The 230,686-nt window shown below is 46.1% G+C and carries 227 protein-coding genes, 2 tRNA genes and 1 pseudogene (2 of these 230 cut by a window edge); 108 read left to right on the top strand and 122 right to left on the bottom strand.

All coding sequences use genetic code 11. The features are described from left to right. On the top strand, positions 1–29 hold the end of the coding sequence (gene egtB, locus ACFQS8_RS13280; RefSeq protein WP_382168153.1) for an ergothioneine biosynthesis protein EgtB. Its footprint begins 1,243 nt before the window's first position; only the last 29 of its 1,272 coding nucleotides appear in the window; its start codon lies off the left edge, out of view; its stop codon occupies positions 27–29. After that, a complete protein-coding gene (gene egtD / locus ACFQS8_RS13275; protein WP_382168151.1) occupies positions 29–964 on the top strand; it encodes an L-histidine N(alpha)-methyltransferase in 936 nt (311 codons plus the stop codon). The genes egtB and egtD overlap by 1 nt, the downstream gene beginning before the upstream one ends. 150 nt (positions 965–1,114) lie before the next feature. On the opposite strand, the gene ACFQS8_RS13270 is transcribed toward egtD, so the two are convergent. After that, the gene (locus ACFQS8_RS13270) at positions 1,115–3,652 is read right to left on the bottom strand and encodes a glycoside hydrolase family 3 protein (protein WP_382168149.1); all 2,538 of its coding nucleotides are present in this window, start codon (positions 3,650–3,652) and stop codon (positions 1,115–1,117) included. A 217-nt stretch (positions 3,653–3,869) separates the two neighbouring features. Here ACFQS8_RS13270 and ACFQS8_RS13265 point away from each other — a divergent pair, with 217 nt between their 5' ends. Beyond that, on the top strand, positions 3,870–5,117 hold the full coding sequence (locus ACFQS8_RS13265; protein ID WP_382168147.1) for an MFS transporter: 1,248 nt from the start codon (positions 3,870–3,872) through the stop codon (positions 5,115–5,117). Positions 5,118–5,223: 106 nt separating this feature from the next. Beyond that, positions 5,224–5,712, top strand: coding sequence for a flavin reductase family protein (locus ACFQS8_RS13260; RefSeq protein WP_382168145.1), 489 nt, complete (start codon positions 5,224–5,226; stop codon positions 5,710–5,712). On the opposite strand, the gene ACFQS8_RS13255 is transcribed toward ACFQS8_RS13260, so the two are convergent. From ACFQS8_RS13255 to ACFQS8_RS13245, 3 genes are all read right to left on the bottom strand, one after another. Continuing rightward, the gene (locus ACFQS8_RS13255; RefSeq protein WP_382168637.1) at positions 5,713–6,378 is read right to left on the bottom strand and encodes a TetR/AcrR family transcriptional regulator; all 666 of its coding nucleotides are present in this window, start codon (positions 6,376–6,378) and stop codon (positions 5,713–5,715) included. A gap of 133 nt (positions 6,379–6,511) precedes the next feature. Then, positions 6,512–7,618 carry a glycosyltransferase family 2 protein gene (locus tag ACFQS8_RS13250; protein WP_382168144.1) on the bottom strand — a complete coding sequence of 369 codons (1,107 nt, stop codon included), beginning with the start codon at positions 7,616–7,618 and terminating at the stop codon, positions 6,512–6,514. 115 nt (positions 7,619–7,733) lie between these two features. Further along, complete coding sequence (locus tag ACFQS8_RS13245) at positions 7,734–8,435, bottom strand: Hpt domain-containing protein (RefSeq protein ID WP_382168142.1); 702 nt, start codon at positions 8,433–8,435, stop codon at positions 7,734–7,736. A gap of 179 nt (positions 8,436–8,614) precedes the next feature. Between ACFQS8_RS13245 and ACFQS8_RS13240 the strand changes: the two genes are divergently transcribed. Then, positions 8,615–9,055, top strand: a complete 441-nt coding sequence (locus ACFQS8_RS13240) for a helix-turn-helix domain-containing protein (RefSeq protein WP_382168140.1) — start codon at positions 8,615–8,617, stop codon at positions 9,053–9,055. Continuing rightward, complete coding sequence (locus tag ACFQS8_RS13235) at positions 9,039–10,139, top strand: tyrosine-type recombinase/integrase (protein ID WP_382168138.1); 1,101 nt, start codon at positions 9,039–9,041, stop codon at positions 10,137–10,139. The genes ACFQS8_RS13240 and ACFQS8_RS13235 overlap by 17 nt, the downstream gene beginning before the upstream one ends. A 1-nt stretch (position 10,140) precedes the next feature. Here ACFQS8_RS13235 and ACFQS8_RS13230 read toward each other — a convergent pair whose 3' ends face one another. Continuing rightward, positions 10,141–10,767: an HNH endonuclease gene (locus tag ACFQS8_RS13230; protein ID WP_382168137.1), complete on the bottom strand. Its 627-nt coding sequence runs from the start codon at positions 10,765–10,767 to the stop codon at positions 10,141–10,143. Positions 10,768–11,361: 594 nt separating this feature from the next. On the opposite strand from ACFQS8_RS13230, the gene ACFQS8_RS13225 reads away from it, so the two are divergent. Then, positions 11,362–14,244 (top strand): DUF4062 domain-containing protein, encoded by a 2,883-nt coding sequence (locus tag ACFQS8_RS13225; RefSeq protein ID WP_382168135.1) that lies wholly within the window; start codon positions 11,362–11,364, stop codon positions 14,242–14,244. Between the two features lie 115 nt (positions 14,245–14,359). On the opposite strand, the gene ACFQS8_RS13220 is transcribed toward ACFQS8_RS13225, so the two are convergent. Beyond that, the gene (locus tag ACFQS8_RS13220) at positions 14,360–14,899 is read right to left on the bottom strand and encodes a recombinase family protein (RefSeq protein WP_382168133.1); all 540 of its coding nucleotides are present in this window, start codon (positions 14,897–14,899) and stop codon (positions 14,360–14,362) included. A 407-nt stretch (positions 14,900–15,306) separates the two neighbouring features. Here ACFQS8_RS13220 and ACFQS8_RS13215 point away from each other — a divergent pair, with 407 nt between their 5' ends. After that, positions 15,307–16,194 carry a hypothetical protein gene (locus ACFQS8_RS13215; RefSeq protein ID WP_382168132.1) on the top strand — a complete coding sequence of 296 codons (888 nt, stop codon included), beginning with the start codon at positions 15,307–15,309 and terminating at the stop codon, positions 16,192–16,194. Between the two features lie 155 nt (positions 16,195–16,349). On the opposite strand, the gene ACFQS8_RS13210 is transcribed toward ACFQS8_RS13215, so the two are convergent. Next, positions 16,350–16,424, bottom strand: a tRNA-Val gene (locus tag ACFQS8_RS13210). 176 nt (positions 16,425–16,600) lie between these two features. Here ACFQS8_RS13210 and ACFQS8_RS13205 point away from each other — a divergent pair. From ACFQS8_RS13205 to ACFQS8_RS13185, 5 genes are read left to right on the top strand one after another with little or no spacing between them, the layout of a single operon-like run. Then, positions 16,601–17,557: an ABC transporter ATP-binding protein gene (locus ACFQS8_RS13205; protein ID WP_382168130.1), complete on the top strand. Its 957-nt coding sequence runs from the start codon at positions 16,601–16,603 to the stop codon at positions 17,555–17,557. Beyond that, positions 17,557–18,759 carry an ABC transporter permease gene (locus ACFQS8_RS13200; RefSeq protein WP_382168128.1) on the top strand — a complete coding sequence of 401 codons (1,203 nt, stop codon included), beginning with the start codon at positions 17,557–17,559 and terminating at the stop codon, positions 18,757–18,759. The genes ACFQS8_RS13205 and ACFQS8_RS13200 overlap by 1 nt, the downstream gene beginning before the upstream one ends. Positions 18,760–18,789: 30 nt before the next feature. Further along, positions 18,790–19,062 carry a phosphopantetheine-binding protein gene (locus ACFQS8_RS13195; protein ID WP_382168126.1) on the top strand — a complete coding sequence of 91 codons (273 nt, stop codon included), beginning with the start codon at positions 18,790–18,792 and terminating at the stop codon, positions 19,060–19,062. A 5-nt stretch (positions 19,063–19,067) separates the two neighbouring features. Then, positions 19,068–20,246, top strand: a complete 1,179-nt coding sequence (locus tag ACFQS8_RS13190; protein WP_382168124.1) for a beta-ketoacyl synthase N-terminal-like domain-containing protein — start codon at positions 19,068–19,070, stop codon at positions 20,244–20,246. Further along, positions 20,239–21,138, top strand: coding sequence for a hypothetical protein (locus ACFQS8_RS13185; protein ID WP_382168122.1), 900 nt, complete (start codon positions 20,239–20,241; stop codon positions 21,136–21,138). Before ACFQS8_RS13190 ends, ACFQS8_RS13185 begins: the two co-directional genes overlap by 8 nt. On the opposite strand, the gene darH is transcribed toward ACFQS8_RS13185, so the two are convergent. The 6 genes from darH to ACFQS8_RS13155 form a co-directional block, all read right to left on the bottom strand. After that, on the bottom strand, positions 21,135–22,136 hold the full coding sequence (gene darH / locus ACFQS8_RS13180; RefSeq protein ID WP_382168120.1) for a BtrH-related acyltransferase DarH: 1,002 nt from the start codon (positions 22,134–22,136) through the stop codon (positions 21,135–21,137). The two genes, ACFQS8_RS13185 and darH, sit on opposite strands and share 4 nt — an antisense overlap. 4 nt (positions 22,137–22,140) lie before the next feature. Next, positions 22,141–22,566, bottom strand: coding sequence for a DarG family dialkylresorcinol biosynthesis protein (locus ACFQS8_RS13175; protein ID WP_382168118.1), 426 nt, complete (start codon positions 22,564–22,566; stop codon positions 22,141–22,143). 23 nt (positions 22,567–22,589) lie between these two features. Beyond that, positions 22,590–23,735: a beta-ketoacyl-ACP synthase III gene (locus tag ACFQS8_RS13170; protein WP_382168116.1), complete on the bottom strand. Its 1,146-nt coding sequence runs from the start codon at positions 23,733–23,735 to the stop codon at positions 22,590–22,592. 17 nt (positions 23,736–23,752) lie between these two features. Then, positions 23,753–24,715 (bottom strand): dialkylrecorsinol condensing enzyme, encoded by a 963-nt coding sequence (locus tag ACFQS8_RS13165; RefSeq protein ID WP_382168114.1) that lies wholly within the window; start codon positions 24,713–24,715, stop codon positions 23,753–23,755. A gap of 209 nt (positions 24,716–24,924) precedes the next feature. Continuing rightward, positions 24,925–25,245 carry an ApeI family dehydratase gene (locus tag ACFQS8_RS13160; protein ID WP_382168112.1) on the bottom strand — a complete coding sequence of 107 codons (321 nt, stop codon included), beginning with the start codon at positions 25,243–25,245 and terminating at the stop codon, positions 24,925–24,927. A gap of 21 nt (positions 25,246–25,266) precedes the next feature. Beyond that, positions 25,267–25,497 (bottom strand): hypothetical protein, encoded by a 231-nt coding sequence (locus ACFQS8_RS13155; protein WP_382168110.1) that lies wholly within the window; start codon positions 25,495–25,497, stop codon positions 25,267–25,269. A gap of 53 nt (positions 25,498–25,550) precedes the next feature. On the opposite strand from ACFQS8_RS13155, the gene ACFQS8_RS13150 reads away from it, so the two are divergent. Then, positions 25,551–25,994 carry a hotdog family protein gene (locus tag ACFQS8_RS13150; RefSeq protein WP_382168108.1) on the top strand — a complete coding sequence of 148 codons (444 nt, stop codon included), beginning with the start codon at positions 25,551–25,553 and terminating at the stop codon, positions 25,992–25,994. On the opposite strand, the gene ACFQS8_RS13145 is transcribed toward ACFQS8_RS13150, so the two are convergent. Then, a complete protein-coding gene (locus tag ACFQS8_RS13145; RefSeq protein WP_382168106.1) occupies positions 25,991–27,208 on the bottom strand; it encodes a glycosyltransferase family protein in 1,218 nt (405 codons plus the stop codon). The two genes, ACFQS8_RS13150 and ACFQS8_RS13145, sit on opposite strands and share 4 nt — an antisense overlap. A gap of 287 nt (positions 27,209–27,495) precedes the next feature. Between ACFQS8_RS13145 and ACFQS8_RS13140 the strand changes: the two genes are divergently transcribed. Continuing rightward, entirely contained in the window at positions 27,496–29,325 is a 1,830-nt protein-coding gene (locus ACFQS8_RS13140) for an alanine/glycine:cation symporter family protein (RefSeq protein WP_382168104.1), read from the top strand. Between the two features lie 98 nt (positions 29,326–29,423). Here the strand turns inward: ACFQS8_RS13140 and ACFQS8_RS13135 are convergent, their stop codons facing one another. Then, entirely contained in the window at positions 29,424–30,899 is a 1,476-nt protein-coding gene (locus tag ACFQS8_RS13135) for a peptidoglycan-binding domain-containing protein (RefSeq protein WP_382168102.1), read from the bottom strand. Between the two features lie 292 nt (positions 30,900–31,191). Here ACFQS8_RS13135 and bioB point away from each other — a divergent pair, with 292 nt between their 5' ends. Continuing rightward, positions 31,192–32,211, top strand: a complete 1,020-nt coding sequence (gene bioB, locus ACFQS8_RS13130) for a biotin synthase BioB (RefSeq protein WP_382168100.1) — start codon at positions 31,192–31,194, stop codon at positions 32,209–32,211. A gap of 73 nt (positions 32,212–32,284) precedes the next feature. Here the strand turns inward: bioB and ACFQS8_RS13125 are convergent, their stop codons facing one another. Then, positions 32,285–32,740 carry a hypothetical protein gene (locus tag ACFQS8_RS13125; protein WP_382168098.1) on the bottom strand — a complete coding sequence of 152 codons (456 nt, stop codon included), beginning with the start codon at positions 32,738–32,740 and terminating at the stop codon, positions 32,285–32,287. A gap of 193 nt (positions 32,741–32,933) precedes the next feature. Between ACFQS8_RS13125 and ACFQS8_RS13120 the strand changes: the two genes are divergently transcribed. The 9 genes from ACFQS8_RS13120 (at position 32,934) to ACFQS8_RS13080 (ending at position 40,090) form a co-directional block, all read left to right on the top strand. Beyond that, positions 32,934–33,236: a YggT family protein gene (locus ACFQS8_RS13120; protein WP_382168096.1), complete on the top strand. Its 303-nt coding sequence runs from the start codon at positions 32,934–32,936 to the stop codon at positions 33,234–33,236. A 9-nt stretch (positions 33,237–33,245) separates the two neighbouring features. Further along, positions 33,246–33,578: a DUF167 family protein gene (locus ACFQS8_RS13115; protein WP_382168095.1), complete on the top strand. Its 333-nt coding sequence runs from the start codon at positions 33,246–33,248 to the stop codon at positions 33,576–33,578. Continuing rightward, positions 33,559–34,452 (top strand): bifunctional methylenetetrahydrofolate dehydrogenase/methenyltetrahydrofolate cyclohydrolase FolD, encoded by an 894-nt coding sequence (gene folD, locus ACFQS8_RS13110; protein ID WP_382168093.1) that lies wholly within the window; start codon positions 33,559–33,561, stop codon positions 34,450–34,452. Before ACFQS8_RS13115 ends, folD begins: the two co-directional genes overlap by 20 nt. A 2-nt stretch (positions 34,453–34,454) precedes the next feature. Then, a complete protein-coding gene (locus ACFQS8_RS13105; RefSeq protein WP_382168091.1) occupies positions 34,455–34,712 on the top strand; it encodes an HNH endonuclease in 258 nt (85 codons plus the stop codon). 105 nt (positions 34,713–34,817) lie between these two features. Next, complete coding sequence (locus ACFQS8_RS13100) at positions 34,818–36,218, top strand: patatin-like phospholipase family protein (protein ID WP_382168089.1); 1,401 nt, start codon at positions 34,818–34,820, stop codon at positions 36,216–36,218. An 85-nt stretch (positions 36,219–36,303) separates the two neighbouring features. After that, positions 36,304–37,719 (top strand): alginate export family protein, encoded by a 1,416-nt coding sequence (locus tag ACFQS8_RS13095; RefSeq protein ID WP_382168087.1) that lies wholly within the window; start codon positions 36,304–36,306, stop codon positions 37,717–37,719. A gap of 229 nt (positions 37,720–37,948) precedes the next feature. Further along, a complete protein-coding gene (locus ACFQS8_RS13090; protein ID WP_382168085.1) occupies positions 37,949–38,599 on the top strand; it encodes a 5-formyltetrahydrofolate cyclo-ligase in 651 nt (216 codons plus the stop codon). Positions 38,600–38,879: 280 nt separating this feature from the next. Next, the gene (locus ACFQS8_RS13085; RefSeq protein WP_382168083.1) at positions 38,880–39,167 is read left to right on the top strand and encodes a hypothetical protein; all 288 of its coding nucleotides are present in this window, start codon (positions 38,880–38,882) and stop codon (positions 39,165–39,167) included. Between the two features lie 92 nt (positions 39,168–39,259). Then, positions 39,260–40,090 carry a TIGR00282 family metallophosphoesterase gene (locus ACFQS8_RS13080; RefSeq protein WP_382168081.1) on the top strand — a complete coding sequence of 277 codons (831 nt, stop codon included), beginning with the start codon at positions 39,260–39,262 and terminating at the stop codon, positions 40,088–40,090. Positions 40,091–40,112: 22 nt separating this feature from the next. On the opposite strand, the gene ACFQS8_RS13075 is transcribed toward ACFQS8_RS13080, so the two are convergent. Genes ACFQS8_RS13075 through ACFQS8_RS13065 form a run of 3 tightly spaced genes read right to left on the bottom strand, consistent with a single transcriptional unit; the run spans position 40,113 to position 43,561 of the window. Further along, positions 40,113–40,700 (bottom strand): 3'-5' exonuclease, encoded by a 588-nt coding sequence (locus ACFQS8_RS13075; protein ID WP_382168079.1) that lies wholly within the window; start codon positions 40,698–40,700, stop codon positions 40,113–40,115. A 5-nt stretch (positions 40,701–40,705) separates the two neighbouring features. Further along, entirely contained in the window at positions 40,706–41,155 is a 450-nt protein-coding gene (locus tag ACFQS8_RS13070; protein WP_382168077.1) for a YccF domain-containing protein, read from the bottom strand. Positions 41,156–41,167: 12 nt separating this feature from the next. Then, entirely contained in the window at positions 41,168–43,561 is a 2,394-nt protein-coding gene (locus ACFQS8_RS13065) for a tetratricopeptide repeat protein (protein ID WP_382168075.1), read from the bottom strand. Positions 43,562–43,739: 178 nt separating this feature from the next. Between ACFQS8_RS13065 and ACFQS8_RS13060 the strand changes: the two genes are divergently transcribed. Then, entirely contained in the window at positions 43,740–45,140 is a 1,401-nt protein-coding gene (locus ACFQS8_RS13060; RefSeq protein ID WP_382168073.1) for a hypothetical protein, read from the top strand. Positions 45,141–45,147: 7 nt separating this feature from the next. Here the strand turns inward: ACFQS8_RS13060 and ACFQS8_RS13055 are convergent, their stop codons facing one another. Both ACFQS8_RS13055 and pspF read right to left on the bottom strand, forming a co-directional pair. Further along, positions 45,148–46,182: an MORN repeat-containing protein gene (locus tag ACFQS8_RS13055; RefSeq protein ID WP_382168071.1), complete on the bottom strand. Its 1,035-nt coding sequence runs from the start codon at positions 46,180–46,182 to the stop codon at positions 45,148–45,150. Between the two features lie 123 nt (positions 46,183–46,305). Next, the gene (gene pspF / locus ACFQS8_RS13050; protein ID WP_382168069.1) at positions 46,306–47,475 is read right to left on the bottom strand and encodes a phage shock protein operon transcriptional activator; all 1,170 of its coding nucleotides are present in this window, start codon (positions 47,473–47,475) and stop codon (positions 46,306–46,308) included. A gap of 205 nt (positions 47,476–47,680) precedes the next feature. Between pspF and ACFQS8_RS13045 the strand changes: the two genes are divergently transcribed. The 8 genes from ACFQS8_RS13045 (at position 47,681) to ACFQS8_RS13010 (ending at position 50,434) form a co-directional block, all read left to right on the top strand. After that, positions 47,681–47,818 carry a hypothetical protein gene (locus ACFQS8_RS13045; RefSeq protein ID WP_382168067.1) on the top strand — a complete coding sequence of 46 codons (138 nt, stop codon included), beginning with the start codon at positions 47,681–47,683 and terminating at the stop codon, positions 47,816–47,818. 25 nt (positions 47,819–47,843) lie between these two features. Next, complete coding sequence (pspA, locus tag ACFQS8_RS13040; RefSeq protein ID WP_382168065.1) at positions 47,844–48,512, top strand: phage shock protein PspA; 669 nt, start codon at positions 47,844–47,846, stop codon at positions 48,510–48,512. Continuing rightward, a complete protein-coding gene (pspB, locus tag ACFQS8_RS13035; protein ID WP_382168063.1) occupies positions 48,512–48,787 on the top strand; it encodes an envelope stress response membrane protein PspB in 276 nt (91 codons plus the stop codon). The genes pspA and pspB overlap by 1 nt, the downstream gene beginning before the upstream one ends. Positions 48,788–48,815: 28 nt before the next feature. Next, positions 48,816–49,220 (top strand): envelope stress response membrane protein PspC, encoded by a 405-nt coding sequence (pspC, locus tag ACFQS8_RS13030; protein ID WP_382168061.1) that lies wholly within the window; start codon positions 48,816–48,818, stop codon positions 49,218–49,220. A 75-nt stretch (positions 49,221–49,295) separates the two neighbouring features. After that, the gene (locus tag ACFQS8_RS13025; RefSeq protein WP_382168059.1) at positions 49,296–49,562 is read left to right on the top strand and encodes a hypothetical protein; all 267 of its coding nucleotides are present in this window, start codon (positions 49,296–49,298) and stop codon (positions 49,560–49,562) included. A 40-nt stretch (positions 49,563–49,602) separates the two neighbouring features. Continuing rightward, a complete protein-coding gene (locus tag ACFQS8_RS13020; protein ID WP_382168058.1) occupies positions 49,603–49,902 on the top strand; it encodes a hypothetical protein in 300 nt (99 codons plus the stop codon). 16 nt (positions 49,903–49,918) lie between these two features. Further along, entirely contained in the window at positions 49,919–50,143 is a 225-nt protein-coding gene (locus ACFQS8_RS13015) for a restriction endonuclease subunit S domain-containing protein (RefSeq protein WP_382168056.1), read from the top strand. Positions 50,144–50,188: 45 nt separating this feature from the next. Then, positions 50,189–50,434 (top strand): hypothetical protein, encoded by a 246-nt coding sequence (locus ACFQS8_RS13010; RefSeq protein ID WP_382168054.1) that lies wholly within the window; start codon positions 50,189–50,191, stop codon positions 50,432–50,434. 49 nt (positions 50,435–50,483) lie between these two features. Here ACFQS8_RS13010 and mnmC2 read toward each other — a convergent pair whose 3' ends face one another. Together mnmC2 and motA are read right to left on the bottom strand one after the other, a co-directional pair. Then, a complete protein-coding gene (gene mnmC2, locus ACFQS8_RS13005) occupies positions 50,484–52,475 on the bottom strand; it encodes a tRNA (5-methylaminomethyl-2-thiouridine)(34)-methyltransferase MnmC2 (RefSeq protein ID WP_382168052.1) in 1,992 nt (663 codons plus the stop codon). Positions 52,476–52,548: 73 nt separating this feature from the next. Continuing rightward, on the bottom strand, positions 52,549–53,415 hold the full coding sequence (gene motA / locus ACFQS8_RS13000) for a flagellar motor stator protein MotA (protein ID WP_382168050.1): 867 nt from the start codon (positions 53,413–53,415) through the stop codon (positions 52,549–52,551). Between the two features lie 304 nt (positions 53,416–53,719). Here motA and ACFQS8_RS12995 point away from each other — a divergent pair, with 304 nt between their 5' ends. Both ACFQS8_RS12995 and ACFQS8_RS12990 read left to right on the top strand, forming a co-directional pair. Beyond that, the gene (locus ACFQS8_RS12995) at positions 53,720–54,103 is read left to right on the top strand and encodes a hypothetical protein (RefSeq protein WP_382168048.1); all 384 of its coding nucleotides are present in this window, start codon (positions 53,720–53,722) and stop codon (positions 54,101–54,103) included. 225 nt (positions 54,104–54,328) lie between these two features. Continuing rightward, the gene (locus ACFQS8_RS12990) at positions 54,329–54,757 is read left to right on the top strand and encodes a GNAT family N-acetyltransferase (protein WP_382168046.1); all 429 of its coding nucleotides are present in this window, start codon (positions 54,329–54,331) and stop codon (positions 54,755–54,757) included. Between the two features lie 55 nt (positions 54,758–54,812). On the opposite strand, the gene ACFQS8_RS12985 is transcribed toward ACFQS8_RS12990, so the two are convergent. After that, positions 54,813–56,156, bottom strand: a complete 1,344-nt coding sequence (locus tag ACFQS8_RS12985) for a lytic murein transglycosylase (protein ID WP_382168044.1) — start codon at positions 56,154–56,156, stop codon at positions 54,813–54,815. Between the two features lie 302 nt (positions 56,157–56,458). Here ACFQS8_RS12985 and ykgO point away from each other — a divergent pair, with 302 nt between their 5' ends. The 5 genes from ykgO to ACFQS8_RS12960 all read left to right on the top strand — a co-directional run bounded on the left by ykgO (position 56,459) and on the right by ACFQS8_RS12960 (position 58,841). After that, a complete protein-coding gene (ykgO, locus tag ACFQS8_RS12980; RefSeq protein WP_382168043.1) occupies positions 56,459–56,584 on the top strand; it encodes a type B 50S ribosomal protein L36 in 126 nt (41 codons plus the stop codon). Positions 56,585–56,611: 27 nt separating this feature from the next. Next, complete coding sequence (locus tag ACFQS8_RS12975) at positions 56,612–57,223, top strand: HAD family hydrolase (protein ID WP_382168041.1); 612 nt, start codon at positions 56,612–56,614, stop codon at positions 57,221–57,223. A gap of 129 nt (positions 57,224–57,352) precedes the next feature. Continuing rightward, positions 57,353–57,868 (top strand): tetratricopeptide repeat protein, encoded by a 516-nt coding sequence (locus ACFQS8_RS12970; RefSeq protein WP_382168039.1) that lies wholly within the window; start codon positions 57,353–57,355, stop codon positions 57,866–57,868. 144 nt (positions 57,869–58,012) lie between these two features. Next, complete coding sequence (locus tag ACFQS8_RS12965) at positions 58,013–58,288, top strand: DUF2312 domain-containing protein (RefSeq protein WP_382168037.1); 276 nt, start codon at positions 58,013–58,015, stop codon at positions 58,286–58,288. A 25-nt stretch (positions 58,289–58,313) separates the two neighbouring features. Beyond that, entirely contained in the window at positions 58,314–58,841 is a 528-nt protein-coding gene (locus ACFQS8_RS12960) for a hypothetical protein (protein WP_382168035.1), read from the top strand. 16 nt (positions 58,842–58,857) lie between these two features. Here the strand turns inward: ACFQS8_RS12960 and ACFQS8_RS12955 are convergent, their stop codons facing one another. Then, entirely contained in the window at positions 58,858–61,749 is a 2,892-nt protein-coding gene (locus tag ACFQS8_RS12955) for a PAS domain-containing sensor histidine kinase (RefSeq protein WP_382168034.1), read from the bottom strand. 75 nt (positions 61,750–61,824) lie between these two features. On the opposite strand from ACFQS8_RS12955, the gene ACFQS8_RS12950 reads away from it, so the two are divergent. Then, positions 61,825–62,211: a response regulator gene (locus ACFQS8_RS12950; RefSeq protein WP_382168032.1), complete on the top strand. Its 387-nt coding sequence runs from the start codon at positions 61,825–61,827 to the stop codon at positions 62,209–62,211. Positions 62,212–62,233: 22 nt separating this feature from the next. Here ACFQS8_RS12950 and ACFQS8_RS12945 read toward each other — a convergent pair whose 3' ends face one another. The 5 genes from ACFQS8_RS12945 to ACFQS8_RS12925 all read right to left on the bottom strand — a co-directional run bounded on the left by ACFQS8_RS12945 (position 62,234) and on the right by ACFQS8_RS12925 (position 67,768). Then, on the bottom strand, positions 62,234–63,658 hold the full coding sequence (locus tag ACFQS8_RS12945) for an NAD(P)(+) transhydrogenase (Re/Si-specific) subunit beta (protein WP_382168030.1): 1,425 nt from the start codon (positions 63,656–63,658) through the stop codon (positions 62,234–62,236). Positions 63,659–63,684: 26 nt separating this feature from the next. Further along, positions 63,685–64,140 carry an NAD(P) transhydrogenase subunit alpha part 2 gene (locus ACFQS8_RS12940; RefSeq protein ID WP_382168028.1) on the bottom strand — a complete coding sequence of 152 codons (456 nt, stop codon included), beginning with the start codon at positions 64,138–64,140 and terminating at the stop codon, positions 63,685–63,687. Positions 64,141–64,215: 75 nt separating this feature from the next. After that, positions 64,216–65,364 (bottom strand): Re/Si-specific NAD(P)(+) transhydrogenase subunit alpha, encoded by a 1,149-nt coding sequence (locus tag ACFQS8_RS12935; protein ID WP_382168026.1) that lies wholly within the window; start codon positions 65,362–65,364, stop codon positions 64,216–64,218. A gap of 16 nt (positions 65,365–65,380) precedes the next feature. Continuing rightward, on the bottom strand, positions 65,381–65,686 hold the full coding sequence (locus ACFQS8_RS12930; RefSeq protein ID WP_382168024.1) for an aa3-type cytochrome c oxidase subunit IV: 306 nt from the start codon (positions 65,684–65,686) through the stop codon (positions 65,381–65,383). Positions 65,687–65,983: 297 nt separating this feature from the next. Further along, the gene (locus ACFQS8_RS12925) at positions 65,984–67,768 is read right to left on the bottom strand and encodes a gluzincin family metallopeptidase (RefSeq protein WP_382168022.1); all 1,785 of its coding nucleotides are present in this window, start codon (positions 67,766–67,768) and stop codon (positions 65,984–65,986) included. Between the two features lie 120 nt (positions 67,769–67,888). On the opposite strand from ACFQS8_RS12925, the gene ACFQS8_RS12920 reads away from it, so the two are divergent. The 3 genes from ACFQS8_RS12920 (at position 67,889) to ACFQS8_RS12910 (ending at position 71,925) form a co-directional block, all read left to right on the top strand. Then, entirely contained in the window at positions 67,889–69,370 is a 1,482-nt protein-coding gene (locus ACFQS8_RS12920) for a sigma-54-dependent transcriptional regulator (protein ID WP_382168020.1), read from the top strand. A 111-nt stretch (positions 69,371–69,481) separates the two neighbouring features. After that, positions 69,482–70,465 (top strand): ABC transporter ATP-binding protein, encoded by a 984-nt coding sequence (locus tag ACFQS8_RS12915; RefSeq protein WP_382168018.1) that lies wholly within the window; start codon positions 69,482–69,484, stop codon positions 70,463–70,465. Next, a complete protein-coding gene (locus tag ACFQS8_RS12910; protein WP_382168016.1) occupies positions 70,462–71,925 on the top strand; it encodes an ABC transporter permease in 1,464 nt (487 codons plus the stop codon). Before ACFQS8_RS12915 ends, ACFQS8_RS12910 begins: the two co-directional genes overlap by 4 nt. On the opposite strand, the gene ACFQS8_RS12905 is transcribed toward ACFQS8_RS12910, so the two are convergent. Together ACFQS8_RS12905 and rpsU are read right to left on the bottom strand one after the other, a co-directional pair. Then, positions 71,922–72,482, bottom strand: coding sequence for an isochorismatase family protein (locus ACFQS8_RS12905; protein WP_382168015.1), 561 nt, complete (start codon positions 72,480–72,482; stop codon positions 71,922–71,924). The genes ACFQS8_RS12910 and ACFQS8_RS12905 overlap by 4 nt on opposite strands. Positions 72,483–72,634: 152 nt before the next feature. After that, positions 72,635–72,847 carry a 30S ribosomal protein S21 gene (gene rpsU / locus ACFQS8_RS12900; RefSeq protein ID WP_382168635.1) on the bottom strand — a complete coding sequence of 71 codons (213 nt, stop codon included), beginning with the start codon at positions 72,845–72,847 and terminating at the stop codon, positions 72,635–72,637. A 164-nt stretch (positions 72,848–73,011) separates the two neighbouring features. Here rpsU and ACFQS8_RS12895 point away from each other — a divergent pair, with 164 nt between their 5' ends. Genes ACFQS8_RS12895 through ACFQS8_RS12885 form a run of 3 tightly spaced genes read left to right on the top strand, consistent with a single transcriptional unit; the run spans position 73,012 to position 74,886 of the window. After that, positions 73,012–73,698 (top strand): COQ9 family protein, encoded by a 687-nt coding sequence (locus tag ACFQS8_RS12895; RefSeq protein ID WP_382168013.1) that lies wholly within the window; start codon positions 73,012–73,014, stop codon positions 73,696–73,698. 54 nt (positions 73,699–73,752) lie between these two features. Next, positions 73,753–74,331 carry a helix-turn-helix domain-containing protein gene (locus tag ACFQS8_RS12890; RefSeq protein ID WP_382168011.1) on the top strand — a complete coding sequence of 193 codons (579 nt, stop codon included), beginning with the start codon at positions 73,753–73,755 and terminating at the stop codon, positions 74,329–74,331. A 9-nt stretch (positions 74,332–74,340) separates the two neighbouring features. Continuing rightward, positions 74,341–74,886 (top strand): GNAT family N-acetyltransferase, encoded by a 546-nt coding sequence (locus ACFQS8_RS12885; protein WP_382168009.1) that lies wholly within the window; start codon positions 74,341–74,343, stop codon positions 74,884–74,886. Between the two features lie 71 nt (positions 74,887–74,957). On the opposite strand, the gene ACFQS8_RS12880 is transcribed toward ACFQS8_RS12885, so the two are convergent. Both ACFQS8_RS12880 and purE read right to left on the bottom strand, forming a co-directional pair. Further along, positions 74,958–76,028 carry a 5-(carboxyamino)imidazole ribonucleotide synthase gene (locus tag ACFQS8_RS12880; RefSeq protein ID WP_382168007.1) on the bottom strand — a complete coding sequence of 357 codons (1,071 nt, stop codon included), beginning with the start codon at positions 76,026–76,028 and terminating at the stop codon, positions 74,958–74,960. Between the two features lie 27 nt (positions 76,029–76,055). After that, positions 76,056–76,568: a 5-(carboxyamino)imidazole ribonucleotide mutase gene (gene purE / locus ACFQS8_RS12875; protein WP_382168005.1), complete on the bottom strand. Its 513-nt coding sequence runs from the start codon at positions 76,566–76,568 to the stop codon at positions 76,056–76,058. A gap of 287 nt (positions 76,569–76,855) precedes the next feature. Here purE and ACFQS8_RS12870 point away from each other — a divergent pair, with 287 nt between their 5' ends. Continuing rightward, positions 76,856–77,575 carry a GGDEF domain-containing protein gene (locus tag ACFQS8_RS12870; protein WP_382168004.1) on the top strand — a complete coding sequence of 240 codons (720 nt, stop codon included), beginning with the start codon at positions 76,856–76,858 and terminating at the stop codon, positions 77,573–77,575. A 24-nt stretch (positions 77,576–77,599) separates the two neighbouring features. Here ACFQS8_RS12870 and ACFQS8_RS12865 read toward each other — a convergent pair whose 3' ends face one another. Continuing rightward, a complete protein-coding gene (locus tag ACFQS8_RS12865; protein WP_382168002.1) occupies positions 77,600–77,824 on the bottom strand; it encodes a DUF465 domain-containing protein in 225 nt (74 codons plus the stop codon). Positions 77,825–77,916: 92 nt separating this feature from the next. Further along, positions 77,917–78,312, bottom strand: a complete 396-nt coding sequence (locus ACFQS8_RS12860) for a barstar family protein (RefSeq protein WP_382168000.1) — start codon at positions 78,310–78,312, stop codon at positions 77,917–77,919. Positions 78,313–78,544: 232 nt separating this feature from the next. On the opposite strand from ACFQS8_RS12860, the gene ACFQS8_RS12855 reads away from it, so the two are divergent. The 3 genes from ACFQS8_RS12855 (at position 78,545) to ACFQS8_RS12845 (ending at position 80,280) form a co-directional block, all read left to right on the top strand. Further along, complete coding sequence (locus tag ACFQS8_RS12855; RefSeq protein WP_382167998.1) at positions 78,545–78,712, top strand: YdcH family protein; 168 nt, start codon at positions 78,545–78,547, stop codon at positions 78,710–78,712. A gap of 157 nt (positions 78,713–78,869) precedes the next feature. Continuing rightward, positions 78,870–79,379: a hypothetical protein gene (locus ACFQS8_RS12850; RefSeq protein ID WP_382167996.1), complete on the top strand. Its 510-nt coding sequence runs from the start codon at positions 78,870–78,872 to the stop codon at positions 79,377–79,379. A 112-nt stretch (positions 79,380–79,491) separates the two neighbouring features. After that, positions 79,492–80,280 carry an SDR family oxidoreductase gene (locus ACFQS8_RS12845; RefSeq protein ID WP_382167994.1) on the top strand — a complete coding sequence of 263 codons (789 nt, stop codon included), beginning with the start codon at positions 79,492–79,494 and terminating at the stop codon, positions 80,278–80,280. A gap of 86 nt (positions 80,281–80,366) precedes the next feature. Here ACFQS8_RS12845 and ACFQS8_RS12840 read toward each other — a convergent pair whose 3' ends face one another. Further along, positions 80,367–81,101 (bottom strand): DUF1013 domain-containing protein, encoded by a 735-nt coding sequence (locus ACFQS8_RS12840; protein WP_382167992.1) that lies wholly within the window; start codon positions 81,099–81,101, stop codon positions 80,367–80,369. Between the two features lie 148 nt (positions 81,102–81,249). Continuing rightward, the gene (locus ACFQS8_RS12835) at positions 81,250–82,239 is read right to left on the bottom strand and encodes an NAD(P)H-quinone oxidoreductase (RefSeq protein WP_382167990.1); all 990 of its coding nucleotides are present in this window, start codon (positions 82,237–82,239) and stop codon (positions 81,250–81,252) included. A 120-nt stretch (positions 82,240–82,359) separates the two neighbouring features. On the opposite strand from ACFQS8_RS12835, the gene ACFQS8_RS12830 reads away from it, so the two are divergent. Both ACFQS8_RS12830 and rcdA read left to right on the top strand, forming a co-directional pair. Next, entirely contained in the window at positions 82,360–82,527 is a 168-nt protein-coding gene (locus ACFQS8_RS12830; RefSeq protein ID WP_382167988.1) for a DUF1192 family protein, read from the top strand. A 164-nt stretch (positions 82,528–82,691) separates the two neighbouring features. Next, positions 82,692–83,234 carry a protease adaptor protein RcdA gene (gene rcdA, locus ACFQS8_RS12825; RefSeq protein WP_382167986.1) on the top strand — a complete coding sequence of 181 codons (543 nt, stop codon included), beginning with the start codon at positions 82,692–82,694 and terminating at the stop codon, positions 83,232–83,234. A 110-nt stretch (positions 83,235–83,344) separates the two neighbouring features. Here the strand turns inward: rcdA and rpmE are convergent, their stop codons facing one another. Then, the gene (gene rpmE / locus ACFQS8_RS12820; RefSeq protein ID WP_382167985.1) at positions 83,345–83,572 is read right to left on the bottom strand and encodes a 50S ribosomal protein L31; all 228 of its coding nucleotides are present in this window, start codon (positions 83,570–83,572) and stop codon (positions 83,345–83,347) included. Positions 83,573–83,685: 113 nt separating this feature from the next. Between rpmE and ACFQS8_RS12815 the strand changes: the two genes are divergently transcribed. After that, on the top strand, positions 83,686–85,512 hold the full coding sequence (locus ACFQS8_RS12815) for an ABC transporter transmembrane domain-containing protein (protein ID WP_382167983.1): 1,827 nt from the start codon (positions 83,686–83,688) through the stop codon (positions 85,510–85,512). Between the two features lie 6 nt (positions 85,513–85,518). Here ACFQS8_RS12815 and ACFQS8_RS12810 read toward each other — a convergent pair whose 3' ends face one another. After that, the gene (locus tag ACFQS8_RS12810; protein WP_382167981.1) at positions 85,519–86,805 is read right to left on the bottom strand and encodes a serine hydrolase domain-containing protein; all 1,287 of its coding nucleotides are present in this window, start codon (positions 86,803–86,805) and stop codon (positions 85,519–85,521) included. Between the two features lie 208 nt (positions 86,806–87,013). Here ACFQS8_RS12810 and ACFQS8_RS12805 point away from each other — a divergent pair, with 208 nt between their 5' ends. Beyond that, positions 87,014–87,514: a DinB family protein gene (locus ACFQS8_RS12805; RefSeq protein ID WP_382167979.1), complete on the top strand. Its 501-nt coding sequence runs from the start codon at positions 87,014–87,016 to the stop codon at positions 87,512–87,514. Here ACFQS8_RS12805 and ACFQS8_RS12800 read toward each other — a convergent pair. Next, positions 87,511–88,314, bottom strand: coding sequence for an inositol monophosphatase family protein (locus tag ACFQS8_RS12800; protein ID WP_382167977.1), 804 nt, complete (start codon positions 88,312–88,314; stop codon positions 87,511–87,513). The two genes, ACFQS8_RS12805 and ACFQS8_RS12800, sit on opposite strands and share 4 nt — an antisense overlap. Before the next feature lie 205 nt (positions 88,315–88,519). Beyond that, on the bottom strand, positions 88,520–89,173 hold the full coding sequence (gene thiE / locus ACFQS8_RS12795) for a thiamine phosphate synthase (RefSeq protein ID WP_382168633.1): 654 nt from the start codon (positions 89,171–89,173) through the stop codon (positions 88,520–88,522). A 114-nt stretch (positions 89,174–89,287) separates the two neighbouring features. Between thiE and ACFQS8_RS12790 the strand changes: the two genes are divergently transcribed. Further along, positions 89,288–90,511, top strand: coding sequence for a hypothetical protein (locus ACFQS8_RS12790; RefSeq protein WP_382167975.1), 1,224 nt, complete (start codon positions 89,288–89,290; stop codon positions 90,509–90,511). 95 nt (positions 90,512–90,606) lie between these two features. On the opposite strand, the gene fba is transcribed toward ACFQS8_RS12790, so the two are convergent. The 5 genes from fba to tkt all read right to left on the bottom strand — a co-directional run bounded on the left by fba (position 90,607) and on the right by tkt (position 96,754). After that, positions 90,607–91,671 carry a class II fructose-bisphosphate aldolase gene (gene fba / locus ACFQS8_RS12785; protein WP_382168631.1) on the bottom strand — a complete coding sequence of 355 codons (1,065 nt, stop codon included), beginning with the start codon at positions 91,669–91,671 and terminating at the stop codon, positions 90,607–90,609. Positions 91,672–91,810: 139 nt separating this feature from the next. After that, a complete protein-coding gene (locus ACFQS8_RS12780; RefSeq protein WP_382167973.1) occupies positions 91,811–93,016 on the bottom strand; it encodes a phosphoglycerate kinase in 1,206 nt (401 codons plus the stop codon). A gap of 9 nt (positions 93,017–93,025) precedes the next feature. Further along, entirely contained in the window at positions 93,026–93,652 is a 627-nt protein-coding gene (locus tag ACFQS8_RS12775; protein ID WP_382167971.1) for a MarC family protein, read from the bottom strand. 30 nt (positions 93,653–93,682) lie between these two features. Next, positions 93,683–94,690, bottom strand: coding sequence for a type I glyceraldehyde-3-phosphate dehydrogenase (gene gap / locus ACFQS8_RS12770; protein ID WP_382167969.1), 1,008 nt, complete (start codon positions 94,688–94,690; stop codon positions 93,683–93,685). A gap of 81 nt (positions 94,691–94,771) precedes the next feature. After that, positions 94,772–96,754, bottom strand: a complete 1,983-nt coding sequence (tkt, locus tag ACFQS8_RS12765) for a transketolase (protein ID WP_382167967.1) — start codon at positions 96,752–96,754, stop codon at positions 94,772–94,774. A 173-nt stretch (positions 96,755–96,927) separates the two neighbouring features. On the opposite strand from tkt, the gene ACFQS8_RS12760 reads away from it, so the two are divergent. After that, positions 96,928–97,224, top strand: coding sequence for a DUF4164 family protein (locus ACFQS8_RS12760; RefSeq protein WP_382167965.1), 297 nt, complete (start codon positions 96,928–96,930; stop codon positions 97,222–97,224). Positions 97,225–97,275: 51 nt separating this feature from the next. Next, positions 97,276–97,602 carry a cell division protein ZapA gene (locus tag ACFQS8_RS12755; protein ID WP_382167963.1) on the top strand — a complete coding sequence of 109 codons (327 nt, stop codon included), beginning with the start codon at positions 97,276–97,278 and terminating at the stop codon, positions 97,600–97,602. Positions 97,603–97,626: 24 nt separating this feature from the next. On the opposite strand, the gene ACFQS8_RS12750 is transcribed toward ACFQS8_RS12755, so the two are convergent. Both ACFQS8_RS12750 and cpdR read right to left on the bottom strand, forming a co-directional pair. Next, a complete protein-coding gene (locus tag ACFQS8_RS12750; RefSeq protein ID WP_382167961.1) occupies positions 97,627–98,811 on the bottom strand; it encodes a BaiN/RdsA family NAD(P)/FAD-dependent oxidoreductase in 1,185 nt (394 codons plus the stop codon). A gap of 60 nt (positions 98,812–98,871) precedes the next feature. After that, on the bottom strand, positions 98,872–99,234 hold the full coding sequence (cpdR, locus tag ACFQS8_RS12745; RefSeq protein WP_382168629.1) for a cell cycle two-component system response regulator CpdR: 363 nt from the start codon (positions 99,232–99,234) through the stop codon (positions 98,872–98,874). Between the two features lie 134 nt (positions 99,235–99,368). Here cpdR and ACFQS8_RS12740 point away from each other — a divergent pair, with 134 nt between their 5' ends. From ACFQS8_RS12740 to hisN, 3 genes are all read left to right on the top strand, one after another. Then, positions 99,369–100,289, top strand: coding sequence for an N-formylglutamate amidohydrolase (locus ACFQS8_RS12740; protein WP_382167959.1), 921 nt, complete (start codon positions 99,369–99,371; stop codon positions 100,287–100,289). Between the two features lie 377 nt (positions 100,290–100,666). Then, positions 100,667–101,065, top strand: a complete 399-nt coding sequence (locus ACFQS8_RS12735) for a helix-turn-helix domain-containing protein (protein ID WP_382167957.1) — start codon at positions 100,667–100,669, stop codon at positions 101,063–101,065. Between the two features lie 167 nt (positions 101,066–101,232). After that, on the top strand, positions 101,233–102,066 hold the full coding sequence (gene hisN, locus ACFQS8_RS12730) for a histidinol-phosphatase (RefSeq protein ID WP_382167955.1): 834 nt from the start codon (positions 101,233–101,235) through the stop codon (positions 102,064–102,066). Between the two features lie 3 nt (positions 102,067–102,069). Here the strand turns inward: hisN and ACFQS8_RS12725 are convergent, their stop codons facing one another. The 4 genes from ACFQS8_RS12725 to ACFQS8_RS12710 form a co-directional block, all read right to left on the bottom strand. Continuing rightward, a complete protein-coding gene (locus ACFQS8_RS12725; protein ID WP_382167953.1) occupies positions 102,070–102,999 on the bottom strand; it encodes an alpha/beta hydrolase in 930 nt (309 codons plus the stop codon). Between the two features lie 133 nt (positions 103,000–103,132). Then, positions 103,133–103,435, bottom strand: coding sequence for an SCP2 sterol-binding domain-containing protein (locus tag ACFQS8_RS12720; RefSeq protein ID WP_382167951.1), 303 nt, complete (start codon positions 103,433–103,435; stop codon positions 103,133–103,135). A 130-nt stretch (positions 103,436–103,565) separates the two neighbouring features. Then, positions 103,566–104,459, bottom strand: a complete 894-nt coding sequence (locus ACFQS8_RS12715; RefSeq protein ID WP_382167949.1) for a hypothetical protein — start codon at positions 104,457–104,459, stop codon at positions 103,566–103,568. Positions 104,460–104,552: 93 nt separating this feature from the next. Then, entirely contained in the window at positions 104,553–105,464 is a 912-nt protein-coding gene (locus ACFQS8_RS12710) for a class I SAM-dependent methyltransferase (RefSeq protein ID WP_382167947.1), read from the bottom strand. Positions 105,465–105,681: 217 nt separating this feature from the next. On the opposite strand from ACFQS8_RS12710, the gene ACFQS8_RS12705 reads away from it, so the two are divergent. Continuing rightward, a complete protein-coding gene (locus ACFQS8_RS12705; protein WP_382167945.1) occupies positions 105,682–106,197 on the top strand; it encodes an Hsp20 family protein in 516 nt (171 codons plus the stop codon). Positions 106,198–106,352: 155 nt separating this feature from the next. Here ACFQS8_RS12705 and ACFQS8_RS12700 read toward each other — a convergent pair whose 3' ends face one another. Beyond that, the gene (locus ACFQS8_RS12700; RefSeq protein WP_382167943.1) at positions 106,353–106,982 is read right to left on the bottom strand and encodes a rhomboid family intramembrane serine protease; all 630 of its coding nucleotides are present in this window, start codon (positions 106,980–106,982) and stop codon (positions 106,353–106,355) included. Between the two features lie 26 nt (positions 106,983–107,008). After that, positions 107,009–108,409, bottom strand: coding sequence for a glutathione S-transferase family protein (locus ACFQS8_RS12695; protein WP_382167941.1), 1,401 nt, complete (start codon positions 108,407–108,409; stop codon positions 107,009–107,011). 211 nt (positions 108,410–108,620) lie between these two features. On the opposite strand from ACFQS8_RS12695, the gene ACFQS8_RS12690 reads away from it, so the two are divergent. Both ACFQS8_RS12690 and ACFQS8_RS12685 read left to right on the top strand, forming a co-directional pair. Next, positions 108,621–109,733 (top strand): glycosyltransferase, encoded by a 1,113-nt coding sequence (locus ACFQS8_RS12690; RefSeq protein WP_382167939.1) that lies wholly within the window; start codon positions 108,621–108,623, stop codon positions 109,731–109,733. 183 nt (positions 109,734–109,916) lie between these two features. Beyond that, positions 109,917–111,401 (top strand): methyl-accepting chemotaxis protein, encoded by a 1,485-nt coding sequence (locus ACFQS8_RS12685; protein WP_382167937.1) that lies wholly within the window; start codon positions 109,917–109,919, stop codon positions 111,399–111,401. 97 nt (positions 111,402–111,498) lie between these two features. On the opposite strand, the gene ACFQS8_RS12680 is transcribed toward ACFQS8_RS12685, so the two are convergent. Next, positions 111,499–113,169 carry a methyl-accepting chemotaxis protein gene (locus tag ACFQS8_RS12680; protein ID WP_382167935.1) on the bottom strand — a complete coding sequence of 557 codons (1,671 nt, stop codon included), beginning with the start codon at positions 113,167–113,169 and terminating at the stop codon, positions 111,499–111,501. Between the two features lie 302 nt (positions 113,170–113,471). Between ACFQS8_RS12680 and typA the strand changes: the two genes are divergently transcribed. Next, complete coding sequence (typA, locus tag ACFQS8_RS12675; RefSeq protein ID WP_382167933.1) at positions 113,472–115,298, top strand: translational GTPase TypA; 1,827 nt, start codon at positions 113,472–113,474, stop codon at positions 115,296–115,298. Positions 115,299–115,399: 101 nt separating this feature from the next. On the opposite strand, the gene ACFQS8_RS12670 is transcribed toward typA, so the two are convergent. Next, entirely contained in the window at positions 115,400–115,897 is a 498-nt protein-coding gene (locus tag ACFQS8_RS12670) for a GNAT family N-acetyltransferase (protein ID WP_382167931.1), read from the bottom strand. Between the two features lie 35 nt (positions 115,898–115,932). On the opposite strand from ACFQS8_RS12670, the gene ACFQS8_RS12665 reads away from it, so the two are divergent. The 4 genes from ACFQS8_RS12665 (at position 115,933) to ACFQS8_RS12650 (ending at position 120,050) form a co-directional block, all read left to right on the top strand. After that, positions 115,933–116,637, top strand: coding sequence for a DUF1287 domain-containing protein (locus tag ACFQS8_RS12665; protein WP_382167929.1), 705 nt, complete (start codon positions 115,933–115,935; stop codon positions 116,635–116,637). Positions 116,638–116,748: 111 nt separating this feature from the next. Continuing rightward, entirely contained in the window at positions 116,749–117,225 is a 477-nt protein-coding gene (locus ACFQS8_RS12660; protein WP_382167927.1) for a superoxide dismutase [Ni], read from the top strand. A 200-nt stretch (positions 117,226–117,425) separates the two neighbouring features. After that, complete coding sequence (locus tag ACFQS8_RS12655) at positions 117,426–119,357, top strand: hypothetical protein (protein ID WP_382167925.1); 1,932 nt, start codon at positions 117,426–117,428, stop codon at positions 119,355–119,357. Between the two features lie 75 nt (positions 119,358–119,432). Next, entirely contained in the window at positions 119,433–120,050 is a 618-nt protein-coding gene (locus ACFQS8_RS12650; RefSeq protein ID WP_382167923.1) for a LysE family translocator, read from the top strand. A 25-nt stretch (positions 120,051–120,075) separates the two neighbouring features. On the opposite strand, the gene ACFQS8_RS12645 is transcribed toward ACFQS8_RS12650, so the two are convergent. Both ACFQS8_RS12645 and ACFQS8_RS12640 read right to left on the bottom strand, forming a co-directional pair. Beyond that, positions 120,076–120,477 (bottom strand): hypothetical protein, encoded by a 402-nt coding sequence (locus ACFQS8_RS12645; protein ID WP_382167921.1) that lies wholly within the window; start codon positions 120,475–120,477, stop codon positions 120,076–120,078. Positions 120,478–120,626: 149 nt separating this feature from the next. Beyond that, the gene (locus ACFQS8_RS12640) at positions 120,627–120,776 is read right to left on the bottom strand and encodes a hypothetical protein (protein WP_382167919.1); all 150 of its coding nucleotides are present in this window, start codon (positions 120,774–120,776) and stop codon (positions 120,627–120,629) included. 78 nt (positions 120,777–120,854) lie between these two features. On the opposite strand from ACFQS8_RS12640, the gene ACFQS8_RS12635 reads away from it, so the two are divergent. Further along, the gene (locus ACFQS8_RS12635; protein ID WP_382167917.1) at positions 120,855–121,658 is read left to right on the top strand and encodes an SDR family NAD(P)-dependent oxidoreductase; all 804 of its coding nucleotides are present in this window, start codon (positions 120,855–120,857) and stop codon (positions 121,656–121,658) included. Between the two features lie 63 nt (positions 121,659–121,721). Here ACFQS8_RS12635 and ACFQS8_RS12630 read toward each other — a convergent pair whose 3' ends face one another. Both ACFQS8_RS12630 and ACFQS8_RS12625 read right to left on the bottom strand, forming a co-directional pair. Beyond that, a complete protein-coding gene (locus ACFQS8_RS12630) occupies positions 121,722–122,366 on the bottom strand; it encodes a hypothetical protein (protein ID WP_382167916.1) in 645 nt (214 codons plus the stop codon). A 156-nt stretch (positions 122,367–122,522) separates the two neighbouring features. Continuing rightward, positions 122,523–122,786: a DUF1674 domain-containing protein gene (locus ACFQS8_RS12625; RefSeq protein ID WP_382167914.1), complete on the bottom strand. Its 264-nt coding sequence runs from the start codon at positions 122,784–122,786 to the stop codon at positions 122,523–122,525. Positions 122,787–122,933: 147 nt separating this feature from the next. Here ACFQS8_RS12625 and ACFQS8_RS12620 point away from each other — a divergent pair, with 147 nt between their 5' ends. From ACFQS8_RS12620 to purH, 7 genes are all read left to right on the top strand, one after another. Then, a complete protein-coding gene (locus ACFQS8_RS12620; RefSeq protein WP_382167912.1) occupies positions 122,934–123,785 on the top strand; it encodes a M48 family metalloprotease in 852 nt (283 codons plus the stop codon). Next, positions 123,786–125,261, top strand: a complete 1,476-nt coding sequence (locus tag ACFQS8_RS12615; protein ID WP_382167910.1) for an RsmB/NOP family class I SAM-dependent RNA methyltransferase — start codon at positions 123,786–123,788, stop codon at positions 125,259–125,261. It abuts the gene before it with no gap. Positions 125,262–125,392: 131 nt separating this feature from the next. Continuing rightward, positions 125,393–125,905 (top strand): outer membrane lipoprotein, encoded by a 513-nt coding sequence (locus ACFQS8_RS12610; protein ID WP_382167908.1) that lies wholly within the window; start codon positions 125,393–125,395, stop codon positions 125,903–125,905. A gap of 102 nt (positions 125,906–126,007) precedes the next feature. After that, the gene (gene rpe, locus ACFQS8_RS12605; protein ID WP_382167906.1) at positions 126,008–126,664 is read left to right on the top strand and encodes a ribulose-phosphate 3-epimerase; all 657 of its coding nucleotides are present in this window, start codon (positions 126,008–126,010) and stop codon (positions 126,662–126,664) included. Positions 126,665–126,706: 42 nt separating this feature from the next. After that, positions 126,707–128,536, top strand: coding sequence for a heparinase II/III family protein (locus ACFQS8_RS12600; protein ID WP_382167904.1), 1,830 nt, complete (start codon positions 126,707–126,709; stop codon positions 128,534–128,536). Positions 128,537–128,580: 44 nt separating this feature from the next. Continuing rightward, a complete protein-coding gene (locus ACFQS8_RS12595; RefSeq protein ID WP_382167902.1) occupies positions 128,581–130,569 on the top strand; it encodes a polysaccharide biosynthesis protein in 1,989 nt (662 codons plus the stop codon). Positions 130,570–130,765: 196 nt separating this feature from the next. Continuing rightward, positions 130,766–132,385, top strand: coding sequence for a bifunctional phosphoribosylaminoimidazolecarboxamide formyltransferase/IMP cyclohydrolase (gene purH, locus ACFQS8_RS12590; protein WP_382167900.1), 1,620 nt, complete (start codon positions 130,766–130,768; stop codon positions 132,383–132,385). A 124-nt stretch (positions 132,386–132,509) separates the two neighbouring features. On the opposite strand, the gene ACFQS8_RS12585 is transcribed toward purH, so the two are convergent. Next, positions 132,510–133,316, bottom strand: coding sequence for a VWA domain-containing protein (locus tag ACFQS8_RS12585; protein WP_382167898.1), 807 nt, complete (start codon positions 133,314–133,316; stop codon positions 132,510–132,512). Continuing rightward, positions 133,313–133,948, bottom strand: a complete 636-nt coding sequence (locus tag ACFQS8_RS12580) for a rhodanese-like domain-containing protein (RefSeq protein ID WP_382167896.1) — start codon at positions 133,946–133,948, stop codon at positions 133,313–133,315. Before ACFQS8_RS12580 ends, ACFQS8_RS12585 begins: the two co-directional genes overlap by 4 nt. A 459-nt stretch (positions 133,949–134,407) precedes the next feature. Here ACFQS8_RS12580 and ACFQS8_RS12575 point away from each other — a divergent pair, with 459 nt between their 5' ends. From ACFQS8_RS12575 to ACFQS8_RS12565, 3 genes are all read left to right on the top strand, one after another. After that, complete coding sequence (locus ACFQS8_RS12575) at positions 134,408–135,652, top strand: argininosuccinate synthase (RefSeq protein WP_382167894.1); 1,245 nt, start codon at positions 134,408–134,410, stop codon at positions 135,650–135,652. A 131-nt stretch (positions 135,653–135,783) separates the two neighbouring features. After that, complete coding sequence (gene ppa, locus ACFQS8_RS12570; protein WP_382167892.1) at positions 135,784–136,311, top strand: inorganic diphosphatase; 528 nt, start codon at positions 135,784–135,786, stop codon at positions 136,309–136,311. Positions 136,312–136,387: 76 nt separating this feature from the next. Next, positions 136,388–137,023: a LysE family translocator gene (locus ACFQS8_RS12565; protein ID WP_382167890.1), complete on the top strand. Its 636-nt coding sequence runs from the start codon at positions 136,388–136,390 to the stop codon at positions 137,021–137,023. A gap of 15 nt (positions 137,024–137,038) precedes the next feature. Here ACFQS8_RS12565 and ACFQS8_RS12560 read toward each other — a convergent pair whose 3' ends face one another. Next, positions 137,039–137,695, bottom strand: a complete 657-nt coding sequence (locus ACFQS8_RS12560; RefSeq protein WP_382167888.1) for a carbonic anhydrase — start codon at positions 137,693–137,695, stop codon at positions 137,039–137,041. A 276-nt stretch (positions 137,696–137,971) separates the two neighbouring features. Here ACFQS8_RS12560 and ACFQS8_RS12555 point away from each other — a divergent pair, with 276 nt between their 5' ends. Continuing rightward, positions 137,972–138,586, top strand: coding sequence for a TetR-like C-terminal domain-containing protein (locus ACFQS8_RS12555; protein ID WP_382167886.1), 615 nt, complete (start codon positions 137,972–137,974; stop codon positions 138,584–138,586). Positions 138,587–138,614: 28 nt separating this feature from the next. On the opposite strand, the gene ACFQS8_RS12550 is transcribed toward ACFQS8_RS12555, so the two are convergent. Beyond that, positions 138,615–139,052, bottom strand: coding sequence for a metallopeptidase family protein (locus tag ACFQS8_RS12550; protein ID WP_382167884.1), 438 nt, complete (start codon positions 139,050–139,052; stop codon positions 138,615–138,617). 133 nt (positions 139,053–139,185) lie between these two features. Between ACFQS8_RS12550 and ACFQS8_RS12545 the strand changes: the two genes are divergently transcribed. From ACFQS8_RS12545 to ACFQS8_RS12530, 4 genes are all read left to right on the top strand, one after another. Further along, the gene (locus ACFQS8_RS12545) at positions 139,186–139,698 is read left to right on the top strand and encodes an MmcB family DNA repair protein (RefSeq protein WP_382167882.1); all 513 of its coding nucleotides are present in this window, start codon (positions 139,186–139,188) and stop codon (positions 139,696–139,698) included. Positions 139,699–139,760: 62 nt separating this feature from the next. After that, positions 139,761–140,255, top strand: coding sequence for a hypothetical protein (locus tag ACFQS8_RS12540; RefSeq protein WP_382167880.1), 495 nt, complete (start codon positions 139,761–139,763; stop codon positions 140,253–140,255). A gap of 10 nt (positions 140,256–140,265) precedes the next feature. After that, complete coding sequence (locus ACFQS8_RS12535) at positions 140,266–141,387, top strand: DUF262 domain-containing protein (protein ID WP_382167878.1); 1,122 nt, start codon at positions 140,266–140,268, stop codon at positions 141,385–141,387. After that, positions 141,377–141,880, top strand: coding sequence for a hypothetical protein (locus ACFQS8_RS12530; RefSeq protein ID WP_382167876.1), 504 nt, complete (start codon positions 141,377–141,379; stop codon positions 141,878–141,880). The genes ACFQS8_RS12535 and ACFQS8_RS12530 overlap by 11 nt, the downstream gene beginning before the upstream one ends. 111 nt (positions 141,881–141,991) lie before the next feature. Here the strand turns inward: ACFQS8_RS12530 and ACFQS8_RS12525 are convergent, their stop codons facing one another. Continuing rightward, a complete protein-coding gene (locus ACFQS8_RS12525; RefSeq protein WP_382168627.1) occupies positions 141,992–142,561 on the bottom strand; it encodes an ActR/PrrA/RegA family redox response regulator transcription factor in 570 nt (189 codons plus the stop codon). Between the two features lie 152 nt (positions 142,562–142,713). Next, positions 142,714–144,105 carry an ActS/PrrB/RegB family redox-sensitive histidine kinase gene (locus tag ACFQS8_RS12520; protein WP_382167875.1) on the bottom strand — a complete coding sequence of 464 codons (1,392 nt, stop codon included), beginning with the start codon at positions 144,103–144,105 and terminating at the stop codon, positions 142,714–142,716. A 108-nt stretch (positions 144,106–144,213) separates the two neighbouring features. On the opposite strand from ACFQS8_RS12520, the gene ACFQS8_RS12515 reads away from it, so the two are divergent. Further along, positions 144,214–144,843: an SCO family protein gene (locus ACFQS8_RS12515; RefSeq protein ID WP_382167873.1), complete on the top strand. Its 630-nt coding sequence runs from the start codon at positions 144,214–144,216 to the stop codon at positions 144,841–144,843. A gap of 84 nt (positions 144,844–144,927) precedes the next feature. On the opposite strand, the gene ACFQS8_RS12510 is transcribed toward ACFQS8_RS12515, so the two are convergent. After that, a complete protein-coding gene (locus ACFQS8_RS12510; RefSeq protein WP_382167871.1) occupies positions 144,928–146,505 on the bottom strand; it encodes a hypothetical protein in 1,578 nt (525 codons plus the stop codon). Between the two features lie 56 nt (positions 146,506–146,561). On the opposite strand from ACFQS8_RS12510, the gene ACFQS8_RS12505 reads away from it, so the two are divergent. Further along, positions 146,562–147,284: a M48 family metallopeptidase gene (locus tag ACFQS8_RS12505; RefSeq protein ID WP_382167869.1), complete on the top strand. Its 723-nt coding sequence runs from the start codon at positions 146,562–146,564 to the stop codon at positions 147,282–147,284. Here ACFQS8_RS12505 and ACFQS8_RS12500 read toward each other — a convergent pair. The 12 genes from ACFQS8_RS12500 to mutM all read right to left on the bottom strand — a co-directional run bounded on the left by ACFQS8_RS12500 (position 147,281) and on the right by mutM (position 164,163). After that, positions 147,281–149,281 (bottom strand): cation:proton antiporter, encoded by a 2,001-nt coding sequence (locus ACFQS8_RS12500; RefSeq protein WP_382167867.1) that lies wholly within the window; start codon positions 149,279–149,281, stop codon positions 147,281–147,283. The two genes, ACFQS8_RS12505 and ACFQS8_RS12500, sit on opposite strands and share 4 nt — an antisense overlap. Before the next feature lie 24 nt (positions 149,282–149,305). Then, a complete protein-coding gene (locus ACFQS8_RS12495) occupies positions 149,306–149,884 on the bottom strand; it encodes a hypothetical protein (RefSeq protein WP_382167866.1) in 579 nt (192 codons plus the stop codon). A 114-nt stretch (positions 149,885–149,998) separates the two neighbouring features. After that, a complete protein-coding gene (locus tag ACFQS8_RS12490) occupies positions 149,999–150,988 on the bottom strand; it encodes an endonuclease/exonuclease/phosphatase family protein (RefSeq protein ID WP_382167864.1) in 990 nt (329 codons plus the stop codon). 108 nt (positions 150,989–151,096) lie between these two features. After that, positions 151,097–154,090 carry a TonB-dependent receptor plug domain-containing protein gene (locus tag ACFQS8_RS12485; RefSeq protein ID WP_382167862.1) on the bottom strand — a complete coding sequence of 998 codons (2,994 nt, stop codon included), beginning with the start codon at positions 154,088–154,090 and terminating at the stop codon, positions 151,097–151,099. 418 nt (positions 154,091–154,508) lie between these two features. Further along, the gene (gyrB, locus tag ACFQS8_RS12480) at positions 154,509–156,950 is read right to left on the bottom strand and encodes a DNA topoisomerase (ATP-hydrolyzing) subunit B (protein WP_382167861.1); all 2,442 of its coding nucleotides are present in this window, start codon (positions 156,948–156,950) and stop codon (positions 154,509–154,511) included. A 60-nt stretch (positions 156,951–157,010) separates the two neighbouring features. Next, positions 157,011–158,231, bottom strand: a complete 1,221-nt coding sequence (gene recF / locus ACFQS8_RS12475) for a DNA replication/repair protein RecF (RefSeq protein WP_382167859.1) — start codon at positions 158,229–158,231, stop codon at positions 157,011–157,013. Between the two features lie 13 nt (positions 158,232–158,244). Continuing rightward, positions 158,245–159,369, bottom strand: coding sequence for a DNA polymerase III subunit beta (gene dnaN / locus ACFQS8_RS12470; protein WP_382167857.1), 1,125 nt, complete (start codon positions 159,367–159,369; stop codon positions 158,245–158,247). 201 nt (positions 159,370–159,570) lie between these two features. After that, the gene (dnaA, locus tag ACFQS8_RS12465; protein ID WP_382167855.1) at positions 159,571–161,067 is read right to left on the bottom strand and encodes a chromosomal replication initiator protein DnaA; all 1,497 of its coding nucleotides are present in this window, start codon (positions 161,065–161,067) and stop codon (positions 159,571–159,573) included. A gap of 506 nt (positions 161,068–161,573) precedes the next feature. After that, positions 161,574–161,837 carry a 30S ribosomal protein S20 gene (rpsT, locus tag ACFQS8_RS12460; RefSeq protein WP_382167853.1) on the bottom strand — a complete coding sequence of 88 codons (264 nt, stop codon included), beginning with the start codon at positions 161,835–161,837 and terminating at the stop codon, positions 161,574–161,576. Between the two features lie 152 nt (positions 161,838–161,989). Next, complete coding sequence (locus tag ACFQS8_RS12455; protein WP_382167851.1) at positions 161,990–162,775, bottom strand: enoyl-CoA hydratase-related protein; 786 nt, start codon at positions 162,773–162,775, stop codon at positions 161,990–161,992. A gap of 49 nt (positions 162,776–162,824) precedes the next feature. Then, positions 162,825–163,229, bottom strand: a complete 405-nt coding sequence (locus ACFQS8_RS12450) for a hypothetical protein (RefSeq protein ID WP_382167849.1) — start codon at positions 163,227–163,229, stop codon at positions 162,825–162,827. Between the two features lie 88 nt (positions 163,230–163,317). Beyond that, positions 163,318–164,163, bottom strand: coding sequence for a bifunctional DNA-formamidopyrimidine glycosylase/DNA-(apurinic or apyrimidinic site) lyase (gene mutM / locus ACFQS8_RS12445; RefSeq protein ID WP_382167848.1), 846 nt, complete (start codon positions 164,161–164,163; stop codon positions 163,318–163,320). An 82-nt stretch (positions 164,164–164,245) separates the two neighbouring features. On the opposite strand from mutM, the gene ACFQS8_RS12440 reads away from it, so the two are divergent. The 5 genes from ACFQS8_RS12440 (at position 164,246) to dut (ending at position 169,029) form a co-directional block, all read left to right on the top strand. Next, positions 164,246–165,004, top strand: a complete 759-nt coding sequence (locus tag ACFQS8_RS12440; protein WP_382167846.1) for a class I SAM-dependent methyltransferase — start codon at positions 164,246–164,248, stop codon at positions 165,002–165,004. 6 nt (positions 165,005–165,010) lie between these two features. Next, on the top strand, positions 165,011–166,558 hold the full coding sequence (locus ACFQS8_RS12435; protein ID WP_382167844.1) for an AarF/UbiB family protein: 1,548 nt from the start codon (positions 165,011–165,013) through the stop codon (positions 166,556–166,558). Positions 166,559–166,652: 94 nt separating this feature from the next. After that, positions 166,653–167,867, top strand: coding sequence for a bifunctional phosphopantothenoylcysteine decarboxylase/phosphopantothenate--cysteine ligase CoaBC (gene coaBC / locus ACFQS8_RS12430; RefSeq protein ID WP_382167842.1), 1,215 nt, complete (start codon positions 166,653–166,655; stop codon positions 167,865–167,867). A gap of 44 nt (positions 167,868–167,911) precedes the next feature. Beyond that, positions 167,912–168,499 (top strand): NAD(P)H-dependent oxidoreductase, encoded by a 588-nt coding sequence (locus ACFQS8_RS12425; RefSeq protein WP_382167841.1) that lies wholly within the window; start codon positions 167,912–167,914, stop codon positions 168,497–168,499. A 62-nt stretch (positions 168,500–168,561) separates the two neighbouring features. Beyond that, positions 168,562–169,029, top strand: a complete 468-nt coding sequence (dut, locus tag ACFQS8_RS12420) for a dUTP diphosphatase (RefSeq protein WP_382167839.1) — start codon at positions 168,562–168,564, stop codon at positions 169,027–169,029. Positions 169,030–169,192: 163 nt separating this feature from the next. Here the strand turns inward: dut and ACFQS8_RS12415 are convergent, their stop codons facing one another. Next, positions 169,193–170,680: a sulfatase family protein gene (locus tag ACFQS8_RS12415; protein WP_382167837.1), complete on the bottom strand. Its 1,488-nt coding sequence runs from the start codon at positions 170,678–170,680 to the stop codon at positions 169,193–169,195. Between the two features lie 91 nt (positions 170,681–170,771). Next, on the bottom strand, positions 170,772–172,118 hold the full coding sequence (locus ACFQS8_RS12410) for an ATP-dependent DNA helicase (RefSeq protein WP_382167835.1): 1,347 nt from the start codon (positions 172,116–172,118) through the stop codon (positions 170,772–170,774). Positions 172,119–172,227: 109 nt separating this feature from the next. Here ACFQS8_RS12410 and ACFQS8_RS12405 point away from each other — a divergent pair, with 109 nt between their 5' ends. Then, on the top strand, positions 172,228–173,001 hold the full coding sequence (locus ACFQS8_RS12405; RefSeq protein WP_382167834.1) for a HesA/MoeB/ThiF family protein: 774 nt from the start codon (positions 172,228–172,230) through the stop codon (positions 172,999–173,001). A 226-nt stretch (positions 173,002–173,227) separates the two neighbouring features. Here the strand turns inward: ACFQS8_RS12405 and ACFQS8_RS12400 are convergent, their stop codons facing one another. Next, complete coding sequence (locus ACFQS8_RS12400; protein ID WP_382167832.1) at positions 173,228–175,318, bottom strand: hypothetical protein; 2,091 nt, start codon at positions 175,316–175,318, stop codon at positions 173,228–173,230. 202 nt (positions 175,319–175,520) lie between these two features. On the opposite strand from ACFQS8_RS12400, the gene ACFQS8_RS12395 reads away from it, so the two are divergent. From ACFQS8_RS12395 to ACFQS8_RS12385, 3 genes are read left to right on the top strand one after another with little or no spacing between them, the layout of a single operon-like run. After that, entirely contained in the window at positions 175,521–176,984 is a 1,464-nt protein-coding gene (locus tag ACFQS8_RS12395; protein WP_382167830.1) for a type I restriction-modification system subunit M, read from the top strand. After that, positions 176,981–178,183 (top strand): restriction endonuclease subunit S, encoded by a 1,203-nt coding sequence (locus ACFQS8_RS12390; RefSeq protein WP_382167828.1) that lies wholly within the window; start codon positions 176,981–176,983, stop codon positions 178,181–178,183. The genes ACFQS8_RS12395 and ACFQS8_RS12390 overlap by 4 nt, the downstream gene beginning before the upstream one ends. 24 nt (positions 178,184–178,207) lie before the next feature. Beyond that, on the top strand, positions 178,208–181,609 hold the full coding sequence (locus ACFQS8_RS12385; RefSeq protein ID WP_382167826.1) for a DEAD/DEAH box helicase family protein: 3,402 nt from the start codon (positions 178,208–178,210) through the stop codon (positions 181,607–181,609). Between the two features lie 748 nt (positions 181,610–182,357). On the opposite strand, the gene ACFQS8_RS12380 is transcribed toward ACFQS8_RS12385, so the two are convergent. The 20 genes from ACFQS8_RS12380 to mutS all read right to left on the bottom strand — a co-directional run bounded on the left by ACFQS8_RS12380 (position 182,358) and on the right by mutS (position 203,279). After that, positions 182,358–182,564 (bottom strand): helix-turn-helix transcriptional regulator, encoded by a 207-nt coding sequence (locus tag ACFQS8_RS12380; RefSeq protein ID WP_382167824.1) that lies wholly within the window; start codon positions 182,562–182,564, stop codon positions 182,358–182,360. Between the two features lie 202 nt (positions 182,565–182,766). Next, positions 182,767–183,927, bottom strand: coding sequence for a tyrosine-type recombinase/integrase (locus ACFQS8_RS12375; protein ID WP_382167823.1), 1,161 nt, complete (start codon positions 183,925–183,927; stop codon positions 182,767–182,769). A 153-nt stretch (positions 183,928–184,080) separates the two neighbouring features. Beyond that, positions 184,081–184,157 (bottom strand) — tRNA-Arg (locus tag ACFQS8_RS12370). Between the two features lie 124 nt (positions 184,158–184,281). After that, positions 184,282–184,701, bottom strand: coding sequence for a helix-turn-helix domain-containing protein (locus ACFQS8_RS12365; RefSeq protein WP_382167821.1), 420 nt, complete (start codon positions 184,699–184,701; stop codon positions 184,282–184,284). Between the two features lie 114 nt (positions 184,702–184,815). Beyond that, positions 184,816–186,516 (bottom strand): apolipoprotein N-acyltransferase, encoded by a 1,701-nt coding sequence (lnt, locus tag ACFQS8_RS12360; RefSeq protein WP_382167819.1) that lies wholly within the window; start codon positions 186,514–186,516, stop codon positions 184,816–184,818. 20 nt (positions 186,517–186,536) lie between these two features. Then, positions 186,537–187,457, bottom strand: a complete 921-nt coding sequence (locus tag ACFQS8_RS12355) for a hemolysin family protein (protein ID WP_382167817.1) — start codon at positions 187,455–187,457, stop codon at positions 186,537–186,539. A 2-nt stretch (positions 187,458–187,459) separates the two neighbouring features. Then, on the bottom strand, positions 187,460–187,945 hold the full coding sequence (ybeY, locus tag ACFQS8_RS12350; protein WP_382167815.1) for an rRNA maturation RNase YbeY: 486 nt from the start codon (positions 187,943–187,945) through the stop codon (positions 187,460–187,462). Further along, positions 187,938–188,954, bottom strand: coding sequence for a PhoH family protein (locus ACFQS8_RS12345; RefSeq protein WP_382167814.1), 1,017 nt, complete (start codon positions 188,952–188,954; stop codon positions 187,938–187,940). The genes ybeY and ACFQS8_RS12345 overlap by 8 nt, the downstream gene beginning before the upstream one ends. Before the next feature lie 12 nt (positions 188,955–188,966). Further along, positions 188,967–190,325 (bottom strand): tRNA (N6-isopentenyl adenosine(37)-C2)-methylthiotransferase MiaB, encoded by a 1,359-nt coding sequence (miaB, locus tag ACFQS8_RS12340; protein WP_382167812.1) that lies wholly within the window; start codon positions 190,323–190,325, stop codon positions 188,967–188,969. A 128-nt stretch (positions 190,326–190,453) separates the two neighbouring features. Further along, the gene (locus tag ACFQS8_RS12335; RefSeq protein WP_382168625.1) at positions 190,454–190,861 is read right to left on the bottom strand and encodes a Fur family transcriptional regulator; all 408 of its coding nucleotides are present in this window, start codon (positions 190,859–190,861) and stop codon (positions 190,454–190,456) included. 103 nt (positions 190,862–190,964) lie between these two features. Beyond that, the gene (locus tag ACFQS8_RS12330) at positions 190,965–191,438 is read right to left on the bottom strand and encodes a GNAT family N-acetyltransferase (RefSeq protein ID WP_382167811.1); all 474 of its coding nucleotides are present in this window, start codon (positions 191,436–191,438) and stop codon (positions 190,965–190,967) included. Beyond that, the gene (gene tsaB / locus ACFQS8_RS12325; protein ID WP_382167809.1) at positions 191,438–192,085 is read right to left on the bottom strand and encodes a tRNA (adenosine(37)-N6)-threonylcarbamoyltransferase complex dimerization subunit type 1 TsaB; all 648 of its coding nucleotides are present in this window, start codon (positions 192,083–192,085) and stop codon (positions 191,438–191,440) included. Before tsaB ends, ACFQS8_RS12330 begins: the two co-directional genes overlap by 1 nt. Positions 192,086–192,098: 13 nt before the next feature. Beyond that, positions 192,099–192,671: a NifU family protein gene (locus ACFQS8_RS12320; RefSeq protein ID WP_382167807.1), complete on the bottom strand. Its 573-nt coding sequence runs from the start codon at positions 192,669–192,671 to the stop codon at positions 192,099–192,101. An 80-nt stretch (positions 192,672–192,751) separates the two neighbouring features. Further along, on the bottom strand, positions 192,752–193,288 hold the full coding sequence (locus tag ACFQS8_RS12315) for a universal stress protein (protein ID WP_382167806.1): 537 nt from the start codon (positions 193,286–193,288) through the stop codon (positions 192,752–192,754). A 120-nt stretch (positions 193,289–193,408) separates the two neighbouring features. Beyond that, complete coding sequence (locus ACFQS8_RS12310; protein WP_382167805.1) at positions 193,409–194,374, bottom strand: hypothetical protein; 966 nt, start codon at positions 194,372–194,374, stop codon at positions 193,409–193,411. 87 nt (positions 194,375–194,461) lie between these two features. Next, entirely contained in the window at positions 194,462–194,995 is a 534-nt protein-coding gene (locus ACFQS8_RS12305; RefSeq protein ID WP_382167803.1) for a copper chaperone PCu(A)C, read from the bottom strand. Positions 194,996–195,034: 39 nt separating this feature from the next. Further along, positions 195,035–196,066, bottom strand: a complete 1,032-nt coding sequence (trpS, locus tag ACFQS8_RS12300) for a tryptophan--tRNA ligase (RefSeq protein WP_382167801.1) — start codon at positions 196,064–196,066, stop codon at positions 195,035–195,037. 99 nt (positions 196,067–196,165) lie between these two features. Then, positions 196,166–197,731: a murein biosynthesis integral membrane protein MurJ gene (murJ, locus tag ACFQS8_RS12295; protein WP_382167799.1), complete on the bottom strand. Its 1,566-nt coding sequence runs from the start codon at positions 197,729–197,731 to the stop codon at positions 196,166–196,168. A gap of 8 nt (positions 197,732–197,739) precedes the next feature. Continuing rightward, complete coding sequence (locus tag ACFQS8_RS12290; protein WP_382167797.1) at positions 197,740–200,571, bottom strand: [protein-PII] uridylyltransferase; 2,832 nt, start codon at positions 200,569–200,571, stop codon at positions 197,740–197,742. A 47-nt stretch (positions 200,572–200,618) separates the two neighbouring features. Continuing rightward, entirely contained in the window at positions 200,619–203,279 is a 2,661-nt protein-coding gene (gene mutS / locus ACFQS8_RS12285; protein WP_382167795.1) for a DNA mismatch repair protein MutS, read from the bottom strand. Between the two features lie 192 nt (positions 203,280–203,471). Between mutS and ACFQS8_RS12280 the strand changes: the two genes are divergently transcribed. Further along, a complete protein-coding gene (locus ACFQS8_RS12280; RefSeq protein WP_382167793.1) occupies positions 203,472–205,769 on the top strand; it encodes an NADP-dependent malic enzyme in 2,298 nt (765 codons plus the stop codon). A gap of 73 nt (positions 205,770–205,842) precedes the next feature. Here the strand turns inward: ACFQS8_RS12280 and ACFQS8_RS12275 are convergent, their stop codons facing one another. From ACFQS8_RS12275 to ACFQS8_RS12255, 5 genes are all read right to left on the bottom strand, one after another. Continuing rightward, a complete protein-coding gene (locus ACFQS8_RS12275; RefSeq protein WP_382168623.1) occupies positions 205,843–207,201 on the bottom strand; it encodes an AmpG family muropeptide MFS transporter in 1,359 nt (452 codons plus the stop codon). Positions 207,202–207,203: 2 nt separating this feature from the next. After that, positions 207,204–208,715 carry a response regulator gene (locus tag ACFQS8_RS12270; RefSeq protein WP_382167791.1) on the bottom strand — a complete coding sequence of 504 codons (1,512 nt, stop codon included), beginning with the start codon at positions 208,713–208,715 and terminating at the stop codon, positions 207,204–207,206. 107 nt (positions 208,716–208,822) lie between these two features. Then, positions 208,823–209,437 carry a magnesium chelatase subunit ChlI family protein gene (locus ACFQS8_RS12265; protein ID WP_382167789.1) on the bottom strand — a complete coding sequence of 205 codons (615 nt, stop codon included), beginning with the start codon at positions 209,435–209,437 and terminating at the stop codon, positions 208,823–208,825. Positions 209,438–209,641: 204 nt separating this feature from the next. Beyond that, positions 209,642–210,319, bottom strand: a complete 678-nt coding sequence (locus ACFQS8_RS12260) for an Abi family protein (protein ID WP_382167787.1) — start codon at positions 210,317–210,319, stop codon at positions 209,642–209,644. Between the two features lie 214 nt (positions 210,320–210,533). Further along, entirely contained in the window at positions 210,534–210,773 is a 240-nt protein-coding gene (locus ACFQS8_RS12255) for a DUF6471 domain-containing protein (protein WP_382167785.1), read from the bottom strand. 97 nt (positions 210,774–210,870) lie between these two features. Between ACFQS8_RS12255 and ACFQS8_RS12250 the strand changes: the two genes are divergently transcribed. Next, positions 210,871–211,833, top strand: a complete 963-nt coding sequence (locus ACFQS8_RS12250; protein WP_382167783.1) for an IS1595 family transposase — start codon at positions 210,871–210,873, stop codon at positions 211,831–211,833. 172 nt (positions 211,834–212,005) lie between these two features. Here the strand turns inward: ACFQS8_RS12250 and ACFQS8_RS12245 are convergent, their stop codons facing one another. From ACFQS8_RS12245 to rsmI, 8 genes and pseudogenes are all read right to left on the bottom strand, one after another. Next, the gene (locus ACFQS8_RS12245) at positions 212,006–212,818 is read right to left on the bottom strand and encodes a DUF3800 domain-containing protein (RefSeq protein ID WP_382167781.1); all 813 of its coding nucleotides are present in this window, start codon (positions 212,816–212,818) and stop codon (positions 212,006–212,008) included. 90 nt (positions 212,819–212,908) lie between these two features. Further along, positions 212,909–213,370, bottom strand: a complete 462-nt coding sequence (locus tag ACFQS8_RS12240) for a hypothetical protein (RefSeq protein WP_382168621.1) — start codon at positions 213,368–213,370, stop codon at positions 212,909–212,911. Positions 213,371–213,434: 64 nt separating this feature from the next. Beyond that, positions 213,435–214,352 (bottom strand): annotated as a pseudogene (locus ACFQS8_RS12235) (YifB family Mg chelatase-like AAA ATPase); the annotation flags it as partial. Positions 214,353–214,423: 71 nt separating this feature from the next. Then, entirely contained in the window at positions 214,424–214,744 is a 321-nt protein-coding gene (locus ACFQS8_RS12230) for a hypothetical protein (RefSeq protein ID WP_382167779.1), read from the bottom strand. A gap of 103 nt (positions 214,745–214,847) precedes the next feature. After that, positions 214,848–215,792 carry a glutathione synthase gene (gene gshB / locus ACFQS8_RS12225; protein WP_382167777.1) on the bottom strand — a complete coding sequence of 315 codons (945 nt, stop codon included), beginning with the start codon at positions 215,790–215,792 and terminating at the stop codon, positions 214,848–214,850. Between the two features lie 90 nt (positions 215,793–215,882). Continuing rightward, positions 215,883–216,806, bottom strand: a complete 924-nt coding sequence (locus tag ACFQS8_RS12220) for a BON domain-containing protein (RefSeq protein WP_382167775.1) — start codon at positions 216,804–216,806, stop codon at positions 215,883–215,885. 189 nt (positions 216,807–216,995) lie between these two features. Next, positions 216,996–217,370, bottom strand: a complete 375-nt coding sequence (locus ACFQS8_RS12215; RefSeq protein ID WP_382167774.1) for a YraN family protein — start codon at positions 217,368–217,370, stop codon at positions 216,996–216,998. A gap of 14 nt (positions 217,371–217,384) precedes the next feature. Further along, on the bottom strand, positions 217,385–218,248 hold the full coding sequence (rsmI, locus tag ACFQS8_RS12210) for a 16S rRNA (cytidine(1402)-2'-O)-methyltransferase (RefSeq protein WP_382168619.1): 864 nt from the start codon (positions 218,246–218,248) through the stop codon (positions 217,385–217,387). Between the two features lie 140 nt (positions 218,249–218,388). On the opposite strand from rsmI, the gene ACFQS8_RS12205 reads away from it, so the two are divergent. Continuing rightward, on the top strand, positions 218,389–219,744 hold the full coding sequence (locus tag ACFQS8_RS12205) for a penicillin-binding protein activator (RefSeq protein ID WP_382167772.1): 1,356 nt from the start codon (positions 218,389–218,391) through the stop codon (positions 219,742–219,744). Between the two features lie 54 nt (positions 219,745–219,798). Here the strand turns inward: ACFQS8_RS12205 and hemW are convergent, their stop codons facing one another. Both hemW and rdgB read right to left on the bottom strand, forming a co-directional pair. Further along, positions 219,799–220,953, bottom strand: a complete 1,155-nt coding sequence (hemW, locus tag ACFQS8_RS12200) for a radical SAM family heme chaperone HemW (RefSeq protein WP_382167770.1) — start codon at positions 220,951–220,953, stop codon at positions 219,799–219,801. Continuing rightward, positions 220,953–221,567: an RdgB/HAM1 family non-canonical purine NTP pyrophosphatase gene (rdgB, locus tag ACFQS8_RS12195; protein WP_382167768.1), complete on the bottom strand. Its 615-nt coding sequence runs from the start codon at positions 221,565–221,567 to the stop codon at positions 220,953–220,955. The genes hemW and rdgB overlap by 1 nt, the downstream gene beginning before the upstream one ends. A 152-nt stretch (positions 221,568–221,719) precedes the next feature. On the opposite strand from rdgB, the gene ACFQS8_RS12190 reads away from it, so the two are divergent. From ACFQS8_RS12190 to ACFQS8_RS12180, 3 genes are all read left to right on the top strand, one after another. Continuing rightward, positions 221,720–222,304: a DUF2975 domain-containing protein gene (locus tag ACFQS8_RS12190; protein ID WP_382167767.1), complete on the top strand. Its 585-nt coding sequence runs from the start codon at positions 221,720–221,722 to the stop codon at positions 222,302–222,304. A gap of 23 nt (positions 222,305–222,327) precedes the next feature. Beyond that, complete coding sequence (locus ACFQS8_RS12185; RefSeq protein WP_382167765.1) at positions 222,328–222,585, top strand: helix-turn-helix domain-containing protein; 258 nt, start codon at positions 222,328–222,330, stop codon at positions 222,583–222,585. Between the two features lie 159 nt (positions 222,586–222,744). After that, positions 222,745–223,773, top strand: coding sequence for a methyl-accepting chemotaxis protein (locus ACFQS8_RS12180; protein ID WP_382167763.1), 1,029 nt, complete (start codon positions 222,745–222,747; stop codon positions 223,771–223,773). 48 nt (positions 223,774–223,821) lie between these two features. Here the strand turns inward: ACFQS8_RS12180 and rph are convergent, their stop codons facing one another. Continuing rightward, a complete protein-coding gene (gene rph / locus ACFQS8_RS12175; RefSeq protein WP_382167762.1) occupies positions 223,822–224,556 on the bottom strand; it encodes a ribonuclease PH in 735 nt (244 codons plus the stop codon). Between the two features lie 172 nt (positions 224,557–224,728). Here rph and hrcA point away from each other — a divergent pair, with 172 nt between their 5' ends. Further along, positions 224,729–225,838 carry a heat-inducible transcriptional repressor HrcA gene (gene hrcA, locus ACFQS8_RS12170; RefSeq protein ID WP_382167760.1) on the top strand — a complete coding sequence of 370 codons (1,110 nt, stop codon included), beginning with the start codon at positions 224,729–224,731 and terminating at the stop codon, positions 225,836–225,838. Then, entirely contained in the window at positions 225,835–226,464 is a 630-nt protein-coding gene (gene grpE, locus ACFQS8_RS12165) for a nucleotide exchange factor GrpE (RefSeq protein ID WP_382167758.1), read from the top strand. The genes hrcA and grpE overlap by 4 nt, the downstream gene beginning before the upstream one ends. Positions 226,465–226,564: 100 nt before the next feature. On the opposite strand, the gene ACFQS8_RS12160 is transcribed toward grpE, so the two are convergent. Together ACFQS8_RS12160 and ACFQS8_RS12155 are read right to left on the bottom strand one after the other, a co-directional pair. Further along, positions 226,565–226,921: a winged helix-turn-helix transcriptional regulator gene (locus ACFQS8_RS12160; RefSeq protein ID WP_382167756.1), complete on the bottom strand. Its 357-nt coding sequence runs from the start codon at positions 226,919–226,921 to the stop codon at positions 226,565–226,567. A gap of 66 nt (positions 226,922–226,987) precedes the next feature. Next, the gene (locus ACFQS8_RS12155) at positions 226,988–227,992 is read right to left on the bottom strand and encodes an adenosine kinase (protein WP_382167754.1); all 1,005 of its coding nucleotides are present in this window, start codon (positions 227,990–227,992) and stop codon (positions 226,988–226,990) included. Positions 227,993–228,103: 111 nt separating this feature from the next. On the opposite strand from ACFQS8_RS12155, the gene ACFQS8_RS12150 reads away from it, so the two are divergent. After that, positions 228,104–228,991 carry an ATP-grasp domain-containing protein gene (locus ACFQS8_RS12150; RefSeq protein WP_382167752.1) on the top strand — a complete coding sequence of 296 codons (888 nt, stop codon included), beginning with the start codon at positions 228,104–228,106 and terminating at the stop codon, positions 228,989–228,991. Here the strand turns inward: ACFQS8_RS12150 and nth are convergent. Next, positions 228,988–229,707, bottom strand: coding sequence for an endonuclease III (gene nth / locus ACFQS8_RS12145; RefSeq protein WP_382167750.1), 720 nt, complete (start codon positions 229,705–229,707; stop codon positions 228,988–228,990). The two genes, ACFQS8_RS12150 and nth, sit on opposite strands and share 4 nt — an antisense overlap. Before the next feature lie 86 nt (positions 229,708–229,793). Between nth and ACFQS8_RS12140 the strand changes: the two genes are divergently transcribed. Beyond that, complete coding sequence (locus tag ACFQS8_RS12140; RefSeq protein WP_382167748.1) at positions 229,794–230,282, top strand: DUF2244 domain-containing protein; 489 nt, start codon at positions 229,794–229,796, stop codon at positions 230,280–230,282. A gap of 17 nt (positions 230,283–230,299) precedes the next feature. Beyond that, positions 230,300–230,686 carry the 5' portion of a hypothetical protein gene (locus tag ACFQS8_RS12135; protein ID WP_382167746.1) on the top strand. The gene runs 78 nt beyond the window's last position, so only the first 387 of its 465 coding nucleotides appear in the window; its start codon is at positions 230,300–230,302; its stop codon lies beyond the right edge, outside the window.

The raw sequence follows: 230,686 nt of genomic DNA, 5'->3' as shown, positions 1-230,686 counted from the left end.
GCCTCCGCCTCGCAAAGGATATAGTCTAATGCTCGATATGGTTTCCCGTTCTGAATGTGAATTTTTCAATGATGTGATTGAGGGCATGTCAGCATCTCCCAAAACACTGCCCTGCAAATATTTTTACGACAAGCATGGGTCAGATCTTTTTGAAGAGATCACCCAGTTGCCAGAATATTATCCAACACGAACCGAATTGGACCTCCTTTCACTTGTCGCTTCAGAGATACGCGAATTTACAGCTGATGATATCCGCATCGTGGAATATGGCGCAGGTGCATTACGGAAGGTACGTCTCCTCCTCGATACGCTTGATAGTGCCAACACATATGTGCCGATAGATGTATCCAAAAGCTTCCTTCTGTCAGCCTCTCAAAAGCTCCAGGATGAATATCCCGACATTACGGTCCAACCTATTGTTGGGAGTTTCTTGGATCCAGATCTGAAAATACCGGCAAGCCAAACACCCTCATTAGGCTTCTTTCCTGGTTCGACACTAGGAAATTTGGATGACAAAGATATTCGCCTCTTTCTTAGCAAAGCGCGTAAACATCTTGGCCCAAATGGACAATTTTTATTGGGGGTGGATATCAATCAAGATCCTGACACACTCATCCCTGCATATAATGATGCCCAAGGGATCACCGCTGATTTCAACTTGAACTTATTGGCCCGTATCAACCATGAATTAGGTGCTAACTTTCAACTCAGCGCCTTCAAGCATGAAGCGAGATGGAATGCCCAACAGCATAAAATAGAAATGCATTTAGTGAGTGAAAAAACACAATCTGTTTCTATTGGGGGACACACCTTCAATCTCCTCAAAGATGAAAGCATTCACACTGAAAATTCACGCAAGTTCACATTGGAACAGATAGAAAAACTTGCAACTGCATCAAATTGGAAAATCCAAAATGTCTGGCAGTCACCCTCTCCCAGCATGGCCTTGGTATTGTTGAATTAAACAGACCCTCAATTCAACGCACTTCCTCCTTTGATACAAAAAATACCCTGACCCTTTTGAGGGGTCAGGGTAATAAGTGGGACGTCGGAGAGATTGAATATAAACTACTCAATCGGGAGATATGTCCTCTACATTGGCGCTAGACCATCACTACTTTCCCGGGCAGGTCTGCACACCATCCGCATCAGCAACGACGCGCACATCGCCAAGCCCAATAACTGAGCCAGCTTCTGCAGAAATTGATAAAATTGAGTCGAGCTGCGCCATATCAACACCTTGATCAGCAAAACAGCTCAAAGACACGCGCACTTCATTCCACACACCTGCTTGAGCATTTACATTTAATGCTGGCGCGCATTCGTCGGTGCGAGAACACCCAAGTTGAACTTGAAGATCCACATCATCTTCATTCAATGACGTAACCGCAAATGCTAACTCCATTGCTCCATTTGACTCTCTAAATAAATCAAATGGTGTGTCCGCATAAAATGCTGCTTTTGTCGTTGATGAGAGATCTGACTGCCACTCAAGTTTAAGCGCGTCTTCTTGAGCTAGATAGTCAACGCGCCCAACTTTGATATCTGTTGTTTCATTTGCAACTTCATATCCGTCAGCATTTACCGACACGAGTGACCAAGGGGATACGATCCCACCTTTCACAAAGACTTCACCCTTAGAGCCGGCTACTGACAGCTCGACACCAGCCTCCTCAGAGAGCTGAGGCACAGCCATAGCAGAGGCATAGGACAACCCATATCCTATATCAAATAACGGTTTGTCTTCTAATGCTTTGTCTGCATCTGCAGTTGCTGGCCATTTATAAGGCAAGCGCCCTGTAAATTCATAGGAAGGGTCGGTTCTAAATAGCATATCAGCGACACCACTCCCCTCACTTCCAGGAAGCCAAGCTGCAATAAATGCATCAGAATCATTGATTTGCGGGTTTGCCCATAATGTGCGCCCAGATAGGAATACTGATACGACAGACAATCCAGCATCCTTGAGTGTGCCAAGTGTCTCTGTATCAAATCCATTGTCTACGAAAGCAAGGTGCTCAACATCACCTTGAAACTCTGCATATGGGTCTTCACCATAAACAGCGATTACAGCATCTGGAGATATGCCCTCAGGGATGTCGCCATTTGCACTGAATACAACCTTACCGCCAGCAGGTTCAACTACATTCTTAATTGCATCAAGGACGCTTATTCCGTTAGGAAACAAATCGTTACTTGCACCACCACCTTGCCAAGACAGGGTCCAACCTCCAGCAACTTTTGAAATACTATTGGCCCCATCACCTATAACCAGCACAGTTTTACTCGCATCAAGGGGCAAAGTCTTGTCGTTGTTTTTCAACAAAACCATCGACTCTCGAACAGCTTGACGCGCAACAGCACGGTGCTCTTGGGATCCTAAAATACTTTCATCACCTGCAAATTTACGTTCGCTCGGCAGTCCTTTTTCAAAAATGCCTGACGCCAATTTCACGCGCAAAATTCGGTATACAGCATCATCCAGACGTTCTTGAGAAATCACACCTGATTTCACGTGAGCCAAGGTCGTTTCATATAATCCTTTCCAGCTGTCAGGGGCCATATACATATCAAGACCAGCATTAATCGCTTGGGGACAGTCAGTGTTCGTACATCCAGCCACCTGACCATGGCCGTTCCAATCCCCGACTATAAACCCTTGAAAATTCATTCTCTCTTTCAAAACACCCGTCAGTAGAGATTTGTTTCCATGCATTTTTTTGCCATTCCAACTTGAAAATGACGCCATAATTGTCTGAACACCAGATTCAACCGCACCAATATATCCAGCGGCATCTATGTCACGCAATTCTTCTTCGGTGATGTCTGCATCACCTTGGTCAATGCCTCCCTTGGTTGCACCATCACCAAGGAAGTGTTTCGCACTCGAAATCACACGACCAGGCCCCATAAACCCATCAGCCCCGTAAACACCTTGAAGGCCTTCAACGATACGAGATGAATATTGGCTTGTAATCTCAGGCGATTGTGAAAAACCTTCATACGTACGGCCCCAGCGTGCATCTCTTGGTACAGCCAGCGTTGGCGCGAACGTCCAATCATGACCAGAAACGATGAGCTCTTTTGCTGTCACCTCTGAAATTTTTTCAATCAAATCAGGGTTATTCGCTGCACCTAGACCAATATTGTGAGGGAAAACGACTGCGCCATCTAAATTCGCGTGTCCATGGACTGCATCAATGCCCCAAATAAGAGGGATAGCCACCTCTACGCCTTCAGGATCAATAGAAGCGGTAAAATAAGCATCCGCAGCCTCAAGCCAAGCTTGTGTAGGTGCGTGCGGCAAATCCCCAGGAGCAGAACTTCCTCCACTCAACACTGAACCTAAACGATACTGTTTGACTTCTTCAGGCGTAATAGAATCGCTATCAGCTTGAATAACCTGTCCAACTTTCTGTTCTAACGTCATTTTAGAGAGAAGTTCAGCGGCACGCTGCTCTACTTCTTGATCTAAAGGCAATGCATCAAGCGCTGGCCAAAGGTCAGGCGTCGCAACCCCTTCCTTCCAAAGCACTTTCGTTTCTTCCATAGCATCAACACTTTTTGTTGGAACATCTGATTCAGCACATGCAAATAGTGCAGTGCTCATCATGCAAGCAGCCATAAATTTCAGTTTAAACGTCGTACCCATTGCACTTCCCTATCTACATTTTGAGGGAGTACACAAAATTTTGACTACGTTGTCAAGAAACAGAATGTCTTTCACTTTTCGATTCTTCAGCTGGTTAAAGTAAGAAGTTAGCTTTCTTGAAATATGTTGTGTTTTACAAAAGCACACCTATAGTAAATGGTATATCTTTTATGTTCGCTTATATTCGCTGCGAACTCCCCTCTGTGGAATTTCCATTATGGCCAATCTAGGCTTACACTTAAGTATCTCTACGGACCTCAAGCGCAAAATCGGAATGTGGCTCTTATTGGTCGCAGTTGGATGCACGGGATCTGGCCAAACAATGCTGTTTGCCATTCTTCCACCACTCGCGCGTGACCTTGGCCTAAAAGAATTTCAGGTTGGCACCATCTTTACCTTATCAGCGATTGTTTTCACGCTCGCTGGTCCGTGGTGTGGCCGTAAAAGTGACCAATATGGAAGGCGGCCCTTTATTTTATTAGGAATGGCCGGATTCGTTCTTTCCACATTCGCTTTTGCTGGTCTGTTGGAATATGGCATTCTTGGCGGCTTACATGGTGTTACGCTCTACATCGTTTTGATGTTAGTTCGCAGCGTTTCCGGCCTATTCTCAGCTGCTTCCGCATCAGCAAGCACTGCATATATCGCAGATAGAACTCCTTTAGACCAACGCGCCTCCGGCATGGCGAAATACGCCGCAGCCTATGGATTAGGAACAGTTCTTGGTCCTGCTTCCGCTGGATATTTATCGGTCTTCGGAGCGGTTATGCCTCTTTTCATCATGGCAGCTATAGGCGCGATAACATTTGCTCTACTCGGTTATTTCTTAGTGGAAGAAACACCGCCCAAGGCTCAAAAAGAATCGCCTCGTATGAAGATTTCTGACAACCGAATATTCCGGTTGCTGGGTTTTAACCTACTTTCAGGTTGCGCAATCTCAATTCCCGTTCAAATTATTGGCTTCTATATTATTGATGCCTTCAACATGTCCCCTGATGACGCTCAAAAAGCGGTTGGAACGGCTTTAACTGCATCCGCCATTTCCTCTCTCGCCGGACAGATCATTCTTATCCAAAAACTAAAACTCCCCCCTTCTCGACTTATGGCGATCGGGCCTTTGGGGCTTGTAATTGGCAATAGCTTTATAAGTGCTTCCTCCACGTTTGAAATGCTTTTGGTAGGCATGTTCATTACAGGACTGGGTAGCGGATTACTCATGCCAGGAACTATCGCCGCCATATCCATGCGTATCTCTCCAACGGAGCAAGGCAGCGCGTCTGGTTTGGCAATCGCAGCTGGTGCGATTGGATTTATTTTCTCACCCGTTTTTGCCTTTGGTCTCTACAATATACATACAATGGGACCGTTTATATTTGTTGGTGCTTTAGGCGCAATCATGATGCTTCCCTTTTGGAGAGCTCAGAAAATAGACAATATATCACAATCGCCACCCCCCATAGTTTAGCCCTTAAACGCCGAATTAATTTTAGAAATATGCAGTTTCTTATTCAATTTCGGAACGAGACATGATTTGAATAAGGAGCAATCGTAACACTGATAAGAGGCAAGGTATGGCGAATTTTTCACCCAAAGATAATGGGAAAGCCTTTCGCACAGCGCTTAGTCGCTTCTCAACAGGTGTCACGATAGTAACGGCCAACACACCAGCTGGCCCCATTGGTATAACAGCCAATAGCTTTTCGAGCCTATCCCTATTGCCGCCTTTAATTATGTGGGCACCTGCCAAATGCTCAACGCGCTACGACGCCTTTATCAATGCGTCTCATTTTGCAGTGCATGTTCTTACCTTTGCGCAAAAAAACATATGCCACGCTTTCGCTTCAAATAAGGACAGTTTTCAAGAATTCCCGCATTATATGAATGACGAGAATGTTCCCATTCTCGAAAACTGCCTCGCAACCTTTGAATGCAAAACGCACAACATCCATGACGCTGGAGATCATTCCATCGTCATTGGACAAGTTTACTTAGCGCATCAACAAGAAGGCGAAGCCCTGATCTTTTCACAAGGTCAATTCATAAAGGCGAAAAGCACCTAATCAGAAAACCTCGTTGCTCGCCAAACTCTGATCATTTGCTAAAATAGGCATTGGCGGATCAACGGGATTCCCTAATTCTTGGCCAAGCCCTTGATGTATCAGCGTCGCGATGCTTTTCGCCAATTGTTCCCGCGTGGCCTCAATCTTACCTGATGCGTGGGCTTCAAGAGCCGTGTTGATAGCTCCAGAATAGAAAAACATAGATATCTGCAAATCTAATGGCGTCATTCCCGAGGTCGGTACACGATCCGCGCGAACTAATAAAATACGCATGCTATAGGAACGCATCAATTCAAGTGCTTCGTCACCAGCGCGCCCAGAAGCTGCGCTTAACAAGATACAATTATTGTTTTGAAGCATCTCCATATAATAGACGAGGCTAGCTTCAATTCGCTCCATTGAAGTCATGGACTGATCGACATCAATTCTTTGAAACTCAGCCACCATCTTCTTCATAAGCTCGTGCACATACTCGATCACTATCGCCTGCACGTCTTTATAATTGGAGTAAAAAGTCGGACGTGTAACATCCGCTTCTCTTGCGAGTTCTTCTATTGTAATCTTCTCGAGACTTTTTCGCTCTAGCAAAACCGCAAGCGACTTCTTTAATTTCTCACGGCTCTTAATTCTACGTCCGTCTAGTTTAGTAATCTTCCCAGTATTCATTGTCACAAACCGCCCCTCCAGTTTGGGTCCCTTAAATGGCACCTCTATTTGTTTTAATAACTCCAACCTCTACTCTAATCACGATACTCTTCCCCACCCCAAAAACCTCAACAGAAGCTTTAACCGTAATTGGTTAGTTTCGCCAAGTATATAACGCAGTGGCAGCATAATTCCAAACCGCACCTATTATGACCCCCGCCAATGCCGACAATAGCCAGTGCGTATTACTTGAATATAGTACACTTGCGATCCCAATATTTGCGACACCGCCCAGGGAGCAAACAGCCATAAAGCTAATCAACCCTGAAAACCACCTCCTGCCTCGACGCCTTCTATCTCGATAGGTCAGTAGATTATTAAGCCAGTAGTTAGAAACCATAGAGACAGCTGCTGCTAAACCATGTGCCCAGTTAAAAACCAAACCGCCAAGTTCTAAACCGAGGGTAAGCACTAGAAAATGCACGATTATTCCGAATGAACCTACACATGCAAACGACACAAATCTTGCTGGAACGAATTGCCCTAACCGCTTATCTATCAACAGCATTGTAAAATCCCACGCTGCCAAGGCATCCAACTTACTCTCTCCAGCTTCCCGAACACGGAAAGTATAGGGTATTTCTGCAACCTTTAGCGGGGACTTTGATGTTGTAAGGATATCCAACAATATCTTAAAACCGAGACCCGATAACCCTTCCACAACGTTCAAAAACGTATCTCGTCTCAATAGGAAAAAGCCGCTCATTGGGTCTTTGAGTTCAACACGCGTTATTTTATGCGCGATCCAATTTGCGAACTTGCTCATCACCTTGCGCGCATAATTCCAATCGCCAGTAGAGCCGCCTTCAGTATATCGTGTCCCAATCGCGATATCGATCCCGCCATCCCCTGAGCATGATACCGCTGAAAGCATCTCTTTCAGCTTAGTTTCATCGTGCTGTAAGTCTCCATCCATAACAGCCACAAAGTCAGCAGTCGAAGACATTATTCCTTCAATTACAGCCGATGATAATCCACGCCTCCCCACCCGATGGATCAACCTAACGCGCTGATCATGAGCGGCAATATCCGTTATTATCTGGGACGTATTGTCTGGTGAGTGGTCATCAACAAATACAACCTCCCAAGACACATCAACTAGCGCTTTATCCAACGCCGCAACAACGCGCGTGACATTATCCGCCTCGTTATAGACAGGAATTATCACCGATAACTGGCCGCTGGAGGTAGAATTTTTCATGTTGAACTGCCGAAAAACTAATGACCGGACAGTCAGGGCGTCCATTCCCTACACAAAGGTGCGATACTCTCACATATCACGCCTTTCAATTACAGGAAACGCCCCCAATTCACACCTAGACCGCTTTGCGTAGGTCACCCGTCGCTGAAACAGGAGAGTGAGTTGAGGCAGACATTGGTTTCACCAATAACAACTTACCACTTATATCCACCAATTGCTCCAACTCTTCAGCATGTTCTAAAAGCGCGGTACGCGTATCTCTATCATTGATTGCCCCCTTCTGAACAATCTCTTTGGCAAAGGCTTCAAGGGATTTAGCGCGCGTAGCTAGCCCAATTGCCCCCATCTGCTTTGCACTAGATTTCAAGGAATGTGCTGGTCGAATAATTTGCTCCAGCTCATTGCTATCCAAAGCAACTTTAACCTGAGATATCATTTCTTTGGTGTTCTGCACAAAGAGAGGAACAATCGTTTCATACTTTTCTTTAAGGAGTTGCCGCGCTTCGTCCACAGCAGGCTGGTCTATAAGGTCTGCAACCACTATGCCCTCAGGTAGAATAATAGTTTCAACCTTTTCCTCGACCTTTTGAACAATAGGCGTAGATGATTGCTGCGTCTCATCAATCGAAGCGTTTTTTTCTGAATTTGATTTTTTGAAAAATTTAAACATAGTTGCCTGTAACTGCGCCTTCTGAACAGGTTTTGTCATGTAGTCAGACATGCCTGCATCTAAGCACTTTTCACGATCCCCTTTTAATGCATTTGCAGTCAACGCAACGATAGGTATACGCGTTGAAATTTCTTGATTTTTCTGCATCTGGACTATTTACTAACACCCCTTACACCCTAGACAAAAAAGCAATATAAACAGATACATATATAATATTGGAATAAGTTATGTATCTAGAATTTCTGACAACCTATGTCGTTGTTTACTCAAATTTGGCAACATTTGGCATTAAATTTGAATGGTCTCTTCTAAATAAGAGGAGCGACATGACTGATCAATCACAACCTGCTATCGGTAGAACCCGTAAACCTCGCGTTCGAGGGCCAGAATTGGCAATCGAAAATGAAATAGAAGCGAACAAAATCAGGCATTCTCGTCTCAGCGAGGAGCGCAAAAAAGACCCATCTCGTTTCACTAGCACAAGTGACGACCGCTTATATGTAGAGAATGTTGCAGAGCTACTAGGGTGCTCGGTGCAAACAGTCAGACGTATACCTAAAGCCCACCTCTCACCTGCAAAAATTGGACGGCGCAGTGTTTATCTCAGACAAGACGTAATCAACTACATCTCCTACAAATCGAAGTTCTTTCCAACTGTTGCCAACGCCACTCCAAATCCAGCTTCGCCCCCTACCAACACTTTCGATCCAGTCTTGTTCTTAAAACAAAGCCAAAAAAGTACAAAAACTAATGGCAAAAACGGTTAATATCGGAAAAATCGCTATACGTCCTCATAGGAGAAATGGGACCCTCTCTGGAAGCTGGCAAGTTGATATCCCGCCTCCCCTGTCACAAGAAGGGAAGCGAGAGCGGAGACTTTTCAAAACAAAAGCTGACGCAATAAATTATGCTAAAAAGCATGATAGAAGTGCATCCATAAAAAATGTTATCCGATCCAGCCAAGTCGGCGTAGCGCTAGGCCTTTCATTCAGCGAACTCTCAGAGCTATGGATGGAAGAACAAATACGTGAGGTGAACGTAGGCATGAAACGCGCCTCATCCCTAGACACTAACGCTTATCAATTACGGGCATTACTTTCCTTTTTTAATACCTCAGATATCAACACAATCTCTTCAATACAAATTTTGAGCTATCAGGAAAAACGCCGCGATCTTGCCAAGTCTGCCCCTACGATTAACTCAGAGACAGCATTGTTAAAACAAATCCTTCTCTGGGCAAAAGACAAAGATCTATGCACCCATATTCCTAAATTTAAAAGCATACCCGTAAAACGAAAACATATGGAACTACCTACCCTAGGAGAAATCAGAGCTATTGCAGCCCAAATGTCTGAAGAAAACAGCTTAGTTTTCCGTTTTTTTGCCGAAACCGGATGCAGAAAATCTGAAGTGTTCGGACTAGAGTGGCAAGACATTGGTTTCAATAGCTGCGTTGTTCATATTCGTCCACATGTTGAAACAGGACATGAAGCAAAAAACGAGAGCAGCTATAGATCCATTCCAATTTCTACGAACTTAGTGCAGGAACTGAACAAGATTAAAAGAACAACAGGATTAGTTTTCCCTGGCCGAGACGGTAAGAAACGTCACGATATGAAAAAGGCTATCAAAAGAGCCGTCACAAGAGCAGACATCCGTCGAAATGGTGAAATAATGCATATTACGCTTCATATGTTGCGCAAAGCGCATTCGACCTGGCAAGCAATGAAAGGGCTACCAGAGCCCATACTACAAGCCCGTCTTGGACACGTGCCAGGCTCACGTGTAACGCAAGAAGTCTACATCCACGCAAGACAGGAAAGCGAGCGTACCGGGGTATTTGAAGTGTAATTTACCTATTAGCATAGCGCAGACTAAGATATTTTAGATCGGCTCCTGTCTTAATCTGTATATCCTCAAAAGCGCTGTATGTTAGGTCATCAATACCGGGATTTATTGAAACCTTACCCTGTTGGCTTATTGTCAGAAGATGGGCGTCAAATAGTTTGTGTATATCTGCTCTCATAATTACCCCGTTTACAGGGGTGTCATTTCCGCCTTCTCCTCGCTGATGCAAGTGCGCAGCCTCTAGAGTAGCCTCAATCTCACATCCACTAATAACACATTTAAGCCCATCTCTTCTCGCAATAGCTTGCCGGAATTTATATTGCGCAGGACGCGTCTTGCATCGAGCCCAATTATCGATACGCTCATAGATATCTTTTGCAGGTCCTCGCGCAGATACATATGTGCCATCTGGTTTCTCTAAATGTAATCGGAATTTGTGGCTTCCGAGCTGCTCCAAGACGACAACATCTCCGGGTTGAGCTCCAAAACTATTAAAGAAACTTTTGTAAAAACCTCTGCTTTTCGGTCGAAAAAATCTCCTCAACTTATCACTAGTGTTTGTAGGCATATCCATTTCGACAGATTGATCATCCCACAAAAACAATAATGGCGTTTTGGCAAATTCGTTCAATGTGGAACCACCAATCGCATCCGATGGTAACTTGTTCTCCAGATCTTTGTTGAACCTAATCTGTGGTCTTCCGTTAATATCATGTTTAGTAAGTGGTGAGCAGTACAACTTTTTTATCACTTTATAGCCTTAAACAAAAATTGATTTGGAAACATTGTAATACCCAAATATTTATCGTTGTTTTTTAAAGACAAGAAATTCTTCCAACTTTTTTGAACAATTGGCATCATTATTTCCTGAACTTGCAAATACAGCCTAAGATTGATGGAATGGTCCAATTCTGCAAGAACTTACTGAAGCTGTGAACGGCACAAAGGTGTTTGAATTACGTTAGACTAAAGTTTGATAAAGAGATCTTTTATGAGGATAGTCCTACACTCTTTCTCCTGAAGGTGATGTGGTTGGAGCTAGATTACATTCTTATCGGCAACCTTGGTTTAAGCTAACTCGAAATTGCTCGATGGGCTTTTGATCGGCTTCTGCACACTCGGGTTTGAAGCCTTGCTGTTTTATTAATAAAGGCTACGATGCCATGTATTTATTACAGCAGAGAGAAGTCTGCTCCCGCTGTAAAATAATTAACTGAGGCGCGGAATGAGCGTTCTGATTGAGGCTATTACCGTAGTCGTAAAGGTCGACGTAATTGATAAGAAACTGCCTGGTGGGCTTCGCGCCTTTGAAGCTGCAGTACCCAATCAAACCTACCGATCTGATGGACTACTTGCGGCTGCTGGATTTATGACGCCAACTGATGTTGAAGTTTTTGTGAGAAGCCTAGAACGCGAAGGCTTTCGACACATCAGAAACGGTGCAGCAATCGATTTTACGGTAGTCGACCAAATCCATGGAACCACATCATCCTGCACTTGGCTGGACGTCGTCATAGATGACAAAGGCAATAAAACGGCAAATCTACATGGCGCTCCTTCCCTGCCTATGGCAGCTCCCAAAAATTGGAGCTCTGAAAATAAGTATACGTTCCATTCAGTCTCGAGCGACGAGTTAAAAGTCGATGAAGAAACCGAGCTTCCCTATTTCACAGATACTGAAGGGCGTAAGCTATATTTAGGCCAACGTTTCAAGGAAAACGACCCGCAGGCGCGCTTAATGCTTGCCACTCCTAGACTGCTGGATTTTGCTAAATCCAAGGTATGGAACGCCTTGGTTCAAAGAGGATGGCAAGGGCTTGATCATCTCTGTGGTCCGGATCCCACTCACCATTTGTCAATGCGATTTCAAAATCAACTTGGCTTAATCTATATCGAGGCACTTTGGTCAAATAACAACCTCACCGAATTCGATATGGAGCACCGCAAAAGGCTTATCGATTTGGCAGAGGCCATGCGGGGGGTGCCGATAGTCGCTCGCTGCATGCTAACTGCTAACATCCATATCTGCGGTCAAACTCACAACGAAACGGAAGACACCAACCTCCATTTCAATTTAGAAGCGGGCGACTTACACATTGACGACCCAATATTGGTATCCATGTCACTGTTCGACGCTCGTAATGATCGATTAATTGCTGAGAAGGACTTCGATTTACGTGAGCTTATCGAAATTTCGGATTGGGAATTACTCGACTTCGCAATCCAGATAGTTAAGTCTAGGTTGAAAGACGACGGCTTCGCGATTGAGAGCTCGACAAGCGAGGCGAATTCCGCCCCCCACATTGTCGCTAGTAAAAACGGTATCACCCACCGCGTGATCGTTGGGCCAGGGCGCTATCCGGAAGCTGAGCCTATTTTCGACCAGAATCGCCTTATGAACGCCGCGGAAGAAACCTTGATTTCAGGCGGGGCTCTAATTAAAGCACCGGTTATTTTTGCCAACTCCGAGGATAAATTCATCGGGGAATTTGTTCGTCCACTCTTTCGCGGTGAAGGCACTTTAATCAAAAATATTGTATTTGATCCGGTTGATCCTGTCACAACCTTTACTGGAAGAGCGGTCAATATATTTATTTCTTCGACCTTTAAAGACTTCAAGAGTGAACGTGTCGCACTCTCTCGCAAAGCTTTACCTGAGCTTCAGCGTCGCGCATCAGAACGCGGCGTCTCCGTATCTTTTGTAGATTTGAGTTGGGGTGTTCCACATTCAGACGTTGCCGTATCACGTGAAGTTGCCTCGTGCCTTCGTGAGATCGCATCTTCGCACCCGTTTTTTATCGCACTACTTGGAAAGCGATATGGTACCCTTGCGTCAGCAGCGTCGCTTTCGAACCTTGCACCGAACGATGCTTGGTTAAAAAAGAGTTCAGGCATGAGCATTACAGAGCTTGAAATAACGTTTTCAATGTTGAAACCAAACACCTTGAATTCTTCAGCACTGGTTTTTGCCAGAAGCAAAACTAAACTGTTCTCAAACCAACGTGCAATCAGTGTCAACCGTCGTTATAAACCTTTAGTCTCAACCCTGAATGCCCGGGGTTACCCATTAGAACTAATGAAAAATGATTTCGTGGAAATTGCAATAGAAAAATTATGGACACTAATTAACAAGCATTATCCGCACGTGCCATCAACCGATACTGGACAGTCATCAGCAAGGCGGCACCGGCAGTTTGCATTCCACTCAGCTTCGAAAATGCCAAGCAACACGTGTGAAATGCAAGCTGGCGTTCTCGATTTCGTATCGTCATGGGAAACTTACGCGACAGCGGGCCTTATTGGATTGCGGAAAAGGCGACTTGATTGTTTGGTGTTCGAACATTTTTTTGCATTGGAAGATGCGGCCTCACCGCTCCAAACATTCAACAAACGCCTTTTAGATTTCAAACAAAGAACTACACGTAATGTGGGCGGTAGTTGTGTTAACATCGGCTCAATCTCATTCACTTGCGACATTCTAGATGAACTAAATCATTGGTGTTTACGGTCTGGAAGAAAAATTTTTCTTGTGTTGGCCGAAACCAATCGATTGGCCAGAGAGGAGCAGTCGTTACTAGCATTGCTCGATGAAAATTTACCGGACAACTATACGGCTACACGCGTTTGCCAGAGTACGACAAAGACAATCTTCGATAGTGCAGATTTCCTCACTCATTATTTGGCAAGGAGTGGTAAGGTGCTGGATACAGAAGATGCAGACATCTTGCTGTCGCACCCACTCGGACAAGAAGTGTCATTTCTTCGCTTTGCAGCAGATCATTTGATCGACGCAGCCACGCATTCGATTTTTGAGCGACGGCTCAACGAGCTTGCAGAGGCTAAAACTTTCGAACATTTGGCAAACGTAGTCCACGCCAGGTTTGAGCAACTTTGTGAACCGCACGACCCTTGGCGAGGTCTTCTGGAATACGGACGCAAAAGAATTGGTACCTTAGGCCCTGAAGTTATCCAGCGTCTGGACCTAAATCCCGCCAGTTATTTCCGAGTTCAAGCAGCATTGGCACCTATGACCGAACACTGGAACGATTGGTACGAGCTGCATTCTGGTCAATCATGGGATATGCTCATATCAAAACTGCTTGAGTAGCCACACCGAACTTCATCATAAAAAGCATAAGGAAAGCCTTAGATTTAAACTAATCGTGTTAGCAGCATCGGTTAAAGATATAGATGAGTTATTTCTTCAATAATCATTACGGTTGTTATCTCAACGCCCTGTAAACACTAGAACGTCCTATTCCCATTCGTTTTGCAATGTCAGAAGCTCCCATGCCTTCTTCAGTTAAACGTTTAATCGCATCTGCATCAACACTAGGTTTGCGTCCCTTATAAACACCTGCGACTTTTGCTTTGGCGATGCCTTCCATTTGGCGCTCTTTGCGAAGGTTGGTCTCGAACTCGGCAAACACTCCCAGCATATCCACAAAGGCTTTTCCCGCCGCTGATGTAGTATCGATTGGCTGCTCAGTAGCACGCAAGGATGCGCCCTTTGATTTTAGGGTCTTCATAATATCTTGTAGGTCTGAGATAGAACGCGCCAGACGATCGATACGTGTTACAACAAGAGTATCTCCTTGGCGGATGAAGTCCATTATAGATTGAAGCTCAGGCCTTTTCTGGGTTGATGTACCACTTGCCTTCTCTTCTCTAACAATTTCACATCCTGCTGCTTCCAGCGCCTCAAGCTGTACCCGGGTACACTGACCGGAAGAACTTACGCGTGCATATCCAATTTGGGTCATCTGATCCTCTTGTTCCAATAGGGTTTAGACCTATGGTAACATACGTCCCAAAATTAAAAAGTGAACTCTATTGGTACATGTATATTGCACCATTTACTTGCCCCGTTGGGGTATACCCATAAGGAGCAATCCGAGAGAAGTTCACAACAACGTTTTTGATCAAACGAAGAAACGAATCTTAAGCCTTCAGATAATTTTCAATATGGTAGGGATAATTGATATCCAATTATCAGTTAGCGCATTACTCGGAAAGGCAATTTTTCTCACTTCAATCAAACATAATACCAACACTATCTCACACGGCATGAGTTTTGCTAGGTGGGTTTATAATTAAGGTAAAGTATTCGTTCACTGTACTATTCGCTCAAGCGAATAGGAAACGAACGAACAGTTCTGGGGGCTCGGAAGTGAACATAAACAAGGCTGATTATCCATTAGAATACAACTCATGGAAAGCGATGTTACAGAGATGTAGTACTACAGAATATACTGTACATCCTTTATTTCAAGACTTTGATAGTTTCGTGGGATTTATGGGCCGCAAAACGAACCCTACTGACACTCTCGATAGAATAGATACGACCAATACGGAATACGGCCCAGGCAATGTAAGATGGGCATCTAAATACCTGCAGACAAAAAACAGAAAAAATACTGTAAGTCTTACCTATGAGGGAAACCAATATACAGAACTCCAAGGTAAAACGCTCACATTGAAGCACTGGTCGGAAATTACGTCACAAAATGAAGGCACAATGCGTAGAAGAAGGTCAGTGGGATGGTCGGATACTGAAAACATCGACGGACAAAAAATTAAGCCAAACAAACAGTTCGAAGATATGAATATAAACGAACTAATTGAATATCGTCCTTGGCAGATTTCCGAAAACCCAGAATGGGAAACCTATTTCCATAATAATCGTAAAAAAAGCGAAAGCGCAATGGCTTTTTATTCTCGGGTTATAATGCAAAATCAAAGGAACAAGTTTTTCCATGAGTGGAAAAATGATGTCCTAGACATGCGTCTTGAAATTAATCAAGACCTTTATATGGATGAGATCCACGATGAAAGTTTCTTAACCGAATGCACTTCTTATTGCCGACTACCTCAAAAATTGAGTGATGAAGAATGGAATGAATTTTGCGCTGCTTTAAAAGAAATTTTAGTAGAAGAAAAAGAAGTAGAATTGAAAAGCGCACGCTGGACTGAAGCATTCAATGCCGCGATACAAAAAAAGGAAATCGCCAAAAGTAACCTTGATTACCGAAACGATATGCTTTCTCGCTCCACTTAGTCAGCTTTACAAAACTAAAAGACATTTGAACTTTGGTTGCCAATTGTACAAATTTAAAAACCATTTTTGGCAACAAACGGCAACAATAAACTAAAAGCCGGACCTACATTCGTTTTCAAATTTTAGTTAAGCATTTGTTTTTATTTCAAAAAAAATGGTGCGCAGTACAAGGTTCGAACTTGTGACCCCTACAATGTCAATGTAGTGCTCTACCACTGAGCTAACCGCGCGCAGGCCCTAAGGCCGCATTTAGAACAGCGGTTTCTAGTGGAAAGCAGACGCTCTTGTCAATCTCTCCATACGCTTTTTCCTCAAATGCTTATATCCTTATTGGATTAGGGGCTGGACGCAGCAAAGTGATTTGCGCATAACCATCTCGTTTCTTGTAGCGTGAGGCTGTTTTGCCATGTCCAATCAATCTAACTTCATTGTTGTCGACGACCTCAGCCACACATATTCCACACAAAGAAAGCTTACCCCTAAACATGCCCTGCAGAATATCTCTTTTGCGATTCCAAAGGGAGCTAGTTTCGGCCTGCTAGGCCCCAATGGAGCCGGCAAGAGCACTTTGATATCCCTTCTAACGGGGATGAATAAGCGCCAGACAGGTTCCATTCTGATTGACAATGAACCAGCAGACCAAGCAGGCAAGAAACTCAAATCAATCAGTGCAATTGCACCCCAAGACCTCGCTTTTTATCCGCGTCTTACAGTACACGAAAACCTACTCTTTTTTGCAGGAACATACGCCCTCAAAGCAGACCTACGTAAAGAACGCATCGACTTTGCCATAGAGGTTTGTGATTTAGATGCGCATCTAACTTCACGCGCTGAAACCTTATCTGGCGGACTAAAACGACGCCTCAACCTCGCAATTGCGCTCCTCAACGCTCCTGAAATTCTATACTTGGATGAACCAACCGTTGGAATTGATGCGCGTTCGCGCCAAACTATACTCAACGCCATTCAACGCATGCATGCGAATGGGTGCACAATCGTCTACACTTCTCATTATATGGAGGAAGTAGAAGCATTGTGTGATCACGTCGCTATAATCGACAATGGAAAACTCATCGCAAACAACACCATGTCTGCCTTTTTAGAGAAAGCGGGACGACAAAGCCTCAAAGTCACAATGGCCCAAGCTTTGCCCTCTTATGCTATTGATGAATTAGCTGCACGCCGCGCTAAATTATTGTCGCCCAAAGAATTTATCATAGAGGGCCTTCAATCAGCACCGATGACAGACGTAATCAAGCTGTTGGCGGAAATGGGGGGCGATGTTGAGCAAGCCCACTACGGCAAAAGCAAACTAGAAGACGTCTACTTAGACATTCTCAAGCAAAATGAGGCGCAACAATAATGACACCTCTATTTGCAGCCATAAAAAAAGAAATAACCCTATTAGGGCGTGACAAGCACGGCCTTGGCCTCCTCTTTATTCTTCCCATTGTTTTCATATTAATAATGTCGCTTGCATTGCAAGGCTCATTTGAAAGCCGTGGTGGCAAAGGCATTGACGTTGAAATCATAGACGTGGATCAATCAACCGCGTCTCAGGCACTTGCTGACCGCCTTCGCGCCAATGAGGCTTTCAACATAACTTACACCCCCTCAGAAACTCTACCGCAAACACCGCAAAAGCTTTTGGACGGACAGGATTTAGGCTTTCTCCTCACCATACCAAAAGGATTTGACGAACACCTATTAGAAGTCACTTCAGAGCAAGCCGAACTCGGCATCACCGTGTCTTCTAAATCGGATCGGCGCACATCAATCATTTTTAATGCCTCCGTAAAGGAAGCCATTGGCCGCATCAAAACAGACACAATGCTTGAAGGCATGGCCGAGGAAGCCGCAGAATATGGCATAGACGAACTTTCAGCCGGAGACTTAGACAGCCCAATAAAAGTCACCTACGCTTATGCTGGAGCCACTGAAACACCCCCCAATGCAGTTCAGCAAAATGTGCCCGCATGGCTCGTCTTTTCAATATTTTTCGTTGCCATCCCCTTCTCCAACACCTTTATCAAGGAACGAGATCTTGGAATGCAACGCAGATTGCGCACGACTTTTTTGGGTCCAATCAGTCAATTTGTAAGCAAGCTTATCCCCTACTTTGTCGTCAACCAAATACAGGTCATCTTGATGCTCGCCGTAGGCGTATTCCTCGTGCCCTTGCTTGGCGGAGAAGCATTGGTCATTCAAGGACATCCGCTTGCATTAATTGCCCTATCTTCAAGTATCAGCTTCGCCGCTTTAGGTTTAGCACTCTTCATTGCAGTACTTTCCAGAACCACAGAACAAGCCACTATGCTTGCTGGCCTTGGCAATATTTTGCTCGCGGCGATCGGTGGCATCATGGTGCCAAAATTCGTCATGCCAGAAAAAATGCAGGCGCTAGCCGGTCTTTCTCCGATGTCTTGGGGGCTGGATGGCTTTCTGGAACTCTTCCTTCAAAATGGAAATATCCATGACATTTCGCCCTATCTTTTGCGCTTGATGGCGTTTGGCTTAACAATGTTATTGCTTTCATGGCTGGTACAATCGCGCCAACGCGCTTAAACGTGCACAAACTATATTTGGGGAATCATCATGACAGAGCTAACAAAAGACAAACTCATGGATGAGCTAAAAGCCATGATCGTTGAAGAGTGTGATACTGAAGTGGAAGCACACGAAATCGATAACGACATGCGCCTTGTCGGTGAAGGCCTCGAACTCGACTCTTTAGATGCGCTTCAAATTTCACTTGCGATCAAAGATAAATATGGCGTGCGCATAGAAGGCGGGCCAGATTCTCGTGAAGCCATGTCGAGTATAAACGCCCTGTCCGACTTCATCCTCAAGGCCAAGCAAGCAGGCTAAGTTTCATGGCATTGCAAGCATACCTCTCAGGCGGCAGCCTGCATACTAGCTTGGGTCTAGGACTAGACGCTCACGCTGCAGCTCTTGCCAACCCAACTCCGGATATGCTCGCGCTTCCAGCCAAAATAAAATTACCTATCACCTTGCAAGATGAAGATGCACCCGAAGCCATACCCTACCATCTAGCCCACTCCAAACCACTGACTGACATTAGAACACGCTATTTCAGCATATTGGAAAACGTCGTGGGAAATGCACTTGAAAGCGCTAACCTCACTCAAGAGCAAAGACAGAAAACAGGTTTATTTCTTGGCACATCATCATCAGATGTTTGCCTGATTGAGCATGATTTTCATGAAAAACTCAAAACAAACCGCAACACGCAGCCTTTAGACCTTTATTGCAGCATGGATAATCTTGGCGCACAGCTTCGCCAGACCTTCAACCTCTCTGCTCAAGGCATGTCGATCAACACAGCCTGTACAGCCAGCGCTAATGCACTGCTTTATGCCGCTGCAGCTTTGCACACAGGCAGATTAGATCACGCTCTTATCGTTGGCGCTGAAATCCTCAATGTAACGACAGCATACGGGTTTCAAGGTTTAGAACTCCTGACTCAATCTGCCATGCGCCCTTTCGATACTCGCCGCGACGGACTTGTACTCGGTGAAGCCGCAAGCGCAGTGGTCATGACGCGGCAAAAACCCAAATTGCCGGCCTTACAATTATGCGGGGGAGCCACTTTAAGCGACGATTATGGAATGTCTGCCGCAAACCCAGACGGCACATCCATTGCCCGCGTGATTAATCAAGCCCTTCAACACGCGAACGTGCAGCCGCAGCAAATATCAGCCATCAAAGCTCATGGCACAGCAAGCCTACTCAATGATGAGGGCGAAAGCGCGGGTCTCAAACGCGTGTTTGAAAACATGCCAGATATCACAGCGATAAAGCCCTATATTGGGCACACCTTTGGCGCGAGCGGCCTTACTGAACTTCTTATTCTTAACGCCTGTCTGAATGAAGGCTTCTTACCGGGCACACGGGGAATTTCAGAACAACCTTGCGAGAAACTCGGCATCACCCTTAATCAGTCTGCAAAACAGATCTTAAATCCCAAAATACTGTGTAACCAATTTGGTTTTGGCGGAAATAACACATCTCTGGTGGTCAGTTATGGATAAACACATCACGCCTTCACCGCTTTACATTACAGCGATCAATAGCTTCGAAACAACATCCCCCGAAGAGATGGACCTGAAAGCCAATATAAAAGACATCTTTGGCAAACAAATCCGCCGTATCGGTCCCTTCATTCAGCTCGCCCTCATAGGCGCTGCTCCGGTGATAAGGCACGCGCCCCTCCCAGAAGCGACAAATGTTTATCTCACCTCCGGATCTGGCGATATGGATGTCACGATCGACGTGCTAAACCGCACAGTTCGCGACAAGCTGACTCCAAAACCGCTCTCTTTTATCAATACCGTTTCAAATGCAGCCTGCTATTATTTGACAAAACATTTTGCAATTGGTGGCTCCACAAGCTTCCTCTCCACGCGCGGATTCTCCTTAGAATCTGCATTCTTACAAGCGCTTACAGATACAAACGTTTTTAATGTAGAGACAGCTATTGTCGGCAGCGTAGACATACTCACTCAAGATGAGACAAGTCATAGGATACGCGTCGGCGCAACGCCAAATGAACCTTTAGCACAAGGGACGCACTGGTTTAGACTGAACGCAAATGCCCAAACTACCCCCTCAGTCGGGCAACTTCACCACGTTTCAATGCATTCTGACAGCGCCGACTTGATAGAAAAAATTAAACCATATCTCACAGACCGCACATTCTTATGCTTGGGCAACCGCACCACTACAAGTTCACAAAAGGAACTCAAAGCCCTCAACCTCAAAACTTACACCCCAAACCACCCCTCTAAAGGGCATTATGGTACGAATATGGGGCATACACTCTATAGCTTTCTGGAAGACAATAGCCAGAAAGACACGCAATTATTGCATGTGCAGGAAAACTCTCGCGGAGAATTAAGCGCTGTCATCATTAGCAAGAGCTAGATCGCTGTCTTCACGCCTTTCAGCATGTCCCATACGCCCTGCTCTTTAGTCGCACACACATCAAGCAAGCCATAAAGCGCATCAGCATCCATATCTTTACGCCCGCGACACATCTTTGTCGCGTTAAGCGCAAAGCGTCGCCACTCATCCCCAGCATCTGTCATCGCATCCCCAGCCTCAGCCAATAACTTCGAGTTTAGCAATTCGGCGCTTTCCTTCAAAAATGCCGCATAGATAAATCGAAACCCAGCGCCGCCCGTACCGATCTCTTCCTGCATACGCACGATATGGCCAAGATATTGTTTCAAATACTCTGACTTTGACGGGTTCTTCGCCAATTTCTGAATTTGACGCCCCATATAGCGAATACCCTTCGTACCCACCATTGGCACCATTGGCGCTTTCATAAGCTTGCGATTACGCTCAATCGCCGCCGGAATTGCTTTTGCATAATCAATGTCTTGTGGCGCTTGCAACAGCTGATACATCCGCCCCTTAGGTGCCATTACACCCTTTACAAACCGCGCCTTTTTTAGCGATGCCGCATCCGTGCGTTTGAGTTCAGGAAAAACCGGATCAGACACCACATACGTATCCCCCTCTTTATGAGAGACAACAAGATTGTGCGCATTGAAATGAAACCGCATATCTTCAGGCACATAAGGCAACCAATAAATGCTTGTCTGTAACCCGACTGGCTGGCCACGCTCCAAGGCACGATCAAGCGCCGCCATGCCCTCATCAGCGTTCGAGAAAGTCTGCTCATCCCATTGCGCTTTCATCGCGCGCGCAGACCCTTTCATAATACTCCCAGGTAACATGCGATAGGCGATCAGCGGCATGCCTGCCATCTTCACCATGGGCAGATACGCAAAGATCAAACTAGAGGATAGACCAAAGGCCATTGGTTCACTCAAGGGCAAACCTGCCGCCGTCACAAGATTAGACACAACGCCGCTCTCGCAATGCGCCGATTGGCGGTGAACAAATTGTGTCATAAAATCAGCTCTCTAAATCAGTCTTTAGCGATGGTTTGGGTAAAGATTTAAGCGTGACAATATCAATCCCCATCGCTTCGCAATAAGGCTCAAGCTTTGCATCTGGCAATTTGTTAAAAATCGCTGGCTTGAGATGACGCTTCACGCGCCACGCACCATACCCCGTGGATGAGGTCAGCGTAGCCATATCCATTCGCTTATCAAACATATGATACTCTAGCGGCGAGGTCTCCCCCGCAAGTCCACGCGCCAAAGCAGCATCACGTTGAGCCTCCAATGCTTCAACCGCAGCGACTGTGGCATAGGTTTCAACTTCCCACCCTGTAGATTCAACGCCGGTATATTTGCCATCATTATCAACAGCATACATAAGCTTGCGCTCACCACCATAGGTTCGGGAATTATCCTGCGGAACCTCATCCTTCTTCATGGCGTACGCTCCTGTATAGGCGTTTAAACGACAGTGAACAGCATAAAGGCCGTACTAAAGCGGCCACTTTCCGGCACCCAGCACAATATCTTTTCACCAGATTTCAGTTTACCCGATTTCAGCAGCTCATCCAGCATAATGTAAATGGACGCAGAACCAGTATTGCCTTTTGTCGAGAGGTTAGTGAACCATTTCTCCATAGACACTTCAAAACCACCCGCCTTCAACGCCTCAAACAAACGCACACGGAAGTAATCTGAAGAATAATGCGGCACAAACCAATCCACATCATCAGGCGTAATATTGTGTTTTTTCGCCACTAAAGGCGCAGGCTTTTGCGCAGCATACATCATGATATTGTCATTGAGCAGTTTCACATCCTGCTTCACTGACATCACAGAATCCGCATCGCGCTCTTTAGATGTCATGCTCGTCCAACCGCGCATTGTACCATCTTCATTTTTAGAAGCACCCGCATACATGCAGGTTTCCATTTCGCCCGCATAGGAATAAATATCAATCCATTCCATTTTCAGATTGGCTTGCCCCTCACGCGGTGCACTTTCCAACATTAATGCGCCAGCACCATCCGAGAGCATCCAACGGATAAAGTCTTTCTCAAACGCAATCTCTGGGTTTTCTTCCAAAGCTTCCACTTTTGCATCAAGCTCGGCTTCAAAATTATGCGCGGACAATATAGTCGATGCATTTTCAGAACCAGTAGCAACAGCACGCTCAGCTTCGCCAGATGCCACAGCCATATATGCATATTTAAGCGAGGTCACACCAGCTAAACACACTCCCGCCGTTGCACTCACTTCTATGGGAGGCAACCCCAATTCACCTTGCACCATCACACCATGATTAGGAAATACCTGATCCGGCATGGATGTGCCACACGCCAGAACTTGAACATCATTCAATTCAGCTTCCGACCCTAAACCGCGTATAGCTTCAGCGGCCAATTGCGCATTCGAATGCGTTGGCTTACCGGTTTCACGATCAATTGCATAATGGCGAGAGACTATTTTATTGGAACGCAAAATCATACGACGCGCGCGTGAAGGGCGGCCACCCGCTTGCCCCAGAATAGCTTCCATTTCATCATTCGAGACCGCCTCACCCGGCATAAAAGCCGCACTGCGCGTCACATAGACTGATCTTGTCACTTTACTCTGTCCCTTTTTTAGAGCGCTTCTGCTTGCTCATCACCCAATAACTCACGTCCCTCGCCAGATGGTCGCGCAAAATAGGCTTTCTGCTTTTCAACCTTTGCTTTGTTGAAACGCTTCAAAATCTTTTTCACCACTGCCATAATAGGCATGACCGTCAAAACGATAATTGCCAAAAACGTGAAATAGATAATCAACACCGCTTTTCTGGCAATAGCATCTGGATTCCCAATTTTACGCATCAATCCGCCCCATAAGCGGAAATTACGTTTGGCAATTTTTTCAGACGCAATCAAACCTTCCGATACCTTTACCGCGCCCAATCCCGCAAGCATGGGCGATCTATCGCTTTTCTCACGATTAGGAAGCTGGCGCACAACAGCTTCACCAAAACGGGATGCATCTGCAATCTGTTCATCCGTCAAACCTGCCGCAGGAACTCGCCCATTGAAATAAGGCCCCTTATCTCCTGTCAGCATCCAGATTGGCGTTGAATAAAAGGTATAAGCTGCATGTGCTTCATCCACCACAACAGCATTATCAATCAAATGCCCATCTAAATCATCAATACGCTCTTTTAGTGCCTCTTGAGCCATCAGCCACATATTCCGGCAGCCAATCAAAGTCATCACCGGCTTGCCTTTGATAATTTTGCGCGCAGCTTCAGATTTCAAGAAAGATATAATGGGCGGGCAAGGCGATAGAAACCATGCTTGATAGGCAAGTATAATCAAATCAAAATCTGTGTCAGGGTCCACGCCCTCCGGCTCAATGGGCGGAGCATCCTCATAGACACATTCTGGCATGGTATCGAAAAAATTGAAGAAATTCCAAGGAAAGGGAAACTTACGGTGCGTTTGCAGCGTGATTTGCGTAACTTCAATCTCAGTTGATTCCTTTATTGGACCCAATACGGAGTCCAACAAACGCGTTAACTGACCTGTCTGGGAGAACCCAACGGCTAGAACTTTAAGCATCCCCACAATCCTTCAAATCTCAAACCTTATAAAAGGCTCATTCGACGGATTTCAAACTATCTGACTCAAACGACAAATTCTGAAATCTGGCTCTCATGTATCATCTTAATATAAATCCCCAACCCCTCCCCCTATGAATTTTGGAGAGATTACCAATTTTTGATATGAAATTGCGCATTACTTGATTGCCTAGCAATGATTAACGCGCGTCAGAGAAGATGAAATAATCCGGAAAAACACAATTTATCACCCTGCCGAATTGATACAGGTACACTGCCATTTTTGTTGGCATAAATCTGAATTTCAAATTCCATATCGGGCAATAGCGGCGCAATAAATTTCAGCTTTGAAACACCTGAAATCCGCGTATCATCAAAACAAGCGCGCAATTCCTCATGCACACATTCGTTCGTCAAAGCCGCAGGAATTATAGGCGCGTTTGGAAAATGCCCCTCAAGGCAAGGGTGATCTAGTGGAATAGAGCGTATGACGTTTTTTAGGGCTTTAGGTTTTAAGGATATCGACGTCAAAACCTCAGCTCCGATAAATGTCTATTTCTGCCCGATCATTTGGTCATTATCATTTTGAACGCGCCACAAATGATAAAAGAACAGTGCGATATTCACACACAGCACAATCATTGACAATTGCACAATCGCGCCAAAAGACAGATCTGACGAAATGGATGTCAGACACAATAACGGCACGACAACAAAAAAACTGCCAAAGCCGTTTTTAATTGCATACCAAATTTGCGAGAGGCTGATATCTGATTTAAACATGCGCCAAATTTATGGGCCTGCCTGAGTTTAGGCAACTTACATGAGACTTTAGAATGAGTATAATATCGCAAGTCTTACCCCATGCCGGAGACATGGTTCTCATAGATGAGATTGTATCTTTGAGCGCCGATAAAATAGAATGCCGCACGCAATCTCATAGACTAAAAAATAATCCCCTATCTATGGCGAAGGGCCTGCCAATAACTGCTGGACTTGAATATGGCGCTCAAGCTGTGGCCTTGCACGGCCTCTTAAATTCAACACCAACAGAAACCCACAAACAGTCCCCAAAACTTGATGCACGCATTATTGCAGTCAAATCCGCAAGCTGGACACATGACTGGCTAGATCAACTGGACCAGCCCCTCACCATATGCGCAACACGCCTCACCCACCTAGATACTTTGGCCCAGTATCACGTTGAGCTGACAACAAGCACGCACCAAACACCCCACTATCAGGCGCATGTCACCGTGCTGCTAAGTTCGCAAACTTAGCTTGCGTCTATCGCATCCAATAGCTTTTTAAGATCATTGGCATCTTCTAAGAACAAACTATCTCTCGCAGCATAATTTCGTGCGCGTGCCGCAAGATAATCATCCCAGCTTGCCCCCTCTAAGAAAGCGACCAATGCATCAGCACTCGCTTCGGGAAGCACATGACCAAGATTATGATTTCTAACGTAATTCGCACTCTCTTGCCCCTCTATAGTAAGAGGTACAACACCTAACGCCCCACCTTGATACAAACGGTTGGGAAGCAATAAGGGAGAGTTTCCATCAGGGTCAAAATAATCTGGGCACCAATTGAAGTGCGCTGGCCCATAAATCTCTTCTAAGTGATCGGGCGTGCGGTATTCCCCGCCAAATTCAACGTTTTCAATTCCTGCAAAAGTCTTTTCAAACAATTCAGGATAAATCGTTTGCTTACCGCGAAGATAGAATTTTACCTTATTTCCCAAACGTTTAGCGGTTTCTGCTAATATTCCCATCGACTTTGGACATCGTAAAGTGCCATGCCAACATACCGTCCATGGCGTATTATCATCACCCACTTTTGCGCGATGCACATTCATTTGTTCTGGGCTCGGCATATTTCCCATCTGCTCAGATAGAAGCTTGTTTTCCCATACAAAATGCTTGCCTTTATAGTTTTGATATTTTTCAAAATACCCCGTCACAAAACCAGGGGACGTCACCACAAGCAAAGATATCTGATTGAGAATTACCTTCTCCAACCCACGAAACACTTTCCCCTTCAGACCTGTACCGAAGAAAAACTCTTGAATATCAGGGATGTCATACACCAATTTAGCTTTACTGCCCGTCAGAACTTTGGCCAGCATGCCGATAAACATCATATCGAAATTTCGCGCCATGATGAACTTCGCAGCACGCAAATCCTTTTTGTGATTTACCAGTATTTTCAACCCTTTAAGTAGGGCTGGAACACGTTTGGCATAGTTGTTATCAACAGTGACACCTAACTCTACATTGTCCCATTCCGGTTGATAGTCCGCATTATTTTTCTCACGGCGAAAGAAAAAACCCTTTAACTTCACCCCTGCACTTTCAAGCGCCATAGTACGCTTTCGTGCATCAACATGCGTACAATCATGACCAAGGAAAACGCCGTTTCCATAGAAAAGATTCATCGCAGTCGCGTCAGGTTTTTGGGAGACATCAGCGGAATTTGCAGAACGGTCTGTCATCTATATCTCTTAACTATTTTTCGGCAGGTAAATGAATTGAACGCTTGAAGAGCAACTCATTTTTCGAATGCAATCGATAAGCCAAACAAGCGAAGACTTTCTAAAAACCACGCGCAAAACACGATATTCCTATCGCTTTTGTGCATATAAACTCAGCAAATCCACTTAAAATCTGAAGAATTGCGCTTTTTGCCAGCATGAACACATCGACATCTAGCCACGCTTGGTTAGATTACAAACAATCAACCAATCTTAAGAGCAACAAATGTTCTTGCGGGGAGCAATACGTGGAAAATTTAGTTAATCTCATTGAAAATGTGAGTAATTTCATCTGGGGTGGGTCTTGGGGAGACCAAGAAATACTACCAGTAGGATTGCTGGCAGTTCTACTACTGGGAACCGGTCTTTATATGATGGTACGCCTTGGGGGGCGTCCTCTCGTTCGCTTCTTCCCAGCACTCAAAGAAGTATGGGCAGGCCGGAAAGGCACAGGAGAAGAAGGTGCGATTACACCTTGGCAAGCGCTTTCAACCGCCCTTTCAGGGCAAGTTGGAACAGGAAATCTTGCAGGTGTAGCAACCGCTATCGTTCTAGGTGGTCCCGGTGCAATCTTCTGGATGTGGGTCACGGCTATCTTCGGTATGGCTCTGGCTTTTTCAGAATCTAGTCTTGCCGTAAAATTCCGTGAAACGGACGAATATGGCCGTATCAATGGTGGCCCGATGTATTACATCAAAAACGGGCTTGGTAAGAAATGGCACTGGCTCGCTGTATTATTCTGTATCGGTACATTGATTTCAGCGATGGCTACTGGCTCCATGATTCAGTCAAACTCCATCCGTGAAGCTGCGCAAGAAGTTGCATCAAGTTCCTTTGGCTTTGCTCTGCCAAGCTGGGTTGTTGGTATCGTTATTTCCGGTCTTGTCTTTGCCGTTATCATCGGTGGAATCAAATCCATCGGAACGGTTGCCGGACGCGTCGTACCGGTTATGGCTGGCCTATATGTAGCAATTGCGTTCATCGTATTGATGATGAATATCGCAAAAGTTCCAGCTGCATTTGGCGAAATTTTCAGTGCCGCTTTTGGACTACAGCAAGCAGCAGGTGGAGCCGCAGGTTACGCCATCATGCAAGCTGTTCGCGCAGGTATCGCACGTGGTCTGTTCTCCAATGAAGCTGGACAAGGTTCCGCGCCGATTGCTCACGCAGCCGCGCAAACCAAAAACCCTGTCTTCCAAGGCGAAATCGCAATGATTGGTGTCTTCATTGATACAATGATCATTTGTACAATGACCGCACTTGTTATCCTTACTGTGCAAGGAGACTTCCGTAAAAGCCCTGTTATTTCTGTCGCTGACGCCTGTTTAGATGCAGGACACATAGGCCTTCCAACACATCCTGTTGCTGGCCAGAACTTTAGCAAAACAGACATTTTCCCGACGGCGAACCAAATAGACCGCAACGAGAAAATCGCTCAGAATGGTGCTCAAGCTCTTTCATTGCTTCAAGCATGTCAGGCAAAAGCACCAACGCTTGTGACGCAAGAAGCTTTAGATGCGGTATACCCTGCAATCTTCAGCAATGTTTCAGCACAAGACTATGCAACTTTGCTTGAAGTAAAAAGCAGCAAAACAAGTGATGCTGAACTCCTTGCCGCTACTGAAGCACGTCTCAATGAAATCGAGGCGGGCATTAATTCAACCATGACATCTGTAAAGCATGCATGGGAAACAGATGCCAACTCAGCTGCGATCACGACACGTGCCTATATGGCTGCCTTCCCAGGCGGACAATGGGTTGTTCCAGTCGCACTGTTTTTCTTTGCTTTCACAACAATTGTAGGCTGGTCCTACTATGGTGAGCAAGCATTGACATTCTTAGTCGGTGAATGGGCCACACACCCTTTCCGCTTTGCATGGGTCGCCGTTGTGTTTGCAGGGTGTCTTGCGGATCCATCGTCCCTCTGGCTACTTGGTGATATCGCCAATGCTTCCATGGCCTTCCCCAACTTGATCGCCATTCTTGCGCTTTCAGGTGTCGTGATCGCCATGCATAAGAAAAACAGCGGTGATATTGAAGATGTAATCGACACACCAGAACAAGATAAAATCTCCTAGAGATTAAGTCCAATCTGATTGGTCATTAAAAAGGCCGCACATTTTGCAATGTGCGGCCTTTTCTATTTATCTAATAATCTTTATCCAACTGGATGAAATTATTTATCATCCCAGTTTAGACGGTTGCGGACCGAATACTGCGCTGGACGCTGGAAACGTGTTTGAGTTGTTAGCGGTGTCGCTTGCTGAATACTCGTTCCAACATTTGCAACTTCATGCTGAACATTTTGAAGATCAGCCTCTGTCATCACGCCCTGAACACTCGTATAAGATTGCCCACCTTGAGCAAGCAATTGATTTGCCGCTTGTCGCCCCGTCATAGCAGATGCTTTTGCATCAAACTCAGCAGCCATGCTTTGTGAACGACTGTGAGCTTCTTTAAAGTGGCTTCCCTGAACAGATGTTTGAGATCCATCACGACGGATAGCACTTCCATCTTCAATCGGTGCTGAATGCGGCATAATTTCAGGCTTATAGTAACGCTGTTCAGGCGCAGAATGCGCAGGAGCAGTGTATGACGGCTCTGAATATGTTTGAGTTTCATGACTTTGAACTGGCGCAGTGTAAGCAGGTTCAGACTGGTAAGATTGACTGTATGATTGCTGCACCATACCACCTGAAAGGCCCAACATGCGCAATGTTTCCATTGTCACAAAGCCTTGGTGCGGCAAACCATTTGCAGATTGAAACTTACGCACAGCATTTTCAGTTTGCGGGCCAATCACACCATCAATCGGGCCCATATAATAACCGCGATCTTTCAATGCGCGTTGTAGGTCAGATATAGATGATGAATTTGCATTTGTATCACAAAGAACTTCTACCCATTCAAAACGCTCTGGTGCACGCAAAACATTGCGCTCCACTGTATCCATGCGCGCTTGGCTCATCGTAGATTCAGTACGTGCAGGTGTGAGCAATTCTTGTGTTGGAATTGTTTTAAATTCGGCAGGTGTTGGAACTTCTTCTACACCACCACGATCCACAAGCACCTGCTTTTGAACAGTCACATATTCAGCATTCACTGGCACACGAGATACTTGCTCAGGCTGGACAAGAACACGGCGCGTAATTGTACGTGTCTTCGCTGGGATTTCGACAAGACAATAAACCTGCCCTGTTTTCTCATCAATTTTACGGTGGGATGAAAGGTTAGACCCAGCTTTCCAAACTTTACGTGCCTCACTAATCACAACAGTTTCAGTCACGGTTTCAAATTTGGCTGGCGTAATAGCTAGACGCTCATGGCCCGGCTTCACCATAACTTGTTCAGTTTGTGTTTCGTAAACAGGCTGGCGCACAACATAACGAACACCTTCGTCTTTGACTTTCACATCAACTGTAGAAGGACCAAACTCTGGCGCACGTGCAGACAAGCGCTCATAGGCTTCTTCTACAACAACCGTTTCAGGCACTTTTTCATATTGAGCAGGAATAGCAATACGCGCAAAACACTGCCCAGCTTGCGCATCCGGTAAATCACCCATAGGGTTGTAGGAGCTGAATCCACCCGCATTGGCGTTACCAGCAAAACCTACGACGACAGCAACAGCTGCCAATAATTTCTTGTTCATTCTAAAACCCCAATACTATACCGGTTGTGATGTTCCGCCTGAAAACCAAATCCTTTAACACCTGCGAAACAGCAAGAAAGATGCCATATACTATATCCTAAAGGCTCTCTCTCGTCACATTTATCGGCAGTAAACACTAATCTCGTTTGGATATAGCTAACGTTTGGGGAATAAGTTTTTTCGTAAAATTAGTATCTCAACAAGACTTTACCTCATAGCGACATTTACGCATTTGCAGTATCGTTGCGGACAGGCTATTGCATAGCAACAAAAGATTATTCGGGAGTTACGTATGACCACGCCAAACCTAGAGCCACGCCAAAACTGGACAAAGGACGAGATTGCAGCAATTTATGAATTGCCTCTCCCAGACCTTTTCCTAATGGCGCAACAGGTTCGCAAGGCAAACTGGCCTGAAGGTCGCATGCAAAAGTCCCAATTGCTTTCTATCAAAACTGGTGGATGTGCAGAAAATTGCGGATATTGCTCTCAATCAGCTCATTTCGACACTGGAATTCCAGCCTCCAAATTGATGGATGTTGAAGCTGTTGTGGGCGAAGCACGCAAAGCAAAAGCAAGTGGTGCTGACCGTTTTTGTATGGGAGCTGCATGGCGCTCTCTTAAAGACCGCGACCTTCCTAAAGTATGTTCAATGATCGAGGCTGTAAAAGCCGAAGGCATGGAAACATGTGTTACGCTTGGCATGCTCAAAGATGGGCAAGCTGAAGCCTTGTCCCAAGCAGGACTGGACTATTATAACCACAACCTCGATACATCCCGCGAATACTATGAAAGCGTAGTCACAACACGCACATATCAGGACCGTATCGACACGCTGGGCAAAGCACGTAATGCAGGTCTAAACCTGTGTGTCGGCGGTATTCTTGGCATGGGTGAAGGTCGCTCAGACCGTATCGGTCTCTTACATGAGCTGGCACAACTTACTCCTCACCCTGAAAGTGTTCCTATCAACATGCTTGTACCGGTTGAAGGTACACCGCTTGGTGATTCACTCACTAAATCAAAACCTCTTGAAATTGTTGAACTTGTCCGCGCAATCGCAACAGCGCGTGTCATCTTCCCTAAAAGCTGGGTACGTCTATCAGCTGGTCGTGAGACTATGTCAGCTGAAGGACAAATGATGTGTATCCTTGCTGGGGCGAACTCAATTTTCGTGGGTAATAAGCTTCTGACTGCTGGAAACCCAGAAATGGACGAAGATGATGCTCTCTTGGCTGCCATGGGTGTGGAACAAGGTACAATCGCTGACAAACCACCAGCTTGCGCACCATCTGCGGTTCCTGCAGAATAAACATTTATAAAATCAGATAGCTAGAAATGACCAATTCTCCAAAGAGTTGGTCATTTTTTATGGTGTATTCGCTTTAGTCAGCGTTAAAAATAATCACAGACGCCAAGACAACTTGTGTCGACCCTTTTCCCAATTGTTTATCTACCGCACGCTGCATACGCGCCCGTAAAATATCCAAATCAGGTACATACCCATCACGATAAGGACCGTTCGCATAAGAGGTTACAGCCATACGCATCGCATCCATGATACGTGGCTTTATCGCCTCAACCTGTTTGCGTACTTTCGATTTTTCAACATGCAGCCCTGCATCAACGGCCATAAATCCAGCGACTGTAAAGCCAGACGTAACAGAAGCACGTATACCAAACAGCGGCACATAATCTTTCGAGCCAGATATTTTTTTAGCTGTAGGGTCAGGAATATCCGCCGCATCCGTTGAAGCCGGAGCGAAGGCATGCGCCATCGGGTTGGCAAACGCCAACAAGAAAGCAGCCATAATAGCGAAACGTGCATGAGATAATGTCATACCCTCTCTATACACACCTTTGTTTAAGCACTCGTTACAGCTCCACGGCATGAATAAGGCAATATTCGACATGCTTATTCAGCTTCAGCCCTTGTAAAGAGAGGTGATAAGTCTTTAGTGAGGTACAATATTAAAGATTTGGAATGATTTATGCGTATGGTTTCGCAATAGTCTTCTTAAGGAGTTTTAAAGCATGCAATCTGTGCTGATGTTAGTCTACTACGCGCTGGATTTCCTCAAATTCATCGTTATAGCCCAGGTTATCTTGTCTTGGCTGATCTCTTTTGGTGTTGTGAATACAAATAACCAGTTTGTATCCACGATCTATCGTATGACCCACCAAATTACAGAGCCACTCAGCAAGCCTATTCGTCGTTTCATTCCAAGTTTTGGTGGTTTAGACCTTTCGCCAATCATTATTTTTCTTGGAATATACTTCTTACAAGATCTTATCCTGCGTTACGGAATGCCTATGCTTGCGAATGCAGGCTTATAATTCCACCCAATGTCCGTATTCTGGAAAATCAGCGGCGATGATTTAGAAATTATCGTCCGCGCCACACCCAATGCATCTAAAGATGCTGTTGAGCCTCCAGAACAAGACTCCGCCGGACGCACGCACCTAAAAGTGCGCGTCCGTGCGATCCCTGATAAGGGAAAAGCTAATAAAGCGGTGGAAAAACTCCTCGCAACGCATTTTAAAATGCCTAAATCACACGTGAGTGTAGTCAAAGGGTCTACGGATCGGTTAAAGACCATTCGCATAAGCGGTGGTGCACACCTATCAGCACAACTTGAGCACACTTATGGAGGCGCAAATGGCTGCATCAAGAATTGACGGAAAAGCGATCGCGGCGGATGTCCGCGTAAATGTTGCAAGCGCTGTAAAAGCACTTCCCAGCCAACCCACGCTCGCCGTTATCCTTGTGGGCGAAGACCCCGCCAGTCAGGTCTATGTAAACTCTAAGATCAAACAGACTGAAGAATGCGGCATGCGCTCCCTTCACCGCGTCTTACCTGCCAACGCCACGCAGGCTGAGGTCGAAGCCGAAATCGCCGCTTTAAATGCTGATGATGAAGTTGATGGAATTTTACTTCAACTCCCACTTCCAAAGGGGCTAGACTCCGATGCTGCGATTGAAAAAATCAGCCCTGACAAAGATGTAGATGGGCTTACAGAAGCCTCAGCCGGACGCCTTGTTCTTGGCAAACTGGGCCTTCGCCCTTGCACACCTAGCGGCTGCGTTATCCTAGCAAAACGTGCTTTAGGAGACGATCTTTCAGGCAAGCATGTCGTCGTGGTTGGGCGCTCCATCCTTGTAGGGAAGCCTGCCGCACTTTTGTTCCTCGCCGAAAACTGCACCGTCACTATCGCACACTCCCGCACCAAAGACCTCGCGGCGGTATGCCGTGAAGCAGACATTCTAGTTCCAGCCGTAGGTCGTCCACAAATGCTCACCGGCGAATATGTAAAAGCTGGTGCGACTGTCATTGATGTTGGCATCAACCGTATAGATGCGCCTGAGCGTGGTGAAGGCAAATCACGCCTTGTTGGAGATGCAGAATTTTCCAGCTGTGAAAACATTGCAGGACACATCACCCCAGTTCCCGGCGGCGTTGGTCCAATGACAATTGCTTGCCTATTGCAAAACACCGTCCTCGCGGCCTGCGCCCGTCGTGGATGGTCTGTACCAGATATTCTCAACGCATAAGCGTGTCACGTTCCAAATACAGACAGCCCTTCCCTCAAAGCTGGTTCGATACACTCTGGGCCAAACAAGAAGGGCTGTGCGCGCTTTGCCAACAAGCCATGCCTCAATCGCGTTTTGATACGCCACATGCTAATGTGTGGAAAAAGCAGCGCCCCACATTTGACCATATCCACCCCGTCTCAAAGGGCGGAAAGGATGATCTAACCAATCTCCAGCTCCTTCATGCGATATGTAACAAAGCAAAAGGCGATCAGCTTTAGCATCTCGCGTGTCATAAATATAAGCCAATCTCATTCATTTTTGGCTCTTTCGTTATCAATCTGAAACTGCCATAGTTAATGCGGGGACAGAGCGAGGGATACGCAATGAGAGACGCACTTCGACCAAAATCACTGGAAACTCACCTATTCGCAGAAGGACGCAAACGTATTCTAGCCCTTGATGGCGGCGGTGTACGTGGCATTCTCACTTGCGGCATTCTTGAGCAAGTCGAAGCTAAACTCGCCAACCGCCTCCCTGCTGCTGAACGTGAAGACTTTCGCCTCTGCCATTATTTTGATCTCATAGCAGGCACATCCACCGGCGCAATCATGGCAACTCTGCTCGCCCTTGGTTATAAGGTCAGCGAAATAAAGGCACTCTATCGCACTCTCGCCAATGATGTTTTTGGCACGAAAAAACACGGCATTATTGGGATGGTGCCCAAATTTGACTCACGCAAACTCACCAAAGTTATCAATGATTGCTTTCGCGATTTTCTAATTTCTAAGGGTGCTGACCCAAATCATTGCCTCGAACTTGGAACAGATTATCTGCAAACCGGCTTAATGATATGCTCTAAGCGTATTGATAAAGGCAGCCCTTGGATTTTAACCAACAACCCCAAAGCTAAATATTGGGAATGGAACTCACCGCACTGGCAAGGTTTTTACGACGCCAATGGCGGACCGGGTGAAAAATTCATCGCGAACAAACATTATATCCTGCAAGAAGTGGTCCAAGCGTCCGCATCCGCACCCTTTTTCCTAAGCCCCGTCGAAAAGCAAATCTCACCCGTAGAAAAAGCGTTATTCTTTGATGGCGGCGTTAGTCCCCACAATAATCCTGCCATGCAAGCTTTCCTCGTTGCCACGATGAAATGGCGCGACAATGCAAAACCTTGGCCTACATGGAAGGGTGAACCTAAATCCCCATTCGGCTTTGGTTGGAAGACCGGAGCAGACAATATTTCTGTGCTTTCCCTTGGTACAGGGGCTTTCCGGCCAACTTTTGATGTCTCCGACTTCAAAGGCAAAATGGCAGGCCTAAAAGCAATTGAAGCCTTGCGTGGCATGATACCCGATACCTCCACAAACGGACTTACTTGGCTTCAAGCAATGTCCGACCCCGCCTTCCCAATTAAGATAAATTCCGAACTTGGAGATATGGACGATTTAGGCATTATGAATGACTCTCTTCTCCATTTCCAACGCATTGATGTCGATCTGGACGAGCCTGCTATCCGCGACATATTGGGCGATGACTTATTTGACGGAAATGACTTCCTTGGCGACTTCCCTAAAAAGGGTGTGGACGAGATGATCAAAACCATGCGCGCTCTAGAAAACTCAACAAAAACAAACATGGACCGCCTAGAAACAATAGGTGAGCATGTAGGCCAATTCTGGTTTGGCATGGATAGACATGGGCGCAGACCCCTGCCGTCTCGTGGTGATTTAAACGCTGATCCGGCCTCTTTGATACTGCCACACGCCTTTGATAGCTAAGTTTTCATTTTTATATTTCGGGATTTTGTGAAATATACCTCCAACCCTCAGTGATGGCCCTGTAAATGGAGATAAATTTAGAATTATGCGCTTACCTAAACTATACAGTTTCAAAATCAGTGTACTGAGCTTTTCTTGCTCCGTCCTATCGTTAAGCGCAGTCGCCAATGCAGAGCCAGATAAAGCCTTCCGCCTAAATAATAGTCTGCCCGATTATATCAGCGTTTCAGGTGAATCACGTATCAGGTATGAAGCCTTAGATGGGCAATTTCGTGCGGGCGGCACTGGTAGCGACCAATTGCTTCTTGCTCGCACCCTCATTCATACAAAAATCGACACAGGCCCCTTAAAATTTGGGTTAGAACTTCAAGATAGCCGCACCTATTTGGATGATGCAGGAACACCTAACTCTAGCAGCATCACCAACCCATTAGATATTTTGCAATTTTACGCACAATTCACAACGCCCGGTCTTTTGGGTGCAGATTCCAATATGGACGTGAAATTAGGCCGCCAAACAGTAACAATCGGTGCAAAGCGCCAAATAGACCGCGCATCCTTTGCCAATGTCATCAAAGCATATACCGGTATCCACGCGACCTCTAAAAACAAAGCAGGCGATGAGTTACACCTTCTCTATGTCGTCCCAATCGACCGCAATCCCGCCAATCCCTCCGATTTAGACGATAACAATCTCTCTGGAGATACAGAAGAATGGGAACGCCGTTTTTGGGGTATACACTATCGCCGCGCAAATGCTTTTCCTGAAATTGCGTCCAACCTCACGGCAGAAGCATTTCTATATGGCTTGAATGAAGAAGACACCGCTTCAACACCCACGCCCAATCGTCAATTCATCGAGCCTGGTTTTCGTCTTGCGCGAAAGCCTCAGACTGGCCAATGGGATATGGAAATTGAAACATCATGGCGCACAGGAACACATCGCGGCTCTTCCTCCCCTACCGCTACGACAGATTTGGACTTTGACGCACAAACCTTTTTCTCATCTGTAGGTTACACATTCAATGCGCCTTGGCAGCCGCGTATTGCGGCACAATACTTTCACACGTCTGGCGATGAAGACCCCACAGATGCCGAATACAATCAATATGAGTATCTTTTTGGTTCCCGCAGAACAGACCTGAACAACACATCAATCTATGGCCCATTCTCACCCGCAAACCTCACCGCCATAGGAACACGCATTCAAGTTAAACCCAGTGCGCGTTGGGATGCACGCCTGACTTATAATGCAGGCTACCTCTCTTCAGACACAGATACTTGGATCGTCGCAAATCAGCGCGACATAACGGGTCAATCAGGTGATTTCATCGGTCACACATTTGATAGCAGCATTAGATATTGGGTCGTACCCGATAGTTTGCGCCTTGAAACGGGTGGTTCCATATTCATCAAAGGTGACTTTGCCAAAAATGCCCCGAATGCTTCCAATGAAGATGAGACCTTTTACGGTTACACCTCCTTTATTTTCAGCTTTTAGGCATTCCCCACGAAACATTCACTTGTTGTATGCCCATATCGCGCTTACATGAATGCTTGGCGGTTTGCTGCGGCGTTTGTGTAGGGAAGTTATATTCCAGCGACCTTACATTTTCATCAGGGAGCTGGCTCTGGACTGGACCGTGGTCCTAACTAACCGGCGCCCACCTAGCTTGCTGGGTCGATGGGAATCTACATACCCCACGGCGACTGTGGCGCCGCCTCCACTTATGACGACACAAAAAGAATGGGATCTCGTTTTGACATCAGCCAATGCTCAGCAAAAAGAAATCCTACGCGCTCACATGAAGGAAATCCGTGCCGAATCCGCTGCACGTGACCCTGATGCAGCAGACAAGTTGGCCAAACGCTTCCCGATGAAATTGCTTGAACGCTTTGGTCCCGTTGTCGCTGGCTACCGCGCAATCGAGGAGGAGTTGGACCCGCTTCCTTTGCTCAATCGTCTTCGCAAACAAGGTGCAAAAATCGTTCTGCCACGCGTGGAAAACACAGGCGAGATGACGTTCCGTCTACACGAGAAACCAGAAGATCTCGTCAAAGGTCCATTTGGTCTATTACAGCCTGCTTCCGATGCCATCGAAATACGCCCCAAACTCGTGCTTGCCCCTTTGCTTGCATTCGATGCGCGTGGAGCACGTCTAGGCTATGGCAAAGGCTATTATGACCGCACGATAAAAGCCCTTCGCGAAGATGGTCCCTGCTTTTATGTCGGTATTGGTTATTCTCAACAACAAGTTGATGCTGTCCCTACAGAGGCTCACGATATCGCGCTTGATTGGGCCGAAACACCCAATAATTCTGTGCCGCTATTTTTAGCCCGCGCAAATCCAAACGCACAAAACCAAAACGACAACACCTAACGCTTCACCCTACTCAATCACCAAGTGATGAATGCAAGCACATAGATGCATTGCAACTTAGAAGCTATGAGTTACACTTCTAAAAGCACCTCCACCCTTCTTCTATCAATGCCAATTTTGGCATGGAGACACTGAAATGCACCACCTCCGAACCTCGCTTATAGCACTGGCAAGCCTAAGCCTCATCTCGTGCTGCCATAACCCCCAGCAGGAAGGCACCACAGCGGAAGCAGAGGCATGCCAGATGGAGGTTTTAAGCGCTTATGCATGGGTTAACCACATGCCGCAACCAATAGTAAAAGACGCCAAAACACCCCGCCGCGACCGTATCATCCACGTCACCGCCGACCTCAATGAAGAGGCAGGGTATGCAATCCTCAAGCGCAATGACGCATACACAACCGACGAAAACCTAACACTTGATCTCGTAAAAGCAGACGCACCTGTCCAAGCAGAAATTGGTGCAAAATACGCAGAAGGTTTTGCTAAAAAGCCATATAAAACAGTCTCCATCATGTGCAATGGCTTACAAATTTACAAAATTGATGAAGTTACAAAAGTACACTAAGCCCGCTTCAATTTAATCACGGCTATTCACATTCACCCCACAAACGCGTAAAGCCTCCCTTTTTATGCCCCTTTGCCAATGTGGACCTATCTATGCGTTTAGCCTTTTTCGGAGATATCGTCGGAAGCTCCGGTCGTCATGCTGTGATCGACAATCTACCCGATATCCGCCGTGATTTAGCGCTCGACTTTGTCGTCGTGAATGGTGAAAATGCAGCAGGTGGTTTTGGCCTCACAGAGAAAATCGCAAATAGCCTATTTGACGCTGGAGCAGACTGCATAACGCTGGGAAATCACTCATGGGACCAGCGCGAAATGCTCACCTATATCGAGCGCGAACCTCGCCTGATCCGTCCCTACAACTACCCGCAAAGCCTTGAAATTCCTGGACGCGGCGCACAGCTCTACACGCTTCCAGATGGTCGCCGTGTATATGTTGTTCAAATCCATGGCCGTGTCTTTATGGATAGCCTTGATGATCCATTCCAAGGCGTATTACGCGCCATTGAAGCAGCGCCATTAGGTGTAGTTGCCGATGCGATCATCGTTGAAGTTCACGCAGAAGCTTCCTCAGAAAAAGCATGCCTTGGGCACCTCATTGATGGTCAAGCCAGCCTCGTTGTCGGGGCCCACACGCACACACCTTCTGCTGATGATCAAATCTATCCGGGCGGTACAGCCTATATGACGGATGCAGGCATGTGCGGTGACTATGACAGTGTTATTGGTATGAAAAAAGAAATTATCATCCAACGACAAACGACACGCTTACCTAGCCCCCGCATGGAACCCGCTGATGGCGAAGGCACGATGTGCGGTGTCTATGTAGAAACAGATGATGCAACAGGGCTTGCCAAGCGTATCGATCCCATTCGCGTTGGAGGCCGCCTAAAACCTGCTTATCCAAATGTTGAGCCTGTTTAGACGCGAATAACACTCAGTATTTTTACCAAAGTGGAAGCTGCAACTGCCTCACTGTAGGGATGGTCGTCACTTTGGCAAATTGATCTCCCAACACAGCCTCTGCCCGCAAAATTATCTGCGCTGATGCGCCTGCATCTTCGCCTGCATCATGGTGTTTAAAGCTTAAACCAAGCCGTTTTTTCAAGCTTGCCAACCCATGCCCGCCATTACCTTTAAATTGGGGCCAAGCATGCTGGGCAACTTTCACACTATCTGTCCATTTAAGACGCGGTATATCGAGCATGTATTTTTGACATGCTGCATTGATAGCTAACTCATCAAAACGACTGTGTTGCACCATCGAGAATTGCTTCAAAAAAGGGCCAAGCCGCCCCCAAACATCCGGAAATGCACTTGCCCTCGCAACGGTGTCAGCATTAATGCCATGTAGCTTGGAGTTGAAGCTAGAAAAAGACACTTCAGGGTCCACATAAATGGACCATTTGGATATTTGATTATCCCAATCCACGCACGCTAAACCAATCTGGCAAATGCTCGCCCGATCATTATTGGCTGTCTCAACATCCAGCGCAACAAATCGATATTCATCCTCAGGCGGGCACCCACTCATATTCATCAACTTCTATTTTGGTGAAATCGTGCGCGTTCAATTTCTTCGGCTTCAATCTTCGATACGCGCCGTTTTCCAACCGGATTTAGCGCCGTCGGTACAGACTTTAAAATCGCTAATCCGGCAGGGATTCCAACAATCGTCACGCACATCAAGACGCCTTTTACGATCATAACAAGCGCAAGAACAATACCTATCGGCAACCATAAAAGAAGCACTAACCAGCCCCATACGCGCCATAAACCATTTTGAGCAATCACCCCGCCTACATGCTTGGCTTGCACCATACGGCTACCAAATGGCCAGAAAAGAAATCGTCCCAACTCAACCAATCCCGTCCCCAATGGGGCCGCAACTACAGTCACAACAAGCAACATCCCAATCAGCCAAACAATCGCTGCGGACACAAAGCCGAAAAAAGGGAAATACCAAAATATATTGCCTAGTAATGCCACTCAAATAAGCTCCTACTGTCCTGCCATCTGGCGAATACTGGCCAATTGTTCAGGATGTTTTCCACTTTCTTCCAGCAATGCAATCGCGTTTTGAAAATGGGTGTCTGCGTCTTCGTTCTGATTTTTTGTTTTGATGAGATTGGCCATCATCACATGCGCATTTGCCAGCATTATAGGTCGATATTCTCCCTGATAAGCTGTCGCAATATCTATATTCTCTCGTGCAGCCACAATCGCTTCATCAATTCTATCTTGGCGAAACAGTGCTTCAATCCGCATTTCTAAATCGGAACTAATACCTTCATGATCAACAGGTTGGCGCGATCTAGCCAATGCAAGACTTTCGTCCGTGGCCTGCAAAATTAGATCAGCTGATGAAACCGATTGTGCGATACGCGCAATACGCCTCAGGCCGTCAAGCTGTGCATCCACTTCGCCTATGCTTTCATACAACTCAACCGACTGCCCGATAAGGCTAACAGCCTTCGGCATATCCCCTGCATAGGTTTGATATTCGCCATGAATGCGCAAAATTTTGGCAAGACAAGCATCATCCCCCGCCGCTACACACCTTTGCTGCGCATCCTCAATATACGGCAATGCCGCGTCCACGCCATTTATGTTAAACTCCGCCTCCGCCACAGAGCTTAATTCGCGCACCTGCGTTGTCACATCCTGCATCTCTTCAGCCACAGCCAATGCAGACTTGTAGAGTTCTATCGCCTTTTCACCATCGCCCATTGCGATAGCTGTATTTGCCTGCGAGCGATATTCACGCACTATCAAATTGCGCGCCTTAATCTGCTCCAACGCGGCTATTGCCTCGGCATGAAAGGCCAATGCTTGATCATATTCTTGCCTATCCCGCGCGATAATCGCCAAGTGATTCAGCGCCCCGCCTTCAATCAAACGAGATTGCATCCGCGTGCCGAGGTCCAACGCCTTACGCGCCATCGCCTCCGCTTCATTCAATTTGCCTTCATTTGATAACATCAGGGTCAGGTTCAAATACGCATTGCCCTTTTCAGTTTCCATGCCTGCGCGATCCATCGCCTCTAGCGATTGCGCAAAATGGGTGCGTGCGCTCTCATAATCGTTTAGCGACATTTTCGCATAACCGATATTGCCCAGCGCCGCAGCCTCCCCTTGAGGTAGACCTAGTTGTTTGGACAGCGCCAAAGCGCGTTCAGAATAATCAATGGACTTTTCATAATCCCCCATCGCATGGGTTAGATTTCCCAAATTCACGAGCGCGCGCGCCACCGCACCTTGATCACGCAATTTCTCAAAAATGGCTTTTGCTTCTGTCAAACCCGCCAGCGCAGTTTCGTATTCACCACGCCCTTCTGCCATCAAAGCCAAATTACCCAGTGCTTTTGCGCGCCATTTCTCGTCACTTGTCCCCACACCATTTAGAATGGAGGTATAAAGCGCTTCTGCTTCCTCCATACGTCCTAAACGTTCATACAAGGGAGCCAAACCATTGGCCGCATCTGGGTTATTTGGCACCAATTCCAATGATTTTTGATACGCATCAACAGCTTTGCTCGTATCACTTGCCGCAAACAACGCGCCCGCTTCGCTATAGCTTTGCGCCGCCGCCGTCACAGCATTTCCCGCCGCCAAGGCCTGACGCGCCGCCACTTCCGCAAGTGACAAAGCAGCTCCTTCAACATTCCCCGCCGCCAAGGCCTCACGGGCTGCAGCTTTCTCTATGTCGGATGAGCGAAACACAGCATTCACGGCGTCCTTTAATGTTTCAGTACTACGTGCATCCATATCTTTGCCGGATGCCGCCAGCGCCGCCGCTATCTGTTCTGAAACCAGTTTTTCAATGCGCGCATCATCATCCACCAGCAAATCTTTGACCAAAGACACATTGGCAGCCGCCACACCCGCCATCGCAAGGAAAGAGACAAGCGCCCCGCGCGTAATCCATTTACGTTTCCAAGGAATAGCCTTCGCCGCACGCCCTTCAACACGTGCTTTTACCGCCTCTTCTAACTCCTGAAAGGCATGATGGTCTCGATTGCCATGCCAACCGCTCAAATCCTCAGTATGGATTCGGTCAAAGGGTTTTGGGATATTACAAACTTGCAGCATAACCGGACATAATTTGCCATGCACGCGCGCATCATCTGCTTCCGATCGCACCCAGTCAGACGCAACCGCATTTTCCGTCCAACATACAACAACCGCTTTTGCGTCTTTCAACGCCTTCTCAATCGTCACTTCATAACTATCGCCGGGCAATAAGGAACGGTCCCACCAGACATTCAAACCAGACTTGCCAAGCGCCTCAGCAACCAATGCCGCTTTGTCACGATCTTTAGAGCTATAAGAGATAAACACATCGGTTTTTTCAGCCGTCGTATTTGCAACATCTATATTTTTGGCGTCTGTCATGGTTTCTGTCCCATATTTAACCTACAAAACTCCTAGCATTCACAATGAAGTGAGGTAAGGCCTTTATCAAGTTTATAGTTTTCCCCCTTGAAGCGATTCACGGTCTGGGGTTTCTTATGTCCTCTTGGCTTTCTTGGTTAAGCCAATAAGTCGTGCCTAAACTATTTCAGGAGTTTGCGTGTCCGATAGTGCTTTGACAAAAATAGGTAAGTTCTGGTCATTCCTCACAGGTCACGGTGCTAGCCTTGTCGCACTTGCTGGTTTTATTGTCGTCTCCATCATCGCCACAGCAATGGGATTTTCTGACCTGCGCATGGCAAATGCAGGTAAAACGTCCCTGACTCTGGCAGAGGCCGCACCCATTTGGGGCATCACAGTCTTTGTCGTTCTGACAATGGTCGCGGGGCTAAACGCCGCCCTTGGCGTCGGCATGAAACCCGTGCGCGAAACACCCACCAAGAATGACTTGTTAGAAAACCCAAATGCGACCTCAAAAACCTATAAACGCCGTATCGCGCTGCGCATTCTTGCGTGTTTCTTCTATCTATTCTTTGCCTTCTGGTCCGTCGGATTTGGATATGGTTTCTTCTGGAAAGAGCTTGCAGGCGAAGAATTTACCCGAAACCAATTTTCCGCCGCCATCGAAAAAGTCTCCACTTCAGTAGATGCAGCCAACGAAGCCCTCAGCACGGTTGAAAACTCTGTCATCGGTGCTGCAATGACAGCACGAGACCGCGCCGATATTGAAGCAAGTGTCGGTGGCACATGCTCCAACCGCCCCAACTCTAAAGAAGGTGACGGCCCCCTTACACGCGCCCGTTTTGCTTTTGCAGATCGCGCAAGAGCATTACGCGATGATGTATCAGATCGCTGGATTGGCCGCCTCACCGATGATCGCACTATTTTACAACACCGCATCACAGCGCTCGCCACAAACAATGTACCCTCTGGCGTAACAAATGCAGATGAAGCCGCCCTCCTGCAAAAGCTTGCAATAGCACCGCGCCTAACTTCATTGGAAAGAGAGCGCGTCTTCACCCAAGTTTTTGATGATGCCCGTGCTTTCACAGCCAAGGCCAACGCTTTGCGCGCCTCTAATGCGCCCCTCTTTGCAGAGCGCCTTGAAACACTTGCCGGCGGTGTCGGCCCAGATCCACAAAACCCAAACCGCGCAGACCCTTCCCGCGCAGACGATCCATCCTATTGTTGGGATACAGTTCTTACTGAAAAACTCCGCGCATCCGCCCAATCTCTTCGCTCTTTGGATGATATGGATGCGCCAGAATTTGAGTTCACGGAAGGCCCCAAAGCGACACGTGCCGCATTCTTCAACCTCGCGAAAACCATCTCCCCGCCTTGGGGTGCAAATGCCGACAAAAATGTAAATTTTGGCGAAAAGGAATTCATCGCTCTATTTGCCAGTATCGCGGTAGACCTTGGCATCATGTTCCTAACGCTCATACGCGCTATGATGGAAAGCAAAGGCAAGAAACGTATCGCTCGTCGCCCTCAAGTCATGCGTCTTGCCGATATTCAGGAAGCCAACAGAGAAGCTGACCACGGACCCAAGTCCTCATAGCAAGCCTTCAAAGCGATTTACTGGCCTTTCCCTTAAAACGGCCCAGCTTCTTATTTTGCTCTTTCTTGAATACATAATTTTTAGTGAGGATCGGAACAAACACCTCTCCCTGAACATGGTTGGCAGAAGCTTGATTTTTGCCTTGCAAGAACACGCCATGACCACGAGGTTGATCATCCATCCATGCCCCCACCCATGTCAGCACATCATCATAGCCCACACCAAAACCCGCGCGCTCGCCGCGAATAAACTGCCCGCTATAGGTTTGCTGCCTACCGTTTACATCTTGGCTCAACACCCCAAATCCATGCGCATCAACGCCGTCAGTCTCACCCTCATACAGAATGTTCTCAACAAATTCAGTCTTCTTCCACCTGATCCGCCCCCAACACACACCTGATGTATTTGGCTTAGTGTGAGAGAAAGACTTTCCAAGCTCTTCACGCGCATTCTGCGCCGCTTCAATTCCACGTCGTTCTGAATAACGTGCAGAGATAAACGCTTGCCCCGCTTCATCCGTGTAATCTTCAGCATCCACAAGCCGCTGAAACTCAGTACCCGCTTTGCGAGCAAATGTTAGCGTGTAGCGCTCCATGCGCGCTTCATCAGCTTGCTTTATACTTTCCTCTAACTCGACGAAATCTATATTGAGAGAATCCTCCCCCTCTTCAAAGATTTCCTTTGCCCGAAATGGCAAGCTCGGCATTCCAATCTGCCGCCCAATCACGCGCAGCAATGTTTTCCACTCATCTTCCAGCCCAGACATAGTGGCCGTCGTTATTCGGAACACGCCTTTGGCAACCTGCTTTGGCGGATCATTATCAAGTACCACATAGTGCGAACCATCCGTGGTCGCGGGGTCCATAATCATAAATGTCTCAGAACGTGAGCCGAGCAAAATCAAATCTGGCGGGAAATGGATTGAACTTTCATCAATCTCTTCAGTACGTACCTCAAAGCGTTTGAGCCAATTGAGAAACTCTGCCGTTAATTCAGGATCAGTTTCATCACACATATATGTAAGCGGACGGGCCGTGGACATAAAATCACCTGTTTGAATTCTACTGACGGGATAAGGGCATTAACCTTGTTTGAAATTTACGCGCAAACCAGCACTTAGCGCTAGCCCTCAATTGCGAAAACTCAGCCTCTTTGCCAATACGCCCTACATTCCGGCAATGGGCGTGTCATTTTTTAGGGCTTTTGCTGTCGCATCCAGCTCACCTTCCGTCTCAACAGAATCTCGCGGTGCATTTTTCTGATACCCATATTTACGCAACAAACCTCGAAACTGATTATAGCTCAAACCTAAATGCGCCGCCGTGCGCTTTTGATGGCCGTCACACGCCGCGAATGCATCATCAATCAATCTCTGCTCAAAGGCGGCGGTTTGCTTTTCAAAGTCAATTGGTGCATTTGGGCTATGATGCTCAAGCGCCTCCCCCAGATAATCAACCTTATCCACATGGCGCGGCTTATCCTGTGATGCACCACCCTTATTGCGGACCAACTCATCGCCTAGTTCAGACGCAGGCCGAAACCCAGACACAAATGGATCAAGCGCATCCATATTGAGATTAATCGGCAAATCCATCTCATGCGTCGCTCGCGTTGCCAGATCACGATATACCGCGCGCTCCGCAGCATTTTTCAATTCCCGCACATTCCCCGGCCAGTCATAAGCCTTAAACGCGGCTATCGCACCACGTGAAAATCCAGGGAAAACATGCCCAATTTCACGCGCCATTCTTTGCCCAAAATATTCAGCAAGGTCTGCAATATCTTCTCCCCGCGCACGTAAGGGCGCAAGCGTGATAACATCAAAGGCCAGCCTGTCCAGCAAGTCAGCACGAAACCGCCCATCTTCAGCACGAGAAGGCAAGTCCACATTTGTCGCCCCCACCACGCGCACATCACAATGGCGCACATCCTCACCACCAAGGCGCTGAAACTCACCATACTCAATCACGCGCAATAGCTTTTCCTGCACCTCCATGCTCGCCGTCGCGATCTCATCGAGGAAAAGCGTACCCTTATCTGCTTGCTCAAACCGACCTAAGCGCCGCTTTGTTGCGCCCGTAAACGCGCCCTGCTCATGCCCAAACAATTCAGAATCGAGCAAATCATCCGAAAGCGCCGCACAATTGACCTTCACAAAAGGCCCATCCCAGCGCTTTGAGAGAAAGTGCACGCGCTCAGCTATCAATTCCTTACCCGTCCCGCGCTCACCCACAACAAGTAAAGGCCGATCTATTGGTGCCGCTATCGACACACGCTCAAGACTTTCCAACCAAGCGGGGGATTGTCCAATTAATTCTGGTGCGGATCCTATCATAATATTAAAAACATACACAAAATGTATAAATTGTACATTTATAAAATGCATTATTTATACATTTAATTTAATCACACACCCTGCGTTAAATTAAAAAATCTAATAAATACAATGCACAATAAAATTAACTTAAAACTGGCACGCTGTTTGCAAAGTAGTTGGCATGCACGGCGATAAGGGGCCGCCAACAATGGAGAATAAACGCATGTACGACTCAACAGATCACACAAAGACCTCAACCGAGGACACACTTAAGCGGTTGGGCAACTGGCTTAAGTCTCGCCCAATTGAAAACTGGGGTTTCTTCGTAGCAGGCGTGATCATTGCGCGCATTCTCTTTTAATCTCTTACCCTAAAGGATACCGAAAATGGGAATTTTTTCTCGCTTTGGAGACATTATAAACTCAAACCTCAACGCCATGCTAGACAAGGCTGAGGACCCTGAGAAAATCGCACGTCTTATCATTCAAGAAATGGAAGACACACTTGTAGAAGTTCGCACTGCCGCAGCCCGCACAATGGCAGACAAAAAAGAACTTCAACGTGAAATGCGTGAACTTCAAACTGTCCGTGACGACTGGTCAGCAAAAGCTGAACTCGCAATCGAAAAAGACCGTGAAGACCTTGCTCGCGGGGCACTTGCCGCAAAGCAACGCGCAGAACGCGAAATCGAAAGCCGCAAATCAGCCCTTGCCGCAGTCGATGATGCAGCAGCCAAACGCCAAGAAGACCTTGGTAAGCTTCAAGCCAAACTTGAAGAAGCAAAAACAAAGCACCGCGCTTTGATGGTCCGCCGCCAAGCTGCAGAAGAACGCATCAAAGTTCGCTCACGCATTGACGATTCAAAAGTTGAAGACGCCCTCCACCGCTACGCAGCCGTAGAGCGCAAAGTCGACGAACTGGAAGCTTACGCTGACACATACGACATCAAGAGCAAAACGCTAGAAAGCGAATTTGAAGAGCTTGCAGTCAACGAGAGTGTCGAAATGGAACTGAAGGCACTTAAAGCCCGCAAGAAATCTGGATCGGACATGTAATGGACGAAGAAATCCTCATCCCGATTATCGCAATCTTGTCGATATTCGTCATCTTCCCCGGCATGTGCATGCATTATTTCACAATGTGGCGCTCCAATAAGGGGCTCTCTGCTGATGATGAGAGAATGCTGGAAGATTTATGGCGCTCCGCCCGCACAATGGAGCGCCGCATAGAAACCATAGAGCGCCTTATCGAACCAGAGGGGCGTCCAGACGCCACCTCAAACCGCCGCCCGGACCCATTGCGCGATCCAGGCAGAGATTTCGATAGCTAAGCGCCAAGACAGAACAAGGAACAGCAAAATGGACGAGTATTCAAACTATAAAAATCCGAAGAGATTTTATCGCCCGTCAAACGACCGCATTATTGGTGGTGTATGTTCAGGCATTGCAGAGCGTATGGGATGGGACCCGCTTCTTGTCCGCATCGCCGCGGTAGTCTCCATGATCACAGGTGTTTTTTCTGGCGTCATTTTCGTTGGATACATCATCACATGGATGGTCACACCAAAGCGTCGCACAATGCACAACATGACAAAGGATGAAGAGTCTTTTTGGCAGGGCGTATCTGACCGCCCGAAAGTTACATTATCTAACATCAGATACAAATTCATGGACCTTGAAGATCGCATGCAAGGCATCGAAAAAGCCGTCACATCAGATGAGTGGCGCCTTCGCAAGCAATTTCGAGATTTAGAGCAAAGTTAACATGCATCCAACTGCCTTACCGGCCCTTTAAAGAACAGGTCCGGTGATGCAGAAGGAGGGAGAGGGACACTACCAATGGCACTTTTATTTTCAACACGCATACTCGCTGCAGCAGGGCTTTTAGCCGCCGGATTAATCGGCATCACAACCGCCGCCAAAACAGGTGAAGTCAGCGTTCGCACCGCAGGCATCGAAGTCAAAATCGCTCATAGCGAGGCAGACAATAGCCCAGCACTCATCATTAATCACGAGCAATGCCCACCAACCTGCCCCTTCCTCGACATCAACTGGAAAAAGTACAAAGATACGGCAACGTCTACTGCGCTAAGTATTTTAAGCTAAGATCGACAATACAGAACGTTATTTAGAAGAGGGAATGGATATGAATAGTGGGCAAATAATGGTTGTCTGTATTGTAGCACTCGTCATGGCTGCAAAAACCATCGAAGCAATTGCAGGAAGCCACCACAAGAAAAAGCACTTCAAACGTAGTGATGCATCTAATGCAAAGCGCGATGAAATCTTGATGAAAATGAATGAGCAACTTGACCGCATCACCTCCCGTCTTGCCGCACTTGAAACGATCGTGACAAGTGAAGACCGCGAATTACAACGCGAATTTAGAGATCTTCGCTCCGATGCATCCACCGTCCGCAAATCTGTTGATGCAGAACGCAATTAATTAAAGGAAAAATATCATGGACGTATTTGTTTTTGTTTTAATTATTGTTGCAATCGGATGCGGAACAGGCGTTGTCACCTCCTATTTTGAGAGCAAAACCAAGACCGCAAATAAAATTAGCCAAGCGCAATTTGAAGAAATCGTTAGCAAGCTAGATAAAACCATTGCCCGCGTAGAGACACTTGAGCGCTTGGCCCTCGATAGCGACCAAGATCTCAAACGAGAATTCCGCAACCTTTAACGAATACAATATAAGAACTCACCTTATTTCAAACAGGCAAATGTTATGGATATTTATGTATTTTTTCTTTTATTGGCCGTCATCATATTCGTGACTTGCGGCGTCACAATCTATTTTGAAGCCAAAGTCACCGCGGGTAGCCGCATAACCGAAGGCCAGTTTAAAGAACTAAGTGAAAAGCTAGATATCGCTCTCACACGAATAGAAACGCTTGAACGTCTCGCCACAGACGAAAACGAGCACCTCAAACGTCGCTTCGATGAAATATCGAAACAGCCCAATTACGCCTAAGACAATTGATGACACACGCCTATTCACCATCTCCCCAGATGAAACCAGCCTACCCCTCGTCCTTTTTCGGTTTTTCACGCTTCAATTGACGCATAAAAAACCGCGCCGGTGCAATGAGTTCTCGACTGTCAGCCCCAGTCGGAACTGGACCCCCAAATGCATCGGCGACCAATATCTGCGCCAGAAATGGTGCCCATGTCAGCCCGCGCGATCCTAATCCCCCCGCCGCATACACCCCCTGCTGATAGAGAGCCTTGAGTGTTGCACCCTCTGCAATTTTCAAGGCTCTTCCCGTTCTTAAATCCTCGCCATAATGGGCGCGATAGGCATCAAATTCTGGCAACCGGCCCGCAAAAGGCAATTGGTCAGACGTTGCCGCACGCACCGCTGTCGCCGATTCTAAAGCATCCATCATCGCTGCCGTTTTCAATTCAGGTGCAAGCATATCCAATGCCCGCATATTTTCTTCGCGCGACGCCAAACTCACATCCGGCGCTTCCCCCTCACTATCTTGATAGGTCGCGCCAAACACAATTTTACCATTGGCACCCACAACATAATGGCCTTTAGAGCGCGCAAAATCCTCGCCTGCATATGGCGCACATTCCAATTGTCCGCCGCGCCCGCGCACCAGCAAACCATCCCCGCCAAACAGGTGATTTACCCCCATGCCCGCTGCTATGATGACAATATCAGCTTTATATTCAAAGGCCCGCCCATCACGCACGCCTTGAACACTTGTTTGTTCACCGTCACCCCCACCGACAGAAGTGACATCAGTTCCCCAAACAATATTCACATCCTCAAGCAATTTAGCGCGCACATCTACAGGCGATACCGCCATTGAGCTACGATAGATTAATCCCGCCTGCCCCTCATTATCTTCCAACACGCCCAATAAATCTGCATCCAATGGCGGATCATCCTTTATCCGCGCATGGCGCATTATTTCTTCGGCAGAATTTGAAGAATGCACTGTATCAACAGGCCACGCACCGACACCCAATCGCGCATAAAAACCAATGGCTGACACATAAGCATCAATCAATAATCTAGCTTGCGCCGTATCTGCACCATCTAAACGCGGTGCAACCAATCCCAGCGGGTTAGCGCTTGCGCCCTCATGTATATCTCTCCCTTTATCCAGCACCGTCACATCACAGCCGCGCACATGGAATGCTTGCCCAATGCATGCTCCCATAATACCGGCCCCGATAACAATCACGCTCCTAGGACACTCATTCACGGTCCGCAGCAGCAATGGGTCTGAATATACATCAGCTTCGCTCACTGTAGGATAAATTGCCTGCATTCTTTCGCGTTTTGTGCCAAATCCAGGCTGTTTTGACACCTCAAAACCACCCGCCGCCAGCCCCCTACGCACATGGCCAGCCACGGTATATGTTCCCACAACACAATGAGGTGCAGAATGATCGGCGATCTGTTGCATAACTTCAGCCGACCACATGTCAGGGTTCTTTGCTGGAGAGAAGCCATCGAGAAACCATGCATCAGCCTTGAAGCAGGCTTGTTGCAGACCACAACCAACCTCATCCTGTATCAGGGTCAGGGACATACCAGAGCCTAAGCAGACGCGCTGCACACCCCGAGCACGGCGGGGCCAGACACCTAGCAAAACCTCCGTTTCTGCCGCCAATTCCGGCCAAGCAGACAACGCCGCTTGCGCATCCTCACGCCGCATTAAACGGCCTTCAAAACTCACCACCTCTAGCCGCGCATTTGGGTTAGGACGATGCATTTTCCACAGCTGCATTAACGCTGCTATATTTAGCCCTGTACCAAAGCCCAATTCGCCAATTGTAAAAGTGTTTTTCTTCCCCTTTATCCCCTGCTCCATAGCCTCCCAGCGTTGCGGGAGACCACAGGCACGAAAGAAAACTTCTCGCGTTTCTTCCAATCCATTATGAATGCTGAAATACACATCATCATTGATCTGATCGCGCGGCACGCCATCATTGCCCCACTCAAGGTCAGGACGGGGCGGCAAGCGGCTTTGTGTCGGGATAGTGTCTTTGCTCATAACGCATACAAATACGCCGTCTCAACCTTGCTGGCGAGACGGCGCATCTAAAAAACTGTTTGAATTTATTAAATTAGACTTGCGGAGCTGAGTTTAGCGCCTCTTCCAATTGAGCAAAGCTTGGCTGACATGAAGTCGGGATAGATCCGCGTCCAAGTTCAACTGAAATCTGGGCAGCATTTCCGTGAAGGTGAGATACAAGCACATCTTTAATGATCTTGTAGAACTGACCTTCTTCATCAAGCACCTCAGCCATACGCGCCGCAAACGGGCCCACAATACCATAGGCGATAAAGATACCAAGGAATGTACCCACAAGCGCAGAACCAATCAATTTACCCAAATATTCAGGCGGCTGAGAGATCGCACCCATAGTCTTAATAATACCCAGCACCGCCGCCACAATCCCCAGCGCCGGAAACGCATCTGCAAGGTTTTGAACCGCGTGAGACGCGGCATGCGCTTCATTGTGATGCTTCTCAATCTGCTTTTCAATCGCGTCTTCAACCTGATGTGGATCATCAAGGTTCATCGTCATCATACGCAATGTGTCACATATCAAATCTGTCGCAAAATGGTCTTTCAGAATTTTTGGATACGTTTGGAAGATATTGGATTCTTTAGGGTTTTCAATATGCGGCTCAATCGCCACCACCCCTTTTGTTTTCATCGTCTTGGTCAGCACAAACAGCAAACTCAGCAAATCAGAATAGTCTTTTGCTTTCCATTTGCTCCCTGACAAAGCCTTCCCAAATCCGGCCATCGCCCCTTTAATTGTGCCCATCGAATTACTAATCAGAAACGAGCCGACACCCGCCCCACCAATCATCATCATCTCGAAGGGAGCCGCTTTAATAATAACGTCAAAATGTCCACCCGCGAGCGCAAACCCACCGAACACCATTCCGAATACGACCAGAAGACCAATAATCTGAAACATAAGAGACAACCACCAAAAGGTTTTACTTTAATTGATCTCCTTTATGAACGATTATCCTTAATGTTAGGTGTGAGAGAATTGAAAATAGAACACACCGCGTTAGGGATTGCTTCACATCATTTAAAATTTTTAAGGTCACATTCAGCTTATGTTGTGATCTTTATGTCTATGGTTGCCAGCGTTACTGCGTTCAACCACACAATGACTGCGCAATAACCTAGAAATTGCCACAAGCTTCCATTATCAACGCTATAGATAGGTTGAATATGGTTAAAACACATCGCGACGAAATGGGAGATACCTCATGAAAAACGCTTTAATTGCAGCGACATTAGCACTCACTGTCAGCGCACCTGCGTTTGCCGCCGTCGGCGCATGCGAAAAGCCAACTCAAATTAACATTCCTGAAAACGTAAACCAGCTCTCCTTGCCAGAATTTAAAACCCTGCACGCTCAAGGCGAAGCCTATATGAATAGCGCGCGGAGCTATCTTAAATGCTTAGATGGCATTATTTACTCCACAGCACCTGAAAATCCTGTTGTTAATCAGGCCGGTAATGCGCACAAAAATTACGCGCAAGAATGGGGCATGGTTTGGGGCAATCTCAATCTAGCATGCGTCAATTGGGAAGCCTCCCACGGCGCACAATTCCCCGGCGGTTGCCAACCCACCAACCCAACGAGCTAATTCTCCCTTAGCCACGCAAACTTGACCTCCCCTATGCCATCACCTACACACACGGTGTTCATACGGAGATTTTATGTCCTAGGTCTGCTGGCAGGAATAGTCCTGCCCACACAAGCTTCACACCTAATTGCTGCACCGCTGGTGCAGTGGGGTTTGTCTTGTCCCGAAATAAAAAGCAGAACCTCCACCCGTTAAGTCGGTGTGGAACATTAGGATATTCCGAAATTGATTAGAGAATTTAAAGCTTCTGACACAGAAGCTCTTATTAACGTTTGGCGTCGTGCAAGCGACATTGCGCATCCTTTTCTAAGTAGCGCTTTTTTAGATAGCCAAGCGCCAGCTTTGCGCGACATATATTTTCCAAACGCGGAAACATGGACCGTAGAACTAAATGCCCGCCCTGTTGGTTTCATAGCTCTTATCGGCTCTGAAATCGGTGGTCTTTTCTTAGATCCCGACATCCAAAGGTCAGGCTGGGGCCACAAAATGGTCGATCACGCTTTAGCACTCAAGGGTGATCTACACGTGGAAGTATTTGAAAAAAATAATATTGGCCGAAGTTTTTACAACCAATATGGCTTTGTCGAAACGCATCGCTACATCCATGAACTAACTGGAGAAACGGCAATTAAAATGCACTTTATAGCGAGCTAATATACTAAAGAAAAGGCGCACTCAGTCGTGCGCCTTTTCACTTTACTTCCCAATCCTAGCCTCTTGCAGCAGACATCACAGCCGCCAACATTTCGCGTGTTGGGAAGCCATCTGCAAGCATATCTCTATCCTTCTGGAAACGCTGCAAAGCGGCGCGTGTACCGCGTCCAGCAAGCCCATCCACTGGCCCCGCATCATATCCTAATGCGTTCAAACTCGCTTGCAGGTCTTTCACTTCAGCCTTAGACAACATTTTAATATGTGTCGGCCATGCCTTTGATAATTCTGGTCGTCCAGCCAACTTATCCGCGAGTAATCCCACAGATAGCGCATAACTGTCAGCGTTATTGTAAGTTTTAATGACGTAGAAGTTATCAAACAATAAGAATGCTGGCCCATATGATCCCGCAGGCAGGAATAATTCCGCCTGTAAATCATCCGAAACAGACCGCTCCCCGACGACACTAAATCCAAGCGCTTTCCACACCTGCATTTTGCGTTTTTGACCATCTGCCAATACATAATTTACATTTGTCGGCAGCTTTACTTCCAACGCCCAAGGCTCATTGCGCTTCCACCCGGACGCTTGCAGATAATTGCCCGCCGACGCCAACGCATCAGCACTCGAATTCCACACATCTTTAACGCCATCACCATCACCATCACGGCCATGCACGATAAAGGTACTCGGCATAAATTGGGTTTGCCCAAACGCGCCCGCCCAACTGGCTTGCTTTAACTGCTCTCGCGTAACGACTTTTTGCTCAAGTAATTTGAACACCGACATGAGCTGATCTTCACCAAACGCCGTACGACGCCCTGTGTAAGCCAAAGTAGCCAATTGGCGCACTGCATCGCTACTTCCTAAAATACGCCCATAGCTCGTCTCCATACCCCAAATAGAGGCAAGAATTTCACGTGGTGGAGAATACAGACTCTCAACGGTGTTAAATAGCCCCGTTTCAGCCGCAAGTTTTTCGCGTCCTGTTGCCACTCGGTTTGGGTGCGTAGCAGACGCAACATAATCCCATATCGGTTTCACAAACTCTGCTTGATCATCCCCAATAGCCGCCGCTTTGACCACTTCCATCGGCGTGACGCTTTGTAAAACCGCATGCAAAATCTCAACATCACGACCTGAATTTGCTGCTTTCTGCGCAAATTTTACGCGCCAATTATCAAACTCAACATTCCCAGACGGTACAAATAAAGGCACATTCACATCCTGCTGAGAGGGTGTCGGTGATGGTGCTGGAGCAGGCTGCGGCGCAGGCGTTGGACTAGGCACCTCAGGCACGCCAGGAAAGGTTTCTGGGCGTGGCAAATCTTCAGCAGCACAAGCAGATAATGCCGCCAAGCTTATGCTTGCCATACTCAACCATTTCAACGTTTGCACCATGATGAATACCCTATTCCCTGCCCTCAATGGGGCCATGCTACGCAATCTCAAATCGCGTAAAAACCTAAATTACACTCAGCATTAACCCTGTTTTAAGCCGCTTTCCATGGGATTTAGCATGACGATTACGTTATTTTTCGGGATTTTCTGCATCTATCTCTGAAAAATCCGGTAGAAATACCAGACTCCTAACGAATCATCGTTGACACATCATCGATTGAACGCGTATGAACCGCGCTCAAATTTTTTAGTAATAACGCTCGCGGCCAATCTATATAGGGCCGAGGAAAGCTGGAAGAACAATGAAAGTTAGAAGCTCTCTTAAATCCCTAAAGTCACGTCACAAGGACTGTAAGGTAGTGCGTCGTAAAGGCCGCGTATACGTGATCAACAAAACTGACCCACGTTTCAAAGCAAAGCAAGGTTAAGCCTAATCTGCTTTTAGGAGCCAATTAATGACCGGCCAGATTGTTCTTTTTGATCTGGGAAATGTTGTTGTTGATTGGGATCCAACGCGTCTCTACGCACAATTGCTCCCCTCGCAGGAAGAAGCCGAGCGCTTCTACCGCGAGGTTTGCACGCTTGAATGGCACACACATCATGATCGCGGTATCGATATGCGCGAGAATGCTGCACGCCTTATCAAATCCCATCCAGATAAAGCAGAACTTATCCACGCTTGGCGCACAGGCTGGCTAGAGATGTTTCACGGATATGTATCTGGCGTACCAGAAATCATATCTGAGCTACAAAACACTCAAACACCCCTCTATGCACTAACTAATTTCCCCGCTGAAAAGTGGGATGAAACAGCGAATGTGTTTCCCGTGCTTAAAGTGTTTGAAGATGTGATCATTTCGGGCGCTGAAAAAATGGTCAAACCTGATCCACGCATTTACGCCCTCACCCTGCAACGTCTAGGTAATCCATCACCGGAAAATGTCATCTTTTTTGATGACCGTCAGGACAATATTGACGCAGCTAAAAATGCAGGAATGACAGCTTTTCGCTTCACAGACGCCGCTCAAATGCGCAAAGACCTTAATAGCATGGGCTTGTTGACTTAAAATCTCACTCTTTTTAGCGATAGTTGCAACAAGTCTGCCTTGCTATAGCCACCAAGCTTTGCCCATATAAGCTTTATGAAATTAGCATATTCTCTTCTCAAACATGGAATCATAACCCTGATATACATCATGGGCCTTACCCATAGTGCATTAGCAGATTCACCCACCAGTCCTGCCCAACGCTTATTGGATAAATTAGCCGTCGCTAAAACCGAGCAAGAAGCCAATTTTCTATATCAAGATATCATAGCAGCATGGCTAGACTCTGGGGGACCAACGGTCGATATCCTTATGCAGCGCGGCGTGGATGCTCACGGCCATGAAGATCTTGACCTAGCTCGAGATATGTTTGACCGCATCATTTTAATAGAGCCCGATTTGGCGGAAGCTTGGTATCGTCGAGGCACTGTTTTCTACGCGCAGGGCAAATTTGACGAGGCTATTCTCGATTTTGAACAAACTCTAAAATTAGAACCACGTCATTTTGAAGCTTGGCTTGGACTTGCTGCGATTTTTGAGGGTGTCGAACATCGCGAAGCAGCTTTGAACGCTTATCGCCAAGTGTTAATTTACCACCCCTATTCCCGTTTCGCAAAGCAAGGCGTGACGCGATTAGAGCCTCTTATTGAAGGCAGAGCACTCTAATTTCACCCCACGATTTAGTATAATTTTTCATTCCCTAAACGCGCGTATGTAAAAGATGCAATTCTATCAAAAAGAGTACTGGACCTGAGCCAGATACACGATAATGTCCGGCTTTCTTTGCTGAACATGTCTTGAGGATTTAGAATGGACGAGGAAGACAACGTCATTGGCGCGATGGGATCTATGGACCCAACGACGCGAGACAAATTGCGCCAGTCAATTGAAAAAGTTGAGCGTCTAGAAATAGAGAAAAAAGAAGTTGCAGAGCAAATCAAAGAAGTTTTTGCAGAAGCAAAAGCTTTCGGATTTGACCCAAAAGCGATGAAAGAAGTGATCAAACACCGCAAAATGGACCCAGATAAGCGCGAAGAAGAAGAATTAGTGCTCGGCACATACCTTGCCGCACTTGGCGAAATCTAGCAGCTGACATAAATTACACGTCATCATGGCGCGTGAAATTGATGATAAAAAGACCAAAAAGGCTTTGCGTAAACTACGCAAAGCCAAAGCGCGTGCCGAATCTGAAGATGGTCCCGGCCTGACAGAGTGGGAAAAAGAGTTTTTTGAGGGCGTAGAAGAGCGTTTAGAAACCTTTGGCTCCGCCTTTGCCGATCCCGAAAAAGGGCATTTGGATGAAGCTTTATCTGCACGCCAAACCCATATAGTTCGCGAGATTGATAAAAAGTCCCGCAAAAAAGATGGCGGCATGAAGCGCAGCAGTTTCAAGCCCAAAAAACAAACTAAATCAAAGGGGAAAACTAATCATTATTCCCCGCGCGGTCGCGATATCCACGAAGATATTGCCGATGAAACTCCAATCACACCACCCATACGCACAGACAAACCAAAACTCAAAATCGCAAGCGTAAAGCCCGCTATCGAATTGCTTAAACAGCAGGAAAAGCCCGCTTTACCATCCAAGCCAACACCCGCTAAATCCCCATTTAGGGTGATCAAAGGTGGCAAGGAATAAATTGAAGCCGTTTGCTTTAATGCATTGCCGCAATGACACGGCTTTGTGCCAGTGTAAATTTGAAGCAAGCTCCATCCTTATAATCGGTATCTAGCCAAATCTTTCCACCATGGCGTTCAACTATACGGCGACAAATTGAAAGCCCCACGCCCTCCCCCTTCTCAGGCGCATCTTCGCCGCCAAGTCGCACAAATATTTGGAATATAGATTTACTATAATCAGCACAAATCCCGCGGCCATTATCTCGCACCGCAAACACAGGAACATCACCCGTATCATCCACTTCAATATGGATTCTTAAAGGACGGTCAGCTCTGTATTTAATCGCATTTTCGATCAAGTTTTGAAACAAATTTGCAACCAGCTTTGCGTCTACTTGGACATTTGGCAAAGAATGACACACAATCTCGCCACCAATATCATTCAACTCCGATTTCAGCACATCAGATATAGAGTCAACAATCATCCCAATATCCGTGGATGCACGGTTTAGTTCAGCTCGAGAAACACGTGACAGCACCATCAATGCATCAATCATAGCCTGACAATTGTTCGCATTTTCCTTTATATGGAAGGCATAGTCAGCGGCTTCACTATCTGGCTCCACCGCCTCCAGCAATAACTCAGCAAGCATTCTCATATGACGCAATGGTGCCTTAAGGTCATGAGATACCACAGTGTTAAACTGCTCCAAGCTCTGGTTTGCCCCTTCAAGCTCTTTTACAACGGCTTCCAGCTTAATCTCGGCCTGCTTCTGCTCGGTCATATCCGTACAAATTACAAGCAACCCATCAGCTTTTTTCCCATCCCCCATTACAGGCACGACATCGACACGCTCCCACAAAGAGCCATCCTCCTTACAGTCAAACACCATGCCCAAATTAGGTTTGGCGGTCTTTAAAACTGCTTCGTCGATCTCACGAAACTTTTCGTTATACCCTTGGATAACTTCTGTTGGGTGCATCCCCTCAAGCGCCTCAGGGGAATACCCAAACAAGTCCGCAGCAGACTTATTGACCTTCAAATACCGATTATCGCTGTCGCGGCGTATTATTTTAGCCGGCACATTATCGAAAATTAGCTGCAATTCATCGCGACTAGCTTCCAATTCATGTCGCGCTTGATCAAGAGATTTCCTTTGAGAAATGAATTTGGCAATAACGGACACAATGCCCATTTCAAACTCATCAAACCCCGAGTCTCTTTCTCTGTTTTCTAGAAAAGATACATATGAATCTAGCTTACCATTCACAAATATTGGTGCCGCCGCATACGCATGAATGTATTGAAGCTCGCCTTCTGGTAAGACCAAACGACATGGCAGATCCAAGTTCGACAAAAATACAGGCTTACAATCTACACCATATTTCAGGAAAACTGTTTCTTCGATTGGCAAAACATTGCCAACGCACAATGCTTCATGATCACCATCAACATTCGTGACGCAGATAGCCTGACCATCCGCAATCACATTTGCAATTTGCGCAAACCTCATACCCAATGCCTTGCGACCAATTTGCAGCATCCGGTCCATATATTCACTAGTTTCAATATCAAGACTGTTAGATAATTCATGCAGGGCGAGCCAAACAGTATTGCGAAGTTTTTTCTCCGTTATGGCCCGCATTCCCAATTGTAAGAAATCATCCCCTACCCTGATCGCAGAAACACGGAAATATTCGTTGATCTCGTCATGAACATATTCCTGCTCAAAAACGTCCAATTCATTCGAACGAAAGGCGGTAACACATCTAGCGAAAAAACCATTTGAACGCGCAGCGGGAAAAGCATCCAAAAACCGTTTACCCACCATATTTTCATTCGCTGAAGAACTAAATTTAAAATCGCCCGGTTCAGCTTGTTGAATAAAAAAATCAACAATTTTTCCTGATTGATCAAAAACTGCTTCCATCCCGACGCTCACTTCTGAAGCGACTGTTAGAGCTGCTTTATGGTAGGCTGAAAGGGAATCAAACTCTGCTTGGCGCTGCAATCGAGCTGTCATATCCCGCACATAAGCCACAACAACTGGCGCATCACCATTTGTATCGCGGGTTAATTCAACAATCGCCGGAAAGGTCTCACCAGATTTTTTTACAATATGTGTTTCACATGCAAATTCCTGTAACCGCCCCTGCTCTATTGCGTGGACATAGTCATGAAAGGCATCAACGCTAATTCCGCAAACATCTGAAAACATACGATTTTGCAACTCTTCATCGGTATACCCCAATTTCTTGCGGACCTGAGAGTTTGCCAGAATAATCGAATAATCGCTCGCATTGACAACGAAGATATCACCCGATGCCCCTTCAATAATGGCCTTAAATCGTGCCATTTCATTCTTGATGCGACTAAATTCGTTTCTAGTTACGAGCGCACTATCATCATTCACTGAATCTTCTAAAGTTTTTGAAAGCAGTTCAACATTTCGTATCGCTTCAGGACCAAAAGTCTTCGCCCTTGGGTTTAGCAGATAGAAAAACCCCTTCACTCTTTGTCCATCCATCAATGGAAATCGCGCAAAACACTTTATTGGAAAAGAAATGTGATCAAATGCTTCAGCATATTCGGCAGGAAGCTCAGATTGCACCTCTAAAACTTGCCCCAACACCAATTCTCGCACCTGAGAATTAATCGTGTCTTCTGAACTGTCTAAATCATTGAATGAATAGTTGTCATCTATAAGGGTAAATTCACGCATCAAATCAAAGCAAACGACGCCTGCACAATGCACCCTAAAAATATTCTGCGCCAACTCTAATATCGAACGGGTTTTCGATCTTGAATTTTCGAAACTTACCTTAGGTAAAGTCGAGTTGTCAGCCGTAGCTGCGTTCCACAATTCATCGAAACGATCCAGCTCTTGCTGCTGTCTAGTCTTGAAATCCGCACCCGAACCCGTCATTCCTAAGTCTATACCTTACTGTTTTTAGACATGCTGTGACTTACATCTGTCGCAGCAAACCGAAACGAATAAAAAATGAAGGCAATTTTACTAATTGACGACCATATCATCTTCGCAAAAATATTTGCGGCTTACCTTCTGCGAACAAAATTTCGCAACTCCACCCTCCAAAGCGCTCGTGATGTGTACAGTGCAACTGAACATTTGGAAAGCAAAACGTTCGATTTAATCGTATTGGACAACAGAATACCGCCCCACTTCAACTATGTTGAATCAGTCAAGTTGCTAATATCGGCAAATTGGCAAGGACCAATACTATTGGTCAGCGGAGACAATGTGAATGTCGATACAGATGTTTTGGAAAATCAGTACATCCGCGATTTTATACTAAAAGATGACCTGAACGAACATACGCTCGAACAGGCCATCGTTAAGTGTCTTTCCTTCCCCTCACCTAAATAAGCGAGGGATGAGAAGATAAAAATTAGAGTGCTTTAACGATGTTTTCGACCATTTTCTTAGCATCATCGAGCAACATCATTGTATTTTCACGATAGAATAAATCGTTCTGAACACCTGCATATCCAGACGCCAAAGAGCGCTTGATAAACATAGTTGTTCCCGCATTCCACACCTCTAATACAGGCATGCCATAAATTGGAGATGCAGGATCATCCTTTGCACCTGGGTTGGTGACATCGTTTGCACCAATCACAAACGCAACATCAGCCTGCTTGAATGAGGAGTTGATATCATCCATCTCAAAGATCTCATCATATGGAACCTGCGCCTCGGCTAGAAGCACATTCATATGGCCTGGCATACGCCCCGCCACAGGGTGAATAGCATATGAAACATCAACACCTGCCTCTTTCAGACTATCCGCCATTTCTTTCAGAGCATGCTGAGCTTGCGCCACTGCCATCCCATATCCGGGCACGATGATTACTTTAGATGCATTCTTCAGAATGAAAGCCGCATCGTCGGCCGACCCAATTTTCACAGGTTTATCAGAGTTATCTGCACGTGCTGTCGTACCCGCATCATCACCTCCAAAACCACCCGCAATCACGGAGATAAAGGAACGATTCATCGCCTTACACATGATGTAAGAAAGGATCGCGCCTGAGGCTCCCACAATCGCACCAACAACGATCAGAGCAAAGTTTGAAAGCGTAAACCCAAGTGCGGCAGCAGCCCACCCCGAATAGGAGTTAAGCATGGATACAACCACCGGCATATCTGCTCCACCAATCGGAATAACGAGTGTAATCCCAAAAATCAGAGCCAGTAGAGCGATCCAAATTAGCAGCATTCCACCGCCAGATTGTGCACCATTGGAATTTGCAGTGATCGCAATCAACGCCACAATTCCCACAGCAATCAATAAGTTAATAACGTGACGCAGTGGTAGTAAAATCGGACCGCCAGAAATCGAGCCATTCAACTTCAAGGCGGCAATTAAAGACCCAGAAAAAGTGATTGCACCGATTAGAACCGAAAGCGACATTTCAATAAGTGAGCGCGGCGCAATAGTGCCTTCTGCGCCCAATAATCCAAATGACGCAGGTGCATAAAAAGCAGCCAAAGCCACAAGCAAAGATGCCAAACCACCCAAGGCGTTGAACATCCCTACCATTTGCGGCATTGCGGTCATCGGAGCACGAGTTGCAAGCACTGCCCCCACACCACCACCAACAACGACACCTCCAGCAATCAAGCCGAAAGTTGCACCATCGAGATTATCTTTCACGAGAAAAAGCGTCGTCGCAGCTGCGAGCGCCATCCCGAAAATACCGATTTTATTTCCTTGACGTGCTGTTTCAGGGCTAGCTAGTCCGCGAATGGAGAAGATAAACAACACCGCACAGACAAGATATAACAAGGCCGATATATCAACCGTAGACATAATAATATTCCTTTTGTCAGCGACGCTTATTTATTCTGAGCGCTTGGCGAAGCAGCTTCAGTTGGCGCGGGACGTTCTTTCTTTTTATACATTGCGAGCATGCGGTTTGTGACCATAAACCCACCAAAAATATTGACACATGCCAACGCCACAGCGCCCGCACCTAGCCATTTAGCTGTCCATACCTTTTGAACAATATCGGGATCAGGAGAACCAAGCGCGGAAGCAGCTGCAGCAACAATAGCGCCAACAACAACAACGGCTGAAATCGCATTCGTCACAGACATGAGCGGCGTATGCAAAGCTGGCGTTACCGCCCAAACAACATAATACCCAATAAATGCCGCCAAAACGAACACAGCTAGTCGAAAGATAAGTGGGTTAATCGTTTGCGCATCAGATTGCGCAAAAGCTGCTGGGGTAATGATGAGAGTTGCCAATAACAGACCACTCACAAGGGATGTAGGCTTAATTTTAGACATAATTATCCTTTCCATTCTCAAAATTGGGCAAGCAATAAAATTCGCTTTGTCTACAATTTTGAGGATGTTTCTTGTTTAGGCCGACACTTCATCAGTGGCTGGCACGAGGGATGGGTGAACAACTTTTCCGTCTTTTGTGAGGGCAGATGACGTTACGACCTCATCATCCCAGTTAGGAACAAACGCACCTTCTGGCCCCGTGATAAGCGCAATAAAGTTCAATAAGTTTTTCGCATAAAGCGCGGATGCATCTGCAGCTATTGCAGCTGGTAGATTTGTCGGCCCATAAATTTTGACGCCGCCAACATCCACAATTTCATCAGGCTTCGACAATTTACAGTTTCCACCCTGCCCTGCAGCAAGATCAATGATAACCGATCCCGCTCGCATAGATTTCACCATGTCAGAGGTGATGAGTTCCGGCGCTTCGCGTCCTGGAATCTGAGCAGTCGTGATGACGATATCTTGTTTAGAAATGTGAGAGGCAACTAACTCTCTTTGTTTTGCTTGATATTCAGGAGACATTTGCTTGGCATAACCGCCCGCAGTCTCTGCCGCTTTAAACTCTTCATCTTCTACAGCGATGAATTTCGCTCCCAAAGATGCCACCTGCTCTTTAGTCGCCGGCCTTACATCTGTCGCGGATACAATTGCACCGAGGCGGCGTGCAGTTGCAATAGCTTGCAAGCCGGCAACCCCAACCCCCATTACAAAGGTCTTAGCTGGCGCAACCGTACCTGCAGCCGTCATCATCATGGGCATAGCGCGTCCATATAGGTGAGACGCCTCTAAAACTGCCCGATATCCGGCCAAATTAGCTTGAGATGACAGGGCATCCATTGATTGAGCACGCGATATACGCGGCACAAATTCCATGGCGAAGGCTGTAATGCCCGCATCTGCGTAGGCTTTTGCCCCTTGAAGATCACCATGAGGCTCTAAAAGAGCAATCAATGACTGCCCTTTAGAGAAGGAAGATTTCTCATCGCTACTTGGTGCACGTACTTTCAAAATCAAATCCGCACCATCTAATGTTGATTTGAAATCAGCTGCTAAACTAGCACCTGCATTGATAAAGTCGTCATCAAGAATGCCGGAATCCAATCCAGCACTTTTTTCGATTTTAACTTCGTGTCCGGCAGCAATCAGTTTCTTGACCACATCCGGAGTAGTTGCAACGCGAAGTTCCTTTTCGCGCCGCTCCTTTGGAACGGCTATTTTCATGGTAGTCCTGTGTGTCTTACATTAAGGCACCGCCAAGAGAGATCATGATCTGAACAAATACGCCCAGAACAATCAGACCACCCACCGCTAGAAGAAATCCTCCTCCTAGACCCAAAACCATGCTGCCGATAACACCGACAATGGCAAAGAGTCCCATAGCAACCATCCAGTGGACGCCCATGGTTAGTGTGAAAATCGCATACCCGAGTATCAGGGTTAGTAGGAGGCACGACCAAGCTGTCACTTTCATAAATGCTGAAAATGTTGCTGATTGTGATCGGACATCCATCTGACCGCGAATGTACTCGCCTGTCTCGCTCATTGGTTTCACCTTCTTAGTTCGACAAATAGATAACTAGCGTTGAGTTTGAAACAAGTGGAAAAAGCTACCTGTATCTACGGTATAAATCGCAGTGATAGCACAAAATTATTCCCCAAATTCTCCAAACCTCACAAAATTCTGCTTTGTGCTCTCAAAGCTTTTCCAAGCCGTTTTGAACACGAAGTCTTGAAATATCCTCAACAGACCAAAAGGTCCAGCAAGAGTTACGTTCTTTCGATACGCAAAGCGTCGCATGCCCAGGAATTTACCCGCATGCCTAGCCCCATTGCGTCCCCATTACCGGATTTTTGATCTTCGCACGCGCTTTGGCGTACGCGTTTCGCGCACATCACTTAAATTGCGCACCTCCTCATTGCCATCTTCTTGTGGCAAGGTCGCTTTAATCTCTTTAACCATCGGTTCAATTTGCATTGACTGCATACTTGTAGGCGCTTCTAATCGCGCATGCGCCCGATCAAAGGCACCATGGATCAACTCCCCCATATCTCTTACGCCCAATATGGACGCGGCCTCATCAAACCCAAGATTCCCTCCTGCTTTCAACACATCCAGCAGCGGTTGCTTCATTCGCTCCTCATACCCTTCTATACGTTGACCCACATATCCAGCCAATGCCCAACCCAACAGATATGCCATGGGGTAACCCGGCATTGATAGAGTAGAAGAATGACGCCGCCAGAAAGGTTCATATCCTTGCAAGGAAACATCCGCGCCATAATGTCCGCGTAGAGCACTAATCCATATCGCATCTACTGGAATATCATTATCTACAACGCCTAATTCGCGCTCGAACATGGCAATCGCTGGCTGGTGCACTAACATCGCAAAATCTTGATCTGCCAATGCTTCTCTATCGTCTGCAAGACACAAATGCTCAAATGTCAGCGCAATAGTTTCAGCAACAGCCCACCCTCCATCGCATTGCATCGGACCAAGTTGCGCCGAAAGATAAGCATGGACGCCATGCCCCAATTCATGCGCCAAAGTTCGCGCACTATCACCCGACCCATCGAACGGGGCATATATAAAGGGGCCAGCCTCAATACGGCGCTTATGATTATAAAAAACAGGCGTTGTAAATCCGCCGCCCCTTCCCTGAGGTTGAATCAAATTGTTAGAGGAAATCAAACGGTTTGCAGCCTTCCCCACATCATTGTGTAACGCGGATATGCAAGAAAGCACTCGCTCTTTCACATCTCTCCACGCCATATTTTGATGGGGCGTATTTTCATCTTCAACATAGCGATCATGCCAAACTGGCTTTTCACCTTTAACTTTTTGAGTGCGGCATTTGAATTCATAATATGCTTTGCTCAAGCGCGGTCCGCGCTCAAGCGCTACTCTGCGAGCAATCTCTAGTGTTTTCTCTGAAGCATCTATACCCGCAAAGTTAAACCGCTTCTTGCGAGCCAATTTGGCTTGCAGCCGAAACAATTCCTCGCCCTCTACGCCCATATCCTTTAGCCATGCATTCATTTGCCGGCTCGCATTCTCACGTACCTGCGCGTCCGTGTCTCGCAACCCCGCCCCCATTTGCGACAAACCACCATGTCGCAATGCCATTTCATGCAATGCTTTGTCATAGCGATATTGGCAAATCCAGTGATGGTCTGATGCAAAATGTGCTTGCTCTGCGAAACTCACAGCCGCACGCCAAGGCATCACAGACACACCCCTTCTTCGCTGAGCTGCTTTCCACAATTGCGGTGCATCTGTCGCATTGGATACTGACCAAATAGATAAAGCCTGCAATTGCACACGTTCTGTATTTAGTTCATTAAGTATAGTAAGCGATTTATCTTCTAACTCTTCTTTTAAATTATCAGTTAATGCTAGGTACAGATGCAGAAACAATCTTATCCTGTGAAGAAGCGAATAAGCCTGCTCAAGGTCAGAAAACAAGTGCGATTTATCAGCTAAATGAGACGCCACCAGCGCCTGAACCATTGCTTGTAAACGCTTTTTATCGCGCAGGAGCTTAGGATCAACCGGACCTTGGTAAAGATGGTTTCGCCACCCTCCCGACTTATCTCGGTTCATTTTGAGCCAATCTGGCGCCATTTTAGTGCAGTCCTTTAAAATTCAACCATAGTATTTAAGTACGATTTCATAACTTCGTGCCAAGTTGAACCATGAAAACGAGGTCGCGTTGTTCCGGCCGCTTAAATGATGGTTAAAATAATGGCGAAAACTGTTCTTATTGTAGATGATGATCCTACTCAACGCCGCTTAATGCAAGCAGCTGTTGAACGCCAAGGATTTCGTGCGCGCTTAGTTGAAAGCGGCGATCGCGCCCTTGAAGAAGCATCCGATGCTAAAAACGGTATTTCAGTTGTCCTTCTGGACCTTATTATGCCTGGCTTGTCTGGAATGGAAACATTGGAACGCTTGCTGGAACGTCGTCCAGACCTTCCAGTAATCGTTCTAACTGCTTCTGGCGGAATTGACACAGTTGTGCAAGCCATGCGCGCGGGTGCCGTGGATTTCTTTGTGAAACCTGTATCTCCTGAACGCATTGTGGTTTCCCTTCGCAATGCCTTGAAGGTCTCCGACCTTCGCGGAGAAGTGAAACGCCTTTCAAAGAAATCGGAAGGCACTTTAGGCTTCGACGACATGATTGCTGGCGCTCCCCTTATGCGCCAAGTTGTACGCCTTGGGCAACGCGCTGCATCCTCCAATATTCCTATTCTCATCACAGGTGAAAGCGGTGTTGGTAAAGAGGTTGTCTCTCAATGTATTCAAAGTGCATCTGAACGCGCTGGCAAACCATTTGTAACTGTGAACTGTGGTGCCATTCCTGAAAACCTTGTGGAATCCATCCTCTTTGGACACGAAAAAGGCGCTTTCACAGGTGCTCACGAGAAGAAATTAGGTAAATTTGCAGAAGCTGATACCGGAACGCTCTTCTTAGATGAGGTGGGCGAGCTTCCCCTTGATATGCAGGTCAAACTTCTCCGCGTTCTACAAGAAGGTGAAGTGGATGCTGTAGGCTCTCGCAAACCAACCAAAGTGGATGTGCGCATTATCTCAGCGACAAACCGCGACCTAGCGCAAGCTGTCGCCGAAGGGCGCTTCCGCGAAGACCTTTATTATCGCTTGAATGTATTTCCAATCGAGATGCCTTCCCTACGCGAACGCAAAGAAGACTTGCCAGCATTGGTAGATCACTTCATTCGTCGTTTTAACGCTCAAGAGGGTAAATCCGTCACAGGTGCATCCACTGAAACAATGGGGATTTTGGCAGCACACGATTGGCCAGGAAATGTGCGTCAGTTAGAAAACTCTATCTTCCGCGCCATGATCTTGACTGAGAACGATGAATTGCAGCCAATTGATTTCCCGCAAATTTCTGGGCTAACACCAAATTATGACATCTTAAACGCATCCACCACGCTAGCTGCACCAGCAAATGCTGCGCAAACTGCAACAGACCTAAACAGCCCATTGGGTGGACCAGTTTCCATTGTCGATGAAAATGGTGAGTTGCGCCCACTCGAAAGCGTCGAACGTGACCTCATTCAATACGCGATTGATCTTTATTCTGGCCACATGTCGCAGGTTGCACGTCGTCTAGGCATAGGTCGCTCAACATTATATCGCAAAGTGCGTGAGTATGATTTACGTGTTCGCGAAGAAGATGACGAAGATTTGAACGTTGGCTAGCTAGAAAGCATGGAATTTAACACCAGCTTCATGCTTGAATGCTTGTATATATAAGTGATATTTGGCGCGTGTGAGAATCCAATCACACGCGCCGATTTGTTTGGATTTTACATGACACAGCCAACCTCCCCTTTGCAATCACCTTTAGAACTTGTGAATACGAGCAAGTTCTTCAAAGGAAAGGCTGCTGTCAAAAATGTATCCTTCAGTGCGCGCAAAGGTGAAATTCTTGGGTTTCTTGGCCCTAATGGGGCTGGAAAATCAACAAGTTTGCGTATGGCACTTGGCGTAATTTCTCCCGATGAGGGCGAAGCATTGCTATTTGGCGAAAAGCCAAATCTTGTGAATTTACGCCGTGTCGGCTTCCTCCCCGAAGAACGCGGCCTTTACCGTAAAATGACTGCACGGGCGATCATCTCCTATTATGGACGCTTAAAGGGAATGGACCGCAAAGCATCACTCACGCGAGCAGATGAAATGCTAACCCGTTTTGGTTTAGGCGATCACCTTAAAACCAAAATTAGTGACCTCTCCAAAGGAATGGCCCAAAAGGTACAAATTCTGTCCACACTGGTTCACCAACCCGACCTCATTATATTGGATGAACCTTTTTCCGGCCTTGATCCCGTCAACCAGCAAGACCTTGAAACCCTTATTCGTGAAGAACATGCACGCGGCGCGACAGTTATTTTTTCCACGCACATTATGGAACAGGCTGAAAGCCTTTGTGATCGCCTCGTGATTATCGGACAAGGCGAAAAGCGTTTCGACGGAACTATTGATGAAGCCATGAGCCTTATACCCGAACATGCTGACATCAGCACGGAAGGTACATTTGATTTAAAAGCTGCCCTTTGCACAACACGCTTTCAAATATCCTCAGATAAAACAGACGAGCTTGGCCACCACTGGCGCATAGACCTCTCTCACGGCGAACGCGCTCAAGATGTATTGCGGGCCGCCATTGAAGCAGGCGCGCCCATCACCTCTTTCACGCCCCATCGCGCAAAATTGAGAGATGTGTTTGTGTCCCTCGTCGACAAAGAAGAATTATGCAGCGACGTTCAGCTTGCAGATAAGGAAACATGTACATGATCCGCTCTATCTGGCTTGTCGCACGCCGCGAATATCTAGGGTATGTGTCTGCGCTGGGGTTCTGGCTTGGCCTCCTCCTCACACCCATCGGCCTAGCCGTTGGTGTACTGGTGCCCGGCATGATTATGAAAGCACAACCTGCACGCTACTACACCGTCATTGATAGCCAAACCGATGTGCAGGATGCACTCAAATGGCAGTTTGAAAGTTGGCAAAGCAGCGACACACTTATTGCTTTACGTCAGGCCTTATCCTCTTCCTCCCCTGCCGAAAAACGCCAAATAATCAGCAAGTATGAAAAGGCCTATGCCGAAGGTGCTTCTCCCGCAGAAGCGCTGAAAGCTGCCAACTTGCCTTTCCCACTTAGTCCTTCTCCAATCCGTTTCCACGAAATCCCTCTGAAGGATAAGTCCATAGAGCATGTTGAGACACTCCTCTCGTCAGGACAGACACTTGACGGTCCTGAAGGCAAACAAACCCTTTTCGCCGCCATTATTGTAAATCGCGATCAGGTGGGAAAGATATCCAGTGTTGATTACATCTCACCCGACATTGTGAACTCAGAACTACGCCAAGCAACGACAGGCGCTCTCAAATACATTTCTCGCTTTGAACTCTTCACTGAAGTGGGTGTTACAGCCACCCAAATTCGCGAAGCAGACGCTGATATTCCTTCGCTTTTCGTACGCAAACCCGGCGCAAACCAAATCAATGACAATCAAAGCAGCGAGGTCACTCTCACAGACCGCGCCCCCTTTGTTGCCGCAACGATTATTGCAATATCGCTATGGCTACTCATCTTTTCGGTCGTCAACTTTTTGCTGACAGGCACGATTGAGGAACGCTCTAACAAAATATTCGACAGCCTCCTTACGAGCGTTAGCGTGACAGACCTTCTCGCCGGTAAGTTACTTGGCGTCTTGATGCTCTCGGCGACACTGCTTGGCTCTTGGATGCTTATGGCGCTATGGGCTGGCTTGAATGTGGACCAAGCTCTCAGCCCTGCCGCATGGGAATTTGCACGCGCTGCGCTCGATCCCAAACTTATTATTCCTGCCCTATTAGGCTTTTTGGCAGGCTATCTCATGTATGGCGCGATATTCTTAGCCATGGGTGCATTGTGTGACACTATCCAAGAAGCTCAAGCCTTAGCAACGCCGCTCATATTGATGCTCACAACACCTTTATTCATCGTCATCATGGCTTTGCAAAACCCCTCTTCTGGCTTTGTATTCATGATGAGCTGGGTGCCCTTCCTCACGCCCTTTTTGATGATATTGCGCGCACCCTTGGATCCGCCACTGCTTGAGATAACAGGCCATATCATTGTCATGCTAATCGCCACAACGCTGGCATTATGGTGCTCTGTACGCGTCTACCGTGCAGGGGCCGTTAATGGCACAGGCATGAAAGACATCAAAAACTTCCTTAAGAAGAGCACAGCCAAAAAAGCCAGCTAAGTCTGTGCATTTAAGACTTGGCTAGACGTCACCACACGGCAATATTCACCCTCAAGGTTGGATAGCGTCATCGCATGCACATCCTCAGCCGAACGCAACTTGCCATTCCAATCTTTTTGATTATGCGTGAAGCAGGCATCTTCAATAAGAAGAATATCAAACCCTAAATTTGCACCATGACGCACACTTGTCTCGATGGAATTATTCGTCTTTACGCCGAACATAAAAATCTCATCTACGGCCAATTGATGAAGCCGCTGGGTTAAATCTGTTCCGACAAATGCACTATGTACTGATTTACCGATAACTACCTCCCCATTGATTGGGACGGTTTCGTCTTTAAACGCATGAGAAATACGCGCCGGATTATAGCCGGATGCCTCCTCATTGGAATTATGTTGAATGTGGAAAATGGGATACCCCAAATTGCGCCACATCTCTAATATGCTGCGCATTTTCATTTCAGCATCGATATTATTCCGAACACCCCAATAAGGTAGGTCGATGGCTTTTTGAACATCCACGATGATCAAAGCGGATTGAGGTGTGATGTGCATGATTTTTTCCAGAAAAACAAAAAACCGCTACGGCTAAAACCGAGCGGCTAATGCAACTTTGAAGATCAATCCGCTAGGATCAAATGCAAAGTAAAAGCTATAAAATGACCCTAAAAGGAAAATCCATACGGGTCATTTCAATAAGCTTTGTCTTACTTGATAAGACCTTCACGCTGAGCGCGTTTGCGAGCAAGCTTGCGTGCACGACGTACAGCTTCAGCTTTTTCACGAGCTTTTTTCTCAGAAGGCTTTTCAAAGTGGTTCCGGCTTTTCATTTCACGAAAAAGGCCTTCACGTTGCATTTTCTTTTTTAGCGCTTTCAATGCCTGATCGACATTGTTGTCGCGGACGACGATCTGAACGATGGTTCAATCTCCCGATGATTTCCAAATAACACATATGTCGCGCCGATTAGGGGGCGTCAAACGCATCAAACTTTGCTAAACTGATTGGGCTTTGACAGCCCGAAGGTGGGCGTTTAGCACAAAGAATTGCGCCTGCCTACCTCTTCTTGACGTGAGTCTACACTATGAACGCTCAAAAATCGACTGAATCGACTGATATTCCTCCTTCACGTAAGATTCTTGCCCAATTACTTGATGGCATTTTGGAAGATAGCGTCTTTGAAGGTTGGAATGACGAAACCCTGCGTAACACGGCAAAACGGCTTAATATTAGCAAAGGCCAAGTGCTCCTCGCGGCACCAGAAGGTATATCCTCTCTTCTTGAAGCATGGGCAGATAATGCAGATGACCACGCACGCGATATTTTAAAAAACACAGATCTTACCCAATTAAAGATCCGGCAGCGCATTGCTCTAGGTGTACGCGCCCGCATCTCCTATTTATCAGATAACAAAGAAGCAGCACGCCGTGCATCTCATGCGCTTGCTGCGCCATGGCGCGCCGGCCTTGGTCCCAAAATTATCTGGAATGCAGCGGATACAATTTGGTCCGCCTTAGGCGATAAATCCACAGATGCTAATTGGTACTCCAAACGGCTTGTTCTTTCCGGCGTGCTTACCTCCACTATTTCTCATTGGCTTGCGTCAGATGATGAGAATGATGACAGCACATGGGAATATCTGGATGATCGCATCGAAAATGTGATGCAATTTGAAAAAGCAAAAGCGCAAGTTAAAAACTTCACTGACAAACTTCCCGATCCCCTTGATCTTCTAAAGTTTGTGCCAAAATCTGGTCCTCTGGGAAAATAACCTCAGACAAGCAAACATCTTGACCATTCCCATATTTGGGAATATTTCTCAAATATGGTCAATTCTTGCAACACAAACGAAAACCCATTTGATGATGCCCTTCTAGCGCTTCGCTTAAAAAGCCTGCGCCAAGAAAACCAATACTCCCTCGATCAACTCGCAGAACGTAGCGGCATTAGTCGCGGCACTCTTTCGCGTTTAGAAAAAGGTGACGTTAGCCCAACAACAAATGTGCTTGGAAAGTTATGCAGTGCATATGGTCTTTCCATGTCGCGCTTAATGGCGATGGTCGAAACTCAATTTGATCCGCTAGTAAAAGCGAAAGACCAACAAATTTGGGATGACACAAAAACAGGCTATACTCGCAAATCTGTATCCCCTCCCAACGGCCACCTATCAGGCGAAGTCGTTGAAGGAAAACTTGCTCCCAACACGCATATCTGTTTTGAAAAACCTTTCCGCCTAAATATAGAACATCATCTCATATTACATAGCGGCAGTTTACGCATGACGCTGGATCATTGTGTATATGATTTGAGAGATGGAGATTGCTTACGCTACCTCCTCACCGGATCTTCTACATTTGAAAACACCGGCCCAACCCCTGTCCACTATCACCTCTTTATCCTTTGAGCCCCTATCATGAGCGCCCTTGATATCCGCACACTTTCACCTGATCAGCTAGATGAAAACCTTGTCGGCTTGAGTAAGGTTTTACATGCGTGCGTACATTCCGGCGCAAGTGTCAGTTTCGTCCTACCTTTTACCTTAAAAGATGCCATGCGCTTTTGGACCAACAAAGTGCGCCCAGCGTTAGTTGCGAGTGAGTGTGTTTTGTTTGCAGCCTTCATAAATGAAGAATTAGTCGGCACAGTCCAGCTTGATCACTCCATGCCACCCAACCAAACCCATAGATGTGAGGTTTCAAAATTACTTGTCCGCCCCGATTTTCACCGCCGAGGGATCGCACGAAAACTCATGGTCGCACTCGAGCAAAAAGCAAGGCAGCTCGAAAGACCACTCATTACTTTAGATACCGCGAAAAACAGTAATGCGCAGCATTTGTATGAAAGTTTAGGTTTTAACCGTGTTGGTGAAATACCAAATTTTGCACGCCACCCCACTTTAAAAAAGCACGAAGCCACCACTTACATGTATAAAGAGGTTCAGGCATCGTCCACTAGGTAAACACACAGTATTCACCTGCTCACCTCTATGCATGCAGAGCATAACCACGCCCCTAGCACGAGCTATGCAGATTACCTCCAAACCTTGTTTGAGTGACCCAATTTACGACCTTCACCACCGCCTCTTTTAGCGTATATGCGCGGCGCTTCGCCATCCTTAGCGCGCGTCTCCCATAATGCGATATCACTATCACCCAATAGATTGTCCATGCGTATATCTACAAAGCGCTGCGTTGGCCCTAGAGGCCAACCACACACAGCGCGTATATGTTGCTCAAACTGCCCCAATAGGCACGCATCCTCAGTCCAATGGCCTGTGTTGTGAACGCGCGGCGCAAATTCATTCGCCAGCAAAGAACCATCTTTAAGGACAAACAATTCCAAAGCTAAAACACCAACATAATCAAGAGATTGTGCTAATTTTCGCCCTAAATCCCCGGCAACTTCCTTCGTCTGCTCAGACACGTTCGCTGGCAATGTAGAAGACTTTAATATGCCGCCTGCATGATCATTTTCAGGTGTGTCATACAATGCAATTTGACCATCTCTACTGCGCGCAACCAGTACGGAAATTTCACGTTCAAATGAAATAAATGCCTCAAGAACAGCAGGAACTTTTCCAATTTTTTCCCATGCAGCAATAGGGTCTGACGATAAATCAAGCCGCGCTTGGCCTTTCCCATCATACCCTTCTCGACGCGCCTTCAGTACACCTTTGCCGCCTAGTTTTTCTAATGCCGGAAGAATGTCTTCTGGCCCATCTATCCGTGCAAAAGGTGCGGGATTAATGTCAATAGAGTTCAAAAACTCTTTTTCTTTCAAGCGGTCCTGCGAACATCCAAGCGCGTTAGAGCGCGGATAAACTGGTGTACCAGCTGCCTCAATTACATCCAAACTTGCTGCTGGAATGTTCTCAAACTCAAACGTCACGACATCACATTTTTGAGCAAACTCTTTTAGTGCGTCGACATCATCATATTCAGCGATAATTTCATCCGCGCTTACGCGCGCCGCACAACTATCAATCTTAGGATTAAAGATAACGACATCCAGCCCCATCCGAGCGGCAGCCAATGAAAGCATGCGCCCCAACTGCCCACCACCTAAAATACCAATGACACCGCCCGGCGCTATCTTGCTCACCTGCAATAACCTATTCTTTTTATTTAATTAATCTTCAACTGTTTCTACAACAGCATCTGTCTGCGCTTGACGGAAAGCTTCTAATTTTTCCGCGACGTCTTCACTATGTCCAGCCACTATCGCCGCTGCAAGTAGCCCTGCATTTGCCGCTCCTGCATCACCAATCGCAAGCGTCCCTACTGGAATTCCCTTCGGCATTTGCACAATTGAATACAAGCTATCCACGCCTGAAAGCGCTTTAGATTTCACAGGAACCCCGAGTACAGGCACAATAGTCATCGAAGCAATCATACCCGGCAAATGCGCAGCACCGCCCGCACCAGCAATAATAACCTTTAATCCTCGTGACTTAGCTGACTTAGCATACTCAACCAAACGATCCGGTGTGCGGTGCGCGGAGACAACTTTGGTTTCATGCGGAATACCCATTTGCGAAAGTAAATCCGATGCTAATTTCATTGTTGGCCAATCAGATCTGCTGCCCATGACAACACCGACCAATGGTTGATCAGAATTTGACAACATATTTTCGTTGCTCATGAAACATGCCTCCCCAGCGGGTCCAATAAATGTAAATGTATCGTTTGAGATAGCAACACACCTACAGAAAGCGCGGGAGTATAGGCATAGTTCGCTTTGCGGCAAGAGAGAGTATGAGATTGTCTTGAAACTGGCATAAAAATTACCGATCTGACAAATTAATTGCGCTTTTACCTCCCCTAACAAGGGAGAGAGTTAGCAAAAGGTTAACTTTCAATGTAAGCTGTTAACCGCCCGCTAACTGTGAACGGTTATTAATTAACCATAATGAGAATTGTGGACAGGCTATGAAATTTCTCTCAATCTTTTCAGCGAGGCGTTCGGAAGACGGAAACACTCGCTATATTGATGAAAATGGTGATATCGGCGTTGAAAAAGCGACCGAACTTTTCGGCATTTCTGAAGCAGAATTAACGCCCGCCGTTCGCGCCGCAATTGGTGCCATGACTGGCGAGATATCAGAATTAAGAAACAAAAATAACGCCCTCTTAAAGTCCCTTGAAACGGCAGAAAGCATGGCGGATCACGATGCTTTGGTCCCCCTCTTCAACCGAAGAGCTTTCGTACGTGAACTATCGAGACTTGTCGCATTTTCAAGACGATACGGCTTAGACGCCAGTATAATTTATTTCGACTTAGACGGCTTTAAAACCATCAATGATACGTATGGACATTCAGCTGGAGATAAAATTCTTCTCGCTGTTGCTGATGTTCTTGTCCAACAAACACGAGAGTCTGATTTGCTTGGACGGTTAGGCGGAGACGAATTTATCGCAGTGTTGACCAGTGTCACACCGGCACAAGCGAGAGAAAAAGCAAACCAACTCGCAACCGCCATAAAAGAAATATGCATTCAATATGAAGGAAATGAGCTTTCCATTGATGCATCATTTGGTGTCACATCATTGGAGCATGATGAAACAGCAGAACTACAAATTGCCCGAGCTGATGAAGCTATGTACGCCACAAAAATGCGGCGTAAGGCGAAAATTAGCAATATCTCCTAAAACGCCAATTTTATTTTTCACCAATTAGGCGATAATATCGGGAAGCGATTTGTCCTTCAGCCTAACGATCTCTTCCTTTAGCAAGAATTGTTGTCGTTTTAGAGAAGCAATCTCCAAATCTCCTTCTCCCTGATAGGTGAGCGCCTCAATTCGGGTATCAAGAAGACGACACTCAGCTTCAATTTCGTTTATTCTTTCTGCCGTTGATAAAGTGGAATTCACGTTGTTTTTGTTGTCTGAATAATTCAAAACTTATCTCTCCTTATTGACTACTATTCACGAAAAACCAGCCAAAATCTCTATCGGTTTGGAATAGCTGATGGTCACACATTCCAAGCACATCAATCCGGAACCAAATGAATATTACTATGACCATTTATTAGTTCGATAATCAGGTCAAAGTAGGTTGATCCAGAATTTTCATTCCGTAATTTTTCGAGATTCGACTTGATTTTCTCAACTTTATACCGCTGAGGATGGTTGAGTTTTTCTAGGTAATAATTCCTCGTAGCTTCGACACCTAAATGTGCTCTGCTTACATCAATATTTCGCCAGACTAATTTTACATTTTTACGGCCAGATATCGCACCAAAACCGCCATAAAACAAATCATTAAGCGCATCTAAGCTCTCCCCTATCACCCAGTTTTCGTCACACATAAAAACTCGATTAATCTCATCGTAAAATGAGCTAATATCTGTAATACTTTCTCCTTCGAGTACGAACGTTTTTGTCATTGAATGATCCAAATTTCAGACACACATGGCGAAGAGGCGAATAACCAATCAAATGTCCTGAAGAGCAACTTCGCAGGTATCGATATACTATCTGAGTTTCCAAAAATTACACCATCGCCAAACACACGAAGATTCACTCCACAATAGGCATGTAACTTTTTTTGATCCGTCAAAGGATGACTTCTACGAAACTCTATGTTTTACTTTAGTCTCCACAATGAAGGAGGTTTGAATGAGCACAGACGCACGTATTCGTGAACTGAGTGAACGTCATAAACGTCTAGAAGTCACGATCGACGACAAACGAAAAAGCCCTTCCACACCAGACCAAGAGATTCTAGATCTCAAGCGAAAAAAGCTTCGCATCAAAGACGAAATCGTCTCGTTAAAAGCGGGATAATCCTAAAACTATTACGCATCCCATAAAATAAACGGCGGACAGCATTCGCCTATTTGGAGAATTGTGTTTTTCTTATCCGTTTAATGGCTTCGTATTTGCTCTCTCTTCATCTTATGTGGGTATATGCTTGCATAAGTGACATGAAAGGCTGTGAAACATGCGTGGACCATTAGACCCTGAGCAATTGCTGTCCCCAGGGATGCTAAAATCAGCAAACACTTTACTAACCGTCTGTTTGGCGGCACTCGCTGCAATGGGACTTTTACGTGCCCTTTGGAGTTTACTCACTTGGAATCCCTTCACCGCAATATTCCAAGCAGGTTTAGCTATTGCGATACCTCTTTCTCTCTGGATGATAGTACGTCTCTTAAGCGAAAGCCTTGCCGCACAACACAATTTGAATGAGCGCATTACACTTCTCAACGAAACCCTATGGTCTGATGAAGACGAGGAGTTGTGGGAAGAGATGGACGTTTCACTTCACGAAGACGCAAACGAAGACGATTCTTATAGCTCAGCAGCGACAGAAGAATCTGACGTAAAAAATGAAACTGTTGAATCAACAAGCCCAACAGAAACTGCACAAACATCAAATAGCGATGAAAAACTGACAACGACTTCAGATGAGGCACCCAATGCCCCTGAGGAAAACAAAACTAATCAATAGCTTGATGTATTAGAACACCTGAAGACAGAGGATGACGTAGCACTTCCTCTGTTTTTGGTTTCCAGCATTAAAAATGCATTGCTGAAACTTCCCCAAATCTGGAGCTGAATACATGGCCACCTCCTCACACCCCACACTCGTCATTATTGGCGGGGCCAAACGTATTGGAAACGTGTGTGCGCGCGTTTTTTCTCAGCAAGGCTGGTCCGTGTTTTTAGCTGATACTGATGCAAAAGCGCTCAAAGCAATCAAGGAAACACTGGGTGATAAAGTAGATACGCTTTCCCCTTCTACCATCACAACAAACATAGGCCTGAACAATATATTATCAGGTGCGATGAGCGCTTTTGGTCACGTCGATGCAGTATGCCACATACCCGAACTTCCCCCAGCTAAAAACTTTGGCGATATAAAGGTAGGGGAATTTGAAGAAAAGATCATAGCGCCCGCTCGCTCTATCACAGCTGCATTACGTATTTTTAGCGATCAAATGATCAAACAAATGGAAGATATGGATCCTGCAGCCGCAAAAACCGCAAACCCAAGCTTTGTTCAAGTCTTTGGCTTGGGTGCCCTCTACGGCGACCCTGGAGCATACTCACAGCATGTTTCACAGGCCATGGCACTTGCCGCAGCAAAAGCGGCTACAATTGATCTAGCGGCTCAACGTATCCGCACAAATGCTATTATTGCCGTTCGCCCACGCGCAGAAAACGAAGAACCTTGGCTAAAAGAACGCACACCCTTAGGGCGCCACTCCTTTGCCGAAGAAATTTCACAGGCCGTTGCTTTCCTAACCAGTGATGGGGCCGCAAACATGACTGGGCAGTCTATAATCTTAGATGGTGGACGCTCAACTCTAAACGGCGTTTGCAACCTAAAGGATGAAGAGGAAAGTTAAACCTCAATACAACCTTTATAATACCACAAAAAAGAGGGGCTAGATAATACGACATCCAGCCCCTCTTTTTAAATCAAATATGGTACTTATTCGTCATCACTTGATGATTTACCGAAATTCGCAAACACGTCATCCGCATTTGGTTCATCTGCACCCTTGCTATCATCTTGCGTAGGTCTTGAACCAAAACCTCTAAACGGATCAGCAACTTCAACATTGCCGTCGTCACCCGTTTTCACCATGTCGATACCTGCACCCAATGCACCAATCTCTCGATCTTCTTCCATTTTTCTACGCTTAGAAGAAGCTTTAGCTACCAATGCATCAAGTTCAATTTGAGTACATAGTCCCAATGTCACAGGATCTACTGGTTTCAAGTTTTCAGTATTCCAGTGAGACTTAGTACGGATTGCCTCAATCGTATTTTTGGTCGTACCGATGATTTTAGAAATTTGAGCATCCGAAATTTCGGGGTGGTGGCGCAAGAACCAAGAAATCGCATCTGGACGATCACTACGACGCGATACTGGCGTATAGCGCGCGCCTTTACGCTTAGGAGGCGCAACAACTTTATCAAACTTAGGAGATGCCGGCTTCAAAGCGTGGTTTGGATCTTTTTCACCGCGCTCAATTTCGGCACGCGTCAACTCACCACGTGACACTGGGTCCACGCCGCGCATGTGTTCTGCAACTTCACCATCCGCAATGCCTTTGACTTCAAGACGGTGCAATTCACAAAAATCAGCGATCTGCTCAAACGTCAGTGCAGTGTTGTCAACAAGCCATACAGCTGTTGCTTTAGGCATAAGAATATTGGCCATTAGTCGCCTCCAAAAACAATTTCGCCCGGCACTTGGGCCGGGCGGTTTGATCTCATAAGACATGAGACAAAACGTTAGTTGCGATCAGTATACGCATATTTGGTGGATTTGTGAATTCCCAAAGCGGAACATTTTCGACAATCTGGTTTTACAACGTCAACATGATTTTACCGATGTGTTCACCACTCGTCATGCGGTCATGTGCTTTTTCAGCCTCCTGCATAGCAAATCTAGAATCTACAACCGGCCTCACCTGCCCGCTCGCTACCCACGGCCAAACTATTTCAACAGCCATATTTGCTAAATGCATCTTCGCTATATCATTGCGCCCCCTTAAAGTTGACCCAGTAATACTTAACTGCTTCATCATGACTTTAAGGATATTTACCTCTCCTTTAAGGCCGCCTTGAGCAGCTATGTGAACCAACCTTCCTCCAAAATTCAATGCATTGATATGTTTAGGCAAATAATCACCACCCACCATGTCTAAAATAACGTCAGCGCCGCCAACAGCTTTTAACTCTTCTTCAAAATCACTTGTTTTGTAGTTGAATGCCCCATCAGCTCCCAACTCGATACAGGCTTTACATTTTTCATCGCTGCCTGCTGTAACATAAACATTCGCTCCCATAGCTTTGGCCATTTGAATAGCTGTGGTGCCAATCCCGGATGCACCTCCTTGTACAAACAACGTCTCACCAGGATGTAAAACTGCTATATCAAAGACATTTGCCCATACAGTCAGAACTGCCTCGGGGAGCAACGCGGCTTCCTGTAAAGACACGCCCTCGGGAACAGGCATAACACTTCTATGATGTGCAATGGCATATTCAGCATATCCACCAGCAGGCAGTAGAGCACATACTTCTTGGCCTAATTGCCAATCATCAACACCCTCGCCAACAGCCTCAACATAACCAGACACTTCAAGTCCCATAATATCAGGGCAGCCTTTTGGAGGCGGGTACATGCCTTTGCGCTGCAAAATATCCGCTCTGTTCACCCCTGCTGCGACGACTCTGATACAGACCTGATCAATGGATGGTATTGGCCTGCTCACTGTTTGCCACTCCAGTGCTCCCCCCTCTACTACCTTAATGGTTTTCATTTGATCGCTCTGAACATGGCTCTGGGTCATCAGGCTTTCCTTCATTCTATAAATTCTATTTATTTTGACACACCAAACGCCTTCACGTCAGATGACAAAACGCCTACCATAACATGACGTTTCCAAAAGATAGCTTCAGGGAGCCACTTTATGTTTGATGAAGATCCAAAAGCAAAACCAGCAAGAACACTAGAAGAAATGTCGATTGAGGAATTGGGGTATCAGATTGAAACGCTCAAAGAGAAAATCAAACTTTGCGAAGCTGAAATTGCCAAAAAGAAACAGGTGAAAGACGCAGCAGACGCGATTTTTGGATAATTACACTATATTAACAGCGTAAAACTGGACTCACACCTGCATATTTGAACACTATGTAGAGACTTAGCTAAGACTCTATGTGTTATAGTATTTGGCTATAGTCCGGACCTTGGGCGAGAGATTGTGTATAGTATCCGAAGGTCAAAATAGTATTGGGTGTCTGAATGAAATCTGTTTCTATGATTGGCGACGACTGGAAAAATCGCGTATCAGAATTTGCAACTTCGGAAGTTTTTGACCGTCTTTTCAAAGAAGGTATGGGACTTGTGGAAGAAGCAGCAGCTTATCTTGATGGCCCTGGACGCCAAGAAAGTCGACAGCTAGATAGAGAACACGCACTCGTATATGCGGCCGAAAGCATGGAAGTGACAACACGTCTTATGCAATCTGCCAGCTGGTTAGTTGTTCAACGCGCTGTGCGTGAAGGTGACATGACATCTGACGAAGCAGGTGAAGACAAGTTTCGCCTGACGCCACCAAATGAACTCCGCAGCCTGTCCGCTGTCGAACATCTCCCCGAAGCATTGCTCGATCTCGTTGTACGGTCACGCGCTTTGTATGACCGTGTATGGAGATTGGATAAAAAATTATTTGCTATTGAACCAGCGCCGACAGACAACCCTGTTATGAGTCAAATGGAACGCCTTCAATCAGCAGCAGACACAGGTGCTTTTGATCCACTCGCAATTTGGCGTGACCCTAAATAGTTTTGGAAAAATTCAGACAAAAAAAACCCGCTGCAAATTTTGCAGCGGGTTTTTTTATAACTTGTTTTCTGGAGATTGCCGAAACAATCTAGAAATTAAACCAAATCGGTCTATTTCTTTTTCATGAAACCAGAGAATTTGTCATTAAAGCGGGATACACGACCTGCACGGTCCATCATGTGCTGGTTTCCACCAGTCCATGCTGGGTGAGTCTTAGGGTCAATATCCAACTGTAGAGTATCGCCTTCTTTACCCATTGTTGAACGAGTTTGGTAAGAAGTTCCATCTGTCATCTTGACAGTAATGAAGTGATAGTCCGGATGTACGTCTTGTTTCATCGGTACGTGGCCCTTAAACGCCTTGGTCTTAGTTTTTTTAAATCGAAGCAGCGCGCTTACCGGATTTAGCAGCATTTATCAACCCCTAACTGGGTCTTAGAGCAGAATAAAAGATGACAGAACACCAAACACAAGCCGATCAAGATAGAAAAGCAGGAACCCGGCGTGGCGGCAGTGCCGGACTGCCTGATCGCCCTAAGAGTAAGAAACTGCGCCCTCTTCTTCAGCTTTGGCCCTATGTTGCTGGACGCGGTGCCATTTTTTGGCCTGCCCTTTTATTATTGCTTGCTGGTGTCGGTATCACACTCTACTTGCCGGTTGTGTTGCGAGACATTGTCGATAATGGACTCGCCAACAATGACATCCCCGCAATCAACCAAGGTTTCATGACCTTCATCGGTGTTGTGATCGTCATGACGCTTGTGACATCTGCGCGCTTTTATTTTATGTCGCTCTTAGGAGAACGTGCCGCTGCAGACCTACGTTCGGACGTCTACAAAAAACTTATCAATCTATCTTCTGGATATTATTCCAGCTTACGTTCTGGTGAAGCTGTTTCTCGCCTCACGGCAGATGTGACGCTGATAGAAAGTTTTCTAGGCTCATCTGCATCCATCTTCTTGCGCAATGCTCTCTCCCTAACAGGAGCGCTTATAATGATGTTCATTTTGAACTGGCGTCTGACAGGTGTCATGTTTGTAGCTGTTCCCCTCGTCATGATACCGATGTTCATTATTGGAACGCGTGTAAGGAAACTTTCCTCAGCGGTGCAAGACCGCATTGCTGACGCAGCCGGAGAGGCCTCTGAGAGCCTTGAAGCTATAGAGCTGGTGCAAGCCTACGGACAAGAAGCCACGCGCGCGGAACGCTTCCGCATGGCTTGCGAAACGGCCTTCCAGGCAGCGCGCCGCCGTATTGGTGCTCAAACGCTTATGTCTGGGTCGGTTATCTTTGGACTATTTACCGGAATAGCCTTCATGTCATGGCTTGCCATTCAAGAAGTCTTGGCCGAACGCATGACATCTGGAGAGCTTGCACAATTTTCCATGTATGCCCTTTCAGGCGTGTCAGGGTTTGGAATGCTTGCAGATGTTTTTAATGCTGCCATGCGCACATCAGGAGCTATTCAACGCTGTTCTGAAATCCTCAATGAAGAGCCAGACATTCGCGCACCAGAAAATCCTCGCGCTATGCCTTCACCCGTGACAGGTGCCGTCCAATTTGACCAAGTATCATTCTCCTATCCTACCGATACAAACGCCGCCGCATTGGACAAATTCGATCTTAAAATAAAATCAGGCGAAACAGTTGCGCTTGTCGGCCCATCAGGGGCAGGTAAATCAACAGTATTTCGTATGCTACTGCGTTTTTACGATCCTCAATCAGGCGCAATTTTACTTGATGGCATGGATGCACGGGCCGTTACGCCCCAAGACTGGCGCGCTCAATTTGGATATGTACCTCAAGAGGCGGCCCTCTTTTCAGGTTCAGCAGCAGACAATTTGAAATTTGCTTCCCCCAAAGCAACCGACGAAGAAATTATAAATGCATTGAAAGCTTCAGAGGCTTGGCGTTTTCTTGAGACTAAAAAAGGGTTACAAGCTGAACTCGGTGGTCGTGGCAAAAACCTATCTGGGGGTGAGCGCCAACGCGTTGCTATCGCGCGCGCTTTGGTACGTGATGCACCCGTTATGCTGCTAGATGAAGCAACCAGCGCGTTGGACGCAGAAAATGAGCGCTTGGTACAAGCCGCGCTCGATAAAGCTTCTGACGGGCGCACAACACTCGTGATTGCCCACCGTCTCGCCACGGTAAGGCGCGCTGACCGCATTGTTGTTATGGATAAAGGACGCGTCGCTGAGGAAGGCGACCATGAAAGTCTCGTATCGCAAGGCGGCATTTATGCACACCTTGCAGAATTACAATTTTCAGGCAGTTAAAACCTATTAGTCCCCAGACGTGGTAAGCTCATCCTCACCTTGAGAGCTAAGTTTCATCCATTTCTGGGGCTCTAAGCCATAGGCCATATCCATGACTTCAAACTGAAGTCCTACAGGCATGCTCGTTGAAGAATTCCAAAGCGCAGCAATGCCTGTATCCAGTTCTGGATCAAACAAAATCATCGCCCTATATCCGCGCACTGCGCCCCTGTGCCCGACCAATTTCCGGCCTTCATAATCATATACGCGCCACCCTAAGGCATAATCTGCATGGGTGATGTGTGAGGATTGGCGACGCATACGGTTGCGCTCTTTCCATGTTGCTGCTTTGGGTGCGTGTATTTTGTCGAGCACTTCTGGTGGCAAGACATTCGGGGCGAGTCCCATTTGCGCCTGCATGTAGCGTGCTAAGTCTTCGATAGAGGAATTCATGCCGCCTGCTGCGGGGACTTTGTAATAGTTGTCGTTCAACTCCACAGGGGCGACCATAGAAATGCCCCGCGAATATCCGAATGGAAATGCATAATTCCCTGACTGAATAAGCTCTTCACGTGTGAGGCTCGCCGATGTCATCCCCAGTGGTTGCAGAATGTTTTCCGTGACCAATTCTTGATAAGACTTACCTGTCACATCAGCTGCTATTTCAGAAATCGCATCAAAGGCAACGTTTTGGTAGGAGTGACAATCTGCGGGTGGGCATATGTTTTTTAGTTTACCGAGATCTTTGCGGATGATTTGTGGATCAACCCCGTCCTCCAAACGTGTATCATATGCATTGGGCACGATACCTAGTTGATGCGATAGCAGATCTTCCACCTTAACTTTCGCCGTTCCATTCGCAGGTAAGCGCAGAGTGGTTTTATAATTTGAAACCGGAGCCTTCAGATCCATCTGCCCGCGATTATCTAAAATACCAGCCAGTGTACCCGCCATACCTTTAGACAAGGACGCCCAACGAAAAACAGTATCTTTATTGACTTGCGGACCACCCGGGAAAACATTGCCATATCCTTTGACGAAAGACATTTCACCGCGATCCACAATCGCAATCGCAAAGCCGACCATTTGGTCTTCTTTCATCAAATCTTCTACACGTGCATTCACATAGTTTAAGTCTATCAATGAAGGAGGTCGCGGCGCGAGTGTCGGTGCAGACAATTCACCTGTCGCGACAGGTTTGGACGGCGTCTCAATGCCGTCATCCGCCTCACCTGCAATTGCAAATGAGACACCCACAGCAGTAAACAAAACTACGCGTGATACAAATGCAGATATATCCCCGAGTCGTGACATTCTTGGCCCTCTAAATTCGCCTGACAGATGAAAAGCTCTAGCTATTCTCTTCTGAAACGAGTCATAATTGTGGTGAACACGTCATGTTACGATAGTTTCAGCTAACCTTCATGATTTGATTATTCGCGTGCGCTCTAAACTGAATACATTTTATCTTATTTGGCTCTGGTACCATAATTAAATTGCGCACCTTCACTGGGAGTTTTCTATGAACCTCACAAAAAACTATCAGCAAATGGCCAAATATAATCAATGGATGACAGAAAAAATATATTCTCGAACATCGCATCTATCCGATGCTCAATTTAAGGAAGACCTTGGAGCATTCTGGAAGTCCATTCATTCTACTATGAATCATATTTTATGGGCAGATATAATCTGGATGACACGCTTTGATCTATCACTGCCCTATCAACCTAGCGATATGGGTGTTGATCTATATGCAGATCGCAAAATGTTAGAAAACACACATAAGGAAGCAATATTACGCCTTCAGGAATGGACGCATACATTCAATGATGACTGGCTCGCAGGAGACCTTGTTTGGACGCGCGCCTCAAATGGTCAAACCTATACGAAACCGCGCTGGCTCTGCATCACGCATATCTTCAATCACCAAACCCACCATCGGGGTCAGGTGACGCACATGCTTAAACACTTCAATATTGATATAGGCGATACAGATTTACCGCTTATGCCGACCGACTAGACCTTTGGTTTAATCTTACCCTCGACACGGTCAATCAGCTTCGCGGTAATCGTTGTGTTTCCACATACAAGATCACCGTCATTTAGAGGATGAGCGCCGTTTAAGCCGCTAACTTCTCCGCCTGCTTCACGCACAAGCACAATACCCGCCGCAACATCCCAAGGCGCGAGACCGCGCTCCCAAAAGCCATCAAAGCGACCAGATGCAACATAAGCTAAATCAAGCGCGGCAGCTCCAAAACGGCGAATACCCGCAACTTCACCCATAAGTACGTGGAGTTCTTTAATATATTGCGTGTGATCACCACGGCCCATAAATGGGATACCGGTAGCAATCACGCTTTCTCCAAGTTTGCGGCGGTTTGAGATACGCAAGCGACGGTTTTCTAGCCAAGCTCCCTCGCCTGTCTCTGCCCAAAAAATCTCGTTGCGGATCACATCATGCACAACACCGGCACGCAATTCACCATCACGCTCTAGTCCAATGGACACAGCAAAGTGTGGAATACCATGCAAAAAGTTCGTCGTGCCATCTAAAGGATCAACGATGAAACGGTGAGATTTATCTGACCCCTCAATCACGCCAGCCTCTTCCATAAGAAAGCCATATCCTGGGCGCTTTTTAGAAAGGCGATCAAAACAAATTTGTTCAGCTTTTTTGTCTGCTGCAGATACAAAATCTGCCGGTCCCTTTTTGGAAACCTGAAGATTTTCAACTTCCCCAAAATCGCGCAATAATTTGCGGCCTGCCGCTTGTGCAGCTTCAATCATAATCGAGACGGTTGGGGATGGACGGGACATTATTTCAATTTTCCTACGAGCAGACCTGATGATGTGTGGAGATCACCAAGCAAAATACCAGACGGGGCGTCTAACCTAGTCAAGCCAATATATCAAGGCATTGCTGGCCTTGAGACTATCTATGCATGAAGCGAACTAGCCTCATAAACGGTGTGCCACGCATGAATTAACAATATAAGTCCAAGCTTCCAAATGGATTGGAAAACTATGGGCGCAAACTATCAATTATCCGATTAAATTCTGCAACCGCCGCTTTGGGGCCATCTTTATAATCCCAAACACCAGAGGATACCGCCAAAAAGTCAGCTCCCGCCTCAATAAGCGGCGCAGCGTTGTCAACAGTAATCCCGCCAATTGCCACACAGGGTAACTCGATAAATTGTTGCCACCATGTAAGCGTATCAAGTTCAGCTTTTGCTTTTGGGTCTTTTGTTTGCGTCGGATAAAATGCACCAAAGGCGACATAATCAGCGCCTTGTTCTCCGGCTTCCATACCTAAGTGGCGGCTATCATGACATGTCACACCGACAATCATATCTTCGCCGACTATCTTACGTGCATCTTTCAATGACACGTCATCTTGCCCAATATGGACACCATCTGCATTGAGTTTTTTTGCAAGATCAGGGCGATCATTAATAAGAACAGCCACGCCTTTAGCTTGCGCCATTGGGATAATTTGTTTGGCAACCGCCTCTATATGTTCATCGGGCGCAGCGATACCCTCACGCGATTTGAGGCGAATTTGCAAACTAGCTACATCACCGCCATCTAAAGCCTGCGTGCAGGCATCTACAAAGGCATCAATATCGTCAATTATTGGCGGCGTGATGAGGTATAGGCGGCATTCTTGGTTCATGAGAATGTCTGTGTTACTAAATGGTTTTATCGTCAAGGTCTTTTGCTGTCGCAATCACGTTTACATAAATATTGCGGCGCTATCTGCACAATTTCAAACCAATGGTGGATTGGTATGCGTTTGCGTTTTTCTATTTTGTGTCTGAGCCTATTTTTTACGTCAGCATGTGATTTAGACATCGAGTCCGATGTTCAATTGCTGAAAGGCGAAAAGATAAGCTCACTCGATAACACAAAAATACTGTACGTGATGAGTGATGATGGCCTGTCGGATGATCATCTCAATTTGGCTACTGCATCTGAGAAATCAGACTTGGGTAAAAACCCATACTATCTGAAAGAAGCCGCACGCTTAAAAACAGTACTCGATTGCTATGTCTACGAACCAATGGATGGAAGTGAACAGCTCTATGTGAAGTTCAATCAGGTCAAAGGGCATGTTTATGCAATGGGATATTCCCGTGATGGGTGTTTAGAGAAAAAGCAAAAAGGCGAACATTTCATTGGGGCTGTTATTATCACAAACAATGGAATTTCATTTCCCTTAGAGACCACACAAAAATTTGAGGATTGGACGACAACTCTTTCCGATTGGAATAAATTTCGACTTGGTGTCAAATCCGACATTACGTTTGAAAAAGATGAGACTGGACAGGTTCAGGAAGTTATAAATATTTCCCAGAACTCAGCGAATGCGATCAAAGAATTTTACAAGTCTGCACACTATGAAATTGCAAGTGGTGAGGAAAATATAACCGTTGACGCAATCAATGCGCACTTAGCAAAGCCTTCAAGTGATATATACAAAGCTGTCAGCGTATGTTGGTTTTGCTTTAACGGGAATACGCCGTCCCAGTATAAGGCAATGATTACCGCTGAAATCTTGAAAACACGATTGATTGAGTTTCAAGCAAAAGAAAAAGCAACACGCGAGGCACAAGCCAAACTCGCCGCGCAACAAAAAGAACTTCAAGCCCAGCGCGCTCAACAAGCTCAGGCTCAGGCTCAGGCTCAGGCTCAGGCTCAGGCGAGATATTCCCCTCCACTCCCTTCAACAAGCCCATCATATTCTAGCAGCTCTATGAGCTTGATCGAAAAATACACACCCGGAGATGTCTACTTCCTTCAGGGCGTTATGAAAGATGAACCTGTTGTCGTTGTGATGGTCAATGAACAGCGTAATCAGATCAAGGTGCGCCGCACGGAAGATGGAACAGCCAAATGGGTTTCGCCAAACGATTTGATAAGTCGAGAAACGAAAAATACCAATAATTTGGCGCGCGGTGCCATCGCCACCGGTCTAGTCATTTGTGCGTTAGGCGGCTGCGAAGACAAATAGATACCCTCTTTCAGAGAAGACTATTTGACCGCATCAAAAAAGCCCTGAGCAAAGAAAATGCTCAGGGCTTTTTATTAAATCATACTAGGCGGAACTTAGCTTTTAAACTGATCTAGCTCACCTGCGGCATAACGTTTTGCCATGTCAGATAGTGGGATAGCTTTAATCTTGCTTGCTTGACCTTCAGCACCAAATTGTTGGTAACGCTCAATACAGATTTTTGTCATAGCTTCTTTAGCTGGTTTCAAATATTTGCGTGGGTCGAATTCTGCTGGTGTTTCAGTGAATACTTTACGGATCGCACCAGTGATTGCCATACGACAGTCTGTGTCAATGTTCACTTTACGCACGCCGTGCTTGATACCACGTTGAATTTCTTCTACTGGCACACCCCAAGTTTGTGGCATTTCACCGCCATATTTGTTGATGATTTCTTGTAGATCTTCAGGCACAGAAGATGAACCATGCATCACCAAGTGTGTGTTAGGTAAACGCTTGTGAATTTCTTCAATCACGTTCATCGCAAGCACTTCACCATCTGGTTTACGGCTAAACTTGTAAGCACCGTGGCTCGTTCCCATTGCGATCGCAAGTGCATCCACATTGGTCTTTTTCACGAAATCAACAGCTTGGTCTGGATCTGTGAGAAGGTCAGACATTTCCAACTTACCTTCAAACCCATGACCATCTTCTTTTTCGCCTTCACCTGTTTCAAGCGAACCTAGTACACCTAGCTCACCCTCAACGGATGCACCAACCCAGTGTGCCATATCGGAAACGGCTTTTGTGACGTGAACATTGTGTTCATATGATGCAGGTGTTTTCGCATCGCGCTCAAGCGACCCATCCATCATCACAGATGTGAAACCAAATTGTACTGCTGTCGCACATGTCGCTTCTGAATTACCGTGGTCTTGGTGCATACACACAGGAAGGTGTGGGTACATTTCAACCATAGCATCAATAATGTGTTTTAAAACAATGTCGTTTGCGTATGCACGTGCACCACGTGAAGCTTGGATAATAACAGGTGCATTCACCTTGTCCGCCGCTTCCATGATAGCAAGCGCCTGCTCCATGTTATTGATGTTAAACGCTGGTAGTCCATAGTCATTTTCAGCCGCGTGATCTAACAGCTGGCGAAGCGTAATACGTGCCATTTTAATACTCGTCCCATTTGCATTCGCGTTATCGCGATTATTGCTTATTTCGGTTGCACGAAACCCTAGCAGATTCCGTGCCGCCATTTCTAACTTGGTGTCTTATATACGCTAAAGGCGTCAATTTTGTAACTACTGGTTACACCCGTAACGCTTCAACACCTGGTAATTCTTTTCCTTCCATCCATTCTAGGAAGGCTCCACCTGCTGTTGAGATGAATGTAAAGTCTTGTGCAGCACCCGCATGATTAAGAGCAGCAACAGTGTCACCACCGCCCGCAACGGCTGTAATCTTACCAGATTTAGCCAAGTCACCCGCACCTTTTGCCGCCGCAACAGTCGCCTCATCGAATGGCTCCAGCTCAAATGCACCAAGAGGCCCATTCCACACAACAGTTTTAGATTTGGACATTTCATCCACTAGAGCTGCCGCAGAAATTGGACCTGCATCCAAAATCATTTCATCTTCAGCAACTTCACTTGCATCGCAAATACGTGATGGTGCACGTGCTTTAAATTCTTTTGCACACACAACATCCGTTGGCAGCATAATCTTACAGCCAGCTTTCTCAGCAGCCGCTTGAATATCTTTCACTGTGCCAGTCAGATCAGCTTCACACAGAGATTTCCCGACAGACACGCCATCAGCAAACAAAAATGTGTTCGCCATGCCGCCACCGATAACCAATGTGTCTACTTTCGAGACAAGGTTTTTCAGCAAATCAATTTTTGAAGACACTTTTGCGCCGCCGACAACCGCAACAACCGGTCGCTGCGGTGTTCCCAAAGCTGCATCAAGAGATTTAAGCTCTGCTTCCATAGAACGACCAGCATAGGCCGGAAGGAATTTCGTCACGCCTTCTGTCGATGCGTGCGCACGGTGGGCTGCGGAGAACGCGTCATTGACATAAATGTCGCCCAGCTCTGCCATTGCTTTTGCCAGATCAACATCGTTTTTTTCTTCGCCAGCTTCAAAACGCGTATTTTCAAGCAATACTACTTCATCTTGTGGGCGGCTCTCAATAAAAGCTTTTGCCTTTGGACCAAAACCACAATTTTCGGCAAAAGAAACTGGCGCACCCAAAACCTCACCAAATGCAGTCGCAACTGGTTTCAAACTCATCTCTGGTACGATTTGCCCCTTAGGACGACCAAAGTGAGCCATCAAGACAACTTTCGCGCCATGCTCACGTAAAAACTTTACGGTTGGAAGCGCTGCACGAAAACGCGTGTCATCTGTCACTTCACCGGCATCATTCATTGGAACGTTGAAATCCACGCGAACCAACGCTGTTTTCCCGCCAACTTCATCAGCGATAGTGTCTAGAGTACGAAAATTCGACATGATTTTCTCCTAATGATTTAGATCAATTACGTTCAGGACAGCAAAGCCGTTAAGAATAGCGTCGACCGCGACTGTGGATAATATCATCCCCATAACACGGCTTATAACACTTGCTCCAGACGTCCCTATTATTTTGAGTATTGGATTAGCCAACAGCAATAAAACAAATGTGAAGATCAACACACCAAGTAGCAAACCAGCTGTTACTGTTTGCTCAAGAATAGAATTACCTTGATTTTCAGTGAGGATGATCACAGTCATAATGGCACCGGGCGACGCGATAGATGGCATTGCCAGTGGAAAAACGGCGCTTTGACTGATCGTTTTAGCTTTCGCTAACTCTTCTTCTGGTTTTGAATCACCAAACACCATCTGCAATGCAAACAGGAATAAGATTATCCCACCGGCGATCTGAAACGATCCCAGCGCTAAGCCTAGTGCCTCAAATACAAGCTGCCCTAAAGCCAGAAAGAAATATAAAACAACTGCTGCAATTAAAACACCCACAAGCGCAACCTTAGGGCGCGACTCTGCGGTCATACCAGCAGTCACAGCAATGAAAATGGGGATCGTTCCGATAGGATCAATAACAACAAAAAGCGTTATCAAATCTCGATAGAGCGATCCCCAATCCATATACTATACCCGTGTCAAAAACTGCTATTACTAGATGAATTTCGCTAAAGCGATTGCAGTGTCTGACATACGTGTTGAGAAGCCCCACTCATTATCGTACCAAGCAAGAACAGATACGAAGTTTCCGTCCATTACTTTTGTTTGATCAGCGTGGAAAATCGAAGAGTGCGGGTCGTGGTTGAAGTCAGAAGACACATGCTTCACTTCAGTATACCCTAGCACACCTTTTAGAGAACCTTCAGCAGCTTCTTTTACCGCCGCATTGATTTCTTCAATTGTTGTATCGCGCTTTGCAACAAATTTCAGGTCAACAACAGAAACATTTGGTGTTGGAACACGCAATGAGAAACCATCCAATTTACCGTTTAGCTCTGGAAGAACCAAGCCTACAGCTTTAGCAGCACCCGTTGAAGTTGGGATCATTGACAATGCAGCTGCACGTGCGCGGTAAAGGTCTTTGTGCATACGGTCGAGTGTTGGCTGGTCACCAGTATATGAGTGGATTGTTGTCATAATCCCTTTCTCAATACCGATTTTGTCGTTCAATACTTTCGCAACTGGAGACAGACAGTTTGTTGTACAAGATGCGTTAGACACAACCAAATCATCAGCTGTCAAAGTATCGTGGTTCACACCATAAACGATTGTTTTGTCAGCGCCCGTTGCAGGAGCAGAAACAAGAACACGCTTTGCACCAGCTTCTAGGTGAGCAGACGCTTTTTCTTTATCTGCAAAGAAACCTGTACACTCCATCGCAATATCGATGTTGTTTTCTTTGTGCGGCAATTCTTTTGGGTCGCGGATAGCTGTAACTTTGATCGCTTTTCCGTTTACGATGATGTTTTCACCTTCAACAGACACATCTGCTTGCAAAGTGCCGTGAACAGAATCGTATTTCAAAAGATGTGCATTTGTCTCAACAGGACCAAGGTCGTTGATTGACACAACTTCAATATCAGTGCGCTTATTTTCGATAATAGAACGCAGTACTAAGCGTCCGATGCGTCCAAAACCATTGATTGCTACACGTACAGCCATCTTAAATTTCCTTTACAGTCCCTGTTGACGGTACGGAATACATGGCCCCGTACCGAAGTTTTATCAATATTATTCGTTCAATTAGATTTGTTTTAACGCAGCATCCACAATTGCATCGGAAGTGATATTAAAGTGGTTGAATAGGTCTTTTGCTGGTGCAGACGCCCCAAAACCATTCATTCCGACAAATTCACCATCTGATCCAATCACTGCATCCCACCCAAATCGGACGCCAGCCTCGGCACCCACTTTAGGGACATTACCGCCAAGTACCTCTTCTTGGTATGCGTCAGATTGCTCGAAGAATAATTCCATACATGGCATGGATACAACGCGTGCACCAATACCTTGTGCCGCAAGCTTTTCTTGTGCTTCCAGCGCTAGTCCAACTTCAGATCCAGTTGCAACAATCACGACCTGTAATTCACCGCTTGCTTCAGACAGAATATAACCGCCCTTTGCAACAAGGTTTTCATCTGTGTGTGACTTACGTGCTGGCACAACACCTTGGCGTGTAAGCGCAATAACAGATGGGCTATCTTCATAGCTCAATGCCATTTGCCACGCTTCCATTGTTTCAACACCATCACAAGGACGATATACTTTAATACCCGGCATAGCGCGTAAAGATGCCACATGCTCAACAGGTTGGTGTGTAGGACCATCCTCACCCAAACCGATAGAGTCATGCGTCATTACGTGAATAACGCGCGCACCCATCAATGCACCCAAACGAATGGCACCACGTGAATAGTCCGCAAATGCCAAGAATGTCCCAGAATAAGGAATAACACCGCCATGTTGCGCCATACCGTTCATCGCGGCCGCCATTGCGTGCTCACGCACACCATAGTGCATATAGCGCCCTGCCCAATCAGAATTGTTCAGTGCGGTCGTGTGCGATGTTTTCGTGTTGTTTGATCCTGTCAGGTCAGCAGACCCACCAATCATCTCCGGAATAACACCAGTGAGCACTTCAAGCGCCGCTCCAGACCATTGACGCGTTGCTTTCGTGGCTTGGCCTTCAACAACGTCTTTCTTGTGTGCGTTCGCAGCAGCTTCAACGCCCTCAGGCAATTTACCAGCCATAGCGCGTGTAAATTCGGATGCTTTATCAGATGCATTCAAACGTGCTTCCCACGCTTTGCGTTCATCCACTGAACGCGAACCCGCCGCGCGCCACGCGTCCAATACCTCTGGTACGACAGTAAAGCGCTCTTTAGGTAATCCAAGGTTTTCACGAAGCGCTGCAGTTTCATCTGCGGGGTAAGGTCCGCCATGGGCTTTACCTTGTCCGGCAAATGTTGGCGCTCCAAAACCAATTGTTGTTTTACATGCAATTAAGCTCGGTTTATCCGTGTTTGCTTTTGCGCGCGAAATTGCTTCTGCGACTGCCTCTGGATCATGCCCATCGACAGCATCTACTTGCCAGCCAGACGCCGCAAAACGCGCCGTTTGTTTCGTTGAGTCAGCGACATCTGTCCCACCATCAATTGTCACTGCGTTATCGTCAAACAGAACAATCAATTTACCCAAGCCTAAATGACCTGCCAGTGTGAGCGCTTCTTGAGAAATGCCTTCCATCAAGCAGCCATCACCTGCGATCACATAAGTATAGTGATCGACTAAATCATCTCCATAACGCGCATTCATGTTGCGTTCGGCGATCGCCATACCAACGGCTGTTGCTATCCCCTGCCCGAGAGGACCAGTTGTCGTTTCAACGCCTTCCGTTACGAAGTTTTCTGGGTGACCCGGCGTGTTTGAACCTAGCTGACGAAACTGCTTAATGTCGTCCATAGATACTGATGCATAACCTGTTAAGTGTAACAGAGAATAAATCAGCATTGAACCGTGCCCAGCTGACAATACAAAGCGGTCACGATCTGCCCATTTGGGGGCTGTTGGATCAAATTTTAGAAACTGAGTAAACAAGACAGTCGCTGCATCAGCCATTCCCAATGGGAGACCCAAATGTCCAATACCCGCTTTTTCAATAGCATCGGTTGAAAGTGCGCGAATGGCATTCGCCATATCACGGTTAGCGACTGCAGAAGATGTCATTTTCCATTCCCTTAAAGTGTTTCAAATGTGAGTTAAACGCATTAGCGAGAAGGTCAAGCCCCCACCAGTGATTGCGCTATCATTTTTCGAGGTGCCGACGCGTAAACCTCACAATTTATAAAGAATAAAAAATTTCATTGCGTCCAAGTGCTTAGTGACGCAAAATAGTTAATATGAATGAACAAAACGTCCATACTCCAAGCCTAGATATTTTAGAACAAGCTGAGTTACGCCTAAACCGAGCCGTAAAATCACTGACGACAAATATCGAACGCGTTGCAGAAAGGCTTGAAGCATCAAAGCCAGCCGAAAGGGAAGCTGAAGCCCTTCGACGCGACCGCGCACGTCTGGCTTTAGACCTTGATAATGCCCGCGCACGCGAACGCGAATTGCAAATGCTAGCCGATGAAGCTTCAACGGCTTTGGGGGCCGCAATACAGGAAGTAAGGGAGGCTTTGGGAAAGGTCTAACATTGGGGAATGCAGACCGATACAAACCCAAGCCTAAAGGGGTGATCGCAAATGAGTAAAGCTGAAATAATTATCAACAAAAAACGCTACATTGTATCTTGCGAAGAAGGTCAAGAAGAACGCCTCCACGAATTGGGACGCCGTCTTGATGCCCGTGTAAGCAGCATGGCCCAAGCCATGGGAGATATCGGTGTTGAACGTCTCTTTCTTGCTTCTGCCCTCTCCCTGCTTGATGAATTAGATGACGTTGAACAAAATGCCGGTATGAAATCACTCGATGATCGTATATCCGCGATTGAGACACGTGCGGCAAAAGCACTCAATGACGCAGCAGGCCGCATTGAATCGCTTTCTGCCCATTTAGAGCGCTCGCATTAAAGCTAAAATAGTCTCGCTTTAGGACTAGGCGTTTCGTCCGGCTACATATCCCGACGACCAAGCCCATTGGAAATTATACCCGCCAAGCCAACCGGTGACATCAACAGCCTCACCGATGAAAAACAATCCGGGCACGTCTTTAGCTTCCATAGTTTTGGAGGATAAGTCATTTGTATCAATCCCCCCAATAGTCACCTCAGCAGTTCGATAACCTTCAGTGCCTACAGGTTTCAATCGCCAATGCTTAATACGTTTTGCAACCACGTCTAACTTTGCATTGGAAAGGTCAGCAATGCGAATATCAGGAAATGTTTCCTCTGATATTGTTTGTGCCAATCGAGATGGCAAAAATGTCTCAAGAATACTCGCAAGTTTTTTCTTAGGAGCCTCTTCGCGTCCTTTTTTGAGCGCAGCCAAAGCATCTACCTTGCAGGCGAGGTCCACCTCTATCTCATGACCGGGGAACCAGTAGGAGGAAGCTTGTAGCACAGCAGGACCAGACAGCCCCCTGTGGGTAAACAGAAGCGCCTCCTCAAAAGCCATTTGTCCTGTATCCACGCGCCCATTTACAGACACACCTGACAGTTCAGACATGCCCGCAAGCAGTTCACCGCCAAACATAAACGGCACCAAACCCGGTCTTGGATCAATTATATTTAGGCCAAATTGTTTTGCTAATTCATAGGCAAAAGGCGTGGCTCCCATTTTAGGAATGGACAAACCACCTGTCGCGACAATCAATGAATCACAATGCATATTGCCTGCGCTGGTCTGCACTAAAAATTCAGTATCACGCTTAGAAACTCTATGAATATCAGTGCTTAACATGATATCTACATTGTTAAACATACAATCATCCAACAACATTTGAATGATGTCATTTGCGCTTTCATCACAAAACAACTGACCCAAAGCTTTTTCGTGATAGGCAATACCCTGCTCTTCAACGCGCGCGATAAAATCATGCTGAGTATATTGTTTCAGAGCTGATTTACAAAAGTGCGGGTTCTGCGAAATAAACCGCGAGGGATGCGTATTCACATTCGTGAAATTACATCTCCCACCGCCAGAAATACGCACTTTTTCCGCTGGCTTTTTCGCATGATCAATCACGCAAACTGAACGTCCACGTTTTCCTGCTTGAATAGCACTAAACAGCCCCGCCGCACCTGCGCCAAGAACAATAATATCGTAATTTTGTGAAGACATATCAGCCTAAGAGCATGAATTCAGGCTTTCGCCAAGCCCATACTTATCCGCTAGTGCGCTTTAAGCTGCCATCACCCGCTCAACCTCATCCACCAATTCACGCAAGTGAAATGGCTTGGAGAGGACTTTTGCGCCTGCTGGCGTCGAACTTCCATTTGAAAGAGCAACAGCTGCAAAACCTGTAATGAAAACAATCTTCATTGCGGGGTCTAACTCGGCAGCTTTACGCGCAAGTTCAATCCCATCAAGACCAGGCATAACGATATCCGTAAGGAGAAGGTCAAACACTTCTTCCTGCAACGCTTCTAGCGCTGTTTCACCATCATCGTAATCCTTGACGATGTGTCCCGCTTTTTTAAGTGCATTTACGAGAAAACCACGCAGGCTGTTATCGTCTTCTGCAAGAATAATTTTTGCCATAATGTCCTGTCTCACCACACCGCTTAAAATCTACTTTAGCAAGCTTCTCATAACGGAGTAAAGTTCCAATGAACATTCAATAGCAACTTCCTTAATATCATTGATTGCCTTCTCGCCACGTCAGGGATTATATCAACATGATGCATGGAAATATTCCCAATACGATTAAAGAATTGAATACCCGCCAAATCCTTGATGATGGTGAGGATAGTTTTGCCATCTCCCATCCGCAAAACCAAACCTCCCCTATTGTGTTTGCATCACCACATTCAGGACGCGCCTATCCGCGCATATTTTTCAGTGCATGTATCGCGGACCCCATGGATTTACGCCGCGTTGAAGATGCTTATGTTGATTATCTATTCTCAGATACACCTCAATGGGGCTCCCCTTTATTAAGAGCACTTGTCGGACGTGCCTGTCTTGACTTAAACCGCGCCGCTAACGAACTAGACGCGCATATAATCGACCCACCCATCAAATCACCACGCCCCAATCGCACCCCACGTGTACAAGCTGGCTTAGGGTGCATTCCACGTATCGCATTTTCAGGTACCTCAATTTACGGACGCAAACTCACGCCCGCAGAGGTAAAAAAGCGTCTTAAAACAGTTTATACGCCCTATCACAAAGCTCTCAACTCCCTCATCGATGCTACTCGCAAAGCCTTTGGTGTCTCATTTCTGGTCGATTGCCACTCCATGCCGTCACAAAGTGAACTTGGTGCAACTTTCCCGGATATCGTGTTAGGGGACAGATTCGGGGCCGCGTGCAATTCAGATTTTACTGACCTTATAGAAAGAGCATTTTCCACACGCGGTTATTCTGTGGTCCGAAACCGCCCCTATGCAGGTGGCTATATTACCCAATCTCAAGGCCGACCAGAAAAGCAGCGCCACGCCATTCAAATAGAGATCAATAGGAAACTTTATTTGGACGAACATAATGTTATTTTGTCGTCCAATGCTGCGCACTTGAAAAAAGACATCAACGAAATTTTTGAAAACATTAGTGAATGGGCAACCTATAATGCCCCGCAAAAGCCCGCTATTGCGTGAAATCACCTATAAAAAAAAGGCCACATCCAAAGATGTGGCCAAAGTCTAAATAGGGAGGAAACGTTCCGACAATCAGAACGTCGCGGCGCGAACGCCGACAAGATCATTAAAGACTTTGGATATGCCTTTTGCAATTTCAACAGCTCTTGAACCCCAACATTTCTTCAATCTGCCCAATTGATCAGCAAAGCATTTAAGACTGCCTATCCCTTAAGCAATTTGTTCTGAGCAAATCCCCGATACTTAGTTAATTTTTTTCAACATTGCATTTTATTTAGACAATTATCCCCAACTGGCCCGCAGCTTGCTCAGTACCTCCCGACAGGTCTTTAATTGGTACGACGCCAAATCGTACCCGCATGGTCGGAGTGTATAAAATGGCAACAGATGTAGATATTTATGTAGGAAAGCGCCTTCGTCGTAGACGCCGTCTTCTGGGAATGACTCAGCAAGACCTCGCCTCCGAGATTGGGGTACGTTTCCAACAAATTCAAAAATACGAATGTGGTGCAAACCGCATTACAGCAAGCCGCCTTTTCGACCTTGCAAATGCTTTAACGGTGAATGTGAGTTATTTCTTTGATGGTCTTGCACCAGATGGAAAACAAGCAGCTGCAAATGATGGTCATGACACAATTTCAGGTGACGTGCTTTCTCAAAAGGAAACACTCGAGCTTGTGCGTGCTTATTACCGCCTAAGTGAACGCCCGCGCCGCCGTCTTCTCGACCTAGCAAAAGCGCTAGAAGAAGACAGCAACGATCAGGGCGCTGCATAACCTTATAAAAATCAATACACTCGACCTTATCTGTTGTGGGAATGGCTATAACTATTCCCACAATTTGAGTGTATTCAGATAGAAGATTGGCGAGCCGTCTTCGTGTTATTAAAACAAAGTTCAATAACTACTTGCCAAAAAGCGCAGCTCTCGGCATCTTCGCCGATATGAGCGATACCACATACACACCCGCCGAAATTCAAGAACTCACAGCCTTTGCAGAGCGTCTTGCTGATGCCGCAGGCAAAGCTATTTTGCCCTATTTTCGTGGCGAAGGCTCCTTAGCAGATAATAAGGCTCAAACTGGATTTGACCCCGTCACAATAGCCGACAAAGCAGCTGAACGCGCTATTCGTGAAATCATTGATGCTGAACGCCCAGACGATGCGATTATGGGCGAAGAATATGGCGAAAAATCAGGAACTTCCGGCTGGACTTGGTATCTTGATCCCATTGATGGCACACGTGCTTTCATCTCAGGTCTTCCAGTGTGGACTACATTGATCGGCCTTGTGCGTGATAACAAATCTATCGTCGGCGTGATTGACCAGTCTTATCTAAAAGAGCGATATGTCGGCACACCGTCCGGATCTTATATGATTGATTCTGAAGGTGAAAAGCGCAATTTGAAGACAAGACCTTGCAAGAAATTGACCGACGCTATTCTTGCCACAACTGATTATTTTATATTCACACACCCCGAACGCGGCGCTTTTGAGCACTTACGCGCAACCGCTAAATTAACGCGCTATGGATTGGATGCGTATGCGTATGCAAGAGTGGCAGCCGGTACTATGGATATGGTCGCTGAAGCAGGCTTACAGCCGTATGATGTCGCCGCGCTTATACCCGTCATAGAGAATGCTGGTGGTGTGGTCACTGACTGGTGCGGTCGTCCTGCCACTCTGGGCGGTCAGATTGTAGCAGCTGCAAACCAAGAAATTTTGGATGAAGCACTTATTTCTCTAAGGCGCTCTGCCCGTGCATTTGACTGCGGGTAAATTCTAAATTCCCGCGCGGTCAAGCATTTTATCAAACGCATTTAAAAACTGATCACGCTTTGCATCAGTCTCCATAAGCAATTCATGATTAGCGCCCGCTATTTCAATATGCTGCGCACTTTTCATCCGCTCCGCCAACAAGCGATGACTTTTATTATCCACCAATGCTTCTTTTTCAGCAGATGCGACCAGCATGGGCATAGTTAGATGATCTAGCACACCAATGCGCTTAAAGCCTTTGCATATTTTTATAACTTCCTGAACCCAGCCCCAACTTACAGACCCAAGTGCCAAATCAGAATTTTCAGCAATCAATTGCTGCTGTATGAGCCAGCGGTCTTTATCGTGGGTGACGATATTGCCCTCAAACTTTTCTTCTAAATTATGCTTAGAAACGCGAGACTCACCTCGCCCTAGAATATTCATGGCCCCAATCACAGGATAGGTCAGCTTTGATATCTTCAATCCCCATAAAGGCGCACTAAAGGCAGCGGCCTCAACCTCAATAACTTGTTGACGTAGGGCTTCGAGCGCAATTGCACCGCCCATAGAATGCGCCAACACACATAAAGGCCCAACAATCTTGTCTTCTATCGCGTTTAACCCAAGGCGCAACGCATGAACATATGTATCAAAGTGATCTATATATCCCGTAAGACGATCAGACGTTGGCCGATAGGATAAGCCCTGCCCCGGCCAATCAAACACAACCACGCAAAAGCCTCTCGCCTGCAGGTCACGCGCGACTTCAAAATATTTTTCGATAAATTCTGAACGCCCTGGACACACAATCACTGTGCCCCTTGATTGCTTAAAGCGGGAACTTGCACGCGCATACATTCCCCGCATCACATTGCGTTCTGCATCTTGAAAGTGGAAAATCTCAGCAAACTCTGGAGCTGGGTTATTCGCAATTACGACAAAATCACTCAAGAACCTTCGCCTCCACTTCAAACTGAACACGCATACTATGGCACGCATTCCTAAAAGTTTTACTACAGCATAAAAATACCCCCGATACAGCACGCATCGAGGGTATCCTTAAATTCACTTCACAAACGAATGCTTAGGTCATGCTTGAAAAGAGACCTTGAAGTTTCATAGCCACGCCCATGTCACCAGCAACTTTTAGCTTGCCTTGCATGAATGCCATCATTGGATCCATCTGACCTTGTGCCAATTTTTTGAAATCTTCAAAATCAACAGAAATCGTTGCGTCTGCGTCTCCATCATCATTTGATACAGAGTTGCTTGCACCATCAATGAAAAGCTTGCCTTCATCACCAAAGTCAAATTTCACTTTGTCATCAAAATCGGTACCTGAGGAAACAACTTCAGAAATCTTGGCCGTAATTTCATTCAAATCCATAATCGTACAATCCTTCCTCGAACCGAGGTTTATAATAGGTTATGTGGAACCATCACTTAAACATTGCAGTGACAGTATCTCAACTGGATACTTAACCGATTTACCATAGGAAAGGGAAACCCCTTTTTCACTAGAATCTCAGTGTAGAGCCTATTCGGTAACCTGTTCCAGAATCCGAATACGCAAATAAAGTAGTGTTTCCTTTTTTCGTTTCACTGACAGTAGAATTCCCATCTGTTAAAAACTTGGCTTTCATACCCGTTGAAAATGACGCTAAAGAAAATCGAGATGATACCATCGGCGTGGTCGCGTCTCCATCTGCATTCACGGATTCCATAGGCTCATCATCCACCATCGCCTCCTGAACCTCTGCCTCAGCAGACGCCTCCAGCGCCAACACCAGCCACTGATCAACAGCAGACCGCGTGGCTTCCAGACTGGCAGCAGACAGGTCTAAAAACACACTATTGCCATCAGAATCGACGGCCAGAAACACTGGACCTGCCGTATCACTCAGCCCATATTCTGCTTTAATCGCTGCCGCACGGTCATAATCATAAGACTGACGCAACGCATCACAGCTGGAAAAATCGGCTGGTTGGTCTTTCAACAACCAGTATGTGACAAAGAAGTCTTGATCCGGAGAATCGATCACTGCGTCTGAATAAGTCCGCAATTCTTTTGTGTAAGCATCACAAATGACAGCATTTTTTAATTCTTCTCCTCTGTCGAACAGCACAAGGCCAATCGGCAATTCTCCTTTATTGGGCTTAAAATCCCGATCCGAGCTTAGAAAATCAGTCACAATTTCCAGAGAAACAGCATCATCAAAGGCTGGCTCACCTTCGGCTCTGTCTGGAAAATCCATCACAGGAGGCGGCAATGGAAGAGGCGCTGGAGCAGGCGCTGCTGGAGGTGGTGGAGCCGGCGACGGTGGAGGCGGAGATCCCACCCCATCATTTTGCGAACACCCAACCATGACCAGACAAAGTCCAGCCAAAAAAAGTTTAATCGCTTGCGACATAAAACTACCCTCCCACTACAGCTAATTATAAGCCATCCACGAACAACCGCCTAAACTTTTAGGCGGCTGTTCCACATGGGAGTGTATTAAACCCTATTCTTGGGCAGTTGTCTCTGGTTTGATAAATTTAAGTGTCATGCGGTCAGATTCTCCAATCGCAGCGTATTTTGCTGAATCAAAGTCTGGTGACGCTTCTTCTCCGCGCGGCGCACTTCGGCTTACTGGCGGCAAGGTCCAAACACCAAAAGGGTGATCTGCTGTATCTGCAGGATTCGCGTTTATTTCTGAACTTCCCGCAAACTCAAATCCAGCTTCTTCAGCAAACTGACGAACCAATGCTTCTTTCACATATCCGCTGCTACCTGTTGGGTCTTGTTCTCCAGCAGACGGCAAACGGTGCTCAACAACACCCAAAACACCGCCTGGTTTCAATGCTTTATAAGCATCTTTGAACATTTTATCAGCGTATGAATTGCTCATCCAATTATGCACGTTACGGAATGTAAGAACGACATCCGCACTACCTTCTGGAGCAATTCCATCAGAATCTTTTGATGCGACAGTAAGCTCAATGTCCCCATAAACTTCCGGTTTTGAAAGGAATGCAGCTGTGTATTTCTCAATTCCTGCTTTCGCGTAATCAGAAGATGCTGGATCAAAAGAAGCAGCAATCAACTTACCACCGCCAGCTTTCAAATAAGGGCCAAGAACAGCTGTATACCAACCACCACCTGGCCAAATTTCAACAACTGTATCGCTTGGCTCCACACCAAAAAACTCTAAAGTTTCAGCTGGGTGACGCCAAACGTCTCTTTCTGGAGAGATACGCCAATCACCTGCTAACGCGACTTCCATCGGGCTTTTTTCAACAACAACTTCCGTCGGCGTTTCAACAGTCTCTACTGGCGCAACCGCCTCTTCTTTTACGGGTGCATTTGCCTCAGGCTCACACGCCATTAGTGCAAAAACAGCAGCTCCACTTAGAACTATATTTTTCAAAGTCATGTCAGTTTTTCTCCACCTGAAATCATTTTTTTGACATTAACCAATTTGTTTCCCTTGAACACCCCATTCATGCTTCCTAACTTTAATCCAGAGACGCCGATGACGGGTCTCTCGAGGGAAGCGATGGACATTAGTCGCGCTGAACTTGAAATTTAAAATTGCATATCCGGATACAATCGACACCCGGAATGCGCTTGTTGCTTGAAAGAGGACAGATATGAGTACGATTGATTTAACGCCCCTATACCGCACAATGGTTGGCTTTGACCGTATGGCAAACCTAATCAATACGGCACAACGCCTAGACGGTGCACAGGGCTATCCCCCTTATAACATTGAACAATTAGACGAAAACGAGTTCGCAATCGAGATTGCTGTCGCTGGTTTCTCTGAAGATGATTTAGAGATAGAAATCAAAGAAGGCCAACTGACTGTTGTCGGTAAAAAGGCTGGACCTGACACATCTTCCGATGAGAACGAACGCAATTTCCTACACCGTGGAATAGCAGAACGTGGTTTCGTGCGACGTTTCCAAGTCGCCGATCACGTTATCGTGACTAAGGCAGATTTAAAGCATGGAATGCTGAGAATTGACCTCGTGCGCGAGCTACCTGAAGCTATGAAACCACGCAAAATTGCGATTGGCTCAAGCCAGTCCACTCAGAACACCCCATCTGAGACTGCGTCCATAGAAGACAGCTCGTCTGAAACAAAAAAAATTGGCGCTGCGTAACAGACGTCAATTTTAGAACAAGATTTATAAGCGGATAGAGATTTCATCCGCTTATATTAATCCCTGAACTCCTCCCCCGATTCAGGTAAGCGATGCCACACTCCTCCCCCTCCCGAGGATATTATGTGGCGTCGCTTTTTGTTGTTCAAAATAGGTTAGAACATGCTCGATATTTTTTGAGGAATATCTTCAATCAAGCGATTTAATATCCCTGGGAAAAGCAGCATTGTCACAAGCATCCCGCCAATTGCACCGCCAAGGTGAGCTTCATGCCCAATTTTCGATGCTTCATTGCCGGAGGCGAATGCAGAATAAGCTATAAAAGCAATTCCAAAAACGACAGCGGGCATAGGCAGGATCATAAACAAATAGATCATCGAGAATGGCTCAAACAAGCAATATGAAATCAACGCCCCAGAAACGGCCCCTGACGCACCGACCGCCGAATAATCCGCCGTTTTATGATTTTCAATTACAGCCCAAACGCCACCCGCAATAAGCGAAACGAAATACACAAGCAGATACCCGACAGGGCCAAGTAATCTTATTTCCAGATAAGGGCCAAAGAAAAATAACGTCAGCATGTTGAGCAACAAATGCCCGGGAGACACATGCAAAAATCCGGACGTTAGTATTCGATACCATTCGCCCTTTTGCAGAATAGGGCCAACTTGAAGCTTATAATCATTGAACAATTTTGCATTGGAGAGTGCGATCATCGAAAATGCCACATTCGCTGCAAGAATAGCCAATGTGATCGGCGCATGAAGCAAAACTTCGATCATCGCATTCCCCTAAATTATCAGCCTAATTACGCCTTGGGCGCCTCATCTTGCGTCTCTGAATTTGCTTCAACAGGTGTTGCTTCTTCAGTGTTTGCAGGTGCCTCTTCAGTTGTAGGCGTTGATGCCTCTACAGCCTTTTCACTTTTGTTGACGTCTGGAGTTGGCGCTTCAGCCTCTGGCGCAGCAACCTCCTCAACTTTTACGTCTGCTTCTGGCGCTGAAGGCGTTTCGGCTTTGACATCATCAGCCACTTCCGGTGCAGCAGGAGTTTCAGTTGGAGTATCTACCCCCTCCGCAACGACCGCGACAGCTGCAACGGCTTCTGCATCATCAGCACCAGTTTTATTGTGTCTGTTGGGGCGACGACGTCCACGGCGACGACCGCGCCCGCCATTTTCATCATCACGATCACGTTTAGGACGCTCAGGACGACGTAAGAATGCTCCTATGCCCAACTCATCCACGAGTGTAACCAAAGCTTCTTCATCATCGCGGCCAGAGAATTTACGGCGAACATCCTTAAACGAACGTGCAGCTGAACGAAGTGGCGCGTGTGTTACTTCCTCTTTACCCAAAGTCACAGTCACCTCATCTTGACGCGATAACGATGCTTCAAGGTTAGCAGCAGCCCACGGCAAGAAAGTAACCCCGATTTCTTTTTTAAATATAGGGCCCAACGTGGCCATTAAATCTTCTAAGGGTTCGAAAGGACCGTTTGGCTTGGGATCGTCCATAAACTCACACCAAGCTTTGACAAATGGTCCGTCTTTTTCAATGATTTTTGCTGGTGTTGGATCTTTCATCAATTGCGTTAATTGCGCAGCAAGACCAAAATCAGCAATGGATGGACGACCACCAAATATATAAAGGTGTTTTTCAAGGTGCGCGTTTAATAACTTCACAAAACGCTTGAAGCTTTTTTCAACGACACTTCCCATTTCTGCATTCAAACCCATGCTTGGGAATAGAGTCGCCATCCGCTCAATGGAATCTTGGATCAATTCTTTACGGTTTTCAGGCTTTTCTTCGCCAACGAAATACTCATCAAGCGCACGTGCTGCAGCTTCTTTTTGATCTTTCTTACGTCCCCAACGATATTGCATCACAGCTTTTGACAGCCATAAATCCGCATAATCTTCCATCACTGCCGCAAGGAAAGCGCTGATTGCATCTTCTGGGATTGTTTCTGGTGTAGGACTATCAGCTTCAAGCGCTTCAATCGTCGGCGTTGTGTCATGTACAGCAAATCCACCCGCTGTCACAAGAACAGGCAAAGTTGAAAAACGCGACACTTCTTTCAGTGTGCTTTCTGTTTCAGATGTCCGCGCAAGCCACTCATGCGGCAAACCTTTATAGCGCATATAGCTACGTAGTTTAATTGAAAAGGCGGACGTTTCCGCGCCAAAGAGACGATAAGACGCGCTCATATGATTACACTCCTGAAAATCGAGCCGGAAGCTACGCTGTCGCGCTCCTTGATGCAACCCGCTTGACTTAGCCATATCACAATAAGGACGCAATTATCACGTCCAACAGCTTTAAATCTCGTTCAAAACATTGCAACACTGCATATTCATGGCGCTCAACAAGCGCTTTTTCATAAATAAGCTTCCGTAATATTGGGATTGAACCGCCGACATGACAGCGCCAAACGCATCAAATTTCCTTGTTTTCGCTGATAAAATGTTCGCGCCCTCTGAGAGCTTTATCCATCGCGCCTATACAAGCTTCTCTCGCCTTAACCCCATATATATCGGCCACGAAATACGTGGCCCTGCTCCAGATGGAGTGGAATATATAAAACTGAGAGATTACCATGGCTGGGCAGGCGAGACCGGATTTAAGCAATTTGGCATAGTATCAAAAAAACTGCTGAAGCGCCTTGAGCAAGAAGAGCCAAAACTTATCCACGCACACTTTGGCAAATCTGGTGCTTATGCCCTTCCCCTCGCCAAAGCGCTGAACATACCTCTGGTGGTGACCTATCATGGCGGCGATGCAACGAAGCATGCCAACACCAAAAATAGTTTTCTACGTGTCTATAACCGCCGCCGCCAAAATGTTTGGGATAACGCAGCACTCATTCTACCATGTTCAGAATTTATTGGACGCGAGTTAGAAGCAAAAGGATGCCCCACCTCCAAAATGCAGGTGCATCGCAACACAGCAGACCCAAACCGCTTTTATCCTGGTGAAAAAGAAAACATCCTACTTTTTGCTGGCCGATGGATTGAGAAAAAAGGCATTGATACGCTCATCAAAGCGCTAGCGCGCGTCACCCCCCAACTTGAAGGTTGGACAATCCGACTATTAGGCGAAGGGCCACTAAAAGAGCAACTTGTGCAAATGCTTCATGACGCAGGCATAAATGCACAGCTGCCGGGCTGGATACCTGCCGATGACATGCCCAAGGAATTTGCACGCACATCTATCGTATGCATCCCCTCAAAACGGGCGACCTCTGGAGATGCTGAAGGCTTGCCGATGGTATGTATTGAAGCCCAACTTGCAGCTTGCTCTGTTCTTGCCACCCGCCATGCTGGTATTCCCGAATGCATCATCGATGGTGAAACTGGTTTCTTGGTGGATGAGGATGATCACGTCGCTCTTGCAGAAAAACTCTCAATATTGCTAGCCGCCCCCGAACAAACAATAAAAATGGGCAGAGCTGGCCAACTTCATGCAAAAACAAATTTTGACCTAAACATTCAATCAAAAGCACTTGAAGAAAAACTTCTTAATTTAATCTAGCGTACAGTTAACTCAAGTAAACCAAGAAACAGACAAATCAAAAAGAAACATCCCCAAGTTGCACGCCTTAAAACTCACATCTACGCTTAACCTATATTTCACTTATATTCAGTATCTAGGCACACACTGAGTTAAATGGGGTATGTGTGAACTCAGGTGATTGACACTGAGGGGTGTATCCAAATGCTGACATCGTCTAGCAACAAAGACAATCAAGCGAAAATTCATGCGCTGAACCAGTCATTAGCTGTAATTGAATTCAATACGGATGGAATCATCCTAGCGGCAAATGAAAACTTTCTTCAAACCGTTGGCTACAAATTGAGCGATATACAAGGCCAACACCACGCCATGTTTGTTACGGCTAACGACAAAGCCTCAAGTGAATATGCTGAATTCTGGAGAGATTTGGGCAAGGGCATATTTAAATCGGCTGAATTTAAACGTATTGGCGTCAACGGCAAAGAAATTTGGATTCAAGCCACTTACAACCCTATTCTCAACAAAAAAGGCCAAGTGTACAAAGTTGTAAAATTTGCAACCGACATCACAGAGCGCAAACTTGTTGACGCTAAAATGCGCGCCCAAATTGAGGCAATCAACAGATCCCAAGCGGTTATCGAATTCAAACCTGATGGCACTATTGTTGAAGCAAACGAAAACTTTTTAAACGCTTTAGGCTATCAACTTGCTGAGATTAAAGACAAACACCACTCTATGTTTGTAAACGAGGCCGAAAAAGTCAGTAAAGAATACACTCAATTTTGGGAGAGCCTTCGAGACGGCAAATTTCAGCAGGCTGAATACTGCCGGATTAGAAAAAACGGCGACCCCATCTGGATTCAGGCAACTTACAATCCTGTCCTCGACTTAAATGGCAAAGTTGTACGTGTCGTTAAGTTTGCAACTGACATCACGAATATGGTCAATGAACGCCATAAACGCGGACAATTGCAAATCAAAATCGATGCAGACCTAGATACAATTGCACAAAGTGTTGCTGAGTCAGCATATCAATCCAACAGCGTTGCAAGCGCCTCAGAAGAAGCGACAGCTTCGGTTCAAGCCATGGCTGCCGGCGCAGAAGAATTATCGGCATCTGCCGTTGCGATTGCATCCCAGCTTTCAAAAGCGACAGAGGCAACACGCGAAGCAGTCACAACTGCAAAAGCTACAAATAGCGTCGTATCAGGCCTAACTGAATCTGCTCGCAAGATTTCCGAAGTTATCCGCCTTATTAGTGACATTGCTGAACAAACAAATTTATTGGCACTAAATGCAACAATTGAAGCAGCACGTGCTGGGGAGGCTGGAAAAGGGTTTGCAGTCGTTGCCTCTGAAGTCAAAGGACTAGCTGATCAATCAGCAAAAGCCTCAGAAGAAATCTCCGCTCAGATTTCTCATGTTCAGAATGTATCTGGTCAAGCAGCCGATGCAATATCGACGATTAGTCGTCTCATTGAAGAAATAAACGATGTCTCCACCGCTGTTTCTACGGCTGTAGAAGAGCAATCAAGTGTCACATCAGAAATTACGCATTCCATGCACGGTGTGGCAGAGAGCATTGAGTCAATCAATGGCTCGATTAAAGACATAGCTTCAACCAGTCGTGAGATTGAAGAAGCAACCAACACTGTCAGACAGACTTCCGCTCAATTTGCTGCTTAGCCATTTAAAGAGTAAGATAAACACAAATATAAACGGGTTCCTCATAGCAGCGAGGAACCCGTTTTTTTATAATTGCAAAATGGTAGAAGGCCTCAATCTAAGCGGCTGTAACACCCTTTAGGAACGCATTTACGCGATCTTCCATGTCACGCGCACGTTTTGTCAGGTCTTCAGCGACATTCTCAACTTGTATGGCAGACTGGTTTGTGTTCTGCGCCACTTCAGTTACTGATTTGGTGTTCTCAGCCACCTCTTCAGTACCTTCAGCTGCAAACTGTGCGTTACGGCTAATTTCATTCGTTGCAGCGCCCTGCTCTTCGACCGCAGCTGAGATTGCCGACATCGTAGAAGACACCGTGTCCATTGATTTTGTAATTTGCTCTATTGAAATCACAGTTTCGTCTGTTGAACCTTGGATCATTCCAATCTGCGATGAAATTTCTTGTGTTGCACGGGCAGTTTGATCCGCTAATTGCTTCACCTCAGATGCAACAACAGCAAAACCTTTACCGGCCTCCCCTGCGCGCGCTGCTTCAATCGTTGCATTCAGAGCCAGTAAATTCGTTTGCTCGGCAATATCAGCAATCAGACTAACCACATCACCAATCTTAGCCACAGCTTCAGCTAATTGCCGCATCTTCCCATTCGCCTCAGCTGTTTGCTCAGCGGTTTGGAAAATCGTTTCATTGTTAGATTGTACATTCACCAAAATCTCAGCCACAGACGAAGACAATTGTTCTGCTGCAGAGGCTACAGTCTGCACATTTGAAGATGTTTCATTTGAAACGCTATTGGCACGCGAAGAGCGATTATCCGTTTCAGTCGCCAAAGATCTCAAAGATTGTGATGATAACTTCAACTCTTCTGCATGCTTAGACATTTCAGCAAAATCAACAACTGACTGTGTTTGGAAGCTTCGCACAAGTTCATCAATTATATCACGGCGTTTAACTGTCTCAGCTTCTGCTTTTTGGTTTTTCACCTCCAAGACTGCGCGTTCAGCCAATCCATCTCTAAATGCCACAACAGCTTTGGCCATTGGTCCAATTTCATCGCGTCGCTCTGTTCCGACAACTTTAATATCTGTATTTCCAGCGAGAAGGGATTGCATACTCTCACTGAGTGCATTGATGGGGCCAACGACTTGTTTAACTGTTCTCCATCCCTGAAACCCAATGATGGCACAAGCCAGAACTAACAATAAACCCGCTTGAGAATAGAGCATAACAAGCGCATCTCTTAAATCCACGGCATGAATACTCGTCGTGACCACCATGTCCCACTTGGGAAAATACTCAACATAACCAGTTTTCATGTGTATTTCGTCGCGATGTTCGTCTTTCGCTTCGTAATAAACAATACCGCCACCCTCTAGTGCTTTATTTACCCATTTTTCAGCAACGAGTTCACCCTTAGAGTTTCTAAAATCGCCTACATATTGCCCGTTATATTCTGGGTGAGTTGGATGCATAACGATTTCATGTTTTGAGTTCGCGATAAATACATACTCACGCTCTCTAAAACGTATTGACTCAATCGCTCTCAGCGCGGCCGCTTTCGCGTCTTCTTCACGTGCATCGCCGTTTTCAAAACGCGCATACTGCATGTCTAAAATGCTAATCGAAGCATCCACAACACTCTGAAGCTGCGTGTGCACCTGCTTCTCTGCCATGCGATAACTTTGCCATGATAGGATGAAGACAGTTAGTGTAAGCCCAATCAAAGACATAAGCACGATCGAGAACACACGACCTTTAATTGAATACATCGTTTTACATCCCTTGTAATTCCATTTCACTACAATCTAAACGCGCACAGCTAAATAATGGATTAATATTAACCATGACCATATTAATACTTAAGTATGAGAAATAACGAATTGAAATGAGGCCGTTGCAGCGCTCACAACTTGCAAAAGCCATTGTGCTTTTGATCTCACGCGCCTCTTCAAACTGACTCAATAATACGTCAGGGGTCGCCAAACGCGTTTCTTTGCTGTATGTCGCGCAAAATTGATGTTGCGTACCGTTTCGCGCATCTACGTATTTATTTCTCCCCGGAAGACGCTACATGACCGCCGAACAAACTACTTCGATGCGCAACATTGCCATTATCGCTCACGTTGACCACGGAAAAACAACACTCGTTGACTGTCTTCTAAAACAGTCCGGTGTATTCCGTGAAAACCAAGCCACATCCGAGCGGATGATGGACTCAAACGATCTAGAGCGTGAGCGCGGGATTACAATCCTCGCGAAAAACACCTCTGTTGTTTGGAAAAACACACGCATTAACATCGTGGACACCCCAGGACACGCCGACTTCGGTGGTGAGGTTGAGCGTATCCTTCACATGGTGGATGGATGTATCGTGCTTGTGGATGCAGCCGAAGGCCCAATGCCACAAACTAAATTCGTGGTATCAAAAGCGCTTAAAGTTGGCTTGAAACCAATCGTTGCGATCAACAAAATTGATAAGCCAGAGCGTCGTCCTGATGGCGTGATTGATGAAGTGTTCGACCTGTTCGCAAGCCTTGATGCGACTGACGAACAACTCGATTTTAAAGTTCTGTACGGATCCGCTAAAAACGGCTGGATGGCGACAGACTATAATGAGCCAACTGAAGACATGGCCGCATTGTTCGACATGGTTATTGACCATGTGCCAGAGCCAAAGACAGAAGAAGGCCCGTTCCGTCTTCTTGCCACAACCATTTCAGCTGATAACTTCCTTGGCCGCGTGCTAACAGGACGCATCGCTTCTGGAACTGTGAAACCAAACCAAACAATTAAAGCCCTTTCACGTGATGGGACTTTGATTGAACAATTCCGTGTCTCTAAAGTGTTGGCTTTCCGTGGTCTTGAGCGCTCTCCTATCGACGAAGGTGTCGCGGGAGATATCGTTTCTATCACTGGTATGAGCAAAGCTACTGTTGCGGATACATTGTGTGATCCTGCCGTATCTGAGCCTATCCAAGCGCAGCCGATTGATCCACCAACAATCACGATGACATTCCGGGTGAATGACTCACCGTTCGCAGGGACAGAGGGTACAAAAGTAACCTCGCGTATGATCTGGGATCGTCTTGAAAAAGAAGCTGAAGGTAACGTTGCCCTTAAAGTTGAGCGTGCGGCTGAAGGGGATGCATTTGAAGTATCTGGACGTGGTGAGCTTTTGCTCTCCGTGTTGATCGAAACTATGCGCCGCGAAGGCTTCGAATTGGGTGTATCTCGTCCGAAAGTGGTTTTCAAAGAAGACGAAAACGGCAACAAGCTTGAACCTATCGAAGAAGTTGTGATCGATGTGGATGACGAGCACTCAGGTATCGTTGTTCAAAAAATGAACGAGCGTAAAGCTGAGATGACAGACATGCGTCCATCCGGTGGTGGTCGTACGCGTTTGGTATTCTACGCACCCTCACGTGGTCTAATCGGTTATCAAGGTGAATTGCTTTCTGATACTCGCGGTACTGCAACAATGAACCGTATCTTCCACGAATACGCACCACACAAAGGTGCTATCGTTGGGCGTCACACAGGTGTGTTGATTTCAAACGGTACTGGTGAATCTGTTGCATTCGCGCTGTGGAACCTAGAAGACCGCGGCCCAATGATGATTGGTTCTGGTGTGAAAGTTTATGAGGGTATGATTATCGGTGAGCACACACGCGATAACGACCTTGAAGTGAACTGTCTCAAAGGTAAGAAGCTTACAAACATGCGTGCATCTGGTTCAGATGAAGCGGTTCGCCTCACCACTCCAATGGCAATGACTTTGGAAAAATCTCTTGCATACATCCAAGACGATGAATTGGTTGAAGTGACACCACAAAACATCCGTCTACGTAAAGTTTGGCTAGACCCGAACGACCGTAAACGTAACCGCAACAAAAGCTAGGCTTCGCGGTATATAGAAATAAAAGCCCCGTCAGATCACTCTGGCGGGGCTTTTTATTTTAGATCGGATGTTAAAAATAGGAATCATAGCCCCTCTTCACATCAACTCAGTTTCATATTCATCACGACTTCGCAGCCGTTTTCGCCATACCAGAGTGGCATGATTTTTTGGCTCAACAGCTTAAAACCAGATCGCTCATATAGCGTCATGGACGGCGTAAGCTGATCAATCGTTTCCAGATAAATCTCGTCAAACCCAGTCTCTTTGGCGTGCGCCAATACCGCATCCAAAAGCTTCCGACCAATGCCATTGCCCCGCGCTTCATCTAAAACAACAACCCAGCGCAGTTGCGCCCGCTCTCCCCTGTCAACAAGGGCAGCGCACCCCACTGTTTGCTCATCCAATTCCGCAAACCAGATGCGAGTACGATCATTTTCATCTTGAGAACGCGCTTTAAGATTAGCCTCGCTTAGCGTTTCAAGCACATAGGCATCAAATGGTGCTCCAAAGCGCGGGCCAAGATTTGCATATCCTTTTGTATGCAAATCAGCGATGCGTTCGACATCACCGTCACGAAAATCCGATCTAATACATAACATGTTATACGTCTCCATTATGTGTCGGATATCAGATCATGTCTTTCGCATCAAGGGGCAATATAATACCAATTTGCTGCCCTATATCAGCCCAAATTGGGCATAAACATGCAGATATGAAAGCCTTCAGCCTCGCTCTTTTGTATATCGCCCTATCCTTCTCTGCCGCAGCACAGAGTGATCACCCCCCGTTGTCTAATGAAGATTTTGCAAACCAGCTCTCATCTGCCGCCATAACGCGCACACAATTTGAGGTCCGTTACGATCCCGCTTATGTGCGTCTTGCCTATCCCAATGGAGATGTCGCACCCGATAAAGGCGTTTGCAGCGATGTTGTGATCCGCAGCTTACGAACATTCGGTATAGATCTACAAAAAAACATCCACGAAGATATGGTCGCCAATTTCAACGCCTATCCGAAACGCTGGGGCATGAGTCGCACAGACCGCAATATCGACCACCGCCGCGTACCCAATATCGAAACCTATTTTACGCGCATTGGGGCTCGCATTGAGATCAGCCAAACCGCCGAGGAATACCGCGCTGGTGATATTGTGGCGTGGAATCTCAGCGGACATGGGCGCGGATGGATGCCCCATATAGGCATAGTCACCGATCAAAAATCAGAGGATGGCACACCCCTCATTGTGCACAATATCGGCGCGGGTCCACAACTGGAAAACGTCCTATTTAGCTGGCCACAAACTGGACACTACCGCCTATCACCATCCCTGTTTGAATGAGCCAATATTTCATGTGCATTTTATCACGCGCAAGTGAGTTGAGAATGTCTCTCATTCATGTGACATTACCCAGATAATTCCTCGCACCCCATTTTTATTCGGAGGCTTTCTATGAGACAATCTACCCGCACACTTTTCACCGCCCTCGCCCTTGGCGCAGCCAGCTTTAGCATCACTGCCCCGGCCTTCGCGCACTGTGAAATTCCATGTGGCATTTACGATGATGAAGCCAAGTTTGACGAATTAGACCTGGACGTAAAAACCATCAAACGCTCCATCGAAGGTATCGCTGAATCTAAATCCATGCACGACACAGCGCGTTGGGTCACCAACAAAGAGAACCATGCGCAAAAAATCCAAGATGCGATGGCCGTCTATTTCCTAGCGCAGCGTATCAAAGTGCCAGCTGCGGATGCAAAAGCTAAAGATATTGAAAACTACGCAACCTCTCTAAAATTGGCGCACGAAATTATCGTGGCTGCAATGAAAACCAAACAGACTTCCGACCAAGCAAAAGCGGATGCACTTCAAGCTGCAATCACAGCCTATCGTGAACATTATTTCGCTCTCCACGGCCACAAGCACTAGGCTCATACACACAGTGAGGCGAGCAGGCGGCACACACGCTGCCTGCATCCTCTTTGCATACGCATACCTGCGCCTCACCATGATGCTTGCAGACCAGCAACTTCATTGCGCCAGAAAAAAGTTATCCCGCTATCGCTTAACCGTAGATTGTTACGCATGACTGGGCTAACTTACCCCTATTCTGCTCAGAGGGGACAATTATGAGACGCTTTTCTTCGATCGCATTTATCGGCGCAATCGCACTTGTCGGATGCTCCTCAAAAGCACCCGCCTCACTTGAAAGCGCGTTAAAAAGCGACGATGCATCAATATCTTACCTTGAAACACTGCATAAACGCACCCCTAAATCAGCATTAGCAGATACAGCCACTTGGAATGCGATCAGCACGCAAGACAACAGTTTATTTGTTATCAGCTATGAAAGCTTAAGTCCTGAAAGCAAAGGCCAAATTGCACATAATTTAAAAATCGCCTTTGCCGCTTATCCCGATATTGGCCTGCAAGCCGAAACTGCCAAAATCTGGGGAATGGACACAAACGCAATCACAAACTTGCGTGAAAACAAACCCACAAAAATTGCAGAGCGTATTGATTTAACAAATGTATCTTACTTTGGCTTCAAAGAGTGGATGGAAGATTTCACGACCCAAGCCAATGACCTGTCTATCGAAAAATTTTCCGAAATTCTCGATGAGAACAATGAAATCAAAGACTTAGAAGCACAGTTAAATACACAAATTGACATTGAAAAATATGATTTCAATTATGGCCGCATAACAATTGACGGTCTCCACTGGAGCGGTCTCGCACCCGCCATCTCTGCCAAGGCCGATGAAGACGAAAGCACCACTAAAATATGGGATGCGATATCAGGCTATGCACGCTGGTCTCGCGCTTTCAATATTGATGCCCTGCTCACCAAAGACACTAAGGGTGAATTTATAATGCGCCAAAATGTGGCAGGCGCGGACGACATGACCCAAGATATCGATATGAAATTCGACATCCCCTTCGTCGGTTTACTGGGATATAACCAAGGCGATACGGCTTTCATCACGTACAAAGATATCGACATGCAAATGACTCAAGACATGAAGTCTGATGAAAACGGCATGGACATCTCAATGGATCAAGGCGGCACGACCGGCCTTCTCACCGTACGCGACTTCAAGGTTTCAAATCTATTTTCACATCTTGCAAACCGTGAACTTCCACCCACCAGCGCAACAAATCTCCTTAGTTTAGGAAAATGGCATGGCGAAGACATGCACAGCCGCATGAGTGGTGACACGATTAGCGTAAGCGAGAGCTTCGATATAGATTTGACTCATTTTCATTGGCTAATCCCAACAAAAATGTCCTTTAACGCCCCCGACACGACATATGATATTTCTTCGTTTTTAAATATCTTCAGTGACATGATTTCCTCAATGGCACCCCAAGATATGGACGCCAAAGAATTTGACGACATGAACACTTTCTTTGAGGGTATTGATGGCGTCTTAGGTGAGCATGATTTGGAAAATCTAAGTTTTGCCGGCAATTTCTCCTATGATTGGAACCCTGAAACGGGAAAGTTCGACCTAAACTTAGACTATAATTTCAAAGAGTTACTCGGTTTTGACATTGAATTTAATGGCTTTATTGGTGATTTTACCTCATTTGAAACCGCCTACAAAACTGACGAAAACCTTCGTGGCGACACATTTACAAAATTACTCTCCGAAAAGGTTGGTTTAGATCACGCCCATTATTCCATCACAGACCATGGTGTAGGTTTGGATAAAATATTTGGTCTGGTAATAGATATCGCCAAGCTGGTCCCTGAAGATAAAGCAGGTCAAATGGCGATGTTGCAAAATACAGATGCACCTAATTTACGCCTTATGGCCTCTAGCATGGTGCGCATGGGCGGTATGGCCGGAAAAGAGCAATTTCCTCAGGCTGTTACATGGTCCAATCTTGCAGCTGATTTCCTCCAAAAAGGCGGAGAGTTCAAATTTGCTATTGATCCCGACACCACACTCAACCAAAAGTCAGTGGATGAAGCCAAGGCCAATGGTGTCGAAAAACCGGAAGATATCATCAACTTTATCGGCGTTGCTGTCACCCACACAGCACCCGCCGAATAAATTCTATTGATGCCCAAGGCGTAATTGAATCATTTCAAATGCGCCTTGGAATTCTCCCTCCTGCTAAAGCACTTTATGTCCTACCAACTTGCTCTTGCCCTTATCGCCTTTGGAATTGTGTCATCCATAACGCCGGGGCCAAATAATCTCATGCTTATGGCATCGGGCGCTAATTTTGGTTTCCGACCCACTATTCCGCATATGCTTGGCGTCGCGCTAGGTTTTGTATTTATGCTGTTTTTAGTTGGCATCGGGCTTGTAAAAGTCTTTGAACTTTTCCCTGCATCCTTCACCGCTCTAAAAGTTATTAGCTCGCTATATTTGCTTTACCTTGCGTGGAAGATTGCCAATGCTGCCCCTCTAAAAACCCATCGTGAAGACGAGCACGACGGGAGTAATGCAAAGCCTTTCACATTCTTGCAGGCAGCTGCTTTTCAATGGGTAAACCCCAAAGCTTGGACGATGGGAACAACAGCGATTGCTGCTTACACGTTGAAAGACAATCCATCCTTGGGCGTTCTAATTATCTGCACCGTATTCCTGATTGTGAACCTACCCTGTATCGCAATCTGGACTTTCGCAGGCACAAAGATCAGCCAATTTCTCAATAGCCCTAGCAAGACCCGCGCATTCAACATCACAGCAGCGATTTTGTTGATTGCGTCCCTCTATCCGGCTTGGTTTGGCCATTAGACTTCACTCTAATGGCCACCATTGGCTAGGAGTTCTCTTTATCTTCCTTGTTGCGTCGCCCTAACACAACAACACGTTTTCCTTCACGTTCCGCCTTATTGATGCGGTTCTCAAATTGCGCAGTCATACTTTCTGGCCCTACCCACTCAGAACTCAAACCAGAAGGCGCAAACCGTGACGAAGAAACTTGAATATCTTCCTTGGGAACGATTTCAAAACCAAGTTGATTCAACAGCACAAGGAAGCCAACACCTGTAAAAGCTGCTGTCGTGACAATACGCACGATGAATTTCATAACCATGCCGCGAAATGCCACCACAGCCGCCGCACTCGTCGCGCCGCCACCAAGGCCCGCCGCAGATGCAATTCCAGCAAGATCCCCGCCCTCACCGAAAACATTATTCAGCATTTCCAAAATCTGTTCCATGGTGAACTCCCACCCTTAAAAACAAAACACAGCGCTACCGACGCCCTTAATTTATATCTACACCTTATACAGGGGGATAACTTTAGTTAACAGGGCAAACTGCATTGAGTCTCCAAACCACTTATCAGCAGGTTTAGTTTGTATCCCAGCTAGTGTTTTCCTGGCGGTTTACCGTCTCTGTCTGAACCCACAGCTTCAAAACGAGGCGGACTTGATTTATCCTCTTGTAGAACCCACGCCAACACATACGCAATCGCAATTGTTCCGCCAATTAGACCTATTATCTTTAGATATTTCATGTAGATACTTGCCCCCTCGCAGCTGAAATGATTTTTCTTTTCATACGCATCTAATATGACGAATCTACAGGAATCCATATGTCTTCTGCAGCAATGAACCGCCCTTTAGTCTTAATTACAGGCGCTTCGGCGGGAATTGGTGCAGCGCTTGCCCGTATTTATGCAGAAAACCAGTATGATCTCCTCCTCATAGCACGCAGAGAAGAGCGTCTTGCCGCGCTCGCCACTGAGCTTGAGGCGCAATATAATATCACGGCCCACACCATAGCATCAGACCTTTCTAAGCCACACGCTATAGATGAAATCATTACCTTCCTCGACGCTCAAAACCGTCATGTAGATGTACTCATCAACAATGCCGGATTTGGCCTTGCTCCAGAATTCACCAACACGCAATGGGCTGAACAAGCTAACTATTTACGTTTAATGCTGGAAGCACCATGCGAACTCACCCATAAGCTGCTTCCGGCTATGCGAAAACGTGGCAAAGGAAGCATTATCAATATGGCGTCCATGGCAGGGTATGCCCCCGGTGGTCGCGGTCATACTTTATACGCTGCGACCAAAGCAGCCCTGATAAAGTTTTCTCAATCTTTGCATCAAGAAAACAAAAAGTATGGCCTGAATATCGTGGCGGTATGCCCAGGTCTGACCTACTCAGAATTTCATGATGTGAATGGTCAGCGCGAAAAGCTCGCCAATTTCCCAAAGTACATGTGGCAGACATCAGAGCAGGTTGCAAAAGCAACATTCAGAGCCGGACAGAGACAAAATCCAGTTTATGTTCCGGGGCTTTTCAACCAGACCCTCTACATACTGAACAAACTCCTACCGGAGACGCTCTCCATGCGGCTACTAAGCGTGCGCCACAGCCAACTCTAGGGCATAGCAAAGCACAAGCTGACACCCAGCACGCCCATAACAGCCACCTAGCACACCGCTATTTTAACGGCGTTTACGCACCACATATCCACGGTGACGCGGTGTGTAAGTTGAGTGACCAGAATACATCACAGACGCACCAGAACGCACCATTGGATATTGCACACTTAAAAACCCACCACGGCTACCGCTCCAATTGCTAGATACTCCCGCACCTACACCGCCAGTCATGTTTCCATCCATCTGGATCTGTTGCGATCCATGAGTGTGGTGCCCATCACAATGGCAATCATGGTGATGTGAAGACGTCTGCCGTCTTTCAACAATAGGCTGCGACGCCATAGGAGCAACACTCCCCTGATAGGTACCCGCTTCGTGATATATAGGCTCAACAGATTGCGTATAAGCTGGCATCTCTCCAGCTAAAACCACACGCCCGGTGGACACAAATTGACCTGAACACACCTCTGTATCCGCATGCCCACATGCAGATGAATAAATTTTAGTGCCCGCCGCGCTGGGGTTCGCATAATGCACAACTGGCCCAGCTTGTGTGTGTGAATGCCCAGAATAATTTTGTACATTCAGTGGACTAGGCTTTGGCGTATACACGGTCGGTGCGTTCACACCATCAGCATAGGCCGATAGACTTACACAACTCATCGCTAGTGCAACGACAATACCTGAACCCGCCAATGACTTAACCATATGAACACCCAAAAATTTACAACTCTTAATGGGAGGTTAACTCATATATACAAATTGATGCAATCATTCGCGCCAGCGGGGCGAGTAAATTTATTGCAATTCACCCGTTAAACATCGCCGCTAAAACCATAGCAATATTAGTCATTCTTACTTGCATCAAAAATCGTAAGTGATGCCCTTGCGTTCCCAATCACCATAACGTGTTGGCTCTTCACCTTCGGGCCCATTCCATTCCTCAACCGATTTTTTCTGCGCATCTGCGGCGATTTCTGCTTCTCGGCGTTCAGCAGCTTCCATCAATGCGCGCTTAGCAGCATCGGACAGCACTTTGCCTGAAGCTGCACCTGGAATGTCAGCATTTGAGGGGCCCAAATCCGTTAAATTTGGATCTAATGATACGTTTTCATTTTTTTCTGTCATGAAACCTAGATAATTTTTAAAATTATTTAGTCCAGTTCTTTTTAAAGTTGGAATTCATTAACCTTCATGAGTGACAACTTAACACGACCAATCAAATTAAACCCAAAGCTGCGTTAAACCGCAACTTGATCACTCGGGAGCTGATCCGTGAGCTATCTGCGCGCTACATTATTCATGTTCTTCATTCACGCGATCTTCGCGGGTATTGGCTTTGCTATTTATGGAACACAAGGCGCAATTATCGGCACAGGCATTGCGCTTTTATTCCATGTGGTAATTTTTTGGAAAGCAGACAAGCTCGTTTTGCGTATCCACAAAGCGCACGAAGTTGATGAAAACCATCCTTCGCCAATGGTGCGTGCCTTTGTTAAAGAATGCCGCGAACTCTCCATTAGTGCCGGCATGATCTGCCCTCGCCTCTTTATCATGGATGCGCACCAGCCAAATGCATTCGCTGTGGGTCGTGATGCGCTTCACGCTTCTATAGCAGTTACCAATGGTTTGTTGATGACACTCAACCGCGTTGAAACACGTGCAGTCATCGCACATGAATTGGCTCATGTACGTCGCGGCGATAGCTTGTCCATGGGTATTGCGTCTGCCGTCTCCGGATTAATCAACAATCTCACTTGGATCATATTTAAGCCAATCGGACTTCAAAAAATCTCCTCTCGATTTGTATCGAGAACGATTGCTCTCATCTTCGCTTCTAAGGCGCGCGAACACGCCGCCGACAAAGAAGGTGCTAAAATTTGTGGAAAACCCCTTGATCTTGCGTCAGCTCTGGAAAAGATAGAGCGCAACACCGTATCTCTTCTCAACCCAATTGCTGAGAAGAATCCTGCGACAGCTCATATCTACGTGGTAGACCCATTGCACGCTTCTAAACGAACACACAGATCATCTCACCCCGCGACAGAAAAACGTATCGCACGTTTGCGCCGTCAGGCTGAAACATTGACACCTCAGTCAATTGCCAAATCAGAATCGCATTACTAGGTGAGCGAGAATAATTCAGATACAGGCTCGCGTTCAGCACGCGGGCCTAACCGCCGTTCAGGGCCAAACACCGGATCAAAAAATCAGGAACGCCCAAACCGCGCTGGCAAAACACGCTCCGGCAAAGGCGGCAAGTCTCGCCCACAAGATAATACCACCAAGCGCAAAGGCGGTAAGCTTCCTCAAACTGGATGGCAAAGTCGTCGCGCCGCTGCCGATATAATCATGCGTATTGTTTATGATGGCGCAGATATGGACGAGGCACTAAACGCTTCAAACTATTTTGATGAATTGGAAGGGCCAGATCGCGGCTTTGCGCGCGCAATTGCATCTGCCGCCCTGCGTGCTATCGGGCGTATTGATGATGCGTTAGAAACATATCTTGATCGCCCACTAGAGAAAATAGACCCTGCCGTTCTTTCCCTCCTTCGTATTGGCTGTGCGCAGTTATGGGTGCTAAACGCCCCTTCTTATGCTGCCGTTGATGCAACAGTTGAAGCAGCGCGCCAATGGAAACCCGCTTCTCGTGGAGGCGGACTTGTGAATGCTATTTTACGGCGTGCAGGACGTGAACCTGAAGCTTATTTAGACCTTTCATTCACGCGCATTTGGCCAGATTGGCTTGCAAACCGCTTTACCGATACGCTTGGCCACGACACCGCACAAAATATCGCACAAATGCAATTACAAGAACCGCGCATTGATCTCACTGTGAAATCAGATGCCGCCGGTTGGGCAAAAAAATTAGACGCAATAGCACTTCCATCTGGGTCAGTGCGCCTTCCAACAGGTGCCAGCCTGACAGAGCTTGAAGGCTATGTTGAAGGTGAATGGTGGGTACAAGATGTCGCCGCCACCCTTCCCGCGCAATTATTTGGTGATGTTTCAGGCAAAACCATTGGTGATTTGTGTTCGGCACCCGGTGGAAAAACCATGCAGCTTGCCGCTAAGGGCGCAAAAGTTACTGCCATAGATCTTTCTGAACAACGTATCGAACGCGTGCGTGAAAATCTTGAGCGAACCGGCTTGAAAGCAACGACACATGTTGTGGATGCACGCCATTGGCGCCCCGCAGAACCCTTTGATGCAGTTTTACTCGATGCCCCCTGCTCCGCTCTTGGCACGCTTCGTCGCCACCCAGAGGGTGCTTGGCGACGCAATGATAGTGGATTAGATCGCTATTCAAACCTTCAAATCAAACTCGTCAAAGCAGCGCATGGCATGCTTAAATCTGGCGGCACTATGGTCTATTGTGTGTGTACGCCCCTTCCCGCTGAGGGTATTGATGTTGTCAAAACAGCAATTGAATCTGGGGAATGGATTAGCAAACCCATCACACCTGAAGAAGTGCCCGGATATGAGCATGCTATAGATGCACATGGCGGCCTTTTGAGCATGCCTAAATTTGACATTGAAAACCCGGAAGACCTTATATCTTCTGATATTTTCTATATGGCGCGTCTTGAAAAGGTCTAATTTGGTTCAGCCTGCATTCATTTGAGACGTGACAAATTTGGAAAGTTATAGAGAGGAATTGCCTCACATCTGCCTCAAAGAAGGAGGATGAAGAGAGCAATTCCCCGTTTCCAATTTGGAGCCCCCCCACAATGACACATTTCACACCCCAATCTCGTACTCCTTTTGGCAAATTGGCATTTGCGCTTGCAGCTGGAACGCTCATTACTTTAGGCGGATGTGCGTCGAGTCAGGGCGCAAATGACTATTCACGTAATGAAGTCGGTCGCATTGCGCGCGTTGATGAAGGTGAAATTATTGCGTCCCGCGCGGTCCAAATTGCTGCATCCAACAATGGTCTATTAGGTGCTGCAACAGGTGCTGTCATTGGTGGGATTGCAGGTAGCCAAGTGGGTGGCGGTGACGACGAAAAAGCTATTGCCGGAGTCGTCGGTGCAGTCGGTGGTGCGATTGCAGGTCAGCAAATCAATAAATCCGCAGGTAAACAGCAGGGTTTTGAATACAAAATTCGCCTCGCTAAAGACGGGCAGATTATATCCATCACTCAAGGTGGCGATGTGGCCCTTCCTAATGGAACACCCGTCTTTATTGAGTATGGCGAGCGCGCGCGCGTCGTTCCACAAAACGCCAATATAGGTTATTAGGATTTAAAGGTAGACAATTACCGCAACGCCCGCGACATAATAATACGACTCAATACAGACAAGGTGCTTGCGCCCCTTGTCTGGTCCTGATAGGCGAAAATTATGTCAGACATACTAATATCCCCTTCGATACTCGCTGCCGACTTTGCAAAGCTCGGTGAAGAAGTCCGCGCCATTGATGTAGCTGGTGCAGACATGATCCACATTGACGTGATGGATGGCCACTTTGTACCCAATCTTACGATTGGGCCCGGTGTCGTAAAAGCATTGCGTCCCCATTCGCAAAAACCCTTCGATGTCCATCTCATGATCTCACCCGTAGATGCGTATCTGGAAGATTTCGCAAATGCAGGTGCAGACCTGATAACAGCACACCCAGAAGCTGGCCCCCACTTTCACAGAACTGTGCAAGCAATCAAAAAACTCGGCAAAAAAGCAGGTGCCGCGCTAAACCCTTCCACGCCCGCTTCAGAGCTAGATTATGTTTTGGAAGAATTAGACCTTGTTCTTATAATGAGTGTGAACCCAGGGTTTGGTGGACAATCTTTTATAGAAAACCAACTTCGTAAAATCGAAGAAATACGTGAGCGTATTGAAAAATTAGGCACGTCAACAATCTTAGAAGTTGATGGCGGCGTGACCCCCGATAATTGTACTAAGGTTATCAATGCGGGTGCCAACGCGCTCGTTGCAGGATCAGCGGTATTTAAAAATGGTCCAGAAAATTACGCAAAATCGATTGCTGCTTTGCGGGAATAATTCCTCCATAGTAGAAACAAAGCTCAACGGAGTCCGGTGAATATGTCACCAGAAGATACAAATTCAGACACACCTCAACCAGATAGCGCGCATGAGGTGAGCATAGCACAAACAGACGGGGAGCAGTCCAACGACACCCCTTCTGAACTCGAACCTCTGGCGATACCCAGCCAGTATGCAGACATGCGTGATGGTGCTGAATGGACTGAATTTTCTGGTAAGGATGGATTACCGTTAAAATCAAACACCGTGTATCGCATGCGTTTAAATACGCCCAGTTTCAATGCGTTACTTGGAAGCCCTAAAACGGGGCACCCCGCCCGCGAACGCCGTGGCCGTAACATCCTTGAAGGGCAATGGCGATTTGGCCTAGATAAGCTGGACGTCCCACAGTCGCGCGCTCCATGGGGACCTCCATTCCCAAGCGTTCATTTTGGCGATAGAATCCATCGTTTTCAATGGCTTAGAGACCTTCTTGCAAATGGTGAAGAAGGCGAAAAACGCGCAAGAAGCCTCACTGTAAGCTGGGTAAAAGCATTTGGAAAATGGGATGATAATGCTTGGCGCGTCAACGTCACAGCTGACCGTGTTATCAATTGGTTTTCAGCCGCTCCGATCATTATTTCTCCCGTATCTGGCGAAACAAAAGCAAGTATTCTCGAATGCCTTGCTCGTCAGGTGCGCCACATCTTTTTGAGTTATGAAAACGTTTCCTCATTGCGTGGCCGCTTCAGGTGTGCACTTGCCCTCACCATAGCTGGCGTATGCCTTCCAGACGCAGAAGAATACCTAGAAACAGGTTTACAAAATTTAGAAAAAGAAGTTGACATTCAACTACTTAAAGATGGCGGCCATGTTACACGCAGCCCCTCCCGATTAGCTGAAATGCTGATAGATCTAAATATAGCTGAAGACCTCCTTTTGCGCATGGGCAAAGAAGCTCCTGCTTTCCTATCCAAAGCCCAAATGCGCATGCAAAACATGCTAAAATTTCTACAGACAGCAGATGGTGGTTTCATCGTTGCAAATAGCAGTTCAGACGGTTGGGATGGTTTAGCAAAAGCTGCGCTAGCACCATTTGGTGAAGGTGGTGGCAAATTCGCGTTCGCGCAACAAACAGGATTTCATCGTATCCAAGCTGGCAGTTTAGCCCTCTATATGGATACCGGTGCATCGGAAAGTGGGAAACACACAGAGCTTTCCAGTGCTTCTTGTCTCTCCATACACGTTATGGATGGGCCGCACCGGATCATTACATCTATGGGAGCTCACCCAGACCTCGATCCCGTATGGACGTTTGCAGCCCGACAAACCGCTGCATCATCTACTCTCGAGCTGGACGGTCTTAATTCTGCACGATTTGAAAAAAGCGAACAGACAGGCCTGCACGAGCTCATCGGACCTCCCCTCGTATCCGCAAAAAGATTGGAAGAGGGAGACCAATACCTTATAGAAGGACAACACTCCGGCTGGCGCCAAAGCCACGGCCTCGTCCACAGACGACGCCTATATGTTTCAAAAGATGGATTGCGCATCACTGGAGAAGATTCCGTGTATCGCCCTCTTGCTGAAACAAATCCGCCTCCAGAGGATTATATTCCTTGTGCATTACGCTTCCAACTCCACCCTAACATTGGTGTAGAACAGGGCAATTCCGACAAGACTGTCTTCCTGACAGTCGCACAAACAGACATAGTTTGGAAATTACGTAGTGAATTGCCAATCATAGTCGAACAAACTGCCTATACTGCAGGCGGTGCACGACGCGCAGCGGGCCAATTGATAGTATATAGTAAAGTTAATCCAATTGGCGATGGTACAACTCTGCCAAACAAGCTACGTTGGGCTCTAAGCCGAATTGTAGAAAAGTAAATCGCCTATAATACTGCCCAACAAGATAACTGAGAGAGTATAGTTTGACCCGCAAAGATTTTATTCGGGCCTTTACAATTGGTCGGCGCCAAGCTTGGCGCGCCATCACTATCTGCGTAGCCTATGACGCTATTGCTGCTTTCATCTCTATGATGTTGGCAATTTATATTCGTAGCAAAATAGAAGCTGACGCGCCTCAAACACTCATATCCAGCTTATACGCTACAGAATTATCAGTAGCCATGATTGCTGCGCTGATCATTTCTGGAGTTTATAAACAAGTTTGGCGACACACAAATGCGAGTGACTTACGGCGTATTGTGCAAACAGCCCTACTCGCCAACCTGATCTTTCTCCCGATCATGTTTCTAACAAACCGACTCGAAGGTTTTTTTAGAACAAGTATTTTAATAGAAATACCAATCTTACTTACCCTCATGATCGCGGGAAGATTGATCTCACGTGCGCGTGCTACTGGTCAGTTGTTGGCAGCATTCAGATCGCCTGATGAAAACAAGCCCGCCGCGATATTGGTTGGAACAGCTCACCGCATCTCTATTACACTCCGTGAACTTGAAAACTCCTCAGAAGGTCTCCCTGTCCGCCCTTTAGCAATTATAGAAACAGGCGGTGCACACACTGGCAGGGCCATATGTGGTATACAGGTCTTAGGAGACCTATCTCGCCTTAAAGAGGCAATGTCTGTTATGACAGAGCGTTACGGTAAGCCACCTTGGATAGCCATGATAGGTGCGACCTTAGACCGTGATACGATGGACACGGTTTTAGATATTGCGTCAAAATACAACGCAACCGTCCAACGCCTTCGCCCTGATGGTGAATTCAATTATGATGAAATATCACCGACGGACTTACTAACACGCCCCGAAAGAACCTTGGACCGCACCCATGTCAGCCAACTTATTTCTGGCGCGCGCGTATTCGTGACTGGTGCTGGCGGCACAATTGGCTCCGAACTTGTGCGCCAATGTGCTAGTTTTGGTCCTTCTGAAATCACACTTTACGATAATTCAGAATTCAATCTCTATGAGATTGATATGTTCATGGCGAAAAATTTCCCGCGCGTTCAAAGGCGAACCTTGCTAGGTGATGTGAGAGAAGCAAACCGCTTGAAGAGTGCCATGAAAGCCGCACGCCCAGATATCGTGCTCCACGCTGCAGCCCTTAAGCACGTGCCTTTAATGGAAACCAACCCGAACGAAGCTATTTTGACAAACGTTGAGGGTGCACGTCTTACCGCAATGTACGCAGCGGAACTCGGTGTTAAAAATTTCGTATTTATTTCAACAGATAAAGCCGTCCAACCGTCCAACGTCATGGGCGCATCTAAACGATCTGCTGAACTCTTTATTCAGGCACTTGCTCCTAAAAAGCCCAAAACCAAGTTTGCTATTGTTCGATTTGGAAACGTCCTAGGGTCTGCCGGTTCTGTGGCTCCACTTTTTGAACGTCAAATTAAAGAAGGTGGCCCAGTCACGGTGACTGATGTTGGCATGACACGTTTTTTTATGAGTGTTGAAGAAGCTTCATCTCTAGTACTTCAAGCAGCTGCCCTCTCGAGCAACTCTCAGCATAGCGAAGCTTTTTTATATGTACTCGATATGGGAAAACCAGTTTCGATTATCGAACTCGCAGAACGCATGATCCGCTTGAAGGGTTTCCGTCCAGGGATTGATATTCCTATCACCTTTACGGGCTTACGCCCTGGTGAAAAACTAGCCGAGACAATATTTTATCCCAAAGAAGGTGTAATCGAGACAAGTGTAGACGGCATTTTAAGAGCGAATGCACCCTATCCAGATCTAGACAGCCTGACCCCAATACTAGATGCCATGATAGAAGCGGCGAAAAATAGAGAACGTATTTTGTCATTGGACTTACTGGCCAAAATTGCGCCTGAACTTGGTCTCACAACAGAATGTGACGGCACCAATTTTGAAGATAGTAAAACATCCACACCGCCTACAAATGTGCTTTCTATCAAATCCTATGCTGGCCGCGCGCAAGACTAAGTCTTTAGTCCTTTAGCCTTCCACCGAGAATTTTCTATAGGCTACGTGATTACGACCAGTTGGACGATTTAACTCAACGTGCTATCGCCCACTCAAATATTTTCAAGCTAGTCTAACCTTAACTCTCGTGCCCAGACACTTAGAGGCTGTTTGCACATTGGTTCAAATGTTAGATTCGCCACAACTGGAGTTCCATATGTCTGCCAATCTTTCTCCCATTCGTCGCGCGTTAATATCGGTGTCTGATAAAGCCGGACTTATTGATCGCGCCAGAAAGCTTGTTGATATGGGCGTTGAACTTGTATCAACAGGCGGTACGTCAAAAGCAATTGCCGATGCAGGACTTCCTGTAAAAGACGTATCAGAGCTAACTGGCTTTCCTGAAATGATGGATGGACGGGTTAAAACACTACACCCCGTTGTTCACGGTGGACTGCTATACCGCCGTGATTTTGATACACACGTTCAAGCTGCAAATGAGCACAATATCGGTGCGATAGACCTGTTGTACGTAAACCTATACCCGTTTGAAGCCACTGTCGCCGCGGGGAAAGGCTTTGAGGACTGTATCGAAAATATTGATATTGGTGGCCCTGCCATGCTACGCGCCGCTGCCAAAAATGCCGACTTCGTTGCCGTGTGTACGGACGGCGTAGACGTTGATAAAGTCATCACCGATATGGAAGCAAATAATGGTGCGACGACACTAAAAACGCGCCGCGCTCTGTCCGCTAAAACATATGCACGCACAGCCGCGTATGACGCAGCCATTTCAAATTGGTATGTTGCTCAGATTGAAGCAGAAGCGCTTGCAGATAAAGAAAAAATTAAAGCACCAGCATTACGTGCTTTTGGTGGTCAATTAAAACAAGAATTACGCTACGGTGAAAACCCTCACCAGAAAGCAGCAGTTTATACAAGTCCAGACTCCCGTCCCGGCGTCCTGTCTGCGCAGCAAGTACAAGGCAAAGAGCTTTCCTTCAACAATTTGAACGATACCAATTCCGCCTATGAATTAGTTGCTGAGTTCGATCCCGCCGATCGGCCAGCCGTAGCAATTATTAAACATGCAAACCCGTGTGGAGTCGCAGTAGGCGAAACAAGCCTTGAAGCATACAAAGCAGCTCTGGCGTGTGACCCTGTTTCAGCCTTCGGCGGAATTGTTGCTTTAAACTGCCCACTAGATGCACCAACAGCTGAAGCCATCACACAAGTGTTTACAGAAGTTGTCATAGCACCGGGCGCGAGCGAAGAAGCAATTGCGGTATTCTCGAAAAAGAAAAATCTACGCTTACTGCTAACCGATGCCCTACCTGACCCGAAAGCTCCCTCTTTGGATTTCCGCAGTATAGCTGGCGGTATGCTCGTTCAAGAACGTGATACAGGCCGCATTGAACTAGAAGATTTAAAAGTGGTGACAGAGCGCGCACCAACTGAGCAAGAAATGAAAGACATGCTATTTGCTTGGCGTGTTGCCAAGCACGTTAAATCAAACTGTATTGTGTACGCAAAAGACGATTCCACAGCAGGCCTAGGAATGGGGCTTGTTAGTCGTGTGGATTCAGCGCGCCTCGCTACCATTAAAGCTCAAGACGCCGCCAAAGCTGCTGGATGGAGTGAACCACGTACAAAAGGATGTGCTGCAGCCTCTGAAGCCTTTATTCCATTTGCAGATGGCCTACTTCAAGCAATTGAAGCAGGCGCAACATCTTTCATCCAACCAGGTGGCTCTGTACGAGATGAAGAAGTTATTGCAGCGGCAAACAAAGCCGGAGTTGCAATGGTATTCACAGGCATGCGCCACTTTAAGCACTAAAACGAAAAGGCTCCACTCTTCTGATATGAAAAGTGGAGCCTACAATCCCAACGTCGGGTCTGCCCATCCTTTGCCTGCCTGTTAGCAAACCACCCAGAGCTCATATGACGTGGGGCTTGTTCTATTATTGCCCTTTGCGCTGTTTTACATCTTCTTCATCAGCTATTGAGCGATCTTCTTGGTTGAATTCTACGCTTTCTTCTTCACCCTTGGCGTAGCTGCGAGATTTTTTCGCAAGCCTGTCCATCGTCACGCCAAGCTTGTCTTTTGAAACAGCCATACTTTTGTTATAACTTTGCCCAACCGCTTCAGCGTCTCCAAAATTGGCAAATTCTGCGCCCAAGAATACAACCTCCCACCCTTTATCACGTGCACGATCTAGCGCCGCTTTCGCACCTGTTCGCGTAATTTCGCGACTAGAGTTTTCTTGGCCATCCGTCATAATAACCAGAACTGCTTTTTCAGGCTTATCCACCTCCGCAATATTCACAATTCTACCGATTGCATCAAAGAGAGGTGTCATACCGCGCGGTGAAGCCTCATCATTCGTAACGCTATTCCATTCTTTCGCAGACGCCCCTTTGCGGAGCACATCAAACTGTAACCCGTCTTGCGCATCAAAAACCGCCAGCGTCACATCTGCATCTACATCCCCTCTTTCCCCTTCTTCTTTGGTCCCTAGTGAAGTTGCATAAGTATTCACAGAATTAAGCGCTTCATCCCAAATTGAGCTCATTGAACCTGTTCTATCTAAGAGAATGTAAGCATGCATTGGTGCGTCCCTTTCCACGATTGGAGCCTGTCTTTCATTTGGAATTTCGGCACTCGCACAGGCGGCAATTGACATGGCAGATGCAACGAAAAAACTTGAAATATATTTTCTAAAAGAAGTTGGTTTCTTTCCTTGAGAAACGCTGAATGGAATGCTCATTGGTCTGTCTCCTTGCTTGAATTAAGGCTTTGGACAGACGGGGATGAAACCCAGTATTCACCAAGTTCTTGCATGGAGATCTCATCTCCAAGCTCATATATATTGGTGTAGCCATAGCCATATAAATTTATAAATGTGGGAATATTCAGTGCCAGTGGGGCCATTTTTTTGGGTACTGGCGAAACGTCATCTTCAAAATTATTGTTGCAATAAATCAGGATGCGCGTGTCAAAATTTGGAATAATTTCAGCGAGCTTATCATCTGTAAAATCTGAAAAATTTAGATGAACCGCGCCTTTAATATGCCCTTGATCGAATGCCGACTTGGAGCGCGTATCTAAAACGATTGTATCTTCAAGTCCTCCCATCTCTTGAAACTGCTCCAGTGTAACGAGCCGTTCTTGCCTCAACACACTTGCCTCATCTGTCAGGGCCTGAAATGTAGGAAAATCTACAGACGAAGCGGGCCTTATACTTGATGAATTTTGAGCTGTGCCCTGTCCGATGGAAAACATCACAAATGCAATCGCGGCAGATCCGGCAGCAAAAATCATGGATCTATTATTGGGCCGCCGCAATGAATGGCGTTGCAATTCTGGTTTATTCGATGCGTCTTTTGAAGTCTTATTCATCTTGCTTCCCGCCTCTACCTGACCAGAACAAGACCCCCTCTAGGCCTGCTAAATTCTGATCCCATGAATTTAAAGTGAACGGGGAATAAGGCTGTGTTCAGGGTCTGATTGTGTTTCTTTCGCCTTATATGCGACCAAACAGCACATCGAGTGTGACCAACGTCACAATGATAAACGCGTATGCGGATGCTTCTTTTGCTTACGGTGCCTTAAACTCAGAAAGTAGTATGAATTTGCGTAACAATATCGCCACAACAGTTTTTTTAATACGAATTACCGCTAGTTTTATGCGAATTGCTCAAAAATGTAGGATGAGACCGTAGCAAACACCCGCTAAATTTGTAATTAGCTCTTGCACTATATCTATGTAGGATTATCAGCGCTGTTGCAGAAGTTGTGCGTATCGCTATTGTGCGCTCAACAAACATTATTCACATGCATAAAAGGTTATGACGCTCCATGTCACTCGTCTCAAAGCCACCTAAAAAAGTCGTCCTCGCATATTCAGGAGGACTCGACACGTCAATTATTCTAAAATGGCTACAGACAGAGTTTGGCTGTGAAGTGGTGACATTTACCGCGGACCTTGGCCAAGGCGAAGAACTCGGCCCTGCACGAGAAAAAGCGCTGCAATTAGGTATCAAAGAAGAAAACATTTTCATCGACGACCTTCGTGAAGATTTTGTACGTGACTACGTGTTCCCAATGTTTCGCGCAAACACAGTATATGAAGGCGTATACCTTTTAGGTACATCAATCGCGCGCCCATTGATTTCAAAACGTCAAATCGAAATTGCTGAACAAGTAGGTGCGGACGCTGTGTGTCACGGCGCAACAGGTAAAGGTAATGACCAAGTCCGTTTTGAGCTAGGTTATTATGCCCTCAACCCAGACATTCGTGTCATTGCACCTTGGCGTGACTGGGAATTCAAATCTCGTACACACCTTTTAGAGTTTGCTGAAAAACACGGCATCCCTGTACCAAAAGACAAGCGCGGCGAAGCTCCCTTCTCTGTGGATGCAAATATGCTGCACACCTCTTCTGAAGGTAAAGCTTTGGAAGACCCGGGCGAAGTCGCACCAGAATTTGTATTTCAGCGCACAGTGTCTCCAGAAGATGCGCCAGACAAACCTGAAGAAATCACAATCGGTTTTGAGCGCGGTGATGCTGTCTCTATCAATGGTGAAGCACTATCACCTGCTAGCCTGCTTACCAAACTAAACGAATTAGGACGCAAGCACGGTATCGGCCGTCTAGACCTTCTAGAAAACCGTTTTGTTGGTATGAAGTCTCGCGGCATCTACGAAACACCGGGCGGATCCATTCTACTCGTTGCTCACCGTGGTATAGAGCAAATCACACTAGACCGAGGCGCTGCTCACCTCAAAGATGAGCTCATGCCACGCTATGCAGAACTTATCTATAATGGCTTCTGGTGGTCTCCAGAGCGCGAAATGCTTCAAGCAGCGATAGATGCATCACAAAGCATGGTAACAGGTGAAGTTCGTATCAAACTTTATAAAGGTGCTGCTCACCTTATAGCACGTACGAGCCCATATTCACTTTACTCAGAAGCGCACGTTACATTTGAAGATGATGCAGGTGCTTATGACCAAAAAGATGCAGAAGGCTTCATCAAATTGAACGCTCTTCGCCTGCGCTTATTGGCCTCTCGTGACAAAAAAGCTGGTAGAAACCTGTAATCAGCGAATTTGACGGTGAAAATGAAAGGGAAAGTTAGCACATTGCTTGCATTCCCTTTTGTCCAAACTGTGAATTGAGGATATAGTGGGCCAGAACGGGTCTATTATAAATAAAAAGGGATTTTAGGGACATGGATCTTAATAAAGTCAGCTTAGGGAAAGACGCCCCTAAAGACCTAAACGTAGTGATTGAAGTGCCATTAGGCGGCGAACCAATCAAATATGAAATCGACAAAGATTCCGGTGCCATGTTTGTGGACCGCTACCTTTACACACCAATGCGTTACCCTTGTAACTATGGTTTTGTGCCCCACACATTGTCACTTGATGGTGACCCAATTGATGTGATGTGTATCGGACAGCGCGCACTAATCCCAGGCTGTGTACTTCGTGTACGTCCAGTGGGTGTATTGATGATGGAAGATGATGGCGGAGAAGATGAAAAAATTCTCGCTGTTCCTCATCAAAAGATGACTGCATTCTACAACAACGTTCAAAACTATACGGACCTTCCGGAAATCACACCGCAACGTATTGAACACTTCTTCACGCACTACAAAGACCTTGAGCCTGGTAAATGGGTAAAGATTAAAGGTTGGGGTGACCGCGAAAAAGCAGAAGAACTTATCATGCAAGCCGTAGAGCGCGCAAAAAAATAGGTCCAAAAGTCAATTTTCGCTCAGTTTATTCTAATTGGGCATTGACCTACTAGAAGTCCATGACGGATATGCCGTCATGGACTTTTCTATTTGGCTTGCTCTTTGCGTACTCTTCTTTTCCGGTGGCCTCACCCCCGGTCCCGCTGTTATGCTTGTGACGGCATCTTCCCTTAAATACAGTGTTGGACCTGCAATGATTGCAGGAGTGGGCATCTCCACGGCCAACCTATTCTGGATTGCACTAGCGGTATCAGGTGCAGCTGCGCTAGCAGCGACATTCCCCGACTTCTTCCTTTTTCTAAAACTGGGCGGTGTCGCTTTTATTTTCTGGTTAGCTTGGAATATGGTTCGCAATAGCCACACCATTGATTTAGAAAATAGGAATATTCCAAGACGCCGTGTCCTTTTTGCAAAAGGACTTGGGTTGCAACTGGCAAATCCCAACGCTTTGGTATTTTTCGGTGGGCTACTTCCAGCCTATATAAGCTCAGACCAACCCCTACTGCCGCAAATCTTCATTATTGTCATTACAATAACGGTGACTGAGCTATTTGGATTGGGAGTCTATGCAATCGCGGCTGAACGCCTTGCCAGAAACTTTCACAGTGAAAACTTCGTCAAATGGTTCAACCGCGCTGCGGCTTTATTGATGATGGGATCAGCACTTTTCGCGCTTTATGTAACCCTATTTCCACCATCAAACATTCATTAATGCTATTGGATAGCTTTAAGCGTTTGGATCAACTTCAAAAAAGTCACCAGATCCCCAATTGCGCCACAAAAGCTTTCCTTCAGCAATAGAAAACCATGCGCCTTCAATCATAAGCTGCTCAGCATCAACCGCCTGCTTTACAAATGGGAACGTCATTAGGTTTTGAATTGATTGACCAACAACGCCATGCTCCAGCGCCAATTGACGCTTATCACTAGTGTCATGATCTGCACATGCCAATACTTTATCGCGCGCTTCATCCGCAATCTCGACCCAAGGCGCAATAAATCGCCCAACAGGCTTATCTTTTGCAGCCGAAAGTGATGCTTTCACACCCCCGCAATTCGCATGTCCCATCACAAGTATTTGTTTTACCTTCAATGCAGTAACAGCAAACTCAACGGCTGCAGACACACCGTGATACCCACCAGATTCGTCATAAGGAGGCACAAGCGCCGCAACGTTTCTGACCACAAAAAACTCGCCAGGAGCGGCATCAAATATCAATGCTGGATCCGCCCGACTATCTGCACATGCGATAATCATAATGTCGGGATCTTGAGAAGCTCCCAATTGGCGATAAAGCTCTGCAGCTTCTTTATATCGACCAGACCGAAACCTACGATATCCAGTCAATAAACGTTCTTGTTCAGCAGTACGAGCAGCACACACTTGTCGAACTCTCCATTATTTACATCCGTGCATCAAACACGGAACATTATCCAAAATAGTTTTTCAGCGCCGTGCACAATGAAACACGCATATCGCTGCGTCAATAAATCCGACTTACACATCTACACTATTCACCCTAGAATTACATGCACAAAAGGGACTTTCCTAAGGTAGTTCATTAATAATCAGACATTTGCGCCTTTCCTTTATGCTTAAAATCAACGAAGATGAACGTCCTGAAACAAATCAACACTCCAAGCGAAGAGGCGTGAGGTCATGACGGAAACGACTTCAAAACCTAAAGCAAAAACAACTGCTCGCCGCGCAGGCCCAAAACGCAGTGAAGTTTCTCGTTTGGCAGTTCAAAATTCAGCTCTCAAAGAACTGGTAGAAAATGGTTGGCGCAGTTTTAGTGTGGATCGGGTTGCGAAGAACGCAAAGGCTTCAAAACAAACGATTTATCGCTGGTGGGCAACGCCTGCATGCATGGTTGTTGAAGCCGCTTTGGAGACATTACCTAAATCCGAAGACCCAAACACAACTCCAGAAGAGCGCATATTAGCCCTCATCTCCCCTCTCTTTACGACGATACGTAATGGTGATGGTGCGCATATGTGGCGCGGTATCTTACTTGCGGCCGCCGACGATGAAGAAGCGGGTGAGATATTTAGAAAATGGGTAATGGAATCAATACGTAAGCCATTACGTTTTATCCTTGCAGAACAAGCTAATAAAGGCCTTATTCGCCGCGATTGGGAGATTGATTTTGCACTAGAAAGCCTGCTAGGCCCGCTATGGCACCGTATCGCAGCGATGCGCGCACCTCTTCCTGATGGCTATGCAGAGCGCGTCACGGATGCGTTGATGACCAACCTCAAAAAAGACCTATAAAGCCGCCATACGCAATCGCAAAACAGCCCTAAACTTCCTCAGGTGGTGCCAAGCTGGCTGCCTGATACAGCCCTGCTATTTGCGTGCTGGTCCAGCGATAGTGGGCTGCTAGCTCAGTGATAAGGGTTTGCGTGGTCAGTGCTTCGAGCGTGATATCACCCTGCTCTGCCCAAGCGCGTAAAATGGGCATACGAAACAGCCATATCTCTGCATCACATTGCTTTGATACGGCATGGAGCTCTAGCGACAAAGCAATACCAGAATAAACACCAAGCAATGCATAAGCATCATCTAGGTAAAGCGCTTCAAGCGTTTCTTCATCTGCAAAATCCTGCACATGCAATCGAACCTCTCCGGTTTTTTCGGGGAAAATGGGATTGAGTTTTTGAAGCGCAGATTCGGCAATGTTCAAAATCGTTTTTGCATCTGGTGCACATCCCCAAGATTCTACAATTTGCAAAGCCATTAAATCTATTCTCTTCCCTGCTGAAATCTTGGCTCCACACTAGCGCCAAAATATTCATTAACCTAGCCTTTCCAACTCCCCGTAAATTTGATCTAGTTGCCGAAACGTTCTGGCAACCTTTGGAAAAATGCTCATGGTTAATGTTCCGTTAAATTCAGAACCTATCCTGAACGAATCAGAATCATTGCAAACCGCCGATTCAAGCGCCCAAGTCAAGCGCGACACCTCCCGCGCGGATGCCGTTTTTAGTGGCGCAATGCGTGTGCTTCATCAGCATGACTGGAAAGGGCTTAGCGAAGTCACCTTAGCCAATAATCGGCGCGCTGATATTTTAGCCATTAACCATAAAGGGGAATTTCTCATCATTGAGGTGAAGTCATGTCGCGGTGATTTCGCCTCAGACGAGAAATGGCCCGAATATGCTGAATTTTGTGACTATTTCTACTTCGCTGTCGATCAAGATTTCCCAACAGACCTCCTCCCCGCGCATACTGGTCTTATTATCTGTGATGCATTTGGCGGCGCGATCATAAGGGAGCCAAGCCTGCACAAACTCACAGGGCCAAGAAGGAAAGCAATTACCATAAAATTTGCAAGACTTGCGGCAAGCCGTCTTTACCAGAGTTTGACTCCTCCTATGGCATAAACTTCGCTCTGGGCTTAGATATATGTCCATCAATTGATGCTTTACAGGAGATCCCGTTCAAAATGGGACTATCTTACCCTCTTGCACAAGACGCACAGTCGGCTTTGTTTCACGGCGACGCGAATTTATACGCGACACAGGCACAAGCCTTTTCAGTTGCAAAGGCGCGTGTCAGCCTCGTCACCGAATGGCTAAAGCCCAAAGGGGATGCACTAGAGGATGCGCTTGATCAGGCAGATAAAGCGCGCGCATTCGGCTTTGTGCAAGTGTATGAAGACAAGGACGAGAACACTGTTTTTGCCGTCACCTTCTGGAAATCCATTTCGGAAGAGGAAGCAAAGGTTGAAGACCAAAAAATCATCGCTGAAAAAGCTGCCCGCGCAGAAGAAAATACAGACGATATTTATTTCACACGCCCCGAAAAGCGCCGTGAACGTTTTGGACTAAGTGTCCGCAAGCCACGGGTTAAAAAGCCAGACCCAAGACAATTGGACCTCTTCCCCAAACCAGGCCGCCCTACCCCTGAAGACCCACCCTTGCCGCGCACGAAGGGCTAAGGAGAAAAGAATGACCGATGAAAATGTCCAAAATTTTAGAACCAACTTAGACCCCGAAGGGATTGATAGTTTTGATTCGGATGATCACTCAGAAGCCCCACCTACAGATATAGTAGCTTTCAATGAATTGAGGTCGTGCGCTGATTTATTTCGATTAGAAAAACGGGGATTACTTGATCTACAGCCCACATTTCAAAGAGATTTTGTCTGGAGCAATACCGCACAAACACGATTTATAGATTCTCTAATAAAAGGGCTTCCTATTCCAAGCATGTGTTTTGCTCATGATTGGAAGAGAGACGAGTATCAAGTAATTGATGGCCTTCAGAGAATTTCTACCATCGTCAAATTTTTAGATGAAACCGTAAAATGGAAACTAGCAAAAGACGAGGATATTGAACCTAAAATCGCGGGGAAATTCGTTTCGGAAATTCGTGATGGAAGCAAAAATATCCGGAAATTTTATGACCGCCTTGAAAACATAACTATTCCTGTAACAATTCTAAGATGCGATATGGAAAAGACATCACATTCAGAATATGTGTTCACTATCTTTCATCGCCTAAATACTGGTGGCTCAAAGCTAAACAATCAGGAAATTCGAAATTGTATTTATAACGGCTCTTTGAACCAATTATTGGCAAAATTAGATACTTACATTCCTTGGCGAAGCCTGAACAAGATGGATGAAGAAAGCAATTACCGTTATACGAAACAAGAGCTAATCCTTCGACTATTTGCATTCCATCACAAGTACCAGAAATACAGTGGCCGCTTATCGAAATTTTTAAATGAGTATATGAAAACCTACCGCAATGCTGATGATCGTTTCTTGGCTGATAAGGAGCAATTGTTTATAGAAACTATTGATATTACATATGATAAAGTCTTTAGAGGCGAAGCTCCAGAAAAGATCAATATAAGTATAATTGAAGCAGTGCTGGTAGGAGTGGCTAGCAATCTGGAATACTTAAAGGCATTACCAAGTAGCGAGTGTGTAGACAAATATACCAAATTGGTGAATTTAGAGCCATTTTCAGCGGAAAAACTTAAAGAGGGGCTTTCAGGTAAGCCACGCGTGATTGAGCGCATGCAAACTGCAATCGATGTGTTTTCTCCAGATGGTTACTAGAACTTACATAGAACGAAATTTAAAATCCTTGAAAAGAAAATATGCTTCAGCAAAAACTCAAGCAGAACCACTGTATTTTTCAAAGTTAGCGATAATCGAGCTGTGTGGTTGGATCGAAGTCACAATCGACAGTATCTGTGAAAAACACGCTCGAGCATTGATTAGCAATTCAACCTTTCAAAAGCAATACAGAATTAGAGTTGAAAGTACTTATGGCTTCAGTCAGAGAAAACACTTGGATCCGCTGATAAGAGATCTGATTGGTTATCAAGGAATCCAAGGAATTGAGGCTTTGTGTGATCCAAGTATACTAAACGGCTTGCACCGCAACCTAAATGAATTGACAAACATGCGCAACAAACTAGCTCACACATACATCAAAGGGTTCACTTCTACAATTGAAAGTCCCCAATTAATGTTGAAAAGGTTCTATATTATTGCAGATGGGTTGGATCATCTAGATGAAAAAATTAAAGACATTTCAAACATATAGGCTTAATTCTGCGATTTTATGCTTGGCGGAAAAGAATGAAATGAGATGCTTAGGCACATAATGGTGCATTTTGGAACTGTTCATAGGCATCTACAGTTTCACTCAATCCCCTTAACGCGGGGCGCGTTTTGCTAGAATGCGTTGTAATGTGCGTCTGTGCATGTTGAGGCGGCGTGCTGTTTCGGAAACATTGTGATCACACAATTCATACACGCGCTGAATGTGCTCCCAGCGCACACGGTCTGCTGACATTGGGTTTTCTGGCGGCTCTGGCTTATTGCCCGGCGCGGATAGAAGCGCTTTGACCACATCATCAATATCCACTGGCTTGGAGAGATAATCCACCGCCCCCGCCTTGACCGCCGCAACCGCCGTTGCGATAGCGCCATAGCCTGTCAAAATAACGGCGCGCGCGTCTTCACGGTGCTCATGCAGTGTTTGCACAACATCCAAACCAGACCCGTCTTCAAGACGCAGATCAAGCACAGCAAAAGCAGGAGGGTTTAATTTGGCGACATCTTTTGCCTCAGCAACAGTGGCACATGCAGAAACAGTAAATCCGCGCTGGGTAAGTGCGCGTGCAAGTCGGCCTCGAAAGGGAGCATCATCATCGAGCACCATCATAGACTTGTCATCTAAAGCTGCGATCGCTTCATCTGGCTTGAATTCTGCTTCTTCCATTTTTAACATCCCATGCATCCTGAATTTCAGCTCTCTTTTACATCCAAGCATATGATTTCAGGCATTTGTTTTTTGTCTAAACTAAACCGTTGCTATCGCAAAGCAAGCCCCGCACTAAATATGCTCGAAAAATGCGAAACTCACCACTATATCTACTCATCTGACCAGCCTGGCGCGGCGCGGATTGTATTAAGCGTCCAAGACACGCGCACCACAGCGCCTTTTGCGGGTGGGCGGCGATTATAGGGCTTCATCCGTGCGCCAGTACGCTCCAGCAAAGTGCGTGCAATGAAGAAACCAAGCCCCATTCCGCCCCCTATTTGATTCTCACCACGCTGAGAAAGATATGGTTCGCCCAATTTAGGCAAAACCGCCTGCGAAAATCCCGGGCCATCATCAATAATATAAATGCGCAATTCATCATCCGACCACCGCGCCGCCACTTGCACATCTTTTTCGGCAAAGCTGACCGCATTTTCTACAAACGCGCCCAAGGCATGAATAAGCTCTGGGCGACGTCTAATCTCCGGTGGTTGGGGTGGCTCTCCCTCAATATCTGGCAAAGGCTCACTGGTGAGGTGAATATTGATACCTAAGCCCATATGCGGCTCAGATATTTCCTTGATCAATGCCAGAACGGGAAGCTTGGCGTGGGCTGCATCGCTTGCCTCTCCACGTCTGGAAATCTGACCCAAAATATTGCGACATCTTTCAGCTTGCTCTGCGATGAGGGAAACATCTTCATATGTCTCACTCCTCTTATCTGTTGCGCGCTCTAATTCCTTGGCGACGAGATGGATGGTTGCCAGTGGCGTTCCCAATTCATGCGCCGTGGCCGCCGATAGCGCGCCAAGTGCGGAAAGGCGTTGCTCTTTCGCCAACACCTCCTCCGCAGCCTCCAGCGCGCGCACTAATCGCGCCTCATCTCTCCCCGTACGCCAAGCCGACACCGCGAAGAAAACAAGGCCAATCCCGACACTCGCAAATAACCCCCAACGATAGGTCGGTGGTAGACTCAGAGACTCCCCCTCTATCCACGGCAAAGGCGCGGAAACCAGTGATAATAATCCAAGGCTAGATAGCCCCAGCCCTAGCAATAATAGCGCATAAGCTGGACGCAAACGCGAAGCCGCCACCGTAACAGGCGCAACGATCATGAATAGAAAAGGATTATCCAGCCCCCCCGTTAAACCAATCAATGTGGTGAGCTGCAACACATCAAAAGCAGATTGCAAAGCGGTTTCTTTTTGACTGGCCAATCGCTGTGCGGGATGCAACGCCGTTAAAATAACATTCACCCATGCAGATGCCGCTATCACTGCCAAACATCCACCGAGGGGTAATTTATAACCAAGCACAAAATGTACAAACAGCACCGCCGCCACCTGTCCGATGACAGCCATCCAACGCAAACTCACCAAAGTGCGTACGCGCGTCCGTCCAAATACGGAGCCAACGCCGGCAAGCCCTTCGGGTGCAAGATCAATAAGCGGTGTAATCGCGTTTACAGTGCCGCGTGTGGTTTCGTTTTCCTGAGTAGACATAGTTTGACACAGTAGTTTGAGATTGAAGAAGCTCAAGCTTTTTCCACGCACGCACCTGTGACCTAAACGCCTATTGCCTCAACGCGTAATTTCTTCATATTGCGCTTCATGAAAAATGCTCTTTTGACATCCGCGCTCGCAGTCACTTTCTTGCTAAGTGCGTGTGGGCCTAACAATGACACATCCACAGCTGCTGCAGGCACGTCGGGAGGCGCTTCCTCCTGTGCATCACGTGCCTATGACAATATAGGCGGGCCAATAGCACTCACTGACCACACAGGTAGCAGAGTGACACAAGACACCTATAAAGGGCGCGAAACGCTGGTATATTTTGGCTTTACAAATTGCCCGGATGTCTGCCCGTTTACGCTCTCTGTTGTTGGCTCAGCGATGGACCAACTTCCCGAAGGTGTTGAAAAGCCTCGCACACTGCTCATCTCAGTAGACCCCGAACAAGACACGCCCGAAGCATTGGCACAATATGTTGAAAGTAATGGGTTTCCTGAAGACCTTATCGGCCTGACAGGAACGCCCGAAGAGATCAAATCTGCCGCCGATGCATTTATGACCAGCTATAAGAAAATTGAAACGCCAGACAGTAGTTTAGGCTATACGATGGACCATCTTTCAATCCTTTATCTCATGGATAAAGACTGGAAATTGAAGACGTTCTTTACCTCAGAAGCGACACCAGATGAAGTTGCTGGATGTATCGCTGAACTATCGTCCAACTCCTGATAATTTAGCAACTCATTCTAATGTTAGAATAAAAAAGGCCGGAAGAGAACTTCCGGCCTTTTCGCATTTATATTGTAAAAACAATTACTTCTTTGTCGTAGCAGAGAAACCCAAAGCATCAGCAGTAAGTTTGCTTGGGTCTTCAAAATCAGCCATTGAGACCGGTGCGTCAGGAGCCATTTTAATCGTCAATGTGCCTGAATCTTCAATGAAAGAAGTCAATGCTGTGACTGTCTGATTCACCAATTCCATATCTACACCAGACTGGCTCGCCTGCATTGTACCCATTGCAAGGAAACCAGATGCCATGCTCTTCAATTGAGCTGGTTCCATGCCCTGCATTTCAGCAGCAACTTTAAATGCGCGATCAATAAGTGATTTATCTTTCAGAGAAATTTCCATATCTGAAAATTTCAACTGACCCAAAGCATCCATATTTGGCTCTTCAGCGTTTTCAGTCATGCCTTGCATCATCTCAAGGACGTTGAATGCACCACCGTTGAAGGAAAGAGAAAAACCATCTTTCATATCAATTACATAGTCGCTGTAACGCGTTTCTTTTGTTTCTGGGTCATATGATGCTTTTGCATTTACAGAAAACTCAAGATCAGAGTAATCCAACATTGCAAGGCCTTGCGCCAATTGCTGACCAAGCTGGCCACCCTCTGCATCTGCTTTCAATTTGAAAACAGTTTTCGGGCTAACAACACTCGTCGCAACACCATCTTTATTGCGAACAACTTTTGTCGCTGATTTTGGCATAGAGAAGCTTAAGCCAGATACATCTAACGAAAGCCCTTCAACAACACCTTGATCATAGCCCTGATCAATCGGGCTTGTGTAATTGCCCATCAATTGAGAGTTCACACCTGCAAGTTTTTCAGGATCTGAACCAGCCTCAGCAAACGCATCAATGAAGCTCGCCTGTAAGTTTGATAGGCTCATTTTATCTAGGTTTAGACTACCTTTAATTGGGAAGTCTCCAGCGTCTGGAATGTCAAAATCCATTTTGATGTTTGAAAACAGAGTTTGCCCAGCAACAGCATCGGCAAGTGAAGCCATTGTAAGCTCACCCACGGAGACAGACACAGCGCCTTCCTCATCTTTAGGCGCGGCAGCCAAAGACAAATTTTTCAATGACATACTGTCAAATGCCCACTCTCCAAAATTTGGAGTGCCTTCAGTGTCCTCACCTTGGATCAAAGCCGCAAAGAAAGCTGAAGCAGCAGCATTTGGTTCAACGATAGAAATATCACCAATGGCGATATTTACACCTTCTTCTTCGTCCACCATAGACATGTCTGATAGAATAAGACGGTCAAATGTAGGACCATCATCCGTCATGTTCAGACCATCAAACGACATTTTCTTTGCTAAAAGCGCCGGACCATCATCTCCTGTGATTGTCACATCGCTAAAGACTGCACCGCCATTTTTAGTAGAACTGTCAGCAAATTTGATTGGGCTACTTGCTTCACCATCTAGTTTCAAGGCTGCAAGTGCCGCTGACGTTTTACCGTAATCCTTAGCTTTAAAGTTTGAACTCGGTATTTTTATGTCTTCAACTTTGACTGAATCAAGAGATTTTGCTTTTGGCTCATCGTCCGCTCCACAAGCAGCCAACAATGCGAGTGCGCTAGCACCTATCATAATGTGTTTCATACTAGATCCTCATTCCTTGCTTGCGCCCACCCACGGACGATTGTAATTCTTCATGCATGGATACAAACCACGCAGACCGTGTCAATCTTATGACGAACAAAGGGCAAACAATCGAGATAAGACTCGAAATAAATCCACGTGCACGTCGAATTTCTTTAAAAATAGACTCTAAGAAACGTGAAGCTGTCGCTATCGCCCCTCATCGGAAGTTCAAAAAAGCAGCGCTTGATTTTGCCCAAGAACGAATCGACTGGATTCGGTCACGCTTAGATGAATTACCTGCACAACAACTTTTAACTATTGGAAGCTCAACTCCACTACGCGGTGAATTACACCTTATCCAAACCGCACAACAAGGGCGTAGTGTCTACATAGACGATGCTAGCAAACCTTTTAAGATTATGGTTCCCGGCAAGGCAGACTTAGCACCGGCCAAAGTTATCGGGTTTTATAAAGCTGCCGCCCGCGCAGATCTTATGAGGCACGTCAATAAACATGCTAAGATATTGAATGTTCAACCCGCAAGTATTTCAATCAAAGATACTAAAACACGCTGGGGATCATGCTCATCCAAAAACAATTTAAACTTTTCTTGGCGCCTCATCTGTGCGCCTACATTTGTTCTAGATTATGTTGCAGCGCATGAATGTGCGCACCTTCTGGAAATGAACCACTCTCCCCGCTTCTGGAGCCACGTTGCGCGCTGCATACCCGATGTACGTCCGGCCAAAAATTGGCTGAACGCAAATGGGCGCAGCTTACACGCTATAGGAAGCTAGAGCGAAGATCGCTCACCAGTGGATTTGGGATTTTTAATTCGACTTAGCAATCCAGCTTTTTTTGCTTCAGGCAATGCTTCATTCTCAGTGCTAGAGGTATCGGCATTTTCCGCCTCTGCCTCGTCTGCGCCGTCTTTTGTTTCAGGTTCAGTCACAGCTGTTTCTGGACCAAAGCTTATAACCGTCACACCCACACCACCTTTCGCAGAACGGCTAGGTCCTAAAAACACCATGCTTCCATCAGGGCGCAATTCAGCCAGTAAATCCGCATCAGGTCGTTTGGCTTTCAGGTTTTCAAGCGTGAAACCTTCCGTCAATGTCGTTTTAGAAAACGTCCAACCACGGTATGTATCGCGAATAAGGGCGTCATATGTACGGCCGCGTCCACCAAGCGTTTGTCCGCGCGCGGCCAGATTTATAGCGCGTGGATTGTCCTCTTCTAAATCCTGTGACGCCAACTGGAATGCATGATTCCGGCCCAATTCAGGACCAAAATGACTACACACAAGCGCATTATAAGGATCATTCGCAGAAACTGCGACGACACTGTCAAATTTTGAGTGATCTAGTTGAAGCTCAGCACCTTCTGAAACCACCTCGCCATAAAAACGATCAAGGTTTGCTTGGCGCGCACCACGGAGACGCCCGAAATTTGAATCCGCCAGAATTACATCTGCTCCAGCATCACTTAGACATTTAGCAAAACCCACACTCCATGGCGTGGAACCCACGATCAATGTTCCAGGACGATTTACACGCACCAGCCCCAACCAGCGAGCAATCGGTTTGATTGTAAACCCGTGCAACACAACTGTGGTAATCGCCATTGCAAAAGCAAGCGTGGTTAAACGTGATGCATCTTCATAGCCATCCGCGACCATGCGTTCTGCGAAGAAGCCAGAAATAGCAACTGCCACGATACCACGCGGTGCGATCCAACCAATTAGAGCTGACTCTTTTGGCTTCAAAGCGCCAAGTGTCGTCAATCCAGCAGAAATAGGACGCACAATGAAAAGCATACAGAAAAGGAAAGCAAATGTTGGGAAGTTAAATGCTGATGCAATGTCTTGCGGCGTCAAATCCGCAGTCAAAATTACGAACACACCCGATATCAGAAGAACGGCAATGTTCTCCTTAAACTTACGCACCTCCTGCAAGCTCGCGAAACGCGCATTCGCCAGTGCCATACCAAACACTGTCACAGCAACTAGCCCTGTCTCATGTTCGATCATCTCTGCAAGCGAGTAACACGCTATTACCCCTGAAAGCAGAATAGGCGCTTTAAGATATTCAGGTGCCCACCCACGACGGAACATGTGCACAAGTCCATATCCAAACGCGACACCAAGGCACCCCGCCATGACAGCGGCTACAAAAATCCATCCTGCTGCGTAGAGAGGGTTTTCACCCGCATTTAGAACGCGAAGCGCCTCGTACACAACAACGGCAAGCAAAGCCCCAACGGGATCATTTACGATACCTTCCCATTTCAGCGTAGAGCCAACTTTGCCGCCCAATTTAGATTGACGCAGGAGCGGCATAATTACCGTTGGCCCTGTCACAACCAAAATACCCGCAAAAAGAATAGCCACCGGCCAGGAAAGCCCCGCCGCATAGTGCGCAGCTAATGTTCCCAATCCCCATGCGATAGGCGTACCGATAAAGATCAGCCGCATCACAGCCTTGCCCGATTCACGCAATTCGTGGAAGCGTAGGTTCAAACCACCTTCAAACAGGATTACAGCAACGGCGAGTGAAATAATTGGCCCCAAAAGGCTACTAATAGCCTTTCCATGAGCATCTACCCCGCCCGTCGCAAAGACCTCCGAAGGGTTAAGAAGTGGATGTCCAAACATCCAAGCCCAAAAAGGGCCCACAAAAAGCCCTGCCACGCTCATCAAAACGATTGCAGGTGCTTGAAAGCGCCATGCTAACCACTGAGCACCGATACCTAGGACACCGATTATGGCGACCGCGAGGATTAGATTGTCATGCATATAAAGCGCCCCTTAGGCGATCGTCTAAGAAATTTTTGAGGTCGTAGGAATTTTAGGCGCTAAGCCATCTCCAGAAACTTTTTCGTCCGAGAAATCAAACCCGATATGACGGGAGCTGTAATCTCCATCTTGGTATAAATTTATCTTATCGTCGAGCCACTCAATAATATGGTCATATAGTTTCTCATAGAAGTCTTGATGGTCATCATCTGTAAATGGCAAATCAAACTTGTGAGAGTCGCCGTCTACAATTGATACTTCAAAAAAATCACCCTTTTTTGAACATATCAAAGTCATTCGAAGCCAGTCAGTACCGCGCGTTACCCGAACAGCAAGCCCGAACGCTATAGGACCAATATGACGAAACCCACGTGGCGGCATAGAAAAAGCTTCATCACCGTAACTTTTAGGCTGAAATGCTCCTTGTGGTGGCACAAGATGCACGCAAGCGCCGTCGCTTGAAGCAAGGTATTTACAAAAACCAGATTGGATACCATTCGCAATCCGACGAACACGGTCATAATTTTCTGTAGCGAGACTTTGATATTTGGCTGCTCGTTCGATCAAAGCATCAAATTTGGAAACCGCTTGTGTCTTAGTCATATTCTTCTCTTTTCAGCCTCTACACGACGAAACTAATATATCGCGACCGCCCTAAGCCGGCATATACCCTGTCTTAGAACAGGTATTTATGAATTTAAATTTATATCTGCCAGTTTATAGATTAAGAGTCACGGACATCGGACAGTGATCAGACGCTTTAGGCCGAATATACCCCACACCCGGGAACCTACGTCCCGTATATCTATCGGCACGCATAGGCTGACCAGCACGTATAATTCTTAATTTAGCATCCGTGTTTCGAGCGGCTAAGGCAGGCGACAGAAAAATATGGTCCAAAGCCCCATACACCCCTTCCCGACTATAATAATGGGTCCAGCGATTTAGCGGATCTTCCTCAAGGAATGCACCCGCATCTATTGAGAAATTATCTTCAAGGAATGGTCCAAGCCCATGATCGTCAACAGGAATGCCATCTAATTCAAAATAGTCATTGAAATCACCCAACGCGATCCAATTTGCCGAAACCGTGTCTGCAAATCGTTGCTCAATCAATGAACGCACAGCTTTAGCCTCGGCTTCACGAATTGGCTTTGTTTCAAAACGTCCACCATTCATGGACTTAAAGTGACAAACAAACAGGGTGAGAGATTTGCCCTCTTTTTCAATTTCTACTTCAAGACAATCGCGGCGAAACACGCGGTCATTTGGATGATATCCAGATGGCGGTGTCATGCCAAAGTCGGCATAAGTCTTTCGACCATGACTTTCTTGGCGGACAATCTTCGCACGAGATAATACTCCAACATCAATACCGCGCTGGTCGTTACCTTCAATCAAGGCACGAAAAAAATACGGTTTCCGCAACCATTTTCTAAGGTAGCGATTATGAAACGCAGTCAGTGTAACTAGATTTTCAACCTCTTGCAGGCAACACACATCCGCCTGAGCTGCAGACAAAGCCTGCGCTGTTAAAGTGCGATCATCTTCAGAAAGAACATTGAAAACGGCATCAATTTGGTTGGCACGGTCCGCACTCTTTATCTGTGTGATTTTGTGGGCGAGATCTGGAATTGATTGAGTGGAAAAATCACACCGCATCATCAGGTTTTCACAATTAAACGTCGTCACCGATATTTGTGTCATGTCTGCCCTTCATGCAACCAACCCCCAGATAGATATACATTTTTACACAAAAGAAAAGGCCGGAGCATGATGCTCCGGCCTTCCTAATAGTTTTGATACAATCGAGACCTAGAAGTCTACAGTCGCACCAAAGAAGACGTAACGTCCAAGTGCATCATAAACCTGTGGGAATGTGTTTCCGTTACCGAAACCAGAACCTACAGAAGATGAAAGTGGTGGCTCATCATCCATAACGTTGTTGATACCAGCACGAAGGCTAGTGTTTTCAAACACGTCATATGTCGCGTTCACGTCAAGGTAGTTTTGAGAATCAAGTGGTTGTGCACCAGACTCCAACTCTACCTCACCGAAGTGACGCCATGTCAGACCAGCTGTAACATTCCAAGGTGTTTCCCATGAAGCGCCCGCAATGTGACGGTACTCAGGGTTGGAAGTTCCGTGACGTCCACCATAGAAGCCAATGCTGTCATATGGCTCTGAAGTTGGAAGCTCTTGCGTTATTAGATCTTGCAAAATTGTAGCTGTGTAATCCATTGTCATTGATCCAAAAGTACCAATATCGAATGAATATGCTGCATTCACATCAAAACCAGATGTTGAAAGCTCACCAGTGTTAACGTTTGTGGCAGTAATGAAGCCAGATGTACCAGCCCATAGTGTACCACCACCACCACGATTAACGAGGCTACAGAAGAATGCATCGCCATTTTCAAGACACTCATTCAATGCAGTTTCTGGGTTTACTGTAGAAATGTAGTCTTCAACTGTGATGTCGAAATAGTCCACAGATAGTGTCAGACCATCCATGAATGTTGGCTCAAACACAAAACCAATTGTGAATGTTTCAGAAACCTCAGGATCAAGCTCTAAGTTACCACCAGTAAGTTGGTTGAACTGACCTGCTGGGTTATCAGCAATAAAGCCGTATTGAGCTGCAGTTACACCTGTGTTCGCACACTGTGCAGCTGTTGCTGCTGGGTTCGAACCAGAACATGGGTCATAATATGTATCCCCATCTGGACCTTGCTCAGTTAAGTCAAAAAGACCTAGACCTTGTGCATCATACAATTCAAAGATGTTCGCAGTACGTGCAGCTTGTTGGTAAGACGCACGGAAACGAATGTCTTCAACTGGCGCATAGTCAAACCCGACTTTGTATGTGTCAGTTGTTGCATCAGGTGTTGTGTAGTCTGAGTAACGGTAAGCAAACTCAAGACCAAGGTCATAAATACCAGGCTTGTCTTGCACCAATGGTACATTCAACTCACCAAAGAATTCGTATGATTCTGTTGATCCTGAAATTGGAGTTGTCGGACCACCTTGTCCATAACCATCACCTGATTGGAAACCAGCATCAGGAGTGAATGACAATGAGTTACGGCGGTATTCAGCACCAACCACAAACCCAAGACCTTCAGTCGCTGACGGGATTTTCATACCGTGCTGTGTTAGGTCACCAGCAATTGTACCCACAATGTTTTGTGCGTCTGTGCTACCGTTTGAAAGAAGCGGACTAACAACATATCCAAGCGCTGCCTGTGATGGGCCATTCGCAGAGAAGATGTCGTAAGGCACACATTGTCCATCATCGTTTGATGTATCTGCGTCAGCGTTAACCGCACAAACAATGTTACCTTCACCATCGTCAACAGCGTTAAGTGCTTTAGCAACTTTAACTTTTGACAATTCATTTAGGTAAGACTGAGACAAGCTTACACGCGCAAAAGATGCAAACACGTCATACTGAAGACCAGTATCAGCGATTTCACCGCGAGCACCCGCGACACCGCGGAATGTTTGGTGTGTTAGATCGTCTGTACGGTTACCACCTTCAACGTTACGACGCAGGATAAGAACACCTGTCGCTGTATCATCAGTCGTTAGACCTTGGCTACCACAGAGATATTCGAACTGTTGGCCTGACAAGAACGCGTTGTTACAGTTGATTCCACCAGCGTCACCGGCAATACCACCACCGAACACACCTGATGGCGCGATCTGAGCGAATGTACGGTTATGCATGAATGAAAGTTCTGTGTAGACTTCAACGTTTTTGTTGAATTCATAGTGCCCATTCACACCAAATGAGTAACGCTCATCTGGACGTTGGTAATAGTTGAATGGATTGTAGTTAAAGGTACCTGATGAACCGTCACTAAATACGCCATCTTTCACACCAAACAAACCAGGTAGACCACCTGCGCCTGGGTTTTCATCATCAAATACTGGGATATTTCCGGTACCTAGAACAAGGAAGTTTGCATCAAGGTTTGTAGCAGAACCACCACATCCGTATGGACCTGAACCAGTCAAAGCACAGTTTGAATAGTCGCGTTGCCCTTGGTTTACAGCTTCAACATTACGGTATGATGCATAAGCAGTAATGTTGCCATTTCCATCATCAGAGTTCACACCCATGATCGCAGTAATATCGTATGCTGTACCATCAGTTGTACTGCCACTAGGTGCATCATAACCGTTGGCAGCATTCAATTCCTGCATAGTAGTGTTGTTGTTGTTGTGCTGGAAGAAAGAATAGTTTGAATCGATGCGAACACCTTCAAAGTCATCTTTCATGATGAAGTTCACAACACCAGCAATAGCGTCAGAACCATACACAGCGGACGCACCACCTGTAAGAACATCCACGCGCTCGATTAGAGCAGCAGGAATTTGGTTCAAGTCAGCAGCAGCCAATTGCGGAGAACCGTAAGGCATACGACGACCGTTCATAAGAACCAATGTACGGTTTGCACCAAGACCACGTAGGTTTACTGTAGCAGTACCTGAAGAACCGTTAGAAACAGCTGAACCTTGACCCGCAAATGCTTGCGGCAAAGTGTTCACGATATCCTCAACACGCACAACACCACGTGTTGTGATCTCACCAGCACCAATGTTTGTCACTGGGCTTGTACCGATTAGGTTTTGTTGTGGGATACGTGTACCTGTAACCACGATAGTTTGCTGAACAGATGAATCTTCAGTAGCTTCAGCGATCGTGTCTACGTCTTGAGCCAATACAGCTGGTGCACTGATTGCAGCCAGACCAGCCAAAATCGTAGAGCGGACCAAGCCGCTCTTTAAGTTCTTAATAGTCATTCGGACCCCCGAATTAGAGAATTACAATAGTTCGCTGCCCTTCAGAACTGGCGTTGCCCCACCAGTAAAGAAACTCTGACCTGCGAACTTGCATAACAACCAAGTCTACTGTCACAAAATCGTCAATTGATTTAGATGAAACTTGATCGAATACGCTGCCTTTATCACAGCACTGAGACTATTATGCAACAATCAGGCGGCTCATTCCCCCTTTTTAACAAAATTTGCCCATACACCTCCTTAAAGTGAGGAATAATTGTGCATTTCTTGCTTTTTACCGAAATCTCAACTTCTCAAAAAGGGGTAAAATACCAGCCTTTACCCTAGGTAATATTAAACATTTTGCCAAAAAAATGAGCATACAGGATATCTATATGCTCACCTTAATACCACTATTTGATAACCCAGCTATGCAGATTTAGACATCTACTTGAGCCTCTAGCGCGTTGTCTTGGATGAACTCTCGACGCGGCTCAACGACATCACCCATGAGCTTAGTAAACATCTCGTCAGCCGTATCTGCATGCTCAATGCGCACTTGAAGGAGTGAACGCGCATTCTTATCCAACGTCGTTTCCCACAATTGATCAGGATTCATCTCACCCAATCCTTTATAACGTTGAATTTTGATACCCTTCGCACCAGATTTCAAAACCGCATCCAGAAGCGAAAGTGGGCCATAAACTTCCACCTCTCCACCGCGCTCATGGCGAAGCATTGCTAAGTTTTCGTATATTGCAGTCATATCTTGCGCACGTTCAGCGAGCCTTTTTGCATCGGGAAGCGCAAGCAATGTTGCATCCAATGTGACACTCTCCTTCACATTACGTACTTCTCTTTCAAGCAATAGGCCGCCATTTTCAAGAGTAGCGGACCACGTGTTTTCACCCTCTTCTGCAAGCAAGTTCAACCGGTCGGCAGTCTTATTGGCCTCATCTTGGCCAGCCCCGACATTCATGGCGCCTGCAATAGCTGCATGCTCTAGAATGAAACTTGGCGCACGCAGGGAAAGACGGGATAAAGTTTGCTTAAATACGGCTGCATCGCGCACACGCGCTCTAAGGTCTTCTCCAGCGATCTGCTCACCAGATTGAAGCACAAGTGTTTCACCCGTCGTACCTTCATCAATAAGGTAGGCGTCCATCTCCGCATCATCTTTCAGATAACGCGATGAACGCCCCTTTTCAGCCTTATAAAGTGGAGGCTGCGCAATAAACAAATGCCCCCGCTCAATAAGCTCTGGCATTTGACGATAAAAGAATGTCAGCAAAAGTGTACGGATGTGCGCACCATCAACATCAGCATCCGTCATGATGATAATTTTGTGATAGCGAAGCTTATCTGGCTGAAACCCCTCATCAGGCTTTTCTTCAGAACGACGTCCAATACTTGCACCAAGCGCAGTAATAAGCGTTCCAACCTGATCAGAACTCAACATGCGATCAAAGCGAGCCCGCTCAACGTTCAAAATTTTACCACGTAGAGGCAATACAGCTTGATTTTCTCGGTTGCGCCCCTGCTTTGCAGATCCACCCGCTGAATCCCCCTCCACTATAAAGAGCTCAGACTTGGCAGGATCTTTTTCCTGACAATCTGCCAACTTCCCAGGGAGCGACGTAATATCCAAAGCCGACTTACGGCGTGTAAGCTCACGCGCACGACGCGCTGCTTCACGCGCAGCCGCCGCTTCAACGATTTTGGACATAATGATTTTAGCTTGCGTCGGATTTTCTTCAAACCACGTTGAAAGCGCATCTGTCATCAAATTATCAACGACGGGACGCACTTCGGAAGACACAAGCTTATCTTTTGTCTGAGATGAGAACTTTGGATCTGGCACTTTTACTGAAAGAACACATGTAAGGCCTTCACGTGCATCATCACCAGAAATATCAACTTTTTCCTTCTTGGCGACACCAGTTTCTTGCGCATATTTGTTGATCACACGCGTTAGCGCAGCTCTGAAACCAGCTAAGTGCGTTCCACCATCTCGCTGCGGAATATTATTTGTGAAACACAGAACATTCTCATGATAACTGTCATTCCACTCTAACGCAGCTTCAACCGTAATTCCTTCTTTTTCAGCTGTTGCCCAAATAGGGTCTGGAAGAAGAGCAGATTTCTTGTTGTCGAGATGCCTTACAAACTCAACAACACCCCCTGCATATTCAAGGATGGTTTCAATCGGTTCAGCAGGACGTTCATCCCGAAACACAATTTTTACACCCGAGTTCAGAAATGCTAATTCACGCAAACGGTGCTCAAGCGTCTCACGCTTAAATTCAACCATCGTGAATGTTTCTGTTGACGGTAAAAAACGGACTTCCGTCCCGGTCTCATGCCGTGACCCGTCAGGACGCATAGGAGCCTCACCTACCACCTCCAACGGCGCATCAGATACACCATGGGTAAATCGCATTGAATAACGTTTACCATTACGATTGATAGAAAGCTGCAACCATTCCGACAGCGCGTTCACAACCGACACACCCACACCGTGGAGACCACCCGAAACCTTATACGAGTTGTCGTCAAATTTACCACCAGCGTGTAGCTGGGTCATAATCACCTCTGCAGCAGATATCCCCTCCGTTGGGTGCATATCTACAGGCACACCACGACCATTGTCGGAAATAGACGCTGACCCATCAGCATGCAAAGTCACGGTCACATAATCAGCATGTCCTGCTAGCGCTTCATCAATGGAGTTATCCACTACCTCATAAATCATGTGGTGAAGGCCCGAGCCATCATCTGTATCACCGATATACATACCGGGACGCTTACGAACGGCCTCAAGGCCTTTCAAGACTTTGATCGACCCTGCGCCGTATTCTGCGTTCTCTACTGGTTCAGTCATGTCGAGGACCTCCGCCCATAATTACTATAACCCAAAGCTTGATGGTGAAACTCATCCAACCTACACCTTGCTAACCTTCCCATTCTCTACGCAAAATCTTTGAGCGCGAGATCCAAAAGCGTCAAACAAACCGGCATCCGTTCCAGTCAACCAAGCCTGACCGCCAAGCGCGGCCAATTCATCATACAAAGCTGCACGTCGCACCGAATCAAGGTGTGCCGCAGCCTCATCTAGCAATAGCAAAGGATTAGGGGCAAAGTCGCCCTCTAAAAGTGCTTTTGCATTCGCTAATATCAGCCCCATAAGGAGCGCTTTTTGCTCTCCTGTCGAGCACTGAGATGCAGGAAGTTGCTTTGGACGGTGAACAACCACCAAATCACTGCGATGAACGCCAGTAAGTGTCCTTCCAGCAACAGAATCCCGCCCTCTTCCGGCCTTCAAAGTATCGCGTATAGCAACTTCTATTTCCTGCAACGAATCACCTCGAAACGCCATCTCTTCAAACTTACCAGAAATAGAAATATCTGCCTTAGGAAAATGCCCCTCCGGACGCGCATCGATTGCAGCTTGAATTCTCTCCATTGCTGACACTCGATTTACTGCTATGGCCGCTCCTGACTGAGCCAACCTATCCTCAAGCGCATCCAACCATGATGGATCTGCACGCCCTCGTTCAAATAAAGCGTTACGTTCTCGCATGGCTTTCTCATAGACCGCAGAAGCGCCTCCATGTGCAGGCGTATGCGCCAACACCTGTCGATCATAAAATTTGCGCCTATCACCCGCTGGACCCGCAAAAACGCGATCCATGGCTGGCGTCAACCACACCACGCGAATAAGTTCTGCAAGATCTGTTTGGCTCACGGCAGCATCATCCAATTTCGCCACTCGACGCGTACGCCCCTCAGCAGAAACATCCAATCCTACAGAAATTTGACGATCTAATCCACAATCATCCATGCGGGCGGAAATCGCCCAGCCACCTGCCACAGCACATCCCGCCTCCGTACGTATAAGAGACGGCAAAGAGGCCGCGCGCAGCCCCTTACCAGGACCAAGCATAGAGACCGCCTCCAGCAAATTCGTCTTGCCCGCGCCATTCGCCCCAAATAAGCATACTGGCCGCGCATCCATCTCTAGGACAGTCGCTATGTGATTACGAAAATTGTGAAGCGCCAGACGTTGTATCGTGATCCCTTTGGAGCCAATACTGACCCCTCCACTCTCTCGGGATGACGTTTTACCATCCAGCGATACATTATCTATTGAATGATCCACCATCTGGCGGCTCAGTTTATACGCGCAGTGGCATCAATACGTATTGCGCCGCAGGGTCAGCCAAATCCGTCACACGCGCAGAAGATGCACCATCATTTAATTCAAAACGAATTTCATCACCTTCAATTTGCTGAGTCACATCCAACAAATAACGCGCGTTGAACCCGATCTCCATGTCCTCATCGCTATAGGTTGCCTCAAGCTCTTCTACACCTTGACCAGTTTCCGCATTTGAAACCTGCAAGACAAGCTTATCTGCAGTAAGCGACAGTTTCACCGACCTTGAACGCTCCGCCGACACAGTAGCCACACGATCAACAGCACTTTTAAACTCTGCATTCTTCAAAATAAGAATTTTTGAGTTCGATTGCGGTATAACGCGCGTATAATCAGGGAAAGAACCATCGATCAATTTTGAAGTGATCACAGCATCGCCAACTTTAACGACAATCTTGGATTCAGACGTTGATACGCTCACATTGCTATCTTGCGTCGCGTCATCCAAAAGGCGTCGAATTTCAGCCACAGCCTTACGTGGAATAATAACACCAGGCAAAGTTGCTGCACCCGCTGGCGCGTCCGCTTCCGCTAAAGCGAGACGGTGGCCATCTGTTGCAACAGTACGTAATTTTGCCTTCCCCCCTACTTCTGCGCCGTGCATATATACACCATTCAGATAATAGCGCGTTTCTTCGGTGGAGATCGCAAATCTAGTCTTGTCGATTAATCGACGAAAATCAGCTGCTGGAATATCAAAACTGTTGGGTGCCTCTTCCTTTGACATCGTCTGGAAGTCATCTGCCGGCAAAGTTGGCAAAGCAAAACGGGACCGACCAGCAGTAATTGTCAAACGTCGCGTCTCCGCATCCAACAACAAGCCAATATCTGATCCATCAGGCAATTTGCGCACAACATCGAACAATGTTTGAGCGGGGGCTGTCACTGAGCCCGCCTTCTCAATATGAGCAATCGTCGTATCGGATGCTTCCATATCAAGGTCAGTTGCCGTCAACCGCAAGCTCGTACCCTCAGCATCAATAAGCACGTTCGATAAAATCGGAATCGTGTTGCGGCGTTCCACAACATTTTGAACGTGAGATAGCGCTTTCATTAATGCGCCGCGGTCGATTGTCAGCTTCATATGCAGTCACCTGCTTTGGAACGGCCAGACACAGAAGGAGAATACCGACTATGCGTTGACCCATGTGAATTCGGCCCGCCCTTTATAGGACGGGCCGAAACCATATCTAATTTTTTGTGTGAGGGAAGCCTTTACTTGCGTCAATATTCAAAAATACTGACGAAAAGCCTCCTTCTCATGCAAATCACCTAAATTTAGGACTTAAGTGAACTGCTGATTTCGTGGATCATCCAAAATTTGATGCTGAAGCTTAGCCAGCTCCTCATGCAAATCTGGCTCTTCCTCTTTCCGCTCCAAAACTTTACGGCAAGCATAAATAACTGTCGTGTGATCCCGCTTTCCAAAGTTAAAGCCGATCAAGGGATATGAGCAAGTCGTCAACTCACGACAGAAATACATAGCAACCTGACGAGGCTGCGCCAGATTGCGACGACGTGAAGCCGCATCCAAGTCAGCTTTCGTTATGCCGTAAAATTTCGCGACCACATCTTTGATCGTGTCAATCTTAGGTGCACGACGCTCACCAACAATAAGTCGGATTGCATTTTCAACTGCCGCCTCAGTAACAGGCTTATTCGCAAGAACAGTTCCCGCGAACACATTCCGAACAGCGCCGTATAATGCGCGCCCAGAAGCAGTCAAACGCTCAGCCATCAAATTTATCCAAGCTTCCTCAAGCTCAAATTCAGGGAAATCCTGCTGAATGATTTCAATTTTCGAACGGATAATCTCAGCACGCATCTCTATTTCAGGGCGGTGTACCTCAACAACTACACCACCTTGAATATCATCCCGCATACGATCATCGAGACACTCCAAGCGCGTAGGAGCTGCATCGGCTGACAAGACAACTTTTCCGCCATTGGCTATTACAGCACGAAGATGTTGGAAAAACTCTTTTAGTGTTGCAGCGCGTGATGTGATCAACTGAAGATCATCAAGCAATACAATGTCTGCATTGCGAATACGATTACGTTGCGCACTAGTATCTTTCTGGCGCACGCCCTCCACAAACGTAAGCATAAAATCTTCTGCACTCATATATACAGCAGATTTCTTACCACCTTGAACCGCGCAATCGTGCTTGATAGCGCGCAGCAAATGCGTCTTACCAACACCATGCGCACCATAAAAGAGCACCACAGATACCGGACCAACAATACCCGCCGCGACTTTACGCGCGATATTCGCCGCTAATTGATTGCTTTCGCCCACAACCAATGTGTCGAAGGTTTGCGTGAGGTCCACACCTTGTGTGAAGTCTTCCGCCTCTACTTCATCAGATTGCACAACTGATAGAGGCGCCACACTTTGTAGGCTTGTCTCTTGGCTTGCGCGATTTGCTTTAGCGAGCGTTTTAAGATCCACAGGAAGATCAGCATCCGCAACCAAAGTTACTGGACGCGTCTTAGGATCTAATGCGGTCCATACGCCAATGATATTTCTCATGTAATCGCGCTCAATGCGCTCACGGTCCAATTTGGATTCCGTTGCCAAAATTACACTACCGTCAACCTCAGCCACAAAGACTAAGGATGACATCCATTTGTCAAATGTACTTGCGCCATACACATCGCGCAGTTTTGAACGTACATCACCCCAAATGACAGGACCACGCCCGCCTTCGGAAAGTAATTCAGTTTGCATCTCTATGTCACTTAATAGTGGCATAGAGTCTATTTTCGTTTGGTTATCCATCTTACCCACAGCCCCAAATTCTTATATTTGCTCTTTCCCTACCCGCAATTATTTTAGACAAACCACTCCTGTTCACACCCATGAACAAGTGGTGCGTGGCGTCCTTCTGCGGTGCAGGGAGAAACTCTCTGAGATGGAGATATTCACCAAAATTAACCTTACTCGTCAACGCATATTCACAGGTAATCGCACTACGAACCCAAAGATTTTTTTGTCAAATCGGGAAGAAATTTAAAAAGTGAATAGATTCCAGAGAGTTGGAAAAAACTAGAAAAACGCAAGCAAAAAAAGTGTCTTTTTTTGAAAAATATTCACACAGCATACGGACGAGTTATCCACACGAATCGGCTGCGCCATTTACTTTATATTTACAAGATAGGAAGCCTGTTTTTTCTCAGCACACCCTCACAAAACCTCTGGATATTGCTACTAGCAAATTTATTGCAAAAATAAAGGCAGACCGAAGCCTGCCTCTATAATTCCAGACCTAAACGATCCAGTTTGACTTATGCCATCGCCTTAACGCGAGATGCCAAACGAGACACCTTACGAGAGCCAGTGTTACGGTGGATAATGCCTTTGCTTACCGCACGCATAATTTCAGGCTCTGCACTGTGAAGCGCTGCTTCAGCAACCTTCTTGTCACCACCTGAGATAGCTTCTTCAACACGACGAATGTATGTACGTACACGAGAACGGCGATTCTTGTTAACAGCCGTCCGCCGGGCGATTTTACGTACCATTTTTTTGGCGGAACTAGTATTGGCCATATAGAGCAGTCTCCGAACATAAAAAAAGGATTTGATGAGCCTGTCACAGTCCAGACACACTCATCGGAAGGGCGTAGATACCAACAGGTGATTTTTTCGTCAACGTTGAATCTTCAGATTCTTTCGATTCATTCTGTAATCACCACTTCAATTTACTTATTGTCCCACCGTGGCGGGCGATTTTCAGTGAAAGCTGTCATACCTTCTTTTGCATCTCCTGTCGCAAAAACAGAGTGAAAAGCACGTCTTTCAAACAAAACACCCTGTGACAGAGACGTTTCATAGGCTGTATTCACTGCTTCTTTCACCATCATAGCCGTCATGCGCGATTTGCTTGCAATCGTTTTTGCCATATCCAAAGCGAGGTCCATTAGCTCATCTGTTGGCACAACGCGAGACACTAACCCCAGAGACAAAGCTTCAGCAGCAGTCAACATACGCCCCGTCAAACACATATCCATCGCAGTTGATTTTCCGATGAACCGCGTAAGACGTTGTGTTCCACCTGCACCAGGCAATAGCGCTAAATTTATTTCCGGCTGTCCGAATTTAGCATTTTCACCCGCAACAATAATATCGCACATCATTGCCAATTCACATCCACCACCAAGCGCGTAACCTGATACCGCAGCAATTGTTGGCTTACGGCACTGAGCAACACGCTCCCAATTAGCTGTAATGAAATTGTCTTTATAGTTTTGCGAATAAGTGCGGCCCGCCATTTCTTTAATATCGGCACCACCCGCAAAAGCTTTTCCGCCCTTACCAGAAATAACAATACACCCGACGACAGGGAGGCCCTCGAAGTGCTCGATCGCCTCACTTAATTCTGTCATCAGCTCACTGGAGAGCGCGTTCCGCTGCTCTGGACGATTAAGTACGATGCTGGCAACGCCCGTTACTTCATCAAGGTTTGTTTCAATCAACTTATAGCTCATAAAAGCCTCTCCTTACGAAACTCGGCGTATAAAATGCACACAAGGTCGCTTAGTCATTCATTTTTGAAGATGCTGGTCGCACCACGAGTTTAAAATCCACGTGAGTTACAACATCCAATTGGCTCACACTGATATACAAACGCTCATTTGCACGCTCGAACACCAAGGGACCCCCAACAAGCGCCCACCCAAATGCTGGAAGAGACGCTTTATAATAATCAATAGACTGATCAATTGTTCCTGCACCCTCGGCCGATGTTTCAACAATTCGGCCAAATGGCGTTTCAAACTCCACAGGGTCCCCCAGCTCGACAAAACCAACCGGCAACGGAATATCCTGAATTGTTTCTAAAAAATCTACTGCGCTGGCTGGTACAGCAAAACTCATCAAAAATACAAGAGCTGCAAACCACGATATTAATTGCCGGCGTAAGCCTGATGCTCCAAAACACATCTTCAGCCCTTCCCGTTTTACCCTTCGGCCAGATATAGACCAAGATGACGCTAAGGTCACCTTTTAATGGTATCACCTTTTCAAAACATTACTTCTGACAATTCGTGCAGTAAAAAGTCGACCGACCCGACTGGCTAATGCGCATAATCGGCGTATCGCAAATTTTACATGCTTTACCCTCTTGGCCGTAAACCAAAAAACTATGCTGAAAATAACCCAGTTTACCATCGGTTTGAGCAAAATCTGAAATCGACGATCCTCCCGCATCAATCGCCTCGCGAATGACATCCTTTATGACGGGGACAAGTTTTTCAGCCCTTTTCCCCGCTATAGTCGATGACTTACGCACGGGCGAAATACCTGAACGAAATAACGCTTCGCACACATATATATTCCCCAACCCCGCAACGATACGCTGATCCAGAAGTGCCGATTTAATAGGCGAAGATTTATTTTTTAAAATTTCACTCAAATAGGCCGATGAGAACGAATTGGACAAAGGCTCGGGCCCCAATTCAGCAAATCGCTTGGATTTTTCCGCCTCGCCGACACCATATAATTCCATAAACCCAAACCGACGCGGGTCGTTAAACGTTACAGTCACACCACCTTCCATATGAAAAACAACGTGATCATGAATAACGTTATTACTTACAGAATGAGCAAAAGCCTCAAACCCCTTCCCTTCAATAGAAAAGCGCCCTGTCATTCCCAAATGCATGGTCAACACTTCACCACTGGACAATTGCGCCATAAGAAACTTCGCACGCCGCCCAAGCCGTTCAATACGAACCCCTTTCAGGCGCTCTGCAAATCTATCAGCAAAGGGAAAACGCAAATCTGCACGGCGCAATTCAACGCGCTCTATGGCGCGACCTTCCATTGCGGGAGATAATCCGCGGCGAACAGTCTCAACTTCAGGCAGCTCTGGCATGGAACTAGCTATAGCGTGCTAGCAAAGCTTCGCCTATGGTGCATATTAGAAAATGCATAAAATCGGCCTACAGGATAAATCGATGACGGACGAAAAAGTATCATTCGGGTTTGAGGACGTCTCTCAAGAAGAAAAAGTCTCACGCGTAAAAGGTGTTTTTCGTTCGGTTGCTACAAAATACGATCTCATGAACGATCTCATGTCCGCAGGTGTTCATCGTATTTGGAAATCGAATACGATAGCCCGGCTCAACCCCCAACCAGGTGAGCTGCTGCTGGATTGCGCAGGGGGAACAGGCGATATAGCACGCGCATTCGTCGCGAAAGCAGAAGAGGTGCGCAAGCGCCGCGGCGGGGAACCAGCCATGGCGATCGTGACAGACATCAATGATGATATGTTGCTCGCAGGCTTAGAACAGCGCGGCGATGACGGTCTAATATGGGCATGTGCTGACGCTACAAATCTGCCCTTCCCCGACAAATGCGTCGATGTGGTCACTATTTCTTTTGGGATAAGAAATGTGGTTGATATACCTGCAGCTCTTCGAGAATTTCGTCGCGTCCTCAAGCCGGGTGGACGATTTGCGTGTTTGGAATTTTCACATATGGCCACGAAAGAAATGCAAGCAGCCTATGATGCGTACTCTTTCAATGTCATTCCCCAATTAGGAAAAATCGTTACGGGTGACAAAGATAGTTATCAATATCTTGTTGAATCTATTCGTTGTTTTCCAAAGCAAGATGCCTTCGCCGACATGATTAAAGAGGCGGGGTTTTCCAACGTATCCTTCACAAACTACACAGGCGGCGTTGCTGCCCTTCACACGGGCTGGGCGGTCTAACTAGAAATGTTTAAAGCAATCGCAGACTATTACCGCTTATTCAAAGCGGGAACGACACTTGCCAGACATGACGTATTGATACCTGATGATATCCGCCGACACCTTCCTTGGCCCGGCAAGATAATCGGCATGGTGCTAAGACTTTTTTCAGCAGGTAGCAAAAAGAAAAGCACGGGTGAGCGCCTTGCAACTGCTCTTGAAAAAATGGGGCCAGCCTATGTCAAACTAGGACAAATTCTCGCGACACGTCCTGATATTATTGGCATAAAGAACGCTCAAGACCTTTCCCGCCTTAAAGACCGTGTCCCTCCCTTTTCAATTGCACTCGCTGAAAAAGCACTCAAGGCTGAGTTTGGTGACGAATATACGGACCTATTTCCAAAGTTAGAGGCACCAATTGCCGCTGCCTCTATCTCCCAAGTTCATAAGATACAGACGGAAGACGGCCTTAAAGCTCTTAAAATCTTGCGGCCAGATGTTGAAAAACACATTGAGAAGGAATTACGCGCCCTTCGACGCCTTGCACGTATGGTAGAAAAAATAGCACCAGATTCCAGACGTTTACGACCGGTTGATGCCGTCGAAACCATCGCACGTTCATTAACATTGGAGCTGGATCTACGCTTTGAGGCCGGTGCTGCTTCTGAATTTAAAGAAGTGCTGAAAATAGATGGCTATGCTGGCGCGCCTAAAGTCGATTGGAAACGTACCAGCAAACGTATCCTAACGACTGAGTGGATTGATGGCCAAGCCATGACACGGCTGGAGAATATTAGCGATGAAGACCGTAAGGCCTTGGCATATAAGGTAAATCGGAGCTTCTTAGCATCCGCTCTTGACCACGGTTTTTTCCATGCGGATATCCATGAAGGCAATATGATCCTTCATCCCCCGGAAAAAGAAGGGGAAGAATACGAACTAACTTTCATAGATTTTGGAATTATGGGACGCATTGGCCCAGCTGAACGCTTGTTTTTAGCTGAAATTATAAATGGCTTCCTAACACGAAACTATACCCGCCTCGCACGCGTGCACTTTGAAAACGGATATGTGCCAGCAGAACATTCAATGGATGATTTTGCGCAAGCTCTCCGCTCGGTCGGCGAACCCATACATGGTCAAACGGCTGAAGACCTCCCAATGGGTCGAATAATCATGCAACTATTTGATATTACAGAGCAATTTGGAATGAGAATGCGCCCCGAACTCGTTTTAATACAAAAGACCATGGTACAGGTTGAAGGGGTTGCGCGCTCTATTTATCCTCCGCATGATATTTGGGAATCTGCACGTCCAATTGTGGAGCGTTGGGTCGCGCGGGAATTTGGTCCGGTGGGAGCTGCAAAGCTTGCGCAGAATGTCGCCAATGAAGCCACAAACAGGATTAAGCGCCTTCCTCAATTTATGGACCGAGTTGAGAACGCTTTGATTTCTATAGAAAATCCTCCCAAACCCATTGAACAAAGATCAAATTCTGGTGTTTGGACACTCGCATTAATCCTTGGAACAGCACTGACAGGATTGATTGGATACGTCTGGGGACTTCACGTTTAAGCGATTAGGCAAAATCAATACGGTCCAATCCGTGCATTCTTCATTTAAATACGTTAGATAGACTGCAAGAAGACCCTTTTGGAGACCGAGAACCGTGGCTGATAAATCAATACTCCTCATCATTGGTGGCGGCATAGCGGCCTATAAGAGCCTTGAACTTATTAGAGAATTGTCTCGAAACAATGTATCTACACGATGCATTCTCACCAAAAGCGGACAGGAGTTTGTAACGCCTTTGACGGTCTCAGCCCTCTCAGGAGAAAAGGTCTTCACAGAGCTATTTGATCTCGATGATGAAGCTGACATGGGCCATATTCAGCTGTCACGTTCTACCGATCTGGTAGTCGTCTGCCCTGCCACTGCTGACCTTATGGCTAAGGCCTGCGCTGGGCTTGCTACCGATCTGGCGACCACGACCTTGCTGGCTACTGACAAGCCGGTTTTCATGGTCCCTGCGATGAACGTACGCATGTGGGATCATCCTGCGACACAGCGCAATATCGCTCAACTTCGTCTCGATGGTATTGAGGTGATGGAACCTGATGTCGGTGAAATGGCATGTGGCGAATATGGGCCTGGTCGCTTACCTGAAGTATCTCGCATTGCAGCAGAAATTCTTGATCATCTCGCAAAACCGATTGACGGACCGCTCGCTGGAAAAAAAGCCGTTGTTACGGCCGGACCAACCCGCGAAGCATTAGACCCTGTACGTTATATCTCAAACCATTCTTCGGGAAAGCAAGGCTATGCAATCGCAACAGCGCTTTCGCGTTTAGGCGCGGACGTGACGCTTGTGTCTGGCCCGACATCTTTACCTCAACCCGCCGGCGTCAATTTTGTACAAGTGGAAACAGCCGTGCAAATGTTAGACGCTGTAAAAAGCGAACTACCTTCCGATATTTTTATATCTGTTGCCGCTGTCGCCGATTGGCGTCCAGCAGAGCCCTCTGATGTGAAAATCAAAGCAAAAACCACAAAGGATGGCCTTGGTTCTATCACGCTGGTGGAAAATCCCGATATCCTTAAAACAATCTCTCATATGAAAGGCAAACGCCCTTCCCTTGTTGTTGGGTTTGCCGCTGAAACGAATGATGTGGAAGATCACGCCCAAGGAAAACTAGAGCGCAAAGGCTGTGATTGGATTGTTGCCAATGATGTGTCTGGCGATGTGATGGGCGGTTCTGAAAATGAAATTGCCATCATCAAACGCGATGGCATAGAGCGTCTTCCGCGTATGGACAAAAGCGCCGTGGCTCAAAACCTTGCCCTGCGCATTGCTGAAAATTTCTCTACAATTAAAGCTAAATAGCCCAAACGCAGCTAAGAACTCGATAGTGCTAAAAGGATACCTGAATGAAAAACGTATTCATTATCAATGGTCATTACCCATATCCAAATCGAAAAGGCGAGCTAAACAGTTCTCTTGTAGACCTTGCCCGCAAGCACTTTGAAAATCGAGGCGCTAAAGTATCAATCACGGAAACCAAGGACGAATATGTCGTTGAAGAAGAATTGCAAAAATTCATCGATGCGGATCTCGTCATTTGGCAATTTCCTGTCCACTGGATGGGTCTGCCTTGGCGCGTAAAACAGTATTTTGATATTGTCTTTACTGCTGGACACAATGGAGAGTTATTTACAAGCGATGGGCGGACTCCTGCCAACCCTAAAGCTAATTACGGTTCTGGCGGATCGCGCCAAGACACAAAATACATGCTTTCCGCAACTTTCAACGCACCAATGCATGCCTTCAACGCGCCCGATGAATATCTATTCGAAGGCAAGGACGTTGAGGACATAATGTTCCCTATTCATATGACAATGAAATTCCTTGGGATGCAGGGATTGCCCACTTTTTCATGTCATGACGTGGTGAAAAACCCAACAATTGAAAGCGACTTCGATCGCTTTGAAGAGCATCTAGCAAATATCAAATTATAGATAAGCCTTTCATTGAACTAGCAAAACAGTTTAAGCATGTTTCCAGATTCAGGAGACATGCGATGAGCCAGCCAGCCAACACAGCAACAATCGAAGTAAAACCCCTTCCCCATTTTGAAGGTTTGGCATTGCCAGCTTATGAAACCACAAGTGCGGCCGGCATGGATTTACGCGCAGCTAATGCCGAAGGTGAAGACATAGTGCTTGCCCCCATGCAACGGGATATGATCCCGACAGGTTTGAGCATGGCAATTCCACATGGCTATGAAGTGCAAATTCGTCCGCGTTCTGGACTAGCAGCTAAACACGGCATTACATGCCTCAACACACCCGGCACAATTGACGCAGATTATCGCGGTGAAGTGAAAGTCATTTTGATTAATCTGGGGTCAGAACCATTCACCATCAAACGCGGCGAACGCATCGCGCAAATGGTGGTCGCGCCCGTCACGCAAGGTGTTTGGAAAGAAGTTCATGAACTATCAAGTACTGATCGCGGCACAGGTGGATTTGGCTCTACTGGGCGCTAAAACATTCCCTAAATACTACAATTAAATACAAACGACGTCGGTTTGGCGAGGATAGGATAATGTTTCGGATGGGCCAAGCACCGACCAGAGTACGCCTCTCGAAGTCGCGAAGAAGAATGCCGAGCTTGGTGAGGTTCAAAACAAATACGCCAGTACGAACTATTTAATAGGCACCATGTTTGCCATACATATCCATTTTGCTCGGCCGTGGCCGCTGGCGATTCGGAGTGTATTCTCCAGTGGAGCGATCAAATTCATCCAATGACCGAATAGTCGGGATGAAATCACCCGTCTCTTCCATCCAGTTATCCAATACCTGACGGTATTTTACCAAAACATCCTGATAGTCAGGATTAAGAGCGAGATTGCTCAACTGCAATGGATCGCTTCTAAGGTCATAAAGTTCTTCGGCAGGTCTTGGTGCAATAAATGGAATTTGTTGCAATGGCGTCAGCTCACCTTTTTCATACATCGCCACGCGCTCTTCCCAGATAGGGTCATAAACGGTGTCTGCTGTAGGTGTTGCTGGCAAGTCGGTGTAATTATTGCGTATATAACGATAATCCTTGGATCGCACCGTACGCCCATGATCAGTAAAATCATGCCAGTTCTTTTCAGAAAAAGCATACTCTCTAAATGCTGCTTCTGGAGAATGGAACAGCTCATGGAAGCTCTTTCCCTCAACAGTCTCAGGAATATCAGTTCCTGATAAGTGCAAAATAGTTGGTGCAATATCTATCGCACTCAATAATGCCTCAGATTGTGCACCTTGAGATATTTGATCGGGCCAATAAGCAATGAATGGCGTCTTCATACCGCTATCATACATAGTGGTCTTGTCCCTGGCATAGGGACGACCATTATCAGCCATGACAAGAATAAGCGTATTATCAGCAACACCTTTATCTTCTAATGCTTCTACAACATTTCCAACAAGCATATCAAAACGGGCTATCTCATCATAATAGTCGAGAAAGTTTCGTTTCATCATTTCCGTTTCAGGATAATATACAGGAATACGCAAATCTGCTTCAGTATGTTTATGCGGCAATTCCCCTTCAGGAAACGGCCTATGGGCATCCCATGATGCAAACCACATAAAAAATGGCCTATCTTCAGGTGCCTCTTTGATCAGACGCGGCCAAGTATCACCACCAGATGCATTGTCTGGTGCTGCATAGGCTATTTCATCAACCAAATCGAACCGATCGACAACTTGCGGCCCTAAATGCCATTTACCCGATGCAACTGTCCAATAGCCGTTTTCTTTTAGTTTCTCAGAAAACGTTGTTTGCTCTGCTGGCAATGGCCAATGCAATTCTTCTGCGTCGGTATTGTGGGGATAGCGCCCTGTAATAATGCTCGCCCGTGATGGACTGCATGAACTGGCAGTTAGAAATGCATTATTAAATACCATCCCCTTCTGAGCCATTTTATCTAAATTGGGAGTATGAATACCCGTATGCCCATAGGCACCAATATCATCCCAACTTATGTCATCGGCGATGATCAAAACAAAATTTGGTTTGGATATTTCTTTTTCTGATGTTTCTCTAGGTAAGCGAGGTTCACATGCCGACAGCGTAAGAATACTGAGTGTGAGAATAATACAAAACACTATATCTCGATAAGATAATCCGCGCAGCAACATAACCTCTCCTCCACATCACTATGACACTAGAGGTAAATTGCATACAAAATACATTAATTGCAAGTAATGTTTATGCCCTTGCAAATTCTTCCTACTCCAACTTAAACGCCTCGCCCTGCATGTCCGCGAGTAGATAATCATCCGTGTTGGCGATAGTGTTGAGTTGCCCAAAAGCAAAGGCTGTGCGGTCTATGATAATATCGCGCGGGCGTAGCTCACGGGAAAGCTCTAAGCCCTCCAGCGTGCGGCAACGGGAAAAGGCCACATAAGCCTGACCATGAGCGAACATGCCATTATCAAAATCAATATAGACATTGTCCAGCGTCATGCCTTGGGATTTATGGATTGTGACGGCATACGCTAATCGCAATGGCAATTGCTTGAATGAGCCCACAACTGTCCGGCTAACGGATTTGTTATCTGAATTAAAATCATAGCGATATTTTTCCCAAGCTTGAGGCGCTATGCGATAGGTTTCACCGTCTATTTTCACAAAAACTGAGCTCTCGCCCAACGCTTCAATCGTACCGATAGAACCATTGACCCACCGCCCTTCGGGATCATTCTTTATCAGCATGACGCGTGCGCCGACTTTCAAATCCAAAATCGCATCTGTGGGAAATGAACGTTCGTCAAATTGACCATCACTCGCACATTCATAACTTGTAGGTACGCCCGCAATTTCGTCCAAACGTTGCTGATTGATACGCCATGCCGCTGCATTATTTGGCGTAAGCACGATATGCGTTTCAGACGCTTCAGCCGGAGATCGTGAAGACACGCGCTCTTTTAAAGTTTGCTCTTCTTCAGGTCCAAGGCGACCATTGCGCAAAGCGTTGAGTACATTCAAAAACCGCTCATCTTCCTGACGAAACACATGCTTTAAAGCTGCAAGACGAAATGCACCATCTTTAAAAGCTTGAGACAAGAAAAACCAAGGACCACCATAGCGATCATGCAATATCGGCTCTACTTCACTTTCCACAATAGGCGGCAATTGATGAAGATCACCCGATAGGATAACCCGCACACCACCAAAGGGACGCTTATCATTGCGATTAAGGCGCAACATATCCGACATGGTTTGCAACATATCTGAGCGCACCATCGAAATCTCATCCACGACCAGCGTTTCCATTGTTTTCACTAATCGCTGATTACGCATTTTCTTTACATCCGCCGCATCCAGCAAACGGGGCGGAAACTTAAAGAAGGAGTGTATTGTCTGCCCCCCCGCATTCACAGCCGCCAAACCTGTTGGCGCAAGCACAACTGATTTATCACCCGTCGCACGCAATATGCGTTTTAGCAGAGTCGTCTTACCTGTCCCTGCTCGCCCTGTCAGGAATAAGTTGCGGTTTCCCGTCAACACTTCCTTGAGCAGAGGATCATAGGTCGCGCCCTCGCTATCCTTGTTTGGGGAGACATAAATCACCAAGTTGAGACTTCCTTCAAGCAATTGCGCTGATACAGTAGATTTACAGCCGATACAAAAGCGGAGAGACCTAAATCAGGCCGATTCGCTGCAAATCAATTAGGTACAAAGCATGAATCTATCATCAGAACAAATCAGACGTTACGCCCGTCATATCATGCTGCGCGAAATTGGTGGGCCGGGCCAGCAAAAATTGCTAAAATCAACCGTCGCTATGATCGGTGCGGGTGGTCTAGGTGGCCCTGCAGCTATGTATTTGGCTGCTGCCGGTGTGGGTCATATTCGCTTGATAGATGATGATGATGTTTCTCTATCCAATCTGCAACGACAAATATTATTCTCCACGAATGATATAGGTGCGCCCAAAGTAGAAGCAGGACATTCTCGGCTCACTGCTTTAAATCCTGATTGTACTGTAACGCAGGTGCGCAAACGCCTTTCCCCTGAAAATGCCGCTGAGTGTATTGGCGATGCAGATTATGTGTTGGATGGATCTGATAGCTTTCAAACGCGCTTTGATGTGAATGAGTTTTGCCATCAGAACGCACGCACGCTCGTGTCTGGAGCGGTTGGGCGTTGGGCTGGCCAAGTATCAGTGTTTAAATCTGGTCACACTCAGACGCATGAAAATGCAAACAAGCTCCCCTGCTATCGCTGTTTGACGCCAGAATTGCCAGAGACAGAGGTAAGTTGCGCAGAAATTGGTGTAATCGGCCCACTTACCGGTATTATTGGTGCGCGTATGGCGATGGAAGCAGTCAAAGAGATTACAAACTCAGGCCAATCTATGGCAGGACGTTTGTGGATATATGATGCACTCTCAGGCGATAGCCGCACAATTAAACTACCAGCAGACCCGCAATGCCCGTGCTGTGGTAGGAGTTAAATTTTTACGAAAAGTCTGGTGCACCCAAGAGGAGTCACCAGAAAGAATTAACCCATTTAAAAACAGATAGTTAAAATTTATGATTGGATTTTATATACAGAATTATATACACTATTCCTCTGCCGAAAATGCTAGGAGTTCGCTATATTGCATAGATTTCCTGCCGCTGAGGCACTTCCACTTTCAAGGTTTGGAACAAGTAAACCTCGGTGTTTGTTATCCGGTATTATTCGGAAACTAGTGCAAGTTTACGACTCAAAATCTCAGAGGCGCAGTGGTGCTCTGGATCACTAGGTCTTTGAGTAGGACGAAGTTCATTGAGTGTTTCCACACAGCTGTCACGTGTCTTGAATAACATAGAAACTCTTTCTTTAAGTGCATCCTCCGAGGGCTGTAACCGAATCAAACTCTCAACTATCGGTAGTTCAACCCCGTAATCGAGACCAAATAAAGGATCTGGAGCCATGGATTTAAATAATGGATTCGAAAGAGCCTCTTTGTCTTCATTATGAAGCTTGTTGAGCTCAAAAGTGATATCTTCAGCATTCCAATCTGGATGTACTTTGATCATTTCTATCGTATCAAACAAGAACTTCATGGAAGCGTCTCCGGCTCCGCCAAAAAGTAAAGCAACAAGTTCCAATTGCTCTCCATCCGATAGATGTCCGTATAAATCTGCCTTTCGATTTAATACTTCTGCTCTTTGAGAAGCTTTATCAATCCTGTTAACATGATCAAAAAGAAACCACTTATCAATTCTTGACCATTCATCCAACTCTCTACTCGGTTTCGTCTCAGGCAATAAAACCTGAATATTTTCAATAGGATCAACAATTCTAGCCTCGAAGCTATCCAAAGTCAGAAAATGAGCATTAACCCAACCATACGGGTATGACTCCGTCCCCTGAACAAAGCACCACGTTCCCGAAGATCTTTGCCCTTCTTGCACACTCTTTGCCCACTCACTCAGTGCAATAAACTCCTTAAAATTGAGATTCCAACACCCAGAAATATCTATGTTTTTAGCATTGTAGGATAACGCACTGTATCTGAAATGACCCGACCATGGAATTTCGTGGTGAGGTGCCGCTCTGATAGTTAAAGTATCGTCCGCTTGAACATTAATAACTGACACCTTAAGTGTCGGTGAAGAACGAGAGATTAACCAAGGGTGAGTCCCCCCCCGATCGTCTTCTGAAAGAATAGACAATATATGAAGATCTGCTGGCGGGGCGTTGTCTGGAATTGGAGCATCATGCCACATATAATTGTAATTAGTCGTATCTTCTAAAGTATCCCCAGATCCGCTAACCTGGTCTATAATCTCTTCACTCTGTCCTGCCGTCTCTTGCTGTCTAGCTTCAAACTCAGCCAACATTTTTTGCTGGTTCATTTCATACTCAGCTAACATTTTTTGCTGATTCGTCTCATACTCAGCTACTATTCTTTGCTGATTTGCTTCCATTTCAGCAACAATCCGCTTATGTCTCTCCTCAGCTTCAGCAACGACTTGTTTCTGATAAATTTCCGTCTCTCGCATCACCCTGTTTGTTTGGAGAGTAACGGTATTTTGCACCAAATATGGCCAAACCAAAGGCGATATAACCATCACCAACCAGATAGCTGTTGTTATAAGGGGCAAGGGATAGATAATATACTTTGAGAGAAAAAATTGACTTTCCCGCAACACGGACTTTGGACTGAATATGAACACGGTCATTCCAAGAGTCAGTATAATATCCGTAACCCAGCTACCAAGCATATAGTTGCGTGCATGAAATATTGCCTTCCACAATGGAATGTCTTTAGAATTTGAAACTTCTACGGCATGCCCGAGCGCCAGAACCCTCAATCTATCTGTCCATTCACCCACACCTCCTTCAGCGACTGACTGATAGGCAGTGAAGTATTTGTAAAAAAGCTCAACAAGGAAACCTATGACTAGGGATACCGCAGCCAAAAATAGTATCAGGTATACAGTTTTAGAAAGCAAAAACTTGAGCACCGATATCAGTACGTGCGTTTTTCCATCTAGATATACATCTAAAATACTAACCCCTGTACGGACAATTAAATACAGTGGCAAAACAATCAGACTAAACCATAGAAACGGAGAAAGTGGAGCCCACGTCCACATGGGAAACACCCAGGACCATACCCCTGTGTCAAAGCCATGATAAGAGTGAAAAGTGTAAAGACCTACAACTTGAACAACAAGCAAAGACAAAAACACTTGAATCGGTGGAAGAAAATATTCCTTTTTCACATTGTTTGAAACATTCTCTTCAACAACACTCTGATGCGCATCCGTAGTCATATCATCCATCCCCCGATACAAAATAACAAATTAAACTTTCACCCTCAAACTAAATTGAATCAACCCTGAGGAAAAATCAAAAGCCAGAAATTAAATTTTACTGTGGTAGATTCTGTACACAAATCATCCTAACGTCGGAGCCATACATAGAGGCGTCTGCTTAGGGCATGCTTTTTTAGTTTAAAAGTTATTGGGGCAATGCATGATCACTGGCGAAATTAAAAATGAAGTCGATCAGCTGTGGAACACTTTTTGGACTGGCGGGATTTCCAATCCTCTGTCCGTAATCGAGCAGATCACATACCTTCTCTTCGCTAAACGCATAGATGAACTTCACACTGCAAGAGAAAGCAAAGCCAATATCCTCGGTGGTGAAATTGAGAACCCAATATTCTCCAAAGACCACCAACACTTGCGTTGGTCAAACTTCAAAGACTTTGAACCCGCTAAAATGTTCAAGACCTTTCAAGAAGAAGTCTTTCCTTTTATCAAAGATATGAATGGTGCGGCGGGAAGCTCATATACAAAATTCATGTCTGATGCAGTCTTCATGATACCCAATGCTGCCTTACTTGATAAAGTTGTCGAGAAGATCGACAAAATCCCGATGAAGGATAGAGATACAAAGGGAGATTTGTATGAATACATGCTCTCTAAGATTGCTTCAGCTGGTACTAACGGACAGTTTAGAACCCCGCGTCACATCATTAAGATGATGGTCGAATTAGCTGCCCCCACCCCCAAAGATATAATTGCTGACCCAGCATGTGGTACATGTGGATTCCTCGTGGCGGCTGCGGAATATATAGAAGAAACCTATCCAGACATTTTAGTGAAACCTGATCAAAAACATCATTTCCACAGTAAGATGTTTCATGGATCAGACTTTGACTCTTCCATGCTTCGCATTGGTGCAATGAACATGACGCTTCACGGCATTGAAAATCCAGTAATTGAAAGCCGAGATTCCCTCAGCGAAGTTGATTCAAGTACACGTGAGGCTTACAGTCTTATCCTCGCAAATCCCCCTTTCAAAGGATCACTGGATTACGAAACGACTGCTAAAGATCTGCTAGAAACAACCAAGACAAAGAAGACAGAACTTCTCTTCCTCTCACTTTTTCTCAAACAGCTTGAAAAAGGTGGGCGCTGCGCTGTTATTGTTCCTGATGGCGTGTTGTTTGGCTCATCAAAAGCACACGTAGATATCCGTAAAACGCTTGTAGAAGACCATAAGCTTGATGCTGTTATATCCATGCCCTCTGGGGTGTTTAAGCCCTATGCGGGGGTCTCAACAGCTGTCTTAATGTTCACACGAACAGATAGTGGCGGAACGGGTGAAGTCTTCTTTTACGATATGGAAGCAGACGGATACAGTCTTGATGACAAACGTGCTCCAATAGACGCAAACGACATTCCAGACATCATCACGCAATACAAAGCTTTCAAAGACGACAATTCAAAGTTTGCCGATAAAAAAGCCAAAGCCTTCTCCATTTCCAAAGAAGACTTAGCGACGAACAAATACGACCTCTCTCTCAACCGTTACAAAGAAGTTGAATATGAGGAAGTCGTCTATGACCCGCCGCTTAAGATACTAGATCAATTGGATGCTTTAGAAACAGACATTCAAAGCGACCTAGCTGAGTTAAGAGGAATGCTATGAGTTGGCACACAGTCAAAGCGTCGGAAATAATGCTTAAACGTGGAGGATCAGTAGATCCATCAAAAGCTCCTGAAGAAGTCTTCGACCTATATAGTATCCCCGCATATGATCGAGGAATATTTGATCGACTGCCTGGCGAAAAAATAGGTTCATCAAAATACATAATTCAGCCGGAAGACGTCTTATTGTCTAAAATAATACCACACATTAGGCGTTGCCAAGTCGTCCCTTCAGCATCAAGAAACAGGCAAATAGGATCGAGTGAATGGATTATTTTTCGAAGCAGAATCCACGCCCCTAATTTTCTGCGGCACTATCTAACCTCGGATCCATTTCATACAAAATTTATGAATACCGTTGCAGGAGTTGGTGGCTCTCTGGTTCGGGCAAGACCTGCAGCAGTTGCTGAATTCGATATCCCTGTTCCTCCTTTAGAGGAACAAAGGCGGATTGCGGCGATTTTGGATAAGGCGGATGCGATCCGTCGTAAGAGAGAGCAAGTCATCACCCTCACAGACGACCTCCTACGCTCCACCTTCCTCGACATGTTTGGCGATCCGGTTACCAATCCAAAGGGGTGGGAGACTATTCTTCTTGAAGAAATTGCAGAAATTAGGTCAGGAATTACTAAAGGACGCAAAACAAAACAAAAGGACCTTCATCCTGTCCCTTATATGAGAGTTGCAAATGTCCAAGACGGCTACCTATCCCTAACTGAGATAACTACGATCGACATTACGTTAGAAGAAAAAGCACGATATCTGTTAGAACGAGGCGATATTCTTCTCACAGAAGGCGGGGATCCTGATAAACTCGGTCGAGGTACTGTCTGGAACAATGAAATCTCTACCTGTATTCATCAAAACCACATCTTTAGCGTCAGAATTAACAAAAATTCAGCTTATATGCCCGAATATCTCAGCGCCCTAATAGGAAGCCAGTATGGGAAACGTTATTTTTTACGTGCCGGGAAGCAAACTACTGGAATTGCAACTATCAACAAAACACAATTGAAGAATTTTCCAGTTCATTGCCCTCCTCTTTCTTTACAGAAAGAATACTCGAACTTCATCTTGAAACATAAATCACTGAAAAAAAGCCTCCAACTTCAATTAGTTCATCAAGATATGCTCTTTAAAACCCTTAGCCAACGTGCATTCAGAGGTGAGTTAACCGCCAAAGATTTGGAGGCAGCATAGTCTGAGTAGAATATGGGTATGGGTATGGGGAATTTTACATTTTTATCAGGTAATTGGACGTTTCTTTTAGAGGACGCAAAATCAGCTGAAAAGTATGCAAACAACGATCCACGAGCGGCGGCTCTTTATGCTCGCCGGACTTTGGAAATTTGTCTGAAGTGGATCTACAAAAATGATAGCTCTTTGAAAGCACCTTACAAGGTCACGCTATCAACCATGATTCACGAGAGATCATTTCGAGGACAGCTTCCTTATGGCTTGTTCAATGATTTGCGGTTTATCCAAAAGCTAGGAAACCTAGCCGCCCATGATGATCAAAACCTTTCAGCACAAGAATCTATGAACGCTGTTACAGGTTTGCATCAATTCCTAACTTGGGTAGTCCGCATGTACTCCCAAGACGTAGTTGAAACACCCACACCTTTCCAACAAAATCTCATCCCAAAATCAGATGCTGAAAAGCACTCAAACGTCATTGCTATGTTCAAAGCCAAAGATATGGCAGAACAAAAAGCAAAGGAGAAACTGACCCAAACCGAAGCTGAACTTTCTGCCCTAAAAGCTGAACTGGAAAAGCTTCAAAAAATAAAAACTAAGAATAAAAAGTCGATTGGTTCTGACGAGTATTCTGAAAGTCAAACTCGTGAGCTCATGATCGACGTTATGCTCAGGGAAGCTGGCTGGGATCCCAAAGCTGAAAATGTAGAAGAGTATGAGGTTACAGGCATGCCTACGTCCTCAGGGGAGCGCACAGGACGAGGAAAAGTCGATTATGTGCTTTGGGGTAGCAATGGTAAGCCCGTTGCTCTCGTGGAAGCTAAGAAAACGAAAGTTGATCCAGAAGCTGGGAAACGCCAAGCGGAACTTTATGCAGATTGCTTAGAGCAACAATTTGGGCAGCGTCCCGTGATCTATTACTCAAATGGATACACCACAAAAATATGGGATGATATCTTTTATCCTCCGCGTGAAGTAAATGGGTTTGCTACACAAGATGAGTTGCAGTGGAAGATCAAACAACGCCCTGCCCGTCAAACAGACTTAAGAACGATCCAACACAACCCTGATATTGCGGGACGCAAATACCAAGTTGAAGCCGCCGCCCGTGTGATGGATGCTTTCGGAGAACAACGTAAACGCAAAGCTCTGATTGTAATGGCAACGGGTACAGGCAAAACCCGCCTATCCATTTCGATCGTAGATATGATGATGCGAGCAGGTTGGATAAGAAAGGTGCTATTCTTAGCAGACAGAGTTTCATTAGTGAAACAGGCTAAGAAGAACTTCAACAAAATCTTACAAGACTACAATGTGGCTAGTCTTCTTGAAAAAAGTAAGAATGAAGATCCCACCAATGCACGGGTTATCTTCTCCACATACCCTACTATGATGAACCTCATAGATGGTAGCAAAAAGGGTGAAAACAAAGAGAGCTTCAGTGTCGGACACTTTGATCTAATTTTTGTCGATGAAGCGCACAGGTCAGTCTATCAAAAATATGGAGCAATCTTTGATTATTTCGATAGCTTTCTAGTTGGACTGACAGCCACTCCCAAAGTGGATATCGATCGCAACACTTATAAACTTTTCGAACTTGAAGATAAATTACCGACTTTCGCCTACGATCTGGATGAAGCAGTAGCAGACGGATTCTTAGTCCCTCCCAAAGCTTTATCAATTCCCTTCCGCTTCATGAGGGAAGGCGTGAAATATAATGACCTTTCCCCCGAGGAACAGGAAGAATACGAAGCTCAAGAAGAGTTCTATGATGATGAAACAGGTGAACTTGTTGAAGAGATAAGTTCGACGGCACTCAATCAATGGCTTTTCAACGCAAATACAGTAGATAAAGCCCTCGCTTATCTAATAGAACACGGAATCAAGGTTGAAGGTGGCGACAGACTTGGAAAAACCATTATCTTCGCAAAGAACAACAAGCATGCTCAATTCATCGTTGATAGGTTTGATGCACAATATCCTAAACTCGCTGGCAAGTTTTGTCAGAAGATTGATTATACAACAAAGTATGCTCAAAGCCTTATTGAAGACTTTGAAGGCAAGGACAAAAATCCACATATAGCTGTGTCTGTTGATATGATGGATACAGGAATTGATGTTCCAGAAGTAGTGAACTTAGTTTTCTTCAAAATTGTTAAATCCAAAACTAAGTTCTGGCAAATGGTCGGACGAGGAACTCGCTTATGTGAAGACTTGTTTTTCCCTGGTGTAGACAAGAAAGAGTTCCTCATCTTCGACCTCTGTCAAAACTTAGAGTTCTTCGATGCGAACCCTGAAGGGTTTGAGAGTAAAACTCAGGACTCATTGAAGCAGAAGATCTTTAATAACCGTCTAGAATTAATTTCTGGACTTACTGAGAGGGATATTGAACCAGAGCTTACAAATGACCTTAAAAACCAATTGAACGACTGCGTAAAGCTCTTAAACGTTGATAACTTCATAGTAAGAAAGCATAGAAAGGACGTCGAACATTTCAAAAACCGAAGCAATTGGAATTCAATCTCAAAGTCAGATGAAAAAACGCTCGTTAATGTTTTAAGTGGTCTCCCCTACACTGATAATGACGAAGAATATGCGAGACGTTTGGATTTATTAATTTTGAACCTTCAGCTAGCGATTCTTAAGAAAAATAGTACCCAAGCCAAGTACATCTTAAACATCAGAAAGATTGCCTCTGATCTAGAGATGAAAGACGCAATTCCCCTCGTTAATGCTGAGATTGAGTTGATTAAATCAATACAACAAGATGAATGGTGGAAAGAAGTATCTTATCAGCGTTTGGAAAATACTCGTCTTCGGCTACGTGACTTGATAAAATTTATCGATAATTCAAGCAGATTACCATTAGTGTTCACAGACTTTCAGGATAAGATTACGGGAGTAGTTAGAGAAGTTGATTTTGTAAAACCTAGTCCCGATTTCATTGACTATCGCAAACAAGTTCAGACCTTCATCAATAACAATCGTGACCATATTACAATCCGTCGTTTGCAGAACAATTCCCCCCTCACACAGACAGATATTTCAGCACTGGAAGACATTCTTTTTAGTGAAGATGGTCCAATTTCTCGTGAGAAATACGAAGAACTATTTGATGGTAAACCTCTAGGTATACTTGTTAGATCAGTCGTTGGCTTGAACAAAACTGCTGCAACAAAAGCGTTTGAAGGTTTTCTCAATAAAGCCTCCCTTATGCCTGACCAAATAACATTCCTAAATCAGATTATAAGATACCTAACTCAGAATGGTGTGATGGAACCTAAAGTAATGTTCGAGACACCCTTCACAAACATTGATGAACAGGGCTTATCAGGACTTTTCAGTGATGAAGATAGCTTAAAAGTTGTAAAACTCATCAGCGCTATCAATGAAAATGCAGTAAAACGAATAGATGAAAACTCTAACTAACATGGCCTTCGGCAAAGTCTCCATAAAGTTGACTTTATGTACAAATTTCGAACCTCACATGTGTCAGCGCTTTTGATGTTATTTACTTTATTAAGTATTCAAAAAATTCGCATAACAAACACTGGATGTTGATTTTACACCCAGTCAAAAACATACTATTTTTGATCATAAGTCACCTTGAGACTGGCTCACCGGCGACGCTAACAAATGAACCTACTCAGGTAGGTTCCTGTCATACATTCTCAGTAAGTCGGTAAGAGGGTGCTTAACGGAATAACTAAGGTTATCTCCATCATGATCTAAGCAAACAATCTCGGGCGAAAATCCACGGGCGTTCAGTAGTTTAATCAAACTCTCGTGTATTGACGGCCATTGTTGTTGAAACTTTATTAGTTCGTCTGGCGAGAAACTCATCAGAATATGATAGTGAGGGTTAACCCGAAAGTATCGTTTGTCTTTTGTTTCCAACCTACAAAAGTAACCAAATTTACTTTCATCCTGCAATTTGTGATGTCGAGCTCCGTACAATAGCCTATCTATTCTATTGAAGACCTCTATGTGAAGACGATCAAAATCCTCTCCGCGGCGCTCCAATAAGCGCTCAGGAGCAATATCAACCTTGTACTCAAACAATTTGATCGTAAGGAAGATATTTGGTCTTAAAGCCATTAGTCTTTGAGTATACATCCTTCTCAATGCAAACTCACACTCTTTTGGATAATATCCTGTATCTAACATTTGCACACTCCTAATGTAGAGCTTGCGAATTAGAGACAGAACAGCGTCGAGCCTCTTCAAATTCCTTTATTTCACTAAGACGAAACCGTTTGGAATTTTTATTTAAGACAATTGGCTTTGGAAATTCTGGGTTTTCCTTGATCCAACGATAGTATGTTGATCGGTTTATATTAAATCGCTGGCAAACTTCGTTAATTGTGATTAGTTTATCGTCCATACATTTCTCCTAAATACCAAGTGAAATGCCTCACATCATCATGAGACGTTAGTATTTAGGGTTGGGCGACCCCTGAAATTCTCCAAATAGGGGAATATGGCATAAAACTATGAATATATCTCAAAAATACCTTAATTCCACCACAAAAATACAACCAAAGATAGTTTTTACTAAAAATAAACCACCATAAATATTGTTTTTGTTATGCTCTGCAGACGTAATCTGACCATTCTTGCATCAATTCACGTCTCTTTTCCAAAGCATCACTCTTGATGTAAGCTCCCTCCACCTCACCAAAAACTTTATGTGCCATACACATTTCAGCTATAACTCGGTCATGTCCGTTATCCAATGCCCATGTACGGAAGGACGATCGAAAACCATGAGGAACGACAGTCAGTCCTCGGTCAACTCTCATATATTTACTGAATATATTTTCGGATACTACTTTTGTACCTCTTGAGTTTGGAAAGACTAATCCGTTTCTTATAAGAGGTTTTAACTCATCTAAAATTTCTAAACTTTGTACAGAGAGTGGCATAACAAACGGCTTATTAGACTTCATCATTGCAGCGGGAATTCTCCACAATCCATTTTCTATTTGTTCTAATTTTAAATGACGAACAGGGTTAGTTCTTGCACCAACATTCAGAATTAAAAAGCGTAGCCCCAGATGAGTATGGTTGCTATTTGTCAAAGATGCATAAAAATCAGGCACGTCCTTCCACGCCATACTCGGCAAGTGTTCTTCTTTTTTGGGTTGAGGACCGAGTATGTGTTTTGCTTTTCGAATAATATCGACATCCACGTCGAACCCCAAACTTTCAGAATACTCAAGACAGATTTTTAATCGGCCAATAGCTTTCTTAGCAGTCACAGGCTTACTTTTCCATATAGACTGAAGGACGTCATTAATATCATGTTGAGTTAGTTCCTCAACGCTCTTATCTCCAAGGGTTGGCAAAACATGATTAGTCAGTTGAGATACCCACTCCCCATTCCTGCCCTTTTCCTGCAAAGTCGCTTTCTTAGATTCAAATGTTCTATACACGACATTCTTCAACAACTTCGCATCTACACCTACACTCAATGTTGTGCGTTGTTTTGCCTTGATATCTACTGGGTTTCTGCCAGCAGCGACCTCGCTTGCCCATACATCACGGAGCTTTCTAGCATCTTGTAAAGAAATGTCAGGATACGAACCCAATCCTATGACTTTAGGTTTCTTCATATAGTTATACCGATAGATCCACTGCTTACTATTTTGATGATTGATTCGGATATAAAGCCCAGCACCATCACCATGAGTTCCATCCTTCAAGGCTTTAATTTTTCGATCTGTTAGCTTATTTCTTGCAACCATGTGTACATAAAATCCCCAATATATACAAAATTATGTACATATTAGCACGAGATATAGTGAGACACCATGCATCACGCTAAGACAAAAATACCTTATATAATAGGGAAATACAGCAAATATTGAAACACTGTAGAATACGGTGAAACAGGAGAGTGGCGCACCCAAGAGGATTCGAACCTCTGACCTCTGCCTTCGGAGGGCAGCGCTCTATCCAGCTGAGCTATGGGTGCAGTCACGCTGGTTTGTTTGGCATTTAATGCGCCAAGAATCAACACATCCTTGCGTTCAAAACATTGAATAAAAAATCGATCTATTCAACGCTAAACGCAAGGAGGAATTGTTTAATGCAAAAACTTAAGCTGTCGTATCTGCGAAAGCTTCAGCGGAATTGCGAACCATAGTTAGAATTGATTGACGCAATTTTGGGTCTGGAATTGATTGGAATGCAACGACTAAATCCACAGCATCCGCATCAATAAGGCCTGTTAGCGCCTGATCTTTATCATTCTCAGCGAATGTGCGGTTCATCGCTTCGTCCATTTCTTCAACACCCATGAAGAAATATGTAATCGTCGTATCCAGAACACGAGACATTTCAAACAGACGACCTGCTGAAATACGGTTTACACCTTTTTCGTATTTTTGGATTTGCTGGAAAGTTAGACCAAGAAGTTCCCCTAGTTTCTCTTGACTAAAGTTCAACTCACGTCGACGCCAACGTACACGTCTTCCGACATGCTTATCTATAGTATTTGGTAACTTATTTTCAGACATCCATCACACTTTTTAAAAACGCCGTCCCCAAAACAGCGTGAAAGAAACATAGGGAAAACCCTAGCTCGAACCCCATTTTCCATCGTATGTAGACGAGAATGTCAACCTAAAGTCTCAATTTCTTGGCAAACTAATCCAACCCACAAGTAGAATAGATAGCATAAAAATCAAAAACAACTCACGGTATCTACTGTATAAAGTAGGTAAAAGTGCAGTAGGAATATGAGCGTCCAGTATTCGCGCTTTCCAACCTTTTGGATCTTCTGGATATTTATCAAAATCTGGAGAAGTGGCCAAAGCTGTCACACGTCCATACCCATCCACAAGACCTGAAACGCCTCGAGACGCTACACGCGCCATAGGCAAACCTTCCTCAATTGCGCGATATTTTGCATGTTCAAAATGCTGTGCAGGAGCCCATAATGGGCCAAACCATGCATCAATTGATATATTCACGATCCAATCAGCCCTCTCAAAAGACATATCTTTTGCAACACCAGAGAGGTCTTTTTCTTGATCTCGTTTTGGTAGCAGCCCCGGGAAGAGGGCTTCATAACAGATAAGAGGTTGAAAATCTGGTACGCCTTCGACCGATACCGGAGCAGGCTTGGGTCCAGCATAAAAACCAGCTTCCGCGATTTGCTGTAACGCCCCAATTCCCAAGCGTGCGGCAATTTTGCGAAATGGCACCATTTCGCCAAAAGGCACTAAACGGTGCTTATAATAAACCGCTTCAGCGACCATACTTTCCTGAGATAAAACGGCGAGCGCATTAAACCATCTCTCAGGATGGAACTGGCGATTCACAAAACTTGTACCCACAATCAAACGGCGTGCACCAAGGTTTTCTGACACAGGGTCGAGCGCATCCGGATATTGCAATAATGCGTAGGGCAATGCGCCTTCAGGCCAAATGACTATGCGCGGATTCTTCCCCGTATCAGGCTCAGTGAGTTGCAAATATCGACGCAATACGAGCTGTCGCACCTCGGGCTTAAACTTCTCACTCTGAGGAACGCCTACATCGACGAGACGCACCATAGGGCCAAGCGCCCCATCCTCTGCATCAGCAATGCGGTGTGAGCCCCATCCCCATGCCGCACCAAAGAGGAGAGCAGCGATAATAGCAGGCATTGCACGCCCTACTCCGCCCATTTTCGTGCCAACTTGTGTACGCCCATCGCACAGCGCGGCAGGTGCGCAGAAAAGGACGATTGTAATAACACTCAGACCCCACACACCAAATAATGACGCGGTTTGAGATACCGCCCCACCAGGTGCCCACACCATGGCTGGGATATTCCACGGAAATCCACCAAATAAATGCCCCCTCGTCCATTCAGCGGCGAAAATCGTAAATGCAAATAACATTACCCGCGCAGGACCAGGACACCAAAAATTGAATGCAACTCGTACAATCACAGCCCAAATAAAAGCGAGGCCAAGCGGGAGCAACAAGGAGAGCCACACCAAAGCAGCATGCGCTTTAGGGTCCACAAGAAATGCAAACGCAACCCAGTGAAACCCCACACCAAACTGACCAAACGCAAAGGCTAACGTCCGCCAGAAGGCAGCAGATCGAGCATTGGGTTGTCGTGTCGCCCCATCCAATAGCCACACAAAACTGACGAGACTTATCATCATCATCGGCCAGAAGTTTAATGGCGCAAAAGAGAGATTCGATAAAGCTCCTAGAACCAAACACGCAATAAGGGCTTTTGTGCCGCTCAACGCATTTAGAAAATTATATGGGATTGACAAAAAATTCCCGTTCGGCGCGAGTCGAACATCTACCGGCACAAACTTCTCGAACATGTATATTCCCCGATTGAGCCTTAGCTCACCGCTTTTTCTATTTCATTGTTAGATGTAGTGTTAACAATGGAATGGTCGCTACCGCAACGTATCTTTAATTTCTTGATACGTCTTGGATCAGCTTCCATCACTTCAAATACAACATTAGCAGGATGCTGAACAATTTCGCCTCTCTGGGGAACTCGTCCCGCAAGCGCAAACACTAAGCCGCCCAATGTATCTATCTCATCCTCATAATCGGGCAAAGCGAGAGATAATTGCGATTCTTGCTCAAAATCCTCAATATCGGCGCGTGCGGAAGCTTCCCAAATTCCAGGAGAACGCAGATGAAAACGTGCTTCTTCTTCATCGTGCTCGTCTTCAATATTTCCAACAATTTGCTCAACAAGGTCTTCAAGCGAGACAAGTCCATCCGTCCCACCATATTCATCAACAACCAATGCAAGATGAATGCGGGAAGTTTGCATTTTAAATAGAAGGTCCGGCAGACGCATAGATGCTGGCACGAAAAGAATATCCCGCTTTATTTTCAAAAGCAGTTTCTCATTCGCCATTTTGTCGATGCCGTCACCATTGGATAATTCCGCGACAAGGTCTTTAAGGTGAACCAGCCCAATAGGATCGTCCAATGCTTCGCGGTAAATGGGCATGCGCGAATGCGCTTCCTCTGTGAATATTTTCAGAAGATCTTCAACATTCGTATCAACATCAACAGCGATAATTTCAACGCGCGGTATCATCACATCAGAAACAGTCGCAGTTTCAAACTCTGCGATACGCAAGCGCATTTCAGAAGGCGTTGGTGTAGGTGAGCTCACCACTTCTTCACCATTTTCAGGTGTGCCTTCTCCATTCTCATTTGAGAATAGTCCAAATATTTTTGAGAAAAGACCGCCGTTATTACGACTATCTTCCTCGCTACTCGATTCATCATCGGGCATGGCTATGCCGCATCTCCATATGGGTCTGGTAATCCAAGCGGCGCAAGAATCTGTGCCTCCAACCCTTCCATTAGTTTCGCATCCTCAGCAGACATGTGGTCATATCCTAAAAGATGCAAGAAGCCGTGAACCAAAAGATGCATGATATGCAGCTCAAAGTCACGCCCAAGTTTATCTGCGTCCGCTTTTGCCACACCTAAGCCTAGCGCAATATCACCTAGAAATGTTTGCATTCCCGGCATATCCGCGCTGTCAGATGGAAAAGACAACACATCCGTGGGCTTATCCTTGTGGCGCCATTTAGCGTTCAGCGATTGCATCTCACTATTGTCTGTTAGCAAGACTTCCACCAATCCGCTTACTCCAACGGCACCAGCCGTTGCCTCCAGAGCGCGCTCAATAATTGCTTCAAATTCTGGCAGAACTGTTTTCCAACCATCGTCTTCAACACGTGTATCAATGGAAAGTACGATCGGCACATCAACCATCGCGCTTCATCTCGTCTTTATCATATGCAGTCACGATGCGTGCCACCAAATCATGTCGCACAATATCATCCGCCGTCAGAGCCGTCTGTGCGACCCCTGACACTCCGTTCAAAATGCGCATACCGTGAGCTAAACCCGAGGGTGACTTATCGGGCAAATCTGTTTGTGATGGGTCACCCGTTACAACCATACGTGAACCGCGCCCCAAGCGCGTCAACACCATCTTCATTTGCGGAATTGATGCATTCTGCGCTTCATCAATAATAACAAACGCATTCTTCAAGGTACGTCCACGCATGAAAGCTAGCGGCGCGACTTCAATTTCTTTACGCAATTTACGGCGTTCAACCTCTTGCGCACCAAGCAATTCGTTCAACGCATCCCAAATTGGAAGCATATAAGGGTCAACTTTGTCTTCCAAATCTCCCGGAAGAAATCCTAGCTTCTCACCCGCCTCTACCGCCGGACGCGCCACGATGAGGCGCTCGCGCTTTCCAGATTTAAGTTCAGATGCACCCACAGCCACAGCAAGAAAAGTTTTCCCCGTTCCCGCAGGACCCGTTCCAAATACCAAGCCAGCTTCTTCGTCACGCAAAGTTTGGATATAAGCGCGCTGGCCCGGTGTTTGCGGAGTAATCGGTTTGTTTAATCCAAAGATCACATCGCCCGACACAGCACCCGCTGTGGGAGCATCATCGCGAACAAGGCGAATAACACCTTCAAGTTCAAAAGCTGACGGCTCAGCTCCGGCTTCCACACGGTCAGAAAAAGCTATCAAAGCTTGCTCCGCTAAAGCAGGCCCTTTTCCTTCGCCATCAATACGAATTTCTCCGCCTTGACTTTCAACTTTCAAGTCAAACTCTGTAAGTTGCAATTCTAAAACTTGAAGATTGCGATGCCCCGGACCACACAGATCACGTAGGCGTTTACTGTCCTCCAACGCAAAAGTGCGCGTTGTACGATTAGCTGTTTTAGACCTATTTTTAGACGCTGGTTTCTTAGTGCTCAAACTTGGATCTCTTTATTTCGTGCTCAGCACGCCTGTCAGTGAACTTAATGTTGCACCCACAATTTCAACATCTACAATCTTACCTATCAGGTGTTGTGCATTTTCAACGTGCACTGATTGCAAATAAGGTGACTTACCTAAAGCTTGCCCTTCAAGCTTGCCATTGTGCGTGAACAGTACTGGAAGGGTTCTACCTACCTGCTGTTGATTAAACTCTGTAGTTTGCTCTCGGATCAATGCCTGCAAACGCTGTAAACGCTCATCCTTGACCGCTTCATCGACTTGGCCAAACATTTCTGCGCCCGGTGTCCCAGGACGGCGAGAATATTTAAACGAATATGCGGACGCATATTTAACTTCCCGCACCAAATCCATTGTTGCTTCAAAGTCTTCATCTGTTTCACCAGGGAAACCAACGATAAAGTCAGAAGCCAAAGCCACATCAGGACGTTGCTCACGGACTTTACGCATCGTCTCAATATATGATTCTGCGGTGTGAGAACGGTTCATAGCCTTAAGAACCCTATTTGATCCCGCCTGAACAGGCAGGTGAAAATAAGGCATAAGGACATCAAGCTCACCATAAGCGGAGATAAGATCATCATCCATATCTTTGGGGTGAGATGTGGTGAAACGTAGGCGCTCTAATCCGCCAATTTTTGCAAGGTGACGCAGAAGTTGACCAAGTCCCCACTCTCCATTTTCACCCGCAGGAGCTGCACCGTGGAAAGCATTCACATTCTGACCCAAAAGGGTAATTTCTTTGACCCCCTGCGCTGCAAGACCGCGCACTTCGGCAACAATCGTATCAACGCTACGGGAAAACTCAGCGCCTCGCGTATAGGGCACCACGCAGAAGGTACAGAATTTATCACACCCCTCTTGAATAGACACCAATGCAGACATGCCATCCGCATCCCGCTTAATGGGAAGCGCATCAAACTTTTCTTGAACGTCAAATTCAGTTTCTAAAACATCCCCTGTTTGACGCGCAACTTTAGCGATCATTTCGGGCAGCTTGTGATAACTTTGAGGTCCGAGCACAAGGTCCACAGCAGGTTGGCGGCGCATTATCTCAGCACCCTCAGCTTGCGCAACGCACCCCGCAACGGCGATAGTCATTTTACCGCCAGAAGCTGACTTCATACGTTTTAGTTGGCCTAGTTCAGAGAAAACTTTCTCTGTCGCCTTCTCACGAATGTGGCAAGTATTCAGCACAACAAGGTCTGCATCATCAGGTGCATCTGTTGGCGTATATCCAAGTGGCTTCAACACATCCCGCATACGATCAGAATCATATACGTTCATTTGGCAGCCATATGTTTTGATAAATAGCTTTTTAGGGCTCGGTGTTTGTGTCTGTTCGGTCATGGGGCTGGGTTATGCCCTAAAACCCATGGAGACGCTAGGAGATTCCAAGCGTCAAAGTGATAGATTTTCAATTAAAATCACAAAGCCGCAATATCATCACGCCTCCAACAACTCATTTTCAGACCAAATTAGTCCTTGTCTGTGATCGGCACCGCATAAAGTTCCATACGGTGATCAACAAGCTTATACCCGAGTTTGCGGGCAATTTCTTCTTGAAGTCGCTCAATTTCTTCATCAACAAACTCGATCACTTCACCTGTTTTCACATTGATCAAATGGTCATGATGGTCATCTGTTGCTTCTTCATAACGTGCACGCCCGTCACGAAAATCCAAACGCTCAATAATACCAGACTCTTCAAACAAGCGAACAGTGCGATACACTGTTGCCAGAGATATATTGCTATCTACAGCAGATGCACGACGGTGTAGCTCTTCAGCATCAGGGTGATCGTCTGCGTTTGACAAGACTTTAGCAATAACGCGGCGCTGCTCAGTCATCCGCAGGCCTTTTTCAATACATCGCTGCTCAATCATCATAACGCACCCCTAGCTCTAATTCCAAAAGATATGGTTGTAACGTCATGGAATGTCCAGTGACGACACTTTATCAACACCGTATTATTAACTATAGCAGAAATTAACACCCCAAATTGCCAATTTTGGCAGAAAATACGAATGCATCAACATTCACACCATCTTCTCTGCGATAATAATTTCGTCGCTTTGCAATCTGCTCAAAGCCTAAGCTTTCATACAATGCGATAGCCGGCAAATTATCGACAGCGACCTCCAATAGCCAGCGCCTAGCCGCTTCATCAGAATTGTTCTTAAAGGCATTATCACACGCACACAGCAATTGTTTTGCATAACCACATCGTTTCCATTCCAATGCCGTAGCGATTGTGAGTATTTCAACATCATCACCCGCCCACATCAAAATGGCAAAGGCACAAATGTCGCCATTTCGCGTCAGTACCCAGCTGCTATTGGTCTCAGCAAGCAGCATCCGTTCAATGTCCAACTTAGACCAAGCCTTAGCAAAGCAAGCCGCATGAATATCCGCCACCCTACCCGCGTCACCCGGCTCTGCCTCTCTCACTTCTATCAACATTAGGAGGATGCTTGATCAGTCTTAGGTTTCATCGGAACCGCATCAGGTGCACGCACATATTGTGGGTCAGCGCGTTCCAAACTCTCCACCTCAGTTTCTAATGCCCATTCAACAGCGCGTTGCAAACCTAGCTCCACACCGGTACTCAAAAACTCTCCAACAGGCTCTAAGCCCTGCCCACATACGCTATCTGCCGCCCCAATAAGCGATTGCATTGTTGCTACATCCGCCTCAATCGGCTCACCTGCACGCTGACCATCCACAAAAACTTGCGCCCACCAGCTAAAATCCGGTGCACGGCGTCTTGCAGGCAATGCAACGACAACACGCCCAACCATATCTTTGGGAAGCGCTGCCTCTAGACTACTAATGCCGACGACAGGAACATCCAGCGCCACACCCAGCCCCCGCGCAAACGCAACGCCCACACGCACGCCTGTAAAGGAGCCAGGCCCAGCGATCACAGCTATCCGGTCAATATCGGAAAACGCCATATTTGCTTGGGAAAGCGCTTGCTTGGCGCACAATGGCAGCCGCGTGTCATGTCCCTTCGCCATAGGTTCGCACACATGCGCCAATACCTCGTCATCTGACCAGATACCCGCCTCACAAGCGTTACCAACTGTGCTTAATGCTAAAATTTTCATTCTTTTGCGCAGCCTAAATTGCCGCTGCTTCAACCGCCGTTACCTCTGGCACGTAATGGCGCAGCATGTTTTCAATACCGTTCTTCAACGTCATTGTTGAGGATGGACACCCTGCACACGCACCCCGCATTTGCAGCGTCACAACGCCGGTATCCACATCAAATTTTTCAAACACAATATCACCGCCATCATTGGCCACAGCTGGGCGCACACGCGTCTCAATCAGTTCTTTAATTTCAGCGACAATTTCAGCAGTCTCGCCTTCATAAACGATTTCTTCTTTAGGTTCAGGATCGCTCATATCTGCAATAACTGGCATGCCTGAAACGAAATGATCCATGATTGCCGCAAGCGCTTGAGGCTTTAGAACGGCCCAATCTGTTTCCGCAGTTTTCGTCAGCGCAACGAAATCAGCACCTAGAAAAACTGTCTTCACACCGCGCAGCGTGAACAAGAAAGCCGCTAAGGGTGATGACCCTGCTTCTTTTTCATCAAGAAATTCATATGGCGTTTTAGGAGAAACTTCCCGACCGGGTAAAAATTTCAACGTTTCCGGATTTGGCGTAGCTTCAGTTTGTATAAACATGGACAAGTCTCCTTACAGGACACTCAAATGGCGCTTTTACGCGACAAAAACAAGAGGTTTCCTACCATCAAGCTAAGGTATTAGTGATGCGCCCCGCCCATTTCGTTTAATTGGTCATCGCTCAAGTTTCCCGGAATAATGGTAATCGCAACTGGACGTGTGGTCAGTGGTTTGCCTCTCCCAATCCGCGCAACCAACGGACCGGGACCACCGCGACCAGATCCTGATCCCAACACAATCACCTTAATCGTGTGATCTTTATCTACTGTTTTAGAGATAATTTGCTCCGGCTTTCCTTCATCCACAATCAACTCTGCTTCGATGCCAACGCGTTCTTTCACTAATCGCGCAAGTGATTGAACTTCGGCTAGTGCATTATCCATTGCTTCTGTGCGCATGTCTTCGTCCAACCCGCGCCAATGCCCCATTCCAGACACTTGAACAACACGCGTGATAACAAGCCCCGCGCCCACACGCTTTGCTCGCATTGCCGCAAACATAATTGCTGGGAAGCATTCTTGGGTATCATCCGCGAGCGTTAGAAACTTTCGCCTAAGCTGAGCTTCCGCCGGACGTTCCTTCAAATTCAAATCGTCTAACTCGTTATCAATCTGCACGAAATCATCCTCCGAGGACAAAATATCCCACATCTTTTTTTATAATGTAGCACGCATTCCAGATTTTACGATGCAAACAAAACTGGCTTCTATTTGCACACTACATAGTTTTTATTCCAACTATAAACTCTGCGCTCGAACAGTTTGCGCCATATTTGACAAAACACGTTCTGCTTCAAGTAGTTGACGATATAGTGCTGTTGGGTGTGATGCCAAGAGTAGACCGTCAGCTTTCGTATTCAGAACGAATACTGGGGAAAATTTTGCGCCCTTCTCCAATGCCTTCAAGGATGCTTCCATCTCGCTGCGAATGGATAATCCGGCGGGAGCTTTCATATAGCTTACAAATCTGTGCGCCATATAAGCCCTTGCTTTGGAGCGATAAACAGCTTCCACAGCGTCTCGATCAAAGGGTTGCCCTTTGGCAGAATCAACAATTGATGACAATTCGGCCTCAGATTGGCGCATCCAAGATATAAGCAATTCTATGCGTTGGGCATATTGTACCGTCGTCATGCTATCATCAAACCGACGCAACCGGACCCCGCCATCAAAACTCGTCAAAGCTTCACTTGCGGCTCGTATTTCATTGGCACTCACATCTCGCGATAAAAGCAAAGCGACAGAGTTGAGGCTAGTATCTGCTGGCTCCCCCATCTGCTGATTCACTAATTCTGCAAAATCACCAACAGCGTGTGCTATCGCCATTTGATAGGCGGGCATGGCAGTCAATCTCGCAGATGGGCTCCATGCCGGCGCATCTGGCGTCCAGCCGTGAACATTTGCTTCACGTAACAATATTTGTGTGCCAACGCCCGCCCAAGGAGATGACCAATTCTGATTTATAGACTCTGGAAAGGTCAAATCATCATCAATATGATTGGCCTGCAACACAAGCACTGGATAAGCTAGCACAAGCGCCATGCTCGCTAAAATGATAAAGTATTTGCGCAGACGTTTGGGCAGTCCAGATTGTTTTAGACGTTCTACCGGCTTAAATTTCAGGGGAATTGGCTTGTCTATTTCAACAATAGCCGGCTCTTCAGCAATAACGTCTTGTCTGCGACTAAACTGAAGAACACTCATATACGAATACCAGATCCATTAAGATTGATGCACTCAATTACGAACTGAGTGCATCGATTTAACAACATACTAAAATGTTACGTTTCATTAATGGTTGTGTCCAGCGCCTTTTGAAACATCAGGCATGCCTACAGTGAAATTAGCCGTTGCTGTGCGTCCAGATTCAAATCCAAACGTCACTTCAACAATATCCCCTTCGTTTAAGGGTTTGACGCCAAAAATCATCAAATGCTCGCCTTTAGGTGCAAACACAACTGCTTGTCCGGCTTTAATATCAACGCCTTCCATTTCACGCATCTGCATCACACCATCCGTCATTTCGACGGTGTGCAATTCTATTTTTTCAGCCACATCAGTTGACGCATATAGGAGGCGATCATCCTGACCAAGTGTCAGAGAGAAATACCCAGCTGTTACATTTTTTCCGCCAAGAGGCGTACGAATTAAAGCATCCGAAACAATGATTGCAGATTCAGCAATACGTTCATCCACTTTTTGTGTATCTTCTTGAGCTTGGTTAGCTGTCGTTTCAACTGTTTCCGATTTGGGCGAACAAGCGGCTATCATCGCAAAAGCCGCACATCCTAAACCGAAACCCTTAACCCAGTTATATGCTGTCATATCTCGTCTCCAATATCTCTAAGGTTCCGCTTGCACAGCTTAAACGCTTACAAATCCCACGGTTTCACGCACTTGCTTCAAAATCGGATCGGCTATTGCGCTAGCACGCTCAGCGCCATCCTTCAAAATCACATCAATTTGCGCAGTATCACTCATATAATTACGCATACGCTCAGAAATTGGTGCAAGTTTTTCAACAGCCAATTCAGCCAATGCTGGTTTGAATTTCCCAAACCCCTCCCCGCCAAATTCAGCCAACACCTGCGCACTTGTCATATCCGCAAGCGCGCCATAAATGCCCACAAGATTGCGAGCCTCAGGACGCCCTTCTAATCCTTCAACTTCGGACGGCAGTGCATTTGCATCTGACTTTGCTTTTTTGATCTTTTTTGCAATCGTATCGCCATCATCCACAAGATTAATACGCGACAATTCAGACGGGTCAGATTTTGACATCTTCTTCGTCCCGTCTTTCAACGACATAATCCGCGCACCCGGCCCTTGAATAAGTGGTTCAGGAATTGGGAAAAAATTAGGGGCATTAAAATCACGGTTAAATCGGTCCGCACAATCGCGGGTTAATTCTAAATGCTGCTTTTGATCATCGCCGACAGGAACATGCGTCGCTTTATAAGCCAAAATATCAGCCGCCATCAAAACAGGATATGTGAACAATCCAACCGAAGCGCGTTCAGCATCTTTACCTGCTTTATCTTTAAATTGCGTCATACGTTCAGCCCAACCCATGCGAGCCGTACAATTTAAAATCCAAGCTAATTCTGTATGTGCCCGAACCGATGATTGCGCAAATACAATATTTTTCTTTGGGTCAATTCCAGCAGCCAACCAAGCCGCAACGATCTCACGTGTTTTACTCGCAAGAATTTTAGGGTCTTGGGGTACGGTAATCGCATGCAAATCAACAGCGCAGAAAACACACTCCCAATCTTCCTGCATTTTCACCCAATTGATCAAAGCGCCGAGATAATTTCCAAGGTGCAAATCACCTGATGGTTGCATGCCGGAAAAAACACGTTCTGGGCCTTTATAGGCTTTCTCTGTATCGCTCATCAAATTGGGCCTTTTACTTATATTGAGAGATAGGCGGTCTATCGCACAATAAGAATATCACGCAAGTGTCTAAGCCAAAGACAGCCACTGCCCTATTGTCTAAGATTTGCCTCTACGCATCATGTTTTGAATTTCGCGCGGTGATACGGCTCCCGTCATTAATGCCAAAATGCCGTACAAAATACCGCCAACGACCACGATTGCGGCCAGAGCCATAACACGCGAGTCCCAGAGATAGAACTGCACAACCTCACGATACATGTTGGCTACATACAGATAAGCACCAAGCAGGGAGCAGGCCACAAGCACACGCATAACACGGCTTAACAACAAACCACTGGGTTTATAATCCCCGCGCTTAATAAGCGTGGTCCAAAGCATGATCACATTGAGCCACGCGGCAAAACTGGTCGCAATTGCGAGTCCTGGAAACCCAGGCAATCCATTGTTTCTCAACCAGAAAAATGCACTCGCTCCAAACACGGTATTCACGATAACCGCAATCACCGCAAACTGCATTGGTCGTTTCGTATCCTGCCGCGCAAAAAAGGCCGGTGCCAACACTTTTACCAACACAAATGCAGGAACACCCCACGCATAATGAATAAGCGCTTGAGCCGCCATCGCGGAGTCATTGGCATCAAACTGGCCCCGCCCAAACAAAGCATCTATTAAAAAAAATGGAATTAAACCAAGAGCTACCGCCGCCGGTAAGGTCAACGCCATCGCAAGCGCAATGCCCTCATCAAGTGTGCGATGTGTATCTGTTTGCGACCCCGCACTACTCATAGCACGCGATAAGCGCGGCAAAATAGCCACCCCCACTGCAACACCAACTATACCCAATGGCAATTGATAAAACCGGTCCGCCGATGCCAACCACCCTTTCGCACCCGCTTCAAACGACGCGATAGATGACGATACAATGATATTAATTTGCGTCGCACTCGCAGCCAAAGCACCTGGAACGGCTATTTTCGCTACATTTTTCACTGCTGGCGTAATTCTAGGCCACCGCATTTTTAAGTGTACACCTAATCGCCGCGCGCCCATCCACAAAACACCCGCCTGCAACACGCCTGCAATCAAAGTTGCTACAGAACACGCTATTGCAACCGTACGAGGGTCATTGAAACTAAATGCCGCGATCAACAAACATATATTCATCAATGTCGGCGCTGCGGCAGAAAGCACGAACCGACCACCCGCATTAAGAACCCCAGCAAACAAAGCCGATAGCGCCATACCAACGAGATATGGCATCGTTATTTGCGTCAGCAATATAGAGAGATTGAAAATGGTGGGATCATCACGATAGCCCGCCTGCAAAACAAGCATAATCCAGGGCATTGCCAATTGTGCAACAACGGACAAAGCAATGGTAACTGTAAACAACATCGACATTGTTTCAGTTGCCATTTGAGTGGCAGCCTCATCACCCTCTTCTACTTGAGACTTACTATATAAGGGCACAAATGCTTGCGCAAAAGCTCCCTCAGCAAGCAATCTACGAAACAAATTAGGGAATTGTTGCGCTGTTAGAAATGCGTCTGTAAGCGGTCCCGCACCCAACTTTGCAAAAATGACTGCATCGCGAATGAAACCTAAAATGCGACTCCCAAACGTGAGAGTAGACTGAACAAACACATTGCGCGCTAAGCTCATATTCCGGCCTATCTATTTTCAGAACTTTTCGCGCGCTTTAAAGCCCGCGCAGGTGTTCTTGGGGCTTCTAAATCACCGCGTCGCAACACATCTAGCAAATCTTGAGTGAGTTTCGTTTCGTCAATTATGACACCATCATTCGCTTCAACATAAAATACATCATGTACCAACATGCCATAGCTTTCAGCATGTGCAGATTGAATCGACAAATTTGCATTTAACAGTTCATTGGCGATTTCCTGCATCAATCCCTGCCTATTTCGACCTGATAGTTCGATCACAATCGCACTATTGGATGCAGATTTATTGATGGAAACAACAGGCTCAACGATAAAAGCGGCTTGACGTCTAGAAGCTTTGTATTCGGTATCGCTGAAATCCGTTTGTGGTTTTTCACCGACCGCAATAGCCCGTAAACTATCGCATAAATGTTCCAACCGAATTGGGTCACCTTCGCAGAAAGGATCTCCAATATTCGTTTGTATTTCAAATACATCCAGAACATGGCCATCATTTGTTGAGTAGAGGCGAGCTGACAATATATCGGCCCCTGCACTCGTCAACACACGGCATAAATCGGCAAATAGTCGGGGGCGGTCTTTCGCAAAAACCATAACTTGCGTCGCACTCAATTCTTTCTCTATGCGCGCTGCACAAATGGTATCAGACTGAGCGCTAGCAATTTGCTCTGCATGCCATTGATGAACTTCTGCTTCAAACGAAATCCAATAAGCATTTTCCAAACTTAAAATAGATTGCGGAATATTCGTGCTTCTCTGAGAAAACATCTCTCTGGCATCATCTGCACGGTTAGCAATTTGCGCACGAACCGAGGCTTCATCAGCCCGACCGCCGCGTAGAGCAGCTTCCGTCGCATAGTACAATTCACGAAGCAATTGTCCCTTCCAGCTATTCCAAACTCCTGGGCCGACAGCTCGAATATCACAAACAGTCAACACAACTAACAACCGTAATCGTTCGACCGTTCCGACCTTTTTCGCAAAAGTTGCAACCGTCTTGGGATCTGAAATATCACGCCTTTGCGCAGTATCGCTCATCTCCAAATGGTTTCCCACTAACCATGCTACAAGCTCAGCCTCTTCAGGCTCTACACCAAGACGTAAGCATGCCCCTCGCGCAGTCTTAGCACCTTCTATCTGTTGATCACCCTGCCCCTTACCAGTGTCGTGTAACAACATAGCTAGATAGAGAGCACGGCGATTCTGGATCTTAGAAAATAAAACAGTTGAAAGAGGATGCTCGTCAGCCAATTCACCTTTTTCAACATCATTCATAGCTTCAACCGCCCGAATGGTGTGCTCGTCCACAGTATAATGGTGGTACATATTGAACTGAGTTTGACCTACAATACGCCCAAATTCTGGTAAAAATCGACCTAAGACACCTGTTTCATTCATAATTTTCAGAGTCGTACCTGGGTGATCAGGTGACGTTACAATATCAAGAAAAAGCTTCTGGGCTTCAGGATTTTTTCTATATGAAACCTTTAATTCTTTAAGGTTATCGCGGACCACAGCTATTGCATTTGGATGGATATCATAGCCGGCATTGTCTGCCTCATCGAACAGACGCAACAAATTCAGCGGATCAGATTTAACACTATCAGGATTGGCGTATGAAACACGACCACCATCTAAAATAAAGTCTTTATTTTCTAGTAACTTAGAAGATGGAATCGGCAAAAATCTCAACAAACCTGAAGGTTTTTTCTGTTCTGTTTCTTCTAATTTCGCACAAAGAATTCGTGTAAGGGCACCAACTTCTTTAGCCGCTATAAAATAGCGTTTCATAAAACGCTCTACGCCTGTCATTCCAGCGCGGTCTACAAATCCCATTCTTGAAGCTATTTCAGGCTGTAAATCAAAGCTCAATCTATCTTCGGCACGACCTGCAACATAGTGAAGGTGGCATCGCACCGTCCACATAAACCGGGCTTCACGACGAAACAAAGCAGCATCTGATTTTGAAAAGACATGATTGTTTAAAACCTCGTTGAAGGTATCACCGCCATGCACATATTTAGCGAGCCAAAAGAGCGTTTGTAGGTCCCGTAAACCTCCCTTGCCTTCTTTCACATTTGGTTCGACACGGAACCGTGAGTTTCCTTCGCGAGAAATTCTACGATCACGTTCTTCTAATTTTGCTTGAACAAATTCAGCCGCCCTGCCATCGATGATTTCTTTATTAAACCTTTGGTCTAATTCTTCTTTTATCTCAGCGTCACCAAATAAATAACGTTTATCTAGGATAGCTGTTCTAATGGTAAAGTCTTCTTTAGAAAGACGAATACATTCATCAATCGTTCTAAAAGCGTGACCCACTTTTAGGCCAAGGTCCCAAAGAGCATAAAGCATGTATTCAATCACACTCTCTGCCCATGCAGTTTGTTTGTAAGTGCGCAGAAATAGAAGATCTACATCTGAAGACGGTGCCAATGCACTTCGCCCATATCCGCCAACCGCGAGCACGGACATGCGCTCACCTTGTGTCGGGTTTTTTACTCTAAAAATATGGGTGGTTGTATAATCATATAGCGCATGGAGCACTTCATCCATCACTGCGGATAGTAAGTTTGCAGTATCGAGCCCGTCAGCGCCAGCTTCTAAACGTTCTTGAGCAATCATTCGTCCGCGGAATAAAGCACCATGCAATAGGTTTAAAACACGTTTGCGTGCTTGCTGCTGATCGTGAACATTGTCCATATGCGCAGCAGTTAACTGAATACGTAACTGACGTGGATCAATTATGTCTGAAATTCGCCATGATCCAGGACGTGAACGACGAGATGATGCGGGGCGGGCTGATTTAATTTCTTGCATGCGCTCTTCCTAACCGACATTCAGTCTATAGAACAGAACGAATTCTACTAACTGCCAAGTTTTAATTTTAGTTTATATAGCATATCCAAAGCTTCTCGCGGTGACATCCCATCTACATCTAGATCTTGCAACAAAAGCTCAACAGCACTTGGTTCAAAGCTAGCAGCAGGCTCTGCGACAGCTGCGAACAATGGCAAGTCGTCCAATTTAGGGCCACCCTTTTTCGCTTCACCTTCAAGACGCAAGAGTACATCCTCTGCGCGTTTAACAGCAGCGCGTGGCATTCCTGCTAATTTAGCAACTTGCACACCATAGGATCGATCAGCTGCACCTGGCTTTACATCGTGTAGGAAAACCAAATCGCCTTGCCAATCTTTTGCGCGAAGGGATGCATTTCCTGCATGACTGAGTTTCTCCGCAAGGTCAGTCAGCTCATGATAGTGGGTTGCGAAAATAGCTCGACATTTATTTTTTTCGTGCAGATGTTCCACCGCAGCCCACGCAATAGCCAATCCATCATATGTCGCAGTACCTCTGCCAACTTCATCCAAAATGACAAAAGCACGGGGACCAGCTTGATTCAAAATTGCTGCAGTTTCAATCATTTCCACCATGAAGGTCGAACGCCCACGCGATAAATCATCCGATGCCCCAACACGAGAAAACACTCGATCAACAAGCCCTAAATTGAATTGTTGTGCTGGGACAAAGCATCCCGCTTGCGCTAAAATAGCTAGAAGTGCATTTTGGCGCAGATAGGTTGATTTACCCGCCATATTCGGGCCAGTTACCATCATCAATCTAGGGGCATCTTTGCCATCAGCATCTAGGATACAGTCATTTGCTGTAAACCCCTCGCCCTCTTTTCGAAGTGCTGCCTCGACGACAGGATGACGCGCGCCGACAGCATTAAATCGTGTAGAATCATCAAGTTGCGGACGCACGGCTTTCACATCTTCGGCCCAATGTGCCAGTGCAGCAGCAACATCTATAGCTGCCATAGCGTCCGCAGCAGTTCGCAATTCTTGGGAAAGGTTATTTGCGCGGGTGACAAGCTCATTGAAAATGTCCATTTCACGCGCTTTACTTTCACCATCCGCTCGCGCGATACGGCCGTCTAATTCACCCAGCTCCACTGTGGTAAACCGCATGGCTGAAGCAATCGTTTGACGATGGATAAAGTCGCCAGCGTGAGGACCATTTTGCATTGCATCTGCATTGCGCGCCGTCACATCTATAAAATAGCCTAACACCTTGTTATGACGTATTTTTAAACTACTTATACCGGTTTTTTCAGCGTATTTTGCTTGCAAACCAGCAATAATTTTGCGGCTATCATCTCGCAATGATCGCACTTCATCCAATTCTGGATCATAGCCTTCCCGTACAAATCCACCATCACGCGCTAGTACAGGAGCATCTTCATGAATTGCAGCAGATAGGGTATCTGAAAACTCTCCCAATCCAGTTTGTAATTTAAGGTCTAGGGATTGGCACGCCTCTTCCAATAAAACAGGTAATCCTGCGATACCTGCACGTAGCCTGTTGGCCGCCTGCGCACCTGCTGCCAACCCTGAGGCTATGGCGAGCAAGTCCTTTGGTCCCCCCCTGCCTAGCTGAAGGCGCATGCGTGCTCGTTCGATGTCCGCGCTCTGCTTTAAAAAGTCGCGTACTTCCTCCCGCAAATCCCTATCAGACACAAACATTCCAACCGCATCGAGGCGGGAATTTATAACATCAAGGTCAATTAAGGGGCGTGCAAGATTGTCAGCCAAACGACGCGCGCCCGGTGCAGTAATTGTACAATCAATAGCGTGCAGCAATGATCCTTTGCGCCCGCCTTGAGCCGACACATCTATTTCTAAACTTGTTCGTGTCGACGGATCAATCGACATGAAATTTTTACTCATATATCGCTTGGGAGGGTCTAAACGCGGTGCCTCCCCTGCTTGAGTAAGATGCAAGTAATCCAACAATAAAGCACATGCCGATAATTCTGCTGCCGAGAAGCCACCATAAGCATCAAGCGACTTTACACCCATCGCATCCTTTAATTGACGTTCACCGGATGATTTATCTGCTTTCACTGCGGGTCGCGGTGTTACAGCCGTTTTAAGGCTTTCTAACATGTCGCTTATAAGCGGCCTCGCATACGCACTTTCACTCAGCAATAATTCTTTGGGAGAAAGAGATGATAGGATTTCGCCAAAATTTTCAGGAGCAGCCTCAAATACCTCAAATCTACCCGTAGAAACATCAGCTAGGGCAACACCGCCTTCACTGCCCCCCGATGCTAAACCAATAGCGACAAGGATATTTGATGCACGTGCATCCAGAAGAGAATCCTCTGTCAGTGTTCCTGGCGTAACAATGCGCACCACGTCCCTGCGAACGATGGATTTATAACCGCGTTTTTTCGCTTCTTCTGGAGATTCCAATTGTTCACAGACTGCGACTCTGTGCCCTAGACGAATCAATCGTGCTAGATAGCCTTCCGCGGCGTGAAATGGTACACCCGCCATAGGGATTGGCTCACCAGAATGCTGACCCCTAGCGGTTAAGGTAATGTCTAAAGCTGCCGCAGCAATTTGGGCATCTTCAAAGAAGAGTTCATAAAAGTCGCCCATACGGAAAAACAAGAGCGCATCATTATGACGCTCTTTAATTTCAAGGTACTGGACCAAAAAAGGAGAAGGTGCTTTTGACATGAACGGCACACTAGCCAGACTAAATTGCACTGCAAGGGTGACAAAGCTAAGAAATTGCATTTTATCGAACTTGCGGTCTTCCGCAGTTTATTTATTCACAGCAGAATTGATCCGTTAGAGTGAGATCTGCAGCTTCAGGAAATGAAGTCGACACAAAATCAGGCAGAAATGCCACACGAGGACAATACGCACATGAGCTCTAAACGCCCATCTTTTACGGACGAAGAAGCGCTAGCTTTCCACCAATCGCCAACACCCGGTAAGATTTCAATGGCACCGACAAAGCCTATGCAGACACAACGTGATCTGTCTCTGGCTTACTCTCCCGGCGTCGCGGTTCCTGTTGAAGCGATCGCAAAAGATGAAAACCTTGCTTATGACTACACTTCCAAAGGAAACACTGTAGCTGTCATTTCAAACGGTACGGCAATTCTTGGGTTAGGGAATTTGGGCGCACTTGCGTCAAAACCCGTCATGGAAGGAAAGTCCGTACTTTTTAAGCGGTTTGCTGATGTTGATTCATTCGATATTGAAATTGACGAAGAAGATCCCGGAAAAATTATAGACTGCGTGCGGATGATTGGCTCCACGTTTGGAGGCATCAACCTTGAAGATATCAAATCACCAGAGTGCTTTGAGATTGAAGCAGAGCTACGTCAGAAGTTAAACATTCCTGTATTTCATGACGACCAACACGGAACAGCGATCATTGCAGCCGCTGGCCTAATCAATGCAGCTGAGATCACAGGACGCAATTTAAAAGACATAAAGGTCGCAGTTTCAGGCGCAGGTGCTGCTGGTCTCTCTGTTGCAGGTTTGATCCACCATCTTGGGGTTCCTAAATCAAACATCTTAATGTGTGATCGTGATGGTGTGATTTATCAGGGGCGCACTAAGGGTATGGACCAGTATAAGTCTGGTTTTGCTGTAAAAACAAAGAAGCGCACCTTAGCTGAAGCAATTGATGGCGCGGATGTGTTGATCGGCTTGTCTGTTAAAGGTGCCGTGAGCAAAGACATGGTGAAATCCATGGCGAAGAACCCGATTATCTTCGTAATGGCCAACCCAGACCCTGAAATTAAACCAGAAGAAATTATGGAAGTTCGCAGCGATGCAATCATCGCAACAGGACGTTCTGACTATCCTAATCAGGTGAACAACGTTCTTGGTTTCCCATACATTTTCCGGGGCGCTTTGGATGTTCGCGCATCAGCCATTAATGAAGAAATGAAAGTTGCGTGTGCGCGTGCATTAGCGATGTTGGCGCGTGAAGATGTTCCGGATGAAGTGGCTGCTGCCTACCACGGCGCACGCCCAAAATTTGGACGTGACTACATTATTCCAGTTCCATTTGATCCGCGTTTGATCTCCTATATTCCACCATTCGTCGCTCAAGCTGCGATGGATACAGGCGTTGCGCGCAAACCAATTGAAGACATGGAAGCTTATTCCAACACATTGGCACGCCGATTAAACCCATCAGCAGGGTTTTTGCAGCGTTTCCAAGGGGCTGTGCGCCGCGAAGAGCCAAAACGTATCGTGTTTGCAGAAGGTGAAGAGCCAGCAATCATTCGGGCAGCTTTTGCGTTTAAGAACCAACAATTGGGCCACCCAATTCTTGTGGGACGCGAAGAGCAAGTGAAACAAAACATGCGCCTTGTTGGTGTGCCGGAAAATGAACTTGAAATTATCAATGCGCGCCTATCCGACAATAATCCGACTTATTTTGAGTACCTTTATAAACGCACGCAAAGAAAAGGTTTGTTGCAACGTGATGTGCAACGCCTCGTAAACAATGACCGTAACGTATTTGGTGCGTGTATGGTGGCATGTGGAGACGCGGATGGCATGGTGACGGGGTTAACTCGTAACTACCACACTGCCCTACGCGATATTCGCCTTGTGGCCGATGAGCGTGATGGCGAAAGCGCAATTGGTATGTCGATCATTATTTCAAAAAATGGGCCGCTTTTTGTTGCCGACACATCCATCACAGAAATGCCAACAGCGCATCAATTAGCTGACACCGCCATTCAGGCGGCGAAAGTGGTAAAACGTATGGGCTTTGTGCCGCGTGTGGCCTTCTTATCAAATTCTAGTTTTGGTTATCCAAAAGGTGAGCGCGCAGATGTTGTACGTCACGCTGCGAACTTGATGGATCAAAAAAGCAATATCGATTTTGAGTATGAAGGTGATATAGCCGTAGATGTGGCGCTTAACCCAGACGCACGGTCCACATTCCCATTCTCACGTTTAAGTGCGCCTGCTAATATTTTGATTATGCCAGCAATTCACGCTGCGTCCATCTCAACAAAGCTTGCGGCATCTTTAGGGGAAACAACCGTTGTTGGTCCGCTCCTATTGGGATTGAATGCGCCTATCCAAATTGTACAGCTAGGTTCTGCCGTTTCAGATATCGTGAACATGGCAACGTTTGCAGCATATGATCTGCACAGCGAAGACAATGGGCAAGGCTGGAAAATGGTGTAGTTTCCAAGCTCAAAACTTGCTCTTTAAAAGAGGCCGCTCAGTTTATATTGAGCGGCCTTTTTACAACTACTGGCTATAGCTGACTTTCACCCTTCACCGCTAACGGGCCTTTCCATAGAATAAGGACGAGGAGCACGAAAGTTGGAATCACATAAGATGCTGAAATCAAAAACAAACCAACATACCCAATGGAATCGGCAATGACGCCAGAAAACCCAGCTGCAAATTTACAGAAAAAAGCATAAAATGAACTTAAACAAGCGTATTGCGTCGCGGCATTTTTAGAGTCTGTTATACTTGATAAATACGCAATAAAAGCAGTTCCTACGATACCTCCAGCAAAATTATCGGCTCCAATGGCGGTAAATAACCACCATGTGGATGGCACATCAATACCTACTAATTCTCCGCCATTTGCAGCTCGAATAATATCTGCTTGATCGGGCACGCCCAAAGACGCCAAACCTGCATATGCAGCAGTCGTTATGAATGTCATAGGCGCACCAATAATCATGGTCCGAATAACGCCCCATTTCGCAATGAAAAATGCGCCTGCGAATGTACCAGCAAACGCAAACCATATTCCTAAACCACTTTGAAAAGTTCCAATCTCCGATTTGGAATATCCTAAATCCACATAAAGCGGAGCTGCCATAACTCCCATTGTGAAATCAGATAAGCGGTAGAACATCACCACTCCAATTACAGGAATGATCCAAATTTTAAACCGTACAAAGAATTGTTGGAATGGCTCGAAAATCGCAGCGTAAATGGATTTGAGGAATGGTTTAGCTTCCCGAACTTTTACTTTATTACGTTCAGGTTCTCGCATTTTTAGAACTAACACCGCTCCAGTTAGCATTACGCCAGCCATCATCGAAAAAGTTACATACCACGGGAAATAATCAGTTAGTGCTAAGCCTGCGCCAGAAAACATAATCGCAAGTCTGTACCCAAATTGATAGATCGCGGCCATAAACCCTTGATCTTGGGTTTCTGCGGATTCAATACGCCACGCATCAATTGAAATATCTAAAGTGGCACCAGAATAAGCGAGAATAGCCGCACCTAATAACGTCGTCCAAAGTGCATTCACGGGGTCTGATCCGGCAATAACAAACAATCCAACTGCCGTACCGACCATGGCAACGATCATCCACGATCTGCGCTGACCTAATTTCTCGGTGAGATATGGGATTTTAATTCTATCTACACCAGGAGACCACAACCATTTTAAGGTATAGGCTATTGTAATCCAATACATAAATCCAATAGTGGATTTATCTATGCCCACTTCTCTTAACCAAACTGATAATTTTTGAAAAACCATCAATAATGGAAGACCAGAGGCAAACCCAAGTATCAACATTGAGGCGAAACGAGGATGTTTCAACCGTCTTATCATACTTACAAAATCATTATCTTGGGTCACGCTCAATTTACTTCACCTTTAAAAACAGCCCAGCTCAAAGCCAGACCACGTAGGCGTTGGGGGTCGATTGGTTTTGCTGCAACAAGGCTCACGCCAGCTTTATTTGCTTTTGTTTGAAGGTCTGGATCAACGTCTGCTGTAACTGCGATGATGGGTGTTTTGCCTGCTGCACCATCTAATTCTCGAATGCGGCGTGTTGCCTCCAACCCATCCATTACCGGCATTCTGACATCCATAAATATAATAGAGTAATGCGTATTGGATGCAGCCTCTAGGGCTTCAGCGCCTGTGCCTGCAGTATCTACAGAAAAACCTGCCGTCACTAAGGCCCGTTTGGCAAGTAAGGAATTGACTGGATTATCATCTGCTATAAGTGCGCGTGCGCCTGTAGGTGCAACTTCAATCTTTTCAGAGGATTCTGTGAATTCTTCACCGCGCGCAGCAATTTCAACACGCTTTGCGATAGATGCCCCCCGCAATGGCCGAATAAGATACCCTACACATCCCATCTCTCTAAATTTGGGAATTTGCGCACGATCCTCGGGACGGAGAATAACTAAAGTTGGTGTGCGTTTAGCTTGTTTCTTAATGTTTGCAGGTGAAAGCGATCCATCAAGAATAGCAACATCCGCTTTTCCGTTTATAGGCGTTTTTTGATAACGAATATCTGAATTTGCAAGCGCAGACATAACTGCAATCTGAGACGCACAACTGGCTTGCAAATCAACGTTCAATATACGGCCGGAAGACGGCATTTTTGGGCTTTCAGCTTCTATTTTTAAAGGAAGTGTTAGAAAGAAACCAGCGCCATTTCCCAATTCAGATGCGATATGTAAACGCCCCTTCATTGCCAATGCCAAGCGTTGCGCAATGGCTAAACCAAGCCCTACCCCACTGTCACGCCCTGCGTCTGACGCTGAAACTTGCCCATATGCACTAAATATTTTTTCTTGCTCAGACACTGGGATACCCGCACCGGTGTCCCGCACAGCAAACACTAACTCACTTGATGAGGTCAGCCGTGCTGTCACAAGTACCCCACCCGTTTGCGTAAACTTTATCGCATTGCCTGCTAGATTGAATAATATTTGACGAATACGTCCTGCATCTCCCAAAAAAGAAGCTGGCAGATTGGGCGCTGGGGCGGCCGCAATATCGAGATTAGCTGCATGAGCACGTGGAGCAAGAAGTTCAACAACATCTTGGATAAGCTCAGAAGGATCAAACGGCGCGATATCCAGTGGAATATCACCAGCTTCCAATCGCGAATAATCGAGCACATTATTGAGCAAATCCAGCAATCTGGAGCCACTTTTTCCTATTGCCTCTACATATTCTTTTTGAACTGGAGAAAGCTCTGTCTCTTCGAGCAATGACACCATGCCCAATATGCCATTCAAAGGCGTACGAATTTCATGTGAAACCGATGCCGTAAAACGTTGTGACGTGTCTGGCTCGATACGTTCAACATCAGTTTTTATCTCTAAATCGTTCTGTTTTGATGTTGAAGACATTTTCTTGCTCGCTGTATAATCCTATCCCGACATAGCAGTGTGCATGGTTAACAAATGCCTACACTTACACAATAGCCATATGTAAAATGATGCAAACGCTGTCAGATTTAGTTTCTCAGCATTTCTTTAGGTTGTTGAGGCATTCCGATCGGTCTGAAACGATAATTTAGAGCTTCAGCTACATGAATTCGACGCACAGTTGATGCTCCGTCAAGATCGGCAATTGTGCGCGACACTTTAAGGACACGGTGATACCCTCGCGCGGAAAGACCAAGCTTTTCTGCAGCTTGCATCAATAATGCCTGCCCATCCGCTTCTGGCGTGCAGAAAGCATCAATCGCAGTAGTATCTGCATCTACATTTAAGTGCCGTGCGTTCACCACCTCTTTATAGCGCTGTTCTTGAAGATGGCGGGCTTTTTGAACGCGTTTGGCAACTTGCGCACTCCCCTCTATAGGAGGCGGCAAAGTTAAATCCATCGCGGTTACGGCGGGCACATCAATAAAAAGATCAATTCTATCAAGGAATGGACCTGACACACGCCCCATATAATCTACTTTACATGCAGGCTTACGCCGACACATATTCTCGGAGGGTCCACCTCCGCACTTACAAGGATTTGCAGCCGCTATAAGCTGGAAACGACTTGGATAACGCACATGCCTGTTTGCACGTGAAATAACTGCTTCTCCATTTTCCAGAGGCTGTCTGAGGCTATCCAAAACCTGACTCGAAAATTCCGGTATTATGGCGCAAACTCACCACATTCGATGATGTTTGTAATTAGATGTGATTATTGAAGTTTAAGTAAAACAATCGCCACGATAATCATCACGCAAACAGCCGCTACGATCCACTGCCATGATGGAGGCTTTGAGCCGTAGTCGGGGGATTTCTCGTAGCCTGCCATTATTCATCAGCCAATACTAACTTGAGCCTTTGGGCTTTTGCCTAAGAATAATTGGAACCCGACACTTTGGCCGTATCCAGTCATGTTTTTTTTGACAAATCCATCTGAGAAGCTCCAAAGTGTCCGCATACTCTTGCGAGAGATTTAGCCTAAATATTGGCTCATGGTGCCATATTCTATTACGTAAATCATTGATCTTTCGTACTCTTTTACTTAAAAAACCTCTATCTTTTCCGGCAGGTAGATTTGGGAAAGCATTTTTAAGCTCAGTACTCCATATATCCACATTGTAACGTGAATCCAGCATACTAGACCAAAAACCAAAACTTAAAGTCGCTACTAATTGACCCGTGCTTAATGAAGACTGCCTTTTTTGGATGCGTCGAGTTGCCAATTGTATATCTTCTTGTTGTCGAGAATGAGCTATTTTTAAAAATTTTGCTTCCCTCCACCACTCGTCGCCGTATCTATTTACAAGTGCTTGATTGATTCTATTTCTGAGACCTATTTCGACAGACTGAATTGGCAAATGGAACGCTTCCCCAATATATGCGTTCCATATATATAAATTTAGAGCGTTCTGGTCTGAAAAGTTTGTCGCTATTAAGTAGGTATTCAGCCTATCGCTTGAGATAGTTGGGTGAAAATTTGCAGTAACTAAATCTTGATCTTTTGAATTCATAATAGTAAGCATTCGATGTGAGCCATATGTCGTCACTGATTCAAACGACGCTGGACTGTAAGAACCCCGTGACAGCCTTTGGCCCTCGCGGGGTTCGCTCATTTTAAGATATACCTATAAAATTTAACTACTTATGCTTGATCATTTTCATAAATGCAATCAACCCTGCAATCGAAACGCATAAATTTATTGAAAATATAAATCTTATAAATCGTCCTCTTATTTGTTAAGTTTCTAATTGTAGCATATTTGCTCCTATTACATCCATGCAAAGCAGAAAGAACGCTGTCGTAAATGACCCGCGGCTTATTTTGTTTGTCAGGTTGCGCTCATTTTCAGAAACACCACGCTCTTGAAGTTTTTTAGCCAATTCAACATAAGTTATGCCGCGCCTTTTCAGCTCTGCTTTTAGCAGGTTTTTGGCCTTCAATTCATATTCTACATTGATTGGATCGTCTTTAGCCATCACATTTCCTCATAAAAGCATCATATTTGATGATATACACCATTGACAATGACGTTTCAACATATCATATATAGTGCATAACCTCATCGGATATGATATGTCACAGCACTTTTTACTATCTCCTCTCGCAAAAACACTGTCGCTAACTAAGGTTCTGCGCATGTCGGATAAAGACGCCGAAACAGCTTTTCGTGCGATCCGTTGGGCTGAAACCGATGGTGAGCCTGTTTGTCCTGAATGTGGGTGTGTTGATCACTATGACCTTAAAAGCCGCCCAGTATGGAAGTGCAAAAGTTGCAAGAAACAATTCAGCATTACATCAGGCACGATCTTTCACAGCCGCAAACTAAGCCTTCGTGATATTCTCGGAGCAATTGCGATATTCACGAACGGTGCGAAAGGTTATTCAGCTCTTCAACTCTCCCGTGATCTTGGTTGCGACTACAAAGCTGCTTTCGTTCTTCTCCACAAACTTCGTGAATCAATAGCACTTGCTCGTCATGAAGGCGCTTTGCAGGGTAATGTTGAAGTTGATGGTGCGTACTTCGGTGGATACGTGAAACCAGCTAACAACCGTGAAGACCGCAAAGATCGCCGCAAGAAGATCAACCAGTCTGGCAAGCGCCAAGTTGTTATCGTTATGCGTGAGCGTGAAGGCCGCACACGCACAGTCGTAGGAAAAGTCGAAGCAGAGGGCGTAGAGGCCACAAAAGCGAATGTAGCGCCTTCTGCAACAGTTCACGCGGACGAAGCTTCACACTGGGACAAACTAGCTGCTCACTTCCCTATAAAGCGTATCAACCACCAGAAGGCATATTCAAAGGATGGAGCTTGCACTAACCAAGCTGAATCATTCTTTAGCCGTATCCGTCGCGCTGAAATTGGTATTCACCACCACATTGCAGGTAAATATCTCTCTTCATACGCAACAGAACTAGCATGGCGCGAGGATGTTCGACGCGAAAGCAATGGCAACCAGTTCACAATGATAGTGAACTGTGCAGCGATAGCACCTAAATCTCCTACAATGTGTGGATATTGGCAGAAAAATTCGAAATAGTTATCAATAAGTTAAACTTTAGCTCGAACCAACTATTGACTCAAATACAAAAAGGCGCCTTGACCATAGCCCAAAACTCGCTAAGTTATATTTGGGTAGGCAAGCGCCAGAACCACTCCAAGTTGGCTTACGCTGGCAGCATCCGAAGCGATGTGAAACAGGAGCTGGGGGCCTACCTGTTTTTCCAACACTCTCTCAAAAAATGAAGCTGCTCTTCACTTGGATTAGCGGCTCCAAGGTTGGGAACAATTGTTAGACCCTCACCGTAAGATGATTTATTTTTCGTAATTAAATTGGGGATCAGTTTAGTTGCATAAGCTGGTTCTATATTACCATACCTGTTTGGCTCCAAAGCCGTGAAGAAAGCACTTGTGGTGCAATCAGCGATCTGCAAACCGGCTCTTTTTGTATGGTTTTCTACGCGAATACCCTCAATATCCAAAATGCTCCAATCAGTTCTTCTAGGGGTTTTAACAACATCAGCATCAGCGGCCCTACCTTTAAAATACTCAGACATAGTTTGGTAGTTTGTTCCGCCTCGTTGAGAAAATGTTAGATGCAGAACACAAGGTTCGCCTTTTGATTTTCTCTCACAAGCTGATATCAATCTTTCAATCAAAAATCTAACTAGATAATTGTATAACCATTGTGGCTTCTTAAATTGATGCTCAAATTTTCCGCCCGGTATAGTGACCTTATGCGACATCATCACCGCCACACCCATTGGTATATCTGAAAGCATATTAACAGCTACTATACGCTGCTCATGTTTCAGGTTTGACCAGTGCAGACTAGAGTTTTTCTTAGTGGGGAACTTTGAGCGTAATTCATCGCGCTTACTTGGAAGTAATTTATCGGTGTCTGAACTCACAATAATTGCGCCCAACATCAACCAAGTTGACTGGCCACCTCTAGTTTCTAAATTTCTAAGTTTTCCGAAGCCTTCATCTCCAGCTTCGTCAATATAAGCGTAATAATGATTCATAAAATATTGGCCGCAGAATAATCAATAACATCAGCGACCAAAAGTTGCAGTATTTTCAATAATATGTCGAGTCATGGATTAGTTAGGAATTTACTTCGCAATCCTCCACCGCTTGTAAGGCCCGTAAGCGTCATGATCAGTAGTCATGCCGTCTTGCCTTACTAGACCCTGCTTCACACAAGTATTGATACAAGCGCTAGTACGTTTCCTTATAGTTATTAGGGTTGCCTCGTCCGCGTCTAATCCTCTATCAGCTGCCCAAAGCTCAGTGATTTGGCGAGATGTTAATGATGTTTCGGATGTCCGTAGAGAATTAAGCACAAACCGTTTTACACTTCCTTTCTCAGCCCTATGCTTCACTACATAGGGTCTTATTTTGTAATTGTCCGCTTCAGGATCAAAGAGCCTGATTGATGCGTCAATGTGGTCAATGTCTACTGTAATCTTCTTGATTTCAGTGCGGAACTTTTCACGAAGAGCGCCTAGCTCATCGCGTTTAGCTTTCAGACCCGCAACAGTGTTGGGGCGCTCATATTCTTCATTTAGTTTCATCACCTCAGTATAACATCATAATCGATGATGTATAGCATTATATTTGGTGAGTTTGCGCCATAATACCGGAAAATTCGGGCAATTCATCTAAAAATAACACACCGTGATGCGCTAAAGAAACCTCGCCAGGCCGTGCTTTGATACCGCCCCCAACCATAGCCGCCATACTTGCTGAATGATGTGGTCCTCTAAAGGGGCGCACACGCGATAATTGACCTTTTTCCAACGCACCGGCAATTGATTGAATTTGACTCACTTCTAATAATTCATGCGCAGAAAGAGGCGGTAAAATACCTGCCAGTCGTTGTGCTAGCATGGATTTGCCTGAACCTGGTGGCCCCATCATAAGGAGGTTGTGGCCGCCTGCTGCCGCTATCTCTAAGGCACGCTTTGCACCTTCTTGCCCTTTGACATCCTTAAGGTCGGGGACTGTTTCAATCTCCGTGAGTTCGCCAGGTTTAGCGCTGATGATTTGTTGGTTGCCTTTAAAGTGAGATATTAATTCCATCAAACTTTTGGCTGGTAGAACATGGCCTCCAGACCACGCAGCTTCTGGCCCGCAATCTTTTGGGCATATCAGTGTTTTACCCAACGCTTCGGCACCCATAGAGGCTGGAAGTGCACCTGGAATTGTCGCTATATTTCCATCTAACGAAAGCTCACCAATAGCAGCCATACCATCAAGAGCATCTGAAGCTAAAACTCCAATAGCCTGCAGAAGTGCTAAGGCGATTGCGAGATCATAATGACTGCCTTCTTTGGGAAGATCGGCCGGTGCTAGATTCACAACAATTCTTTTGGGAGGCATTGAAAGGCCAAGGGAGGCAAAAGCTGCACTCACCCGCTCTCGACTTTCAGCAACGGCTTTATCTGCTAATCCCACGATAGCAAAATGCACTTGTCCGCTAGAAAGCTGAACTTGAACATCAACAGGGTTTGCTGTGACCCCTTCAAACGCGAACGTTGTTATACGACTAACCATGATATCCCCCACATGTTCTGATTGTGGATATCACATTTTTTAGAACATATGAAGAACAAATTTAAGTAATGCTAGTCTAGAGTTGCATCATTGCCTTCTGGGATTTGAATCTCAGGCTCAAAAGTTTCGATTTTGGATGTGTCATCAACTGGAATGTCCACACGGCCTAAAGCCGTTTTTCCTGCTTCTACTTCATTGGGATCACTAAAGTTAAAGCCACTTGCTTTTTTTGCAGCACTATCATCACCCGGGATTGAAAAATTAAAACCTGATGTTTTTGGTGCTGCTTCTTGTGTTTCCGCAGGAGGGTTTTCATCTTTTTCAGCCGCACATGCTGTAGAACCCATCGCCAGAAAGGCACCTAAAATAAGGCTATAAGAAACTTTCTTCATTTCGATCTCTTCCTTCAAAGTCTACATATACAAGCAATAACACATCGCAATCATTTATATTCCAGCCCTGTACGGGCATCATGTCAATATTGGAATAAAACTATCACTTATTTTTGAACTTAGCCTGAATAACATCCCACATACGACCAACCGGGTCGATGCCAGTAAGTTTCTTAATCGCTTGCGCCCCAGTTGGAGAGGTTACATTCACCTCTGTGAGATAGCCGCCAATCACATCAATACCTACAAATATGAGGCCACGTTTCTTTAATTCAGGACCAATCGTGGCACAGATTTCCAATTCACGTGCCGTTAATTCAGATCCTTTGGCTGTCCCACCTACGACTAAATTTGAGCGAATGGCTCCCTCTGGTGGCATGCGATTAATCGCACCACAAGGCTCACCTTCAACAAGAATAATACGCTTATCTCCCGCACTCACATCAGGCAAAAATGCTTGAGCAATAAAGGGTTCAGGCGCTTTTTCTTGAAACATTTCCACAAGCGCTTCAAAGTTTCCATCGTCCGGCTTAATGCGAACAACGGATGCACCACCATGCCCATATAATGGCTTGAGAACAATATCCTTGTGCTTTTTACGGAAAGCCTTAATCGCCTCAAGCGAGCGACTAATCATCGTTGGAGGTTGAAGCTCTGGATACTCAAGCGGAAATACTTTTTCTGGACTAGAACGTACCCAACCAGGATCATTCACGACAAGAGTATCTGGTTGAATTAATTCTAATAAATGGGCACCCGTCAAATATCCCATGTGAAAAGGTGGATCCTGACGCATAAGCACGACATCCACATCTGCACGCATATCTAATAATTCGCGCTCACCTAACTCACAATGTCCCTCATCTCTCCGGAAAACCTTTGCCGGGCGCGCCCATGCTTTCACTTCGCCCGCATCATAATATAAATCATCAACACTATAGACCCATAACTTAAAGCCACGCGCTTGTGCTTCTTCAATCATGGCAAAAGTTGTGTCACCCGCTGGATTTACATTTTCCAATGGGTCCATTTGAACAGCAATTTTCATAGTGGGCGCGAGCCTCCAGCAAGCAATATGGGGATATCAGCGCCAAGCACCGACAATAAGTCTATTGCCTACAAGATAGGCGGTATTCTTCTATTTAGAAGAGGCGTTATCACCAAAAGGGTCCGCATAGGGGTCAGAATAACCTGATGAAGGGTTATTTGGCTCATTTGGAACAATCAAATAACCATCCGCATCATATTGAGCGGCAGGTTGTTGTGGGTCCGAGTATGGCTGGTTTTGGTTTGGAAGCGGTGTATTCGCACCACCATAAAGCCCAGTATCATCATAACCACCTAAATCTCTCGGTGGGTTGGGGTCAATATACCCAACTTGTCCCCCTTGGGGCTGCGCGGAATAAGGCGCTTGATATTGTGGCTGTGGCTGCGGCTGTTGCACGACGCTTGTACGTCCAAGTGGCGTACCATTAGCAACCGTAGGACCAGTCTTTACTTCATAATTTGGTGGAGTAGAACGGTCACGCATTTTTACATATGACACCACTCGTTCAACGCCTTTGATAAGACTCGCATGTTCTGCGGCACGTTTTAGTTCGGTTTGGTTTCGCGCAAAACCAAGCAGATAAACAACGCCGTTGAACGTCTCAATATTGTAGTTGACGCTCTTAATCTCAGCATCACCAACAAGGCGCGAGCGAACTTTTGCGGTGATCCATTCATCATTCACATTTTTGAGCAGCGATGTCTTAGGCATCACTTCAATTTCGTTTGCCACCTCATCAATCGTGCGCACACCCCACGCAATTTGATCGGCTTCAACCTTATCTTCTTCAGTCTCAACACGTCCGGTTAAAAGAACCAATCTCGATGTTACCTCAACATCAACCTGCATAAAACGTCCTGGTGATCGAGCAAGTAATTGGCTCTTAATTTGGCTTGCAGCAGAAGCCTCATCTAAGCTCTCACCAAACGTCTTTTCCTGAACGACTGCACACCCAGTTAGTGCGCCAATCATACAAGGGGCCAACAGAGCGATTGCAAAGGTGCGGATTTTCATTGGATGGCTCCTAAAGACTCTCATTGGTTCAGTTATTCAATCTACCTTAGCAGGATAGCGATTTAACCATGAAATAAAGATAAAAATACTGAGTTACGGTGTGATTAAGCTCAAAGCGCAAACTCTATTTAGGGACATCTAATCAACAAAACATGTCAAAATTTCGTATATATTCTCAATCAATGTTTTTTATAGCCGCCAATAGTCTTGAAAATGCTTAGGCAGAGCAAACGGCGCGATAACAAGCAAATCATATCGCCAGTCACACTTTGAAAAATTTGGCTTATGCGACATCCATATTTCTGCAGTACGCGCAATGCGGCGCCAAGATCGATCCGTCACAGCGTGTTGACCACGCTCAATAGATTTACGTGCCTTCACTTCAATAAAGGCAATAAGCGCTCCCTTTTTTGCGATAATATCTATTTCACCTGAATGCATCCGAACGCGATGGGCTAGAATTTGATAGCCTTTAATCATTAAAAATAGAGACGCTAAAAGCTCCGCGCGGCGTCCTTTCGTTTCCCGTTTTTGACGAGAGGTATCTTTATTGCGCGTCTTCATTTCCCCCCCAGACTCTATTTGCCCGATGCTTCATCCTTTAACATTTGAGCACGAGCATAGACATCACGTTTCTTTAAACCAAATTTCTCGGCAACTTCAGAAGAAGCCTGCTTTACTGACATTGTAGCAAGTGCGTCTTGAATAGCGACATCCAAATCCTCTTCACTTATATTCTCATCAGAGTTTGGGGGACCAACTAAAACGACTAATTCTCCTTTAGGGGGGCCTTCTTCTTCTATCGCTTTTGCAAGGTCGGTCAGTGGCAGTCTACGCGCTTCTTCAAACCGTTTTGTCAATTCACGGGCCAGCACCGCGTCTCGGTTTCCAAACACTTGGGCCATGTCATTTAAACTTTTAGCTAAACGTGACGGCCCCTCAAAGAAGATCAGCGTCGTATCTAATGCTTTGTATTTATCTAAAAATTTCAGGCGAGAGGTCTGCTTGGGTGGTGGAAAGCCTGCAAAAAGAAAACTGTTGGACGGCAGACCAGAAATTGTCAAAGCTGCAAGAGGTGCAGAAGCTCCTGGCAAGGCAGTGACATAGTGGCCCGCCTCAATAGCTTCACGCGCAAGTTTATACCCAGGGTCAGATACAAGTGGAGTACCAGCATCAGAAATTAACGCTATGCGATGCCCCTTTGCTAGTTCACGTAGAATTCTAGGCCGCGATATTGCCCCATTATGGTCGTGATAAGGGCGTAGCTCTGGGATTAAACCATATGCATGCATTAACTTTGCTGCAACACGGGTGTCTTCTGCCAACACTAAATCAGCCGAGGCCAATACATCCAAAGCGCGTAAAGTTATGTCTCTTAAATTGCCGATAGGCGTTGCGACGATATACAGACCCGCATTAAGGTCTGGATTTGGACGAATCATACGGTTAACAGCAGCATGTTGTGCTTGTTTTGAACCATCGTCGGGATTAGTGTCTCCGACAAGTTCAGAGTCAGAAATATCTGACTTTGATATGTCGGGGATTGAATTTGCGCCCTCATGGCCGCTGGAGAAGTTTGAAGATGACATCACTGCCCAATGCTAAGGATAAAAAACGCTTATTCGCCTTTAGCGGTCAATCGCTTGCGGCGCTAGGCCTTACTCTATCATTGCTGGCGGGATGCGCCACCACTGATCCGCGTCCTTCTACACCGATCTATCGCGGCGATGAACGTCCTGAATCAACCCGCCCCGATAGACCCGAGCCTCCAAAGCCTAAAGAAGAACCAAAAGAAACTGTTGAGAATAAACAGACCCAAGCGCAGACACCAGCAGCAAGCATTATCCCTCGCCACATGCAAGGGAGCGACCCTAAAGGTTTTGAAAACATAAGAGAAATTGCAATCTTGCTTCCCCTATCTAGCTCAAGTGCAGCAGTTAGAAAACAAGCAGAGAGCATTCTTGCGGGTGCAGAAATGGCACTTTTTCAGGCTGGAATTAAAGACGTTATCTTACTTCCAAAAGATACAGGCGGCATCCAATCGAAATCACGAGACGTTGCCATAGAAGCCCTTAGACAAGGCGCTGATGCTTTTATTGGTCCATTGTTTTCTCAAAATGTCGCTGTAGTGAACGAGGTAGCTGCACCAAATAACATTCCTGTCCTTGCCTTTTCAACAGACCGCACAGTGGCAGGTAATGGTGTTTATCTTGTATCGCTTCCCTTGGAAGAAGAAGTTGCACGTATAGTAGACTGGGCAACACTCAATGGTGTGACACAATTTGCGATGTTTGGACCTGCCAACACATATGGATATAAGGTTGAGGCAGCACTTCGATATGAAGCGAATTTACGCAATGCAAGTGTAATAAAATCAGAGCTTTACAGCCCAAGTGAACCTTCCCCAACAGGCGCAGCTCAGCGTTTAGCAACGGCAGTGAAGGAAGCAGATAAATACGCTCCGGGCAAGGTTGCAGTATTAATCCCTGAACAAGGTACGCGCCTACGGGCAGTTGCGCCGCTTTTACCCTATTATGATGTGAATATTAAAAGCGTAAAAATCTTAGGTACAGGTCTGTGGAACACACCAGATGTTTGGCGGGAACCATCTTTGGAAGGCGGAGTATTTGCTGCACCAAACCCTACTACTATTGGACAATACACTGATATTTATAAACAAATTAACGGTGATGAGCCTACAAGCATGTCCACATTGGGGTATGATGCAACTTTGATGACGCTCATGATGTTGAGCGAAAACTCAATGAACCGCGCCTCATTAGAACGTCGCGACGGGTTTTTAGGTACAAATGGTCTATTCCGTTTCCGGTCCGATGGGACGATTGAGCGGGGTTTATCAGTGCTACAAGTGACCGGACGCGGCAATGTGAATGTGATAGAACCGGGGTTATCTACATTTTCACCGGACGGGTTCTAAACAGCGGGCACATAAAATAGAAAAAGGCTGCATAGACATCTTATGCAGCCTTTTTTATTCAAGAATAAGCCGCGTACATATATGATCAGCTAATAGCCGACCTTGTGATGTCAGCTTGATATTATTATCATTAAATTCAATAAGTTGTGCACTTTTCAATTCTTCCAACACGTGCTGAGAAATAGAGCGTCCATTGAGACTTTCATAGTCTGAGCGTGCCATACCTGACACCATTCTCATCCCCATCATGAGACGCTCATTAGCGACGTCTTCAATGGATAAAGTCTGCGAATGATCTACACCCTGCCCTGTGTCTGCTACCTGCCTGATATAGTCCTGCGGGCGACGTGCTGCGATGGTTTCTACTCTCTGGTTGTCGCTTGTTACCCTGCCGTGGGCACCTGGCCCTATGCCTAGCCAATCACCTGACCGCCAATAGATGATATTGTGCTTTGCATGATGGCTTTCATCTCTTGCATGGTTGGATACTTCATATGCAGGATAGCCCGCTTGGATCATTCTGCTTTGTGTCAATTCATACAAGTCTGCGGCAACATCATCGTCTGCAGGTTTCCATGCGCCGCGTTCAACAGCTTTTCCAAAAGCAGTTTTTTGCGCAATCGTAAGTTCATATAATGACAAATGATCAGCGCCGAGATTTACAATTTCATTCAATTGCGATCGCCAATCTTCGATGGACTGGTCTGGTAGCGCGTAAATGAAATCGAGTGACAGTGAGTCAAAACATTGCCGCCCTGCTTGGATAGCTTGATGGGCCATTTCAACATCATGGTTTCGGCCTAAAAATTTCAAATCTCGATCACTAAGACTTTGAACCCCCAATGAGAGGCGATTTATGCCCGTATCTGCAAACCCAGAAAAGCGTAAATAGTCATCTGGGTTGGCTTCTAATGTGATTTCAATATCAGGCTTTATATCCCATAGATCACCGATAAGAGCCAATAACCTATTTACAGAATCAGGCGGCAATAACGAAGGCGTACCGCCTCCAAGGAAAACGGTATCAAGTCGTCGTGGCCCTGTTTTGGCGCGCCAGCCCTTTAAGTCATCAAAGATCGCCTGCAATAAAGGCTCAATATCTCTTGCTTTATTTGCATAGACATTGAAATCACAATAGGGGCAGATTTTGGCGCAGTAAGGCCAATGAACATAAATGCCAAACCCTCTGTCGGGTTCAAACTCAAGCATTAAAGCAAAGCTTCGGTGAGTAACTTAAATGCGTTGGCGCGATGACTCATAGCGTGTTTTCTAGCCGGCTCCATTTCACCAAATGTGATAGTTTCACCTTTGGCGACAAACATTGCATCATACCCAAAACCGTTTGAACCGCGTGGGGGCCATACAAGTTCACCTTCAACTTCTCCACGGAAAGTAACGGTCTCACCATCTGGCCATGCCACAGATAAAGCACACACAAAACGCGCAGTACGTTCCGCAGCTTTTTCATCTTCTAAAGCCTGATTGACTTTCTCCATCGCAAGATTGAAATCCTTGCTCTCGCCTGCCCAACGCGCGGAATAAATACCAGGCGCACCATTTAATGCATCTACTGCGAGACCAGAATCATCCGCTAATGCAGGTGACCCTGAAGCTTTTGCTGCCGCGAGCGCTTTTAATTCGGCATTCTCTTCAAAAGTAAGTCCTGTTTCTTCAGGTTCTTCAAGGTTTAAATCGCCTGCAGATATAGGCTCAAAACCCAGAGGCTCTAACAAGTCTTTTAATTCACGTACTTTGCCTTGATTGTGGGTTGCTGCAATCAAACGTCCAGGCTGGAGTTTTCTGTGTGGGTGCGAATCAGTCATAATCGTCTCCAACGTGATTTCAGGTATGCGTTTTCTTAATTTACAGCACATATATTGTTTTTCGATAATATTTGTGCCACATCTACATGTCTATAGTGTTCGCTTAAAAACGAAACTACATTTGTTATAAGATCAAGGGAATTATCTATCCGATGAGCGGGCTTGAAGATACATTGAAATTTCGCGCACTCGGTCGCGGGTCTTTATCTTCTATCTTGAAGGTATTGGTTGATATTTTCTGGATTGGTGCGTGCGCGGTTCTTGGATTCGTTTGGATAGTTACTCTGATTTCAATTATTGCGATGATTGGCGGAGGTGAGGTTGAGAACTCTGTCCTTGGAAAAATATCACTACACGCACACCCATTTAAAATGACCAGTCTCGCACTTGTGGGAACGGTTTTATGTGTGGGCATAATGTGTATTGCATCTAATCTACGCGGCGTTTTTGAAACGCTTGTAGATGGTGACCCTTTTGTGCCTGACAACGCACATAGATTTCGAGTCATCGCACTGATTCTTGCTATCTTGGAACTTGCCAGAATTTTGGTAGATCCAATGATTGCATTTTTATTAAATATATTTGGCGTAGATATAGATCTACAGCCAATGTCCATATTTACACGGTTGATGGGAACAAATTTCATCACGTGGGGGGCTGTGCTGATCTTGGTTGTCCTATCGCAGGTTTTCGATGAGGGTGCCCGCCTTCGCGAAGATCAACAGATGACCATCTAAACAAAAGGCCCTACCCTGACCTCATGACGATTCGTGTAAAACTAGATCAAGTCCTATTAGATCGCCGTATGTCTCTCACTGAGCTTGGCGATCGTGTGGGCATTACGTTGGCAAATCTGTCTATTCTAAAAACAGGTAAGGCCAAAGCGATACGGTTTTCAACGCTAGAAGCCCTTTGTCGAGAACTTGGCTGTCAGCCAGGCGATATTCTTATTTGGGAAGACGAAGAAGACACAATTGATGGATCTGATGACGAAAGTCAGCGAACGGCGGCAGAGTAAGTAACTCTCCCTTTCATCTATATTTCTTCTTGGGAAACTAAAGTAAGAATTACAAATTTGCATTGAAATCATCAAAAAGATGAAATCTCGCAAAGTATATTAACCATTCAGCGCGATGATCCAAAGCTAATATTCTCACACTTTGGAGTGTCTCAAGCTATGCTCAAATTTAAGAAACAAGATGCAATCTCTGCCCAAGTGCAAGAAATGCAACGCGCAGCTGTATCCCCTGCATGGCTTTCTGAACTCGTTCCCCTCATCGGAGCATGTGCCAGAGGAGAAGATGTTTCTAGTTTCACTGGGCCTCCAGAAATTGCAGCCGCATTTAGAAAGGCTAGCCAACTCGTTCAAGAGAAAGCCGCCAGCGCTGCTGAACAAAACGAAAAATACGCTGCGAATACAGCAGATATTATCGCAAGCATGGGCATCACCAAACAAGAGATCAATAATGTTGCCACGGCTGCTCAGTCTATGTCAGCTGCAATTGAAGAAATGAACGTCAATATCAGCACGGTCACACGCACATCTGATGACGCAGCCTCCACACTAAATAATTGTTCAAATCTTGCGTCGGATGGTGCAAAAAATACACAATTAACCGCCGAGCACATGGAACGTGTAGATACGTCTGTTCGGGCGGCATCTAAGCGCGTTGATAGCCTTGCACGCGCATCTGAACAGATCGGTGATATTGTTCAAACAATATCTGATATCGCAAACCAAACCAATCTCCTTGCGCTAAACGCTACTATCGAAGCGGCACGTGCTGGTGAAGCAGGTCGTGGATTTGCTGTTGTGGCGTCAGAGGTAAAAGAGCTTTCAAACCAAACAGCTCAAGCTACCAAAGATATCTCGCTCCGTATCAATTCCCTTCAAGAGGAAGTGGAAGCTATTCTTGAAGCTATGCAGGCCTCCTCCACAGCAGTGAAAGATGGACGCGTTGCATGTGATGAAGCAACAGAGAAAGTACGCGCGACCGCTTCTGAAATTCTTGATGGTGCAGAACTCACGCGGCAGATAGCGCAAAACCTTGGCGAACAAAGTGCGGCAACCCGTGAAATCTCACAGAACATTGTTAAAATCGCTCAAAGCAGCAGCCAAGCTGAACAACGTATTGATGCAACAAATAAGACTATTATGAGCTCTGATAAGCTTGCTTCGGCTTTTAAAGCAAACAAAAAGAACTAGGTGAAATCTAAAACAAAGGGGAGCCAATAAGCTCCCCTTTTCTATGCTTTACTTTACGCTCTCAATCGCAGCTTTTTGTAGCGCGAACAATTGTTTACACCCCGCATCAGCAAGATCACTCATTGCGAGGAATTCATCGCGGGAAAACGGGCGCTCTTCACCTGTCCCCTGCACTTCGATAATCCGTCCATCTGAAGACATGATGAAGTTAGCATCCACCATCGCATTGCTGTCTTCTGCATAATCTAGGTCAAGTACAGGGACGTCTTGATACACACCACATGATATTGCGGCAGCTTGTGCAATCAATGGACTTGTCTCAATAACGCCTTCTTCTTTGAGGTAGTTTAAAGCGATAGCAAGCGCGACATATCCACCCGTGATAGCCGCTGTTCGTGTTCCGCCGTCCGCTTGAATTACATCACAGTCAATCGTGATCTGGTTTTCACCAAGCGCTTCAAGATCAGTCACTGAGCGCAAAGCGCGCCCAATAAGGCGTTGGATTTCTTGAGTACGACCTGACTGTTTTCCTGAGGCCGCTTCACGACGTCCGCGCGTGTGTGTTGCGCGAGGCAACATACCATATTCGGCTGTAACCCAACCTTTACCAGACCCCTTCATCCAGCGCGGAACATCTTTTTCCCATGACGCAGTACAAAGCACATGTGTATGACCGAACTTGACGAGACATGAGCCTTCCGCATAACGCGATTGACCTACTTCCAAACTTACCTCTCTGAGATTTTCGGGGCTACGTTTAGAAGGGCGTTCAAATTGTGTCATGGTCTCTCATCCTGTTAGGAGCCTACACCAATAATTCAAGAAATCAGGTTTTGAAAATATGGTAGGTTTTACGTATAATGTGTGTAATTGCGATACAGGAAACCTCTATGGTTTGGCAATGCAACGAATTCCCATTGCATCTTAATCGAACCATTCTTACTGTTATAGAGACATGAAAGATCACCCCTCCTCCCACACCACGTTATCTGCGATGGATGAACGCTCACGGTTGATATTCCGCGAGATCGTGGACGCATATCTGGAAACAGGGGATCCGGTAGGTTCACGCACAATATCCAGACGCGGCATCAGCCTCTCGCCCGCCTCAATTCGAAACGTAATGGCAGACCTTGCTGAATTGGGTTTACTCGACAGCCCGCACTCCTCTGCTGGGCGAATGCCAACACACCAAGGCCTACGGTTGTTTGTAGACGGATTGATGGAAGTTAAGCGCATGAAGCTTCCTCCCGCTGACAAGCGACGTATCCAGCAAAGACTTTCAGCTGCTCAAGGGCGTCCCCCTGAAGATTTTCTAGGTGAAGCATCGGAAATGCTCTCTGGTTTGGTGGGGGGTGCCGGCCTTGTCGCTAGCCCCAAAAGCAATGCTTCAGCCGTTAAACATGTGGAATTCGTATCCATCGGCCCCAGCCAAGCATTGGCTATTATTGTGAGCGAGGATGAAGACGTTGAAAACCGTCTTCTTAATGTCCCAGTTGGAATGCCGGTTTCCGCATTGCAGGAAGCGAGCAATTATTTAAATGCACGCATGCGCGGACGCACGCTCGCTGAAGTGCGGAAAGACGTTTTAACGGAAATTCGCGATAAAAAAGCACAATTAGATGAAACAGCCAGCTCTCTTGTCGAAGCCGGCCTTGCACATTGGACAGGCGAAGACCCTGACCGAGGTCGCTCTCTTATTATTCGCGGGCGCGCAAATTTGCTTGGCGACGACCAGTTAGCAGAAGATATTAATAAGGTCAGGGATCTGTTCTCATACCTCGATAAAACAGAAAGTCTTATAAAAGTTTTGGACGAAGCACGTGATGCTGAAGGTGTTCGCCTGTTTATAGGTGCAGAAAATAAACTTTTTAGCCTCTCGGGTTCAAGTGTTATCGTCGCACCCTATATGAATTCTGATCGCAAAGTAGTAGGAGCGTTGGGTGTTATTGGTCCAACTCGACTAAACTATGCACGCGTCATTCCTATGGTGGATTATACGGCGCAAGTTGTAGGTAGATTATTGAATGGCGGACCGGCCGAAGAAATAGAGGATAAGCGATGAGCGAAGATACGCAAACGCCAGAGAACGAACCAGAAGCAGTCGACACGCAAGATGCAGCTGAGAACGCACAAGCTGATGCCGCGGCGAGTGAAGCTGCACCTGAGATTGACGAAAAAGACGCACGGATTGCTGAACTTGAAGCAGAACGCAATGCCTTAAAAGATCAACTCGTTCGAAACCTCGCAGATATGGAAAACTTGCGTAAGCGCACTGAAAAACAAGTCGCTGAGTCACGCATTTACGCTGTTGAGAAATTTGCATCAGATCTTCTGTCTGTTTCTGACAATATGTCCCGTGCATTGAGCACAATTACTGACGACGCGAAGGCAGACCTTTCCGAGCAAGGTAAAGGTCTTCTTGCTGGTATCGAAATGACTCAAAAAGAATTGCACACAGCTTTTGCACGTAATGGTGTTGTAGCTGTAGATGCTGCTCCAGGCGCAAGCTTTGATCCAAACTTCCATCAGGCAATTACACAAGTCCCTTCAGATCAACCAAGTGGTACAGTCGCCGAGACATTCCAATCGGGTTGGAAAATTGGTGACAGAACACTTCGCGCTGCAATGGTAGCGGTAAGTTCCGGTGGTGGTGCGCAAGCCAAAACCGATACAAGCGAAAATGCATAATAAGCTTAGATGCTAAAATGAAAAACGGCAGAACTTACTCATCTAAGTTCTGCCGTTTTGTTTTATAGTCAAAATAAACTCGGTTTGTGTGAAACCAAAATTATTCTGGAATCGTATCACCTATACCCGCTTGGCGACGTATTGAGAGATATTCCCTACCCCAAACTCGCAAAGCTTCGAGCACTGGGCCAAGCTGTCTACCGCGCTCAGTTAAGACGTAATCATATCGTACAGGGCGTGTTTGATATTCTTTTTTCTCCAGAACACCTGCTGCGACGAGTTTTTTTAATCGCTGCGCCAAGACGTGACGGGTAATGCCAAGGTTTTTTTGCAGATCGTCAAACTTGCTAACACCTAAAAAACAATCGCGTACGATCAGAAGCGTCCACCGATCCCCTACAATCGATGTTGCCCGCGCGACGGGACACCAGTCATCTGATAATTGATCCCATTTCATATCGCACCATTATAAATCTGATTTGGCGTTATCTCAAACACATCAATGCGCCTGACCGAAGTTTATTTATGCCTGAATTAGGTCCGCCGCGATAGCGAGTTCTCTAAGGTTTGCTTCTGGGCGTGGACCATAGTGAGAAATCACTTCACTCGCTGCAAGATGACCTAAACGCGCACATGTTTCTAAGTTTACACCTTGGCTCAAACCAAAGAAGAAACCACCCGCATACGCATCCCCTGCTCCAGTTGCATCAACAACTTTATCAAGTGGTTTAGTGGGAACATTCATGCGTGTTTTTGAATCAACAACAACAGAGCCTTTAGAAGAGCGCGTGATTGCTGCAAACTCTGTCTCTGCTTTCAACATATCAACAGCAGCGTCAAAATCATCTGTCTCGTACAACGCAAGCAATTCTTCTTCATTTGCAAACACGAGATCTACATAATTTTTCACAAGGTGACGAAACGCGTCTCTGTGACGTTCGACGCAAAACACGTCAGACATTGTCACAGCAACTTTACGCCCTGCAGCTTTTGCTATTTCAGCGGCGCGCACGAATGCTGTTTTTGCAGCCGGTTTATCGAAGAGATACCCCTCAAGATATAGCCATTCAGATTGCTCGATAAGGTCTTGGTCTACATCTTCAGCTGCAAATTCTGTTGACGCACCAAGGAAGGTGTTCATTGAACGCTCACCATCAGGTGTAACTGCTATCATACAGCGTGCCGTTGCAACGCTATCAACCAGAGGAGACCCAGAGAAAACAGCCCCAATACGCTCCATGTCATTCACATAGGCAGCACCGATTTCGTCATTAGCAACCTTACCCATAAAGGCTGCTTTTGCACCAAAACTCAGTAAACAAGCGATAGTATTACCTGCGGAACCACCTGACGTTTCAACACGGTCTTCTGGCAATGCAGAATAAAGATAATCTGTTCGCTCTTGATCAATCAAATTCATGCGCGCTTTAGCAATGTCTTTATCAATAAGAAACTGATCATCAACACTCGCGATTACGTCCATAATCGCATTGCCCAAAGCAATCACATCAAATTTTGTTTCGGTCATTATGTTGGCTCCAGATATCAATACAAATCGCTATGGCTTACAATTAAAGACTTGTTATATGCCTGCCTACCACATCGACAAGCCGATTAATGCCGCATTCGGAGAAAAACCATGAAATTTGCCTTTTTAGCTTGTGAAACAACTCTGCCCGACATGCCAATGCGCCGTGTCGATGCATTTGAGTTCGATTTACAATTTGGTGGTTTACGAAATGCGCTTGAAACACGCGGGCACACATTGGTTGCTCTCGATTGGAAGAATGAGATTGAGGCCTTTAAACCATTTGATGCTGTGGTCGTAGGAACACCTTGGAATTATCAAGATTTTCAATCTCAATTTCTAGACACATTAAAGGCAATAGAAGGACTAGGCGTTCGATTATACAATACGGCTGAACTTATTCATTGGAACATCAACAAATCTTACTTAAAAGACCTTGCGAAACTCGGTGCCAAAACTGTGCCTACACGCTGGGTGGAAAAACCTACAAAGCATGATGTCCGAGCTGTTTTTGAAGAATATGATACCTCTCATATTGTCCTAAAGCGCCAAGTAGGTGCTGGCTCATTTGGACAAAAACTATTCCAACGAGATGAAACTTTGCCTGAAGGTGTATTACTCGATCGACCAGCGATGATCCAACCCTTTCTTCCTGCGATTCAAACAGAGGGTGAGTATTCTTTTATATTTATTGATGGCGCGTTTTCACATGCACTTTTAAAACAACCAAAATCTGGCGACTATCGCATCCAAAGCAGCTATGGCGGCACTGAAAAAATTGTCTCTCCGACACAAGCTGATATTGATGTTGCGCAGAAAAATTTATCCCTAATCCCATATGGTATGCCGCTTTACGCCCGCGTTGATCTCCTGCGGGGATATGAAGGGGAGCTACTTCTCATGGAATTAGAAATGATTGAACCATATCTGTACATTAAAGAAGGCCCCCATGTTAGCGAGCTTTACGCGGAAGCATTGATAAAAAGAGCCGATAGTTAAGCTGTTTTTTCTTTGAATTTGCAGAGATCATAAATTGCACACATGTCGCATTTAGGTTTACGCGCAACACAGACATATCGTCCGTGTAGAATCAGCCAATGATGCGCGCCTTTTTTAAAGGTTTCCGGTACAACACGCTCAAGCAAATCCTCGACCTGATCGGGATTATTCCCCGGAGCAAGTCCGGTACGGTTAGAGACACGAAAAATATGTGTATCCACGGCGATCGTCGGCTGCCCGAAAGCTTCATTTAAAACCACATTTGCAGTTTTGCGCCCTACACCGGGTAGAAGAACCAATTCTTCGCGCGTTTGGGGGACCTGCCCACCGAAATCATCAATAATCATTTTAGATAATGCGACGACATTTTTTGCTTTATTGCGCCAAAGGCCAATCGTTTTGATATAATCAGCCACTCCCGCCTCCCCCAGTGCAAGCATAGCTTGAGGAGTATCAGCAACAGCGAATAAAAGACGTGTCGCTTTGTTCACACCAACATCCGTCGCTTGTGCTGACAACGCGACGGCAACAACCAATGTGAAAGGAGAATTATATTCTAATTCAGTTTCAGGATTTGGCCTGTCGTCAGCCAATTTCACAAACATTTCCAAAATCGCGTCACGTGTGAGACGGCTACGCGGTTTTGAGACACGCTTTTTCTTGTGCTTTGGTGCTTCTTTTGACGCTGTAGATTTTGCTTTTGAAACCGCAGACATACCTGACACCTAGATTGTTGAACTCTTCGACAATATGCTTATCTCAATGCAAAGATAGCAAGTGATTAACCCCAATGAATCCGCAAATGATGCAAGACACTTCCAAGATATACATGGATGCCACGCTGCGACCTTCACGTTCCCTCTCCAATCGGGGGTTTATCTATCTAGTTATATTGCTTGCATGTCTGAGTGTCGCCACAAGTTTAGCATTTCTTCCCTATGGTTTTTTTATCGTCATGGGATTTCTCGCTATTGATCTTATAATTTTATGGGGCGTCTTCTCCGCAAACAATAAAAATCTATCTCAACGTACCTTTGTAACGATTACATCAGACCTTCTAACCGTTCGCCATATAGATCCAAAAGGTGTAGAGACATCTGCCAGCTTACCGACTGCATTTGCGCGTGCATCTCTTGCTGGAGATACCAATGAAACAAATCAATATGTCAAGTTGACTAGCTCCGGACAGGCATATGCAATAGGACGTTTCTTAACACCCAAAGAACGTCAGTCATTTTTGGCGTCGATTAGTCAAGCACTGCAAGCTGCGCGCAATGAAAGATATAGCTAAAATACAATGGTGATCCTGTGACTCTCTTCATAATCATTTTAATTAGCCTCGCCGCATGGGGCGCTTATATCTTATTCCGGTATAAAAGCGTGGAATCAGACGCATATGAAATCTTCAATGCGCTTAAAGGCGAACGCTTTGATTATGCCCGCTTAGGTCAGGAGAGTTTTGTGGCTATCTACCGTAAGGTACACAATCCATTTGCGCATGTTGTAAACTTTTGCGCAACGATCACAGCCTTAATAGCCCTTCCCGTAATTTTCTTCTTTTCGACGTGGATTTACAATTTTATATGGAATGCGACAGGTCAAATCTCGGATTTGGATGAAGGCTTTGCGCCTTGGTTATTCGCTGTCTCTATCTTGTGTATTTTAGGCTTAATAGGCATCGGCGCAATTTTCGCC

The organism is Hirschia litorea, assembly GCF_042665075.1.
Taxonomy (GTDB): Bacteria; Pseudomonadota; Alphaproteobacteria; order Caulobacterales; family Hyphomonadaceae; genus Hirschia; species Hirschia litorea.
The sequence above is the reverse complement of the archived record's forward strand: the minus strand, read 5'-3'. Positions and strand labels throughout refer to the sequence as shown.

Bases quoted from the DNA above. Each gene is read 5' to 3' on its own strand.
- ACFQS8_RS13205 (WP_382168130.1), top strand. From the start codon at position 16,601: ATGTCCAATCAATCTAACTTCATTGTTGTCGACGACCTCAGCCACACA.
- ACFQS8_RS12780 (WP_382167973.1), bottom strand. From the start codon at position 93,016: ATGTCGAATTTTCGTACTCTAGACACTATCGCTGATGAAGTTGGCGGG.
- ACFQS8_RS12895 (WP_382168013.1), top strand. From the start codon at position 73,012: ATGAACGCTCAAAAATCGACTGAATCGACTGATATTCCTCCTTCACGT.
- ACFQS8_RS12945 (WP_382168030.1), bottom strand. From the start codon at position 63,658: ATGTCTACGGTTGATATATCGGCCTTGTTATATCTTGTCTGTGCGGTG.
- ACFQS8_RS13085 (WP_382168083.1), top strand. From the start codon at position 38,880: ATGCCGCAACCAATAGTAAAAGACGCCAAAACACCCCGCCGCGACCGT.
- ybeY (WP_382167815.1), bottom strand. From the start codon at position 187,945: ATGGTTGATGTGCCGATCGTACTTTCCATTGATACACGTGTTGAAGAC.
- ACFQS8_RS12735 (WP_382167957.1), top strand. From the start codon at position 100,667: ATGGCAACAGATGTAGATATTTATGTAGGAAAGCGCCTTCGTCGTAGA.
- ACFQS8_RS12905 (WP_382168015.1), bottom strand. From the start codon at position 72,482: ATGCACATCACACCTCAATCCGCTTTGATCATCGTGGATGTTCAAAAA.
- ACFQS8_RS12230 (WP_382167779.1), bottom strand. From the start codon at position 214,744: ATGAAGAAAGTTTCTTATAGCCTTATTTTAGGTGCCTTTCTGGCGATG.
- ACFQS8_RS12610 (WP_382167908.1), top strand. From the start codon at position 125,393: ATGACACATTTCACACCCCAATCTCGTACTCCTTTTGGCAAATTGGCA.
- ACFQS8_RS13235 (WP_382168138.1), top strand. From the start codon at position 9,039: ATGGCAAAAACGGTTAATATCGGAAAAATCGCTATACGTCCTCATAGG.
- ACFQS8_RS12380 (WP_382167824.1), bottom strand. From the start codon at position 182,564: ATGGACGATAAACTAATCACAATTAACGAAGTTTGCCAGCGATTTAAT.
- ACFQS8_RS13255 (WP_382168637.1), bottom strand. From the start codon at position 6,378: ATGAATACTGGGAAGATTACTAAACTAGACGGACGTAGAATTAAGAGC.
- hrcA (WP_382167760.1), top strand. From the start codon at position 224,729: ATGAAAGATCACCCCTCCTCCCACACCACGTTATCTGCGATGGATGAA.
- ACFQS8_RS12950 (WP_382168032.1), top strand. From the start codon at position 61,825: ATGAAGGCAATTTTACTAATTGACGACCATATCATCTTCGCAAAAATA.
- ACFQS8_RS12995 (WP_382168048.1), top strand. From the start codon at position 53,720: ATGAAAAACGCTTTAATTGCAGCGACATTAGCACTCACTGTCAGCGCA.
- darH (WP_382168120.1), bottom strand. From the start codon at position 22,136: ATGACACAATTTGTTCACCGCCAATCGGCGCATTGCGAGAGCGGCGTT.
- ACFQS8_RS12245 (WP_382167781.1), bottom strand. From the start codon at position 212,818: ATGAATCATTATTACGCTTATATTGACGAAGCTGGAGATGAAGGCTTC.
- ACFQS8_RS12810 (WP_382167981.1), bottom strand. From the start codon at position 86,805: ATGTCACGACTCGGGGATATATCTGCATTTGTATCACGCGTAGTTTTG.
- ACFQS8_RS13155 (WP_382168110.1), bottom strand. From the start codon at position 25,497: ATGTTTAAATCAGATATCAGCCTCTCGCAAATTTGGTATGCAATTAAA.
- dnaA (WP_382167855.1), bottom strand. From the start codon at position 161,067: ATGGATAACCAAACGAAAATAGACTCTATGCCACTATTAAGTGACATA.
- trpS (WP_382167801.1), bottom strand. From the start codon at position 196,066: ATGAGCGATACAGAGAAAGCCTATAAAGGCCCAGAACGTGTTTTTTCC.
- ACFQS8_RS12425 (WP_382167841.1), top strand. From the start codon at position 167,912: ATGAAAAACGTATTCATTATCAATGGTCATTACCCATATCCAAATCGA.
- ACFQS8_RS13150 (WP_382168108.1), top strand. From the start codon at position 25,551: ATGAGTATAATATCGCAAGTCTTACCCCATGCCGGAGACATGGTTCTC.
- ACFQS8_RS12630 (WP_382167916.1), bottom strand. From the start codon at position 122,366: ATGGTTAAGTCATTGGCGGGTTCAGGTATTGTCGTTGCACTAGCGATG.
- ACFQS8_RS12550 (WP_382167884.1), bottom strand. From the start codon at position 139,052: ATGGCTTTGCAAATTGTAGAATCTTGGGGATGTGCACCAGATGCAAAA.
- ACFQS8_RS13225 (WP_382168135.1), top strand. From the start codon at position 11,362: ATGAGCGTTCTGATTGAGGCTATTACCGTAGTCGTAAAGGTCGACGTA.
- ACFQS8_RS13065 (WP_382168075.1), bottom strand. From the start codon at position 43,561: ATGACAGACGCCAAAAATATAGATGTTGCAAATACGACGGCTGAAAAA.
- ACFQS8_RS12965 (WP_382168037.1), top strand. From the start codon at position 58,013: ATGGACGAGGAAGACAACGTCATTGGCGCGATGGGATCTATGGACCCA.
- ACFQS8_RS12150 (WP_382167752.1), top strand. From the start codon at position 228,104: ATGAAATTTGCCTTTTTAGCTTGTGAAACAACTCTGCCCGACATGCCA.
- murJ (WP_382167799.1), bottom strand. From the start codon at position 197,731: ATGAGCTTAGCGCGCAATGTGTTTGTTCAGTCTACTCTCACGTTTGGG.
- ACFQS8_RS12400 (WP_382167832.1), bottom strand. From the start codon at position 175,318: ATGACTACGGATGCGCATCAGAGTGTTGTTGAAGAGAATGTTTCAAAC.
- ACFQS8_RS12960 (WP_382168035.1), top strand. From the start codon at position 58,314: ATGGCGCGTGAAATTGATGATAAAAAGACCAAAAAGGCTTTGCGTAAA.
- ACFQS8_RS13015 (WP_382168056.1), top strand. From the start codon at position 49,919: ATGGACGTATTTGTTTTTGTTTTAATTATTGTTGCAATCGGATGCGGA.
- fba (WP_382168631.1), bottom strand. From the start codon at position 91,671: ATGGCACGTATTACGCTTCGCCAGCTGTTAGATCACGCGGCTGAAAAT.
- ACFQS8_RS12365 (WP_382167821.1), bottom strand. From the start codon at position 184,701: ATGTCTGAAAATAAGTTACCAAATACTATAGATAAGCATGTCGGAAGA.
- ACFQS8_RS13090 (WP_382168085.1), top strand. From the start codon at position 37,949: ATGACGACACAAAAAGAATGGGATCTCGTTTTGACATCAGCCAATGCT.
- gyrB (WP_382167861.1), bottom strand. From the start codon at position 156,950: ATGACTGAACCAGTAGAGAACGCAGAATACGGCGCAGGGTCGATCAAA.
- ACFQS8_RS12755 (WP_382167963.1), top strand. From the start codon at position 97,276: ATGAGTAAAGCTGAAATAATTATCAACAAAAAACGCTACATTGTATCT.
- ACFQS8_RS12840 (WP_382167992.1), bottom strand. From the start codon at position 81,101: ATGGCCAATATTCTTATGCCTAAAGCAACAGCTGTATGGCTTGTTGAC.
- ACFQS8_RS12855 (WP_382167998.1), top strand. From the start codon at position 78,545: ATGAGCACAGACGCACGTATTCGTGAACTGAGTGAACGTCATAAACGT.
- grpE (WP_382167758.1), top strand. From the start codon at position 225,835: ATGAGCGAAGATACGCAAACGCCAGAGAACGAACCAGAAGCAGTCGAC.
- ACFQS8_RS12415 (WP_382167837.1), bottom strand. From the start codon at position 170,680: ATGTTGCTGCGCGGATTATCTTATCGAGATATAGTGTTTTGTATTATT.
- ACFQS8_RS12845 (WP_382167994.1), top strand. From the start codon at position 79,492: ATGGCCACCTCCTCACACCCCACACTCGTCATTATTGGCGGGGCCAAA.
- ACFQS8_RS13165 (WP_382168114.1), bottom strand. From the start codon at position 24,715: ATGCTTAAAGTTCTAGCCGTTGGGTTCTCCCAGACAGGTCAGTTAACG.
- ACFQS8_RS12655 (WP_382167925.1), top strand. From the start codon at position 117,426: ATGAGACGCTTTTCTTCGATCGCATTTATCGGCGCAATCGCACTTGTC.
- ACFQS8_RS12280 (WP_382167793.1), top strand. From the start codon at position 203,472: ATGAGCTCTAAACGCCCATCTTTTACGGACGAAGAAGCGCTAGCTTTC.
- ACFQS8_RS12555 (WP_382167886.1), top strand. From the start codon at position 137,972: ATGACGGAAACGACTTCAAAACCTAAAGCAAAAACAACTGCTCGCCGC.
- mnmC2 (WP_382168052.1), bottom strand. From the start codon at position 52,475: ATGAGCAAAGACACTATCCCGACACAAAGCCGCTTGCCGCCCCGTCCT.
- thiE (WP_382168633.1), bottom strand. From the start codon at position 89,173: ATGAACCAAGAATGCCGCCTATACCTCATCACGCCGCCAATAATTGAC.
- ACFQS8_RS12530 (WP_382167876.1), top strand. From the start codon at position 141,377: ATGGTTACTAGAACTTACATAGAACGAAATTTAAAATCCTTGAAAAGA.
- ACFQS8_RS12255 (WP_382167785.1), bottom strand. From the start codon at position 210,773: ATGGCTAAAGACGATCCAATCAATGTAGAATATGAATTGAAGGCCAAA.
- ACFQS8_RS12800 (WP_382167977.1), bottom strand. From the start codon at position 88,314: ATGTCCCGTCCATCCCCAACCGTCTCGATTATGATTGAAGCTGCACAA.
- ACFQS8_RS12690 (WP_382167939.1), top strand. From the start codon at position 108,621: ATGACAGCGCCAAACGCATCAAATTTCCTTGTTTTCGCTGATAAAATG.
- ACFQS8_RS12885 (WP_382168009.1), top strand. From the start codon at position 74,341: ATGAGCGCCCTTGATATCCGCACACTTTCACCTGATCAGCTAGATGAA.
- gap (WP_382167969.1), bottom strand. From the start codon at position 94,690: ATGGCTGTACGTGTAGCAATCAATGGTTTTGGACGCATCGGACGCTTA.
- ACFQS8_RS13145 (WP_382168106.1), bottom strand. From the start codon at position 27,208: ATGACAGACCGTTCTGCAAATTCCGCTGATGTCTCCCAAAAACCTGAC.
- lnt (WP_382167819.1), bottom strand. From the start codon at position 186,516: ATGTTCGAGAAGTTTGTGCCGGTAGATGTTCGACTCGCGCCGAACGGG.
- ACFQS8_RS12355 (WP_382167817.1), bottom strand. From the start codon at position 187,457: ATGCCCGATGATGAATCGAGTAGCGAGGAAGATAGTCGTAATAACGGC.
- ACFQS8_RS12515 (WP_382167873.1), top strand. From the start codon at position 144,214: ATGAAAAATGCTCTTTTGACATCCGCGCTCGCAGTCACTTTCTTGCTA.
- ACFQS8_RS12270 (WP_382167791.1), bottom strand. From the start codon at position 208,715: ATGTCTTCAACATCAAAACAGAACGATTTAGAGATAAAAACTGATGTT.
- ACFQS8_RS12335 (WP_382168625.1), bottom strand. From the start codon at position 190,861: ATGATTGAGCAGCGATGTATTGAAAAAGGCCTGCGGATGACTGAGCAG.
- ACFQS8_RS12660 (WP_382167927.1), top strand. From the start codon at position 116,749: ATGAGACAATCTACCCGCACACTTTTCACCGCCCTCGCCCTTGGCGCA.
- mutS (WP_382167795.1), bottom strand. From the start codon at position 203,279: ATGTCAAAAGCACCTTCTCCTTTTTTGGTCCAGTACCTTGAAATTAAA.
- ACFQS8_RS12185 (WP_382167765.1), top strand. From the start codon at position 222,328: ATGACGATTCGTGTAAAACTAGATCAAGTCCTATTAGATCGCCGTATG.
- tkt (WP_382167967.1), bottom strand. From the start codon at position 96,754: ATGACATCTTCTGCAGTCGCTAACCGTGATATGGCGAATGCCATTCGC.
- ACFQS8_RS12870 (WP_382168004.1), top strand. From the start codon at position 76,856: ATGAAATTTCTCTCAATCTTTTCAGCGAGGCGTTCGGAAGACGGAAAC.
- pspF (WP_382168069.1), bottom strand. From the start codon at position 47,475: ATGATAGGATCCGCACCAGAATTAATTGGACAATCCCCCGCTTGGTTG.
- rcdA (WP_382167986.1), top strand. From the start codon at position 82,692: ATGAAATCTGTTTCTATGATTGGCGACGACTGGAAAAATCGCGTATCA.
- ACFQS8_RS12665 (WP_382167929.1), top strand. From the start codon at position 115,933: ATGTCTTTCGCATCAAGGGGCAATATAATACCAATTTGCTGCCCTATA.
- ACFQS8_RS12305 (WP_382167803.1), bottom strand. From the start codon at position 194,995: ATGACAGCATATAACTGGGTTAAGGGTTTCGGTTTAGGATGTGCGGCT.
- ACFQS8_RS12395 (WP_382167830.1), top strand. From the start codon at position 175,521: ATGATCACTGGCGAAATTAAAAATGAAGTCGATCAGCTGTGGAACACT.
- ACFQS8_RS12740 (WP_382167959.1), top strand. From the start codon at position 99,369: ATGATGCATGGAAATATTCCCAATACGATTAAAGAATTGAATACCCGC.
- ACFQS8_RS13220 (WP_382168133.1), bottom strand. From the start codon at position 14,899: ATGACCCAAATTGGATATGCACGCGTAAGTTCTTCCGGTCAGTGTACC.
- ACFQS8_RS12710 (WP_382167947.1), bottom strand. From the start codon at position 105,464: ATGACTTTGAAAAATATAGTTCTAAGTGGAGCTGCTGTTTTTGCACTA.
- ACFQS8_RS12970 (WP_382168039.1), top strand. From the start codon at position 57,353: ATGGGCCTTACCCATAGTGCATTAGCAGATTCACCCACCAGTCCTGCC.
- ACFQS8_RS12830 (WP_382167988.1), top strand. From the start codon at position 82,360: ATGTTTGATGAAGATCCAAAAGCAAAACCAGCAAGAACACTAGAAGAA.
- motA (WP_382168050.1), bottom strand. From the start codon at position 53,415: ATGTTTCAGATTATTGGTCTTCTGGTCGTATTCGGAATGGTGTTCGGT.
- ACFQS8_RS12955 (WP_382168034.1), bottom strand. From the start codon at position 61,749: ATGACGGGTTCGGGTGCGGATTTCAAGACTAGACAGCAGCAAGAGCTG.
- ACFQS8_RS12160 (WP_382167756.1), bottom strand. From the start codon at position 226,921: ATGAAATGGGATCAATTATCAGATGACTGGTGTCCCGTCGCGCGGGCA.
- ACFQS8_RS13135 (WP_382168102.1), bottom strand. From the start codon at position 30,899: ATGAACAAGAAATTATTGGCAGCTGTTGCTGTCGTCGTAGGTTTTGCT.
- purH (WP_382167900.1), top strand. From the start codon at position 130,766: ATGTCTGCCAATCTTTCTCCCATTCGTCGCGCGTTAATATCGGTGTCT.
- pspC (WP_382168061.1), top strand. From the start codon at position 48,816: ATGGACGAGTATTCAAACTATAAAAATCCGAAGAGATTTTATCGCCCG.
- ACFQS8_RS12535 (WP_382167878.1), top strand. From the start codon at position 140,266: ATGACCGATGAAAATGTCCAAAATTTTAGAACCAACTTAGACCCCGAA.
- ACFQS8_RS12320 (WP_382167807.1), bottom strand. From the start codon at position 192,671: ATGTTTATACAAACTGAAGCTACGCCAAATCCGGAAACGTTGAAATTT.
- ACFQS8_RS12375 (WP_382167823.1), bottom strand. From the start codon at position 183,927: ATGGTTGCAAGAAATAAGCTAACAGATCGAAAAATTAAAGCCTTGAAG.
- ACFQS8_RS12625 (WP_382167914.1), bottom strand. From the start codon at position 122,786: ATGACAGAAAAAAATGAAAACGTATCATTAGATCCAAATTTAACGGAT.
- ACFQS8_RS13270 (WP_382168149.1), bottom strand. From the start codon at position 3,652: ATGGGTACGACGTTTAAACTGAAATTTATGGCTGCTTGCATGATGAGC.
- ACFQS8_RS12580 (WP_382167896.1), bottom strand. From the start codon at position 133,948: ATGAATAAGACTTCAAAAGACGCATCGAATAAACCAGAATTGCAACGC.
- ACFQS8_RS13100 (WP_382168089.1), top strand. From the start codon at position 34,818: ATGAGAGACGCACTTCGACCAAAATCACTGGAAACTCACCTATTCGCA.
- ACFQS8_RS12220 (WP_382167775.1), bottom strand. From the start codon at position 216,806: ATGAAAATCCGCACCTTTGCAATCGCTCTGTTGGCCCCTTGTATGATT.
- ACFQS8_RS13250 (WP_382168144.1), bottom strand. From the start codon at position 7,618: ATGAAAAATTCTACCTCCAGCGGCCAGTTATCGGTGATAATTCCTGTC.
- ACFQS8_RS12565 (WP_382167890.1), top strand. From the start codon at position 136,388: ATGGACTTTTCTATTTGGCTTGCTCTTTGCGTACTCTTCTTTTCCGGT.
- ACFQS8_RS12650 (WP_382167923.1), top strand. From the start codon at position 119,433: ATGTCCTACCAACTTGCTCTTGCCCTTATCGCCTTTGGAATTGTGTCA.
- ACFQS8_RS12715 (WP_382167949.1), bottom strand. From the start codon at position 104,459: ATGTCGCAAGCGATTAAACTTTTTTTGGCTGGACTTTGTCTGGTCATG.
- ACFQS8_RS12140 (WP_382167748.1), top strand. From the start codon at position 229,794: ATGATGCAAGACACTTCCAAGATATACATGGATGCCACGCTGCGACCT.
- ACFQS8_RS12385 (WP_382167826.1), top strand. From the start codon at position 178,208: ATGGGGAATTTTACATTTTTATCAGGTAATTGGACGTTTCTTTTAGAG.
- ACFQS8_RS12670 (WP_382167931.1), bottom strand. From the start codon at position 115,897: ATGTTATGTATTAGATCGGATTTTCGTGACGGTGATGTCGAACGCATC.
- ACFQS8_RS12310 (WP_382167805.1), bottom strand. From the start codon at position 194,374: ATGAGTGTTCTTCAGTTTAGTCGCAGACAAGACGTTATTGCTGAAGAG.
- ACFQS8_RS12925 (WP_382168022.1), bottom strand. From the start codon at position 67,768: ATGGCGCCAGATTGGCTCAAAATGAACCGAGATAAGTCGGGAGGGTGG.
- ACFQS8_RS13245 (WP_382168142.1), bottom strand. From the start codon at position 8,435: ATGCAGAAAAATCAAGAAATTTCAACGCGTATACCTATCGTTGCGTTG.
- folD (WP_382168093.1), top strand. From the start codon at position 33,559: ATGGCTGCATCAAGAATTGACGGAAAAGCGATCGCGGCGGATGTCCGC.
- ACFQS8_RS13265 (WP_382168147.1), top strand. From the start codon at position 3,870: ATGGCCAATCTAGGCTTACACTTAAGTATCTCTACGGACCTCAAGCGC.
- hemW (WP_382167770.1), bottom strand. From the start codon at position 220,953: ATGCTTGAGTTTGAACCCGACAGAGGGTTTGGCATTTATGTTCATTGG.
- nth (WP_382167750.1), bottom strand. From the start codon at position 229,707: ATGTCTGCGGTTTCAAAAGCAAAATCTACAGCGTCAAAAGAAGCACCA.
- ACFQS8_RS12705 (WP_382167945.1), top strand. From the start codon at position 105,682: ATGAGTACGATTGATTTAACGCCCCTATACCGCACAATGGTTGGCTTT.
- ACFQS8_RS12685 (WP_382167937.1), top strand. From the start codon at position 109,917: ATGCTGACATCGTCTAGCAACAAAGACAATCAAGCGAAAATTCATGCG.
- ACFQS8_RS12520 (WP_382167875.1), bottom strand. From the start codon at position 144,105: ATGTCTACTCAGGAAAACGAAACCACACGCGGCACTGTAAACGCGATT.
- pspB (WP_382168063.1), top strand. From the start codon at position 48,512: ATGGACGAAGAAATCCTCATCCCGATTATCGCAATCTTGTCGATATTC.
- recF (WP_382167859.1), bottom strand. From the start codon at position 158,231: ATGGTGGATCATTCAATAGATAATGTATCGCTGGATGGTAAAACGTCA.
- ACFQS8_RS13200 (WP_382168128.1), top strand. From the start codon at position 17,557: ATGACACCTCTATTTGCAGCCATAAAAAAAGAAATAACCCTATTAGGG.
- ACFQS8_RS12930 (WP_382168024.1), bottom strand. From the start codon at position 65,686: ATGAGCGAGACAGGCGAGTACATTCGCGGTCAGATGGATGTCCGATCA.
- ACFQS8_RS12575 (WP_382167894.1), top strand. From the start codon at position 134,408: ATGTCACTCGTCTCAAAGCCACCTAAAAAAGTCGTCCTCGCATATTCA.
- ACFQS8_RS12915 (WP_382168018.1), top strand. From the start codon at position 69,482: ATGACACAGCCAACCTCCCCTTTGCAATCACCTTTAGAACTTGTGAAT.
- ACFQS8_RS13075 (WP_382168079.1), bottom strand. From the start codon at position 40,700: ATGAGTGGGTGCCCGCCTGAGGATGAATATCGATTTGTTGCGCTGGAT.
- ACFQS8_RS13020 (WP_382168058.1), top strand. From the start codon at position 49,603: ATGAATAGTGGGCAAATAATGGTTGTCTGTATTGTAGCACTCGTCATG.
- dut (WP_382167839.1), top strand. From the start codon at position 168,562: ATGAGCCAGCCAGCCAACACAGCAACAATCGAAGTAAAACCCCTTCCC.
- ACFQS8_RS12935 (WP_382168026.1), bottom strand. From the start codon at position 65,364: ATGAAAATAGCCGTTCCAAAGGAGCGGCGCGAAAAGGAACTTCGCGTT.
- ACFQS8_RS12290 (WP_382167797.1), bottom strand. From the start codon at position 200,571: ATGCAAGAAATTAAATCAGCCCGCCCCGCATCATCTCGTCGTTCACGT.
- ACFQS8_RS13125 (WP_382168098.1), bottom strand. From the start codon at position 32,740: ATGACATTATCTCATGCACGTTTCGCTATTATGGCTGCTTTCTTGTTG.
- ACFQS8_RS12775 (WP_382167971.1), bottom strand. From the start codon at position 93,652: ATGGATTGGGGATCGCTCTATCGAGATTTGATAACGCTTTTTGTTGTT.
- ACFQS8_RS13095 (WP_382168087.1), top strand. From the start codon at position 36,304: ATGCGCTTACCTAAACTATACAGTTTCAAAATCAGTGTACTGAGCTTT.
- ACFQS8_RS12640 (WP_382167919.1), bottom strand. From the start codon at position 120,776: ATGAAATATCTAAAGATAATAGGTCTAATTGGCGGAACAATTGCGATT.
- ykgO (WP_382168043.1), top strand. From the start codon at position 56,459: ATGAAAGTTAGAAGCTCTCTTAAATCCCTAAAGTCACGTCACAAGGAC.
- purE (WP_382168005.1), bottom strand. From the start codon at position 76,568: ATGAGCAACGAAAATATGTTGTCAAATTCTGATCAACCATTGGTCGGT.
- ACFQS8_RS12240 (WP_382168621.1), bottom strand. From the start codon at position 213,370: ATGAAACTAAATGAAGAATATGAGCGCCCCAACACTGTTGCGGGTCTG.
- ACFQS8_RS12910 (WP_382168016.1), top strand. From the start codon at position 70,462: ATGATCCGCTCTATCTGGCTTGTCGCACGCCGCGAATATCTAGGGTAT.
- rsmI (WP_382168619.1), bottom strand. From the start codon at position 218,248: ATGATTCGTCCAAATCCAGACCTTAATGCGGGTCTGTATATCGTCGCA.
- hisN (WP_382167955.1), top strand. From the start codon at position 101,233: ATGAGCGATACCACATACACACCCGCCGAAATTCAAGAACTCACAGCC.
- ACFQS8_RS12815 (WP_382167983.1), top strand. From the start codon at position 83,686: ATGACAGAACACCAAACACAAGCCGATCAAGATAGAAAAGCAGGAACC.
- ACFQS8_RS12975 (WP_382168041.1), top strand. From the start codon at position 56,612: ATGACCGGCCAGATTGTTCTTTTTGATCTGGGAAATGTTGTTGTTGAT.
- ACFQS8_RS12790 (WP_382167975.1), top strand. From the start codon at position 89,288: ATGCGTTTGCGTTTTTCTATTTTGTGTCTGAGCCTATTTTTTACGTCA.
- ACFQS8_RS13195 (WP_382168126.1), top strand. From the start codon at position 18,790: ATGACAGAGCTAACAAAAGACAAACTCATGGATGAGCTAAAAGCCATG.
- dnaN (WP_382167857.1), bottom strand. From the start codon at position 159,369: ATGAAGCTGACAATCGACCGCGGCGCATTAATGAAAGCGCTATCTCAC.
- ACFQS8_RS13190 (WP_382168124.1), top strand. From the start codon at position 19,068: ATGGCATTGCAAGCATACCTCTCAGGCGGCAGCCTGCATACTAGCTTG.
- miaB (WP_382167812.1), bottom strand. From the start codon at position 190,325: ATGACCGAACAGACACAAACACCGAGCCCTAAAAAGCTATTTATCAAA.
- ACFQS8_RS12720 (WP_382167951.1), bottom strand. From the start codon at position 103,435: ATGGATTTGAATGAAATTACGGCCAAGATTTCTGAAGTTGTTTCCTCA.
- ACFQS8_RS12490 (WP_382167864.1), bottom strand. From the start codon at position 150,988: ATGACACAAATATCGGTGACGACGTTTAATTGTGAAAACCTGATGATG.
- ACFQS8_RS13010 (WP_382168054.1), top strand. From the start codon at position 50,189: ATGGATATTTATGTATTTTTTCTTTTATTGGCCGTCATCATATTCGTG.
- ACFQS8_RS12250 (WP_382167783.1), top strand. From the start codon at position 210,871: ATGTCACAGCACTTTTTACTATCTCCTCTCGCAAAAACACTGTCGCTA.
- ACFQS8_RS13045 (WP_382168067.1), top strand. From the start codon at position 47,681: ATGTACGACTCAACAGATCACACAAAGACCTCAACCGAGGACACACTT.
- ACFQS8_RS13115 (WP_382168095.1), top strand. From the start codon at position 33,246: ATGTCCGTATTCTGGAAAATCAGCGGCGATGATTTAGAAATTATCGTC.
- ACFQS8_RS13080 (WP_382168081.1), top strand. From the start codon at position 39,260: ATGCGTTTAGCCTTTTTCGGAGATATCGTCGGAAGCTCCGGTCGTCAT.
- ACFQS8_RS12390 (WP_382167828.1), top strand. From the start codon at position 176,981: ATGAGTTGGCACACAGTCAAAGCGTCGGAAATAATGCTTAAACGTGGA.
- ACFQS8_RS13175 (WP_382168118.1), bottom strand. From the start codon at position 22,566: ATGAAGAAGGATGAGGTTCCGCAGGATAATTCCCGAACCTATGGTGGT.
- rph (WP_382167762.1), bottom strand. From the start codon at position 224,556: ATGACACAATTTGAACGCCCTTCTAAACGTAGCCCCGAAAATCTCAGA.
- ACFQS8_RS12190 (WP_382167767.1), top strand. From the start codon at position 221,720: ATGAGCGGGCTTGAAGATACATTGAAATTTCGCGCACTCGGTCGCGGG.
- ACFQS8_RS12505 (WP_382167869.1), top strand. From the start codon at position 146,562: ATGGATACAAACCACGCAGACCGTGTCAATCTTATGACGAACAAAGGG.
- rpsT (WP_382167853.1), bottom strand. From the start codon at position 161,837: ATGGCCAATACTAGTTCCGCCAAAAAAATGGTACGTAAAATCGCCCGG.
- ACFQS8_RS12450 (WP_382167849.1), bottom strand. From the start codon at position 163,229: ATGTGTTTTGGAGCATCAGGCTTACGCCGGCAATTAATATCGTGGTTT.
- ACFQS8_RS12215 (WP_382167774.1), bottom strand. From the start codon at position 217,370: ATGAAGACGCGCAATAAAGATACCTCTCGTCAAAAACGGGAAACGAAA.
- egtD (WP_382168151.1), top strand. From the start codon at position 29: ATGCTCGATATGGTTTCCCGTTCTGAATGTGAATTTTTCAATGATGTG.
- ACFQS8_RS12205 (WP_382167772.1), top strand. From the start codon at position 218,389: ATGACATCACTGCCCAATGCTAAGGATAAAAAACGCTTATTCGCCTTT.
- ACFQS8_RS12440 (WP_382167846.1), top strand. From the start codon at position 164,246: ATGACGGACGAAAAAGTATCATTCGGGTTTGAGGACGTCTCTCAAGAA.
- ACFQS8_RS12495 (WP_382167866.1), bottom strand. From the start codon at position 149,884: ATGACTAAGACACAAGCGGTTTCCAAATTTGATGCTTTGATCGAACGA.
- ACFQS8_RS12890 (WP_382168011.1), top strand. From the start codon at position 73,753: ATGGTCAATTCTTGCAACACAAACGAAAACCCATTTGATGATGCCCTT.
- pspA (WP_382168065.1), top strand. From the start codon at position 47,844: ATGGGAATTTTTTCTCGCTTTGGAGACATTATAAACTCAAACCTCAAC.
- ACFQS8_RS12600 (WP_382167904.1), top strand. From the start codon at position 126,707: ATGTCACCAGAAGATACAAATTCAGACACACCTCAACCAGATAGCGCG.
- ACFQS8_RS12985 (WP_382168044.1), bottom strand. From the start codon at position 56,156: ATGGTGCAAACGTTGAAATGGTTGAGTATGGCAAGCATAAGCTTGGCG.
- gshB (WP_382167777.1), bottom strand. From the start codon at position 215,792: ATGAAAATTGCTGTTCAAATGGACCCATTGGAAAATGTAAATCCAGCG.
- ppa (WP_382167892.1), top strand. From the start codon at position 135,784: ATGGATCTTAATAAAGTCAGCTTAGGGAAAGACGCCCCTAAAGACCTA.
- ACFQS8_RS12750 (WP_382167961.1), bottom strand. From the start codon at position 98,811: ATGTCTTCACAAAATTACGATATTATTGTTCTTGGCGCAGGTGCGGCG.
- ACFQS8_RS13185 (WP_382168122.1), top strand. From the start codon at position 20,239: ATGGATAAACACATCACGCCTTCACCGCTTTACATTACAGCGATCAAT.
- typA (WP_382167933.1), top strand. From the start codon at position 113,472: ATGACCGCCGAACAAACTACTTCGATGCGCAACATTGCCATTATCGCT.
- bioB (WP_382168100.1), top strand. From the start codon at position 31,192: ATGACCACGCCAAACCTAGAGCCACGCCAAAACTGGACAAAGGACGAG.
- ACFQS8_RS12455 (WP_382167851.1), bottom strand. From the start codon at position 162,775: ATGAGCTATAAGTTGATTGAAACAAACCTTGATGAAGTAACGGGCGTT.
- ACFQS8_RS12760 (WP_382167965.1), top strand. From the start codon at position 96,928: ATGAATGAACAAAACGTCCATACTCCAAGCCTAGATATTTTAGAACAA.
- ACFQS8_RS12260 (WP_382167787.1), bottom strand. From the start codon at position 210,319: ATGCTTACTATTATGAATTCAAAAGATCAAGATTTAGTTACTGCAAAT.
- ACFQS8_RS12405 (WP_382167834.1), top strand. From the start codon at position 172,228: ATGAATCTATCATCAGAACAAATCAGACGTTACGCCCGTCATATCATG.
- ACFQS8_RS12485 (WP_382167862.1), bottom strand. From the start codon at position 154,090: ATGACTATTAAGAACTTAAAGAGCGGCTTGGTCCGCTCTACGATTTTG.
- ACFQS8_RS12500 (WP_382167867.1), bottom strand. From the start codon at position 149,281: ATGCATGACAATCTAATCCTCGCGGTCGCCATAATCGGTGTCCTAGGT.
- ACFQS8_RS12585 (WP_382167898.1), bottom strand. From the start codon at position 133,316: ATGAGCATTCCATTCAGCGTTTCTCAAGGAAAGAAACCAACTTCTTTT.
- ACFQS8_RS13055 (WP_382168071.1), bottom strand. From the start codon at position 46,182: ATGTCCACGGCCCGTCCGCTTACATATATGTGTGATGAAACTGATCCT.
- ACFQS8_RS12525 (WP_382168627.1), bottom strand. From the start codon at position 142,561: ATGGAAGAAGCAGAATTCAAGCCAGATGAAGCGATCGCAGCTTTAGAT.
- ACFQS8_RS12540 (WP_382167880.1), top strand. From the start codon at position 139,761: ATGGGACTATCTTACCCTCTTGCACAAGACGCACAGTCGGCTTTGTTT.
- rpe (WP_382167906.1), top strand. From the start codon at position 126,008: ATGTCAGACATACTAATATCCCCTTCGATACTCGCTGCCGACTTTGCA.
- ACFQS8_RS12805 (WP_382167979.1), top strand. From the start codon at position 87,014: ATGAACCTCACAAAAAACTATCAGCAAATGGCCAAATATAATCAATGG.
- ACFQS8_RS12860 (WP_382168000.1), bottom strand. From the start codon at position 78,312: ATGACAAAAACGTTCGTACTCGAAGGAGAAAGTATTACAGATATTAGC.
- rdgB (WP_382167768.1), bottom strand. From the start codon at position 221,567: ATGACTGATTCGCACCCACACAGAAAACTCCAGCCTGGACGTTTGATT.
- ACFQS8_RS12835 (WP_382167990.1), bottom strand. From the start codon at position 82,239: ATGACCCAGAGCCATGTTCAGAGCGATCAAATGAAAACCATTAAGGTA.
- ACFQS8_RS12435 (WP_382167844.1), top strand. From the start codon at position 165,011: ATGTTTAAAGCAATCGCAGACTATTACCGCTTATTCAAAGCGGGAACG.
- ACFQS8_RS12680 (WP_382167935.1), bottom strand. From the start codon at position 113,169: ATGTATTCAATTAAAGGTCGTGTGTTCTCGATCGTGCTTATGTCTTTG.
- ACFQS8_RS12510 (WP_382167871.1), bottom strand. From the start codon at position 146,505: ATGAAACACATTATGATAGGTGCTAGCGCACTCGCATTGTTGGCTGCT.
- ACFQS8_RS12645 (WP_382167921.1), bottom strand. From the start codon at position 120,477: ATGGAACAGATTTTGGAAATGCTGAATAATGTTTTCGGTGAGGGCGGG.
- ACFQS8_RS12635 (WP_382167917.1), top strand. From the start codon at position 120,855: ATGTCTTCTGCAGCAATGAACCGCCCTTTAGTCTTAATTACAGGCGCT.
- ACFQS8_RS12155 (WP_382167754.1), bottom strand. From the start codon at position 227,992: ATGACCGAAACAAAATTTGATGTGATTGCTTTGGGCAATGCGATTATG.
- ACFQS8_RS12695 (WP_382167941.1), bottom strand. From the start codon at position 108,409: ATGAGCGCGTCTTATCGTCTCTTTGGCGCGGAAACGTCCGCCTTTTCA.
- ACFQS8_RS12180 (WP_382167763.1), top strand. From the start codon at position 222,745: ATGCTCAAATTTAAGAAACAAGATGCAATCTCTGCCCAAGTGCAAGAA.
- ACFQS8_RS12850 (WP_382167996.1), top strand. From the start codon at position 78,870: ATGCGTGGACCATTAGACCCTGAGCAATTGCTGTCCCCAGGGATGCTA.
- ACFQS8_RS12920 (WP_382168020.1), top strand. From the start codon at position 67,889: ATGGCGAAAACTGTTCTTATTGTAGATGATGATCCTACTCAACGCCGC.
- ACFQS8_RS12700 (WP_382167943.1), bottom strand. From the start codon at position 106,982: ATGATCGAAGTTTTGCTTCATGCGCCGATCACATTGGCTATTCTTGCA.
- ACFQS8_RS13025 (WP_382168059.1), top strand. From the start codon at position 49,296: ATGGCACTTTTATTTTCAACACGCATACTCGCTGCAGCAGGGCTTTTA.
- ACFQS8_RS13120 (WP_382168096.1), top strand. From the start codon at position 32,934: ATGCAATCTGTGCTGATGTTAGTCTACTACGCGCTGGATTTCCTCAAA.
- ACFQS8_RS12940 (WP_382168028.1), bottom strand. From the start codon at position 64,140: ATGTCTAAAATTAAGCCTACATCCCTTGTGAGTGGTCTGTTATTGGCA.
- ACFQS8_RS12330 (WP_382167811.1), bottom strand. From the start codon at position 191,438: ATGTTGATAGAAGTGAGAGAGGCAGAGCCGGGTGACGCGGGTAGGGTG.
- ACFQS8_RS12545 (WP_382167882.1), top strand. From the start codon at position 139,186: ATGGTTAATGTTCCGTTAAATTCAGAACCTATCCTGAACGAATCAGAA.
- ACFQS8_RS13240 (WP_382168140.1), top strand. From the start codon at position 8,615: ATGACTGATCAATCACAACCTGCTATCGGTAGAACCCGTAAACCTCGC.
- ACFQS8_RS13260 (WP_382168145.1), top strand. From the start codon at position 5,224: ATGGCGAATTTTTCACCCAAAGATAATGGGAAAGCCTTTCGCACAGCG.
- mutM (WP_382167848.1), bottom strand. From the start codon at position 164,163: ATGCCAGAGCTGCCTGAAGTTGAGACTGTTCGCCGCGGATTATCTCCC.
- rpmE (WP_382167985.1), bottom strand. From the start codon at position 83,572: ATGAAACAAGACGTACATCCGGACTATCACTTCATTACTGTCAAGATG.
- tsaB (WP_382167809.1), bottom strand. From the start codon at position 192,085: ATGAAAATTTTAGCATTAAGCACAGTTGGTAACGCTTGTGAGGCGGGT.